This is a genomic window from Solimonas variicoloris DSM 15731 (assembly GCF_000382285.1).
In the GTDB taxonomy this organism is placed as follows: Bacteria; Pseudomonadota; Gammaproteobacteria; order Nevskiales; family Nevskiaceae; genus Solimonas; species Solimonas variicoloris.
Genome location: NZ_KB907927.1, coordinates 113,950 through 344,635, shown reverse-complemented (window position 1 = coordinate 344,635; position 230,686 = coordinate 113,950). Strand labels below are relative to the sequence as shown.

General features: G+C 70.0%; 199 protein-coding genes, 3 tRNA genes, 1 other RNA gene and 2 pseudogenes (2 of these 205 running past the window's edge). 107 read left to right on the top strand and 98 right to left on the bottom strand.

Annotated features, from left to right (window positions below; all coding sequences use genetic code 11):
- From H149_RS22045 to H149_RS22040, 8 genes are all read right to left on the bottom strand, one after another.
- Positions 1–2,327 carry the 5' portion of a pilus assembly protein gene (locus tag H149_RS22045; protein ID WP_154654660.1) on the bottom strand. The gene continues 1,558 nt to the left of window position 1, outside the view, so the window shows 2,327 of its 3,885 coding nt (coding positions 1–2,327); its start codon is at positions 2,325–2,327; its stop codon lies off the left edge, out of view.
- Positions 2,328–2,338: 11 nt separating this feature from the next.
- On the bottom strand, positions 2,339–2,938 hold the full coding sequence (locus tag H149_RS0106220; protein WP_211213545.1) for a pilus assembly PilX family protein: 600 nt from the start codon (positions 2,936–2,938) through the stop codon (positions 2,339–2,341).
- A 2-nt stretch (positions 2,939–2,940) separates the two neighbouring features.
- Positions 2,941–3,996, bottom strand: coding sequence for a PilW family protein (locus tag H149_RS0106215; protein ID WP_083930841.1), 1,056 nt, complete (start codon positions 3,994–3,996; stop codon positions 2,941–2,943).
- On the bottom strand, positions 3,993–4,475 hold the full coding sequence (gene pilV / locus H149_RS0106210; RefSeq protein WP_026352906.1) for a type IV pilus modification protein PilV: 483 nt from the start codon (positions 4,473–4,475) through the stop codon (positions 3,993–3,995). The genes H149_RS0106215 and pilV overlap by 4 nt, the downstream gene beginning before the upstream one ends.
- Positions 4,453–5,082 carry a GspH/FimT family pseudopilin gene (locus H149_RS0106205; protein WP_026352905.1) on the bottom strand — a complete coding sequence of 210 codons (630 nt, stop codon included), beginning with the start codon at positions 5,080–5,082 and terminating at the stop codon, positions 4,453–4,455. Before H149_RS0106205 ends, pilV begins: the two co-directional genes overlap by 23 nt.
- A gap of 768 nt (positions 5,083–5,850) precedes the next feature.
- Positions 5,851–6,897 carry a cyclic nucleotide-binding domain-containing protein gene (locus tag H149_RS19975; protein ID WP_020648874.1) on the bottom strand — a complete coding sequence of 349 codons (1,047 nt, stop codon included), beginning with the start codon at positions 6,895–6,897 and terminating at the stop codon, positions 5,851–5,853.
- A gap of 123 nt (positions 6,898–7,020) precedes the next feature.
- On the bottom strand, positions 7,021–8,907 hold the full coding sequence (locus H149_RS0106190) for an ATP-binding cassette domain-containing protein (protein WP_020648873.1): 1,887 nt from the start codon (positions 8,905–8,907) through the stop codon (positions 7,021–7,023).
- A 37-nt stretch (positions 8,908–8,944) separates the two neighbouring features.
- A complete protein-coding gene (locus tag H149_RS22040; protein WP_020648872.1) occupies positions 8,945–10,186 on the bottom strand; it encodes a GGDEF domain-containing protein in 1,242 nt (413 codons plus the stop codon).
- A gap of 192 nt (positions 10,187–10,378) precedes the next feature.
- Between H149_RS22040 and glgP (H149_RS0106180) the strand changes: the two genes are divergently transcribed.
- Entirely contained in the window at positions 10,379–12,961 is a 2,583-nt protein-coding gene (gene glgP, locus H149_RS0106180; protein WP_020648871.1) for an alpha-glucan family phosphorylase, read from the top strand.
- A 31-nt stretch (positions 12,962–12,992) separates the two neighbouring features.
- On the opposite strand, the gene malQ is transcribed toward glgP (H149_RS0106180), so the two are convergent.
- The 6 genes and pseudogenes from malQ to glgC all read right to left on the bottom strand — a co-directional run bounded on the left by malQ (position 12,993) and on the right by glgC (position 26,183).
- Positions 12,993–15,080, bottom strand: coding sequence for a 4-alpha-glucanotransferase (malQ, locus tag H149_RS0106175; RefSeq protein WP_020648870.1), 2,088 nt, complete (start codon positions 15,078–15,080; stop codon positions 12,993–12,995).
- A pseudogene (gene treZ, locus H149_RS19965) lies at positions 15,077–16,862 on the bottom strand (malto-oligosyltrehalose trehalohydrolase). The gene malQ and the pseudogene treZ overlap by 4 nt, the downstream one beginning before the upstream one ends.
- On the bottom strand, positions 16,859–19,060 hold the full coding sequence (gene glgX / locus H149_RS0106165) for a glycogen debranching protein GlgX (RefSeq protein ID WP_020648868.1): 2,202 nt from the start codon (positions 19,058–19,060) through the stop codon (positions 16,859–16,861). The pseudogene treZ and the gene glgX overlap by 4 nt, the downstream one beginning before the upstream one ends.
- 73 nt (positions 19,061–19,133) lie before the next feature.
- Entirely contained in the window at positions 19,134–21,353 is a 2,220-nt protein-coding gene (glgB, locus tag H149_RS0106160) for a 1,4-alpha-glucan branching protein GlgB (RefSeq protein WP_020648867.1), read from the bottom strand.
- Positions 21,350–24,739 (bottom strand): maltose alpha-D-glucosyltransferase, encoded by a 3,390-nt coding sequence (gene treS, locus H149_RS0106155; protein ID WP_020648866.1) that lies wholly within the window; start codon positions 24,737–24,739, stop codon positions 21,350–21,352. Before treS ends, glgB begins: the two co-directional genes overlap by 4 nt.
- A 187-nt stretch (positions 24,740–24,926) precedes the next feature.
- On the bottom strand, positions 24,927–26,183 hold the full coding sequence (glgC, locus tag H149_RS0106150; protein WP_020648865.1) for a glucose-1-phosphate adenylyltransferase: 1,257 nt from the start codon (positions 26,181–26,183) through the stop codon (positions 24,927–24,929).
- 204 nt (positions 26,184–26,387) lie between these two features.
- Between glgC and glgA the strand changes: the two genes are divergently transcribed.
- Positions 26,388–27,836 carry a glycogen synthase GlgA gene (glgA, locus tag H149_RS0106145; protein WP_020648864.1) on the top strand — a complete coding sequence of 483 codons (1,449 nt, stop codon included), beginning with the start codon at positions 26,388–26,390 and terminating at the stop codon, positions 27,834–27,836.
- A complete protein-coding gene (locus tag H149_RS0106140; RefSeq protein ID WP_020648863.1) occupies positions 27,833–28,819 on the top strand; it encodes a quinone oxidoreductase family protein in 987 nt (328 codons plus the stop codon). The genes glgA and H149_RS0106140 overlap by 4 nt, the downstream gene beginning before the upstream one ends.
- A gap of 93 nt (positions 28,820–28,912) precedes the next feature.
- Here the strand turns inward: H149_RS0106140 and H149_RS0106135 are convergent, their stop codons facing one another.
- The 3 genes from H149_RS0106135 to H149_RS23585 form a co-directional block, all read right to left on the bottom strand.
- Positions 28,913–29,689: an SDR family oxidoreductase gene (locus tag H149_RS0106135; RefSeq protein ID WP_020648862.1), complete on the bottom strand. Its 777-nt coding sequence runs from the start codon at positions 29,687–29,689 to the stop codon at positions 28,913–28,915.
- A 38-nt stretch (positions 29,690–29,727) separates the two neighbouring features.
- Positions 29,728–29,928 (bottom strand): hypothetical protein, encoded by a 201-nt coding sequence (locus H149_RS23105; protein ID WP_154654659.1) that lies wholly within the window; start codon positions 29,926–29,928, stop codon positions 29,728–29,730.
- A gap of 110 nt (positions 29,929–30,038) precedes the next feature.
- The gene (locus tag H149_RS23585; RefSeq protein ID WP_051101804.1) at positions 30,039–30,857 is read right to left on the bottom strand and encodes a hypothetical protein; all 819 of its coding nucleotides are present in this window, start codon (positions 30,855–30,857) and stop codon (positions 30,039–30,041) included.
- A gap of 303 nt (positions 30,858–31,160) precedes the next feature.
- On the opposite strand from H149_RS23585, the gene H149_RS0106115 reads away from it, so the two are divergent.
- The 8 genes from H149_RS0106115 (at position 31,161) to H149_RS19950 (ending at position 38,265) form a co-directional block, all read left to right on the top strand.
- Positions 31,161–32,582 (top strand): 3-oxoacyl-ACP reductase, encoded by a 1,422-nt coding sequence (locus H149_RS0106115; protein ID WP_020648860.1) that lies wholly within the window; start codon positions 31,161–31,163, stop codon positions 32,580–32,582.
- A 169-nt stretch (positions 32,583–32,751) separates the two neighbouring features.
- The gene (gene ribA / locus H149_RS0106110) at positions 32,752–33,354 is read left to right on the top strand and encodes a GTP cyclohydrolase II (RefSeq protein WP_020648859.1); all 603 of its coding nucleotides are present in this window, start codon (positions 32,752–32,754) and stop codon (positions 33,352–33,354) included.
- 107 nt (positions 33,355–33,461) lie between these two features.
- On the top strand, positions 33,462–34,481 hold the full coding sequence (locus H149_RS0106105; RefSeq protein WP_020648858.1) for a quinone-dependent dihydroorotate dehydrogenase: 1,020 nt from the start codon (positions 33,462–33,464) through the stop codon (positions 34,479–34,481).
- Between the two features lie 157 nt (positions 34,482–34,638).
- Positions 34,639–35,874, top strand: a complete 1,236-nt coding sequence (locus H149_RS22030) for an OmpA family protein (RefSeq protein ID WP_083930840.1) — start codon at positions 34,639–34,641, stop codon at positions 35,872–35,874.
- A 94-nt stretch (positions 35,875–35,968) separates the two neighbouring features.
- Positions 35,969–37,075, top strand: a complete 1,107-nt coding sequence (locus H149_RS0106095) for a metallophosphoesterase (RefSeq protein ID WP_020648856.1) — start codon at positions 35,969–35,971, stop codon at positions 37,073–37,075.
- 7 nt (positions 37,076–37,082) lie between these two features.
- Positions 37,083–37,616 carry a hypothetical protein gene (locus H149_RS0106090; RefSeq protein WP_020648855.1) on the top strand — a complete coding sequence of 178 codons (534 nt, stop codon included), beginning with the start codon at positions 37,083–37,085 and terminating at the stop codon, positions 37,614–37,616.
- Entirely contained in the window at positions 37,603–37,818 is a 216-nt protein-coding gene (locus tag H149_RS0106085; protein WP_039748115.1) for a DUF1289 domain-containing protein, read from the top strand. The genes H149_RS0106090 and H149_RS0106085 overlap by 14 nt, the downstream gene beginning before the upstream one ends.
- Positions 37,819–37,821: 3 nt before the next feature.
- Positions 37,822–38,265: an acyl-CoA thioesterase gene (locus H149_RS19950; protein WP_020648853.1), complete on the top strand. Its 444-nt coding sequence runs from the start codon at positions 37,822–37,824 to the stop codon at positions 38,263–38,265.
- A gap of 13 nt (positions 38,266–38,278) precedes the next feature.
- On the opposite strand, the gene H149_RS0106075 is transcribed toward H149_RS19950, so the two are convergent.
- Positions 38,279–38,743 carry a DUF7931 domain-containing protein gene (locus H149_RS0106075; protein ID WP_154654657.1) on the bottom strand — a complete coding sequence of 155 codons (465 nt, stop codon included), beginning with the start codon at positions 38,741–38,743 and terminating at the stop codon, positions 38,279–38,281.
- A gap of 209 nt (positions 38,744–38,952) precedes the next feature.
- Entirely contained in the window at positions 38,953–40,320 is a 1,368-nt protein-coding gene (gene purB, locus H149_RS0106070) for an adenylosuccinate lyase (protein WP_020648851.1), read from the bottom strand.
- Positions 40,321–40,475: 155 nt separating this feature from the next.
- On the opposite strand from purB, the gene H149_RS0106065 reads away from it, so the two are divergent.
- From H149_RS0106065 to H149_RS0106055, 3 genes are all read left to right on the top strand, one after another.
- Positions 40,476–41,864 carry a class II fumarate hydratase gene (locus H149_RS0106065; protein WP_020648850.1) on the top strand — a complete coding sequence of 463 codons (1,389 nt, stop codon included), beginning with the start codon at positions 40,476–40,478 and terminating at the stop codon, positions 41,862–41,864.
- A 13-nt stretch (positions 41,865–41,877) separates the two neighbouring features.
- The gene (locus H149_RS0106060; protein ID WP_020648849.1) at positions 41,878–42,261 is read left to right on the top strand and encodes a VOC family protein; all 384 of its coding nucleotides are present in this window, start codon (positions 41,878–41,880) and stop codon (positions 42,259–42,261) included.
- A 375-nt stretch (positions 42,262–42,636) separates the two neighbouring features.
- Complete coding sequence (locus H149_RS0106055; protein WP_020648848.1) at positions 42,637–43,959, top strand: sigma 54-interacting transcriptional regulator; 1,323 nt, start codon at positions 42,637–42,639, stop codon at positions 43,957–43,959.
- A 56-nt stretch (positions 43,960–44,015) separates the two neighbouring features.
- Here the strand turns inward: H149_RS0106055 and H149_RS23100 are convergent, their stop codons facing one another.
- Together H149_RS23100 and H149_RS23095 are read right to left on the bottom strand one after the other, a co-directional pair.
- Positions 44,016–45,260, bottom strand: a complete 1,245-nt coding sequence (locus H149_RS23100; RefSeq protein WP_020648847.1) for a cytochrome-c peroxidase — start codon at positions 45,258–45,260, stop codon at positions 44,016–44,018.
- A gap of 8 nt (positions 45,261–45,268) precedes the next feature.
- Positions 45,269–46,564 (bottom strand): alkaline phosphatase family protein, encoded by a 1,296-nt coding sequence (locus H149_RS23095; protein WP_020648846.1) that lies wholly within the window; start codon positions 46,562–46,564, stop codon positions 45,269–45,271.
- 211 nt (positions 46,565–46,775) lie between these two features.
- Between H149_RS23095 and H149_RS0106040 the strand changes: the two genes are divergently transcribed.
- The 8 genes from H149_RS0106040 (at position 46,776) to darH (ending at position 54,563) form a co-directional block, all read left to right on the top strand.
- Positions 46,776–48,308, top strand: coding sequence for a fumarate hydratase (locus H149_RS0106040; RefSeq protein WP_020648845.1), 1,533 nt, complete (start codon positions 46,776–46,778; stop codon positions 48,306–48,308).
- A gap of 26 nt (positions 48,309–48,334) precedes the next feature.
- Positions 48,335–48,841, top strand: a complete 507-nt coding sequence (locus tag H149_RS0106035) for a disulfide bond formation protein B (RefSeq protein ID WP_039748224.1) — start codon at positions 48,335–48,337, stop codon at positions 48,839–48,841.
- A 3-nt stretch (positions 48,842–48,844) separates the two neighbouring features.
- Positions 48,845–49,333: a ribonuclease E activity regulator RraA gene (rraA, locus tag H149_RS0106030; RefSeq protein WP_020648843.1), complete on the top strand. Its 489-nt coding sequence runs from the start codon at positions 48,845–48,847 to the stop codon at positions 49,331–49,333.
- 109 nt (positions 49,334–49,442) lie between these two features.
- Positions 49,443–50,807: an MATE family efflux transporter gene (locus H149_RS0106025; protein WP_020648842.1), complete on the top strand. Its 1,365-nt coding sequence runs from the start codon at positions 49,443–49,445 to the stop codon at positions 50,805–50,807.
- Positions 50,808–51,040: 233 nt separating this feature from the next.
- Positions 51,041–51,982: a hypothetical protein gene (locus H149_RS0106020; protein ID WP_020648841.1), complete on the top strand. Its 942-nt coding sequence runs from the start codon at positions 51,041–51,043 to the stop codon at positions 51,980–51,982.
- Entirely contained in the window at positions 51,983–53,161 is a 1,179-nt protein-coding gene (locus H149_RS0106015) for a beta-ketoacyl-ACP synthase III (protein WP_051101803.1), read from the top strand. It abuts the gene before it with no gap.
- Positions 53,158–53,553 (top strand): DarG family dialkylresorcinol biosynthesis protein, encoded by a 396-nt coding sequence (locus tag H149_RS0106010; protein ID WP_020648839.1) that lies wholly within the window; start codon positions 53,158–53,160, stop codon positions 53,551–53,553. Before H149_RS0106015 ends, H149_RS0106010 begins: the two co-directional genes overlap by 4 nt.
- Positions 53,550–54,563 (top strand): BtrH-related acyltransferase DarH, encoded by a 1,014-nt coding sequence (gene darH, locus H149_RS0106005; RefSeq protein ID WP_020648838.1) that lies wholly within the window; start codon positions 53,550–53,552, stop codon positions 54,561–54,563. The genes H149_RS0106010 and darH overlap by 4 nt, the downstream gene beginning before the upstream one ends.
- Positions 54,564–54,570: 7 nt before the next feature.
- Here darH and H149_RS22025 read toward each other — a convergent pair whose 3' ends face one another.
- From H149_RS22025 to H149_RS0105980, 5 genes are read right to left on the bottom strand one after another with little or no spacing between them, the layout of a single operon-like run.
- A complete protein-coding gene (locus tag H149_RS22025) occupies positions 54,571–55,419 on the bottom strand; it encodes a hypothetical protein (protein ID WP_020648837.1) in 849 nt (282 codons plus the stop codon).
- Positions 55,413–56,528, bottom strand: coding sequence for a beta-ketoacyl synthase N-terminal-like domain-containing protein (locus H149_RS19940; RefSeq protein ID WP_020648836.1), 1,116 nt, complete (start codon positions 56,526–56,528; stop codon positions 55,413–55,415). The genes H149_RS22025 and H149_RS19940 overlap by 7 nt, the downstream gene beginning before the upstream one ends.
- Entirely contained in the window at positions 56,525–56,791 is a 267-nt protein-coding gene (locus tag H149_RS0105990) for an acyl carrier protein (protein ID WP_020648835.1), read from the bottom strand. Before H149_RS0105990 ends, H149_RS19940 begins: the two co-directional genes overlap by 4 nt.
- 4 nt (positions 56,792–56,795) lie before the next feature.
- On the bottom strand, positions 56,796–57,995 hold the full coding sequence (locus H149_RS0105985) for an ABC transporter permease (protein ID WP_020648834.1): 1,200 nt from the start codon (positions 57,993–57,995) through the stop codon (positions 56,796–56,798).
- A gap of 2 nt (positions 57,996–57,997) precedes the next feature.
- On the bottom strand, positions 57,998–58,717 hold the full coding sequence (locus tag H149_RS0105980) for an ABC transporter ATP-binding protein (RefSeq protein WP_020648833.1): 720 nt from the start codon (positions 58,715–58,717) through the stop codon (positions 57,998–58,000).
- A gap of 13 nt (positions 58,718–58,730) precedes the next feature.
- Here H149_RS0105980 and H149_RS22610 point away from each other — a divergent pair, with 13 nt between their 5' ends.
- The 9 genes from H149_RS22610 to H149_RS0105935 all read left to right on the top strand — a co-directional run bounded on the left by H149_RS22610 (position 58,731) and on the right by H149_RS0105935 (position 65,691).
- Positions 58,731–59,186: an EF-hand domain-containing protein gene (locus tag H149_RS22610; RefSeq protein WP_169518317.1), complete on the top strand. Its 456-nt coding sequence runs from the start codon at positions 58,731–58,733 to the stop codon at positions 59,184–59,186.
- Between the two features lie 158 nt (positions 59,187–59,344).
- Complete coding sequence (gene aceA / locus H149_RS0105970; RefSeq protein ID WP_020648831.1) at positions 59,345–60,652, top strand: isocitrate lyase; 1,308 nt, start codon at positions 59,345–59,347, stop codon at positions 60,650–60,652.
- 235 nt (positions 60,653–60,887) lie between these two features.
- Positions 60,888–61,919 carry an SRPBCC family protein gene (locus tag H149_RS0105965; RefSeq protein ID WP_020648830.1) on the top strand — a complete coding sequence of 344 codons (1,032 nt, stop codon included), beginning with the start codon at positions 60,888–60,890 and terminating at the stop codon, positions 61,917–61,919.
- Positions 61,920–62,046: 127 nt separating this feature from the next.
- Positions 62,047–62,703, top strand: coding sequence for a UvrY/SirA/GacA family response regulator transcription factor (gene uvrY / locus H149_RS0105960; protein WP_026352900.1), 657 nt, complete (start codon positions 62,047–62,049; stop codon positions 62,701–62,703).
- A gap of 136 nt (positions 62,704–62,839) precedes the next feature.
- Positions 62,840–64,648 carry an excinuclease ABC subunit UvrC gene (gene uvrC, locus H149_RS0105955; RefSeq protein WP_020648828.1) on the top strand — a complete coding sequence of 603 codons (1,809 nt, stop codon included), beginning with the start codon at positions 62,840–62,842 and terminating at the stop codon, positions 64,646–64,648.
- A 48-nt stretch (positions 64,649–64,696) separates the two neighbouring features.
- Positions 64,697–65,275, top strand: a complete 579-nt coding sequence (gene pgsA / locus H149_RS0105950; protein ID WP_020648827.1) for a CDP-diacylglycerol--glycerol-3-phosphate 3-phosphatidyltransferase — start codon at positions 64,697–64,699, stop codon at positions 65,273–65,275.
- An 82-nt stretch (positions 65,276–65,357) separates the two neighbouring features.
- A tRNA-Gly gene (locus H149_RS0105945) sits at positions 65,358–65,433 on the top strand.
- 88 nt (positions 65,434–65,521) lie between these two features.
- A tRNA-Cys gene (locus H149_RS0105940) sits at positions 65,522–65,595 on the top strand.
- Positions 65,596–65,604: 9 nt separating this feature from the next.
- A tRNA-Leu gene (locus H149_RS0105935) sits at positions 65,605–65,691 on the top strand.
- A gap of 166 nt (positions 65,692–65,857) precedes the next feature.
- Here H149_RS0105935 and H149_RS23955 read toward each other — a convergent pair.
- Positions 65,858–66,262, bottom strand: a complete 405-nt coding sequence (locus H149_RS23955; protein WP_020648826.1) for an SWIB/MDM2 domain-containing protein — start codon at positions 66,260–66,262, stop codon at positions 65,858–65,860.
- Between the two features lie 80 nt (positions 66,263–66,342).
- Between H149_RS23955 and H149_RS24325 the strand changes: the two genes are divergently transcribed.
- Both H149_RS24325 and H149_RS0105920 read left to right on the top strand, forming a co-directional pair.
- Positions 66,343–67,008, top strand: a complete 666-nt coding sequence (locus tag H149_RS24325; protein WP_083930837.1) for a PAS domain S-box protein — start codon at positions 66,343–66,345, stop codon at positions 67,006–67,008.
- On the top strand, positions 66,899–68,716 hold the full coding sequence (locus H149_RS0105920; RefSeq protein ID WP_436278841.1) for a putative bifunctional diguanylate cyclase/phosphodiesterase: 1,818 nt from the start codon (positions 66,899–66,901) through the stop codon (positions 68,714–68,716). Before H149_RS24325 ends, H149_RS0105920 begins: the two co-directional genes overlap by 110 nt.
- A gap of 238 nt (positions 68,717–68,954) precedes the next feature.
- On the opposite strand, the gene H149_RS0105915 is transcribed toward H149_RS0105920, so the two are convergent.
- A complete protein-coding gene (locus H149_RS0105915; protein WP_020648823.1) occupies positions 68,955–69,560 on the bottom strand; it encodes an OmpW/AlkL family protein in 606 nt (201 codons plus the stop codon).
- A 160-nt stretch (positions 69,561–69,720) separates the two neighbouring features.
- On the opposite strand from H149_RS0105915, the gene hemN reads away from it, so the two are divergent.
- The 15 genes from hemN to H149_RS0105840 all read left to right on the top strand — a co-directional run bounded on the left by hemN (position 69,721) and on the right by H149_RS0105840 (position 82,412).
- Entirely contained in the window at positions 69,721–71,109 is a 1,389-nt protein-coding gene (hemN, locus tag H149_RS0105910; protein WP_020648822.1) for an oxygen-independent coproporphyrinogen III oxidase, read from the top strand.
- Between the two features lie 97 nt (positions 71,110–71,206).
- On the top strand, positions 71,207–72,640 hold the full coding sequence (ccoN, locus tag H149_RS0105905) for a cytochrome-c oxidase, cbb3-type subunit I (protein WP_020648821.1): 1,434 nt from the start codon (positions 71,207–71,209) through the stop codon (positions 72,638–72,640).
- A complete protein-coding gene (gene ccoO, locus H149_RS0105900; protein ID WP_020648820.1) occupies positions 72,637–73,272 on the top strand; it encodes a cytochrome-c oxidase, cbb3-type subunit II in 636 nt (211 codons plus the stop codon). The genes ccoN and ccoO overlap by 4 nt, the downstream gene beginning before the upstream one ends.
- The gene (locus H149_RS19930) at positions 73,269–73,454 is read left to right on the top strand and encodes a CcoQ/FixQ family Cbb3-type cytochrome c oxidase assembly chaperone (protein ID WP_020648819.1); all 186 of its coding nucleotides are present in this window, start codon (positions 73,269–73,271) and stop codon (positions 73,452–73,454) included. The genes ccoO and H149_RS19930 overlap by 4 nt, the downstream gene beginning before the upstream one ends.
- The gene (gene ccoP, locus H149_RS0105890) at positions 73,451–74,341 is read left to right on the top strand and encodes a cytochrome-c oxidase, cbb3-type subunit III (protein WP_020648818.1); all 891 of its coding nucleotides are present in this window, start codon (positions 73,451–73,453) and stop codon (positions 74,339–74,341) included. Before H149_RS19930 ends, ccoP begins: the two co-directional genes overlap by 4 nt.
- On the top strand, positions 74,338–74,649 hold the full coding sequence (locus H149_RS0105885) for a hypothetical protein (protein WP_020648817.1): 312 nt from the start codon (positions 74,338–74,340) through the stop codon (positions 74,647–74,649). The genes ccoP and H149_RS0105885 overlap by 4 nt, the downstream gene beginning before the upstream one ends.
- Before the next feature lie 28 nt (positions 74,650–74,677).
- Entirely contained in the window at positions 74,678–76,147 is a 1,470-nt protein-coding gene (gene ccoG, locus H149_RS0105880; protein ID WP_154654664.1) for a cytochrome c oxidase accessory protein CcoG, read from the top strand.
- A gap of 19 nt (positions 76,148–76,166) precedes the next feature.
- On the top strand, positions 76,167–76,349 hold the full coding sequence (locus tag H149_RS0105875; protein WP_020648815.1) for a hypothetical protein: 183 nt from the start codon (positions 76,167–76,169) through the stop codon (positions 76,347–76,349).
- A 36-nt stretch (positions 76,350–76,385) separates the two neighbouring features.
- Positions 76,386–78,584, top strand: coding sequence for a heavy metal translocating P-type ATPase (locus H149_RS19925; RefSeq protein ID WP_020648814.1), 2,199 nt, complete (start codon positions 76,386–76,388; stop codon positions 78,582–78,584).
- Entirely contained in the window at positions 78,584–78,727 is a 144-nt protein-coding gene (gene ccoS, locus H149_RS22600) for a cbb3-type cytochrome oxidase assembly protein CcoS (protein WP_020648813.1), read from the top strand. Before H149_RS19925 ends, ccoS begins: the two co-directional genes overlap by 1 nt.
- A gap of 85 nt (positions 78,728–78,812) precedes the next feature.
- On the top strand, positions 78,813–79,127 hold the full coding sequence (locus H149_RS0105860; protein WP_169518316.1) for a TraR/DksA family transcriptional regulator: 315 nt from the start codon (positions 78,813–78,815) through the stop codon (positions 79,125–79,127).
- A gap of 1 nt (position 79,128) precedes the next feature.
- Positions 79,129–79,767: a sulfite exporter TauE/SafE family protein gene (locus H149_RS0105855; protein ID WP_020648811.1), complete on the top strand. Its 639-nt coding sequence runs from the start codon at positions 79,129–79,131 to the stop codon at positions 79,765–79,767.
- Positions 79,764–80,204, top strand: coding sequence for a thioredoxin family protein (locus H149_RS0105850; protein ID WP_020648810.1), 441 nt, complete (start codon positions 79,764–79,766; stop codon positions 80,202–80,204). Before H149_RS0105855 ends, H149_RS0105850 begins: the two co-directional genes overlap by 4 nt.
- A gap of 49 nt (positions 80,205–80,253) precedes the next feature.
- Positions 80,254–81,783, top strand: coding sequence for a PAS domain-containing sensor histidine kinase (locus H149_RS0105845; protein ID WP_020648809.1), 1,530 nt, complete (start codon positions 80,254–80,256; stop codon positions 81,781–81,783).
- Between the two features lie 17 nt (positions 81,784–81,800).
- Complete coding sequence (locus H149_RS0105840) at positions 81,801–82,412, top strand: response regulator transcription factor (RefSeq protein ID WP_020648808.1); 612 nt, start codon at positions 81,801–81,803, stop codon at positions 82,410–82,412.
- A 19-nt stretch (positions 82,413–82,431) separates the two neighbouring features.
- Here the strand turns inward: H149_RS0105840 and H149_RS0105835 are convergent, their stop codons facing one another.
- The 7 genes from H149_RS0105835 to glgP (H149_RS0105805) all read right to left on the bottom strand — a co-directional run bounded on the left by H149_RS0105835 (position 82,432) and on the right by glgP (H149_RS0105805) (position 94,283).
- Positions 82,432–83,199 carry a Crp/Fnr family transcriptional regulator gene (locus H149_RS0105835; RefSeq protein ID WP_020648807.1) on the bottom strand — a complete coding sequence of 256 codons (768 nt, stop codon included), beginning with the start codon at positions 83,197–83,199 and terminating at the stop codon, positions 82,432–82,434.
- A 108-nt stretch (positions 83,200–83,307) separates the two neighbouring features.
- Positions 83,308–84,543, bottom strand: coding sequence for an MgtC/SapB family protein (locus tag H149_RS0105830; protein ID WP_020648806.1), 1,236 nt, complete (start codon positions 84,541–84,543; stop codon positions 83,308–83,310).
- 264 nt (positions 84,544–84,807) lie between these two features.
- Positions 84,808–86,247 carry a WS/DGAT domain-containing protein gene (locus H149_RS0105825; RefSeq protein WP_083930833.1) on the bottom strand — a complete coding sequence of 480 codons (1,440 nt, stop codon included), beginning with the start codon at positions 86,245–86,247 and terminating at the stop codon, positions 84,808–84,810.
- Positions 86,237–88,645, bottom strand: a complete 2,409-nt coding sequence (gene ppsA / locus H149_RS0105820; RefSeq protein WP_026352895.1) for a phosphoenolpyruvate synthase — start codon at positions 88,643–88,645, stop codon at positions 86,237–86,239. Before ppsA ends, H149_RS0105825 begins: the two co-directional genes overlap by 11 nt.
- Positions 88,646–88,788: 143 nt before the next feature.
- Complete coding sequence (locus tag H149_RS0105815; RefSeq protein ID WP_020648803.1) at positions 88,789–90,174, bottom strand: phosphohexomutase domain-containing protein; 1,386 nt, start codon at positions 90,172–90,174, stop codon at positions 88,789–88,791.
- 28 nt (positions 90,175–90,202) lie between these two features.
- Entirely contained in the window at positions 90,203–91,690 is a 1,488-nt protein-coding gene (locus tag H149_RS0105810) for a mannose-1-phosphate guanylyltransferase/mannose-6-phosphate isomerase (protein ID WP_051101810.1), read from the bottom strand.
- A gap of 103 nt (positions 91,691–91,793) precedes the next feature.
- Positions 91,794–94,283: an alpha-glucan family phosphorylase gene (glgP, locus tag H149_RS0105805; RefSeq protein ID WP_211213542.1), complete on the bottom strand. Its 2,490-nt coding sequence runs from the start codon at positions 94,281–94,283 to the stop codon at positions 91,794–91,796.
- Positions 94,284–94,392: 109 nt separating this feature from the next.
- On the opposite strand from glgP (H149_RS0105805), the gene H149_RS0105800 reads away from it, so the two are divergent.
- A complete protein-coding gene (locus H149_RS0105800) occupies positions 94,393–94,854 on the top strand; it encodes an ion channel (RefSeq protein WP_020648800.1) in 462 nt (153 codons plus the stop codon).
- Positions 94,855–94,874: 20 nt separating this feature from the next.
- On the opposite strand, the gene H149_RS0105795 is transcribed toward H149_RS0105800, so the two are convergent.
- The 5 genes from H149_RS0105795 to H149_RS0105775 all read right to left on the bottom strand — a co-directional run bounded on the left by H149_RS0105795 (position 94,875) and on the right by H149_RS0105775 (position 99,406).
- Positions 94,875–95,450 (bottom strand): nitroreductase family protein, encoded by a 576-nt coding sequence (locus tag H149_RS0105795; RefSeq protein ID WP_169518315.1) that lies wholly within the window; start codon positions 95,448–95,450, stop codon positions 94,875–94,877.
- Between the two features lie 38 nt (positions 95,451–95,488).
- Positions 95,489–98,122, bottom strand: coding sequence for a magnesium-translocating P-type ATPase (gene mgtA / locus H149_RS19920; protein ID WP_211213541.1), 2,634 nt, complete (start codon positions 98,120–98,122; stop codon positions 95,489–95,491).
- Positions 98,123–98,136: 14 nt separating this feature from the next.
- A complete protein-coding gene (locus tag H149_RS19915; RefSeq protein WP_020648797.1) occupies positions 98,137–98,430 on the bottom strand; it encodes a TraR/DksA C4-type zinc finger protein in 294 nt (97 codons plus the stop codon).
- 15 nt (positions 98,431–98,445) lie between these two features.
- Positions 98,446–99,090 (bottom strand): BON domain-containing protein, encoded by a 645-nt coding sequence (locus H149_RS0105780; RefSeq protein ID WP_020648796.1) that lies wholly within the window; start codon positions 99,088–99,090, stop codon positions 98,446–98,448.
- Positions 99,091–99,196: 106 nt separating this feature from the next.
- On the bottom strand, positions 99,197–99,406 hold the full coding sequence (locus H149_RS0105775; RefSeq protein WP_020648795.1) for a hypothetical protein: 210 nt from the start codon (positions 99,404–99,406) through the stop codon (positions 99,197–99,199).
- Between the two features lie 310 nt (positions 99,407–99,716).
- Between H149_RS0105775 and H149_RS0105770 the strand changes: the two genes are divergently transcribed.
- From H149_RS0105770 to H149_RS19910, 5 genes are all read left to right on the top strand, one after another.
- Positions 99,717–101,789, top strand: a complete 2,073-nt coding sequence (locus tag H149_RS0105770) for a TonB-dependent receptor (RefSeq protein ID WP_051101802.1) — start codon at positions 99,717–99,719, stop codon at positions 101,787–101,789.
- Between the two features lie 50 nt (positions 101,790–101,839).
- The gene (locus H149_RS0105765; RefSeq protein ID WP_020648793.1) at positions 101,840–102,133 is read left to right on the top strand and encodes a HoxN/HupN/NixA family nickel/cobalt transporter; all 294 of its coding nucleotides are present in this window, start codon (positions 101,840–101,842) and stop codon (positions 102,131–102,133) included.
- 56 nt (positions 102,134–102,189) lie between these two features.
- Entirely contained in the window at positions 102,190–102,396 is a 207-nt protein-coding gene (locus H149_RS24460) for a ribbon-helix-helix protein, CopG family (RefSeq protein ID WP_020648792.1), read from the top strand.
- Positions 102,393–102,974 carry a rhomboid family intramembrane serine protease gene (locus H149_RS0105755; protein WP_020648791.1) on the top strand — a complete coding sequence of 194 codons (582 nt, stop codon included), beginning with the start codon at positions 102,393–102,395 and terminating at the stop codon, positions 102,972–102,974. Before H149_RS24460 ends, H149_RS0105755 begins: the two co-directional genes overlap by 4 nt.
- Positions 102,975–103,083: 109 nt before the next feature.
- Positions 103,084–103,599, top strand: coding sequence for a flavodoxin family protein (locus H149_RS19910; RefSeq protein WP_020648790.1), 516 nt, complete (start codon positions 103,084–103,086; stop codon positions 103,597–103,599).
- On the opposite strand, the gene H149_RS0105745 is transcribed toward H149_RS19910, so the two are convergent.
- From H149_RS0105745 to H149_RS19900, 4 genes are all read right to left on the bottom strand, one after another.
- Entirely contained in the window at positions 103,579–106,119 is a 2,541-nt protein-coding gene (locus H149_RS0105745) for a cation-translocating P-type ATPase (RefSeq protein WP_020648789.1), read from the bottom strand. The genes H149_RS19910 and H149_RS0105745 overlap by 21 nt on opposite strands.
- A gap of 276 nt (positions 106,120–106,395) precedes the next feature.
- Complete coding sequence (locus tag H149_RS0105740; RefSeq protein ID WP_083930831.1) at positions 106,396–106,707, bottom strand: alanine-zipper protein; 312 nt, start codon at positions 106,705–106,707, stop codon at positions 106,396–106,398.
- Between the two features lie 125 nt (positions 106,708–106,832).
- On the bottom strand, positions 106,833–107,741 hold the full coding sequence (locus tag H149_RS19905; RefSeq protein ID WP_083930830.1) for a L,D-transpeptidase family protein: 909 nt from the start codon (positions 107,739–107,741) through the stop codon (positions 106,833–106,835).
- Positions 107,738–108,706 carry a universal stress protein gene (locus H149_RS19900; protein WP_020648786.1) on the bottom strand — a complete coding sequence of 323 codons (969 nt, stop codon included), beginning with the start codon at positions 108,704–108,706 and terminating at the stop codon, positions 107,738–107,740. The genes H149_RS19905 and H149_RS19900 overlap by 4 nt, the downstream gene beginning before the upstream one ends.
- A gap of 309 nt (positions 108,707–109,015) precedes the next feature.
- Between H149_RS19900 and H149_RS19895 the strand changes: the two genes are divergently transcribed.
- On the top strand, positions 109,016–109,360 hold the full coding sequence (locus H149_RS19895) for an HPF/RaiA family ribosome-associated protein (RefSeq protein ID WP_020648785.1): 345 nt from the start codon (positions 109,016–109,018) through the stop codon (positions 109,358–109,360).
- 17 nt (positions 109,361–109,377) lie between these two features.
- Positions 109,378–110,256, top strand: a complete 879-nt coding sequence (locus tag H149_RS22015; protein WP_169518314.1) for a universal stress protein — start codon at positions 109,378–109,380, stop codon at positions 110,254–110,256.
- A 37-nt stretch (positions 110,257–110,293) separates the two neighbouring features.
- Here H149_RS22015 and H149_RS0105715 read toward each other — a convergent pair whose 3' ends face one another.
- From H149_RS0105715 to H149_RS24310, 4 genes and pseudogenes are all read right to left on the bottom strand, one after another.
- Positions 110,294–111,301 carry a zinc-dependent alcohol dehydrogenase family protein gene (locus H149_RS0105715; protein WP_039748106.1) on the bottom strand — a complete coding sequence of 336 codons (1,008 nt, stop codon included), beginning with the start codon at positions 111,299–111,301 and terminating at the stop codon, positions 110,294–110,296.
- Entirely contained in the window at positions 111,298–112,233 is a 936-nt protein-coding gene (locus H149_RS0105710; protein WP_020648782.1) for a ribose-phosphate diphosphokinase, read from the bottom strand. Before H149_RS0105710 ends, H149_RS0105715 begins: the two co-directional genes overlap by 4 nt.
- Positions 112,230–113,771, bottom strand: a complete 1,542-nt coding sequence (locus H149_RS24315) for a thymidine phosphorylase family protein (protein ID WP_026352891.1) — start codon at positions 113,769–113,771, stop codon at positions 112,230–112,232. The genes H149_RS0105710 and H149_RS24315 overlap by 4 nt, the downstream gene beginning before the upstream one ends.
- A pseudogene (locus H149_RS24310) lies at positions 113,769–115,124 on the bottom strand (MBL fold metallo-hydrolase RNA specificity domain-containing protein); the annotation flags it as partial. The gene H149_RS24315 and the pseudogene H149_RS24310, both read right to left, overlap by 3 nt.
- A gap of 157 nt (positions 115,125–115,281) precedes the next feature.
- Here H149_RS24310 and H149_RS0105700 point away from each other — a divergent pair.
- The 6 genes from H149_RS0105700 (at position 115,282) to H149_RS23090 (ending at position 128,916) form a co-directional block, all read left to right on the top strand.
- Positions 115,282–116,283: a universal stress protein gene (locus tag H149_RS0105700; RefSeq protein WP_020648780.1), complete on the top strand. Its 1,002-nt coding sequence runs from the start codon at positions 115,282–115,284 to the stop codon at positions 116,281–116,283.
- Positions 116,280–117,359 (top strand): ATP-dependent 6-phosphofructokinase, encoded by a 1,080-nt coding sequence (locus H149_RS0105695; RefSeq protein WP_020648779.1) that lies wholly within the window; start codon positions 116,280–116,282, stop codon positions 117,357–117,359. The genes H149_RS0105700 and H149_RS0105695 overlap by 4 nt, the downstream gene beginning before the upstream one ends.
- Before the next feature lie 88 nt (positions 117,360–117,447).
- Positions 117,448–118,464 (top strand): alcohol dehydrogenase AdhP, encoded by a 1,017-nt coding sequence (gene adhP / locus H149_RS0105690; RefSeq protein ID WP_026352890.1) that lies wholly within the window; start codon positions 117,448–117,450, stop codon positions 118,462–118,464.
- Between the two features lie 144 nt (positions 118,465–118,608).
- Positions 118,609–119,598: a Crp/Fnr family transcriptional regulator gene (locus tag H149_RS19890; protein WP_020648777.1), complete on the top strand. Its 990-nt coding sequence runs from the start codon at positions 118,609–118,611 to the stop codon at positions 119,596–119,598.
- Complete coding sequence (locus H149_RS0105680; protein WP_020648776.1) at positions 119,588–120,271, top strand: Crp/Fnr family transcriptional regulator; 684 nt, start codon at positions 119,588–119,590, stop codon at positions 120,269–120,271. The genes H149_RS19890 and H149_RS0105680 overlap by 11 nt, the downstream gene beginning before the upstream one ends.
- 170 nt (positions 120,272–120,441) lie before the next feature.
- A complete protein-coding gene (locus tag H149_RS23090) occupies positions 120,442–128,916 on the top strand; it encodes a hybrid non-ribosomal peptide synthetase/type I polyketide synthase (protein ID WP_169518313.1) in 8,475 nt (2,824 codons plus the stop codon).
- Between the two features lie 137 nt (positions 128,917–129,053).
- Here H149_RS23090 and H149_RS19880 read toward each other — a convergent pair whose 3' ends face one another.
- Genes H149_RS19880 through H149_RS0105620 form a run of 10 tightly spaced genes read right to left on the bottom strand, consistent with a single transcriptional unit; the run spans position 129,054 to position 141,323 of the window.
- Complete coding sequence (locus tag H149_RS19880; RefSeq protein ID WP_169518312.1) at positions 129,054–130,895, bottom strand: non-ribosomal peptide synthetase; 1,842 nt, start codon at positions 130,893–130,895, stop codon at positions 129,054–129,056.
- On the bottom strand, positions 130,892–132,196 hold the full coding sequence (locus tag H149_RS23575) for an MATE family efflux transporter (RefSeq protein WP_020648774.1): 1,305 nt from the start codon (positions 132,194–132,196) through the stop codon (positions 130,892–130,894). The genes H149_RS19880 and H149_RS23575 overlap by 4 nt, the downstream gene beginning before the upstream one ends.
- Positions 132,193–133,374, bottom strand: coding sequence for a glycosyltransferase family 2 protein (locus tag H149_RS0105655; RefSeq protein ID WP_020648773.1), 1,182 nt, complete (start codon positions 133,372–133,374; stop codon positions 132,193–132,195). The genes H149_RS23575 and H149_RS0105655 overlap by 4 nt, the downstream gene beginning before the upstream one ends.
- Entirely contained in the window at positions 133,374–134,297 is a 924-nt protein-coding gene (locus tag H149_RS0105650) for a glycosyltransferase (protein ID WP_020648772.1), read from the bottom strand. The genes H149_RS0105655 and H149_RS0105650 overlap by 1 nt, the downstream gene beginning before the upstream one ends.
- The gene (locus H149_RS0105645) at positions 134,294–135,742 is read right to left on the bottom strand and encodes an HAD family hydrolase (protein ID WP_083930825.1); all 1,449 of its coding nucleotides are present in this window, start codon (positions 135,740–135,742) and stop codon (positions 134,294–134,296) included. The genes H149_RS0105650 and H149_RS0105645 overlap by 4 nt, the downstream gene beginning before the upstream one ends.
- Positions 135,739–136,845 carry an acyltransferase family protein gene (locus tag H149_RS19870; protein WP_020648770.1) on the bottom strand — a complete coding sequence of 369 codons (1,107 nt, stop codon included), beginning with the start codon at positions 136,843–136,845 and terminating at the stop codon, positions 135,739–135,741. Before H149_RS19870 ends, H149_RS0105645 begins: the two co-directional genes overlap by 4 nt.
- On the bottom strand, positions 136,842–138,257 hold the full coding sequence (locus H149_RS0105635; protein WP_020648769.1) for an O-antigen ligase family protein: 1,416 nt from the start codon (positions 138,255–138,257) through the stop codon (positions 136,842–136,844). The genes H149_RS19870 and H149_RS0105635 overlap by 4 nt, the downstream gene beginning before the upstream one ends.
- Before the next feature lie 17 nt (positions 138,258–138,274).
- Positions 138,275–139,012 (bottom strand): CpsD/CapB family tyrosine-protein kinase, encoded by a 738-nt coding sequence (locus H149_RS19865; protein ID WP_020648768.1) that lies wholly within the window; start codon positions 139,010–139,012, stop codon positions 138,275–138,277.
- A complete protein-coding gene (locus tag H149_RS0105625; protein ID WP_020648767.1) occupies positions 139,009–140,430 on the bottom strand; it encodes a GumC family protein in 1,422 nt (473 codons plus the stop codon). The genes H149_RS19865 and H149_RS0105625 overlap by 4 nt, the downstream gene beginning before the upstream one ends.
- Positions 140,430–141,323: an SLBB domain-containing protein gene (locus tag H149_RS0105620; protein ID WP_020648766.1), complete on the bottom strand. Its 894-nt coding sequence runs from the start codon at positions 141,321–141,323 to the stop codon at positions 140,430–140,432. The genes H149_RS0105625 and H149_RS0105620 overlap by 1 nt, the downstream gene beginning before the upstream one ends.
- 202 nt (positions 141,324–141,525) lie before the next feature.
- Between H149_RS0105620 and H149_RS19860 the strand changes: the two genes are divergently transcribed.
- The 4 genes from H149_RS19860 (at position 141,526) to H149_RS22010 (ending at position 149,631) form a co-directional block, all read left to right on the top strand.
- A complete protein-coding gene (locus tag H149_RS19860) occupies positions 141,526–145,524 on the top strand; it encodes a non-ribosomal peptide synthetase (RefSeq protein WP_020648765.1) in 3,999 nt (1,332 codons plus the stop codon).
- On the top strand, positions 145,524–146,279 hold the full coding sequence (locus tag H149_RS19855) for a 4'-phosphopantetheinyl transferase family protein (protein WP_020648764.1): 756 nt from the start codon (positions 145,524–145,526) through the stop codon (positions 146,277–146,279). The genes H149_RS19860 and H149_RS19855 overlap by 1 nt, the downstream gene beginning before the upstream one ends.
- Positions 146,280–146,376: 97 nt before the next feature.
- Entirely contained in the window at positions 146,377–146,724 is a 348-nt protein-coding gene (locus H149_RS23085) for a hypothetical protein (protein WP_154654654.1), read from the top strand.
- A 132-nt stretch (positions 146,725–146,856) separates the two neighbouring features.
- Entirely contained in the window at positions 146,857–149,631 is a 2,775-nt protein-coding gene (locus H149_RS22010; protein ID WP_051101800.1) for a Calx-beta domain-containing protein, read from the top strand.
- A 121-nt stretch (positions 149,632–149,752) separates the two neighbouring features.
- Here H149_RS22010 and H149_RS24180 read toward each other — a convergent pair whose 3' ends face one another.
- The gene (locus H149_RS24180) at positions 149,753–151,282 is read right to left on the bottom strand and encodes a WecB/TagA/CpsF family glycosyltransferase (protein ID WP_051101799.1); all 1,530 of its coding nucleotides are present in this window, start codon (positions 151,280–151,282) and stop codon (positions 149,753–149,755) included.
- Positions 151,283–151,474: 192 nt separating this feature from the next.
- Here H149_RS24180 and H149_RS0105595 point away from each other — a divergent pair, with 192 nt between their 5' ends.
- Positions 151,475–153,175 carry an FAD-dependent oxidoreductase gene (locus H149_RS0105595; RefSeq protein WP_020648761.1) on the top strand — a complete coding sequence of 567 codons (1,701 nt, stop codon included), beginning with the start codon at positions 151,475–151,477 and terminating at the stop codon, positions 153,173–153,175.
- Positions 153,172–154,155, top strand: coding sequence for an NAD-dependent epimerase/dehydratase family protein (locus tag H149_RS19840; RefSeq protein WP_020648760.1), 984 nt, complete (start codon positions 153,172–153,174; stop codon positions 154,153–154,155). Before H149_RS0105595 ends, H149_RS19840 begins: the two co-directional genes overlap by 4 nt.
- A gap of 101 nt (positions 154,156–154,256) precedes the next feature.
- Here H149_RS19840 and H149_RS0105585 read toward each other — a convergent pair whose 3' ends face one another.
- The 4 genes from H149_RS0105585 to H149_RS19830 all read right to left on the bottom strand — a co-directional run bounded on the left by H149_RS0105585 (position 154,257) and on the right by H149_RS19830 (position 157,768).
- Positions 154,257–155,441: an outer membrane beta-barrel protein gene (locus H149_RS0105585; protein ID WP_020648759.1), complete on the bottom strand. Its 1,185-nt coding sequence runs from the start codon at positions 155,439–155,441 to the stop codon at positions 154,257–154,259.
- Entirely contained in the window at positions 155,431–156,894 is a 1,464-nt protein-coding gene (locus tag H149_RS19835; RefSeq protein ID WP_020648758.1) for an exopolysaccharide biosynthesis polyprenyl glycosylphosphotransferase, read from the bottom strand. The genes H149_RS0105585 and H149_RS19835 overlap by 11 nt, the downstream gene beginning before the upstream one ends.
- Before the next feature lie 195 nt (positions 156,895–157,089).
- Positions 157,090–157,293 (bottom strand): hypothetical protein, encoded by a 204-nt coding sequence (locus H149_RS0105575; protein ID WP_020648757.1) that lies wholly within the window; start codon positions 157,291–157,293, stop codon positions 157,090–157,092.
- An 82-nt stretch (positions 157,294–157,375) separates the two neighbouring features.
- Positions 157,376–157,768: a DUF6763 family protein gene (locus tag H149_RS19830; protein WP_020648756.1), complete on the bottom strand. Its 393-nt coding sequence runs from the start codon at positions 157,766–157,768 to the stop codon at positions 157,376–157,378.
- Positions 157,769–157,940: 172 nt separating this feature from the next.
- Between H149_RS19830 and H149_RS0105565 the strand changes: the two genes are divergently transcribed.
- The 3 genes from H149_RS0105565 to H149_RS22000 all read left to right on the top strand — a co-directional run bounded on the left by H149_RS0105565 (position 157,941) and on the right by H149_RS22000 (position 159,759).
- A complete protein-coding gene (locus H149_RS0105565; protein ID WP_020648755.1) occupies positions 157,941–158,744 on the top strand; it encodes an SDR family NAD(P)-dependent oxidoreductase in 804 nt (267 codons plus the stop codon).
- Between the two features lie 91 nt (positions 158,745–158,835).
- Positions 158,836–159,150, top strand: coding sequence for a hypothetical protein (locus H149_RS0105560; RefSeq protein ID WP_020648754.1), 315 nt, complete (start codon positions 158,836–158,838; stop codon positions 159,148–159,150).
- A 3-nt stretch (positions 159,151–159,153) separates the two neighbouring features.
- On the top strand, positions 159,154–159,759 hold the full coding sequence (locus H149_RS22000) for a flavodoxin family protein (protein WP_020648753.1): 606 nt from the start codon (positions 159,154–159,156) through the stop codon (positions 159,757–159,759).
- 12 nt (positions 159,760–159,771) lie between these two features.
- Here H149_RS22000 and H149_RS0105550 read toward each other — a convergent pair whose 3' ends face one another.
- The 17 genes from H149_RS0105550 to rrtA all read right to left on the bottom strand — a co-directional run bounded on the left by H149_RS0105550 (position 159,772) and on the right by rrtA (position 175,355).
- Entirely contained in the window at positions 159,772–160,806 is a 1,035-nt protein-coding gene (locus tag H149_RS0105550) for an NAD-dependent epimerase/dehydratase family protein (protein ID WP_020648752.1), read from the bottom strand.
- 121 nt (positions 160,807–160,927) lie between these two features.
- Positions 160,928–161,821, bottom strand: coding sequence for a universal stress protein (locus H149_RS19820; protein ID WP_020648751.1), 894 nt, complete (start codon positions 161,819–161,821; stop codon positions 160,928–160,930).
- Positions 161,822–161,921: 100 nt separating this feature from the next.
- Positions 161,922–162,272: an HPF/RaiA family ribosome-associated protein gene (locus tag H149_RS0105540; protein ID WP_020648750.1), complete on the bottom strand. Its 351-nt coding sequence runs from the start codon at positions 162,270–162,272 to the stop codon at positions 161,922–161,924.
- Between the two features lie 125 nt (positions 162,273–162,397).
- Entirely contained in the window at positions 162,398–164,158 is a 1,761-nt protein-coding gene (gene polX / locus H149_RS0105535; protein WP_020648749.1) for a DNA polymerase/3'-5' exonuclease PolX, read from the bottom strand.
- A complete protein-coding gene (locus H149_RS19815; RefSeq protein ID WP_020648748.1) occupies positions 164,155–164,799 on the bottom strand; it encodes a dienelactone hydrolase family protein in 645 nt (214 codons plus the stop codon). Before H149_RS19815 ends, polX begins: the two co-directional genes overlap by 4 nt.
- Before the next feature lie 19 nt (positions 164,800–164,818).
- On the bottom strand, positions 164,819–165,394 hold the full coding sequence (locus tag H149_RS0105525; protein WP_281167568.1) for a phosphoribosyltransferase: 576 nt from the start codon (positions 165,392–165,394) through the stop codon (positions 164,819–164,821).
- Between the two features lie 468 nt (positions 165,395–165,862).
- Complete coding sequence (locus H149_RS0105520) at positions 165,863–166,225, bottom strand: PilZ domain-containing protein (RefSeq protein WP_083930819.1); 363 nt, start codon at positions 166,223–166,225, stop codon at positions 165,863–165,865.
- A 67-nt stretch (positions 166,226–166,292) separates the two neighbouring features.
- Positions 166,293–167,318, bottom strand: coding sequence for a DNA polymerase III delta subunit-related protein (locus tag H149_RS19810; RefSeq protein ID WP_020648745.1), 1,026 nt, complete (start codon positions 167,316–167,318; stop codon positions 166,293–166,295).
- Positions 167,315–167,962, bottom strand: coding sequence for a dTMP kinase (tmk, locus tag H149_RS0105510; RefSeq protein WP_020648744.1), 648 nt, complete (start codon positions 167,960–167,962; stop codon positions 167,315–167,317). The genes H149_RS19810 and tmk overlap by 4 nt, the downstream gene beginning before the upstream one ends.
- Positions 167,963–167,977: 15 nt before the next feature.
- Entirely contained in the window at positions 167,978–168,994 is a 1,017-nt protein-coding gene (gene mltG, locus H149_RS0105505; protein ID WP_245540471.1) for an endolytic transglycosylase MltG, read from the bottom strand.
- A gap of 10 nt (positions 168,995–169,004) precedes the next feature.
- Positions 169,005–169,820, bottom strand: coding sequence for an aminodeoxychorismate lyase (pabC, locus tag H149_RS0105500; protein WP_020648742.1), 816 nt, complete (start codon positions 169,818–169,820; stop codon positions 169,005–169,007).
- A complete protein-coding gene (locus H149_RS0105495; RefSeq protein ID WP_020648741.1) occupies positions 169,817–171,163 on the bottom strand; it encodes an aminodeoxychorismate synthase component I in 1,347 nt (448 codons plus the stop codon). The genes pabC and H149_RS0105495 overlap by 4 nt, the downstream gene beginning before the upstream one ends.
- Positions 171,164–171,174: 11 nt before the next feature.
- Positions 171,175–172,416, bottom strand: a complete 1,242-nt coding sequence (fabF, locus tag H149_RS0105490) for a beta-ketoacyl-ACP synthase II (RefSeq protein ID WP_039748101.1) — start codon at positions 172,414–172,416, stop codon at positions 171,175–171,177.
- A gap of 36 nt (positions 172,417–172,452) precedes the next feature.
- A complete protein-coding gene (gene acpP / locus H149_RS0105485; RefSeq protein WP_026352883.1) occupies positions 172,453–172,698 on the bottom strand; it encodes an acyl carrier protein in 246 nt (81 codons plus the stop codon).
- A gap of 199 nt (positions 172,699–172,897) precedes the next feature.
- Entirely contained in the window at positions 172,898–173,653 is a 756-nt protein-coding gene (gene fabG, locus H149_RS0105480; RefSeq protein ID WP_051101797.1) for a 3-oxoacyl-ACP reductase FabG, read from the bottom strand.
- 110 nt (positions 173,654–173,763) lie between these two features.
- A complete protein-coding gene (gene fabD, locus H149_RS0105475) occupies positions 173,764–174,693 on the bottom strand; it encodes an ACP S-malonyltransferase (RefSeq protein WP_026352882.1) in 930 nt (309 codons plus the stop codon).
- Positions 174,690–175,355, bottom strand: a complete 666-nt coding sequence (gene rrtA / locus H149_RS0105470) for a rhombosortase (protein WP_245540469.1) — start codon at positions 175,353–175,355, stop codon at positions 174,690–174,692. Before rrtA ends, fabD begins: the two co-directional genes overlap by 4 nt.
- Before the next feature lie 49 nt (positions 175,356–175,404).
- On the opposite strand from rrtA, the gene gspG reads away from it, so the two are divergent.
- Positions 175,405–175,854, top strand: coding sequence for a type II secretion system major pseudopilin GspG (gspG, locus tag H149_RS0105465; RefSeq protein ID WP_020648735.1), 450 nt, complete (start codon positions 175,405–175,407; stop codon positions 175,852–175,854).
- Between the two features lie 13 nt (positions 175,855–175,867).
- On the opposite strand, the gene H149_RS23570 is transcribed toward gspG, so the two are convergent.
- The gene (locus H149_RS23570; protein ID WP_020648734.1) at positions 175,868–176,077 is read right to left on the bottom strand and encodes a hypothetical protein; all 210 of its coding nucleotides are present in this window, start codon (positions 176,075–176,077) and stop codon (positions 175,868–175,870) included.
- Positions 176,078–176,202: 125 nt separating this feature from the next.
- Here H149_RS23570 and H149_RS19805 point away from each other — a divergent pair, with 125 nt between their 5' ends.
- From H149_RS19805 to H149_RS0105395, 13 genes are all read left to right on the top strand, one after another.
- Entirely contained in the window at positions 176,203–176,871 is a 669-nt protein-coding gene (locus tag H149_RS19805) for a prepilin-type N-terminal cleavage/methylation domain-containing protein (RefSeq protein WP_020648733.1), read from the top strand.
- Positions 176,868–177,263 (top strand): type II secretion system minor pseudopilin GspI, encoded by a 396-nt coding sequence (gene gspI, locus H149_RS0105450; RefSeq protein ID WP_020648732.1) that lies wholly within the window; start codon positions 176,868–176,870, stop codon positions 177,261–177,263. The genes H149_RS19805 and gspI overlap by 4 nt, the downstream gene beginning before the upstream one ends.
- Entirely contained in the window at positions 177,260–177,991 is a 732-nt protein-coding gene (gene gspJ / locus H149_RS19800) for a type II secretion system minor pseudopilin GspJ (RefSeq protein WP_020648731.1), read from the top strand. The genes gspI and gspJ overlap by 4 nt, the downstream gene beginning before the upstream one ends.
- Positions 177,988–178,935 (top strand): type II secretion system minor pseudopilin GspK, encoded by a 948-nt coding sequence (gene gspK, locus H149_RS19795; protein ID WP_020648730.1) that lies wholly within the window; start codon positions 177,988–177,990, stop codon positions 178,933–178,935. The genes gspJ and gspK overlap by 4 nt, the downstream gene beginning before the upstream one ends.
- The gene (gspL, locus tag H149_RS0105435) at positions 178,936–180,141 is read left to right on the top strand and encodes a type II secretion system protein GspL (protein ID WP_020648729.1); all 1,206 of its coding nucleotides are present in this window, start codon (positions 178,936–178,938) and stop codon (positions 180,139–180,141) included.
- Positions 180,138–180,647, top strand: a complete 510-nt coding sequence (locus H149_RS0105430; protein WP_020648728.1) for a type II secretion system protein M — start codon at positions 180,138–180,140, stop codon at positions 180,645–180,647. The genes gspL and H149_RS0105430 overlap by 4 nt, the downstream gene beginning before the upstream one ends.
- A gap of 1 nt (position 180,648) precedes the next feature.
- Complete coding sequence (locus H149_RS0105425) at positions 180,649–181,404, top strand: type II secretion system protein N (RefSeq protein WP_020648727.1); 756 nt, start codon at positions 180,649–180,651, stop codon at positions 181,402–181,404.
- Entirely contained in the window at positions 181,401–181,871 is a 471-nt protein-coding gene (locus H149_RS0105420; RefSeq protein ID WP_020648726.1) for an NUDIX hydrolase, read from the top strand. Before H149_RS0105425 ends, H149_RS0105420 begins: the two co-directional genes overlap by 4 nt.
- A 7-nt stretch (positions 181,872–181,878) precedes the next feature.
- A complete protein-coding gene (gene mnmA, locus H149_RS0105415) occupies positions 181,879–182,979 on the top strand; it encodes a tRNA 2-thiouridine(34) synthase MnmA (RefSeq protein ID WP_020648725.1) in 1,101 nt (366 codons plus the stop codon).
- Positions 182,980–183,174: 195 nt separating this feature from the next.
- Positions 183,175–184,644: a D-xylose transporter XylE gene (gene xylE / locus H149_RS0105410; protein ID WP_039748096.1), complete on the top strand. Its 1,470-nt coding sequence runs from the start codon at positions 183,175–183,177 to the stop codon at positions 184,642–184,644.
- A complete protein-coding gene (locus H149_RS0105405; protein WP_020648723.1) occupies positions 184,634–187,195 on the top strand; it encodes a glycoside hydrolase family 3 protein in 2,562 nt (853 codons plus the stop codon). The genes xylE and H149_RS0105405 overlap by 11 nt, the downstream gene beginning before the upstream one ends.
- A gap of 83 nt (positions 187,196–187,278) precedes the next feature.
- Positions 187,279–187,656, top strand: a complete 378-nt coding sequence (locus H149_RS0105400) for a carboxymuconolactone decarboxylase family protein (RefSeq protein WP_020648722.1) — start codon at positions 187,279–187,281, stop codon at positions 187,654–187,656.
- Positions 187,657–187,680: 24 nt separating this feature from the next.
- Complete coding sequence (locus H149_RS0105395) at positions 187,681–187,884, top strand: YgaP family membrane protein (RefSeq protein WP_020648721.1); 204 nt, start codon at positions 187,681–187,683, stop codon at positions 187,882–187,884.
- Between the two features lie 7 nt (positions 187,885–187,891).
- On the opposite strand, the gene H149_RS19790 is transcribed toward H149_RS0105395, so the two are convergent.
- Positions 187,892–189,442, bottom strand: a complete 1,551-nt coding sequence (locus H149_RS19790) for a tryptophan halogenase family protein (protein ID WP_020648720.1) — start codon at positions 189,440–189,442, stop codon at positions 187,892–187,894.
- A 241-nt stretch (positions 189,443–189,683) separates the two neighbouring features.
- Here H149_RS19790 and H149_RS19785 point away from each other — a divergent pair, with 241 nt between their 5' ends.
- On the top strand, positions 189,684–192,116 hold the full coding sequence (locus H149_RS19785) for a TonB-dependent receptor (RefSeq protein WP_020648719.1): 2,433 nt from the start codon (positions 189,684–189,686) through the stop codon (positions 192,114–192,116).
- 74 nt (positions 192,117–192,190) lie between these two features.
- Here the strand turns inward: H149_RS19785 and H149_RS0105380 are convergent, their stop codons facing one another.
- Entirely contained in the window at positions 192,191–193,231 is a 1,041-nt protein-coding gene (locus H149_RS0105380) for a LacI family DNA-binding transcriptional regulator (RefSeq protein WP_020648718.1), read from the bottom strand.
- A gap of 135 nt (positions 193,232–193,366) precedes the next feature.
- On the opposite strand from H149_RS0105380, the gene H149_RS21995 reads away from it, so the two are divergent.
- From H149_RS21995 to H149_RS0105360, 4 genes are all read left to right on the top strand, one after another.
- The gene (locus H149_RS21995) at positions 193,367–194,752 is read left to right on the top strand and encodes an MFS transporter (RefSeq protein ID WP_020648717.1); all 1,386 of its coding nucleotides are present in this window, start codon (positions 193,367–193,369) and stop codon (positions 194,750–194,752) included.
- 181 nt (positions 194,753–194,933) lie between these two features.
- On the top strand, positions 194,934–197,528 hold the full coding sequence (gene acnB / locus H149_RS0105370; RefSeq protein ID WP_020648716.1) for a bifunctional aconitate hydratase 2/2-methylisocitrate dehydratase: 2,595 nt from the start codon (positions 194,934–194,936) through the stop codon (positions 197,526–197,528).
- Positions 197,529–197,776: 248 nt separating this feature from the next.
- On the top strand, positions 197,777–200,443 hold the full coding sequence (acnA, locus tag H149_RS0105365) for an aconitate hydratase AcnA (RefSeq protein ID WP_026352881.1): 2,667 nt from the start codon (positions 197,777–197,779) through the stop codon (positions 200,441–200,443).
- A 145-nt stretch (positions 200,444–200,588) separates the two neighbouring features.
- Entirely contained in the window at positions 200,589–201,365 is a 777-nt protein-coding gene (locus H149_RS0105360; protein WP_020648714.1) for an HPP family protein, read from the top strand.
- Here the strand turns inward: H149_RS0105360 and H149_RS0105355 are convergent.
- From H149_RS0105355 to H149_RS0105345, 3 genes are all read right to left on the bottom strand, one after another.
- The gene (locus tag H149_RS0105355; protein ID WP_020648713.1) at positions 201,338–202,516 is read right to left on the bottom strand and encodes a hypothetical protein; all 1,179 of its coding nucleotides are present in this window, start codon (positions 202,514–202,516) and stop codon (positions 201,338–201,340) included. The genes H149_RS0105360 and H149_RS0105355 overlap by 28 nt on opposite strands.
- Positions 202,513–203,433 carry a CE1 family esterase gene (locus H149_RS0105350; RefSeq protein ID WP_154654651.1) on the bottom strand — a complete coding sequence of 307 codons (921 nt, stop codon included), beginning with the start codon at positions 203,431–203,433 and terminating at the stop codon, positions 202,513–202,515. Before H149_RS0105350 ends, H149_RS0105355 begins: the two co-directional genes overlap by 4 nt.
- A gap of 102 nt (positions 203,434–203,535) precedes the next feature.
- On the bottom strand, positions 203,536–204,294 hold the full coding sequence (locus tag H149_RS0105345; protein WP_245540468.1) for an SDR family oxidoreductase: 759 nt from the start codon (positions 204,292–204,294) through the stop codon (positions 203,536–203,538).
- Positions 204,295–204,460: 166 nt separating this feature from the next.
- Here H149_RS0105345 and H149_RS0105340 point away from each other — a divergent pair, with 166 nt between their 5' ends.
- A complete protein-coding gene (locus tag H149_RS0105340) occupies positions 204,461–205,228 on the top strand; it encodes a ParA family protein (RefSeq protein WP_020648710.1) in 768 nt (255 codons plus the stop codon).
- A gap of 43 nt (positions 205,229–205,271) precedes the next feature.
- Positions 205,272–206,657: a Si-specific NAD(P)(+) transhydrogenase gene (gene sthA, locus H149_RS0105335; protein WP_020648709.1), complete on the top strand. Its 1,386-nt coding sequence runs from the start codon at positions 205,272–205,274 to the stop codon at positions 206,655–206,657.
- Positions 206,658–206,717: 60 nt separating this feature from the next.
- Here the strand turns inward: sthA and dnaJ are convergent, their stop codons facing one another.
- The 5 genes from dnaJ to hrcA form a co-directional block, all read right to left on the bottom strand.
- Entirely contained in the window at positions 206,718–207,839 is a 1,122-nt protein-coding gene (gene dnaJ, locus H149_RS0105330) for a molecular chaperone DnaJ (protein WP_020648708.1), read from the bottom strand.
- The gene (locus tag H149_RS0105325; protein WP_020648707.1) at positions 207,836–208,411 is read right to left on the bottom strand and encodes a TMEM175 family protein; all 576 of its coding nucleotides are present in this window, start codon (positions 208,409–208,411) and stop codon (positions 207,836–207,838) included. The genes dnaJ and H149_RS0105325 overlap by 4 nt, the downstream gene beginning before the upstream one ends.
- Before the next feature lie 72 nt (positions 208,412–208,483).
- Entirely contained in the window at positions 208,484–210,418 is a 1,935-nt protein-coding gene (gene dnaK / locus H149_RS0105320; protein ID WP_020648706.1) for a molecular chaperone DnaK, read from the bottom strand.
- Positions 210,419–210,523: 105 nt separating this feature from the next.
- The gene (gene grpE, locus H149_RS0105315) at positions 210,524–211,048 is read right to left on the bottom strand and encodes a nucleotide exchange factor GrpE (RefSeq protein ID WP_020648705.1); all 525 of its coding nucleotides are present in this window, start codon (positions 211,046–211,048) and stop codon (positions 210,524–210,526) included.
- 140 nt (positions 211,049–211,188) lie between these two features.
- The gene (gene hrcA / locus H149_RS0105310; RefSeq protein ID WP_020648704.1) at positions 211,189–212,226 is read right to left on the bottom strand and encodes a heat-inducible transcriptional repressor HrcA; all 1,038 of its coding nucleotides are present in this window, start codon (positions 212,224–212,226) and stop codon (positions 211,189–211,191) included.
- A gap of 111 nt (positions 212,227–212,337) precedes the next feature.
- On the opposite strand from hrcA, the gene H149_RS0105305 reads away from it, so the two are divergent.
- The gene (locus tag H149_RS0105305; RefSeq protein WP_020648703.1) at positions 212,338–213,246 is read left to right on the top strand and encodes an NAD(+) kinase; all 909 of its coding nucleotides are present in this window, start codon (positions 212,338–212,340) and stop codon (positions 213,244–213,246) included.
- A 10-nt stretch (positions 213,247–213,256) separates the two neighbouring features.
- A complete protein-coding gene (recN, locus tag H149_RS0105300; RefSeq protein WP_020648702.1) occupies positions 213,257–214,942 on the top strand; it encodes a DNA repair protein RecN in 1,686 nt (561 codons plus the stop codon).
- Between the two features lie 63 nt (positions 214,943–215,005).
- Here recN and H149_RS23765 read toward each other — a convergent pair whose 3' ends face one another.
- Positions 215,006–215,377 (bottom strand): dermokine domain-containing protein, encoded by a 372-nt coding sequence (locus H149_RS23765; RefSeq protein ID WP_020648701.1) that lies wholly within the window; start codon positions 215,375–215,377, stop codon positions 215,006–215,008.
- A gap of 26 nt (positions 215,378–215,403) precedes the next feature.
- Positions 215,404–215,823, bottom strand: coding sequence for a ferric iron uptake transcriptional regulator (gene fur / locus H149_RS0105290; RefSeq protein WP_020648700.1), 420 nt, complete (start codon positions 215,821–215,823; stop codon positions 215,404–215,406).
- Positions 215,824–215,897: 74 nt separating this feature from the next.
- Between fur and H149_RS0105285 the strand changes: the two genes are divergently transcribed.
- Positions 215,898–216,338, top strand: a complete 441-nt coding sequence (locus H149_RS0105285; protein WP_039748091.1) for an outer membrane protein assembly factor BamE — start codon at positions 215,898–215,900, stop codon at positions 216,336–216,338.
- A gap of 31 nt (positions 216,339–216,369) precedes the next feature.
- Here the strand turns inward: H149_RS0105285 and H149_RS0105280 are convergent, their stop codons facing one another.
- The 3 genes from H149_RS0105280 to H149_RS0105270 are packed head-to-tail and all read right to left on the bottom strand — an operon-like array spanning position 216,370 to position 218,492.
- Positions 216,370–216,663, bottom strand: a complete 294-nt coding sequence (locus H149_RS0105280; RefSeq protein ID WP_020648698.1) for an RnfH family protein — start codon at positions 216,661–216,663, stop codon at positions 216,370–216,372.
- 3 nt (positions 216,664–216,666) lie between these two features.
- Entirely contained in the window at positions 216,667–217,098 is a 432-nt protein-coding gene (locus tag H149_RS0105275; protein WP_020648697.1) for a type II toxin-antitoxin system RatA family toxin, read from the bottom strand.
- Between the two features lie 8 nt (positions 217,099–217,106).
- Complete coding sequence (locus H149_RS0105270) at positions 217,107–218,492, bottom strand: sodium-dependent transporter (protein WP_020648696.1); 1,386 nt, start codon at positions 218,490–218,492, stop codon at positions 217,107–217,109.
- Between the two features lie 44 nt (positions 218,493–218,536).
- On the opposite strand from H149_RS0105270, the gene smpB reads away from it, so the two are divergent.
- Both smpB and ssrA read left to right on the top strand, forming a co-directional pair.
- The gene (gene smpB / locus H149_RS0105265; protein ID WP_020648695.1) at positions 218,537–219,013 is read left to right on the top strand and encodes an SsrA-binding protein SmpB; all 477 of its coding nucleotides are present in this window, start codon (positions 218,537–218,539) and stop codon (positions 219,011–219,013) included.
- Between the two features lie 128 nt (positions 219,014–219,141).
- Positions 219,142–219,497, top strand: a transfer-messenger RNA (tmRNA) gene (ssrA, locus tag H149_RS22555).
- Positions 219,498–219,763: 266 nt separating this feature from the next.
- On the opposite strand, the gene H149_RS0105260 is transcribed toward ssrA, so the two are convergent.
- The gene (locus H149_RS0105260) at positions 219,764–220,555 is read right to left on the bottom strand and encodes an IclR family transcriptional regulator domain-containing protein (protein WP_020648694.1); all 792 of its coding nucleotides are present in this window, start codon (positions 220,553–220,555) and stop codon (positions 219,764–219,766) included.
- Between the two features lie 295 nt (positions 220,556–220,850).
- On the opposite strand from H149_RS0105260, the gene H149_RS0105255 reads away from it, so the two are divergent.
- The 7 genes from H149_RS0105255 to pcaDC are packed head-to-tail and all read left to right on the top strand — an operon-like array spanning position 220,851 to position 227,278.
- Positions 220,851–221,534, top strand: coding sequence for a 3-oxoacid CoA-transferase subunit A (locus tag H149_RS0105255; RefSeq protein WP_020648693.1), 684 nt, complete (start codon positions 220,851–220,853; stop codon positions 221,532–221,534).
- A gap of 10 nt (positions 221,535–221,544) precedes the next feature.
- The gene (locus tag H149_RS0105250; RefSeq protein WP_039748088.1) at positions 221,545–222,207 is read left to right on the top strand and encodes a 3-oxoacid CoA-transferase subunit B; all 663 of its coding nucleotides are present in this window, start codon (positions 221,545–221,547) and stop codon (positions 222,205–222,207) included.
- Positions 222,208–222,212: 5 nt separating this feature from the next.
- On the top strand, positions 222,213–223,421 hold the full coding sequence (gene pcaF / locus H149_RS0105245; RefSeq protein WP_026352878.1) for a 3-oxoadipyl-CoA thiolase: 1,209 nt from the start codon (positions 222,213–222,215) through the stop codon (positions 223,419–223,421).
- Between the two features lie 16 nt (positions 223,422–223,437).
- A complete protein-coding gene (gene pcaH / locus H149_RS0105240) occupies positions 223,438–224,154 on the top strand; it encodes a protocatechuate 3,4-dioxygenase subunit beta (protein ID WP_020648690.1) in 717 nt (238 codons plus the stop codon).
- A gap of 1 nt (position 224,155) precedes the next feature.
- On the top strand, positions 224,156–224,683 hold the full coding sequence (gene pcaG / locus H149_RS0105235) for a protocatechuate 3,4-dioxygenase subunit alpha (RefSeq protein WP_020648689.1): 528 nt from the start codon (positions 224,156–224,158) through the stop codon (positions 224,681–224,683).
- 25 nt (positions 224,684–224,708) lie between these two features.
- Positions 224,709–226,070 carry a 3-carboxy-cis,cis-muconate cycloisomerase gene (locus tag H149_RS0105230; protein WP_020648688.1) on the top strand — a complete coding sequence of 454 codons (1,362 nt, stop codon included), beginning with the start codon at positions 224,709–224,711 and terminating at the stop codon, positions 226,068–226,070.
- A complete protein-coding gene (gene pcaDC / locus H149_RS23935) occupies positions 226,070–227,278 on the top strand; it encodes a bifunctional 3-oxoadipate enol-lactonase/4-carboxymuconolactone decarboxylase PcaDC (RefSeq protein WP_020648687.1) in 1,209 nt (402 codons plus the stop codon). Before H149_RS0105230 ends, pcaDC begins: the two co-directional genes overlap by 1 nt.
- A 9-nt stretch (positions 227,279–227,287) precedes the next feature.
- On the opposite strand, the gene H149_RS23080 is transcribed toward pcaDC, so the two are convergent.
- On the bottom strand, positions 227,288–227,725 hold the full coding sequence (locus tag H149_RS23080) for a hypothetical protein (protein ID WP_154654650.1): 438 nt from the start codon (positions 227,723–227,725) through the stop codon (positions 227,288–227,290).
- A gap of 132 nt (positions 227,726–227,857) precedes the next feature.
- On the opposite strand from H149_RS23080, the gene H149_RS19770 reads away from it, so the two are divergent.
- The 3 genes from H149_RS19770 to H149_RS0105205 form a co-directional block, all read left to right on the top strand.
- Entirely contained in the window at positions 227,858–229,132 is a 1,275-nt protein-coding gene (locus H149_RS19770) for a TolC family protein (RefSeq protein ID WP_083930816.1), read from the top strand.
- 4 nt (positions 229,133–229,136) lie between these two features.
- A complete protein-coding gene (locus tag H149_RS0105210; protein WP_020648684.1) occupies positions 229,137–230,126 on the top strand; it encodes an efflux RND transporter periplasmic adaptor subunit in 990 nt (329 codons plus the stop codon).
- Positions 230,127–230,267: 141 nt separating this feature from the next.
- Positions 230,268–230,686, top strand: partial view of an efflux RND transporter permease subunit gene (locus H149_RS0105205; RefSeq protein WP_020648683.1) — the 5' end (the start) only. 2,689 nt of this gene lie beyond the right edge of the window; 419 of the gene's 3,108 nt are visible here — the first part of the coding sequence; it begins with the start codon at positions 230,268–230,270; its stop codon lies beyond the right edge, outside the window.

Here is a 230,686-nt window from a genome sequence, read left to right as displayed (position 1 = left end):
CGGCTGGCGTCGCCGCGCAGGTAGCCGACGACGGCGTTCTGCACTGCAGAGGTCGATCCGAGCGCGGTTTTCTGCGCGCTCGAGAGATTCGGCGGTGCAGTCGTGTCCGACGACCCGGCGGTGAAGTCGACGAACTGCGAGCCGCTCGTGGCGCTCGGGTTGTAGGTCTTGATCGTACGGCTGGCTGCGGCTGGCAGCTGGTTGGACGCAACCCAGAACGGGGTCGAGGCGATGGCGCCGGTGCTCGGGTTGACGGTGAAGGCCTTGAGGTCACCTTTCCATTTGCCCGTCGAGTAGACGGCCTGGTAGGTGACGGTGCCGGTCTCCAGCTTGGTGCTGTTCGCCGCGAGACTGGCGCCGGAACCGTTGCGCTCGGAGACGCGCTTGAGCGCATCGCTGAGCGCGTTGGAAAAATCTTCCGGGCTGGTTGCCGAATAGAAGCCGCCGTGGCCGTTGACCGCGGCGTGCGCCATGTCGGCGATGTTGTTGATGTTGTCGCCGCTCGGTTGCGGCCAGCTGAAGCCGCTGATCGGGCTGCCGCCGTTCGCCCAGTTGAAGATCTGGCTGACGGTGGTGCCGGCCGGGGCGATGTTCGTCGGCGTGAAGCCAAGGCCGAGCGTGAACGTCGTCATATGCTGCCAGAATGCTTCGTCTTCGGTGCTCGTCGGCACTTCGTTGCTGGTATCCGGGCGCAGATCCGACAACCAGTAATACATGGCGACGTCGGCGAGCGTGTTCGAGTAGGTGTCGGCGTAGGGCTTCAGCGGCAGGCCGGCACTGTTGGTCGCCGTCGCGTCATAGGTGTAGGACTGGCCGTTCGGACCGGTGTTCGTGACGGTCGCTTGCGTCGTCGTGGTGGTCGTGGTGACGGAGCAGGTCGAGCCGCTCAGCGTTCCGCCGTTCGGGCAGCTCCAGGTGCCGTTGTTGTAATAGCTGTTGGTGCCGTCCTTCTTGCACTGGCCCTTGCGATTGCCGCTGGTGATCGGTGTATAGCCGACCGGGCAGCTGAGCGTGGCGTTGTAGGTGGACGTCGTCGTGGTGGTCGTCGAGCCGCCCGGTGCACCGTCGACGTTGGTGGTGTACGGCGAGGACGGCAGTCCGGTGCTGCTTTCGTTCCAGAAGCCGTCCGTGGTCAGAATCGTGTAGGACTGCCGGCAGGCGAGTTCCACGGTCGAGCCGTCGGCAGTGGACTGCCACGGCTGCGCGGTCTGGTAGTAGCGGCCGACCGCATTCAGAGCCTGCCGCAGCGGTGTGCCGCCGCTGGCAGTGGCAGCGGCCAGCCAGGTCCAGAACTGGCTCTTCTGCGACGAGCTGCTGGAGCCGCTGCCGAATGGCTGGACCTGAGCGATGTAGTTGCTGCCGTCGTTGTAGTTGTCCGTGTAGGTGTAACGCGACGTCGGCAGATTCGTGTAGTTGTTGTTGCCGGAATCGCCGCCATCGATCGAGCCGAAGCCGTAGCGGATCGTCGGATCGAGGTTGGCGAAGGCGTTCATCAGGCCGCTCTTCGCCATCAGAATGCGCGTGTGGTAGTACGAATACCAATTCGCGACGTTCTGGCGCGTGGCGTCGCTGTCGTCGCAGACGGAACTCGAAATCTGCGACGAGGCCGCGGCACAGGAACCGCTGGTGCCGACGTAGTGGCGCGTATAAGTGCTGCCGCTCTTGACGGTGTAGGTGAACAGGTTGGTCGTCGTGGTCGTAGTGCCTGAGCAGATCGAGCCACTGCGGGTTCCTCCGTCCGGGCAACTCCATGTGCCGCTGTATGTTCCGTAATACGAGCCCGTGCATTTGCCGGTGGAGAGGTTCGGTGTTCCACCATACGGACAGCTGAGCGTCGCCGTGTAGCTGAACGGGGTCGAGACAGAAACTGCGGTGGTGTAGGCGATGTCGCTCGAACTGCGTCCGGATCGGCTTGTGTCGCTGGAGCCGTCGTAGGAGCTCAGATTCACCGTTCCCTGTGACTGTTTGAAACCGTTTTTCCAGGCGGCTGTAAAGCTTGCGTTCGGATAGCGCGTCGCGCCGTCGGAGGTATAGGGCGGGGTGTAAGTGACGCTGGGGTTGTAGTACAGCCCGTTGACGCTCGAGCTGACCAGTGCGTCGGCCGTGGTGCTGCTCAGATAGCTGTAGTCCGGCATGACGTCCCAGGCCATCGAGCCCGAATCGTCGAGCATCAGCACGATATTCGGCGGCAGCGACTGCCTGACCGTGAGCGGCGACTGATCAATCGTCACGGCCTCGGCGGTGGGCACGGCGAATGCCACCACCAGGCCAACGAGCCAAGCGGCGCCGCGACTCGCGTGGCGCCGTACGTACGCTCCTGCGTTCATGCTCCGCTCCCTCATTGCTTGTACATCGCTTGCAGGGTGACGACCGCGCGATCACCGATCTGCGACGGATTGCCGCTGCGCGCCGTGATGCGATAGAAGGTCGCCGTCGTCGTCACGCCTTGTGCGCCGTACTGGGCGCCGTTGGCACTCTGGCCGAAGCCGGTGCTCGAGTTGGGGTCAGCGTAGGTGCCCATGTTCTCGATCACGAACTGCGGCTGGCCGGTCGTGTTATCGCCGGCGGTGTAGGAGCTGACGGTCTGGATGCTGCTGGCCGCGAGGTTTGGATCCTCGAACGGATTGGCACGGCAGGCGTCGCCGCCCTGGCCGCAGTTGCGGATGTTGGTCGTGCCGGCGGTCAGCGCCTGAGCCGCCGCGGCGAGGCCGGCTTCGGCGTTCTGGAAGGCAAGCTCCCGATCATAGAAGTTGGCGGTCATTTTCTGCTGCGTCGTCACGCCGCGCACGGCCGCGAGCCCGATCAGCGTCACCAGGATCAACAGGATCAGCGCAACCGCCAGGGCCACGCCTCGCTGGCGCGCCTGGGCCACGGCCGCAGGCGCTGCGGGTCGGTGCCGGACCAGCTGAATTTCTGGCGAGATCGACGTGACGCGCATGCTCAGTTCGTCCGGTTGCGCAGCGTGACCGATGCGGTCATCTGACGGGTGATCGGGGCGCTGTCCGTTCCCGCGTAGCGATCCGAGCTGCGGAAGCTGAGAGTGACCCGTACGGCATCGACGTCCTGCCAATCGGCCGCCGCGAGTGCGCCAGCATCCTGGAACGATGCGGATCCCGGCACGTGATACTGGATCTGCATGTCGGTGACGTTGCGAACCATTTCCTGTGCCGTCGGCGTCGGAACGCCGCCGCTATTGACGAGCGTCATCCGGTAGAGCGACCTACTGCCCTGCGGGTTGTTGCCGATGAACCAGTCGGCTGCCACCAGTTTGGCGAACTGCGAATTCACGGCGAACTGGTAATCGTTGGCGCCTGCGCAGGTCGACGGGAAACCGAGGCCGACGGAGCAGTTGCCCGGCGTTCCCGTATCTTCGGCAATAGTCAGGACCGTGCCGGCGAGGCTCGTGACCTGAGCGATGGCAGCATGATCGGGATCGCAGATCACGACCAGGTCGCCAGCCTCGAAGCCGGCATTGGTCTCGTGGATCGTCAACTGCGAAGTGCTCAGATTGTGCGCGGCGAGGCTTGCGCCGGATTCGCCGACGCCGATCAGCATCAGCGAGTCGGTGCCGGCGATCCGCTGCGCCGAGCCGGTGCCGGTCGTGACGGCGACATCAGCGGCGTTGCCATCGAAGCCGCGGATGGCGTTGACGGCGAAATCGGCGTACCACGCCGGTGTTGCGGACGTTGGCCCGTTGCTGAGGACATTGGCGACGCGGCCCAGGTTTCCGCATCCCGTCAAACCGGCCTGACGGATGTCGCGCGACATCATCTCGAAGGCGATGCGCGAATTCTCCTGAATCTGTCCGAGCGCGAGATTCGAGCGGTATGACTGCTTGTTGGACAGGAACACGGCGGTGGCGCCGCCGATCACGACCAGGCCGAGCACCAGCGCGATCATGAGCTCGATCAGGCTGAAGCCGGATTGCGCGGCCAGCGGCTGCGTTGCATGTGCAGCTGGCTGCCGGACCGGAAGTCGACGCGGGCGGGAGTTCATAGCATCGCCTTGGTGACGACAGTCTGTTCGCTGTTGCCGCCGGCACCGACGCGGCTGTCGTCGAACTGGATCGTCACTGTGCAGGTGCCTCCCGCGTCACAGTCGACGGTGCCGGTCGTGGTTTCGGCAGCGCCGAGCGAAGCGCTCAGCTCGTTGCACCAGTTGCTGATTTGCGTCTCTGCCAGGGTTCCGGACGCAGGGCAATCGTCGGCGGCGACCGTCGTATCGTAGGCGCCGGACAGTGCGTTCGCGCGATCGGCACGCATCGCTTCCAGAATCGAGTAGCTCGCGACGATGGCCATCGATCGTCCCATCGAGCTGTTGTTTTGGGACAGCGCTCGTGTCTGCACCAGGGCGATGCCGAGGAAGCCGATCGACAGGATCAATACGGCGACGAGTACCTCGATCAGGCCGGCGCCGCGTACGCCGGCGCGTCGACCGCGCCGGTGAGCGGCGCTACTGGCAGGATGCGGGTTCATCGGCGGGACATCCTTCGCTGGCGCTGGTGTAGGTGCAGCTGCTGACCAGACTGCCGGTGGTGAGATAGACGCAGCGATGATTGCTGTCGCTCAGCTCGCTGGTGGAGATGTCGGCGACCAGGCCGGTATACGGGCCGCTGCCGCCGACCGCTTGCGCGAGACCCTGGCCAGTGAAGCGCAGCGCTGTGACGCCGGTGCCGCTGGCGCTTACGCTCAGATCGGCGGGAAGACTCGGAGCGGTGTAGATCTTGGTGCGGCTGCCGTCGCTGTTGAGCACGTAGACCGCACCAGCGGAGGTGCCGCAACTCGCGCCGAGGTCGTCGGCGCCATTGGTGTCGGCCACATCGCTGCAGAACTGGGTCGGCGCATTGCGGCGCACGGCCTCTGCCTGGGCCTGCCGGATGCCAACGACGAAATCGTTGGCCGTCGACGCCAGGCGATTCGTCACGAGGATGAACTTGTAGCTCGGGATGGCAATGCCGAGCAGCACGGCGGCGACCGTGATCGTCACGAGCAGCTCAATCAAGGTCAGTCCCGATGAATGGCGCCTGGCGTTCACGCCTTCTCCCCCAGAGTGCATCGTCAGCCGGCCGCCGCCGGTGGCCATGAATGAACACGGATCGGTCGCCGCAGCCTATCCGGCAGGCGCACGAATGGTGATCCCGGGCCGACAAAAGGCTGGCCCGGGGCGGTCGTCCGATTACCCACCCCGTCTCCCAAATTCCTTCGTATAAACAACAGGACCAAGGCGATCCATCCCCTTATTTCGAGGTTAGCACAGCTCGCTTGCGAATCGAGAACGAGGCGCAGTCGGCTGGCGTGGCGGTCTGGTCGGGGATGATGGCTGGAAGTGCCGTTGCGCCTGTGCCGGCGGCGTACGCGGACGCGTTTCACATGGCCGACATGCCCGCCGAGCGGTGGCGGCATGCGGACGGGCGGCATGTCGGCCTGAGCGGCCGTCGCCGCATGGAGTTGTTCGCGCCGCTTTAATGCACTCCGTCAAACGCCCCATATCCCGCCCGGTGTCGCAAGTTCCAGAAGCCGACGTGTTCGAATCGCATACGGCGTTCGAGAACCTGGAGCTTCTGTGTCTTGCCGAGCGCGAGGCCGGGCCCCAGCCGACGCTGGCCGCTGACGGCAGTGGCCGGGGCGGGGCGGCCCGCCGAACTGTGCGGTCCGTTCATGTTCCGTTCGGCCGCGGCGGGTAATCTGGCTGCGAGTCACTCCCAAGGGCTCTCTCAACCGCTACCCGCGTCTCGTGCCAGAGCCGCGGGTTTTTCTTTGCCCGTGGGTCGCCCGGCGCGCCGGACGGGCGGCGAAGGGCGTGGAGCGGCAGGCGCGTCTGCGCCGGCTGCGAGTGGAACGAGCGGCGGGTTCAGCTTTTCGCCGGCAGGCCGCCGTCGAGGACGTAGGCGTCGTAGCCCTTTTGCGTCAGCACGAACACGCCGACCGCGCTGCGTCGCGTGGTGTCGCAGCAGAGGATCCAGCTGAGCCGCGGATCGAGCATCGCCAGCTTCAAGCGCAGCATGTACAGCGGCAGATTCAGCGCGCCGGGCAGATGATGGGTCTGGAATTCGCTCGGCAGGCGTACGTCGAGCCAGCGTGCGCGGCCGCTGTCGATCAGCGCCTGCGCCTCGGCCAGCGACAGGCGCCGTTCGAGCGGCTGGTTCAGCAGTTGCTCGAAGTCCTCCTTGGCGAGCCGCATCAGGCTGACCGGCGTCAGCGCCGTCACCGAGGCATTGCGACGATCGGCGGAGATCAGCGCCTCCTCGCCGAAGCAGGCGCCGGGTTCGAGCTCGGCGAGACGCACCGGCTTCTGGCTGCCCTGCTCGCGGGTGACGATGCAGCGCCCTTCGACGATCACGTAGAAGTAGTCGCCGGGCGCGCCCTGCTGGACGATGACTTCGCCGGGCGCAACCGCGCGCTTCTGCAGGCGCATGAACATCGCCTGCAGCTTGGCTGGCGGCACGAGCTGGAAGGTGCGCATCTGCAGCAGGCGCGTCATCCAGTCGTCGCCGACGCTGGCGGTGTGGTCGGCGACGTCGCCGACGACGAACTGGCCGGTCTGATCCCAGGTCAGCATCACGTCGAGCAGGCTGGCGTCGACCGCCAGCACGCGGATGTCGCTCAGCGCCCGCGCCGACACGGTGCGCGGCGACTGGTGGGCGAGGCGGTGGAAGCTGGCCGGCTCGCCGGCGCGAACGCAGGACAGTGGCTGGCCGGCGGCGTTCTCGATCTGCAGCTCGCCCGACAGCAGGTACAGAGCCTGCGGGGCGGCGTCGCCGGCGCGGAACAGCCGTTCGCCCGCCGCCAGCTCGAGGACGGCGCTCTTGCGCGCCAGTTCGGCCTGGCTTTCCGGACGCAGGGCGTTGAGCGGCACGTAGCGCTCGAACAGTCCGGTGTCGACGACTTGCGGATTCATGCGTCCTTGCGCCTGGTCAGCTCTGAAACGGGGGCGATGCTAGCACGCGATCTGCGCGGCGCTGCGTGACGCCGTGCAAACCGCGCCGCGACCGGCGCGACCCGTTCGGGTGGTGCCGCGGGCCTAGCCGGCGACGCCGAGCGCGTCGAGGCGCTCGGTCGTCGTCAGCCACTCGTCCTCGGCGGCTGCCAGCTGGCGACGCAGCTCGGCCTGGCGCGCCAGCGTCTCGCGCAGCTCGGCACTGCGGGCCGCCTCGTAGATCGCGCCATCGGCGAGCCGGGCTTCGATCGGTGCCAGCGCCGCCTGCAGCTTGGCCATCTGCTTGTCGAGGCGGCTGATCGCGTCGCGCAGCGGCTTGGCCTGCGCGCGCAGCTCGACCGCGTCGCGGCGTGGTGCCGCGGGCGCCGCCGCGACGGCGGCCGGCTTCGGCGCGGTGGCGTTGTCGCGCTGGCGCAGCCAGCGCGCGTAGGCATCGAGATCGCCGTCGAACGGCTGGGCTTCGCCGCCGGCGACCAGCCAGAAGGTCTCGCAGGTGCTGGTCAGCAGGTGGCGGTCGTGCGAGACCACGACCAGCGCACCCGGATAGTCGAGCAGGGCCTGTTCGAGCGCGTGGCGCATGTCGAGATCGAGATGGTTGGTCGGCTCGTCGAGCAGCAGCAGGTTCGGCTTCTGGTAGACGACCAGGGCCAGCGCTAGGCGCGCCTTCTCGCCGCCGGAGAACGGCTCGACTTTTTCCATCGCGCGGTCGCCGCGGAAGTTGAAGCTGCCGAGGAAATTGCGCAGCGCCTGTTCGTTGGCGCGCGGATCGAGGCGTTTCAGGTGCAGCAGCGGCGAGGCCTGCGGATCGAGGCTGTCGGTGGTGTGCTGCGCGAAGTAGCCGACGCGCAGGTTCGGGTCGCGCATCGCGTTGCCGGCCAGCGGCGCCAGCTCGCCGGCCAGGGTGCGCACCAGCGTCGACTTGCCGGCGCCGTTGGGGCCGAGCAGGCCGATGCGGTCGCCGGGCGCGACCAGCAGCTTGAGGCCGGAGAGAATCTTCTTCTCGCCGTAACCGGCGCTGACCTTGTCGAAGCGGATCAGCGGCGAGGGCAGCTTCTCGGGCTCGGGGAAGCTGAACGAGAACTCGGAATCGGCATGCACTGCGGCGACCAGCTCCATGCGCTCCAGTGCCTTGACGCGGCTCTGCGCCTGCGTCGCCTTGCTGGCCTTGGCCTTGAAGCGGCGGATGAAGTCCTGCAGGTGCGCGATCTCGCGCTGCTGCTTTTCGTACTGCCCGGCCTGCAGCGTCAGGCGTTCGGCGCGCTGGCGCTCGAACTGCGAGTAGTTGCCGGTGTAGAGCGTCGCCTTGAGGTTCTCGAGATGCAGCGTCTGCGTCGTCACCGCGTCGAGGAACTCGCGGTCGTGCGAGATCAGCAGCAGCGTGCCCGGATACGAGACCAGCCAGTCCTGCAGCCAGATCACGGCATCGAGGTCGAGGTGGTTGGTCGGCTCGTCGAGCAGCAGCAGGTCCGAACGGCACATCAGCGCGCGCGCCAGATTGAGGCGCATGCGCCAGCCGCCCGAGAAGCTGGCGACCGGCCGCTGCTCCGCTTCGTGCGCGAAGCCGAGGCCATGCATCAGCGTCGCCGCGCGCGCACGCGCCGCGTAGCCGCCGATCGCGTTCAGGCGCTCGTGGATCGCGGCGATGCGCTCGACGTCGTGCGTGTCCTCGGCCTTGGCGAGGCGCGCTTCGAGCTGGCGCAGCTCGACGTCGCCGTCGAGCACGAACTCGATCGCCAGGTCCGGCAGCGATGGCGTTTCCTGGGCGACCGCGGCGATCGCCAGATCCTTGGGCCGCGACAGGCTGCCGCGGTTGGCGTCGAGCTCGCCGGTGATCGCCGCGAACAGCGTCGATTTGCCGGTGCCGTTGCGGCCGACGACGCCGACGCGCCAGCCGGGATAGATCGTCAGCGACGCGTCTTCGAGCAGCGTGCGCGCGCCGCGCCGCAGCGTCAGGGATTGCAGGGAGATCATGGGCGCGCAGTGTAGCCGCGCCCCGGCGCGCAGTCGCCTATCCGACGCGATCCGGGGCGTGCCGGTGCAGGGCCGGGCCGTTGGCGGCGCCCGGCATCGGGGCGAGCGTCTGCAGCCCGCTGCCGAACGGCGCCAGGCGCGCGCGGTCGCGGCCTTCGGACTTGGCGCAGTAAAGCAGGATGTCGGCGGAGTGCAGCACGTCCTCGGCGCGCGTCTGCTCGTCGGGCACCAGCCAGACCAGGCCGGCACTGGCGGTGATGCGCACGCGCAGGCCGCCGGCCGGATCGGCGAACGGCAGCTGGCGGATCTCGTCGAGCAGGCCCTCGATCAGGCCCGGCAGCGCCTCGGCCTTGACGTCGTACCAGACGATCGCCATTTCCTCGCCGCCGTAGCGCGCCCGCAGATCGAGCGGGCGCTTGGCGACCTCGGCGCCCAGCAGCGCGCCGACCTGGCGCAGCACGCGATCGCCGAACAGATGCCCGTAGCGGTCGTTGATCGACTTGAAATGATCGAGATCGAGCAGGGCGACGGCGACCAGCCGCCGCTCGCGCGCGGCCAGCGCCAGCACGCGCTCCAGCGAGCGGAGGAAATCGTGGTGGTTGGCCAGCCCGGTGAGGCCATCGGTGGCGGCGAGCGCCTCCGCGTAGCGCTGGTGGAGCCAGACCAGCCGCGCCAGCAGTTCGTGCGTGTAGGCGCCGGCGATCGCGATCAGCGCCATCGCCACGAGACCGTAAGCCTGCAGGCCCGGAGCAGTGCCCGGCGCCGCGAGGCGGTACTCGACGGCGACCGCCAGCGCCGTGCCGAACAGCGTGGCGCCGAGGACCGCGGTCCAGCGAAAGCCGCCGAAGAGGGCGACCGTGACCATTACCATGCCGAGCATCTGGCTCGGGAAGTCGAAGCCGTGGTGCAGCGCCAGCGCGCGCATCGCCAGCGTGCCGGCGCAGAGGCCGGCCACGGCGCAGGCCGGCACGGTGCGCTGCACGTGCGGATCCGGCGCGAAGCTGGCGAGCGCGCCGGCGGCCGCGAGCGGCAGTACCAGCAGCCACTGCATCGTCTGCAGCGCCGGCAGCACGCTCTCGGGCACGCCGAACAGGCGCACGTTGAACAGCGGCGTGATCGCGTAGCCGAGCGCCAGCACCGCGAACAGCAAGGCGCGCGCCGGCGCGTGGCGCTGCCGCTGCCAGCTGCGGAATTCCTGTTCGAGTTGCGCGGGCCCGAAGCGCAGGCGATGGAGTCGCGGAGGCCGGCTCTCGCTGCGCAGGCTGGCGAGAAGATCCATGATCCACCCGGGATCGCCGTAAGCCGGGCAAGCATGCGGCAGCGTCCGCGGCGGCGGAAGCGATAATATCCACTATCAAGTTTCGCGCGCCGCTGCCGATTCCGCTGGCGCGATCCGTGCTTTGCATAGCGCCGGGCACCACCGGCCGCCGGCGGCGCCCACTGAAGGTCGAACCCGAAAGGACCGCAACAGGTGACGACGACTCTGAGCTTCGAAGCCCGCCCCCGCATTCCGGCGGCCCTGGACCGGCTCGAGGAGCTGGCCGGCAATCTTGCCTACGCCTGGGACCGCGACATCCGCCGCGTGTTCTGGCGCCTCGACCAGCGCCTGTGGCTGAGCTGCGAGAACAACCCCAAGCTGGTGCTGCGCCGCATCCCGCAGGCGACCATCGATCATCTGGCCGAGGATCGTGACTTTCTCGAGGACTACCACCACGCGCTGTCCTCGTTCGATTCGTACATGGCCAGCGGGCGGCGCCCGGAGATCGAGAAGCACCTGCATCCCGACCACGATCTGGTCGCCTATTTCTGTGCCGAGTTCGGCCTGCACGAAAGCCTGCCGATCTACTCCGGCGGCCTCGGCATCCTCGCCGGCGACCACTGCAAGGCGATCAGCGATCTCGGCGTGCCGTTCATCGCCGTCGGCCTGCTGTACCGGCAGGGCTATTTCACGCAGACCATCGACGCGCAGGGCCGCCAGCAGGCCAACGCCCACACCGTCGACTTCGACGAGCTGCCGATCCGGCTCTGCCACCGACCCGACGGCAGCGAGCTGCGCGTCACCGTCGAACTCGGCGAGCGCGACGTGCAGCTGCGCGTCTGGGAGGCGAAGATCGGCCACGTCTCGCTGATCCTGCTCGACACCGACGTGCCGGAGAACGGCGAGGCCGACCGCGCGATCACCGACCAGCTCTATGGCGGCGACAGCGACACGCGCATCCAGCAGGAGACCGTGCTCGGCGTCGGCGGCGTGCGCGCGCTGCGCGCGCTCGGCCGCGCGCCGACCGTCTGGCACATCAACGAAGGCCATGCCGCGTTCCAGATCCTCGAACGCATCCGCGAGGGTGTCGCCGCCGGGCTGCCGTTCGAGGCGGCGCTGGAAGCGGTCGCCGCCGGCACCGTCTTCACCACGCACACGCCGGTGCCGGCCGGCCACGACATCTTCCATCACGCGCAGATGCGCTGGTTCCTCGGCCGTCTGCTCGGCAGCCTCGGCGCCGAGGAGGCGACGCTGCTCGCGCTCGGCGCCGACCAGCACGGCGGCGACCGCTTCAACATGACCTCGCTGGCGCTGCGCGGCAGCCGTTTCCACAACGGCGTGTCGAAGATCCACGGCGGCGTCGCCAGCCGCATGGAGGCGTATCTCTGGCCGCAGCTGCCGCCGGAGGAGAACCCGATCGGGCACGTCACCAACGGCGTGCATCTGCACACCTTCATCGCCCGTGCCTGGACGCGGCTGTTCCACGACAGCTTCCGCGCCTGGCGCAACGGCGTGCTCGATCCGAACTTCTGGCGCTGCATCGACAGCATTCCGTACGACCGCTTCGTCGCCGTGCGCCGCCAGCTCAAGCGCGATCTGCTCGGTGACATCGCCGCGCGCGTGCGCCGCCAGCTGCGCCGCAACGGCGTGCCGGAGACCATCGTCGCGCGCGCCACGCGCTACATCGGCGATCCGAACAGCAAGGCGCTGGTGCTCGGCTTCGCGCGCCGTTTCGCGACCTACAAGCGCGCGACGCTGATCCTGCAGGACGAGGAGCGTCTGGCGCGCCTGCTCAACGATCCGCAGCGGCCGGCGATCCTGATCTTCGCCGGCAAGGCGCACCCGAAGGACCAGCCCGGCCAGGCGCTGATCCAGAAGCTCTACGAAACCAGCATGAAGCCGCAGTTCATCGGCCGCCTGATCATGGTCGAGGGCTACGACATGCTGCTGGCGCGCAATCTGGTGCAAGGCTGCGACGTCTGGCTCAACAATCCCGAATATCCGCTGGAGGCCAGCGGCACCTCGGGCGAGAAAGCCGGCATCAACGGTGTCGTCAACGTCTCGGTGCTCGACGGCTGGTGGGACGAAGGCTACGTCGCCGAAGGGCCGGACGGTCCGAACGGTTTCGCGATCGAGCCGGTCGATCCGCGCTACTGGTACTCGCTGCTCGGCGACGAAGTCGCGCGGCGCCGCCGCGACGAGGAGGAGGCGCGTCAGCTGCTCGACATCCTCGAGGAGCAGGTCGTGCCGCTTTATTACGGCGCGGACAACGACGCCTATGCGCCGGAGTGGGTGCGCATCAGCAAGAACTCGATGAAGACGCTGATCCCGCGCTTCAATTCGGCGCGCATGGTGATGGATTACGTGCGCGGCTTCTACGGTCCGGCGGCGCGGCAGGCCGAGCGCTTCAGCGCCGCCGGTCACGCGCTGGCGCGCGAATACGCGGCCTGGAAGCAGAAGCTGCAGCGGGCCTGGGGCGGCGTGTCGCTGCAGGCGCCGGCGCTGCCGCAGGTGGTCGAGCAGGGCGCGGCGCTGAACGTCGAGGTCGCGGCCCAGCTCAATGGCCTGGCGCCGACCGACGTGATCGTCGAGTGCCTGCTCGGCGTCGAGGTGCACGGCCGCTTCACCGTGCAGAAGAGCGCGCTGCTGCACCCGCTGGCCGGCGGCGACGGCACGGTCCGCTTCACCGGCACGCTCGAGCCGCTCGCCGGCCGGCAGGGCCTGCGCGTGCGCATGCGGCCGACGCATCCGGCGATGTCGCATCCCGGCGAACTCGGCGCCGCGGTCTGGGCCTGACGCACGGCGGCGCGTGCGCGTCGCCGCCGGTCTAGCCGCGCGGCGGCCGCTCGGTGGCGAGCAGGTCGAGGCGCCGGTCGGCGTGCGCCTGCGCGAACAGCGTCGCGGTCTCGGCGGGCAGACGCCGGCGCCAGTTCGGATGCTCGACGGTGGTGCCCGGCAGGTTCGGCTGCTCGACGATGCCGGCGATGTCCTCGACCGGCACGATCGCCAGCTCCGCCGGCGTGCGCGCGACGAAGCGCAGGGCCGCGTCGATCGCGTCGTCCGGCTGGTCCGGCGGTGGTGGCGACGCGGCTGCGGCGACCCCGGCATGGCGGAACGCCGCCCACAGCCTGACGCGCTCGTCCGCACGCTGCGTGTATTCGTGCCCGTGGTCGCTGTCGGGCGCGAACAGGTTCAGCTGCGCGCGCCAGTCGAGATCGCGGCCGTGCCACCAGCCGGCGACGGTCGGCAGATCGTGCGTGGTGGTGGTCGCCATTGCCTCGCGCGGCCAGCGCGACGGCTCGACGTAGAGGCCGTGATCGGTTTCGAACCAGAGCACGCGCATGCCCATCAGGCCGCAGCCGTACAAGGCCTCGCGAATGCCGTCGGGCACGGTGCCGAGATCCTCGCCGACGATCACCGCGCGATGCCGGTGCGATTCGAGCGCGACCAGGCGCAGCAGATCGTCGAACGGGCACTTCAGGTAGGCGCCCTCGGTCGCGTGCGCGCCCTGCGGCACCAGCCACAGGCGCATCAGGCCGAGCACGTGGTCGATGCGCAGGCCGCCGACGTGGCGCAGCGCCGCGCGCAGCAGCTCGATGAAGGCGCTGAAGCCGTGGCGGCGCATGGCGCGCGGCGAGAACGCGGTCAGGCCCCAGCTCTGGCCGAGCGCGTTGAGCAGATCGGGCGGCGCGCCGACCGACAGGCCGCCGAGCATGTCGGCCTGGCGGCTCCAGGCGTGGCTGCCGCCGCTGTCGGTGCCGACCGCCAGATCGCCGATCAGGCCGATCGCCATGCCGGCGTCGCGTGCCGCGCGCTGCGCCTGCGCCAGGCCGCGCGCCGCGAGCCATTGCGCGAACAGGTGGAACTGCAGCGCGTCGGCCTGCGTCGCGACGGCGGCCGCGACGGCGGCGCTGCGCGGATCGCGCAGCTCGGCCGGCCATTCGCGCCACGACCAGCGGCCCTGCGCGAGCTGCTGCGCGTGCAGTACTTCGAAGCGGGCGTGATCGAGCAGCGCTTCGCCGCCGTCGTCGACGAAGCGCCGGAACTCGAGGCCGAGCGGGTCGTCCGTACCCAGGCGCGCCGCCAGCCGCGCGTGGGCGGCGCGCAGCAGCGCCAGGCGCGCGCGCCCGCTCGCCGGCCAGTCGACCAGCGGCAGCGCTTCGAGGCGCGCCGCTTCATCGCCGAGGCCGAGCTCGCCGAGCAGCGCCTGCGTTGGCGCGCTGCCGAGCAGCAGCGCCGGGTCGGCGTGCAGGACGTTGAAGAACAGGCGGCTCGACGGCGCATACGGGCTGTAGTGCTGCACGTCGGCCGAGAACAGCGCATGCACCGGGCTGACCGCGACGGCGTCGGCGCCGCGTGCGGCGGCGCGCTCGACGAAGTCGGCGAGCGCCGTGAAATCGCCGATGCCGAGATCGCCGCGGCGGCGCAGCGCGTAGAGCTGCGTTGCCAGGCCCCAGGCGCGGCGTTCGCCGCAGGCGTCGCCCATGCTCCAGGCGCGCGCCGGCGCCACCGCGAGCGTGCGCTCGCCGTCGTCGAGCACGAGGCGGTGATAGCCCGGCGGCAGCGTCATCGCCGCGCGTACGCCGGCGCCGTCGGCCGCGAAGGCCAGTTCGTGCCTGCCGCCGTCCTCGAGACGCACCGGCAGGCGCCGGCCGGCGAGCGCCGGTGCGGCCAGCGACCAGTGCGCGCCGGCGACCGCGGTCAGCAGCGGCGCGCGCAGCGGATCGGCGTCCTCGGCGTTCAGCCGCGCTTCGCTGTCGGCGATCTGCGCCGGCGTCGCGCACGGAATCTCCAGCGCCCCGAGCAGGGCGCGCAGCGTGTCGTCGCCGACGCCGTGCGGCGTGCCGCGGTAATCGGTCCAGCGCAGCGCGATGCCTGCGCGCTCGGCGAGGTGCTGCAGGGCGGTGTCGCTCATGCGGACTCCGGTCGGGGTTCATCGAGAAAGACGCAGCAGGCGGCGCCCGCGAGCTCGCCGCGCGCCAGCGCCGCGGCGGCACCGGTGCGGCTTTCGATCAGCAGCCGCCCGGCCGGCGCCGCGGCGGGCAGCGCGACGTTGCCGAGCTGCAGCACGATCGTCAGCACGGCGCCGTCGCCGAGCCGCCAGCGCGCCGCGACGGCGCGTTCGTTCAGCGCCTCGGCACCGAGGCTGCGCGTGCCCGGCAGGCGCGGCACGAGCTGCGCGTGGCGCAGCGCCAGCAGCGCGCCGTAATAGGCGCGCCACGCGGCGTGCGCACCGCGCTGCGCCTCGCGAAAGTCCGGACACGAGCGCGCGAACATCGCCGGCGCGTTCGGATCGGGGATGCGCGCGCGCTGGCGCGGATCGGCGAAGGCGCTGAAGCGCCCGAACTCGGCGCGGCGGCCGGCCACCACCCGGGCGGCCAGTTCGGGCGCATGGTCGGTGAAGAACAGGAACGGCGTGTGGCAGCCCCATTCCTCGCCCATGAACAGCAGCGGAATCTGCGGGCACAGCAGCTGCAGCGCGACGGCGGCGCGCAGCGCGTCCGGCGCGGCGAGGTCGATCAGGCGTTCGCCGAACGCGCGGTTGCCGATCTGGTCGTGGTTCTGCAGGAAGCAGACGAAAGCCTGCGGCGGCAGAGGGCCGCTCGGCGCGCCGCGCCGCCGGCCGCTGCGCGGCTCGGCTTCGCCCTGGTCGGCGCAGCCCTCGGCGAGCACGCGCGCGAGGCGGCGCGCCGGCCGTTCGGCGTAAGGCGCGTAATAGCCCTCGTGTTCGCCGGTCAGCAGGACGTGCAGCAGGTTGTGGGCATCGTCGTTCCACTGCGCGTCGTAGCCGGCGTCGAGCAGCGCGGCGTCGTTGTGCTCGTTTTCGAGCACCAGATGGACGTGACGGCCCGGTTCGGTGGCGGCGCGCACGCGCCGGGCGAGCTCCTCGACGAAGTCGCGTTCCTTGATCGCGTGCACGGCGTCCAGACGCAATCCGTCGACGCGGTATTCGAGCAGCCAGTACAGCGCGTTGCCGATGAAGTATTCGCGCACCGCGCGCTGCCGGAAATCGATTGCGGCGCCCCACGGCGTGTGGCGGTCGCGGCGGAAGAAATCCGGCGCGTAGGTGTGCAGGTAGTTGCCGTCCGGGCCGAAATGGTTGTAGACGACGTCGACGAACACCATCAGGCCGAGACCATGCGCGTCGTCGATCAGCGCCTTGAGCGCATCCGGCGCGCCGTACGAGGCCTCCGGCGCGTACGGCAGCACGCCGTCGTAGCCCCAGTTGCGCGTGCCGGGAAACTCGGCGAGCGGCATCAGTTCGATCGCGGTGATGCCGAGCGCGGCGAGCGCCGGCAGCTGCGCGGCGACGCCGCCGTAGCCGCCGCAGCAGCCGGCGTGCAGCTCATAGAGCACGGTCTCGTGCCAGGGCCGGCCGCGCCAGCCGTCGTGGCGCCAGCGATAGGCGCGCGGATCGACGACCAGGCTCGCGCCGTGCACGTCGCCGTCCTGCGCGCGCCGCCGGATCGGGCACCGCGAGGCCGTCGTCGAGGCGGTAGCGGTAGCGGCTGCCGGGCGGCGCCACGGTTTCCAGATCGAAGTCGCCGGCGGCGTCGCGCCGCATCGGCTGCGGCGGACCGTCGTCGAGCAGCAGCGCGACGGCGCGCTGCGCCGGCGCATGCAGGCGGAAACGCGTATGGACGCCATCAGCACGCAGCTCGGCGCCGAACGGCAGGCCGTACGCGTGGCGGCTCATGCGGCCTGCGCCTCGTCGTCGTCCTCGGCGGCGAGCACGCGCGGCTCGTTGGCGGCGATGCCGGCGCCGGGCGCCAGCGCGGCACGCTCGACGCGCGCGGCGAGCAGCATCAGGCTGTGGCCGGCGACGTCGACGCTGCCGTCGGCGATGTGCAGCTCGCGTCGCTCGGGCGCGCCGGTGTCGAGCAGCAGCCGGTAATCGAGGGCCGGCGGCGGCAGGTCGAAGCGGTAGGTGCTGCCGTCGGCGTTGAACAGCGCGACGACGATGTCGAGCGTCTGCTCGTGCGCGGGGCTGGGGCCGGCGCGGCGCAGGCCGAGCAGACGCGCGTTCGGATTGTTCCAGTCGTCTTCGTTGAGCTCGATGCCGTCCTCGTCGAACCAGAACACGTCGCGCAGGCCCGGCGCGTACTCGATGCGCGCGTGCTGGAAGTAGTGGCCCTGCAGCAGCGGATACTCGCGGCGCAGCGCCAGCACGCGGGCGACGAAGTCGCGCAGCGCCGCGCCGCGCGGCGTCTCGGCGCGCGACCAGTCGAGCCAGGCGACCTCGTTGTCCTGACAGTAGGCGTTGTTGTTGCCGTCCTGCGTCTGTCCGAATTCGTCGCCGGCCAGCAGCATCGGCGTGCCGTGCGCGACCAGCAGCGTCGCCAGCAGCGCGCGCTTGGTGCGCTCGCGCTGAGCGATGGTCGCGGCATCGGTCGTCGCGCCCTCGACGCCCCAGTTGGAGCTGTCGTTGTCGTCGCTGCCGTCGCGGTTGTCCTCGGCGTTGGCTTCGTTGTGCTTGGCGTTGTAGCTGACCAGATCCTCGAGCGTGAAGCCGTCGTGCGCGGTGACGAAGTTGACGCTGGCCCATGGCCGGCGGCGGTGATGGTCGAACATCTCCGCCGAGCCCTGCAGGCGCGCGGCGAGCGCCGGCCGCATGCCGGCGTCGCCCTTCCAGTAGCGGCGCACGTCGTCGCGGAACTTGCCGTTCCACTCCGCCATGCCGGCCGGATGGTTGCCGATCTGGTAGCCGCCGGGGCCGATGTCCCAGGGTTCGGAGATCAGCTTGACGCGCGCCAGCACCGGGTCCTGCATCAGCGCGTCGAAGAAGCCGGCGCCCGGCGTGTAGCCGTTGTCCTCGCGGCCCAGCGTGACGCCGAGGTCGAAGCGGAAGCCGTCGACATGGAACTCCTGCACCCAGTAGCGCAGCGAGTCCATGACCAGGCGGATCGTCGCCGGATGGCTGAGGTTGACGGTATTGCCGCAGCCGGTGTCGTTGATGTATTGGCGCGGATCGCTCGGCAGCAGGCGGTAGTAGGCGGCGTTGTCGAGGCCGCGCAGCGACAGCGTCGGGCCGAGCTGGCTGCCTTCGCAGGTGTGGTTGTAGACGACGTCGAGGATCACCTCGATGCCGGCGGCGTGCAGCTGCCGGATCGCCCACTTCACCTGGCCGAGCGTGCCATCCGACAGGTAGGCGCGCTCCGGGGTGAAGAAGGCGAGCGTGTTGTAGCCCCAGTAATTGGTGAGGCCGCGCTCGACGAGATAGCGGTCGCGGACGAAGGCGTGGACCGGCAGCAGCTCGACGGCGGTGATGCCGAGGCGCTTGAGGTAGTCGATCGTGCGCGGATGGCCGAGCGCGCCGAAGGTGCCGCGGTCGTGCTCGAAGTAGCCGTCGCCGCGCATGGTGTAGCCGCGCACGTGCAGCTCGTAGATCGTGCTCTGCGCCCAGGGCACGCGCGGCGGATGGTCATTGCCCCAGTCGAAATGCTCGTCGACGATCACCGCCTTCGGCACGTAGGCGGCGCTGTCGCGGCGGTCGAACGAGAGATCGCCGCGCGGCGAGCCGACCTTGTAGCCATACAGCGCGTCGTGCCATTTGAGCTCGCCGGCGAGCTGGCGCGCGTAGGGGTCGACCAGCAGCTTGTGCGGGTTGAAGCGCTTGCCGGCGCGCGGCTCGTAGGTGCCGTAGGCGCGGTAGCCGTAGCGCTGGCCGGGCCGCGCGTTCGGCAGATAGCCGCGCCAGACGCCGTCGACGCACTCGGGCATCGGCAGGCGCAGCTCGTGACGGCCGGCGGTGTCGAACAGGCACAGTTCGATGAGATCGGCGCTTTCCGAGAACACCGCGAACTGCGTGCCGCGCCCATCCCAGTGCGCGCCGAGCGGGCCGTCGGTCTGTTGCGGCGTCGGCGGCAGCAGTCGGTCGGGGAGGTCGAGGGACATCGGGCGGTTCCTTGTCGCGGTGGCGGCGCCGGCGCGGGCCGACGCCGGCCGGCGCGCATCGGCTAAAGCTCATTCAGGATTCATGCCGCAGCCAGACCACGGCCAGCGGCGGCAGGTCGAGCGCCAGCGAGAACGGCTGGCCGTGGCGCGGATCGCCGCCGGCCTGCAGCTCGCCGGCGTTGCCGATGTCGCTGCCGCCGTAATGGCGCGAGTCGGTGTTGAGGATCTCGCGCCAGCGGCCGGTACGCGGACAGCCGAGGCGATAGCCGCGCCGCGCCACCGGCGTGAAATTGCAGATCGCCATCACCGGCGGCGCGGCGTCGTCGCCGTAGCGGACGTAGGCGTAGACGCTGTTGGCGCGGTCGTCGCCGACCAGCCAGTGAAAGCCGCGGCTTTCGCAGTCGGCGACGTGCAGCGCCGGTTCGGCGACGTAGAGGCGGTTCAGATCGGCGACCAGGCGCTGCATGCCGGCGTGCAGCGGATCGGCGAGCGCGCCCCAGTCGAGCTCGGCGTCGTGGTCCCATTCGCGCGTCTGCGCCAGCTCGCCGCCCATGAACAGCAGCTTTTTGCCCGGATGCGACCACATGAAGCCGAAATAGGCACGCAGATTGGCGAAGCGCTGCCAGCGGTCGCCCGGCATCTTGCCGAGCAGCGAGCCCTTGCCGTGCACGACCTCGTCGTGCGACAGCGGCAGCACGAAGTTCTCGGAGAAGGCGTAGATCAGGCCGAAGGTCAGCTCGTCGTGATGATGATGGCGGTGCACCGGGTCGCGGCGGATGTACTGCAGCGTGTCGTGCATCCAGCCCATGTTCCATTTGTACGAGAAGCCGAGGCCGCCGTCGCGCGTCGGCCGCGACACGCCGGGCCAGGCCGTCGACTCCTCGGCGATCATCAGCGCGCCGGGACAGCGCTCGTGCACGACGTCGTTGAGATGGCGCAGGAAGTCGACGTTCTCGAGGTTCTCGCGGCCGCCGTAGCGGTTCGGGATCCATTCGCCCGGCTGCCGCGAATAGTCGCGGTAGAGCATCGAGGCGACGGCGTCGACGCGCAGGCCGTCGATGTGATAGCGCTCCAGCCAGTGCAGCGCGCTCGACAGCATGAAGCCGTGCACCTCGCGGCGGCCGAGGTTGTAGATCAGCGTGTTCCAGTCCTGGTGGAAACCTTCGCGCGGGTCTTCGTGCTCGTACAGTGCGGTGCCGTCGAAGCGGGCGAGGCCGTGCACGTCGGTCGGAAAATGCGCCGGCACCCAGTCGAGAATCACGCCGAGGCCGGCGCCGTGCGCGCGGTCGACGAAACGCCGCAGCGCGTCCGGATCGCCGAACTCGGCCTGCGGCGCATACAGGCCGAGCGGCTGGTAGCCCCAGGAGCCGCCGAACGGATGCGACATCACCGGCAGCAGCTCGATATGCGTGAAGCCGAGTCCGGCGACGTACGGAATCAGCTGCTCGGCCAGCTCGTCCCAGTCCGGCGGCGGCCGTCCGGCGTCCCAGCGACGGCGCCACGAGCCGGCGTGCACCTCGTAGACCGACAGCGGCGCCTGCGGCGACTGCCGCTGCGCACGCGCCGCCATCCACGCCTGGTCCTGCCAGACGTGGCGATCGGGCGCGGCGACCACCGAGGCGGTGCCCGGTGCCGTCTCGCTCTGCAGCGCGACCGGGTCGGCCTTGAGCGGCAGCAGGCCCTGCGCGCCGAGCACCTCGTACTTGTAGCGCGTGCCCGGCGCGAGGCGCGGCACGAACAGTTCCCAGACGCCGGCCGGCTTGCGCAGGCGCATCAGGTGACGGCGGCCGTCCCAGCTGTTGAAGTCGCCGACCACCGATACGCGCCGCGCGTTCGGCGCCCAGACGGCGAAGCGCACGCCGGCGATGCCGTCGACCGTCGTCGCCTGCGCGCCGAGGCAGCGGCCGAGTTCGCGGTGGCTGCCTTCGCCGATCAGATACAGGTCCAGCTCGCCGAGCAGCAGGCCGAAAGCGTAGGGGTCCTCGCTCTCCTGTTCGAGGCCCGGCCAGTGCAGGCGCAGCCGGTAGGCGGTGCCGCCGGCGATGCGCGCGGCATGCAGGCCGGGAATCTGGATCGGCCGCATCGTCGCCAGCGGCGCGCCGTCGCGGCCGAGCAGATCGATGCGCTCGACGCCGGGCACGTAGGCGCGCACGACGGTAGTGCCGTTGCCGGCATCGGGGTGCGGACCGAGCCAGGCGAACGGATCGCCGCAGTAGCCGCCGCCGAGCGCGGCGAGCGGCGCCTCGGGCAGCAGCAGGCCGCGGTCGTCAGCGGCTTGCGACAGGTCGTTCACGGCGTGGACTCCTTGACGGTGCCGAGCGTGCGGCGATGGAAGTGCTGCAGCGCCGTCGCCCACTCGGCCGGCGTGCCGTGTGCGACGCGCAGCAGCTGCAAGGCTGCGGTTTCGATGCCGAACAGCTCGAGCAGCGCATCGCGGCGCGGCGGCGCGGCGGCGGGTGACGCCGCCGCGTAGGCGGCGAGGAAGCTCGTCGCGGCCTGCGTGCGGAAGTGCTCGGCGACCTCGCGGCGCTGCGCGCCTTCGCCGTCGCCGAGCGCGGCGTCATCGGCACCGAGCGCGGCGTCGGCCGCGCGCTCGAGCGAGCCGAGCAGTGACGCGACGTCGCGCAGCGGACTGGTTCTGGCGCGGCGTTCGGCGGCCGGCTGCGCGGCCGCGCCTTCGAAGTCGATGAAGTACAGCTGATCCTGGACGATGAGGATCTCGCCCAGATGCAGATCGCCGTGCGTGCGTGTCATCGGCGCGCCGACGCCGCGCGCGGCGAGCGCGGCGACGCGGGCCTCGATCGCGGCGCGCTGCGCGAGCAGCGGCCGCGCCAGCGCCGCGGCATCCGGCTCGGCCGCTTCGGCACGCGCCTCGAGCGCCGCGAACGCGGACGCCAGATGCGCGTGTACCTGCGCCGACCAGCGTGCGCAGGCGGCGGCGTCGGCAGTCGCCGGCGCGAACGCCGGATCGTCGCCGGGCTGCGCCAGCAGGGCATGCATCGCCGCCAGACGCTCGCCGAGCTGGGCAAGCCGCTCGACGATCTCGGCGAGGGCATCGCCGCGCCGCTCGAAGCCGCTGCCGCTCGGCTGGCCGCCCTGGGTGGCGTCGTGCATCGCCCGCGCCAGCAGGTTCTGGACCCAGGTCCAGGCGTCGCCCTGGTTGTGCACGAAGGCATGCACGAGCGCCAGCGTCATCGGCGCGCCGTGCGTGGGCTCGTAGACGATCTCGCCGAGCAGCGGCGCGATGTTCGGATAGCCGGCGGCGGCGAGATGGCGGTCCATCTCCGCTTCCGGATGCGGGCCGTCGAGCAGGTGGCGGACGATCTTGACGATGACCTTCTCGCCGACGATCAGCGAACTGTTCGCGCGTTCGGCGGCGATGCGCCGGACCTCGGCGTCGGCCGGCAGCTGCAGCGCCGCGCCGTCGGGCGAGGCGGCGAAGCGCAGCCGGCCGTCGGGCAGCGGCAGCGGCGCATCGCCGAGATGGGCGACCAGGCCGCGCGCGTAGGCGTCGAGCGAGTAGGCGTCGGTCAGATAGGCGACGCGCGGGCCGCGCCGCACGCGCGCCAGCGCCAGCTGGAACGGCAGCGCCGAGATCTGCTCCTCTTCCGGCAGCAGGCCGAGCGGCAGCTGATAGCGCTCGCCGCCGTCGACCTCGACGCAGGCGAACAGCAGCGGTCGCGCGAACGTGCGCAGCAGCGCGACGTGGGCGAAGCGCGCGTGCGGCAGCGGCGCGCCGTCGCGCGCCGGGAACCAGCGCCGCTTGGCGAGATAGCTCGGCAGGATGTCGCGCTCGATCATCGTGCGCAGCGGCGCGTCGAGCAGTTCGGCGAGGTCGCGGCGCAGCACCAGCGTCTGCAGGTCCGGCAGCGGCTCGGGCTGCGGCGCGTACCACACCGGCAGCTGCGTGGCCGGCGCCAGCCAGAACCAGTAGAAGCCGAGCGGCGGCAGCGTCAGCAGATACGGCAGCTGGCCGATCTGCGGAAACGCCGAACCGCCGATCATCTCGACCGGCACGCGGCCGGCGAGCGCCGGCAGCTCGAGCTCGACGGCCTGCGCCGTGCGCGAGACGTTGGCGACGCACAGCACCGTCTGCGTGAGGCCGTCGGGCCCGGTGTACTCGCGCAGGTAGGCGAGGATGCGCCGGTTGCGCGGATAGAGCAGCTTGATGCTGCCGCGGCCGAACACGTGCGTGCGCTTGCGGATCGCCAGCAGGCGCCGCATCCAGTTCAGCAGCGAATGCGGATCACGCTGCTGGGCCTCGACGTTGACGGCGTCGAAGCCATACAGGGTGCCCATGTTCGGCGGCAGCACCAGCTGCTCGGGATCGGCCTCCGAGAAGCCGCCGTTGCGGTCCGGCGACCACTGCATCGGCGTGCGCACGCCGTCGCGGTCGCCGAGATGGATGTTGTCGCCCATGCCGATCTCGTCGCCGTAGTAGATGACCGGCGTGCCGGGCATCGACAGCAGCAGAGAGTTCAGCAGCTCGATGCGGCGGCGGTCGCGCTCGAGCAGCGGCGCGAGACGGCGGCGGATGCCGAGATTGAGCCGTGCGCGCTTGTCCGAGGCATAGACGCTCCACAGATAGTCGCGTTCCTTGTCGGTGACCATCTCCAGCGTCAGCTCGTCGTGGTTGCGCAGGAAGATCGCCCACTGGCAGTTGGCCGGGATCTCCGGCGTCTGGCGCAGGATGTCGGTGATCGGGAAGCGGTCTTCCTGCGCGAGCGCCATGTACATGCGCGGCATCAGCGGAAAGTGGAAGGCCATGTGGCATTCGTCGCCGACGATCTCGGCCTTGCCGTCGCCGGTCGGATCGCCGCCGCCGCCCGCGGACTTGTCCGCGGGCTTGCCGCCGAAGTAGTGCTGGGTGTCCTCCGGCCACTGATTGGCTTCGGCGAGCAGCATGCGGCCCGGGAAGCGGGCATCGAGCTCGGCGCGGATGCGCCGGAGGATCGCATGGGTCTCCGGCAGGTTTTCGTTGCTGGTGCCTTCGCGTTCGATCAGATACGGCACGGCGTCGAGACGCAGGCCGTCGACGCCGAGTTCCAGCCAGCGGCGCATCACGCCGAGCACTGCCTTCAGCACCTGCGGATTGTCGAAGTTGAGGTCGGGCTGATGCGCGTAGAAGCGGTGCCAGTAGTAGGCGCCGGCGACCGGATCCCAGGTCCAGTTCGACTTCTCGGTGTCGAGGAAGATGATGCGCGTGCCGGCGTAGCGCTGCTCGTCGTCGGACCACACGTAGAAATTGCGCCACGCCGAGCCGGGCCGCGCGCGCCGCGCGCGCTGGAACCAGGGATGCTGGTCGGAGGTGTGGTTGATGACCAGCTCGGTGATGACGCGCAGGCCGCGCCGGTGTGCTTCGTGCACGAAGCGGCGCGCGTCGGCGAGCGTGCCGTAGTCCGGGTGCACGCCGAGATAGTCGGCGATGTCGTAGCCGTCGTCGCGGCGCGGCGACGGGTAGAACGGTAGCAGCCAGATCGCGTTGACGCCGAGTCCGGCGATGTAGTCGAGCTTGTCGATCAGGCCGGCGAAGTCGCCGATGCCGTCGCCGTTGGCGTCGTAGAAGCTCTTGACGTGCACCTGGTAGATGACCGCGTCCTTGTACCAGAGCGGGTCATCGCCGAAGCCGGCGCTGGCGTCGACGCCGGCATCGCTCGGATCTGGTGGGCGGGCGGTCATCTCGGATCCTGCACTGCACTACGCCCGAGCGCGGCGGGGCAGCGGCAGGGCGCGGGCGACGGAGGCGCGACGTGGCGGATCGGCAGCATCGAACGGGCGCGGTCGGAACGGATGGCGGGCGCCGGGGCAGTCTCGTCACCCCGGCATGACTGGCGCATGAACGCGACGCTCATGGCGCTGGCCGGCTTCAAGCGAGCAGCATCTCGCGCGTCACCAGTGTGACACCGCCTTCGCTGACGTGGAACAGGCGGGCATCGCGCTCGCGGTCTTCGCCGATCACGGTGCCGTCCGGCAGCTCGCAGCCTTCGTCGATGATCGCCTTGCGCACGCGGCAGTTGCGGCCGACGCGCACGTCGGGCAGCAGCAGCGTTTCTTCGATCCGGCTGCCGCTGTCGACGCGCACGCGCGAGAACAGCACGCTGCGTCGGACCTGGGCGCCGGAGACGATGCAGCCGCCGCTGATCAGCGAGTCGGTCGCGCAGCCGCGCCGCTCGGGATCGTCGAACACGAACTTGGCCGGCGGCACCTGCGGCGTGTGCGTCCAGATCGGCCATTCCTCGTCGTAGAGGTTCAGCTCCGGCGTGACGTCGGTCAGCTCGAGATTCGCCTGCCAGTAGGCGTCGACGGTGCCGACGTCGCGCCAGTAGCCCTGCCGCGCCGGATCGTAGAGATCGGTGAATTCGTAGGCGTAGACGCCGCCTTCGGCGATCGCCGAAGGCACCACGTCCTTGCCGAAGTCGTGGCTCGACTCGGCGATGCCGGCGTCGCGCAGCAGCCAGCGCAGCAGGAAGTGGGCGTCGAACACGTAGATGCCCATGCTGGCGAGCGCGCGGTCCGGCTTGCCGGGAATCGGCTGCGGGTCGCGCGGCTTTTCGTCGAAGCGGCGCACGCGGGTGTTCTCGTCGATCTGCATGACGCCGAAGGCGCTGGCCTCCTGCAGCGGTACCTCCAGGCAGCCGACCGTGATCATCGCGCCGGTGCGTGCGTGGTGCGCGAGCATGCGGCCGTAGTCCATCTTGTAGACGTGATCGCCGGCGAGGATCAGCACGTAGGCCGGCTGGTGTTCCTTGATGAAGTCGAGATTCTGGTAGACGGCGTCGGCGGTGCCGGCGTACCACGAGGCGATCTCGCCGCGCTGCTCGGCCGGCAGCAACTCGACGAACTCGCCGAGCTGGCCGCGCAGGAAGCTCCAGCCCAGCTGCAGCGGCCGCAGCAGTGAATTGCTCTTGTACTGGGTCAGCACGCCGATGCGGCGGATGCCGCTGTTGATGCAGTTCGACAGCGTGAAGTCGATGATGCGGAACTTGCCGCCGAACGGCACCGCCGGCTTGGCGCGCGCCGAGGTCAGCTGCATCAGACGGGTGCCGCGTCCGCCGGCCATCACCAGCGCGAGCGTCTCGCGTGTCAGGCGGCTGACGAAGCGTGTTTCGCGGTTACCGGTCATGCGGACTCCCGTATCTGGATTCGCCGAGCGAAGACGCAAGCACAACGCAGGCCACGACCCGTCGCCGTGCGGCTGCGTACCGAACTATCGCGCGTCCGCGGGTGAAAGGAAATTCGCGGCGCCTCGGGTCGGCGCGCCAGCCGCGCTCTAAACTATGCGGATTGCGCTCGACGATGAAGTCCTAGCACGATCCGAACCAAGCCCATGAACGTCCTGCACGCGGCCTCCGAATGTTTTCCGCTGGTCAAGACCGGCGGGCTCGCCGACGTCATCGGCGCGCTGCCGCCGGCGCAGCGTGCGCTCGGCTGCGACGCCCGCGTCGTGCTGCCCGCCTACCGCGGCCTGCAGGGGCGCCTGGCGCAGCGGCGCGCGCTCGGCACGCTGACGGCGCACAGCCGCACGCTCGAGCTGTGGTGCGGCACGCTCGACGAGCGGCCGGTGTATCTGGTCGCCGACGCCGGGCTCTACGAGCGCGACGGCGATCCGTACCGCGATGCCGCAGGCGTGGAATTTGCCGACAACGCCCTGCGTTTCGCCTGCTTTGCGCAGGCGGTCGCCGCGCTCGGTCGCGGCTTCGACGCGGACTTCGCGCCGGACGTCGTCCACCTGCACGACTGGCAGGCGGCGCTCGCCGCGCCCTGGCTGCGTTCGGCGCAGCCGCGTCCGGCGCTGGTCTACACGATCCACAACCTCGCTTATCAGGGCCAGTTCGAGCGGGCGCAGTACCAGGCGCTGCAACTGCCGGAGGCCTGGTGGACGCCGGACGGCCTGGAGTTCTGGGGGCGCTGGTCGTGCATGAAGGCCGGCATCGTCTACAGCGATGCGCTGACCACGGTCAGCCCGAGCTACGCGCGCGAGATCCAGACGCCCGAGTACGGCCATGGCCTCGACGGCGTGCTGCGCTGGCGCGCCGCGGTGCTGCGCGGCATCACCAACGGCATCGACACCGAGATCTGGGATCCGCGCCGCGATCCCTTGATCGAGCGCCGCTACGGCCTCGACGACGTCGCCGCCGGCAAGGCTGCCAACAAATACCTGCTGCAGGCCGAACTGGGCCTCGCGCCGGGCGACTGGCCGCTGGTCGTGTTCATCGGCCGGCTCGCCGAGCAGAAGGGCGCCGACCTGATCGCCGCCGCGCAGGACGAGCTGCTGCAGCTGCCGGCGCAGTACGCGCTGCTGGCCAGCGGCGACGCCGCGCTGCAGCGCCGGCTGCAGGACTTCGCCGCACGCGCACCGGCCGGCCGCGTCGCCTTGCGCATCGCCCACGACGAGCGCCTGTCGCACCGCCTCAATGCCGCCGCCGACCTGGTGCTGATGCCGTCGCGCTTCGAGCCCTGCGGCCTCAACCAGATGTACGCGCAGCGCTATGGCGCGATCCCGGTCGTGCGCCGCACTGGCGGCCTGATCGATACCGTGGTCGATGCCGACGCCGCGAGCCTCGCCGACGGCCGCGCCAGCGGCGTGCTGTTCAATGATGCCGATGCCGGCGGCCTGCTCTACGGCGTGCGCCGCGCGCTGCAGCTTTACGAGCAGGCCGATACGCGCGCCCGCCTGCGCCACGCCGGCATGACGCGTGACTTCTCGTGGCGCGCTTCGGCGCAAGCCTATCTTTCGCTGTATCGCGGCCTCGCCGCCGGAGACACGACGCCATGAAGCCGACGACCCGCGCCATTCGCATTCATGCCCACGGCGGCCCGGACGCGCTGCAGTGGGACACGCTCGAGCTCGCGCCGCCGGGGCCGGGCGAGGTGCTGATCCGCCACGAGGCGATCGGCCTGAACTACATCGACACCTATCACCGCAGCGGCCTGTACCCGGTGGCGCTGCCGTCCGCGCTCGGCACGGAAGGCGCCGGACGCATCGTCGCGGTCGGCGCCGGCGTGCAGGGCTTCGCGATCGGCGACCGCGTCGCCTACGGTGGCACTGGGCCGCTCGGCGCCTATGCCGAGCAGCGTCTGTTTCCGGCGGCCTGCCTGGTGCGCCTGCCGGACGACATCGACATGCGCACGGCGGCGGCGATGATGCTGCAGGGCATGACGGCCGAGTACCTGCTGCGCCGCCTGTATCCGGTGCAGCGCGGCCAGACTGTGCTGCTGCACGCCGCCGCCGGCGGCGTCGGCCTGATCGCGACGCAGTGGCTCAAGCACCTCGGCGCGACCGTGATCGGGACCGTCGGCAGCGAGGAAAAAGCGCAGCTGGCGCGCGCGCACGGCTGCGATCACGTCATCCACTACCGCGACGAGGACGTCGCCGCCCGCGTGCGCGAGCTGACCGGCGGCCATGGCGTGCCGGTGGTCTATGACGGCGTCGGCCGCGACACCTTCGCCGCCTCGCTCGACAGCCTCGCGCCGCGCGGCATGCTGGTCAGCTTCGGCAATGCCTCGGGCGCGGTCGAGCCGGTCTCGCCGGGCCTGCTGGCGAGCAAGGGCTCGCTGTTCCTGACGCGGCCGCGACTCGTCGACTACATCGCCACGCCGGCCGAGCTGGCCGCCTGCGCGAACGCGCTGTTCGACGTCGTGCGCCGCGGCGCCGTGCGCATCGCGATCGGCCAGACCTACGCGCTGCGCGACGCGGCGCAGGCGCATCGCGATCTCGAGGCGCGGCGCACGCACGGCTCGACGGTGCTGCTGCCGTAGGCGTGGCGGCCGCGCCCGACGCGCTGCGGGCGGCGGCGATGCCCGGCGCCGCCGAGCAGGGGGGCGGCGCGCCGCGCCGATGCCGGTCGGCGCCTACAGGCCGCCGCAGCCGAGCAGGCCGCCGTCGACGGTCAGCGTCGTGCCGGTGACGTAGCTGGCCGCGTCGGAGGCCAGGAACAGCACCGCCGGGGCGATCTCCTGCGGCTGCGCCATGCGGCCGAGCGGGATCATCTGCAGCGCCGGCTTGAGGATCTGCTCGTTCCGGGTCAGCGCCGACGCGAACTTGGTGTCGGTGAGGCCCGGCAGCACGGCGTTGACGCGCACGTTCCAGGCCGCGCATTCCTTGGCGAAGGCCTGCGTCATGTTGATGACGGCGGCCTTGGTGATCGAGTAGATGCCCTGGTAGAGACCCGGCTTGACGCCGTTGATGCTGGCGATGTTGACGATCGCGCCGCCGCCGTGCTGCTTCATCTGCCGGGCGGCGAGCGAGGACAGCTCGAAGTAGCCGCGCAGATTGACCTGCACGGTCTTGTCGACCATCGCCATCGGCGTCTCGGCGATATGGCCGAAGTGCGGATTGGTCGCGGCATTGTTGACGAGGATGTCGAGCCGGCCGAGCGCGGCGACGGTCTCGGCGACGAGCCGCTGCAGATCCTCGCTGACGCCGCCGTGCGCGGCGATCGCGCTGGCCTTGCCGCCGGCGGCGGCGATCTCGTCACGCACCTTTTCGAGATCCTCGATCTTGCGCGACGCGAGCACCACGTGCGCGCCCTGTTCGGCGAGCAGGCGGGCAGTGGCGGCGCCGATGCCGCGCGAAGCGCCGGTGACGATGGCGACGCGACCGGCGAGATCGAACAGGCGGGTGGACATGCAGGCTTCTCCTCTCGGGATGGATTCTGCCCGCGATTCTATGAAACCGCCGCCGGCGCCGCCGTTCCGGGCCCGGCGAGCGTGCCGGCGGCCGCTCCGCGTATCAAAAGCGGGCAGACGATCATGCCGCCGATCGCGACTGGTCCGGCGACGTCGCTCGGCAAGCGCTGGCCGATGGTTTTCGCCAGCCGGCGTTCGCGCAGCGGCTCATCGCCAACGGGGATCGGCGTCTGACGCACGGCAGGCTCGGGCGATGCCGCAGCGACGGCGGCCCGGCCTGGAACGCGGCGGCGGCCGTGCGCCGCCGCGTGGTGCGGCTTTGCCGGGCTCGAGCGCCGCGGTGCGCGGCTTACTGGACCTGGACGCTGCCCTTCAGGCTCTGGCCGAGCGTCCGGTTCTGCGCGTCCGCCAGGCCGGCGTCGACGACGAGCTGGTAGCGACCGTTGCGGGCCACCGGGAACAGCAGCATGGCCTTGTTGTTGGCGCTGACTTCCCAGCTGCCGGCGACGCGCTTGCCGTTCGCATCGAGCACGCGGATGTGCTGGTTAGCGCTGCCGGCGTCGCCGAACGGGCCGTTGCCCATCACCACGACCGCGCGCCGGTAGGCGGCGGAACCGGCGTAGACGATCTGCAGGCCGCTGCCGCTGCCGGACTGCCACCACGGCGAGGCGTTGAGGTCGCGCTTGGCGTCGGCGCCGGCCTTCTTCGCCGGCGCCGGGCGCGCCTTGGCGGCCGGCTTGGCCGCCGCCGGCTTCTCGGCCGGGGCAGGCGCGGCTTCCGTTGCCGCAGCGGGTGCCGGCTCGGGCGCGGCGGCCGGCGCGGCGGCCGCGACTTCGGTCGCGGGCGCCGGCTCGGCTTCAGGCGCCGGCGGTGCGGTCGCGGTCTCGGTCGCTCCGGACGGCGCGGCAGGCGCCGCCGCGTCGTCGGTGTTGACTGCCGGGCCGCTCGGCGCCGTCTCGGCCGCGCCGGCCTGCGCGGCGCCCGGGGTCGCGGTCGCAGCGGCCACGTCGGCCGGCGACTGCAGCGTGCCGGAGAACACCGTGTCGGCCGGCAGCAGGCCCTCCAGCGTCACTTCCGTCTTGTGATGCGGCAGCAGCAGCTCCAGGCCGACATAAGTGCCGACGCCGACGACGACCGCGAGCGCGGCGATCTTCCAGCCTTTCGTCATGAATGACCCCAACCGATGTGTTTCGTTTGAAATATGGTGAGCGGACGATGCCGCGGCGCCATCTGCGTGCGTCCCGCAGGCGGGCTTGCCGTCCGGGCGCGGTCGTCATGCGTCGGTCTGTCCCGGAAGAGTCGGACCGCCGCGGGCGGCTCACTATCGTTGCACTCCCGGCGGGCGTCAATGGCGTTTGCGTCGCACCGCAGTGGTGGCGCTGCGCTGTCGGCTGGACCAGGTGCTTGCCATAATCGCAGCCTTCGCATTTTGTCCATTTCCTCGACCCCTTCTGCGTCCGGACCCGTCACGATGAACGACCGTTACCTCGAATTCACGCATTCCTCCTTCGGCAAGAGCCTGGCGGCGATGATCGGCCTGCCGACGCCGCCGCGCCTGAAGCGTGCCGACGGTCCGTGGGAGTCGCAGCCGCTCGACGGCAAGCCGGTGCTGGTCGGTTCGAGCCGTGGCGCGACCCTGGTCGGCCCGCTGCTGTCCGCCCTGAGCGGCGCCGGCGCGACGCTGCGCATCGTGCCCGAGCATTCCGGTCTGGCGCCGCTGAAGGAAGCCGCCGCGGCGCAGCGCGTCACCGTGCACGGCAATCCGGCCGAAGGCGCCGGCGAGCCGCGCAACCACGCGGTGGTGTTCGACGCCTCCGGCCTGTCGTCGCCGGCGCAGCTGCGCGAGCTCTACGATTTCGTGCAGCCGGTGCTGCGCGGCATCGCCGCCAACGGCCGCATCCTGCTGCTGTCGCGCGCGCCCGAGTCGCTGCAGGACGTCGCCGCCAAGACCGCGTCGACGGCGCTGCGCGGCTTCATCCGCTCGCTCGGCAAGGAAGTCGGCAAGAACGGCACGACCGCCAATCTGATCGAGGTGCCGACCGGCGCCGACGAGGCGATCGATCCGGTGCTGCGCTTCTTCCTGACGCCGCATTCGGCCTACATCTCCGGCCAGGTGCTGCCGCTGGCGGCGCCGCAGACGCGCGGCGTCGCGCTGCCGGGCAGCCTCGAAGGCAAGATCGCGCTGGTCACCGGCGCCGCGCGCGGCATCGGCGCGTCGATCGCCGAGACGCTGGCGCGTGAAGGCGTCAAAGTCATCGGCATGGACCATCCGTCGGCCGAAGGCGGCCTCGGCGAGACCATGGCCAAGATCGGCGGCGTCGGTCTGGCGCTCGACGTCACCGCGCCGGACGCGGCCAGCCGCATCGCGGCCGAGGTCGGCAAGAACTTCGGCGGCCTCGATATCGTCGTCCACAACGCCGGCATCACGCGCGACAAGATGCTGCGCAACATGCCGGCGCACTTCTGGGACATGGTGCTGAACATCAATCTCGGCGCGATCCTGAAGATCAACGAGGGCCTGCTCAAGGAAGGCTTCCGCGATGGCGCACGCGTGGTCTGCATTTCGTCGATCGGCGGCATCGGCGGCAACGCCGGCCAGACCAACTACGGCGCGACCAAGGCCGGCGTGATCGGCTACGTCGACGCCATGGCCTCGACCTTCGCGCGCCGCGGCGGCGCGATCAACGCGGTGGCGCCGGGCTTCATCGAGACGGCGATGACGGCGGCGATGCCGTTCGGCCCGCGCGAAGTCGGCCGTCGCATCAACTCGCTGTCGCAGGGCGGCCTGCCGCAGGATATCGCCGAGGCGGTGACGTTCTTCGCTTCGCCGGCGGCCAGCGCGGTCAACGGTCGCACGCTGCGCGTCTGCGGCCAGAACTTCTTCGGCCAGTAGGCCGCCGCCCTCCCGCGCCGTGCGCCGCCCCGCCGCTGGCCGGGCGGCGCCGGCGGCGGGGCGGGCAGGGCCTCGAGTCGGTTATGCTTGGCGCCCCGTACCGGTGCGTGCCAGGGTGGCGGACCTTCGAAGCCCGTCGCCACCCGCACCGCAGAACCGCGAGAACGCTTTGAAGTCCCCTCAATACGTACTGGAACGGATCGCCGAGTCGAAGCTGCCGACGCCGTTCGCCGAATTCCGGATCACCGTTTTCCGCGCCGCGGACGGCAAGGAGCACGTCGTCATCGCGCTCGGCGAGCTGTCCGGTCCGCCGCCGCTGATTCGCGTCCACTCCGAATGCCTGACCGGCGATGCGCTGTTCTCGCTGCGCTGCGACTGCGGCGCGCAGCTGAAGACGGCGCTGCAGAAGATCGCCGAGGAAGGCCGCGGCGCCGTGCTTTACTTGCGCCAGGAAGGCCGCGGCATCGGCCTCGGCAACAAGATCCGCGCCTATGAGCTGCAGGACCGCGGCGCCGACACGGTCGAGGCCAATCACCAGCTCGGCTTTCCGGCCGACGCCCGCGAGTACGGCCTGGCCGTCGAGCTGCTGCGCCGTCTCGACCTGTGCCACATCCGGCTGATGACCAACAACCCGCGCAAGCTCGACGCGCTGCGCCGCGATGGCGTCGAGATCGTCGAGCGCGTGCCGCTGGAAAGCGGCCGCAATCCGTACAACGAGCGCTACCTCGACGCCAAGGCCGCCAAGCTCGGCCATCTGTTCACGCCGCACTGAACCGGCGCGTGGCCGGCCGTGCCGGCCGCCACGGCCGACTGACTGCCGCTCGCCGCGCCGGCCGCAGCTGCGCCGATGCGGCCCGCCCCCGATCGGAAGACTGACCCATGTACGCCGCCGCCCGCTCGCTGCTGTTCCGACTCGACGCCGAACGCGCGCACGAACTGACGCTCGAGACGCTGCGCCGTGCGCCGGCGCTGGCGACGCTGCCGTTCGCGCGCGCGCCGGTCGACGATCCGGTCGAACTGCTCGGCCTGCGCTTTGCCAACCGCGTCGGACTCGCCGCCGGCCTCGACAAGAACGGCGAGTGCCTGCGCGCCTGGAGCCGGCTCGGCTTCGGCTTCGTCGAGATCGGCACGGTGACGCCGCGACCGCAGCCGGGCAATCCGCGGCCGCGCATGTTCCGCCTGCCGGAGCACGAGGCGATCATCAACCGGCTCGGCTTCAACAACAAAGGTGTCGACTACCTGCTCGAACGCGTCGCCGAGAGCGATTACCGCGGCGTGCTCGGCATCAACATCGGCAAGAACTTCGACACGCCGATCGAGCGCGCCGCCGACGATTATCTGATCGGCCTGCGCAAGGTCTATCGGGCGGCGAGCTACGTCACTGTCAACATCTCCTCGCCGAACACCAAGAACCTGCGCGAGCTGCAGAGCGAGGACAAGCTGCGCGAGCTGCTGACGCAGCTGAAGGCCGAGGCCGAGCGCCTCGCGCAGCAGCACGGCAAGCACACGCCGCTGCTGGTCAAGATCGCCCCGGACGTCGATGACGAGCAGCTCGATGCGATCGCGCGCGTCGCGCGCGAGGCCGGCATCGCCGGCCTGATCGCGACCAACACCACGATCACCCGGCCGGGGCTCGAAGCCGATCCGCGCGCCCGCGAGGCCGGCGGCCTGTCCGGCGCGCCGCTGCGGCCGCTCGCCGATCGCACGCTCGCCGCCCTGCGCGCGCGCGTCGGGACGGACTTCGCGCTGATCGGTGTCGGTGGCATCACCAGCGCCGAGGGTGCGCGCGCCAAGCGGGCCGCGGGCGCCGATCTCGTGCAGATCTATACCGGCTTCATCTATCGCGGTCCCGCGCTGGTGCACGACTGCGCGCAGGCCCTGCAGGCGGCTCGCCGCTAGCGCCGGCGCGCGTCAGACGCTGTCATCGAAAAGCGGTTGCCGCTGTCGTCGCGAATCCTATAGAGTCGCGCGATCAGCAGGCGGGTGACAATCAACAAGCTGAGCAGGACGGAACGCTGCACGCGTTCTCAATCGCGTCCAACTTTGGGAGTCTGACATGCGCTTCAAACGGGGATTTGCGGGCGGGGTGTGCGCGGCGCTGGCCATCGGCTGGGCGGGCGCGGCGGCGGCGGTGACGACGGAGGGCCATGACATTCCGTACGTCGGTGCCGGCTACGTTTACGAGATTCCGGATTCGGCGCGCGATTCCGACAACGGTCAGGGCTTCCAGCTGCAGTTCGGCTGGCCGCTCAGCGAGTACGGTCACCAGAACCTGTCGGCGGAAGTGACGGTGCACAGCCTCAAGCGCGACCGCGATCTCGATGGCAAGAGCGACTACCAGACCGGCCTGCTGCTCGATCTGGTCTACGACTTCGGCCAGCAGGGCTTCGGCAATTTCGGCGGCGGCTACCAGTTCAAGCCCTTCGTGCTCGGCGGCTTCGGCGTGGTGCAGAACGACGTGCTCGGCGATCGCCACGAACACTTCGGCCTCAACGTCGGCGGCGGCGTGCTGCTGCCGCTCGGCTGGAACGGTCTGGCGGCCCGCGTCGAGGCGCGCGCGCTCGGCCAGTTCGACGACCAGAGCACTGACAAGAACTTCCTGCTCGACTACCGCTTCACGGCGGGTCTGCAGCTGCCGCTGTTCTTCCTGTTCAATGAGCCGGCGCACGAAGTGTCTGCCCCTCAGGAATGCGAGCTCGCGGTGGTCGATCCGGTCACCGGGCGCAGCGACTGCGGCGTCGATTCCGATCGCGACGGCGTGCTCGACGGCGCCGACCTGTGCCCGGGCACGGCGGCCGGCACGCCGGTCGACGGCCACGGCTGCCCGGTCACCGGCGACACGCCGGCGACGCCGGGCGACGAGGACGGCGACGGCGTGCCCGACGAGGTCGACCAGTGCCCGAGCACGCGCCGCGGTCTGAGCGTCGACGCCAGCGGCTGCATGGTCGCGCAGTCGCTGACGATGAGCGGCGTGCAGTTCGACAACAACACGGCAATCCTCACCGACGAAGCGCGCAAGCTGCTCGACGAAGTCGCGGCGACGCTCAAGAACCAGGGCGGCGTCAACGTGCAGATCGTCGGCAACACCGACAACGTCGGCGATCGCGCCTACAACCTGATGCTGTCGCAGGAGCGCGCCGAGTCGGTGCGCCAGTACCTGATCGCGCGCGGCATCGACGGCAGCCGCCTGGTCGCCACCGGCCACGGTCCGTTCTATCCGGTCGCGTCGAACGACACGGCCGAGGGCCGCGCCAAGAACCGCCGCGTCGAGTTCAAGCTGATCGTCGAGTAGGCACGCCGGGATCGATCGATGCGCGGCCTTCGCGAGACGGCCGCGCATTTTTTTGCGAATGCATTTTCAGTCTGCTGACGGGCAGGGAAAGCAAATGAACAAGTGGTTATGGACGGCCCTGCTGAGCTGCACGCTCGCGGCCTGCGGCGGATCGAGCGGCGGCGGCGAATCGGGCACGGGCAAGGCGCGCTTCATCGCGCTCGGCGATACCGGCGCGCCGGCCCCGGACGGCGAGGCGGACAACGTCGCCAAGGTCGTCGCCGCGGTTTGCGCGCAGCGCGGCTGTGACTTCGCGACGATGGCCGGCGACAACATCTACGAGACCGGCGCCGATTCGGCCGACGATCCGATCTTCCAGGCGGCGTTCGAGACGCCGTATCAGGATCTCGACTTTCCGTTCTTCGTCGCGCTCGGCAACCACGACAACTCGCTGGCGATCCCCGGCGGCGGGGGCGCCAACGCGCGCGGCGACGCCCAGGTCGATTACGCGATGTCGGCGCACAATGCCGCCGGCAAGTGGGTGATGCCGGCGCGCTACTACAGCGTGACCTGGCCGCGCGACGCCAGCACGCCGCTGGCCGAGTTCTTCGTCATCGACTCCTCGCCGATCACGCACTATCTCGACGATCCGAATGCCGAGTGGCGCGGCGACGCGCTGCAGGCCTACATCGCCGAGCAGCAGACCTTCCTGCAGGACGGCATGGCGGCGAGCCAGGCGCGCTGGAAGTTCGCGCTCGCGCATCACCCGTACATTTCCAACGGCGACCACGGCAACGCCGGCGACTACGAGCGCGGCTCGGGCGCCGACATCTGCGTGCTGCAGGGCGTGCTGGTCAGCGGCAGCTGCCGCGGTGCCGACTACAAGGCCTTCCTCGAACAGACCATCTGCGATCAGGCCGACATCTTCCTCAACGGCCACGATCACAACCTCTACTGGCTCAAGCCGGTCGCCGGCTGCGGCAAGACCCAGCACATCCTGTCCGGCGCCGGTTCGAAGGCGCGCTCGACGCTCGACGCGGCGCGCAACGAGGCCTACTTCCAGACCGGCGACAGCTTCGGCTTCTTCTGGATCGAGCTCGACGGCGACACCGCGCGCGTCGCCGTCTACACGGTCAAGGCGGGCGGCGAGCCGGCGCAGGTCGACGCCGCCGGCCGTCCGGCGCCGGCCTACGAGATGAGCTTCCGGCGCCAGGCCAGCTGAGCCGACGGTGCGCGGTTTTCTTCGCGCGGCGACCGCCGCGGCGCTGCTGACGCTCGCGGCCTGCCAGACGCAGCCGCCGCCGGTGCCGCGGGCGATCGCCGGTTCGCCGCTGTGCGTGCCGCTGCCGGCCGGCTGGCAGGCGACGCCGGGCATCGGTGCCGATCTCTACCTGCGGCCGACCGAGCACGGCCGGCCGGTGCGCGGCGCATTCCTGCTGGTGGCCCACGACGAGCCGCGGCACGCCGATCCGAGCCTGGCGTCCTACGTCGACTTCAAGCTCGAACGCGAGGCGCGCGCGAGCCCCGAGCAGACGCTGCTGCGCCGCGAGCGTCTGCGCATGTCCGGACACGAGGCGGTGCGCGTGCTGCGCCGCATGCGCGGCGTGCAGTCGACGCGCATGGTGTGGACGCAGTACGTGATCGCCGACGGCCGTGGCTGGACGCTGGTTGCCAGCTGCGAGGCGCGCGACTATCCGCGACTCAAAGGCGCGTTCCGACGCTGGCTCGACGGTGCTACCGTGGCGGGCGATGTCCGCAGCTGAGCCACCGTCCGGCGACGTGCCGTCGCCCTGTACCCGCATCTGTCGCATCGGCGCGCAGGGCCACTGCGTCGGCTGTGGCCGCGATCTCGACGAGATCGTGGCCTGGCCGCGCGCCGATGGCGACCTCAAGCTGGCAATCCGCGCGCGTGCCGCGGCCCGGCTGCGTGAACATCCCCCGACACTTTCCGATCCGGAGTCCTAAGCGATGATCGAGCGCCCCCGCGCCGAGGATTTTTCGTATTTCTTCGAACTGGCGACGCGCTGGTCCGACTGCGACATGCTCGGCCACGTCAACAACGCGCGTTTCTTTACCTTCGACGAGTCGGCCCGGCTCGACTACTTCGAGCCGCTGGTCGGCGGCGACCGCTTCGTCAACGGCGGCGGCTTCATTCTTGCGCACATCGAGTGTGACTTCCTCGAGCAGCTGCACCATCCGGCGACGGTCCGCCTCGGCTATCGGGTGCGCCGCATCGGCCGCAGCAGCATGAATACCGAGGGCGCGCTGTTCGACGGCGAGCGCCTGGTGGCGGTGACGCGCAGCGTGCTGGTCTGGTTCGACTACCGCGACAACAAGCCGCAGCCGCTGCCGGAACACGCGCGCGCCTTCATCCGCGAGCGCGAGCGCGTCGCCCCCGAAGAGGCGCGCTGAGTCACGGGGCCGGCTACAGGCGCAGCTCGGCGAGCTCGCGCGCCGGCGGCGACTCTTCCCAGAGCTGGTCGAACTGACGGCGCAGGCGCCGCGCCTCGAGCGGCGCGTGCGCGTACCAGTACGCTTCGAGATCGTCGTGGCGGCGCTTGTGCAGCAGCGCGTACTCGTCGGCGATCGCATACTCCTCGACGAGGCTGCGGCGCTCGTCGGGCAGCTCGCGCAGCTGGATGCGGCTGGGCAGGCGGCGCGCCAGCTCGACGAGGCGGTGACCGCGCTGTGCGGCGGCTTTCGGGCGGTTCAGCAGCACGCGCAGCTCGGCGTGCGGCGAGCGCAGCGCGAAGCTGCGCAGCAGCTCGACGACGCCCGGATCACTCCAGACGCGACGGTCCAGTTCCTGGCTCAGCACCCGCAGCTGCAGGTGCGCACGCGTGATCAGCTTCAGCGTCGCGCTCGCGTACGCCGCCGTGCCGTGCAGCACGGCGGCGTCCGGGGCGGGCGTCGGGGAGGCGGGCGGTGAGCCACCGTCGTTCATGGCGCGCAGCTTAGCTTGCGTGCGCGGTCCGCGGTCTCAGCGGACGCGAATGAGGGCGGTTGTGGCCGCGCAGCCCGACGGCCGGCGGCGCGAGCGCGGATGACCGGGCGCTCCGGACATCGCCGTGCGCGGTGCGGCGATGCCCGGCGCGGCGCTCAAACCGCCTTGGCCTGCTGCAGGGCGTTGCCCGTGTAGCTGGCCGGCGTCATCTGCAGCAGGCGCTGCTTCTCGGCGTCCGGCAGGTCGAGCCCGGAGACGAAATCGCGGATCGCATCGCGGCCGATCTTCTGGCCGCGCGTCAGGCGCTTGAGCTGCTCGTACGGCTCGGGCAGGCCGTAGCGGCGCATCACGGTCTGGATCGCCTCGCCGAGCACTTCCCAGTTGTGGTCGAGATCCTGGCCCATCTTCCAGGCGTCGGCTTCTAGCTTGCCGATGCCCTTCTGCGCCGACTGGTAGGCGATCAGCGCGTGAGCGACACCGACGCCGAGGTTGCGCAGCACCGTCGAGTCGGTGAGGTCGCGCTGCCAGCGCGAGATCGGCAGCTTCTCGGCGAGGTGCTGCATGATGGCGTTGGCGAGGCCGAGATTGCCTTCGGCGTTCTCGAAGTCGATCGGGTTGACCTTGTGCGGCATCGTCGAGCTGCCGACTTCGCCGGCGACCGTACGCTGCTTGAAGTAGCCGACGCTGATGTAGCCCCAGACGTCGCGGCAGAAATCGATCAGGATCGTGTTGAAGCGCGTCAGCGCGTGGAAGTACTCGGCGATGTAGTCGTGCGGCTCGATCTGCGTGGTCGCCGGGCTCTGGCCGATGCCGAGCGCGGCGATGAAGTGGCCGGTCATCGCCGGCCAGTCGACGTCCGGATAGGCGGCGTAATGCGCGTTCCAGTTGCCGACCGCGCCGTTCATCTTGCCGAGGATCTCGACCTGCGCGAACTGCTCGCGCTGGCGGCGCAGGCGCTGCGCGAACACCGCCATTTCCTTGCCGAGCGTGGTCGGCGAAGCCGGCTGGCCGTGCGTGCGCGACAGCATCGGCTGCTCGGCGTAGGCCTGGGCCAGCGCCGCGATCGAGGCGATCAGCTTGTCGAGCGCCGGCAGCAGCACCTTGTCGCGCGCGTCCTTGAGCATCAGCGCGTGCGAGAGGTTGTTGACGTCCTCGGACGTGCAGGCGAAGTGGATGAACTCCTTGATGCCGGCCAGCTCGGGATGCGAGCTGATCTTTTCCTTCAGGTAGTACTCGACGGCCTTGACGTCGTGGTTGGTCGTGTCCTCGATCGCCTTGACACGCTGCGCTTCATCGAGAGTGAAGTGGGCGGCGATCTTCTCCAGCTTCTCGTGCGCCGACGGCGACAGCGCCGGCACTTCGGGAATGCCGGCGTCGGCGGCAAGCGCTTCGAGCCAGCGGATTTCGGCGATGATGCGGTAGCGCATCAGGCCGTACTCGCTGAAGATCTCGCGCAGCTTGACGGTCTTTTCGGCGTAGCGGCCGTCGATCGGCGAAATGGCGGACAGGGACGTCAGGTTCATGAATGCAAAGGCTCGGCAGGCGGGTCGCGCGGCGGCCGGTCGGCAGGCGCAGCAGCCCCGGTGTAGGCTGGGCGCGCATTTTATCCGAGGCCGGCGCCGCGCAGGGCTTTCCGCGCGGCACGGCGGCGATCTCATTCGCATGGAGCCCTGAACGCATGGCCAAAGCCGCTTTCCGCATCGAGCACGACAGCCTCGGCGCGCTCAAGGTCCCCGCCGAGGCGCTGTGGGGCGCGCAGACGCAGCGCGCGGTCGAGAACTTCCCGGTGTCGGGTCTGGCGATGCCGCGCGCCTTCATCCGCGCGCTGGGCCTGATCAAGGCGACCGCGGCGCAGGTCAACGCCGGGCTCGGGCGCCTCGACGCGGCGCGCGCCGAGGCGATTGCCGTCGCCGCGCTCGAGGTCGCCGCCGGCCGCCACGACGCGCAGTTCCCGATCGACGTGTTCCAGACCGGCTCGGGGACTTCGACCAACATGAATGCCAACGAGGTGATCGCCCACCTCGCGGCCCGGCGCCTGCGCCAGAAGGTGCATCCGAACGATCACGTCAACTACGGGCAGAGCTCCAACGACGTGATCCCGACCGCGATCCACGTCGCCGGCGCGCTGCTCGTGCACGATCGGCTCAAGCCGGCGCTGAAGCAGCTGGCGGGCACGATCGAGCGCCGCGCGCGCCAGCTCAAGGGTGTCACCAAGACCGGCCGCACGCATCTGATGGACGCGATGCCGGTGCGCTTCGACCAGGAGCTGTCCGGCTGGGCGACGCAGATCCGCCATGGCCTCGAACGGCTCGACGCGGTGCAGCCGCGCCTGCTGCAGCTGGCGCTCGGCGGCACTGCGGTCGGCACCGGCATCAATGCCGATCCGCGCTTCGGCAAGCGCTTCGCGCGCGCGCTCGCCGCGCGCACCAGCCTGCGCTTCGTCGCCGCGGACAATTATTTCGAGGCGCTGTCGGCGCAGGACGCGGCGGTCGAGCTGTCCGGCCAGCTGAAGACCATTGCCTGCTCGCTGATGAAGATCGCCAACGATCTGCGCTGGATGAATTCCGGCCCACTCGCCGGGCTCGGCGAGATCGAGCTGCCGACGCTGCAGCCGGGCTCGTCGATCATGCCGGGCAAGGTCAATCCGGTGATTCCGGAGGCGACCTGCATGGTCTGCGCGCAGGTCATCGGCAACGACGCGACGATCACCGTCGCCGCGCAGGCCGGCAATTTCCAGCTCAACGTGATGCTGCCGGTGATCGCGCTGAACCTGCTGCAGAGCATCGAGCTCGAAGCCAGCGTCGCGACGCTGCTCGCCGAACGTGCGATCGCCGGCTTTCGCGTGCGCCGCGCGCACATCGGCGAGGCGCTGGCGAAGAATCCGATCCTGATCACCGCGCTCAACGCGCGCATCGGCTACGAGAAGGGCGCGGCGATCGCCAAGCAGGCGTACCAGGAGGGCCGGCCGATCCTCGACGTCGCGGCGCAGGCGACCGGCCTGCCGCGGGCCGAGCTGGCGCGGCTGCTGGACCCCGAAAAACTGACGCACGGCGGCGTGGAGGCCTGAAGCGGAGACGCACATGCATATCGAACGAATCGACCATCTGGTCCTCAACGTCCACGACCTGGACGCGACGATCCGCTTCTACCGCGAGGTGCTCGGCATGCGGCCGCTGCACGCCGGCGACGGCCGCCACGCGCTGGCTTTCGGCACGCAGCAGCTCAAGCTCTATCCGGTTGGCGCGCCGGCCACGCCGCACGCCGCGCATCCGACGCGCGGTTCGGCCAATCTGTGCTTCGTCAGCACCACGCCGATCAAGGAGATCGTCAGCCAGCTCGAACGCTTCGGCATCGCGATCGAGGCCGGCCCGGTCGCGCGCGCCGGCGCGCTCGGCGCGGTCGAATCGGTCTACTTCCGCGATCCGGACGGCAACCTGATCGAAGTCTCCAACTATCCGGATTGACCTCGGCGGCGCGCTGCCGGCCGCCGCAGGCGTGACGCGCGGGTCTTCGGCGCGGCGGCCGCTGGCCGCCGCGTCAGCGTCTCCAAAGGGCGTGCCGTCGCCAGCCGGCGCCCGGCAGCGCTACGCGCCGCGAAGGTGCGCACTCCCGAACGCGATCGGAACGCGGCTGGGGCACTGCCGTCGTGAGCGCGGACGGCGAGGGCCGATCGGCGGGAGACGAACGGCGCCTGGCGGGCGACGAGCGCGGCGCAGGCAATTTCGATTCCAGGCCGGCGCGCCGTCGGTCGGCGGGGCGCGGCGCTTCATCGGTGCCGGCCGGCGCCACCGTCATGCGGCCCGTACGCTGCGTCCCACGATCGAGTCCAGGGGACGGATATGTTCGGTATCAGCACACGCAAATCGGGGCCGGCGACGCCGACGCTCGAACGGCAGCCGCAGCCGTATCTGCGCATCTACGCGTCGGACTTCCACGCCCGCGACGCCGAACTGTCGCGCAACCTCTCGCTGCTGATCCCGGAAGGCCGGCGCCACGAGCTGTGCAGCGCCGCCGAGCTCGGCGCGCAGATGGTGCCGCCGGAAGCCGATTTCGTGCTGAGCCTGTTGCTCGCGCCGAGCCTGCTCGACGGCCTCGCCGACGCCGTGCTCGCCGCGCGCGCCGCCGGCCGCAGCACGACGCTGATCGTCGCCGTCACCAACGCGCAGCTGACCGCGCTCGGCGAATGGCTGACCCGGCGCGGCAACGAGAACCGCCTGGCCGGTGTGCGCCTGATGCTGGCGCCGAACGCCGAGAGCGCGGTCCGCCAGCTGCCGCAGCGCCTGATTCCGGTGATCGAGGACAACCTGATCCGCATGCCGATCTCGACCGAAGTCGAGAACTCGCCGATGCGCAATTTCTACGTGTTCAGCCCGGAACTGCAGGCGCTGGTCGCCCGCATCCGCGCCTACGCCGCGAACGGCATCCACCGCACCTATCTGCTCGGCGGCCCGGGCAGCGGCAAGACCTCGCTGGCGTTCTACTACTACCTGGTGCGCAATCGCGGCCGCTTCGTGTCCGTGAACCTCGCCGCCGAGAACACCGGCGACAAGGCGGCGGTGAAGTCGCTGCTCTGTGGCCACGTGTCCGGCGCCTTCGCCGGCAGCGGCGCGCGCACCGGCGCGTTCATGCATGCGCGCGACGGCGTCTGCTTCATCGACGAGAGCCACGGCATCACCGGTCCGGTGATGGAAGTACTGATGGAGGCTTTCGACAACGGCCAGTACCTGCCGTTCGGCGCCAGCGCCAAGCAGCCGCTCGAGTGCGCGATCGTGTTCGCGACCAATCGCAGCTGGGAGACGCTGCAGAACTCGGTGAACATCGACGAGTTCACGCGCATCGGCGCCGCCACGCTGTCGGTGCCGGAGCTGCACAAGCGCGAGGAGGACATGATCGCCGTGGTCGCGACCACGCTGGCCAAGCTCTCGGACCGCTGCACGAGCTGGACGCAGCCCAAGGGCGTCAGCGAGGAAGCGTGGCTGCGCATCAAACAGTGCCGCTGGCACGGCAACATCCGCGCGCTGGTGCGCGTGCTGGAGTCGGCCTTCGTCGACTACGGCATCCGCGGCGGCGACACCCTGATCCAGACCGAAGAGATCGATGCCGGCCTCAAGCTCTGGGAGCCGGCCAACCACCACAGCCACCAGCTCTACGCAGTGGCGTAAGCCGCAGCACGGCGGAGCGTGACGAAGGCCGGCCGGAACAGGCCGGCCTTTTTCGTTCACGGCGCTTGCGGGGCGGGCGGCACCGGTTGCGCGTCGGCATCGCTCAGGGTGGCGAGGAACGCCAGCACGGCGCCGATCTCGGCTGCGTTCCATACCGGCTCGTCGCCCTTGCGCTGGGTCAGCGGCGGATTGATGTGGTCGACGTTGTCCTGCAATGCCGGCGGCAGGTCGTCGTAGCGCTGCGGGCCGTCCGGATGCGGATACCACTGCGCCGGCCGCGCGTCGCGCTGCACGTAGAAGCGCAGCGCCGCCTCGAGCGTGTGAAAGCGGCCGTTGTGGAAGAAGGCACCGCGCGTGGCGACATTGCGCAGCGACGGCGTCTTGAACAGTCCGCACCAGGACTTCTCGTGGCGCTGGTCGGTACGCACGGGGCCGCAGAGGCCCAGGTCGTAGTAGGCCGGATCGGCGTTGGCCGGAATTTCCGGATTGCGCGGCACGCCGAGCGCTTCGAAGCTGAAATCGGTCAGCAGCGGATGCGCGCCGTTCGCGCCCATCTGCACGGGATGGCAGGCCGCGCAGTTGCCGCGCTCGCGATCGCGGAACAGCTCGAAGCCGCGCTGCTCCTGCGCGGTGAAGCGCGCCTCGCCGTCGAGCACGGCGTCGAACTTGCTGCTGTACGGCTGAAAGCTCGGATCGTCGAGCTGGAAGCGCTGCAGCGCCTGGCCGAGCGCGGCGAGGGCATCGGCCGGCCGCGTGAAGATGTCGGCGCCGAACACGCTGCGAAACTGATCGGCATAGGCGCTGCGCGACAGGCTCCGCACCACGGCTTCGGCGCTGGCATTGGCCATTTCGTTCGCCGCCAGCAGCGGAAACGCCGCCTGCTCCGCCATCGTGTCGAAGCGTCCGTCCCAGGTGAAGCCGCCGACCGGCACGTTGTCGGTGTCGGTGAGACGTTCGCGCGGATTGCCGACGTAAGTCTTGAACCAGATCGGCGTGCGCCGCAGGTAGCGCAGCGACGGCACCGCGCGGGTGCCATAGCCTTGCAGGTCGGCGCCGCCGCGCTGCACCGCCAGCGCGTTCGGCGGACCGTAGGCGTGCGCGGGATCATGGCAGCTCGCGCAGGACTGGCGCCCGGACGCCGACAGCGACGGATCGAAGAACGCCAGGCGCCCGAGTTCGGCCATCGCCGCAGGGGTTCGGGCGGCGGCGGCCGATGCCGAGGCGGCCGGCTCGCGCCCGCAGGCGACGAGCCCGAGGCCGAGCGCCGCCGCCGCGGCGCCGGCCAGAAGGCGTGCGTGCACCGCGGGCTTTACGGCAGCGCGGTGAATACGTCCTTGCCGAACGGCTGCAGGCCGTCCTCGTCGGCGTAGCCCAGGTACTCGCCGGTCTCGAAGATGTCTTCGAGGCTCCGGAGCAGCGAATAGTGGTTGTACGGCGTGTCGCTGACCGTGCCCGGCTTGATCGCCTTCGACAGCAGGATCGCCCCGGTGCGGTCGCCGCCGACGCCGACGTAGTGCAGCTGGTATTCCATCGTCGCGCTGACCGGCAGGTACTGGTCGTCCGGCCGCGTCACGTTCGGGCCGACCTTCTGGCCACAGCAGGCAGCGCCGGGCAGATTGAGGATGACCGTCGTCTTGCCATTGTGCGTGCCGGTGCCGGCCGGCTGGATGTCGGCGGACTCGTCGAAGTTGATGATGATCAGGCCGTCCTTCTGGTAGGCGGGCGAGGCCTGGATGATCGGGATCCACTTCTGCAGGAAGGCGTCGATCGAGGCGAGGCCGCCCTTGTCGCCGTTGACGCAGGGCTTGGCGCCGGTGCCGTCGCCGTCGTGGCCGTCGTCGCAGAGATTCGGCGTGATGAAGACGAAGTTCGGCGTCGTGTCGATCGACTTCAGGTCGTTCTCGAGATGGCTGTCGAGGTTGACGACGTGCGCGTCGCAGTACGCCTGATCGTCGATGATCGAGTGGAAGTAGACGAAGGGATTGTGGCGCGTCGCGTACTGGTCGCCTTCCGGCACGTCCGCGGTCGGCGCCTGCGCCGCCTGCGTATTGTCGATCGCGCCGATCTGCGGGTGGCCGCAGGTCGCCGCTTCGCGGGTCGGGTCGTTGCCCATGTCGCCCATGTAGCCCTTCCAGCGGTAGCCCTGGTCGTCGAGCTGCTGGGGGAATGTCCTGACGCTGGCCGGGTAGACGCAGCCGGCGCCGTCCTTGACCTTCAGGACCTTGGGATTGTCGGTGTCCCAGCCGTCGGCGATGGCGTCGTTGAAGCCCTGGAAGCAGTCGCTCTCGGTGTCCTTCGTCGACGGCTGGCCACTCATCATCGCGACGTAGTTGTCGAGGCTGACGTGGCCGGTGCCGTAGTACTCGCTCAGCAGCGCGCCCTGGGTCGCCAGCTCGCGCATGTACGGATTCTGCGTGCTGCTGCCGAAGGTGTCGGCGAAGTTCTTGTTCTCCATGACGATGACGAAGACGTGGCGGATGTCCTGCTGCGTCTTGATCGCGCTGCCGTGGTCGTCGTCGCTGCAGGCGACGAGCACGCCAAGACCGGCGCACAGGCTCAGCGCCGCGCCGGCGGCGACGACGGTGCCTTTGATTTTTCTGAACATAATGGTTTTCCGGCAGGGGAAGGGGATGGGGCCGGCGGGTATGGCGGCGCGGCCGAAAACTACGGCCCCACGATGACGTTTGGATGACCGGAGCGTCAGCAAGACGCTGGCGCGCGGTCATCGACCGCCGTTTTCCGCTAGCATTCGCGCCCGGAAATTCCCGTTATTCGCACCCAGCGCTTCAGCCCCCGCAAAAGTCCCGAGCCCGTCAATGTCCACGATTCGCCAGGAAGACTTCATCCAGTCGATTGCCGACGCCTTCCAGTACATCAGCTACTACCATCCGCTCGACTACGTGAAAGCGCTCGGCGAGGCCTACGAGCGTGAAGAGAATCCGGCGGCGAAGGACGCGATCGCGCAGATCCTGACCAACTCGCGGATGAGCGCCGAAGGCCATCGCCCGATCTGTCAGGACACCGGCATCGCCACCGTGTTCCTCAAGGTCGGCATGAACGCGCGCTGGGACGCGACGCTGTCGGTGACCGAGATGGTCAACGAAGGCGTGCGCCGCGCCTACAACGATCCGATCAACAAGCTGCGCGCCTCGGTGCTGGCCGATCCGGCCGGCAAGCGCAGCAACACCCGCGACAACACGCCGGCAGTGATCCACTACGAGATCGTGCCGGGCGATCACGTCGAGGTGATCTGCGCCGCCAAGGGCGGCGGTTCGGAAGCCAAGTCGAAGATGGCGATGCTTAACCCGAGCGACTCGATCGTCGACTGGGTGCTGAAGACGGTGCCGACGATGGGCGCCGGCTGGTGCCCGCCGGGCATCCTCGGCATCGGCATCGGCGGCACGCCGGAGAAGGCGATGCTGCTCGCCAAGGAGTCGCTGATGGCGCCGGTCGACATCCACGAGCTCAAGAGCCGTGGACCGAAGAACCGGGCCGAGGAACTGCGCCTCGAACTGTACGAGAAGGTCAACAATCTCGGCATCGGCGCCCAGGGCCTCGGCGGCCTGACCACGGTCGTCGACGTCAAGGTGCTCGACTACCCGACGCACGCGGCGAACCTGCCGGTGGCGATGATCCCGAACTGCGCGGCGACGCGTCACGTGCACTTCCATCTCGACGGCTCGGGTCCGGCTCATCTGCCGACGCCGAAGCTCGAGGACTGGCCGAAGGTGACCTGGCAGGCGAACACGCAGACGGCGACGCGCGTCAATCTCGACACGCTGACCCGTGAAGAAGTCGCCAGCTGGAAGCCGGGCCAGACGTTGCTGCTGAACGGCCGGATGCTGACCGGCCGCGATGCCGCGCACAAGCGCATCCAGGACATGCTGGCCCGCGGCGAGAAGCTGCCGGTCGATTTCACCAACCGCGTGATCTACTACGTCGGCCCGGTCGATCCGGTGCGCGATGAAGTCGTCGGCCCGGCCGGCCCGACCACGGCGACGCGCATGGACAAGTTCACCGAAATGATGCTCGGCCAGACCGGCCTGATCGCGATGATCGGCAAGTCCGAGCGCGGTCCGGTCGCGATCGAGTCGATCAAGAAGCACCGGAGCGCGTACCTGATGGCGGTCGGCGGCGCGGCCTATCTGGTCGCCAAGGCGATCAAGGCGGCCAAGGTCGTCGGCTTCGAGGATCTCGGCATGGAAGCGATCTACGAATTCGAGGTCCAGGACATGCCGGTGACGGTCGCGGTCGACGCGCAGGGCACCTCGGTGCACGAGACCGGTCCCAAGCTCTGGCAGCAGAAGATCGCCGGCAAGATCGGCACGATCCCGGTCGCGCTCGCCTGAGCGCGGCGCCGCCACGGAGCCTGATGATGCGCCTGAACTTCCGCCTGCTGTGCCTGCTCGGCTTCGCGGCCTGCTACGGCGCGCTCGCGTTCGCGATTGTCTATCTGCAGAACACGCTCGGCTACGAGCCGTGTCCGTTCTGCATCTTCCAGCGCGTGGCGATGGCGGCGGTCGGCGCGATCTTCCTGATCGCGGCGATCCATGGTCCCCGCGACTGGGGGCGCCGGGTCTACGCCGGGCTCGCGGCGCTGGCGTCGCTCGTCGGCATCGGCATCGCCTGGCGCCACGTCTGGCTGCAGAGCCTGCCGCCGGATCAGGTGCCGGCCTGCGGGCCTACGCTCGACTATCTGATGGAGATGATGCCGGTCAACGAAGTGGTGATGACCGTGCTGCGCGGCGACGGCAACTGCGCCAAGATCGACGCGCAGTGGCTCGGCATCGCGCTGCCCGGCTGGGTTCTCATCAGCTTCATCGGCCTGACGCTGTATTCCCTGTTGCTGCCCGTTCTGGCAAGGACGCTTGAAAGGAGATAATGCATGAGCTTTGCGACGACCGATCTTTCCGATGCCCACCCCGAGGCGCAGGTCGCCGATCCGGTGTTCGGCGATTTCGGCGGCGTGTCGGCCTTCCACGGCCCCGTCGTCACGCTGAAGGTGTTCGAGGACAACACGATGGTGCGCGCACTGCTCGAGGAGCGCGGCAACGGCCAGGTGCTGGTGGTCGACGGCGGCGGCTCGGCGCGCTGCGCGCTGGTCGGCGGCAACCTCGGCCAGCTCGGTGTCGACAACGGCTGGGCCGGTATCGTCGTCAACGGCTTCGTCCGTGACTCCGAGGAACTGGCCGAGCAGGAAATCGGCATCAAGGCGCTCGGCACTCACCCGCGCAAGTCGGAGAAGGGCCTGCACACCGGACACCGCAATCGTGTCGTCACCTTTGCCGGCGTGACCTTCAAGTCGGGCCAGTGGCTGTACGCCGATGCCGACGGCATCGTCGTTTCGGATACGCCGATTCACGAGAAGTCCTGAACGCGGCGGCGCGCGCCCCGGCATGAGGCGGCCGGGGCGCTGAGCCGCGGCGGCTTGCCGGCCGCCGCGGCGCCGGGCACGCTACGCGGCCTTTTTTCCGGATCCTTCCATGGCCGCGCGTGACCTGACCGGCGGCGCCGTCCGTGGCCACCTGCTGCGGATGAGCGGCTTCATGCTGCTGACGATGCTGGTGCAGACGGCGTATGGCCTGATCGACATCTTCTGGGTCGGCCGTCTCGGCCGTGATGCCGTCGCCGCGGTCGCCCTCGGCAGCAACCTGATGATGGCGCTGATGGCGGTCGCGCAGACGCTGTCGGTCGGCGCCACCGCGCTGGTCGCGCAGGCGGCCGGGCGCAAGGACTTCGACGAGGCGCGCCGGCTGTTCACGCAGTCGCAGCTGCTGTCGGCGCTGCTGGCGCTGCTGTTCTTGGTGGTCGCGCTGGCACTCTACGGCCCGTACAGCGACCGCCTCGCCGGCAGCGCCGAGGTGGCGCGCCTGACGCGCGAGTTCCTCGTACCGTTCATTCCGGCGATGGCGCTGCAGATCCCGATGTTCGTGCTGTCTGCCGCGCTGCGCGGCGTCGGCGACGTGCGCTCGGCGTCGTTCGCCCAGCTCGGCACGGTGCTGCTCAACATCGTCCTGGCGCCGGTGCTGATCTTCGGCTGGGGGACCGGCCGTCCGCTCGGCGTCGCCGGGGCGGCGCTGACGACGCTGATCGCGGTGCTGATCGGCATGGCCGGCCTGCTGATCCACGTGCTGCGCCAGGATCGCTTCCTCGATCGCCACGCGGCGGCCTGGCGGCCGCAGCCGGCGGTCTGGCGGCGCATGGTCCGCATCGGCCTGCCGTCCGGGCTCGAACTCGGCGTGCTGGCGGTCTACTTCGGTTTCATCATGGCGATGCTGCGCTCCTTCGGCGCGGCGCCGCAGGCGGCGTTCGGCATCGGCATGCGCGTGCTGCAGTTCGGCGTGATGCCGGCGATGGCGATCAGTTTCGCGACCGCGGCGATCGTCGGCCAGAACTTCGGCGCCGGACAGCCGGGCCGCGTGCGGCAGGCCTTCGTCGAGGCCCTCAAGCTGAACCTGGCCGCCGTCGGCCTGTTCTGCCTCGTCTTCCAGCTGGCGCCGGACGCGCTGATGCGGCCGTTCTCGGCCGATCCGGCGGTCATCCGCTATGGCGCCGAGTTCCTGCGCTGGATCTCGTGGAACCTGCTGGCGATGGGCGTCGTGGCGGCCTGCGGCGGCGTGTTCGCCGGCTTCGGCAACACGCTGCCCTCGCTGTTCGGTACGGTCGTACGTTTCGGCTTCATCGTCACCGTCGGTCTGCTGCTGTCGGCGCATGCGGATTTCGCGCCGGTCTGGCTATGGGCGCTGTCGATCGGCGGGACGCTGCTGCAGCTCGCGCTCAATCTGCTGCTGTTGCGCTGCGAACTGCATCGCCATCTGCTGCCGCTGGAGCGGACGTCGCTGGCCTGAGGGCGGCGTTTCTGTCGGATGCCTGACACCGCGGTGTTCGACGTTGCGGGGCGCAGAAGCGCGTGGCTATAGTTCGCGGTTTCCGCGCCCCGTGTGCCGGGCGTCGCAGTCCGGCGCCGGCCTGCGGAGCGCGATGTCGAGGTTCTGATTACACTCGCATCCGATTGCTGGTGACTAGGGCGCGTAAACCGCGCCCTTGTCGTTTGGGTGCGGGGATGCGGGCGGGAAGGGGAATGAAACGCGTTCTGTTGGTCTACTACTCGCAGACCGGCCAATTGCGCCGGCTTGCCGAATCGGTGTGCGCGCCGCTGAGCGCGGCCGGCATCGCCGTCGACCACTGCCCGCTGCAGCCACGCGAGCCGTATCCGTTCCCGTGGCCGTTCTTCCGTTTCTTCGATCAGTTTCCCGAGGCGGTACATCTGGATCCGCCGCCGCTGCAGCCGCTGCCGATCGCCGCCGACGCGCGCTACGACCTCGTGATCCTCGCGTACACCGTCTGGTTCCTGTCGCCGGCGCCGCCGGTGACCGCGTTCCTGCGTTCCGAGCCGGGGCGGCGCTTGCTGCGCGATACGCCGGTGGTGACGCTGATCGGCTGCCGCAACATGTGGCTGCTCGCCCAGGAGTGCGTCAAGGACCTGCTCGCCGCGGCCGGCGCGCGGCTGTCCGACAACATCGTGCTGACCGACGCCGGCCCCAGCTTCGCGACCTTCATCACCACACCGCGCTGGATGCTCAGCGGCCGGCGTGAAGCGTTCTGGGGCCTGCCGGCGGCCGGCCTGAGCGATGCGCAGATCGCCGGCGCCGCGCGCTTCGGCACCGCGCTCGCCGCGGCGCTGCACGACGGCCGTCTCGACGGCCGCACGCCGGTGCTGCGCGGGCTCGGCGCCGTCAAGGCCGACGTGCGTCTGCTGCCGAGCGAGCGGATCGGCCGCCGCAGCTTCCAGATCTGGGGACGCCTGATCCGCGCGCTCGGCCCGCAGGGCTCGTGGCGGCGGCGTCCGGTGCTGCTGGTCTACGCCGCTTTCCTGATCGCCATGATCGTCACCATCGTGCCGGTGACGATGCTGCTGCGTGCCGCGCTGCGGCCGCTGACGGCCGAGCGCCAACGTGCGCAGAAGGCCTATTTCGAACAACCGTCCGGGTCGGGGACGGAATTGCTGAGGGTGTCGAGGTAAATGAGTGCTCGTTCTTCGGAAAAATCTGCTCCGGCCGGAGTCTTCATCACGCGTATCGGCACAGCCCTGCCGAACGCTCCGGTCGACAATGACCGCATGGAGGCGGTGCTCGGTCAGGTTGGCGGCAGGCCGTCGCGCGCGCGCGCGCTGGTGCTGCGCAGCAATGGCATCCAGGCGCGGCACTACGTGTTCGATCCGGAATCCGGCCGCCAGACGCACAGCAATGCGCAGCTGACCGCCGAGGCGGTCCGCGATCTGGCGGGCGACGGCTTCGCGATCGACGACATCGAACTGCTGGCCTGCGGCACGAGCACGCCCGATCAGATCGCGCCGAATCATGGCGTGATGGTGCACGGCGAACTCGGCAGCCATCCCTGCGAGGTCGTTGCGACTGCCGGCATCTGCGTGTCCGGCGTGATGTCGCTGAAGTACGCCTACATGTCGGTGCTGGCCGGACTGACGCGGAATGCCGTCGCCACCGGCTCGGAGACGGCTTCGACCTTCATGCGCGCCTGGAACTTCGAGGCGGAGAACGAGGCGCGCGTCGCCGCGCTCGAGAAGAAGCCGGTCATCGCCTTCGAGAAGGACTTTCTGCGCTGGATGCTGTCGGACGGCGCCGGCGCGATGCTGCTGGAAGACCACGCGCGCGCCGACGGGCTGTCGCTGCGCATCGACTGGATCGACCAGTGGTCGTACGCGCACGAACTGCCGACCTGCATGTACGCCGGCGCCGAGAAGACCGCCGAAGGACGCCTGATGGGCTGGCGCGAGCTCGGCTCGATGCAGGCCGTCGCCGACCGTTCGCTGCTGTCGCTGAAGCAGGACGTGCGCCTGCTCGAGGACGGCATCCGCATCAGCTCGCGGCGCGCCTTCGAGGCGATGATCGAGCGCCGCGGCCTGCGCGTCGACGAGGTCGACTGGTATGTGCCGCATTACTCGTCGGCGCACTTCGCCGACGTGATGTGGGAAGTCATGCCGGACGACTGGAAGATTCCGCGTTCGCGCTGGTTCACCAACCTGCGCTACCGCGGCAACGTCGGCTCGGCGTCGATGTACCTGCTGCTGGACGACCTGATGCGGTCGCAGGCGCTGCGCCCGGGCCAGCGCATTCTCTGCTACGTCCCGGAGAGCGGTCGCTTCTCGATTGCCTTCGTCGCCCTGACGGTGGTCGGTCCGTGAAGCACGACGAGGTGCCGCAGGACGGCCTGTCGTACTACGGCGAGCAGCGCAAGGCGGTTTATGCGGTAGGCCGCGATGGCCACTACGAGACTGTCGGCTCGAGCGGCTGGCAGGTCGAGGCGACCGTCACCGGCGATGCGATCGCCGAGTTCGAGCGGCTCGCGCAGGCGGCGCTGCAGCGTGCCCGGCGCGGCGAGTGCTCGCCGCTCGAATATCACATGTACGCCCGCCGCATGGATCTGCCGACACTGGCGCAGAGCACCGGCTTCTGGCGTTGCAGTGTGCGCCGCGCGCTGCAGCCGCAGGCCTTCGCACGCCTGCGCGCACACCGTCTGCAGGCCTACGCCGACGCGCTTGGCCTGGGCGTCGACGAACTCAAGAAACTGCCGTGAAAGTCGAAAACTTCGAGCATCGCCACGCCGGCCACTGCGAGACCGGCGTGACCAGCAGCCTGCTGCGCCACTACGGCATCGAGCTCAGCGAGCCGATGGCGCTCGGCCTGTCGGCTTCGCTGACCTTCTTCCACTTTCCGCTCGTCAAGGTCGGCGGCTTTCCGATCACCGCGTACCGCATGCCGCCGGGCAGCGTCTACGGCGGTTTGCGCAAGGCGCTCGGCCTGACGATGCGCAAGCAGCGTTTCGGCGATCCCGACGCGGCGATGGCGGCGCTCGACGCCGAGCTCGCCGGCGGCCGTCCGGTCGGCCTGCAGGCCTCGGTCTACTGGCTGCCGTACTTCCCGCCGGAAATGCGCTTCCACTTCAACGCGCACAACCTGATCGTCTACGGCAAGGACGGCGACGACTACCTGATCAGCGATCCGGTGTTCGACCGGCCGCAGCGCTGCGCCGCCGCCGACCTGCGCAAGGCGCGCTACGCGCGCGGCACTTTCGCGCCGAAGGGCCTGCTGTACTACCCGCAGGCGCTGCCGAAGCAGTTCGACCTGCACGCGGCGACGCGGCGCGCGATCGGCAAGACCTGGAAGATGATGCTGCACACGCCGCTCCCATACGTCGGGGTGCGCGCGATCGAAGGCCTCGCGCGGCGCATCGAGACGCTCGAGCGCAAGAACCCGGATCTGCGCTGGCAGCGCCTGTTCGTCGGCAACGTGATCCGCATGCAGGAGGAGATCGGCACCGGCGGCGGCGGCTTCCGCTTCATGTACGCGGCCTTCCTTCAGGAAGCCGGCGAGCGGCTCGACGATCCGGCGCTGCGCGCTGCCGCGCAGCGCATGACGGATTGCGGCGACACCTGGCGCCGCTTCGCATTGGCCGGCGCGCATTTCGCGCGCAAGAAGCCGGACGTGACGCCGGCGCGGCTCGCCGCGCTGCTGCGCGAGTGTGCCGCCGAGGAGCGCGCCAACTACGAAGCGCTCAAGGCCTGGTCGAAGGCGCGCGCCGCCTAGCGGGCGCTCAGCTCGCGCCCGGCTGCGCGCGCAGCAGAGACCACAGGCCGTCCTCGCCGCGGCTCAGGTGGCACCACGGCCCCGCCGCGCCGCTGTCCAGATAGCGGTACAGCGCTTCGGCGCAGGCGCCCTGGCCGCGCAGGTCGTGGCCGGGCAGCCGCTCGAGCGTCGCCGGCAGCGGCGGCGCGTCGCGCTCCAGCCGCGGATGCAGGGCGATGCGCGTGCCGCCGGGCAGTGCGCGCAGCTCGGTCTCGATCGCGCCGTACTCGGCCTGCGGCAGCAGCGCCGCGACGCGGGCGAGCGGCGTCGCGCAATCGGCGTCGATGTGGAACCAGTGGCTGCTCTCGTACAGCGTCGCGTCGGCCGCGAGGCCGAGGCGTTCGCGTTGCTCGTCGAGTGGCCAGACGCCCTCGTCGACACAGCCGAGCAGCGCGCGGCGGTGACTGCGATGGCTGATGCCGAGCAGTTCGAAACCGGCTTCGAGGCCGCCGTGGCGGCGCGCGACGGCGAGCTGCGGGCCACCGATGCCGAGTTGCTGGGCGATGTAGAAGCCGGCCATGTTGCCGGAGATGTTCATGAACTCGAACGGCGTCGGCGGACGCTGCTCGGCGATCGTCGAGCGCAGCGCCTTGACGCAGTCGTTGAGCATCGGCGTCTCGGCCGCCGCGTACAGGGCCGCGTCGGCACCGATGTCGCCACCGTTGGCGCGGCAGCGCAGCGCACCGAGCAGGGCCAGCTCGATGAAGCGGTTGACGCGGCGCACGCTGACGCCGAGCGCCAGCAGCTGCGCGCGCAAGTCCTCCGGCGCGGCGCCGAGTGCGCCGACATGGCGTCCGAAACCGGCGATATTCAGCATGGCGGCAGTTCCCGCAGCAGCAGCGAGCAGTTGTTGCCGCCGAAGCCGAAATAGTTGAGTAGGACGATGCCGCCGCGCCAGGGCGCCGGCGCGCGCAGCGGCGCGATGCCGAGCTCGTCGTCCTCTTCCTCGAAGCCGGCCGTCGCCGGCACGAAACCGCGTTCGAGACAGGCGACGAAGGCGGCGGTCTCGAGCGCGCCGCAGGCGCCGAGCGTGTGGCCGAACACCGGCTTGAGCGAGGTGAATGGCGGCACCGTGTCGCCGAACACCTGGCGCAGGCCGAGCGCTTCGGCAAGGTCGTTGGCGCGCGTGCCGGTGCCGTGCGCCTTGATCGCGGCGACCTCGCGCGGCGCGACGCCGGCGTCGGCCAGCGCCGCGACGATGGTGTCGGCGATGCGCTGCGGCGACGGATTGGTCGGGTGCGAGACGTCGCAGAGGCTGGCGCCGCCGAGCAGCTGCCAGCGCGCCGCGCCGCGCGTCGCCGACAGGTGCAGCGCCGCCGCGCATTCGCCGAGCACGATGCCGTCGCGGCGCGCGTCGAACGGCCGGCTGCGCGTGCGCGTCGCCAGCATCATGCTGAAGAAGCCCTGTTGCGAAACCTGATTCTCTTCCTCGACGCCGACCGCGAGCGCTTCGTCGAGTACCCCGTCGCGCAGCGCGAAGCTGGCGTAGAGCAGGGCGTTGGCGGCGCTCGAGCAGGCGGTGCTCAGGGTGTAGTACGGCCCGCGCAGGCCGAGCGTGTCGTGCAGGCGGCGCGCGCTGCGGCTCTGGTCGGGCGAGTGGATCGGAAAATCGTCGCGGCCGGCGGCGCGCGCCTCGACGTAGGCGCGTTCGTGCGCGGCGATGCCGGCCGAGGAACTGCCGAAGTAGAGACCGAGGCGCGGCGTGCCCCGATCGGCGTCGCCGAGCGCCCGCGCGGCGAGAGCGGGCGTCGCCGCTTCGACGCCGGCGGCGCGGAAGTACGGCAGCACGATCTCGTTGCCGAGACTGCGGAAGCGCACGTCGGCCGGCGCCGGCGTGGCGGCGCGGCAGGTCGCGGCGATCGCCCCGGCGTCGACGCCGGCGGCGCAGTGCGCCTGCGCGCCGCGCAGATAGACGGCGCGCGTCATTGCGGCTGCAGGTGGTCGGCGAGCGTGTTGACGTCGGCGAGCAGGCGGCGCATCTGCTTGGGGTCCTCGACGCGCAGGCCGAACTCGATTTGCAGCGCCATCGAGATCTGCAGGCCGTCGACCGAATCGAGTTCCAGCGCCGACTTCGGCCCGAACAGCGGCTGGTCGTCGGGCACCGTCGCCGGATCGACAGCCTTGTCCGTTTCGCGAACGATCAGTTGCTTGAGGCGCAGCTTCAGCGCCGCGTCTTGCGAGCCTTTCATGGGATCAACCGGGGTGGGATTGCACAGTGTGGTGGTAGAGCAGCGCGGCGAGCGCGAGCGTCACCGCGGCGAAGGCCAGCAGTGCGCCGCCAGCCGGCAGGATGTCAGGTACGCCGCCGCCGGCGACGAGCAGGCGCGAGAAGCCGTCGAGGCTCCAGGCCATCGGCGACAGCTGGGTCAGGCTCTGCATCGCCGGCGGCATCACCAGCTTGGGCACCATCACGCCGCCGAGCGCGGCGAGCAGCAGGCTGATCGCGCCGCCGGCGATGGTCGCCTGCAGGGTCGTGCGCACGGCGACCGCGACGCACAGCGCCAGGCCGATCGCGGCGAGGCTGGTGGCGCTGCCGAGCAGCCACAGACCGAGCGCGCTGTGGCCGGGGTCGAGACGATCGCCGCCGAGCGCCGGCACCAGCCAGATGCCGACGGCCAGCATCACCAGCATCTGCAGCAGATTGACGAAGTAATACGGCAGTGCCTTGGACAGCAGCAGGGTGCCGGCCGGCACGCCGAGCACGCGCAGGCGCAGCAGGCTGCCCTGGCTGCGCTCGACGACGAAGCTGGTGGCGAGCGGAATGACCGCGAAGAACATCGCGAAGATCAGCCAGCCCGGCACGTTCTGCTGCACGGCGGTCGGCGCCGCGACCGTGCGGCCGGCGCCGTCGCGGAAGGCCTCGGTGATCGGCAGCCGCCGCGGATCGCCGAGATAGCGCAGCTCGGCGCGGCGCGCATCGGAGTAGCCGAGCACCTCGCGGAACAGGTAGTCGCTCTGCACCTGCAGCAGCGCCCCGCGCACGTTCAGGGCGGCGAGTCCGCGCGTCTGCGGCAGCGTGCTGGCGGCGTAGTCGATCTGCAGCAAGGCCGGCTCGGTCTGGCCGGCGAGCAGTTCGGCGGCGAGGTCGGCGCGCGTCGCCAGCAGCTCGGAGAAGCCGGGCAGCACGGTGATGCGCACCGGGGCCTGGGCGTCGAACTCGACGCCGGGCAGCGCCTTCAGCTCGGCGGCGAACTGGCGGGCCAGCGCGCCGTGATCCTGGTCGACGAGTTGCAGACGCAGATGCGCGCTGGCGACCGGATCGAAGGCATCGCGCAGCGCCAGCGACAGCAGCAGGATGAACAGGACCGGCACCGCGAACAGCACGGCGAGGCCGTGCCAGTCGCGCGCCAGCAGGCGCAGTTCCTTCAGCGACAGGGCGAGCAGGGCGTTCATCGTCAGTCGCGCAGCGTCCGTTCGGTGAGTTGCAGGAAGGCATCCTCGATGCGCGCATGCGCGCCGCGCAGCGTGCCGATGTCGCCGTGCATGACGACGCGACCGCGATCGAGCAGCAGCGCGGCGTCGCAGATGCGCTCGATCTCTTCCAGGTAATGCGAACTGTAGAGGACCGTCACGCCGCTGGCGCGCAGCGCGGCGACGCGTTCGAGCAGAAAGTTGCGCGACTGCGGGTCGACGCCGGCGGTCGGTTCGTCGAGCAGCAACAGCCGTGGCCGGCCGAGCAGGGCGATCGCGAAATTCAGGCGTCGCTTCAGGCCGCCCGACAGCGTCTCGGCGCGCCGTTGCAGGTGCGCGCCGAGATCGGCGGTGGCGATCGCCGCCGCGCGGCTGGCGGCGTCGGCGCCGGGCGTCAGCTTGGCGAACAGGCGCAGGTTCTCGTCGACGCTCAGTGCCGGATAGAACGCCAGCTCCTGCGGCGCGAAGCCGAGCAGGGGGCGCAGCGCGTCGATCTGTGCCGGCAGCTCGGCGCCGGCCACCGTCAGCCGTCCGGCATCGGCGCGCAGGATGCCGGTCAGCAGCGACATCAGTGTGGTCTTGCCGGCGCCGTTCGGGCCGAGCAGGCCGAACACGCTGCCGGCGGCGACGTCGAAGTCGATGCCGGCCAGCGCCGGCTGTTCAGCGCCGCGGTACAGCTTGGTCAGGCCACGGGCGTGGATCACGTTCGAAGGTTCAGTGCTGGGGTCCGGGCGACAGACCGCCGGCGGCGCTGGCGGCGCGGCGGGCGGCATCGGACAATTCAGGTTCGTTCTCGTTCGCCGGTCTATCACGATGCGCCGACGTCTGTGCTTCATTTTGCCAGTTCTCGCCGCCGCGCTGGCGTGCGACCCGTCGCAGGCGGGCGATCCACCCGGCGCCGACGCCGCGCGCCGCCAGGCGCTGGAAGCGCGGCGCGAACAGCTGGCCCGCAAGCGCGAGGCGCAGTTCCGTGCCGCCGACCGCGACGGCGATCGGGGTCTGTCGCGCGAGGAGCTGGCCGGCTCCGACCTGCCGCGCGTGCTGCTGCGGCGCTTCGACGAGATCGACCGCGACGGCGACGGCCGCCTGAGCCCGGAAGAACTGCAGGCGCTCGAGCGCGAGCGTCTCGACGCGGCGACGGTGGGAAATGCAGTGGCCGGACAGACACCGTGATGCTGATCCGGCGGATATGCAATGGCAAAACCTGATCGCTATAATCGCGGCCCCCAATAGGTCCGCCGCGCTCACCGACGCCGTGACTGAAACCTCCGTCGGGAGTCCGTACAGGGCTTACGGAACCCGTTTCTTTCACCCCGTGAGGAATGTTGCAAATGACGCGCGAAGAGCAGATCAAAGCCCTTGAGCAGGACTGGGCGACCAACCCCCGCTGGAAGACCGTGAAGCGTGCCTACTCGGCCGCCGATGTCGTCCGCCTGCGCGGCTCGCTGCAGATCGAGTACACGCTGGCCAAGCGCGGTGCCGAGAAGCTCTGGAAGGCGATCAACGGCGAAGCCAAGAAGGGCTACGTCAACGCCTTCGGCGCGATCACCGCCGGTCAGGCGATGCAGCAGGCCAAGGCCGGCCTCGAGGCCGTGTATCTGTCGGGCTGGCAGGTCGCCGCCGACGGCAACACGTCGGAAACGATGTACCCGGACCAGTCGCTGTACGCGTATGACTCCGTGCCGACGATGGTCCGTCGCATCAACAACACCTTCAAGCGCGCCGACGAGATCCAGTGGGGCAAGGGCGTCGGCCCTGGCGACAAGGACTTCGTCGACTACTTCCTGCCGATCGTGGCGGACGCCGAAGCCGGTTTCGGCGGCGTGCTGAACGCCTTCGAGCTGATGAAGAACATGATCGCCGCCGGCGCCTCGGGCGTGCACTTCGAGGACCAGCTCGCGGCCGTCAAGAAGTGCGGCCACATGGGCGGCAAGGTGCTGGTGCCGACCCAGGAAGCGATCGAGAAGCTGGTCGCCGCGCGCTTCGCGGCCGACGTCATGGGCGTGCCGACGATCGTGCTGGCCCGCACCGACGCCGAAGCGGCGAACCTGCTGACCTCGGATCACGATCCGAACGACAAGCCGTTCCTCACCGGCGAGCGCACGCAGGAAGGCTTCTACCGCGTCAAGAACGGCCTTGAGCAGGCCATCTCGCGCGGCGTCGCCTACGCGCCGTACGCCGACCTGGTGTGGTGCGAAACCGGCACGCCGGACCTCGGCTTCGCGCGCGAATTCGCGCAGGCCGTGCTCGCCAAGAACCCGGGCAAGCTGCTGTCGTACAACTGCTCGCCGTCGTTCAACTGGAAGAAGAACCTCGACGAGAAGACCATCGCCAAGTTCCAGGACGAGCTGTCGGCGCTGGGCTACAAGTTCCAGTTCATCACGCTGGCCGGTATCCACATCAACTGGTACAACACCTTCCAGTTCGCGTACAACTACGCGCGTGGCGAAGGCATGCGGCACTACACCGAGATGGTGCAGGAGCCGGAGTTCAAGGCGCGCGAGCAGGGCTACACCTTCGTGTCGCACCAGCAGGAAGTCGGCGCCGGCTACTTCGACGACGTCACCACCGTCATCCAGGGCGGCTCGTCGAGCGTCAAGGCGCTGACCGGCTCGACGGAAGAAGAGCAGTTTCACTGACGAAGCGGGCGGCGTCGGGGAATTCCGCGGTTAACGTGTGAGACTCCGACGCAGTCAGTGTTGGTGCTGAAACCCGGAAAGGGCCGCCTCGCGCGGCCCTTTTCCGTTTCCGGCGCAACGCGCCGGCATGAGCGTACGAAGCGGAGATTTCTCACGCAGACGATCGACGGCGCTGTGCGGTCCCGGTGTTAGCATCTGCGCGCCGTCGCCGCCGGCGACGCGGCCAGGGGGATGCATGCGGCTGCTCAAGTTTCTGGTGCTGGCGACGCTCGTTGCCGTGATCGCCGTCGTCGCGATCGGTCTGGCGCTGCCCGATACCGTGCATCTCGAACGTTCGATCAGCGTGCGCGCGCGCCCCGCTACGGCCTACGTGGCGCTGAACAGTTTCAAGCGCTTCCGGCAATGGTCGCCGTGGGCCGGGCTCGATCCGAAGACGCTCTATGCGGACGAAGGACCGCTCTGGGGTGTCGGCGCCAAACTCAGCTGGAGCAGCGAGCACCCGAGCGTCGGTCACGGCAGCCAGGAGATCGTCGCGGCGGTGCCGTACCGGGAGATCCGCAGCCGGCTGGTGTTCGGCGGCTTCGGCAGCGACAGCGAGTCGACGCTGGCGATCGCCGCGGATGGCGAAGGCGCCCGTATCACCTGGAGCTACGACAGCCGCTTCAACGGCGACCTGCTTGGCCGCTTTCTCGCGCTCAAGCTCGACGACTGGGTGGGCGCCGATTACGAGCAGGGCCTGCAGCGGATTCGGGCGATGCTCGAAGCGCTGCCCGATGTCGGCGCCGATCCGCTGGCGACGATCGCGCTGATCGAGGTGCCGGCGCAGACGCTGGCGCTGGTCTCGGGCGAAGTGCGGCGTTCGAGCGACGAGGCGGGGCGCGCGGCGCTGGCCGACGCCTATGCGCGCCTGCGCGCCGCGCTGGCGGCGAAGCAGATCGAGGTCGTCGGTCCGCCGCTGGCGATCACCCGTCACTTCGATGAAGCGACGCGCGACTGGCGCTTCGATGCGGCGCTGCCGGTCGCCGCGGCAGCGGCGGCGGCGAGCGATGAAATGGTCCGATTCGTGCAGGGCTACGCCGGCCCGGCGCTGCGGCAGCGCGTGGTCGGCCCGTACGACCGGATCGGCCCGTCTTACGCGGCGCTCCAGGCCTTCAGGCAGGCCGCCGGGCTTGCCGACCACGGCGATGCCTGGGAGCGCTATCTGAGCGATCCGGCATCGACGGCGGCCGCGGCGCGCGAGGTGGAGATCATCTGGCCGGTGCAGTAGGCCGCCCTTGCCGGTGCGGTGCGGGTCCGCGCGGCGGGCCTTCCATTTTTGCGGCGCCGGTTGTGCGGCAATCGGGTTGAGAGTTGTCCGATTCGTTCTATCATGGGTGTCATTCTGGGAGGGAATGATGATTCGAATCATGCTGGTCGACGATCACCGTCTGGTGCGAGCGGGCCTGCGCCGAGTGCTGCAGGAAACCGCCGACATGGAGGTGATCGCCGAGGCAAGCAGCGGCGAGGAGGCCCTCGAGCTGGTGCGCAATCAGGCGCCGGACGTGGTGCTCATGGATATCAACATGCCGGGCATCGGCGGTCTCGAAGCGACCCGGCGCATGATCCAGCGCAATGCCGCGATCAAGGTGATCGTGGTGTCGATGCACCTCGAGGAGCCGTATCCGAGCCGCATGCTGGCGGCCGGCGCCGCCGGCTACATCAGCAAGGACTCGGCAGCCGAGGAAGTGGTCGCGGCGATCCGCCGCGTGCACGGCGGCGGGCACTACGTGGCGGCCGACGTCGCCGGCAATCTCGCCGCGAGCCTGGTCAAGGGGCCGGGTGGCGCCTCGCCGTTCGACCAGCTCTCGCAGCGCGAGACCCAGGTCATGCTGATGGTGACCAAGGGTTATTCGACGCAGGAGATCTCGGATCGCCTGCACCTGTCGCCGAAGACCGTCAGCACCTACCGCTACCGGCTGTTCGAGAAGCTCAACGTCTCCAACGATGTCGAGCTGACGCGCATGGCGATGCGCTATGGCCTGCTGGAGGACAAGGCCGAGCCGTCGGCCTGAGGCCGCTGGCCGGGCCGACGCGGATCGCGCCGATCGCGCGGCGCGGGTCTTCCATGCGCCGCGCCGTGGAATCTGTGTAATCTGTGCAGGTCCTGAATCGACTCGCAACGGCGCCGCGCGGCGCCGTTTTCGTTAGATGTCCGAAACCTTCGACCATCGCAGTTTCCTCCAGCAGCTGACGACGCAGCCCGGCGTGTACCGCATGTTCGGTGCCGGCGACGAGCTGCTGTACGTCGGCAAGGCGCGCAATCTCAAGAAGCGTGTCAGTACCTATTTCCTGCGCGCCAGCGGCAATCCGCGCATCGAGTCGATGGTGTCGCAGATCCGCCGCGTCGAGGTCACGGTCACGCGCACCGAGGACGAGGCGCTGCTGCTCGAAGCCAATCTCATCAAGGAATTCGGGCCGCGGTACAACGTCATGTACCGCGACGACAAGAGCTATCCGTATGTGCGCTTCTCGGCGCATCGCTATCCGCGGATCAGCTATTACCGTGGCGCCAAGCAGGCGGGCGAGCGCTACTTCGGCCCGTTCCCGTCGGCCAGCGCCGTGCGCGAGACGCTCAACACGCTGCAGAAGCTGTTCCAGCTGCGGCCTTGCCGCGACAGCTTCTTCGCGCACCGCGACCGGCCGTGCCTGCAGCATCAGATCAAGCGCTGCTCGGCGCCCTGCGTCGGCCTGATCGGCGAGGCCGATTACGGGGCCGAGCTGCGCAAGGCCGAGCGCCTGCTCGAAGGCAAGGCCGACGAACTGGCCGACGAGCTCGCGGTCGGCATGCAGAACGCGGCCGACCGCCTCGATTTCGAGCTGGCGGCGCGTCTGCGCGATCAGATCGCCGCCCTCAAGCGCGTGCGCGAGAGCCGCGTCATCAGCGGCGGCGCCGATGATCTCGATCTGGTCGTCGTCGCCGAGCACGCGTCGTCGAGCTGCGTCGTGGTGATGAGCGTGCGCGATGGCGTCAACCTCGGCCATCGCAGCCATTTTCCGCGCCACGCCGCGCACACGCCGCCGGCGGAACTGCTCGAGAGCTTCATCAGCCAGCATTACCTCGAACAGCCGGCGCCACCGGAGATCCTCGTCAGCCACGCGCTCGACGAGCAGGAGCTGCTCGAAGAGGCGCTCGGCCGGCGGGCCGGGCGCAAGGTGTCGATCGGTCAGCCGCAGCGCGGCACCAAGCGCCGTCTGCTCGAGATGGCGCTGAACACCGCCGCGCAGGCCCTGTCGACGCGTCTCGTCGAGGCGGCGAGCATGGATCAGCGCCTGATCGAGCTGCAGCGCGCGCTCGACCTCGACGCCGCGCCGCGCCGCCTGGAGTGCTTCGACATCTCGCACACCATGGGCGAGAAGGCGGTGGCGTCCTGCGTGGTGTTCAACGAGGAAGGGCCGCTGAAGAGCGCCTACCGCAAGTTCAATATCGACGGCGTCACGCCCGGCGACGACTACGCGGCGATCAAGCAGGCCGTGCAGCGCCGCTTCGCCCGGCTCAAGAGCGGCGAGGGACAGGCGCCGGACGTGCTGTTCATCGACGGTGGCCAGGGCCAGCTCAATGCCGCGCTCGAGGCGCTCGACGAACTGGAGATCGGCGACCAGCGCGTGGTCGCGATCGCCAAGGGGCCGACGCGGCGGCCGGGCCTGGAGGAACTGCTCCTGCCGGAGCGCGAGCACGGCCTGACCCTGCCGCCGGACTCGCCGGCGCTGCACCTGATCCAGCGCATCCGTGACGAGGCGCATCGCTTCGCCATCACCGGCCATCGCGGCCGTCGCGACAAGGCGCGCGTCAGTTCGGGGCTGGAAGCGATCGAAGGTCTCGGCCCAGCGCGGCGCCGCGCGCTGCTCAAGGCCTTCGGCGGGCTCGCCCAGCTCAAGCGCGCCTCGGTCGACGATCTGGCGCGCGTCGACGGCGTGTCGCGTACGCTGGCCGAGCGGGTTTACGCCCACTTCCACTGATCGTTACTATCGCGGCTGACCTGCCTGCCGCGGCGAAGGAAGCAAACGGTGCGTCTCAATCTGCCCCTGGTCCTGACGCTGCTGCGCGTCGCCGTGATTCCGGTCGTGCTGGGCCTGTTCTATGTGCAATGGGCGCATGCCCGGCAGGTCGCCACCGTCCTCTACGCCGCCGCTGCGATCACCGACTGGCTCGACGGCTACCTGGCGCGGCGCTGGAAGCAGACCACCAAGTTCGGCGCCTTCCTCGACCCGGTCGCCGACAAGCTGCTGGTCGCCGTCTGCCTCGTGATGCTGCTGCGCGACGCCTACGTGCAGAACAGCCCCGCCGATCTGCTCGGCGTGCTGGTCGCGATCATCATCGGCCGCGAGATCACGATCTCGGCGCTGCGCGAATGGATGGCGGAGCTCGGCGCGCGCACCAGCGTCGCCGTCAGCTGGGTCGGCAAATGGAAGACCGCGGTGCAGATGACCGCGATCGGGATGATGATCTGGCAGACCCGCACCTTCGGCATCGCCTGGTACGAGCTCGGCTACTGGCTGTTGTTCGTCGCCGCCGCGCTGACGATCTGGAGCATGGTGATCTATCTGCGTGCCGCGTGGCCGATGATGCGGGAGAGCGGCGAATAGCCCTTCGCATCAATTGATGAAAAAATGACCTAATAAAATGCTTGACTTAGGTCGCCCGGTCTCTAAAATACGCGTCCTCGATGCGGGAATAGCTCAGTTGGTAGAGCGCAACCTTGCCAAGGTTGAGGTCGCGAGTTCGAGCCTCGTTTCCCGCTCCAAATCGAACAACCCCGGCGGTGCAGACCACGGGGTTTTTTGTTAGTCGAGTCGCTGGGCCGTTACAATCTCGGTCCTTCACGACCATGGGGCTAGGTGGCAGAGTGGTCATGCAGCGGACTGCAAATCCGCGTACGCCGGTTCAATTCCGACCCTAGCCTCCACTTTCTTCTGCCCGAGTGGCGAAATCGGTAGACGCAGGGGACTTAAAATCCCCCGGCCTCGCGGTCATGCCGGTTCGAGTCCGGCCTCGGGCACCAGCTCGGCGCCGCCGACGGACAATCCTGCCGACGACGCGGCATGCGGATGCCCTCTGCATGGCAGGTTCCCGCAAAACCGGGGCAGGAGAGGTTCCCGCCCGCGGATGACGGCGAGGAACGCGACACAAGCCCGATGCCTGCGTCGCGGCTTCCTGCCTGAGTGGCCTCAGCTGATGTGCTTGCTGACCAGGGCGGTCATCTCGAACATGCTGACGCTGGACTTGCCGCCGAAGATCTTCTTCAGCTTCTCGTCGGCGTTGATCTGCCGCTTGTTGACCTTGTCCTGCAGGCCGTTCTTCTTGATGTAAGCCCAGAGGTTCTTGGTGATCTGGCCGCGCGGCTGCGGCTTGGCGCCGACGATCTCGGCGAGCACCGGGCTCGGCGTCATCGGCTTCATGAGGGCGGCGCTCGGCTTGCGCTTGGCCTTCTTCACCACCTTCTTGGCCGGGGCCTTCTTCGCCGCCGCCTTCTTCACCACCTTCTTGGCCGGGGCCTTCTTCGCCGCCGCCTTCTTTACGGCCTTCTTGGCCGGGGCCTTCTTCGCCGCCGCCTTCTTCTTCGCAGTCGCCATCCAACACTCTCCTCGATGAAAACCCGACACGGGCGTGGCTATCGTAGGAGAAGTGCATCTGCAACGCTATTGGAATCGGCATGTCACCAAGGCTTCGCCGACGGGCGGCGGCAGGGGGCGGAGTTGACAGCCGGCCAGGGGCGGTGCAGGTGGCCAGAAGCGGGCAGCGGCGGGCGGGCAACAGGCAAGCCTGCCGGCTTGATGCAGATCATGGGCGAGGCGGGCCGATTCACCTCTACTGCGACGATACGAAATGCTGCCGAGCGGGCATCCCGGAACGGCAGCCGCGGACGGGCATCAGCATGTCGAACGATGAACAGGCCAGCGTCGCCGAGCGCTCCCGCGACATTGCCGCGGCGCATAGCGCCGGCTGGCTGGGCGCGGTGCTCGATGTCATGCCGAGCGCGGTGATGCTGGTCAACGCCGATGGCCGCATCGAGCTCGCCAACCACCGGGCCGCACGCTTGTTCGGCTACGAGACTGCCGAGCTTCGCGACCTGCCGATCGATGCGCTGGTGCCGGACGACAAGCGCGCCGCGCACGCCGCGGAGCGCACGCGCTTCATGCAGAAGCCCGGGCACCCGCGAGATGGGGGCCGGGCGCGAACTGTTCGGCGTGCGCAAGGACGGCAGCCGTCTGCCGATCGAAGTCGGACTCGACGTGCTGCGTTCCGGCAGCGACGTCATGGTGCTGGCCTCGATCTTCGATGCCAGCGAGCGCCATGCCGCGCGCCAGCGCGCCGATGAGGCGTCGGCGCTGGCGCAGTCGATCATCGACTCGGCGGCGTTCCCGATCATCGCCACCGACATCGACGGGCGCGTGCTCGAATTCAGTCCGTCGGCCGAGCGCGTGCTGCGCCTGCGCAAGGCCGACCTGCTCGGGCAGCGTCTGCCGATCGTCGTGCGCGAGCAGGCGGGCTCGGCGGTCCCGCTGATCGAGCTTGACGACAGTGCCGAGCCGGGACCGGCGCGCGGCCGGCGCGGCGCGATGCCGTTCGGCAACGGCGAGATGCGCGAATACGTGTGGCGCTGCGCCGACGGCACGCGCGTGCCGATCCACCTCGCGGTGTCCGGGCTGCGCAATCGCAGCGGTACGCTGTTCGGCTACATCGCCATCCTCTACGACCTCAGCGAGCGCAAGCGCTACGAAGAGCACATGCGCATCATCGCCGAGCAGGATGCGCTGACCGGATTGCCGAACCGCCTGGTGCTGCACGAGCGCCTCGCCGCCGCGATCGGCGCCGTCGAGCGTGAGGGCGGGCAGGTTGGCGTGCTGCTGATCGATCTCGACAACTTCAAGCGCGTCAACGATTCGCTCGGACACTACATGGGCGACAAGCTGCTCGGCCTGGTGGCGGCGAGATTGCGCAGCTGCATTCGCGTCAACGACATGGTCGCCCGCATGGGCGGCGACGAATTCGTCGTCGTGCTCGCCGGCATCCGCCGTCCGATCATCGCGCAGCTCGTCGCACGCAAGATCGTGCGCGAACTGTGCAGGCCGCTGGAGCTCGACGGCCATACGGTCGAGATTTCGCCGAGCATCGGCATCTGCCTGTACCCGACCGATGCGGTGACGGTCGACGACTTGATCAAGAATGCCGACACCGCGATGTACGCCGCCAAGGAAGCGGGCCGCGGTCGCTTCATGCCGTTCAGCCACGAGATGGCCGACGCCGCCAGCGAACGCTGGCGCATCGAGCATGCGATGCGGCTGGCGATGGGACGCAACGAGTTCTGCGTGGCCTATCAGCCGCAGGTTGATCTGCGTTCGGCGCGGGTCACCGGCGTCGAAGCGCTGCTGCGCTGGCCGGGCGTGGACGGGGCGACGACGTCGCCGGCGCATTTCATCCCGGTGGCCGAGCAGACCGGCCTGATCGCGCCGATCGGCGAATGGGTGCTGCGCACCGCCTGCCGCGAGATCAGCCAGCTCGATGCCGATGGCGTACCGGGGCTGCGCCTGAGCATCAATCTCTCGCCGCGCCAGCTGCGCGAGTCGAACATGATCGAAATCGTCAGCGACACGCTGGCCGACAACAACTTCGATCCGGAACGCCTGGAGCTCGAGATCACCGAGAGTGCGTTCGTCGACGACGACGTCGCGCACGCGATCATGCAGCTGCACGAGCTCGGCGTGCGTGTGGCGATCGACGACTTCGGCACCGGCTATTCGAGTCTTTCGCAGGTCACGCGTTTTCCGCTCGACCGCCTGAAGATCGACCGCGTATTCGTGCAGGACGTAGCGGCCGGCATGCGCCATGCGGCGGTCACCGCGGCGATCATCGCCATGGGACGGCACATGGGCATCGACGTCGTCGCCGAGGGCATCGAGACCGAGGCGCAGGCCCGTGCGCTGCGCGAGCAGGGCTGCCAGGAAGGACAGGGCTTCCTGTATTCGCAGGCGGTGCCGATCGGCGAGCTGGCCGAGGCGATCCACCGCATCGAGAGCCGCGGCTAGATCGGTGTCGCGCGGCGCACCTGACGCTGCGCTGGCGCGCAGCGGAACGTGCCTGCATCACGCAAAAAAAGATGGCCGGCGTCCGCCATCGGTACGCCAGCCAGAGGAGGGCTCGGTTGACAACGCCGCGATGCCGGGTCGATATCGACTGGGCGTCGCGCGTTCTCGTTAAAAAAATGTTCCTCGAAAGGTGCGGGCGGCGCATTGACCGAAGTCATGGCCGCCCGCGACGTCCCCCTTAGAAGCGATAGCCGACGCTGACGCCGTAGCCGAACGGATCGATCTCGACGGTACCGATCGACGTGCCGTCGACCTTGGCCTTGGTGTCGATATCGAAGTAGCGGGCATCGACGACGACGCTCCACTGCGGCGTGAAATCGACCTGCAGACCGACGACCGCGGCGATACCGAACGAGTCGTCGAGCTTGAGCTTGGTGCCGGCCAGCGGCCCCTTGGTGCTCTCATCGAAGAACGTCGTGTAGTTCAGACCGGCACCGACGAACGGGTGCCAGGTCTTGTCGAGCTGCGGATACCAGACGAGCGACAGCGTCGGCGGCAGGTGCCGCGTGCTGCCGACCTCGGTGCCGTCCTTGAGCTCGATGTCGTGCTTGTACGGCGCCGCCAGCAGCAGCTCGGCGGCGAACTGCGGGGCGATGAAGTACGACACGCTGCCGGTCAGGCCGAGCGCGCCCTTGACGTCGGCGGTGTCGTTGTTGTCGCTCTTCGGATCGATGTAGTGCGTGCCGACGCGTGCGACCCAGTCACCGCTCTCGTACGCCGGCGCCAGCGCCGAATACGAAAGCACAGCGAGGCCTGCAGCGATCGGGAGGAGGGTCTTTTTCATCGTGATGCTCCGGTGGGTGAATGCGGAGCGCAGTGTCGGCGGGCAGCGCCAAGCCAACATTGACGAGGATCATCGGCGCTGCGGACAAACCCTGATCCGGATCAAGGCGGGCGCGCGGCGCGCTTCCCAAAATCGCGCCGCCCCTCTGCCGGTGGACGCCATGGCCTCCCGCGACAATTCCGATTTCGACGCCGACCTGATCCGCCGCTACGGCGGTTCGGTGCCGCGCTATACCTCCTATCCGACCGCGCTGCAGTTCGACGAGCGTTTCGGCCTCGACGATCTGCGCGCGGCGATCGCGCGCGTGCCGCCGGGCTCGCCGCCGTCGATCTATCTGCACGTGCCGTTCTGCACCAGTCCCTGCTTCTATTGCGCGTGCACGCGCGTGATCAATCGTCAGCGCGCGATGGTCGAGCGCTACACTGACCGTCTCGTCGACGAGATCCGTCTGTGGGGCGAGTTGTGGGACGGCCAGGGGCGCGGCGTCCGCCAGCTGCATTTCGGCGGCGGCACGCCGACCGAGCTCGACGAACGCCAGTTCGAGCAGCTGATGTCGACGCTCGAACGGCAGTTCGGCTTCGTCACGGACGCCGAGCGCGAGTACTCGCTGGAAATCGACCCGCGCACCGTCGATGCCGGCCGCCTGCGCGCGCTCGCCGAGCTCGGCTTCAATCGTGTCAGCTTCGGCGTGCAGGATCTCGATCCGGCGGTGCAGCAGGCGATCAATCGCGAGCAGCCGCTGGCGCTGACCGAGGCCGCCGTCGAGGCGGCGCGTGCCGCCGGCATCCGCTCGGTCGCCATCGACCTCATCTACGGCCTGCCGCGGCAGACGCCGGCATCATTCGAGAGAACGCTCGCCCAGGTCGCCGCACTGCAGCCCGACCGCATCGCCGTCTACGCGTACGCGCACATGCCGCAGATGTTTCCGGCGCAGCGGCAGATCCGGCGCGACGAACTGCCGGACGCCGGTACCCGTCTCGACCTGCTGCGCGCCGCGGTGGAGATATTCACGGCCGCCGGCTATCGCCGCATCGGCATGGATCACTTCGCGCGCCCGGGCGACGATCTGGCACGGGCGCTGGAGCAGGGTGGCCTGCATCGCAACTTCCAGGGCTATTCGACGCATGCCGGTGCCGAGCTGATCGGCATCGGCATGAGCGCGATCAGCCGCATCGCCGACTGCTATGCGCAGAACGCCAAGCGGCTCGATGACTATCTGCAATGCGTCGACGCCGGGCTGCTGCCGGTGGCGCGCGGCCTGCGCCTCGACGCCGAGGACCTGCTGCGTCGCGATGTGATCGACCGGATCATGTGCGCCGGCGAAGTCGATGGCGCTGTGCTCGGCGCCCGCCACGGAGTCGCCTTCTGGGCACATTTCCACGACGCGCGCGATGCGCTGCGCGAGCTCGCCGACGACGGCCTGGTGCGCGTCGACGGCGAGCGCCTGCTGGTCACGCCGCGCGGCCGCCCGCTGGTCCGCAACATCGCCCGCGTGTTCGACCGCTACGCTCCGGCCACGCCGCCGGCGCGGCATTCGGCCGCAATCTGATTCCGGTGGCGGAGCGACTTGACGCCGGTCAATGCCGAAGTCCGGAACCGCTCCGACACTCCCAGCCGCCAAAACCCGCGACTCCGAGAACCTTCCGATGAGCACAAGCGATGTCGCCGTACCGCACTACCACGACAAGGTCGTGCGGCAATTCAGCATCATGACCGTGGTCTGGGGCCTGGTCGGCATGACGGTCGGCGTGTTCATCGCCGCCGAACTGCTGTGGCCGGCGCTGAACATGGACGTCCCCTGGCTGACCTACAGCCACTTGCGCCCCCTGCACACCAACGCGGTGATCTTCGCGTTCGGCGGCTCGGGCCTGTTCGCGACCTCGTACTGGGTCGTGCAGCGGACCTGCCGGGCGCCGCTGTTCCTGCCCAAGCTGGCCGCCTTCACGTTCTGGGGCTGGCAGGTGGTGATCCTGGCCGCGGCCATCACGCTGCCGCTCGGCATCACCCAGAGCAAGGAGTACGCGGAACTCGAATGGCCGATCGATCTTCTGATCGCGGTCGTCTGGGTCGCGTACGCGGTGGTCTTCTTCGGCACGATCGCCAAGCGCACCGTCAGCCACATCTACGTCGCCAACTGGTTCTACGGTTCGTTCATCATCGCCGTTGCGCTGCTGCACATCGTCAACAGCGCGGCGATTCCGATCTCGCTGACCAAGTCGTATTCGGTCTACAGCGGCGCGGTCGACGCGATGGTGCAGTGGTGGTACGGGCACAATGCGGTCGGCTTCTTCCTGACCGCCGGCTTCCTCGGCATGATGTACTACTTCGTGCCGAAGCAGGCCGGCCGGCCGATCTACAGCTACCGGCTCTCGGTCGTGCACTTCTGGGCGCTGATCAGCGTCTACATGTGGGCCGGCCCGCATCATCTGCACTACACGGCGCTGCCGGACTGGGTGCAGTCGATCGGCATGGTGTTCTCGCTGATCCTGCTGGCGCCGTCCTGGGGTGGCATGATCAACGGCGTCATGACGCTGTCGGGCGCCTGGCACAAGCTGCGCGACGATCCCATCCTCAAGTTCCTGATCGTCTCGCTGTCGTTCTACGGCATGTCGACCTTCGAAGGCCCGATGATGTCGATCAAGACGGTCAACGCCCTCTCGCACTACACCGACTGGACGATCGGCCACGTGCACTCCGGCGCGCTCGGCTGGGTGGCGATGATCACCTTCGGCTCGATCTACGCGCTGATTCCCAAGCTCTGGAACAAGCCGGCGATGTACAGCGTGCCGGCCATCAACCTGCACTTCTGGCTGGCGACGATCGGCACCGTGCTCTACATCGTCGCGATGTGGATCGCCGGCGTCATGCAGGGCCTGATGTGGCGCGCCACCGAGGCCGACGGCTCGCTGACCTACAGCTTCATCGAAAGCCTCAAGGCCACCTATCCGTTCTACGCGATGCGTCTGGCCGGCGGCGTCATCTATCTGACCGGCATGCTGGTGATGGTCTGGAACGTCTGGAAGACCATCGGTCCCGCTTCTGAACCCCAGGCCGTCGCGGCGGCGGAGGTCCGCGCATGAACCACGAAAAGATTGAGAAGAGTGTTGGCTGGCTCGCGGTGCTCACGGCCGTGGCGATCAGCTTCGGCGGCTTCGTCGAGATCGTGCCGCTGATGGCGCAGCAGGCAAAGATGCAGCCGGCGCCCGGCATGAAGCTGCGCACGCCGCTCGAGGTCGCCGGCCGCGACGTCTACGTCCGCGAGGGCTGCTACAACTGCCATTCGCAGATGGTGCGCTCGCTGGCCGAGGAAGTGCTGCGCTACGGCCCGGCCGGGCAGGCTTCGGAGTCGGTCTGGGATCATCCGTTCCAGTGGGGCAGCAAGCGCACCGGGCCGGACCTTTCGCGTGTCGGCGGCCGCTACTCGGACGACTGGCATCGCATCCACCTGCTGAATCCGCGCGACGTCGTGCCCGAGTCCAACATGCCGGGCTATCCGTGGCTCGCCGAGCAGGCGCTCGACCGCGAGGACGTGCAGGCCGAGATGCGCGCGCTGTCGCGTGTCGGTGTGCCGTTCAGCGAGGCGGACATTGCCTCGGCGGCCGAAGCGGTCGCCGGCAAGACCAAGCTCGACGCCCTCATCGCCTACCTGCAGTCGCTGCGCGTGCCGGTCGCCCCGGACGCCGCACCTGCGTCCACCGGAGACGCCTCATGATCAGTGGTCTGGTCACTACCACGCTGCTGCTGGCCTTCCTCGGCATCGCCGCCTGGGCCTACTCGGCGCACAACCGCACCCGTTTCGAGGAGGCGGCGCAGCTGCCGCTGAAGGATGACGTGCCGCTCGGCGCCGAATCGAGCCATTGCTGCCACGGCCGGCAGAACGGAGCCCGGTCATGAGCGGATTCTGGCACTGGGTGGTCATCGGCATCACGCTGGTCATGATGGTCGGCTCGCTGTGGCTGCTGCTCGCCAACGCGCGCGGCAAGCAAGGCTCGGCCGATACCGGCCACGTCTGGGACGACGATCTGCGCGAGTACAACAATCCCTTGCCGCGCTGGTGGCTGAATCTGTTCCTGATCACGGTCTTCTTCGGCGCCGCGTATCTGATCTTCTATCCGGGTCTCGGCAACTTCGCCGGCCGTCTCGGCTGGACTTCGCAGAAGCAGATGCAGGGCGACCTCGACGCCTATCACGCGCAGCGCGACCGGCAGTTCGCCGCGTTCCGCGATCTCGACGTGGCGGCACTGGCCGGCGATCCGAAGGCGGTGACGCTCGGCCGCGGCGTGTTCCTCAACAACTGCGCCGGCTGTCACGGCGCCGATGCGCACGGCGCGCTCGGCTTCCCGAACCTCTCCGACAAGGACTGGCTGTACGGCGGTACGCCCGAGACGATCGTCGCGTCGATCACCAACGGTCGCGGCGGCACGATGCCGCCGTTCAACGGCGCGATCGACGCGGAAACGGTCGATGCGCTGGTGCGCTACGTCAGCCACTGGAACGACCCTAAGCTCGATCCGGCGCTGCGCGAGCGCGCCCAGAAGCAGTTCGCGATCACCTGCGCGGCCTGCCACGGTGCCGATGGTCACGGCAATCCGCTGCTCGGTGCGCCGAACCTGACCGACGACGTCTGGCTGTATGGCGGCACGCGCGAGCGCATCCGCGAGACGATCCTGTTCGGCCGCCACGGCCAGATGCCGGCGCACGAGAAGATTCTCACCCCGGACGAGATCCGCATGGTCGCCGCCTACGTCTACAGCCTTTCCCAGACGGACGCCAAGCCGTGAGCGACGAACGCGAACTCCATGCCGAAGACGAGGCGCCGGCGATCGTCGCCGGCGCCCGTCGCCGGGCGCTCGGCGGGCGCCGCGAGTTCCAGCAGATCAGCGCGGTGCTGTGGGCGTCGTTCCTCGGCGCCGGCGTTTCGCTGGTGACGCTGCTGCTGCTGCCGGCCGAGGGCTGGCTGCCGCTGAAGACGCCGGCGCGCGTGGCGATCGGGTTCGCGGTGCTGTGGCTGCTGGCTGTGGTTCCGGCGCTGATCGCCGCGGTGCTGGCGACGCCGGTCAACCGGGAGGACTCGAGTGGCGCACGGTGAACACCAGGTGAAGGAACAACCGGTCCTGATGTACCAGTCGTCGGGCAAGGTCTATCCGCGCGACGTGCGCGGCCTGTACGCGCGCCTGCGCGTGGCCGCGGTGCTGGTGCTGCTCGGCCTGTTCTATGGGCTGCCGTGGATCCGCATCGGCGAGACGCCGCTGGTGCTGTTCGATCTGCCGGCGCGGCGCTTCCACGTCTTCGGCCTGACGATCGTGCCGCAGGACTTCTACCTGCTGTCGGCGCTGCTGCTGGCGGCGGCGCTGACGCTGTTCTTCTTCACGACGCTGGCCGGCCGCCTGTGGTGCGGCTATGCCTGCCCGCAAACGGTCTGGACCGAGGCGTTCCTGTGGATCGAGCGCGCGATCGAGGGCGACCGCCACGCGCGCATGAAGCTCGACCGCGGGCCGTGGCACGCCCAGAAGATTCTGCGCAAGGGCACCAAGCACCTGCTGTGGGCACTGTTCGGCCTCTACACCGGCCTGAGCTTCGTCGCGTACTTCGTGCCGGCACGCGAGCTGTTCGCCGACGCCGCGCACTTCACGCTCGGCGGCTGGTCGCTGTTCTGGGTGCTGTTCTACGGTTTCGCGACCTGGGGCAATGCCGGCTTCCTGCGCGAGCAGGTCTGCAAGTACATGTGCCCGTATGCCCGCTTCCAGAGCGCGATGTTCGATCGCGACACGCTGATCATCGCCTACGACGAGAAGCGCGGCGAGCCCCGCAAGGGCATCTTCAAGAAGCTGATGCAGCAGCGCGCGCCGACCGCGGCGGCGATACTGGCCGGCGAGCGCGCCGAGAACGAAGCGGAGCTGGCGCCGCTCAAGCAGGGCGACTGCATCGACTGCTCGATGTGCGTGCAGGCCTGCCCGGTCGGCATCGACATCCGCAACGGCCTGCAGTACGAGTGCATCGCCTGCGCCGCCTGCATCGATGCCTGCAACGAAGTCATGGACCAGGTCGGCAAGCCGCGCAGTCTGATCCGCTACAGCAGCGCGCGTCACGATGCCGGTGGCGGCTTCCACATCTTCCGCGGCCGCATGATCGGCTACGGCCTGGTCTGGATGGCGGTGCTGGCAGCGACGGCCTGGCTGATCATCGTGCGCAGTCCGTTCGACCTCGACGTCGTGCGCGACCGCAAGCAGCTGTACCGCGAACTCGCCGACGGCCGCATCGAGAACGTCTACTCGGTGAAGATCTCGAACAAGGACACGCGCACGCGCCAGTACAGCGTGCTGGCACGTTTCGACGACGGCAGCGCGGTCGAGCTGGAACCCGAAAACCTGACGGCAGCCCCGGGCGAGCACATTTCGACGACCGTCACCGCCCGTGCGCACGGCGCGCACCCGACGGTCGCCAAGCTGCACTTCGTCGTCACTGCCGACGACGCCAAGCAATCTCGGCGTGAGCGCGTCGCCACCTTCCTGTCCGACGGCCGTGATCACGGCGATGAAGACGAGGACGCCGAGGAACACGAGGGCGGGGCATCCCGCCGCCATTGACATGAACGAGGGTATCGCCATGGACACGAGCACCACAGTCACCACGACGCGCCGCGGTTCGCACTACGGCCTCGAATTCGCGCTGCTGTTCCTGCTGCCGGCGGCGGTGCTGATCGCCGGCGCGGTGACGATGACGCTGGCCTTCGAGGGCGGCTTCACGCCGTTGCCCGAAACGCACGGGCCGATCGTCAATCCGCGCTGAACGGCCACGACTGACGTCATCATCGGAATCCTTCGCATGAGCGCGAGCGCCCTGCAGTGGCAGGTCTACGATCGTCCGGAGCTGCGCGACAGCATCAGCGCGCCGGCCGGCGCCGGGCAGCGCGAGGTCCTGCTCGGCCTCGACGGCATGCACTGCGCGGCCTGCGTCGCGCGCGTCGAGCGCCTGCTCGCGCCGCATGCCGACCAGGTGCAGGTCAATCTCGCCGGCCGCACGGTGCAGTTCCGCTTCGCGCCGGAAGTCGAGCCGTTGTCGTCGCTCCTCGCGCTGCTCGATGCCGAAGGCTACACGCCGCGCGTGCTGGCCCAGGACGCGCAGCTCAACGGCGACCGCCGCGGCGCGCGCGAGCAGTTGGCGCGCATCGGTGTCGCCGTGCTGTGCGCGATGCAGGTGATGATGCTGGCCTGGCCGACCTACGGCAGCGACGCCGCGAACATCGATCCCGCGGTGCTGCAGCTGCTGCGCTGGACGCAGTGGCTGTTTGCGACGCCGTGCGTGATCTACGGCGGCTGGCCGTTTCTCGCCGGCGCGGCGCGGGCGCTGCGCGCGCGCCGCGTCGACATGGACGTGCCGATCGCGGTCTCGATCCTGATCGCCTATCTGGTCTCGGCCTGGCGCGTGCTGGCGGGCGAGGGCGAGCTGTACTTCGACTCGGCGACGATGTTCGTGATGCTGTTGTCCGGCGCGCGCTTCCTCGAGGGCCGCTCGCGCGCCACCGCGGCCGGCCACCTGCGCCGCCTGGTCGGCATGCGCAAGCTGACGGCGACACGCGTCGGCGAGGGCGGCGACCAGACGGTACCGCTGGCGCAGGTCGCGCTCGGCGACGTGCTCAAGGTCGCGCCGGGCGAGGCGGTGCCGGTCGACGGCGCGCTGCTCGATCTGGCCGCCGAACTCGACGAGGCCCTGCTCAGCGGCGAAGCCAAGCCGGTGCTGCACCGCCGCCACGAACGCTTGCTGGCCGGCAGCGTCAACGTCGGCGCCGCGCCGCTGCGTCTGCGCGCCGAAGCGCTCGGCAGCCAGACCTGGCTGGCGCAGATCACCGCCGTGCTGCAGCGCGCCGAGCGCGAGCGTCCGCCGTTCCAGCAGGCGCTCGATCGCGTTGCCGGCGTGTTCTCGCTGCTGATCCTGCTGCTCGCCGCGGCCACCGCCGCGGTCTGGTGGTCGCATGACCACGAGCATGCACTGTCGGCGGCGCTCGCGGTGCTGGTCGCCAGCTGTCCGTGCGCGCTGTCGCTGGCCGGTCCGCTGGCCTTTGCCGCCGGCAGCGGCCGCCTGGCGCGGCGTGGCGTGCTGGTCGCGCGGCCGCGCAGCCTCGGCCGTCTCGCCGACGTCGACACCGTGGTGTTCGACAAGACCGGCACGCTGACGCGCGCGCAGCCGGTGGTCGAGCACGTCGAAGTGCTCGGCAGCGAAACCGCGGAGCGCTGTCTGGCGATCGCCGCAGCGCTGGAGCGCGAGCTGACGCATCCGCTCGCGCAGGCATTCCGCCGCTACGAACAGAACCTGCCGGCGCGCGAGGTACGCAGCGCGCCGGGCCGCGGTGTCGCCGGCCTCGTCGAAGGGCGACGCTACTGGATCGGCGCCGCCGACGGCCTGTCGGCCGGGGCCGGCGAGGCGGCGGCGACCTTGCTGGCGCTGCGCGACGAGCGGCACACGCTGGCGCGCTTCGCGCTGCAGGCGCAGCCGCGTCCGGAGGCTGCCGCTGCGGTCGCCGCGCTGCGCCGGCAGGGCATCGACGTGCGCCTGCTGACCGGCGACGCCGACGCTCCGGCGCAGGCCCTGGCGCGCCTGGTCGGCATCACCGAGGTCCACGCCCGCATGCGCCCCGAGGACAAGCTCGAGCATGTGCGTCAGCTGCAGGCGCAGGGACGGGTGGTGATGGCGGTCGGCGACGGCATCAACGACGCACCGCTGCTGGCCGGTGCCGACGTCGCCTGCGCGATGCCGCAGGGCGCCGCGCTCGCCCAGGCGCGCGCCGACCTGCTGCTGGTCGACGAGTCGCTGCGGGCGCTGGCCGAGGCGCCGACGCTGGCGCGCGGCATCCGTCGCCGCGTGCTGCAGAACATCGGCTGGGCGCTGCTCTACAACGTCGCAGTGCTGCCGCTGGCGATGGCGGGGGCGCTGGCGCCGTGGATGGCGGCGCTCGGCATGTCGGCGTCGTCGCTGATCGTGGTGCTGAACGCGCTGCGCCTGCCGCGGCGCGAGGAGAAGGGCTGATGCAAATCCTGTTCCTGCTGATCCCGCTCGGCGTCGTGCTGATGGCGGCAGCCGGTGCGTTGCTGGTCTGGGCGATCCGCAGCGGCCAGTACGAGGACCTCGACAGCGTCGCCGGCAGGATGCCGGACGACGATCCGCGCTGACGCAGATCAAGGTCGGCGCCGCCGTTCGGTCCGATACTCAACGCAAATGGAGTTTGCGATGACGAACAGGACTATGCCTTCCGAAGTGCGCGCCGGACTGCAACGCCGCCGCGAGCAGTATGCCGAGCAGCTGAAGCGTCTCGAGTATGACCAGCAGCGCTCCGCCGCGCCGTTGTCCGCGGATTTCGCGGAGCAGGCGGCCGAGACCGAGAACGACGAGGTCGTCGACGCGCTGGCGCACCGCACGCGGACCGCAATCCGCCAGATCGATCACGCCCTGCGCCGCGACGATGCCGGCCAGTGGGACGAATGCGAACGCTGCGGCCAGCCGATCGGCGAGGCGCGACACGGGAAATTGCCGGAGGCGACACGCTGTAGCGCCTGCGCGGACGAGCGCTGAGATGTTCGAGCTGGCCGTCCCGGCCATGTTCGTCGCCGGTCTCGCGACGTCGCCGCATTGCAGCCTGATGTGCGGTGCCGTGCAGCAGCTGCATCTGCCGCGCGGCGGGCAGCGTCCGCTGCTGCTGGAACTGCTGCCGCTGCATGCCGGCCGCATCACCGGCTATGCGCTGCTCGGTGCCGCCGCCGGCGCCGGCGGTGCGCTGCTGACCCGCGTCCTGCCGTCAACCGGCTTCGGCCTCGCGCTGCAGCTCGTCGCCGCGGTCGCCCTGGTCGTCCTCGGCTGGCGCCAGCTGCGGCGGCGCGTGCCGGCCTGCTGCGTGCCGCGCACTGACGCCGGTCCCTGGCGCCGCTTCGGCCGCGGACTGCTGTGGGCGTTGATGCCCTGCGCGACCCTGTACTTCGCACTGTCGGCCGTTGCCTTCAGCGGCTCGCCGTGGCTCGGCGCGTTGCTGCTCGCCGCCTTCGCGGCCGGCAGCAGCCCCTTGCTGGCGGCCAGCGGCTGGGCGTTCGCCGGCATGGGCCGCTTGCAGCAGGCGCCACGGCTCGCCGGCGGCCTGATGATCCTGGTCGGCGTCGCCGGATTCGCCGCCTCGGCGGCGATGCCGGCCTTTCATGGCGGACTGTGGTGCCTGCCATGAGCGCCCGCGGCCACGCACTCGTCGTCTGCCCGTGCTGCGGTCGTGCCGAATTCGGCTACGACGGCGGCCGTTGCGCCGGCTGCGGCGAATGGCTGCCGCCGGCCGTGCAGGCGCTCACCGCCGAGGACTTCGATTCGAGCCTCGTCGAGGCGGGCCGGCCGACGGTCGTCCACTTCTGGGCGCCATGGTGCGGGCCGTGCTCGGTGCTGGGGCCGGTCTTCGCCGACGCCGCGTCCTACCGCCGCGACGTCGGCTTCGCCGCCTGCAATGTCGACGAGGCGGAGGCGATCGCCGTGCGCGAGGACATCGCCAACCTGCCGACCCTCGTCTACTACACCGATGGCCGCGAAATCGGGCGCATCAGCGGCACGATGCGGCTCGAAGCGCTGCTCGACTGGCTCGACCGCCAGGCGGCGATCGCCGGCCGAGCGGCCTGATCCACCGATTTTCCGTTTTTGGCTGCCGGGACTCCGGCGGATGAGTAAGATGGCTGCCTACCGCCTGTTCACCGTGCCCCCCACCATGGCCAACCAGCCGCCGATCGCCGACGATCCGCTGCGCGCCCTGCTCGATGCCGCCGTCGACGCGATCATGCTGATCGACGCCCGCGGCCACGTCATCGCCTTCAACCGCTCGGCGGAGATGCTGTTCGGCTACGCCGCGGCCGAAGTGCACGGCCGCAACGTCAGCATGCTGATGCCGCAGCCGTACCGCGGCGAGCACGATGCCTATATCGAGCGTTACGCGCGCACCGGCGAGCGCCGCATCATCGGCATCGGCCGCGAGGTCGTCGCGCTGCGCAAGGACGGCACGACGTTTCCGATCGATCTGTCGGTCGGCGAGTTCGTCACCGGCGGCGTGCGCGGCTACGTCGGCATCCTGCGCGACATCTCCGAGCGCAAGCACCAGGAGGCGATGCTGCGCCAGACCGGCGAGGAGCTGCGCCTGATCTTCGATTACGCGCCGACGGCGATGATGACCACCGATCTCGGCGGCCACATCCTGCGCGCGAACCGGGCCTGCGCGGAGCTGTTCGGGGCCTCGGTCGAGGAACTGATCGGCATGCGTCACTCCGATTTCGTGCATCCGGAGGATCGGCCGCGTCTGCTCGAGGCCTTCGAACGCCTGCAGCACGGCGAGGGCGAATTCCGCCAGGAGTTCCGCTACCGCCGCCACGACGGTTCGGAACTGCAGGCGCTGCACTACAGCGCGGCGGTGGCCGGCGAGGACGGCACGCCGGAACTGATCATCAGCGAGATCGTCGACCGCAGCGCCGTGCTCGCCGCCAATCGCGAGGCCGAGGCGCTGCGCGTGCGCCTGATGCATGCGAGCCGCGTCGGCCAGCTCGGCGAGATGGTCAGCGGCATCGCCCACGAGGTGAACCAGCCGCTGACCGCGATCGCCAACTACGCGAGCGCCTGCCGCCGCCTGCTGCAGTCCGGGCAGGCGACGCCGGAGGATCTGTTCGAGCCGCTCGAGAAGATCGCCGCCCAGGCCGAGCGTGCCGGACAGGTGATCCGCGGCCTGCGTGCGCTGACGCGGCGCCAGGAGGAGCAGCGCGAGCGGCTCGACGTCAACCAGCTGGTGCACGGCGTGCTGCCGCTGGTCGAGTTCGACACCCGCCAGGCCGGCGTGCGCCTGCGCGCGCATCTGGACCCGGACGTTCCGGACGTGCACGGCGACGCCGTGCAGATCCAGCAGGTGCTGCTCAATCTGGTCCGCAACGCGCTCGAGGCGATGAGCGGCGCGCGCACCAGCGATCGCATCGATATCGTCACCGCGTCGCTGGCCGGCATGTTCGTCGAGATCCGCGTCGTCGACGGCGGCCCGGGCATCAGCGCCGAAGCGGCCGCCCACCTGTTCGAGCCGTTCTATACGACCAAGCCGCAGGGCATGGGCCTCGGCCTGTCGATCTGCCAGTCGATCGCCCGCGCTCACGGCGGCGAGCTAAGCTATTACGTCAACGAGAACGCGGGAGCGACCTTCGTGCTGCGCCTGCCGATTGCGGCCGACTGAGATTCCGGGGAGCGGACATGAGCGAGGTGCTGGTCTACATCGTCGACGATGAGGAGGCGGTCTGCGACAGCGTAGTCCTGCTCCTCAAGAGCGTGCGCCTGCCGAGCCGTGCCTTCAACGATCCGTCGAAGTTCCTGGCGGAGTGGCAATCCTCGTGGCGCGGCTGCCTGCTGCTCGACGTGCGCATGCCGCGCATGAGCGGCCTCGACGTGCAGCGCCTGCTCAAGGAACGCGGCAGCCGCCTGCCGGTGATCTTCATGACCGGCCATGGCGACGTGCCGATGGCGGTCGAGGCGATGCGCGCCGGTGCCTTCGATTTCCTGCAGAAGCCTTTCCACGACGAGGATCTGCTGACCCGCGTGCGCCGCGCGCTCGACAATGACGAGAAGCAGGCGGTCTCCAACCAGCAGCGCTCCGAGATCGAGGCCCGCTACGCGACGCTGACGCCGCGCGAGCGCGAGATCGCCCAGCGTCTCGTCGACGGCCATGCCAACAAGGTCATCGCCCTCGAACTGGGCCTGTCCGAGCGCACCGTCGAGCTGCACCGCGCCCACATCATGCAGAAGATGGACGTGCGGGCGCTCGGGCCGCTGGTGCAGATGCTGCTGAACCTGCGCAGTTCGGCCTGAGCGCCCGCGCCCGGCCGCCTCAGGCGGCGCGGGCCAGTGTCGGCCGCGCGCGGGCAACCGGCGCGGCCGCGGAGGATTGTTCGCCGGCCTGCTGCTGCAGCGCGGCGTCATCGAGCACCTGCACGCCGTTGCCGTCGCAGGCGATCACGCCGTCGAGCTGCAGGCGCGTGAACATGCGCGACACGGTTTCGGTCGCCAGCCCGAGGAAGCGGCCGAGGTCGACGCGGGTCATCGGCAGCGTGAAGCGGTCGATCTGCGCGCCGAACAGGCGGCGGCGGCGCTGCAGCTGCGCGAGCAGGAAGCTGGCGATGCGCGACTGCGCCGAGCGGCGCTCGTTCTGCAGACGCTCGTGCAGACGTTCGAATTCCTGGCCGAGGTCGTTGAACAGGCGCTCCGCGACGGCCGAGGACAGATGCACTTCGCTCTGCAGCACGTCGAGCGGCATGCGGCAGACGCGGGTCGGGCACAGCGCGACGGCTTCGGTGCCGCGCTGCATCTGGCCGAAATCATCGAGGCCGAGGGTGTCGCCCGGCAGGCGGAAAGCGACGATTTCCTCCTCGCCCTGCACCGAGTTGCGGCGCGACTTCAAGGCCCCGGACTGCACCACATAGATGGCGTTGGCCGGATCGCCGACGCGGTGCAGGCTCTGCCCGCGCTGCAGCGTGACGACCGTCACGCAGGTCGACGATGCCGCTTCCTGGACCACGGCGCCGAGGCAGGCGCCCTGGCGCATGCAGCTGCGGCACGGTTCGGAGACTTCGGTGTTGCACTGGCTCTGCGTCGACATGGTGTGTACCCCCGCTTGAACGTGGAGGTACTGTAAGGAAGCGCACCAAGGCCGCCCATTCGGATTTCCGCGTAGTCGGCCTGCGGAAACTACGTAGTCGATTGCGGATCAGACCAGAAACAGGGCCAGGCCGCCGGCCAGATTGCTCAACATCAGGGGCGCGGCGACCTGTCGCCACGCCGGCCGGCCGCCGAGCACGCCGGCCATCGTCGCCTTGACGACGTTGTTGACCAGCATCGCCAGCACCATGCCGGTCGTGGCGATGCGGCCGTCGCTGCCGGCCGCGACCAGCCGCGCCAGCGTCAGCGTGACCGCGTCGACATCGGCGAGGCCGCCGACCGCGGCGGCGTAGAGCGGGCCGGGCGCGCCGAAATGCCGGCGCGCCAGTTCGACGGCGATCATCACGATCACCAGCAGCACCGCGAAGCGCCCCGCGCTCCACAGGCTCATCGGATTGCGCAGCGGCAGCCGGGATTCGGCGACCGCGCCGGCCGGCGGCAGGCGCAGCAGGATGAACGGCAGCAGGGTCGCCGTCATCAGCAGCGCCGGCACGATCAGCTGCGGCGCCAGCACCGGGGCGATCAGCGAACCGAGCACCAGCACGCGCATCGGCATCACGCCGCAGGCGGCGAGCATCGCGCCGCTGGCCGCGCGCTGCGAGGCGGCGGCTTCGCGCAGCAGCGGTGCCCAGCTGACGATGACCGCGGTCGACGACACCAGGCCGCCGGCGGCGCCGCTCATCAGCGCGCCGAGCCGCCAGCCGAACAGGCGCACCGCGGCGTAGCCGGCGAACGACAGCAGGGCCAGCAGCAGCACCAGACCGGCGAACTCGTACGGACTGATCAGCTGCCAGGGATCGAGCGCGCGCTTGGGCAGCAGCGGCATGACGACGACGGCGAGCAGCAGCAGCTGCAGCGCGGCGAGCAGCTCGGCGCCCTGCAGACGCTGCAGCAGCTGGTGGATCGGCTGCTTGAGGCCGAGCAGTGCGGTCGTCAGCACCGCCGCGCCGCCGGCGATCGCCGGTTCGCCGTGCACAGCGAGGGCGCCGAGCCCATAGGTCAGCAGTGCGGCGATCAGCGTGGTGATGCCGTGGTCGCGGCGCTCGGGGTAGGCGTGCTGGGCGAAGGCCAGTACGCCGGCCAGTCCGAGCAGGCCGGCGCCGAGCACGAGCGGCGCGCCGTCGCCGAACGCGGCGCAGACGCCGCCGAACAGGCCGATCAGGGAGAAGGTGCGGATGCCGGCGATGCGCTGGCCGTCGCCGGCGTCGCGCTCATGCCAGCCGCGCTCGATTCCGATCAGAAGGCCGATCAGCAGCGACACGCCGATCGAAGTGGCATTGCTCACCGGCGGGCAGGCCCCGCACTAGGGCCTGTTACCGCTAATCGCGTCGCCGTGGCCGAGCGAATTGCCCGCGATGCGGCCCAAACGGTTGATGTGGGGCCGGTCCCTTCGGGATGCCGCCTGGCGAACCGCCATGCGGCGTTGCGAGCCGCTTCTTGGGAATCACCCAAGTGCGCGTCTCGCGCCTTGCCTGGCGGCTCGCCAGGCGCCACCACGGCGACGCGATTAGCGTTAACAGGCCCTGTACTGGCATCCATGCGCTCTCCATCAGGCCTTGGCGCGGCGGGCGCGGGGCCGGGTCGTGGTCCGGGTCGTGTGTCTTGCCGGCGCCGCTTCGTGGAGCAGCGCCTCGAGTTCGCCGACGAAGGCATCGAGCAAGACGCGCGGCGATCGTAGCACGGCGACATCCGACGAAATGCCGAGCGTGCTGCGCCCGGCGTAGCTCAGCAGGCTGACGCCGATGCCGATGCCGCCGCTCTGCGGCGGCCAGAAGACGATGTTGGCGATGCGCGCGCCGGCGAAGTGCAGGCTCTGTTCCGGCCCCGGCAGGTTGGAGACCACGGCGCAGGCCTTGCGCGCGATCAGCCCGACCAGATTGCGCTCGACGCGGCCCGGCAGCTCGCCGGCGACCGCCAGGCCGATGAAGACGGCGTGTGCCTCGCGCGAATTCTTGAGGCGGCGCGTGCGTTCGACGACGACGGCGAGGCGCTTGTGCGGATCACGGATGCCGACCGGCAGATCGAGCAGGCCTAGGCCGAAACGGTTGCTGAGCATCGCGTCCGAGCACTTGCGCAGATTGACCGGGATGGCGATGCGCAGTTCCTGCTCGGGCGCGATGTCCTCGCGGCACTCACTGTGCAGATAGTGCGCGAAGGCGCCGGCCAGCGCCGTCAGCATCAGGTCGTTGTGCGTGCAGCCGAGCGCATGCGCGGCGCGCTTGATCGCCGCCGTGGTCGGCAGCTCGTGGCTCCAGGCCACGGCGCGGTGACCGGACAGCGCGGCGCTGAACTGCTGCGGACGTTCGCCGCCGCGCGCCAGCAGCGCCACCAGCGTGGCGGCGTCGCGGCCGAGCGCAACGGTCTGCGACAGCACGCCGAGCGGATCCTCGCCGCTGCGCGCGAGAAAGCCGCGCAGACGCAGCAGCGAGGCGTCGACGTCCTGCAGGCGCTCGATCAGCGGCGCCAGCGGCCCGCGTCGCGGCAGCGCCGGCAGCGGCGGCGGCGGCGCCTCGACGTCGTCATGCAGGCCGAGCAGCAACTGGATGAAGCCGACCCCGTCACCCATCGCGTGATGGGCGCGGAACAGCACGGTGACGCGGCGTTCGCCGACCGGAAACAGGGTGACGTGCCACAGCGGGCGCTCGCGATCGAGGCCGCGGCGCATTTCGTCGGCGACCGCCGCCGGCAGCTCGCGCTCGGTGACGTGGCGGATGCCGATGTGCTGGGCCGGCTCGAAATCGCGCGCGCGCCGCCACGCCGAAGGGCGCCGCGAGTCGTCGATCTGCTGGGCGAAGCGCGGGTGGCGCATCAGCCGGGAGAGAATCTCGCGCTGCAGGACTTCGAGATCGCCGACGCCCTCGAGATCGAGGATCGCCGAGATGACCATCGGACTCTTGTCCATGTCCATCTCGAGCCAGGCGCGGTCGACGGAAGGCATCGCCTCGGCCGGCCAGGCCTCGGCGCCGGGCATCACTTCTTCAGCTGGCATGGCGAAGTTCCTTGCCGGAGGGCTGCACCTCGGTCGAGGCGATATTGCTCTTGACCGTGAGGAAGCTCGACGGGTTCACCGAGATCGAATCGATGCCGGCCTGGACCAGGAACTGCGCGAAGGCCGGGTGCGCGCTCGGCGCCTCGCCGCAGATGCCGACGCTCGCGCCGGCGCGGTGCGCGCGCTCGATCACGGTCTCGATCAGCGAGCGCACCGCCGGATCGCTTTCGTCGAACAGGCTCGCCAGTTCGGCCGAATCGCGGTCGATGCCGAGCGTCAGCTGCGTGAGGTCGTTGCTGCCGATCGAGAAGCCGTCGAAGCGCCGCGCGAACTTCTCGGCGAGGATCACGTTCGACGGAATCTCGCACATCACATAGATCTTCAGGCCGAGCTCGCCGCGGCGCAGGCCATTCTCGGCGAGCACTTCGAGCACGCGATCGGCCTCGCCCAGCGTGCGGCAGAACGGCACCATGACGATGACGTTGTCGAAGCCCATGGCCTCGCGCAGGCGCTTGATCGCGCGGCATTCCAGCGCGAAGCCCTCGCGATAGCGCGGCGAGTAGTAGCGCGAGGCGCCGCGAAAGCCGAGCATCGGATTTTCTTCGTGGGGCTCGAAGTCGGCGCCGCCGATGAGATCGGCATACTCGTTGGTCTTGAAATCGGACAGGCGGATCACGCAAGGCTTCGGGTGCACCACCGCGGCGAGGCGCCCGAGCCCGGTCGCGAGGCGCTCGACGAAGTACTCCGCGCGGTCGGCGTAGCCGGCGGTCAGCTGCGCGATCTGCGCCAGCGCTGCCGGGTCGCGGACGCGTTCCGGATGCAGCAGTGCCATCGGGTGGATCTTGATCGCGTTGCTGATGACGAATTCCATGCGCGCCAGACCGACGCCGTCGGCCGGCAGCCGCCACCAGCGGAAGGCCGCGTCCGGATTGGCGAGATTGAGCATCAGGCGCGTATGCGTCGCCGGCAGGTGGCGCAGCGAGTGCTCCTCGACGACGACCTCCGCCTGGCCGTCGTAGACATGGCCGACTTCGCCCTCGGAGCAGGCCACGGTGACCATCTGGCCGTCGCGCAGCACGCGCGTCGCCTCGCCGGTGCCGATCAGCGCCGGCACGCCGAGTTCGCGGCTGACGATCGCCGCATGCGAGGTGCGGCCGCCGTGATCGGTGACGATCGCCGTCGCCTTGCGCATGATCGGCACCCAGTCCGGATCGGTGTTCTCGGCGACCAGCACCGCACCATCCGGAAATTTCTCGACCTCGCGCGGGTTGCTGACGCGCACCACCGGGCCGCAGACCGCCGCCTCGCCGATCGCCAGGCCTTCGAGCAGGCGTTGGCCGGTCGTGCGCAGGCGGTAGGACTTCATCGTCAGGGCGTCGCGCTGCGTGTGCACGGTTTCCGGACGCGCCTGAACGATGAACAGCTCGCCGCTCTCGCCATCGCGCGCCCACTCGATGTCCATCGGCACGCCGTAGTGTTTCTCGATCGCGCAGCCCCAGCGGGCGAGCTGCAGGATCGTGGCGTCGTCGAGCACGCGGGCCTCGCGCTCGGCGGCGGTCGTCGGCACGCTGTGCGTGCCGCCGTCGGCGTCGTCACTGAAGATCATCTTCACCGCCTTCTCGCCGCGCTTGCGCTCGATGATCGGCACGAAGCGCGGCTCGTCGAGCAGCGGCTTGAAGACGACGTACTCGTCCGGGTCGACGAGGCCCTGCACGACGGTCTCGCCGAGCCCCCAGGCGGCGTTGATCAGGACCACCTTGCCGAAGCCGCTCTCGGTGTCGAGCGTGAACATCACGCCGGAGCTGCCGAGGTCGGAACGCACCATCTGCTGGACGCCGATCGACAGCGCGATGCGGGCGGCGTCGAAGCCGCGTTCGTGGCGATAGGCGATCGCGCGGTCGGTGAACAGCGAGGCATAGCAGCGCCGGCAGGCGTCGAGCAGCGCGCCGGTGCCCGAAACGTTCAGAAAGGTCTCCTGCTGGCCGGCGAAGCTGGCGTTCGGCAAGTCCTCGGCGGTGGCGCTGGAGCGCACTGCGACCGCCGCGTTCTCCTTGCCGCTGCGCGCGCAGAGCACCATGTAGGCTTCGCGGATCGCCAGCTCGATCTCGGCCGGCCAGCGTGCTTCCAGGAAGGCGTTGCGGATGCGCGTGCCGGCGTCGGCCAGCGTGGCACGGCCGTCGCGCCAGTCGCCGAGCGCGGCGTCGATCGTGCGATCGAGCTCGTTGTCGGCGACGAAGCGGCGGTAGGCGTCGGCGGTCGTCGCGAAGCCGGCCGGCACGCGGATGCCGGCACCGCCGAGGGTGCGGATCAGCTCGCCGAGCGAGGCATTCTTGCCGCCGACCGAGGCGACGCCGCCGGCATTCTCGAACGACACGGCGTAGGGAGAGGAATTCTGCATGACGACCTCGCGACGGCGCTGCGGCGGCCGGGGGGCGCCGGACAGCTCTGGGGGAAGAACATAGCGGCGCTGCCGCCACGGTTCCGATCAGCTTCCGCCCGCGGGATCAGGGCAGCATTGACGATCGTCAATCGTCCGCGGCTTCAGCCCGGCGTGCCGCCGATCAGCGCCAGCAGTTCGTGCGTGCGTTCACGCATCAGCGGCGCGTCGCCGCGCGATTCGACGTTGAGGCGCAGCACCGGCTCGGTGTTCGAGCCGCGCAGGTTGAAGCGCCAGTCGGCGAACGCCACCGACAGGCCGTCGATGTGTTCGACGCGCAGCGCGCCGGGCGCGTAGCGCGCCTCGACCGCGGCCAGCACCGCGCCGATGTCGGCGACCGTGCGGTTGATCTCGCCGCTGGCCGGAAATCGCTGCATGCGCTCGCCGACCAGCGCCGACAGCGGCATGCCGCTGTCGCTGATCAGCTGCGCGACCAGCAGCCACGGGATCGTGCCGTTGTCGCAGTAGGCGAAGTCGCGGAAGTAGTGGTGCGCGCTCATCTCGCCGCCGTAGACGGCGTTCTCGGCGCGCATGCGTTCCTTGATGAAGGCATGGCCGGTCTTGCTCTGCACCGGCACGCCGCCGGCGCGGCGGACGATGTCGATCGTGTTCCAGGTCAGACGCGGGTCGTGGATGATCTTCGCGCCGGGATGCCGGCGCAGCATCGCCTCGGCGAGCAGGCCGACGATGTAGTAACCCTCGATGAACGTGCCGTGCTCGTCGAACAGGAAGCAGCGGTCGAAGTCGCCGTCCCAGGCGACGCCGAAGTCGGCGCCGGTCGCGCGCACGAAATCGGCGGTGGCGCCGCGATTCTGCGGCAGCAGCGGATTCGGAATGCCGTTCGGGAAGTGGCCGTCCGGACGCGCGTGGAGACGTTCGATGCGAAACGGCAGGTGCGGCGCCAGCGCATCGACGACGAGGCCGGCGCCGCCGTTGCCGGGATTGACGGCGATCGTCAGCGGCTTGAGCGCGGCGCGCTGGGCCGCGTCGCCGAGATAACCGAGCAGATGCGCGACGTAGCGCTCGCGGAAGGAGATCAGCCGGGTGCGTGCCGGACCGTCCTTCGGCTCGGCGGTCGAGGCGAGCACGTCGGCTTCCAGATCGCGCAGGCCGGAATCGCCGGAGATCGGCCGCGCGCCGCCGCGCACCAGCTTGAGCCCGTTGTACTCGATCGGGTTGTGCGAGGCGGTGACCATGATGCCGCCGTCGATGCCGGGCTGGAACGCGGCGAAGTAGATCTCCTCGGTGCCGCACAGGCCGATGTCGAAGACCTCGGCGCCGCCGTCGTCGAGGCCCTTGGCGAGCGCCGCGACGAGCATCGGACTGCTCTGGCGGACGTCGCAGCCGACCGCGACGCGGCGCGCGCCGAAGCGCCGCGCGTAGGCGAGCCCGAGCCGGTAGACGAGCGTCTCGTTGAGCTCGTCCGGCACGCGGCCGCGGATGTCGTAGGCCTTGAAGCATGCCAGCGAGGCCTCGGCCACGGCCGGCATGGCGGCGCGCGAAGCGACGGCCACGGCTTCAGGCTCCGCCGGTCGGTGCCGCGACCGGCTCGACGCGGCCGTAGCTGTCGCTGAGGCGCACGATGTCGTCCTCGCCGAGATAGCAGCCGGTCTGTACCTCGATCAGCTCGAGCGGCACCTTGCCGGGATTCTCGAGGCGGTGCGTGTTGCCGAGCGGGATGTAGGTCGACTGGTCCTCGGCGACGATGAAGCTCTTGTCGCCGCAGCTGACGCGCGCCGTGCCTTTCACCACGACCCAGTGCTCGGCGCGGTGAAAGTGCATCTGCAGCGACAGCTGCGCGCCCGGATTGACCGAGATACGCTTGACCTGGAAGCGCTCGCCGCCGGCGATCGTCTCGTAGTAGCCCCACGGGCGGTAGACGCGCTGGTGCACCTCGGCCTCGGCGCGGCGGCGCTGCCTGAGCGTCTGCACGACTTTGCGGACGTCCTGGACGCGGTCCTTGGCCATCACCAGCACCGCGTCGCCGGTCTCGACGACGACGTGATCGTCGACGCCGACCAGGGCGACCAGACGGCCGCTCGCATGCACAAGGTTGCGGTGCGCGTCCTCGAGCAAGACGTCGCCGCGCGCGTGGTTGTCGTCGCCGTCGGTCGCCGGCACGCGTTCGAGGAAGCTCCACGAGCCGACGTCGTCCCAGCCGGCGTCGAGCGGCACCAGCGCCAGGCGATCGGTCTTCTCCATCACCGCATAGTCGACCGATTCGTTGCGGCAGGCGTGCCAGGCCTCGGCGTCCAGGCTGATCGCGCCGCCGTCACGGCGCGCGCGCTCGAGCGCTTCGCGCGTGCGCAGATGGGTGTCCGGATCGAAGCGGCGCAGCTCGCTGAGGAAGCGCCCGGCACGGAACAGGAACAGGCCGCCGTTCCAGTAATGGTCGCCCTGTTCGATGAACTGCCGGGCGCGTTCGAGCGTCGGCTTCTCGACGAAGCCGTCGACCGCCTGCGCGCCGGCCGGTCCGCCGCCGCCGCGCACCTTGACGTAGCCGTAGCCGGTTTCCGGCCGTGTCGGCTTGATGCCGAAGGTGACGATGTAGCCCTGCTCGGCGGCGGCGGCCGCCGCCGCGGTCGCCGCCACGAAGGCGTCGGTGTCGGCGATCGCGTGGTCGGCGGCCATCACGAAGACCAGCGCCTCCGGCCCGAAGGCTTCGGCGACGAAATGCGCGGCGGCGGCGATCGCCGGCGCGGTGTTGCGCGCTTCGGGTTCGAGCAGTAGCACGGCATCGTCGACCTGCGCCTCGTGCAGCTGCCCGGCGAGCATGAAGCGCTGCGCGGCGGCGCCGACCACCACCGGTCCGAGCGCGTGGTCGATGCGCGTGGTGCGCCGCACGGTGTCCTGGAACAGGCTCTGTGCGCCGAGCAGCGGCAGGAACTGTTTCGGATGCTGCTCGCGCGACAGCGGCCACAGGCGCGTGCCGCTGCCGCCGCAGAGGATGACCGGCACGATCGCCTTGGTCCGCGCCGTGCGGCTCAGTCGTGGCGGATTTTTCATGAACGTCTGCCTGCAGGCGGCCGCGGATCCGGCCGTTGTCAGCATCGGCGACGCGACCGGCCTCGACTGTTCGATACCACACCGATGGCAGCCGACGCCGCCGTCAGCGCTGCCAGGCGATCAGTCGTACCTCGGACGGCAGCAGATCCTGGCCATGCTGGGCGACGGCGCGCGGCGTGTAGTGCGCCGCCGGGCGAGGGCCGGGCAGTGCGGCCTCGTAGAAATAGCCGTTGTGCGCGCCGACCACCGCTTCGCCGCGGCTCATCACGATGTGCTCGGCGGCGTGTCCGCGGTCGGCGTCGGCATAGAGCTCGACGCGCACGTCGCCGGCCGCCACGTCGCCGAGATAGACGGCGACGCGCAGCCGCCGCGCCGGACCCTCGCCGAGCAGCTGCGGTTCGCCGAAGTGGATCTGCGGCCAGGCGTGCGCGAGGCCTTCGTGCCAGCTGCGCAGCGCCTGTGCGGGGCGGGCGCCGTCGGCGCTGCGGCGGCGCGCCAGCTCGGTGCCCGGCCGGTAATAGTCCTCGACGTATTCGAGCAGCATGCGGTTGCTGCTGTAGCGCGGCGTCAGCAGCGCCATGCTGTGACGCATGCGCCGCACCCAGTCGCGCGGCAGGCCGCTGGCGTCGCGGGTGTAGAAGGCCGGCACCACGTCTTCCTCGAGCACGGCGTAGAGGGCGGCGGCATCGCCATCGTCGTCGCGCGTCTCGACGCGGTCGCCGATCACCCAGCCGGCGTCCTCGGCATAGGCTTCGTCCCACCAGCCGTCGAGCGTCGACAGGTTGAGTCCGCCGTTGGCCAGCACCTTCATGCCGCTGGTGCCGCAAGCCTCGCGGCCGCGCACCGGCGTGTTGAGCCACAGATCGACGCCCTGCACCAGTTGCTGGGCGAGGCCGAGATCGTAGTTCTCGAGAAAGACGACACGTCCGCGCATCGCCGGCTCGTTGGCGAAGTCGACCCAGCGCCGGATCATGTCCTTGGCTTCGAGGTCGTTGGGATGCGCGAGACCGGCGATCAGCAGCTGCACCGGCCGCTGCGGATCGCACAACAGGCGGCGCAGGCGGTCGCGATCGCCGAGCAGCAGATCCGGCCGCTTGTAGCCGGTGAAGCGGCGCGCGAAGCCGATCGTCAGCACGTTGGCGTCGAGCACGTCGGCGGCCGCGGCGATCTGTTCCGGCGCCGCGCCGCGCTGCGTCAGATGCGCGGCGAGTCGCGTGCGCACGCGTTCGACCAGCTCGTTGCGCCGCTGCGCGGCCATCGACCACAGGCTGGCGTCGTCGACCGCGGCGATCGCGACGGACAGCGTCTCGATGCCGGCGGACCAGCGCTGCTTGCCGCAGGTCCGCGTCCACATCTCGTCGGCCCAGCGCGAATCCCAGGTCGGCACGTGCACGCCGTTGGTGACGTGGCCGATCGGCACTTCGTCGACCGGCCAGCGCGGATACAGCTCGGCGAACAGGCGGCGACTGACACTGCCGTGCAGCCGGCTGACGGCGTTGACGTTGCCGCAGCCGCGCAGCGCCAGACAGGCCGGCTCGAACGGCGACTGCGGATCGCCCGGGCGGCGCTGGCCGAGCGCCAGCAGGGTCTCGACCGACTCGCCGAACTGCTGCTCGACCAGCGACGCGTACTGCTGCAACAGCGACGGCTCGAAGGCGTCGAACGCGGCGCCGACTGCGGTGTGCGTGGTGAACAGGTTGGCCGGCCGCGTCGCCCACAGCGCGTCGAGGAAGCTGGTGCCGTTGCGGCGCATGAAGCGGCGCGCGCGCTCCAGCACCGCGAACGCGGCATGGCCCTCGTTGATGTGGCAGAAGTCGATCGGCAGGCCGAGCGTCTCGACCAGCGACCAGCCGCAGATGCCGAGCATCAGCTGCTGCAGCAGGCGCGTCTCGGTGCCGTCGCCGTACAGCCGCGAAGTGATGCCGCGGTCGGTATCGCCGTTGGCCGGATCGTTGCTGTCGAGCAGGTACAGGCGCGTGCGGCCGACGCGCGCCTCCCAGACGCGCACGCGCAGCATGCGGCCGGGCAGCGGCAGAGGCAGGCTCAGCGGCGAGCCGTCGGCGCCGCGCACGCGCTGCAGCGGCAGATTGGCGGGATCGTTGTACGGATAGGACTCGCGCTGGCGGTGCTCGCGGTCGATCGACTGGCGCAGATAACCCTGCGCGTAGAGCAGCCCGATGCCGACCGCCGGCACGCCGAGGTCGCTGGCCGCCTTCAGGTAATCGCCGGCGAGGATGCCGAGGCCGCCGGCATAGATCGGCAGCGCCTCGCTGAGACCGAATTCCATGCTGAAGAAGGCGATGCCCTTCAGGCGTTCGGCGTCGGCACGGCGCGCGAAGGCGCCCGGCGATTCGAGATACTGGCGACGCTCGGCGACGACATCGGCGAGCATCGCCAGGAAGCCCGCGTCCGCGGCCAGCGCCGTGGCCCGTTCGACGCTCAGGTTCGCCAGCACGGTCCACGGATTCTGCGTGCGGCGCCACAGCTCGGGATCGACCGCCGACCACATGGCGTCGCCGGCGTGGTTCCAGGTCCAGTGCAGGTCGCGGGCGAGCGCGTCGAGCGCCGACAGCGGGGCAGGCAGATCGATCATGCGTGCCAGCATAACGGCCTGGCGCGGCGCGCGGCCTTGATGACCGTCAAGCGCGCGGGATAGCCTGCGCCGCTACCTGGACCCTCTTGCCGAACGGCTTCGGAACCGCATGACTCCCGACCTTCTCAGCGCCGCCGTCTCGCCCGAACACTGGCTCGCGGTACTGGTCACGGTCGCGCTGGTGCTGGCCGCGGTCGGCATGCATTACGAGGGCCTGGCGCGCCTCAATGCCTGGACGCCACGCTGGCGGCTGGCCGGACGCTCGCGCGTGCTGCTGCTGATCTTCTGCATCATCGGCCTGCACATCGCCGAGATCTGGCTGTTCGGCCTCGCCATTCACGGGCTTACCTACTTCCCGGCGCTCGGCACGATCGGCGGCACCGAGCCGGTGCGTCTGCTCGATGCCGTGTACCTGTCGACGACCACCTACACGACGGTCGGCTACGGTGATCTCGCGCCGCGCGGGCCGCTGCGCCTGGTGCTCGGCAGCGAGGCATTGACCGGTTTCGTGCTGCTGACCTGGTCGGCGTCGTTCACCTATCTGGAAATGCAGCGCTACTGGCGGGTCTGACGTCGCCGCCGGTCTGCCGCTCAGGCGCCGGCGGCGGCCCGCGACGGCATCCAGTGGATGTCCGGCGCGCGGCGCGGCATCGTCGCGCGCTGCTCGCCGTACGGATAGCCGACGATGATCGGCAGCATCGGCCGGTACTCGGCCGGGATGCCGAGCAGCTGCTTGCTCTCCGGCTGTTCGAGCCAGTCGCGCGCCAGGCCGACGCAGCAGGTGCCGAGCTTTTGCACGCAGGCGGCGAGCATCAGGTTCTGCGCCGCCATGCCGCATTCCTCGGCGATCCATTCGCCGTCCTCGGTCGCGCAGATCACGATCAGCGCCGGTGCGCCGTAGAACACGTCGAAGTTCTCGTCGAGCAGTTCGGGCATCAGGCGCAGCAGCTGCGAATCCGCATCGGCAGTCTCGACCAGATAGCGGCGTACCTGCGCGGCGATGTGGCGCAGCAGTGCGGCGTCGCTCGTCACGGCGAACGACCAGGGCTGCACATTGAAGGCACTCGGCGCCTGCACGGCATCACCGATCAGGTTTTCGATCAGCTCCCGCGTCACTTCCTGGCCGGTGTAGCGGCGGACTGCGCGCCGGTGGTAAATCGCCTTCATCACGTCCATGCGGGTTCTGCCGTTCTCGTGGGGGGCGGCTAGCTTTTCACGGGCGTGGGCGTCGGCCATTGATCCAGGTCATGCGAGGGCGGCGGCGTGGCGGGCGGCTCGTAGAGCACGCGCTTCAGGCGCTCGGAGACCAGCGCGAACGACAGCGAGATCACCACCATCGTCGCCAGCAGCGCCGGCGGCAGCGGCTCGAAGCCGAAGCCGCGCGCGATCAGCGGCACGTAAGGCAGGCCGATGCCGAGCGCCGCGATCGCGACCGAACCCCACAGCAGCGCCGGCGCCGGCCGGCTGCGGTAGAACGGCGCGCGCGTGCGCAGCACGAAGATGATTAGCAGCTCGGTCAGCAGCGACTCGATGAACCAGGCGGTGCGGAACTGCTCCGGATCGCCATGCGCGATGCCGAGCAGCACCGCGAAGGTCAGCAGATCGAACAGCGTGCTGAGCACGCCGAGGCGCACCATCACGCGCTTGACCTGGCGCAGATCCCAGCGATGCGGCGTGCGCTGCCAGCTGTCGTCGACGCGGTCGCCGGCTAGGCCCATCGTCGGGATGTCGGACAAGAAATTGTTGAGCAGGATCTGCTTGGCGAGCAGCGGCAGGAACGGCAGGAAGGTCGTCGCCACCGCCATGCTGAGCATGTTGCCGAAGTTGGCGCTGGTCGTGACGAAGATGTACTTGAGGGTATTGGCGAAGGTGCGCCGGCCTTCCTCGATGCCCTCGCAGACGACGTCGAGACCGTGTTCGAGCATCACGAAGTCGGCCGCCTCGCGGGCGACGTCGGCGGCGGTGTCGACCGAGATGCCGACGTCGGCGGCGTACAGCGCCGGCGCATCGTTGATGCCGTCGCCGAGGAAGCCGACGACGTGGCCGCTGCGCTGCAGCGCGCGGATGATGCGCTCCTTCTGGCCGGGATCGACCTCGGCGAACACGCTGGTGCGCGGCGCCAGCTGCCACAGCGCCTCGTCGCGCGTCTGGCCCAGCTCGGCGCCGCCGATGACGCGCTCCGGATCGAGGCCGACCGCCTGCGCGACGTGGCGCGCCACGGCGAGGCTGTCGCCGGTGATCAGCTTGGCCGACACGCCGAGTCCGGCGAGGCGGCGCAGCGTCGCGTCGATGCCGGGCTCCGGCGGATCGAACAGCAGCAGGAAGCCGCGCAGGACCAGCGCGGACTCGTCCTCGCGCCCGTAACGCGGCTGCTCGGCGAGCGTGCGCTGCGCGACCGCAAGCACGCGAAAGCCCTGCGCGCCCCAGGCTTCGAAACGCTGCTGCAGCGCTTCGCGCCGCGCCGCGTCGAGCGCGACGGTAGCCGCGCCGAGCGCGAGCTGCGTGCAGGCCGCGAGCACGCCGGGCACGGCGCCCTTGGTGATCAGCAGCGGCGCCTCGCCGGGGCGTTCGCGGATCACCACGCTGAGGCGCTTGCGCACGAAGTCGTACGGAATCTCGTCGAGCTTGAGCACATCCCCGGGCGGCGGTGCGCCGGCCAGCAGCGCTTCGTCGATCGGGTTGCGCAGGCCGGCCTGCAGCGCCGCGTTGAGGCGCGCCAGCTGCAGCACGCGCTCGTCGTCGTGGCCCTCGGCGTCGACCGCGGCGTCGATCATCACCACGCCGCGCGTCAGCGTGCCGGTCTTGTCGACGCAGAGCACGTCCATGGCGCCGAGGTTCTCGATCGCGTTCGGATGGCGGACGATGACGCCGCGCGTCGCCATGCGCCGCGCGCCATGGGCGAGGGTGATGGCGACGATCGCCGGCAGCAGTTCCGGCGACAGGCCGACGGCGAGCGCGATCGCGAACAGCAGCGAGTCGAAGCTCGGCCGGTGGTGCAGGGCGTTGATCGCCAGCACCGCCAGCATCAGCAGGATCATGACGCGGATCAGCAGCTGGCCGAAATGGCGCAGGCCGCGCTCGAAATCGGTCTCCGGCGCGCGCAGCTGCAGGGTATGGGCGATGCGGCCGAACTCGGTCTCGGCGCCGGTGGCGACGATCAGCGCGCGGCCGACGCCGCTGCGCACCGAGGTGCCGGCGAACACGCAGTTGCGGCGCGCCGGCAGCGCGCTGGCCGCCGGCACCGGCGCCAGCGATTTCTCGGCCGCGAAAGTCTCGCCGGTCAGCGCCGCCTCGCCGACGAACAGGTCCTGGCATTCGAGCAGCACGCCGTCGCCCGGCACCAGGCTTCCGGCCGACAGCAGGACGACGTCGCCGGGCACCACGGCGTCGGCCGGAATTTCGATGACGGCACCATCGCGCAGCACCGCGGCGCGCACGGCGACGCGGCGCTGCAGGCGGGCGACGGCGTGCGAGGCCTTGTGCTCGTCGATCGCGCCGAGCAGGCTGCTGAGCAGCGCGATCGCCATCACGATCGCGGCGTTGATCCAGTCGGCGCCGAGCAGCGCGGCGGCGGCGCCGAGCACCAGGATCAGCTGCAGCGGGCTGCGGAACTGCGCGGCGAAGGTCGCCGGGAAACTGCGGACCTGGGCGACATGCAGCGGCGGCCGCTCGCGCAGGCGGCGTTGCGCCTCGTCGGCGGACAGTCCGTGCGGGCCGCTGCCGACGCGGGCCTGCAAGGTGGCGGAATCGAAGCTCCAGTACGGGCCGAGGCGCGCCTCGGCCGGCGGTGGCCGCTCAGTGGACGGAGCGAGGGCGCGCCAGCGCAGCCATGAGCTCACGGGCGGGCGACCGCTCAGGCCGTGGCTGTCGCGCAGTCATCGCACCGCGTCAGCTGAGGCGTCTGCGCCAGACGCGTCGCCGGCAGCGGCTGGCCGCAGTCCTCGCAGCAGTCGCCGCAGCCGCGGTTGAGCAGCTGCAGGGCGTGCTCGACCTGGCGCAGCTTGGCGTCGGTCGCGGCGGCGATGCGTGCGAACTGCGGATCGGCCGGCGTCGCGCCGTTCTGGTGCATGCGCTGCAGGCGCCGGCGCAGCAACGCCGCCAGGTATTCGAGTTGCAGGTGGCGTTCGTTGCGCTCGGCGGGGTTCATGGCAGCTTCCTCGCTTCAGATCCGGGGTTCGACGATGAGGCGGTTTTCCACGCGCAGCACGCCGGGCGCCGCGCGCACCGCCGCTTCGGCATCGAGCCGCTCCTGCTGCGTGCGCACGCGGCCTTCGAGCACGACCGTGCCGTCGCCGTCGGCGTAGACGCGCATCTGGCGGTGCTCGATGGGGGCGCCGACCGTGGCTTCGGCGAGCATGTCGCGCCAGTCGCGCAGGCGGATGCGGTTGACGACGTCGCGCACGCCGTGCAGCTGGCGGATGTCGTGCTCGGCCTGACGGCGCTCGTACTCGCTGTCGACGGCGCCGTCGAGTTCGACCACGCCGCGGCTGACGGTGACCTGCACGAAGCCCTGCGGCAGGCCGAGATCCCAGGACAGGATGCGCACCGCGCGGTCGGCGATCTCGTCGTCGGCGGTCTTGGCGACGTCGGCGGCGCGCACCTCGAGATGTTCGGCGACGGCGCGGATGCCGGGCACCTCGCGCGCCAGACGTTCGGCCAGACTGCGCTGCGCGGCGCTGCCGACGTGTCCGCTGAGGGTCACGACGCCGTGGCGCACGGCGACGCCGATATGGGCGACGTCGAGCGTGACTTCGTGGGCGAGAGCCGCCGTGATCCGGCGCTGCAGATCGTGATCGGGCGGATGCATGGCGGTCTCCGGGAGTCCGGGTCAGCGTGCAGCATGCGGCGTGCCTGCACGCCGTGCCTTGATTCAGGTCATGGTGCGTACCGCGGTGTGGCTTGCCAGGACCGGGCTACGGTTCGTCGGCGTCGCCGTCCTCGACCAGCTCCCAGCGCGGGTGGCTGCCGTGGCCGATCCACTCGCATTGCAGCACCGCGTCGTTGTTGCAGTGGGCGCAGTGCACGCCGGCTCCGTCGCGCCAGTCGGCTTCCTCGATGTGCAGCTCCGCGCCGCAATACGGACAGGGCAGGATCAACGGCGTGCGGGCTTGCGGCGTATCCATGACGCGTCTCTTCCTCTGACGGCCCGGGTCCGGGCGATAGGCGGGCAGCATGGCGCGCCGCGCCGAACGCGGCCTTGACCGGCGTCAGCGTCGGCACGGCATAACCCCAAGGCATGGATGCCGCGCCGCCATGCATTGGCCGGCGCCGCGCCGCGCCCCCTATGCTCGGCTACGACGAGGGTCGCGCCGGGCCGCGGTGCGCATCGCCGATCCGGCGTGCCTTGCCCAGTGCGCATACGACCCGTCATCAGACCGATTACGAATTCGTAATATCGAATAACAGTCCTGCCGCCCGTTTCAGGAGCCGACGATGAACCGCAAGCGCCCGTTTCCTTCACGCCCGACCGCTGTGGCACTGGCGCTGGCGGCGGCGGGGGCGGTCAGCGTTGTTCCGGCCCGGGCCGACACGGCTGCCGCCGACGTGCCGCCGGCCGAGATCACGGTCTGGGGCCGCGCCTTCGATCTCGTCGGCACGGCGCAGTCCGGCTCGCAGGGCGTGGTCGGCTACGCCGACTTCCAGGACCGACCGATCTCGCGCGCCGGCGAACTGCTCGAAGTGATTCCCGGCATGATCGCGACCCAGCACTCCGGCGAGGGCAAGGCCAACCAGTACTTCCTGCGCGGCTTCAATCTCGACCACGGCACCGACTTCGCGAGCTTCATCGACGGCGTGCCGGCCAATCTGCGCACGCACGGCCACGGCCAGGGCTATACCGATCTCAATTTCCTGATTCCCGAACTGGTCGAGAAGGTCGAGTACCGCAAGGGTCCGTACTTCGCCGACGCCGGCGACTTCAGCGCCGCCGGCACCGCGCGCTTCAGGACCTATGACGCGCTGCCGCGCAGCTTCGCCGAGGCCACGGTCGGCGAGTACGGCCACTACCGCGGTCTGGCCGCCGGCAGTCTCGCGCTCGGCGGCGGCACGCTGCTGGCCGGTGCCGAGGCGGCGCGCGTCGACGGTCCCTGGGTGCTCGACGAGCACCTGCGCAAGTACAACGGTCTGCTCAAATACAGCCGCCAGGACGGTGAGCGCTACTGGAACCTCGCGCTCAGCGCCTACGACAACCAGTGGGATTCGACCGACCAGGTCCCGCTGCGCGCGCTGCGCTCGGGACTGATCCCGCGCTACGGCTATATCGATCCGTCTCTCGGCGGCGAGACCTCGCGCCTGGCGCTGTCGAGCCAGATGCAGTTCGGCGACACGGCGCTCAACCTCTACGCGCTGCATTACGAGCTGAGCCTGATCTCGAACTTCACCTATGCGCTCGAAGACCCGGTCAACGGCGACGAGTTCGAGCAGCGCGACCAGCGTTCGGTCTACGGCGGCGCGCTGGCGCAGGGCTGGGATCTGGACCTCGCCGGCCGGCCGGCGCGGCTGCGCGCCGGCGGCGAGCTGCGCTACGACGACATCGGCAAGGTCGGTCTCTACCAGACCGTTGCCGGACGGCGCATCGACACGGTCCGCGAGGACGCGGTCAACGAACTCAGCGTCGGCGCCTACGCCGAGCTCGAGACGCATCTGACGCCGGACCTGCGCGCCGTCGTCGGCCTGCGCGGCGATCTCTACGACTACGACGTCGACGCGCGCACGCAGCCGCTCAACAGTGGCAGCGGCACCGACGGCAGGATCTCGCCGAAGCTGGCGCTGGCCTGGCGCACCGGCGCGCACACCGAGCTGTACGCCAATTACGGCGAGGGCTTTCATTCCAACGACGTGCGCGGCGCGTCGATCCGCGTCGATCCGCGCGATCCGGCGTCCGCCGCCGAGCGCGTCGACGTGCTGGTGCGCGCGCGCGGCGCCGAGCTTGGCCTGCGCTACGGCACCGGCTCGCTGAACCTGAGTCTGGTCGGCTTCTGGCTCGACCTGGGTTCGGAGCTGGTCTATTCGGGCGACGGCGGCACCACCGAGCCGAATGCGGCCTCGCGCCGCTACGGCACTGAGTTCGCCGGCTTCTGGCAGCCGCTGGCCTGGCTGACACTGGATCTGTCGGCGGCTTATACCGACGCGCGTTTCCGCGGCGTGGCCAAGGGCGAGGACGAGGTGCCGAACGCGGTCAAGACCGTGCTCGGCGCCGGTGCGGTCATCGACTTCGGCCACAGCTTGAAGGGCACCGCACGGCTGCGCTATCTCGGTCGGGCGCCGCTGATCGAGGACGGTTCGGTCGAGTCCGATCCGACCACCATCGTCAATCTCGGCGCGTACTACGAGCGCAGCGTCTGGCGCGTCGCGCTCGATCTCTACAACGCGCTCGACGCCAAGGACGCCGACATCACCTACTACTACGCCTCGCGCCTGCCGGGCGAGAGCGAGGGCGTCGACGATATCCACCTGCATCCGGTCGAGCCGCGCCAGCTGCGCGCCTCGCTGCGGATGTACTTCTAGGCGCGACGCCGATGCACGCAGGCGGGTCCGGACCGACGCGGCGACGCCGGATGCGCGGCGAGCGCCGCGAACTCGCCGCGTACTACGGCGTGATCGCGCTGCTGCACGGGCTCGGCTGGGGCCTGTATCTGGCCTATGCGGCGCGCTATCCGCTGGTCGGCCTCGGCTTCGCGGCCTATGCGATCGGCCTGCGCCACGGTTTCGGCGCCGATCACATCGCCGCCGTCGACGATACCGTGCGCCTACGCGATCGCCGGCCTGTTTCTGCTCGGCTGGGTCTGTCGTCGGCACTATGGAAGCAGACCGGCGCGATGCAGGCTGCCGCCTGCGAGCCGCTGCGCTGAAGCGCACGCGATGCGGTCCGGCGTGGCTACAATGCGCCACGACGATCGCCGCCGCCATGGTGCGCCGCGACGACCGGCACCGCCCGAGCCCCGTCATGGAACGCTTCACGATCTCCCTCGAAACCAAGCTCGCCGATGCCTTCGACGAACTGATGGCGCGGCGCGGCTACCGCAACCGTTCGGAAGCGGTCCGCGGCCTGCTGCGCAGCGGCGCCAGCACGCCCGGCCCGCGCGGCCGCCGCCGAGAAACGATGACCGCATGAACAAGGCTCCCGTCACCTACGCGCTGCTGGTCGCCAACATCCTCATCTTCGGTCTGGAGATGGTCGCCGGCGATCCGCTGCTGCGCAGCTTCGCGCTGTGGCCGCCCGGGCAGGGCTTCGCGCCATGGCAGCTGCTCAGCTGCGCGTTCCTGCACGGCAGCGTCGCGCATCTGGCCACCAACATGTTCGGCCTGTGGATGTTCGGCCGCGACGTCGAGGACCGGACCGGCAGCGGCCGTTTCCTCGTGCTGTTCCTGACCAGCGTGCTGACGGCGAGCCTCACGCAGCTGGCGTTCGGCATGGTCAGCGCCGATCCGCAGCCGACGGTCGGCGCGTCCGGCGGCCTGTTCGGCGTGCTGACCGCGTTCGCGATCTTCTTTCCGCGTCGCGTGATCCTGCTGATCTTCCCGCCGCTGCCGCTGCCGGCGCCGCTGTTCGTGTTGCTGTACGCGCTGTTCGAGCTTTACGCCGGGGTCACCGGCACGATGAACGGCGTCGCGCACTTCGCGCATCTCGGCGGCCTGCTCGGCGGGCTCGTGCTCGGCCTGCGCTGGCGGCGGCGCTCGGTCTGGCGCTGAGGGCGGGTGGCGGCGATTGACGGCCGTCAAGGCCGGCCGGCCGTCGCCGCGGCAGGCTGGCCATGCCGTTCGCCGCAGCCGCGGTGGCGCCTGCCATCCCGGAGCCGTCATGAAGGACAATCTCGTGGTGTTCTACTCGCGCAGCGGCCACACGCGCCGCCTCGCGCAGCTGCTGGCGGTGCGGCTCGACGCCGATCTCGACGAAATTCACGAGCTGAACCCGCGCCGCGGCCTGTTGGGCTTGGCGCGCTGCCTCTACGACGTGCTGTTTGGTCGCGAACCGCCGATCACCGCCGCGACCGAGCCGCCGCAGACCTATGCGCGGGTCATCGTTGGCGGTCCGGTCTGGGCCGACCACGTGGCCGGCCCGGTGCGCAGCTATCTGACGCGGCACGCCGACGAGCTGCGGCGCGTCGCCTTCTTCTGCAGCTGCGCGCATGGCGGCGGGCAGGCGCTGGCCGACATGGCGAGCCTCTGCGAACGTGAGCCGGACGCCGTGCTGGCAGTGACCGAGGCGGAATTCGAGCGCGGCGCCGCGGCCGCGATCGATGCGTTCGTCAGCGCGCTTCAGCAGGCCGCCGCGGCGCAGACTCTCACCGCGCCGTCACGCGAGCGCGCGGCGTAGCGGCGCGACCGCACGCTTGGCGAGGTCGAGCAGCGCGAGCATCGCCAGGCTCGCCGCCGGCGCCAGCAGCAGCAGCGGCAGGGCCGGCAGCTCGAAGCCGAACAGCCGGCGCAGCGGCGGCACGAACAGCGTCAGCAGCAGGATCGCCGATGCCGCACCCAGCACGCGCCACAGCGCGCGGTTGTGGCGGCCGAGCGTGCCGATCGCGGAGGCGGAGAAGCTGCGGTTGGCGAAGATCAGGGCGATGTTGGTCATGATCAGGCCGGTGAAGGCGAGGGCGTGGCGCGCGCCGTCCGACAGGCCGATGTGCAGGCCGTAGAGATACAGCGCGGCGACGGCGCCGAACGCGAACAGGCCCTGCAGCAGCGCCCAGGCGAGCACGTGGCGCGAGATCAGCGGCTCGCGCGGATCGCGGGGCGGCCGCCGCATCAGGTTGGGTTCTTCGGGCTCGGCCTCGAACACGATCGAGCAGACCGGGTCGATCAGCAGTTCGAGAAAGACGATGTGGATCGGCGTCAGGATCAGCGGCCAGCCGAACAACAGCGGCAGCAGCGACAGGCCGGCGATCGGCACATGCACGGCGAGGATGTAGGCCATCGCCTTGCGCAGGTTGTCGTAGATGCGCCGGCCCTGGCGGACCGCCGACACCAGCGTGCCGAAATCGTCGTCGAGCAGGACCAGCGCCGCAGCCTCGCGCGCGACGTCGCTGCCGCGTCCGCCCATCGCCACGCCGATGTGCGCGGCGCGCAGCGACGGGGCGTCGTTGACGCCGTCGCCGGTCATCGCCACCACTTCACCGTCGGCCTTCAGCGCTTCGACGATGCGCAGCTTCTGCGCCGGCGAGATGCGCGCGCAGATGTCGGTCTGCTCGAGGCGCCGGGCGAGGGCATCGGCGTCGAGCGTGTCGATCTCGGTACCGCTCAGCACGCCGCCGCGCGTGTCGAGGCCGGCCTGCGCGGCGATCGCGCGCGCGGTCAGCGGATGGTCGCCGGTGATCATCAGCACGCGCACGCCGGCGGCGCGGCATTCGGTGATCGCCTCGGCAACGCCGGCGCGCAGCGGATCGGAGAAGCCGAGCAGGCCGCGGTACTGCAGCGGCGCCTCGCGCAGCGTGGCCGGCGGCGGCTGTGCTTGCGGCCATTCGCATTCGGCGGCGGCGAGCACGCGGATGCCGCGCGCGGCCATCGCCTCGATGCCGGTGCGCATCGCCGCGCGCCCGGCCTCGTCGAGCCCGCACAGCGCGGCGATCGTTTCCGGCGCGCCCTTGGCGGCGAGCCGCAGCGTGCCGTCGTCGGCGCGCCACAGCAGTGCGTAAGCCGGCAGTTCCGGGCTCAGCCCGTATTCCTGGACGATGCGCTCCTCGGCCGGCGGCGGCGCGATGTCAGGCTGGGCGGCGAGCGTCTCGCGCAGCGCGCGATCCATCGGATCGACCGCTTCCGGCTTGCTGGCGAGCACGGCGACCGACAGCAGGCGCGCCAGCGCCGGCGGCAGCGCGCTGCCGTCGAGCGTCGTGCTCGCGTCCGCGGTCGCCAGCTCGGTGACGCTCATGCGGTTGCGCGTCAGCGTGCCGGTCTTGTCGGTGCACAGCACGGTCGCGGCGCCGAGCGCCTCGACCGCGGCCTGACGCCGCGTCAGCACGTTCTGCCGCGCCAGGCGCCAGGCGCCGAGCGTCAGGAACACGGTCAGGACCAGCGGGAATTCCTCCGGCAGCATCGCCATCGCCAGCGCGATGCCGGCAAGCAGGCCTTCGAGCCAGCCGTCGCGCCAGAGGCCGTGGATCAGCACGACGAGGGCGCTGACCACCAGGCCCGCGGTCGCGAGGAAACGCACGAGGCCGCGCGTCTGCCGCTGCAGCGGCGAGACTTCGCTGCCAACCGACTGCAGCATGTGGCCGATCTTGCCGATCTCGGTGGCGACGCCGGTCGCGAACACTTCGCCGACGCCGTCGCCGCGCACGACCAGCGTGCCGGAATAGGCGCAGCCCGGCGCCGTGATCGAGTTTTCGTTCGGGATGGCGTCTTCGCCGGCGCGCTTGCCGGCCGGCAGCGATTCGCCGGTCAGCAGCGATTCGTCGGTCTGCAGCTCGCGGGCGTACAGCAGACGCAGGTCGGCCGGCACGCGGTCGCCTTCGCTGAGCACGACGACGTCGCCGTTCACCACCTCGCGGCCGGGAATGCGGCGCAGCTCGCCGTCGCGGATCACCTGCGCGCGCGGGCTGCCGAGCTCGCGCAGCGCCTCGAGGGCGTGCTCGCTGCGAATGCTCTGCCAGATGCTGATGCCGACCGAGACGCCGGCGAAAGCCAGCAGCAGCAGCGCTTCGCCGAGGTCGCCGAGCAGCAGGTAGATCGCGCCGGCGGCGAGCAGCAGACGGAACATCGGCTCGCGCAGGACCTCGAGGGCGATCTGCAGCGGCCCCTGGCGTCGTGCCCGCGGCAGCTCGTTGGGGCCATCGGCCTGCAGACGCCGCGCGGCTTCCGCCGCCGTCAAGCCGCGATGGCGAAGGCCGTTGCCTTCCGTCATGGTGTGTCCAGTGGCCGCCGGGGCCGGGTGCGAACCGATTGTCGCGGCGGATTGTCGCGGGCCGGCCCGGTGATGGCCAGCACCGGATCGCCGGGCGGCCGCTGGCGTGCGACCGCGCGCTGCGCCGGCGGCGTGCTGGACCGGCATCGCGCGCTGCGCCGGCGCCCGGACGCTGCGGCGACGATGAAAATCAGAACGCCGCTTCGCGTCGGGCCGCCGCGCACCGACACGACGGTGTCGGTACGGGCGGCGCCGATGCGAACGCGGCGGCGCGGCTTACTTGCGCAGCGACTTCTGGAACATGCGGCCGGCCTTTTCGGCGGCGGCCTGCGCGGCGGCGTCGGCCTCGGTCGCGGCCTTCTTCGCGGCCTCGGCGTCGGCCTTGGCGGCGGCGGCGTCGGACTGCGCGCTCTGCGCCATGGTCAGCGCGCGGCCGGCGGTGGCCTGCGCCTCGGCGGCCATGCGCTGCGCGTTGTCGGCCTTCTGCGCGGTCTGGTCGAGCAGATCGCGATCGGCCTTGCTGAGCGTGGTGCAGGCGGCCATCGAGGCGCTGAGCAGGACCATGGAGATGAGGGGCAGGTGTTTCATGTCGAAGACTCCGTCGGTGAAAGGGATACCTCAACGACGCCGGACAGCGTCGACCGCGGCATCATCGGCGTGCAGCGCAGCGACCGCATTGACGATGATCAAGCGCGTCCGCGGCGCGCTGCGGCTCAGGGCGTCTGCGCGACCGCCGGCTCGGCGCTGCGCCGCGTGATCGCCAGCGGCATGCCGTTCTGCTCGGTGCGCGCCTTCTCGACGCGCTGCCAGTCGACGCGCACGACGTCCTTGCCGGCGGCCTCGAGCACCGGCGCGACGAGATCGAGATCGGCATCGGCGGTCGGCATGTCGCCTTCCTCGACGACGTCGGCGGCGTGCTGCGGCGGATGCACCTCGACGTACAGCTCGCCATCGTGCCAGCCGAGCTTGTACGGCTGGTCGATGACCGTCACCGGCGTGCCGCGCGCGATCAGCGGATACAGGCGCGCGACGTCTTCCGGATACATGCGGATGCAGCCGTGGCTGCCGCGCCGGCCGATGCTGAACGGCTTGTTGGTGCCGTGGATGGCATAGCCGCTCCAGCCGAGGTAGAGCGCGTAGTCGCCCATCGGATTGTCGGGGCCGGCCGGCACCAGCGTCGGCAGTTCCGGATTCTCGGCGCGCTCGGACGCGGTCGGCACCCACTGCGGATGCTCGCGCTTGCGCGCCACCGTGGTGCGCCCGGTCGGGGTCTCGTAGCCCTCGCGGCCGATGCCGATCGGAAAGCTGACCGGCAGGCCGTCGCGCGGGAAGTAGTACAGACGCAGCTCGGCGAGGTTGATGACGATGCCGCGCCGCGTGCCCGGCGGCAGGACGTGATCGGCCGGCACCAGCACGGCGCGGCCCTCGCCGGGCAGCCACGGATCGACGTCCGGATTGGCGAGCCGCATCTCGACGTAGCCGACGTCGTAGCGGCGCGCGATGTCGAGCAGCGTGTCCTCGTCGCCGACGAAGGCATAGTGGCGCACGCCGATCAGATCATCGGCTTGCGCCGCCGGTGTGCCGGCGAGCAGCGCCGCCAGCAGCAGCCACACCCGTCTCATGCCGCGCTGCGCGCCGGCGAATTGAGGCGCGCGGTGATCTGTGCGCTCAGCGCTTCGGCGAGGCCGTCGGGCTTGATGACCAGCACGCTGCACGGCAGGTGATCGAGCAGCGCCGCGGCGGTGCTGCCGATGACGATGCGCTCGAGGCGCGTGCGGTGCGTGGTGCCCATCACCAGCAGGTCGGCACCGATCTTCTCGGCGAAGCCGACCAGCGCCGGCGCCGCCGGTCCGGCGAGGAAGTGGCGCTGCGCGTCGGGCACGCCCTCGGCGTCGGCGAAGGTCTCGAACGCCTCCTCGTGGATCTGGCGCAGACTGTCGTAGAGCTCGCCGGTCAGTGCCGGCACCGCCATCGGCGCGACCGCCTCGATCGGCGCGATCGCCTGGAACGCGTAGGCGAGGTGCAGCTCCGCCTGCGCCGCTTCGGCGACCATTTCGGCCTGGCGCACGACCTTCTCGTTGAGCGCATCGCCGCTGCCGCTCATGACATCGGCGGCGACCACGATGCGGCGCGGCGTCAGATGATCGCCGTGCACCAGCATCAGCGGTGCCGGGCATTCGCGCAGCAGCTGCCAGTCGAGCGAGGTCATCAGCAGCCGGCGCAGGCCCTTGTGCGAATCGGCGTCCTTGATGACGAGGTCGGCCTTGGTTTCGAGGACATGGGCGAGGATCTCGTCGGCGGCGTGGCGGCTCCAGACCGCTTCGGTCGTGACCTTGATGCCGGTGCGTTCCAGCTCTTCGGCCTGCTGCGTGAGCCAGTCGCGGCGCTGGCGCAGGAAGGTGTCGCGCAGGCCGCGCAGGTCCTCGGCGCGCAGGCGCGCGACGAGATCGAGCGTGGCGCTGTGATCGAACACGGCGATGTGCAGGGCGGCGCCGGTCTCGCGCGCCAGCCACGCGGCCTGCCGCATCGCGGCCGAGCGCTGGAGGTCGGGGCGGGCGATCAGCAGGATGCGTTCGTAGGCTTTCATGCGGGACTCCGGGCAGCGGATTCAGTGGAATCAGCATGACGACCGGCGCTGCCGGTCGCCTTGACGGGGATCAAGCGCTGCGTGCGCCGGCAGCACGCTTGACCCACATCAATGCGTGGCCCGGGGCCGGGCCCGAGTCTGCACTGACGGCGCCGCGGTACGGCGCCGCGCCGGAGCCCCGGACGAGACGTCCGGATGCAGCCCGTATCTGCGAATCCGCCGCGCGTCGCCAGCCGGATGTGCCGGCGACGGCCGGTGCGCTTCGAGCCACGCGCCGGCACGATCCACCCACCGTATCCGAGAGCTGCCATGAGCATTCCGCTGACCATCGAATTCCGCCACCTCGACGCCACGCCGGCACTGGAGGATCTGATCCGCAAGCAGTTCGCGCGCATCGAGAAGCGCCACGCCGACGCGCTGCGCGGCAACGTCGTCGTCGATATCCCGCAGCATCGCCAGCGCACCGGCAAGCCGGTGACGGTCGGTATTCACGTCACCCATCCGGGCGGTGTCGTCGACACTCATCACGAGGGCACGCAGGAAGACGCCTACGTGACGATCCGCGAGGCTTTCGACATTGCCCTGCGCCAGCTCGACAGCGATGCGCAGATCCGCCGCGGCGACGTCAAGCGCCACACCGCGGACGCGCGCTGAGCATGGACGCGCCGGCGATGAGCGCCCTGCCGTACCGGCACATCATGTACCTCGGCGGGCCGGACCTGATGCAGGCGCCGGCGCTGCACCAGGCGACGCAGCTGGCCGCCGCGAGCGGCTGTCCGCTGCGTCTGCTGGCGCTCGACCGCTCGTGGCTGATTGATGTCACCCGGCGCCTGTTCCGGCGCGCCGGCGAGGCGGCGCGCGCCGGCTGGCAGCGGCAGGCGCTGGCGGCGCTGGAGACCGAGGCGGAGCGCGCGCGCCGGCACGGCGGCGAGGTCTCCGCCGAAGTCGTCTGGGCACCGCCGCGGCTCGGCCGCTGGGTCGAGGCCGCGCAGGCGCGCCACGCCGATCTGCTCGTCAAGCAGAGCGGCGGCATCGCCGCCAGCGTCCTGTTCGGCGAGCACGGCGACGCGGCGCTGGCGACGCACAGCGGGGTGCCGCTCTACGTCGCCGACGACGCTGCCGAGCGTCCGCCGCGCCGCCTGATCGTCGTGTTCGGCTACAACCCGGATCCCGATGCGGTACGGACCGCGCGCGATGCGGCGAGCCTGATCGGCGCCGCGCGTCCGTTCGCGGCCGCCAGCGGCGCGGAACTGCATGTCGCGCTGCTCGGCCACGCGCCGGCCGAAGCCGGCGCCGCGCGCGGCGCGCTGTCACCGCCGGAGCGCGAGACGCTGGCCGCCTACGCTCGCGAGGGCGGCATTCCGGTCCGCCATTGCCATCACCGCGACGGCGATCCGGAAACGGCGCTCGCCGCGCTGTGCCAGTCGCTGCCGGGCAGCGCGCTCGCCATCGGCGTGCCGGACCGCTCGCCGCAGCGCGCCGCGCTGCTCGCCGCCGCCGCACGCCACGCGCACGGCCTGCTGCTGGTGCCGCTGGGCGACGCCCACTGAGGCCATGCCGGCGGCGCGCGCCGCTGCGTTATGGCGCTCAACGCATCGTCAGCACCGCGCTGCCTTCGAGACGGCCGGCGCGCAGGTCGGCGAGTGCTTCGTTGGCGGCGGCCAGCGGATAGATGCGGGTATGCGTGCGCACCGGCACCTTCGGCGCCAGCGCGAGGAATTCGTGGCCGTCGGCGCGAGTCAGATTGGCGATGCTGCGGATCGCGCGCTCGCCCCACAGGCGCTCGTAGTCGAAAGCCGGAATCTCGCTCATGTGGATGCCGGCGCAGACCACGACGCCGCCCTTGGCGACGGCGAGCAGGGCCTGCGGCACGAGGCGGCCGTCGGCGGCGAAGATGATCGCCGCGTCGAGCGGCTGCGGCGGCAGCTCGTCGGCGGCGCCGGCCCAGGTGCAGCCGAGCGAGCGCGCGAAGTGCTGCGTGTGCTCGTCGCGCGGCCGCGTGAAGGCATAGACCTGACGGTTCTCGCGCACCGCGACCTGGGCGATCATGTGCGCCGCCGAGCCGAAGCCGTAGAGCCCGAGCCGGTAGGCGTCGCCGCAGGCGCGCAGCGCGCGGTAGCCGATCAGGCCGCCGCACAGCAGCGGCGCCACCGACAGGTCTTCGTAGCCTTCGGGCAGCGGATAGACGAAGTCGGCGCGCGCCAGGCAATGCGTCGCGTAGCCGCCGTCGACGTGGTAGCCGGTGAAGCGCGCCTCGTCGCAGAGGTTCTCGTTGCCGCGCCGGCAGTAGGCGCAGTGGCCGCAGGTCGACGCCAGCCAGGCGACGCCGACGCGCGTGCCGACCGCCGGCTCGGCGACGCCGTCGCCGCGCGCCAGCACGCGGCCGACGATCTGGTGGCCGGGAATCACCGGGTAGCGGATGTCCGCCAGCTCGCCGTCGACGAGATGCAGATCGGTGCGGCAGACGCCGCAGGCCGCGACCTCGATCAGCACCTCGCCGGGGCCGGGCTCGGGGCACGGCAGTTCACGCGCGACCAGCGCTCCGCCGCCGCGCTCCAGGACCATGGCCGTGCGCGTCGCCGGAACAGCGTTCATGCGGTGGCTCCGAGCGCGCCTTCCGGTTCTTCGAGCGCGCGCAGTTGTGCGTCGACTGCACTCGCCAGGCGCGCGTGCAGGTCGATGCCGTTCGAGGGATGGACGATGGTGTTGCAGCTGACGATGGCGCCGGCGCCGGCCGCCTGCAGGCGCGCGTAGGCGTCGCCGGCGAACAGCGGATGCACGGCGACGCACAGCGGCGCGGCGAAGCCCTGCTCGCGCAGCCGCTCGACGGTGCCGATCATCGTCGCCGCGGTCGAGACGATGTCGTCGACCACGACCGCGCGCCGGCCGCGATGGCGCTCCAGCCCGGCCGGATGCACGAGTACGTCGGCGTCGCCGTGGCGCTCCTTGGTGAAGGCGATCGACGGGCAGCCGAGGCGCGCGGCGACGTCGGCGACCCACTGCGCGCTTTCGCCGTCCGGGCCGACCAGCAGCGGCGGCTCGGGGCAATGCGCGGCGATCCAGGCGGCGACCTCCGGTGCCGCCGGCACGACCTGCGCCGGCACGTCGAAGATCTCGTTGAGGCGGTGAATCCGATGCAGGTGCGGATCGACCGTCAGCAGCGCGTCGAACAGGCCGGACAGCCAGTGCGCGTAGTGCCGCGCCAGCGTGCCGACGCCGGGCGCGAAGGCGCGATCCTGGCGCATGTAGGCCAGATACGGGGCGACCAGGACCAGGCGCCGCGCGCCGTGTTCGCGCAGCGTCGCCGCGGCGAAATGCAGCGCCGCCATCTTCGCGTCCGGATCGTTGAGGCTGCAGACCACGATCACGTCGCGGTGCGCCGGGCTGTCCAGCGCGCGCATGCCGGTCTCGCCGTCCGGGAAGCGGTGCACGGCAAGCTCGGCGAGATCGCCGCCGCAATGCGTGGCGACGGCGTAGGCGAGCGCGGCATTGCCGGGCAGCGCGCAGACCAGCGGCGCGGATCTCATGCGGCGGGCTCCTCGAGGCGGATCACGTCGGGATGCAGATTGGCATAGCTGCCGGCGTAGACCAATTCGCCCGGCGACTCGGCGTGCAGCGTGAACAGCGGCTCGCCGCGCGCGACGCGGTCGCCGAGGTGATGGTGCAGCTGCAGGCCGGCAGCCGGCGCGCGCGGTGCGCCGGCGAGCTTGGCGATGCGCGACAGGCGCCGGTTGTCGATCGCGCTGATGATGCCGGCGCGCGGCGCGACGAAGACCTGGCGGTAGGCCGCGACCGGCGGTTCGCGCAAACCGCCCTGGGCCGCGCAGATCGCCATGAACTTGCGCTGCGCCGCGCCGCTGGCGAGCGTTTCGCGGGCCAGCGCGAGGCCTTGCCCGGCGGCGGCGCGGCCGCCCATCTCCAGCAGTTCGCCGGCCAGACGCAGCGAGCGTTCGCGCAGGTCGGCCGGCGCCTGCGGCGCATTGTCGAGCACGGCCAGCACGTCGAAGGCTTCGAGCGCCGGGCCGACGCCGTGGCCGACCGGCTGCAGGCCGTCGCTCTGCAGCACGCGCACCGACAGGTCGAGGGTACGGCCGACATCTTCCAGCAGGGCGGCGATGATGTGGGCGTTGTCGGCGCTGCGCACCTTCGCGGTCGGCCCGACCGGCATCTCGACCAGCAGCTGCGTCGAACCGGCGGCGAGCTTCTTCGACAGGATCGAGGCGACCAGCTGGCCGGGGCTGTCGAAGTCGAGAGGGCGCTCGACGCGGATCAGGATGTCGTCGGCCGGGCTCAGCGACATCGCGCCGCCCCAGACCACGCAACCGCCTTCGCGTTCGACGACGCGGCGCATCGCGGCGACGTCGAGCTCGACCGGCGCGAGCATTTCCATGGTATCGGCAGTGCCGGCCGGCGAGGTGATCGCGCGCGAGGAGGTTTTCGGAATCGTCAGGCCGCAGGCGGCGACGATGGCGACGACGATCGGCGTCGTGCGGTTGCCGGGCAGGCCGCCGACGCAGTGCTTGTCGAGCACCGGCGATTGCGTCCATTCGAGGCGCTGGCCGGCATCGAGCATCGCCCGCGTCAGCGCCACCGTTTCGTCGCGCGCCAGGCTGCCGCCGCCGCAGGCGGTGACGAAGGCGGCGAGTTCGAGTCCCGAGTAGCGGCCGGCGGCGATGTCGCGGATCACCGCCTCGATCGCCGTGTCGGTGAACGGCTGGCCGTAGACCTTGCCGCGCACGAACGCGAACGATTCGATCGGCTCCGGATGCGAAATCTCGACCTCGTCGCCTTCGCGCGCGCCGAGCGCCATCCACGCGGCTTCGGACAATCCGGCCTGGGCGTCGGCGAGCAGCGGATCGTCGACGGTGTAGAGCGTCGCCACCAGACTGCGCGCCGCCAGCGTCAGCTTGACGCGCGACTGTGCCTCGAAGCCTTCGGAGCGGCACACCGCGCTGTCGGCGCGCATGAACACGACCGGCTCCTGGTAGGTGTCGATGCCGATGCGATGCAGGCGCACGCGATGCGGGCCGTCGTCGAGCTTCGGCGTCGCCGCGGCGCGGCGCAGCTCGACGCTCTGCAGGTGCTCGGGGACCGCGACCTTCCAGCCATAGCGCGATTCGATGCGCTGGCGCATCGCATCGGCGGCCTGCGGCTCGCCGTGGGTGATGAAGGTTTCCTGCGGCGGCCGCTCGAAGTGCGACAGCCAGTCGAGGATCTCGCCGGCGTCGGCGTGCGCGGACAGATTGGTCAGCGATTCGACCTCGGCGCGCACCGCGACGTACTCGCCGTGGATGCGGATCGACTTCGCGCCTTCGAGCAGCGACGCGCCGCGCGTGCCGGCCGCCTGGAAACCGGCGAGCAGGATGGTGTTGACCGGATCGCCGGCGAAAGCCTTGAGGTGATGGACGACGCGACCGCCGGTCGCCATGCCGCTGCCGGCGATGATGACCATCGGCCCGTGGCGCTCGTTGAGGCGCTTGGAGTCCTCGACGGTGTTGATGATCTTGGCGGCGCCGCCGAGCATCGCGCAGGACTGCACGTCGAGACGGTGCTCGTCGCGATGGTGCAGGTACAGCTGGGTGACGTCGGCCGCCATCGGGCTGTTGAGGTAGACCGGCAGCTCGGCCGGGATCGCGCCGCGCTGCTTGAGCACGCCGATCGCGTAGAGCAGCTCCTGGGCGCGGCCGACTGCGAACGAGGGGATCACCACCACGCCGTTGCGCGCGGCGGTGCGGCGGATGATCGCGGCGAGCTTCTCGAAGTTGTCGTCCGGATCGTGCTGGCGGTTGCCGTAGGTCGATTCGACGACCAGCCAGTCGGCGTCGGCGACCGCGACCGGCGGCCGCATGATGACGTCGTGCGGACGGCCGAGGTCGCCACTGAACAGGATCGAGCCGTCCGGCGAGCTGACGCGGATCATCGACGCGCCGAGGATGTGGCCGGCGAGCAGGAAGCGGGCCTTGAAGCCCGCGGCCGGCGCGAACTCGTGATCGAACGGCACCGTCTCGAAACGCTCGAGCGCCGCCAGCGCATCGGCCTCGGTGTACAGCGGCAGCGCCGGCTTGTGCCGCGAGAAGCGGTGGCGGTTGGCGTATTCCGCTTCCTCTTCCTGCAGGCGGCCGCTGTCCGGCAGCATGATGCGGCACAGCTCGTAGGTGGCCGGCGTGCAGAAGATGCGGCCGCGGTAACCCTCGCGCACCAGCAGCGGCAGCCAGCCGGAATGGTCGATGTGCGCGTGCGTCAGCAGCACGGCGTCGAGATCGGACGGCGGCGTCGGCAGCGACGACCAGTTGCGCAGGCGCAGCGCCTTGTAGCCCTGGAACAGGCCGCAGTCGATCAGCATGTGCGACTGCTCGCGCGACAGAAGGTACTTGGAGCCGGTGACCGTGCCGGCGGCGCCGAGGAATTGCAGGTGCATGAAAGCCCGTCTTGTGATTGTTTACGGTTAGCATGCCCGAGACCGGAGCTGGTCGTATTGATGCAGGTCAGCGGCGACCCGCCGCTTGATGCGCATCAACGACGACGTTGCGGTCACGTGGCCTACTGCCGCCTCGCCATTGGAAGGAGAAAAACTCATGTCGCAGATCAAGCGAATCCTGGTCATCGCCGACGCCGGCATGCGTGAGACGGTCGGCCTGCATCGCGCCGCGCAGCTCGCCAAGCGCGCCGATGCGCGGCTGTTCCTGCTGATGTGCGCGTTCGACGCGATGATCGACATGAGCCACGAACTGGCCGGCCGCGAGGTGCAGCGCCTGGCCAAGACGCAGTACCTGGAACAGCGTCAGCGCTGGCTCGACGAGCGCGCCGCCGCGCTGGCCGGCCAGGGCCTGCGCGTCGACTGCGAGGTGCTGTGGACCGCCGAGCCGCACGAGGCGCTGCTGGCCCGCGCGCTGGAGCTCGAGCCGGATCTGGTCATCGCCGATCTGATGCCGGCGCGCAAGGGCGCCGCGCGCATGCCGATGACGACGCTGGACTGGCGCCTGGCGCGCACCTGTCCGGCACCGCTGATGTTCGTGCGCCAGGACAGCGCGCCGCTGCCGCGGCACGTGGCGATCGCGATCGACGCCAGCCTCGACCGCCAGGGCGCGCCGCATCCGCTCAACGAGCGCATCGCCGAGACCGCCATGAAGCTGGCGATGTTCGCCGACGCCGACCTGCATCTCGTGCACACCTTCCCGTACCGGCGGCCCTCGTTCGTGGTCGGCGTATCGGCCGATCTGCGCAAGCTCTATCAGGACGTGCGCAGCAGCTCGCACGACAACTTCACGCGCTTCGCCGACGCGCATTCGATCCCCGCCGACCGCCGCCACTGGATCGACGGCGGCGGCGAAGCGGCGACCGCGCTGGTCCAGTTCGCGCAGGTCGAGCACATCGATCTGATGGTGCTCGGCTCCTCGTACCACTCGATGCTGAGCCGCCTGCTGCTCGGCAGTGCCTCGGAGGGCGTGCTGTCGCGCGCCAGCTTCGACGTGCTGCTGGTCAAGCCGGACAGCTTCGCCGACGAGCTCAAGCGCCACTACAACCTGCCCGAGCTGCAGGGTCGCTACGCCGCCGCGCCGGCGGCAACCGAGGCATGAACGGGCCGCGCCGCATCGGCGTGCTGACCAGCGGCGGCGACTGCGCCGGCCTCAATGCGGTGATCCGCGCCGTGACCGACGCGGCGACGCTGCGCGGCTGGCAGGTGCTCGGCGTGCTCGACGGCAGCGTCGGCCTGCTCGAGCAGCCGCGCCGCTACGTCGAGCTGTGTCCGGCCGTACTCGACGGGCCGGCGTTTCGCAGCGGCGGCACGCTGCTCGGCACCGTCAGCAGCGGCGATCCGTTCCGCTTCCCGATGCCGGACGGCAGCCTCGCCGATCGCAGCGCCGAGTTCGCCGCCGGCGTGCGCGAGCTCGGCATCGACGCGCTGGTCGTGATCGGCGGCGACGGCTCGATGCGCATCATGTCGCGGCTCTGCGCGCAGGCCGGCCTGCCGATGCTCGGCATTCCCAAGACCATCGACAACGACGTGCCGGGGACCGACACCGCGGTCGGCTTCGCGACTGCGGTCGGCGTCGTCAGCGATGCGCTCGACCGCCTGCTGCCGACCGCGGCCAGTCATCACCGCGTCATCGTCGTCGAGACCATGGGCCGCGACGCCGGCCACATCGCGCTGCACGGCGGCATCGCCGGCGGCGCCGACCTGATCGTGCTGCCGGAACTCGGCTTCGAGCTGGCAGCGATCGTCGCCCACCTGCACGCGGTCTTCGCGCGCGGCCGCCGCCACGCGCTGCTGGTCGTCGCCGAAGGCGCCGCGCGTGCCGCCGCCGCCGCGCAGCGCCCGCCGTACGAGAGCATCGGCGGCTGGCTGGCGCGGCAGATCGAGGCGCAGTCCGGCGTGCAGGCGCGCTGCACCGTGCTCGGCCACCTGCAGCGCGGCGGCCAGCCGAGCGTCGAGGACCGGCTGCTCGCTTCGGCGTTCGGCGTGCACGCCGTCGAACTGCTCGCGCAGCGCCGGCATGATCGCGTCGTCGTGCAGAGCGGCGGCGTCATCGGCGACGTGCCGCTGGCGATCGCGACCTGCGGTCCGCGGGTGGTGAGCGCCGACGATCCGCTGCTCGACGTCGCCGCCGGCCTCGGCATCTCGTTCGGGACGACGCGCGTGCCTGGCCGCTGAGCTGCGTTGATGGCCGTCAATGCCGGACGGCGGACGGGGCGGGAAGCTGCGGCGCATACCACCGGAGCCGCGTACCGTGACCCGAACCATGAGAGCTGCCGTCGTCCGCCGCTTCGGCCAGCCCTTGCGCATCGAGGACGTGCCGGTGCCGCAGCCGGGGCCCGGCGAGCTGCTGATCAAGGTCCTGACCAGCGGCGTCTGCCACACCGATCTGCATGCCGCCGACGGCGACTGGCCGGTCAAGCCGGCGCTGCCGTTCATTCCCGGCCATGAGGGCGTCGGCCTGGTCGCCGAGCTGGGGCCCGACGTCGATCGTTTCCGCGTCGGCGATCCGGTCGGCCTGGCCTGGCTGCACGACGCCTGCGGCCACTGCGAGTACTGCCGCACCGGCTGGGAGACGCTGTGCGGCGAGCAGCACGACAGCGGCTACAGCGTCAACGGCGCCTACGCCGAGTACGTGATCGGCCGCGCCGACTACGTCGCGCGCCTGCCGTCCTCGTTCGATCCGCTGACCATGGCGCCGGTGCTGTGCGCCGGCGTCACCACCTACAAGGGCATTCTCGAGACCGAGGCGCGGCCGGGGCAGTGGCTGGCGATCTCCGGCATCGGCGGGCTCGGCCACGTCGCGCTGCAGTACGCCAAGGCGATGGGCCTGCGCGTCGTCGCGCTCGACGTCGGTGACGACAAGCTGGTGCTGGCGCGCACGCTCGGCGCCGACGCGGTGCTCCGCGCCGACGCCGCCGACGCCGCCGAGCGCGTGCAGCAGATCACCGGCGGAGGCGCGCACGGCGTGCTGGTCACCGCGGTGTCACCGGACGCGTTCACGCAGGCGCTGCAGCTGACGCGGCGGCGCGGCACGGTGAGCCTCGTGGGCCTGCCACCGGGTGAGTTCGCGACGCCGATCTTCGACGTCGTCCTCAAGCGCCTGACGATCCGCGGCTCGATCGTCGGCACGCGCCAGGACCTCGACGAGGCGATCGCCTTCGCCGTCGCCGGCAAGGTGCGGCCGCAGGTCCGTTCGGCGCGCCTGTCGGAGATCAACGATGTGTTCCGCGAGCTCAAGGCCGGCCGCGTCAACGGCCGCGTCGTGCTCGATCTGCGCTGAACGGTAGCGCGAAACCGTCGGACGGCACGCGGTACCGGAAAGACCCCCCGAACGGAGGGGAAATGGATGCCGGCATTTTTGATGCACGTCAACATTGCACTGGCAAGGCCATGACTACTATTTGTCATGTAAGCAGGAGATGACATGGCTATCGCGATCGGCCCGAGCGGCAACCGCCTTCTGGCGCAGGTACTGGATATCGTCGGCGTGCCGGTACTGGCGCCGCAGCTGACTCGCGTCAAGCTGAAAACGGGGCAGGTGCTGCACGAGGCCGGCGTGACGATCTCCTACGTCTATTTCCCGGTCGACGCGCTGATCTCGCTGATGCAGGTGATGGCGTCCGGCGAAACCACCGAGACCGCGATCGTCGGCAACGACAGCATGATCGGCTCCGAGCTGATGATGGGCGTCGACCGCACGACCAGCCGCGCCGTCGTGCAGTGCGACGGCACCGCCTACCGTCTGCCGATCGAAGTCTTCGGCCAGGAGCTCGACCGCTCGCCCGACGTGCAGCGCATCGTCCTGGCGAGCGCGCGGGCGCTGATGGTGCAGACCGCGCAGACCGTCGCCTGCAACCGCCACCATGCGCTGAGCCAGCAGCTGTGCCGCTGGCTGCTGCTGAGCGTCGATCGCCTGCCGACCGGCGAGCTGCACGTCACCCACGAAGGTCTCGCGCACACGCTCGGCGTGCGCCGCGAAAGCGTCACGCTGGCCGCCAGCCGGCTGCGCGACGAGGGCGTGATCCAGTACAGCCGCGGCCTGGTCCGCATCCTCGACCGCCACCGCCTGGAACGCGACGCCTGCGAGTGCTACCGCATCGTCAGCGCCGAATGCGAGCGCCTCTACAACGCCGCGGCCAAGGCGATCGGGCGGCCTTCGGTGTTGCACCGTACGGAAGGCGGCACGCGTTTGTCGGAAATTTCGGCGCACCGTCGACCGGATGCCCGAAACGATGCGCTACGCGCCCCAAAAGACCGTCGTCGCGGCGAACGCCGAACCCCGGTCGACCGCCGCGTCCGCAACGTACCCATTGCCTTCGCCGAGCGGCGCGCCAGCTTCGACCGCCGCGCCGGCTATCCGCAGCTGGTCGCCCGACCTCCGGAGGAACCTGCTGCTCGCGAGCTTGCCGGATGACGAGGCGCGGCGCCTTGCGCCGCTGATCGAGACGGTCGCGCTGCGTGCCGGCACGCTGATCTGCGAATACGAGAGCGCGGTCGATCACGTCTACTTCCCGACCGGCGTCGCCGTCGGCCTGCTCGCGCCCGGCGAGCATGATGCCGTGCAGGTCGCGCTGGTCGGCAGCGAAGGCGCTTTCGGCAGTCCGCTGATCGAGGATCTGCCGCTGTCGCCGCTGCGCGCCGTGGTGCGCACGTCCGGCGCCAGCTTTCGCGTGCCGGTGCGCGAGCTGCGTCGCCAGCTGGCGCACAGTCGCCATCTGCGCGTCGCGCTCGGCCGCTACCTCTACGTGCTGATCGCACAGATCGCCCAGGTCAACGCCTGCACCTGCCGGCACGGCGTCGAGGAGCGGCTCGCGCGCTGGCTGCTGACCACGCAGGACCGCGTGCAGTCCGACGAATTCCGCCTCAAGCACCAGACGCTCGCCGACATGCTCGGCGTGCAGCGCACCGGCATCTCGCTGGCGGCGGCGCGGCTGCGCCGGCGCGGCCTGATCCGCTACAGCCGCGGCGTCATCAACATCGTCGACCGCCGCGGGCTCGAGGCCGCGTCCTGCGACTGCTATGCCTGGTCGTGCGCGGCCTACGCCCACGCCTTCTCGCCGTCGCCGCTGGCGCCGGTCGTGTTCTAGGGCCTGCTCAGGTTCTGGACGCACGCCGCGCGGCGCCGCGCTGGCCGCCATCGGTGTGGATTCGAACAGACGCATGCCCTGCGGCCTGCCGATGATGGCCTGGAATCCGAGATGAAGCGCCCGGCGGGCGCAGGTGAGAAATGCTCATGACCGGCATGGACGATAGCGGGATGCGGGACGAGGGACGGGACGAAGGCGAGGGCGCCGCGCCCGACGGCATCGCCATCGTCGGCATGGCCGGGCGCTTCCCGGGCGCCGACGGCGTCGACGCTTTCTGGCGCAATCTCGTCGCTGGCGTCGAGTCGATCGCGCAGTTCCGGCTCGACGAGCTCGAAGATCGCTTCGGCGACGCCGTGCATCGCGCGCCGAACTTCGTCGCCGCGCACTCGGTGCTGGACGACGTCGACCAGTTCGACGCCGACTTCTTCGGCATGTATGCGCGCGAGGCGGAGCTGACCGATCCGCAGCACCGCGTGTTCCTCGAATGTGCCTGGCAAGCGCTCGAGGACGGCGGCTGCGACCCGACGCGCCACGACGGACCGATCGGCGTGTTCGCCGGCTGCAGCATGAATACCTATTTCCTCCACCATGTCTGCCGCGATCGCCAGGCGCTGGAGGAATTCACCAGCAACTTCCAGCTCGGCTGCTATCCGACGCTGGTCGGCGCCGGCCGCGAGTTCCTGGCCACGCGCGTGTCCTACAAGCTCGACCTGCGCGGCCCGAGCTTCACCGTGCAGAGCGCCTGCTCGACCTCGCTGGTGGCGATCGCCCAGGCCTGCCAGAGCCTGCAGCTCTACCAGTGCGACGCGGCGCTCGCCGGCGGCGTGTCGATCACCTTCCCGCAGCGCCGCGGCTATCTGCATCAGGAAGGCGGCATGGCCTCGGCCGACGGCCACTGCCGCGCGTTCGACGCCGAGGCCAGCGGCACCGTGTTCGGCAGCGGCGCCGGCGTCGTGCTGCTCAAGCGGCTCGCCGACGCGCTCGCCGACGGCGATCGCATCTACGGCGTGATCCGCGGCTGCGGCATCAACAACGACGGCGCCGGCAAGATCGGCTTCACGGCGCCGAGCGTCGACGGTCAGGCCGGCGCGATCGCGATGGCGCTCGCCGCCGCCGACGTGCCGGCGCGTTCGATCGGCTACGTCGAGTGCCACGGCACGGCGACGCCGCTCGGCGATCCGATCGAGATCGCCGCGCTGAGCAAGGTCTATGGCGCCGAAACCGACGCGCGCCAGTTCTGCGCGGTCGGCTCGGCGAAGAGCAACATCGGCCATCTCGACGCCGCCGCCGGCGTCACCGGCCTGATCAAGACGGCGCTGGCGCTGCATCACGGCCAGCTGCCGCCGACGCTGCACTACCGGCAGCCGAACCCGCAGATCGATTTCGCGCAGTCGCCGTTCTTCGTCAACGCCGAGCTGCGCGACTGGCGGCGCGGCGACGCGCCGCGCCGCGCCGCGGTCAGCTCGCTCGGCGTCGGCGGCACCAACGTGCACGTCGTGCTCGAGGAGGCGCCGCACGATGGCGACTGGCGCGCGCCGCAGGCGTCGGCACTGCCGCAGCTGCTGACACTGTCGGCGCGCAGCGATGCCGCGCTCGCCGCCGCGCGCGCACGGCTCGCCGCGCATCTGCAGCAGCACGGCGACGCGCTCGACGACGTCGCCTGGTCGCTGCAGACCGGCCGCCGCCGTTTCGAGAAGCGTGCCTTCGTGGTCGCCGACGAGCGCGGCGAAGCGATCGCGCGGCTGGCCGAGGCGGCACCGGCGGCCGGCGCCGACGCACAGCAGACGCCGACCGTGGTCTTCATGTTCCCGGGCCAGGGCGCGCAGTACCCGCAGATGGCGCGCGAGCTGTACGAGAAGCTGCCGGCGTTCGCGGCCGAGATCGACCGCTGTGCGACGCTGCTCGAACCGCTGCTCGGCTACGACCTGCGCGAGCTGCTGTACCCGATGCAGAACACGGCCGAGGCGGCGGCGCGCCTGCGCGCGACGGTCGCCGCGCAGCCGGCGCTGTTCGCCGTCGAGTATGCGCTGGCGCGGCTGTGGATCAGCTGGGGCATCCGCCCCGACGCGATGATCGGCCACAGCCTCGGCGAATTCGTCGCCGCGACGCTCGCCGGCGTGCTGACGCTCGAGGACGCGCTGACCATCGTCGCCACGCGCGCGCGGCTGATGCAGGCGCTGCCGGGCGGGGCGATGCTGGCGGTGCGCCTGCCGGAGGCCGAGCTGCGCGCGCTGCTGCCGGCGGCGCTGAGCATCGCTGCCGTCAACGGCCCGAACCTGTGCGTGGTGTCGGGTGCCGGCGACGCGGTCGCCGCGTTCGAGATCGCGCTCGAGGCGCGCGGCGTCGTCAGCCGCCGCCTGCACACCTCGCACGCCTTCCATTCGCCGGCGATCGACCCGATCGTCGCGCCGCTGCGCGAGACGATCGCGGCGCGCCCGCTCGGCACGCCGGCGACGCGCTACATCTCCTGCGTCAGCGGCGACTGGGCGCAGCCGGACGAGGCAGGCTCGGCCGACTACTGGGCGCGCCATGCGCGCGAGCCGGTGCGCTTCGCCGACGGCATCGCCACGCTGCTCGACCTGCCGGGGCCGGTCCTGCTGCTCGAAGTCGGCCCCGGCCAGACGCTGTCGACGCTGGCCTTGCAGGCGGCGCGCGGCAAGCTGCGCGCGCTGCACTCGCTGCCGGAAGCCGACGGCGCCGGCGGCGATCTGCGCCAGCTGGTCGCCACGCTCGGCGAGCTGTGGGCGGCCGGCTGCGATCCCGACTGGGCCGCCGTGCACGGCCAGCGCCGCCGTCGCGTCGCGCTGCCCGGCTATCCGTTCCAGCGCCGCCGCTACTGGATCGACGCGCCGCCCGCCGCCGCGGCCGCTGCCGCTGCATCCGTGTCCGCATCCGTTGCCGATCTCCCGTCCGTCACGCCAACCGCAACCGCCGCGCTCGCGGCGCCAGAGTCCTCCGCCATGACCCATGAACCGCTGATCCGTCAGCTGACCGACCTGCTCGAAGAACTCTCCGGGCAGAGCCTCGACGGCTACGATGCCGCCACGTCCTTCCTCGAGATGGGCTTCGACTCGCTGTTCCTGACGCAGGTCGCGCAGCGCGTGCAAAGCCAGTTCGGCGTGCGCGTGACCTTCCGCCAGCTGCTCAACGAGCATCCGTCGCGCGCCGCGCTGGCCGCGCTGCTCGCCGCGCAGCTGCCGGGCACCGCGGCGCCGCCGGCGCCCGCGCCGGCAGCGGCTGCTGCCGGCGGTGCGGTGCCGGACAGCGCGCGTCTGTCGAGCGGCGAGATCGAGTCGGTGTTCCGCGACCAGCTCAAGGCGATGTCGGCGCTGATCGACCGCCAGCTCGAAGCGCTGCGCGAGCAGCGGCCGGCCGGCGCGCCGTCGCCGGCGCCGGCCGCAGCGAGCGCCGCCGCCGCGGCGCCGGCCGCGCCCGTCGCCGACGACGCCGGCGCGCCGCTCACCGAGACCGGCGCTTCGCGCTTCCAGGTCTACACGCCGGCGAAGCGTCAGGCCGGTGGCACGATCAGCGACGCGCAGCGTCGCCATCTCGACGAACTGGTCGCGCGCTGCACCGCGCGCGCCGCCGGTTCCAAGGCCAGCACCCAGCAGTTCCGCCCGGTGCTGGCCGATCCGCGCGCCGCGTCCGGCTTCCGCTCCGAGTGGAAGGAGCTGGTCTATCCGCTGGTCTGCACGCGCGCCGCCGGCTCGAAGGTCTGGGATGCCGACGGCAATGTCTACATCGACCTCGTCAACGGTTACGGCCAGACCTTCTTCGGCCACGCGCCGGACTTCGTCGTCGACGCGGTCAAGGCGCAGCTCGACAAGGGTTTCGCGATCGGCCCGCAAGCCGAACTCGCCGGGCCGGTCGCGGCACTGTTCGCCGAGCTCACCGGCAACGAGCGCGTGACGTTCTGCAACACCGGCTCGGAGGCGGTGATGGCGGCGATGCGCCTGGCCCGCGCCGTCACCGGCCGCGAGCGCGTCGTGATCTTCGGCGGCGACTACCACGGCCAGTTCGACGAAGTGCTGGTCAAGGGCGTGCGCCGCGCCGGCGGCGAGCCGCGGCCGATGCCGGTCGCCAGCGGCATTCCCGCCGCGGCGGTGTCGAACATGGTCGTGCTCGAATACGGCAGCGATGAATCGCTGCAGTGGATTCGCAACCACGCCAGCGAACTGGCGGCGGTGATCGTCGAGCCGGTGCAGAGCCGCCATCCGGCGCTGCAGCCCTACGAGTTCCTGCGCGAGCTGCGCCGCATCACCGAGGCCTCGGGTACCGCGTTCGTGATGGACGAGGTCGTCACCGGCTTTCGCGCGCATCCGGCCGGCGTGCAGGGCCTGATCGGCATTCACGCCGACCTCGCCACCTACGGCAAGGTCGTCGGCGGCGGCCTGCCGATCGGCATCCTCGCCGGCAAGGCGCGCTTCATGGACGCCCTCGACGGCGGCGCCTGGCGCTACGGCGACGACTCGTTCCCGGAGACCGGCGTGACCTTCTTCGCTGGCACCTTCGTGCGTCATCCGCTGGCGCTCGCCGCCGCTGCCGCGGTGCTCGAACGCATTCGCGCCGAAGGCCCGCAGCTGCAGGAGATGCTCGGCGCGCGTACCGCCGGCCTGGTCGCCGAGCTGCGCCGCCTGTTCGCGCGCTACGGCGTCGAGGCGACGATCGAGCAGTTCAGCAGCTTCTTCTACTTCAGCGTCCACGGCCAGCATCCGCTGGCGCCGCTGCTGTACCACCATCTGCGCCTGCGCGGCGTGCTGCTGCAGGACGGCTTCCCGTGCTTCCTGACCACGGCGCACAGCGACGACGACCTGCGCCAGATCGTCGAGGCGTTCCGCGACAGCCTCGCGGCGATGGCCGAGGTCGGCATCTTCACGCCGCCGCAGCCCGACGACGGCGGCACGCTGCCGCTGACCGAGAGCCAGCTCGAAATCTGGCTCGCCGCGCAGCTCGGCGACGAGGCGTCGTGCGCGTTCAACGAGTCGGTCACCGTGCGCCTCGACGGCGCGCTCGACGGCGCCGCGCTGCAGCGCGCGCTCGACGCGCTGATGGCGCGGCACGACGCGCTGCGCCTGCGCTTCGCGCCGACCGGCGAGTCGCAGTGCGTGGCGCCGCCGGCGCCGATGAGCTGTCCGCTCGTCGATCTGTCGGGCGGCCACCCGGAGCGCGCCGAAGCGCGGCTCGACGCGCTGATCGCCAGCGACGCGGCGACGCCGTTCGATCTCGTCGACGGGCCGGTGATCCGCGCCCAGCTGGTACGCCTGGGGCCGCAGTCGCACGCGCTGCTGCTGAGCGCGCACCACATCATCTGCGACGGCTGGTCGATCAACGTGCTGGTCGACGAGCTGCGCACGCTGTATGCCGCCGCGCGCGAGGGTCGCGACGCCGGCCTGGCGCCGGCGCCGCAGTTCGCCGACTACGCGCGCCGTGAGCGCCGCCGCGAGGCGTCGGCGCTGGCCGCGACCGAGGCCTACTGGCAGGCCCAGTTCACGCCGCCGCCGGCGGTGCTGGAGCTGCCGACCGACCGGCCGCGTCCGGCGCTGCGCCGCTACGAGGGCGCGACCCAGACGCGGCATCTGGACGCCGCGTTCGCGGCGGCCGTGAAGAAGGCCGGCGCCCGGCACGGCAGCACGCTGTTCGCGACGCTGCTCGCCGCGTTCGGCGCGCTGGTCGGCCGGCTCGGCGGCAGCCGCGACGTGGTCGTCGGCGTGCCGACGGCGGGGCAGTCGATGGTCGGCGAGGATGCGCTGGTCGGGCACTGCGTGAACTTCCTGCCGCTGCGCGTGCGCTGGGACGAGCGGACCACGGTCGCCGAACTGCTCGGCGGCGTGTCGCGCTCCGTGCTCGACGCCTACGAGCACCAGGACTACACGCTCGGCACGCTGGTGCGCGGTCTCGCGCTGCCGCGCCAGGCCAACCGCCTGCCGCTGACCGAGGTGCAGTTCAACCTCGAACGGCTGGCCGGCACGCTGCAGGCCGACGGCCTGACGCTGAACACCGCGCCGAACCCGAAGGCCTACGTCAACTTCGATCTGTTCCTCAACGTCATCGAATCGCCGCAGGGCCTGCGCCTGGACTGCGACTACAACCGCGGGCTCTACGACGCGGCGACCATCGGGCGCTGGCTCGACAGCTACGCGGCGCTGCTGGAAGGCTTCGTCGCCGGCGGCGAGCGCGCGGTCGCCACGCTCGACTGGCTGCCGTCGCAGGCGCGCCGCGAGTTGCTCGACGCGCAGCAGGCGACGGCCGCCCCGTACGCGCAGGCGCTGTGCGTGCATCAGCTCATCGAAGCGCAGGCGCGGCGACGTCCGCAGGCGCCGGCGGTGCGCGGCGGCGAGATCGAGTACAGCTACGCGCAGCTCGACGCGCTCGCCAACCGCATCGCCCAGCATCTGCGTGCCACGCTCGGTGGCGAACGCGGCCTGATCGGCGTCGCCGTGCGGCGCTCGGCGCTGCTGCCGGCGCTGCTGCTCGGCGTCTGGAAGGCCGGCTGCGCCTACGTGCCGCTCGATCTCGGCTATCCGCCGGCGCGCCTGCGCCAGATCCTCGACGAGGCCGGCGTGCTGGTGCTGCTGACCGATACGCGCGACGCGCTCGACGGCCTCGCCGACGACGTGCCGACGATTGATCTCGTGCAGGCCGCCGAGGCGATCGCCGCTGCGCCGGCGCAGGCGCCGGCGCTGACGGCCGACGCCGGTGATCTCGCCTACGTGATCTACACCTCGGGTTCGACCGGCACGCCGAAGGGCGTCGAGATCACGCATCGCTCGGTCGTCAACTTCCTGACATCGATGGCGCGGATGCCCGGCCTGCACGAGGACGATCGCCTGTTCGCGACCACCACGATCGCGTTCGACATCGCCGCACTGGAGCTGTTCCTGCCGCTCAGTGTCGGCGCCTGCACGATCGTCGCCGACGCCGACGATCTCGCCGACGGCTTCCAGATGCTGGCGCGGCTGCGCGCAGCGCGGGCCAACGTCATGCAGGCGACGCCGTCGGGCTGGCGCCTGCTGCTGGAAGCCGGCTTCGAATCGGCGCCCGGCTTTCGCATGCTCTGCGGCGGCGAGCCGCTGACGCGCGAGCTCGCCGACCGCCTGCTTGCCGGCGGCGGCCGGCTGTGGAACCTGTACGGGCCGACCGAGACGACGATCTGGTCCTCGTGCACCGAAGTTCTCGCCGACGGCGCGCCGATCAGTGTCGGCAAGCCGATCGCCAACACGCAGTTCTACATCCTCGACGCGCACGGCCAGGCGCTGCCGGCCGGCGTGCCGGGCGAGCTGTGCATCGGCGGCGACGGCGTCGCGCGCGGCTATCACCGCCGTCCCGAACTGACGGCCGAGCGCTTCATCGCCAATCCGTTCGGTGAAGGGCGCCTGTATCGCACCGGCGATCTCGCGCAGCGTCTGGCCGACGGTGACACGCTGGTGTTCGGCCGTCTCGACCAGCAGGTCAAGCTGCGCGGCTTCCGCATCGAGCTTGGCGAGATCGAGACCGCGCTGGCGCGCCAGCCGGGCGTCGCCGCGGCGGCGGTTGCGCTGCGCGACGATGACGGCGCACCGGCGCTGGTCGCGTTCTACGTGGCCGCGGCCGGCGCCGATCCGGATCCGGCGTCGCTGCGCGAGACGCTGGCGGCGCAGCTGCCCGGCTACATGGTGCCGACGCGCTGGCAGCGCGTCGACGCGTTGCCGCTGACGCCGAACGGCAAGCTCGACCGCCAGCGCCTCGTGGCGGCACCGCTCGGCGCCGCCGCCGCAGCGCCGGCGGCCGCGCCGCAGGCGCCGGGCACGGCGACGGAGACGCGCCTGCTCGCGATCTGGCGCGAAGTGCTCGGCCGCGACGCGATCGGCATCGACACCGATCTGCTGTCGCTCGGTGCCGACTCGATCCAGCTGTTCCAGATCGTTGCGCGCGCGGCGCCAGGGTCTTGCGCTCGGCGCCCGCGACCTGCTGCGCCAGCGCACGGTGCTCCGGCTCGCCGCGCAGCTCGATGCGCAGGCCGAAGCCGCGGAGGCGGCCGATGCCTGAGCGCCGCGCGCCGGCGGCACAGGGGCGGCCGGCGCTGCGGCGGCGGAGCCGGCGATGATCGTCGACCGCCAGGCGCGCCGCCTCGCCCTGATCCGCCTGTTCCGCGACATCGGCGGCGCGCAGCCCGAGCCGCTCGGCGAAGAAGCCTTCGAGCGCGAATGGCGGCAGACCGGGCTGCGCGCCAGCGACCTGCCGCTGGTGCTGCAGGAAATGGTCGACGATGGCCTGCTCGCGCGCGAACGCCGCAGCGGCATCGTCGAATACCGCATGAATTTCGACGGCGCGACGCTGTGCGTGCGCACCTGGCAGCCGAGCCTGCTGGGCGACGTCCTGCGCGGCTGGCGCGGCTGGCGGGCGCGGCCGGCGCACGAACGTCGCGCCCGCGTCGCCAAGCCCGGCGCTGCGGGCGTGCGCGGCGATCGTCGCGCGGGCTGAGCCACGCGCCGTCCGGACCGCGTGGCGGGTCCGGCGATCCACCGTCGAGGCGTTGCCGCCGCAAGCCGACGCGCCGGCGACGCCGTGGCGGATCGGCGCGATCGTTCGTCCGCTGCCCGGCGCGAGGTTGCCGCCCGGCTGGCGCGTGCCGCCGCAGCGGCGCAGCAAAGTCCTCGATGTTCTGAACAGCGATATGCGGGCCGCTCGCAGTGCGCACGCGAAACCGCCGGAGGTCGCTGCGCGTTGCGTGCCGACGACGACGAGCGGGCGCGCGCCGCGCGTGCCGGCCCCCGGTCCAGGGGCCAGGTCTTCGCGGTCGCGATCAGGCCTTGGCCGGACCGCGGGCGCGCGTCTTCGCCGACGCCAGCGCCGCGCGCCGCTGCCGCTCGCGCAGCGCCGGGTCGGCGCGGCCGGGTCTCGTTTCGGCGCCGCGGATCCATTGCGCCTGCTGGCGCACGCGGGTGTGGCGGAACAGGTCGACGAGCGCGGCGTCGGGTTTGAGGCCGGCGCGGAGCGCGGCGTGCAGCTCGAGCAGCTGCAGCGAGCTGCCGCCGAGATCGAAGAAGTTGTCGTCGAGCCCGATCTGCGGACGCTGCAGCACCCGGCGCCAGAGCGCCAGCAGCGCGGCCTCGACCTCGTCGCCGGGCGGCGCCGCGGCGGCGGGCGCCGGTGACGGCGGCGCCAGCGCGAGCAGCGCGCGGCGATCGATCTTGCCGGTCGGCGTCAGCGGCAGCGCGTCGAGGCGCGTCAGCAGCGCCGGCTGCATGTAGTCCGGCAGCTGCGTGCGCAGCACGGCGCGCAGCGCCTGCGGTTCGGCGGCGGCGCCGCTGACGTAGGCTTCGAGGCGTTTCTGCGCGGGCCCGAGTTCGCGGGCGACGACGGCCGCATCCGAGACCAGGCCGGTGTGGCGCAGCGCAGCCTCGATGTCGTCGAGCTCGACGCGCTTGCCGTTGATCTTGACCTGGCGGTCGGCGCGGCCGAGGAATTCGTAGACACCGTCCTCGCGCAGGCGCACGCGGTCGCCGCTGCGGTACAGCGTGCCGGGCCCGAACGGGTTGGCGACGAAGCGTTCGGCGTTGAGGTCGGGGCGGTTCAGATAGCCGAGCGCGACGCCGGCGCCGCCGGCGTAGAGCTCGCCGGGCTCGCCCGCCGGCACCGGCCGGCCGTCCTCGTCGAGCACGTGCACCGTGGTATTCGCGATCGGCCGGCCGATCGGCAGCGGGCCGTCGGCGAGATCGCGCGGCACGCGGTAGCAGCAGGTGAAGGTGGTGTTCTCGGTCGGGCCGTAGCCGTTGATCAGCGTGCAGGCCGGCGCCGCGTCGAGCGCGCGGCGCACGTGCGCGGGCGACAGCACGTCGCCGCCGGCGAGCAGCTGGCGCAGCGGCCGCAGCGCGTGCGGATGGTGCTCGACCATCAGGTGGAAGACGCCGGCGGTGAGCCACAGCGTGCTGACGCGGTGATGCAGGATCGTCATCGCCAGCTCGTCGAGCGAGGCGGCGGCGGGATCGGCGATCGCCAGCGACGCGCCGTTGAGCAGCGCCCCCCAGATCTCGAAGGTCGAGGCGTCGAAGGCGAGCGGCGACCATTGCAGGAAGACCTGATCGCGCGAGAAGTCGGCGTAGTCGGTCTCGCGCACCAGGCGCACGATGCCGCGGTGCGGCACGACGACGCCCTTGGGCGTGCCGGTCGAGCCGGAGGTGTACATCACGTAGGCCGGATCGTCGACGCCGATGGCGACGTCGGCCGGCGCCGCCGCCGAGGCCTCGATCGACGCCAGCCGCAAGGGCTCGCCGGCCCAGAACGCGAGCCGCTCCGAGGCGGCGTCGACCAGCATCAGCGCCGGCCGTGCGTCGGCGTGGATGCGTTGCAGCAGCGCCGGCGGATAGCCGACGTCGAACGGCAGGTAGGCGGCGCCGCAGCGCAGCACGCCGAGCAGCGCGGCGATGGCGTCGGCCGAGCGCTGCACGCAGAGGCCGACGATCGCGCCGCGGCCGATGCCGCGCGCCTGCAGCGCGGCGGCGATCGCCGCCGCGCGCGCATCGAGTTCGGCGTAGCTGATCGGCCGTTCGGCGTGCAGCGCGATCGCCGCCGGGTTCTCGCGCACGCGGTCGCGGAACACCGCGACCACGTCGCGACACAGGGCTTCGGGGAGCGGGGCTTTCATGTCGTCATCTCCAGGGGCGCGGCGGCCGCTGCCGGCGCGTCCGCGCTGCGCGTTTCGCGCCAGCTCAGCAGCAGCACGCCGGCGAGGCTCGTGCATTCGCCGATCAGCACGCCGGCGACCGCGCCGGGCGCGCCGTAGTGGGGCACGGCGGCGACGATCGCGCCGACCGCGGCGAGCGCCGACACGCCGGTCAGCAGCGTCAGGGCGCGCAGGCGCTGGCGGGCGACCAGCAGGTACAGCAGCGGATCGCGCGTCGCGGCGACCACGACGGCCGCCGTCCACAGCGCCAGCAGCACGTCGCGCTGCGCGAAGGACTTGCGCAGCACGACCGCGTACAGCCAGTCGCGGCATTGCCAGAGCAGCGCGCAATAGGCGAGCGCGAGCAGGCCGATCACCGCGGCGATCAGACCGAGCCGCTGCAGCACGGCGCGCGGCGACTCGCGCTGCAGCCAGGCCGTGGTCACCGGCAGCAGCGCCGAGCCGATGCCGGTGCTGAGCAGGTTGACCGGCATCAGCACCAGGCGCGTGCCGGCGATCGCGGCGACGGCGCCGACGTCGAGCAGGCCGGCGACCAGATAGTTGTAGCCCTGGCCGAAGGTCCAGTGGATCGCCGCGCCGGCCGCCGACCACAGGCCGAGCGGCGCCAGTTCGCGCAGCACGCCGGGCGCGGCCTGCGGCGTCGCGCCTTCGAGGCGCTGCAGCGCGCCGGCATTGAGCTGGCTCGACAGCAGCGCCGCCAGCGCCACGGCGAGGGCAGCGGCAGTCGCTGCCTCCGGCCGGCGGCAGGCGAGCGCGACGCCGGCGACCAGCAGCAGCGCGTACAGCGCGTCGCCGGCCAGCAGCGGCCACGGATGGCGATGCGCCTGCAGCAGGAAGCGGTAGTGGCCGCGGCGCAGCGACAGGGCGCCGGCGAGCAGGCCGGCGAGCGTCACCGGCAGCAGCGTCGCGACCGTCGTCGAGGCGCCGGCGGCCAGCGCCAGCAGCGCGGCGAACGGCAGCGCGAGCGCGACGATCAGCCGCCGCTGCTCGCGCCAGGCGCCGGCCGCCAGCGCGTTGCGCGCGGCGCGCGACAGCGCGGCGAGGCGCTGCACCAGCGGCGGACCGATGAACGCGCCCTGCAGCGCGGTGAGCAGCAGGATCGCGGTGCTGACCAGCACGTAACGGCCGTACTGCTGCTCGTGCGCGTAGCGCAGCAGCAGGATGCCGACCACGAGATTCGCCGCCGACAGCAGCGCCTGGCCGACGACCGCGCTGCCGAGCAGATGCAGCAGGCGCTGCAGCGCGTGCGCGCGCGTCGTCATGGATGTCTCGACGTCGGCACCCACTCGCGCAAACCGCGCGTCGCCAGCACGCGCAGCTTCCAGAGCAGGAACAGCGGCACGCGCGCCAGATCCAGTGCGCCGCGCCAGCCGATGTCGCTGAGCGCCCAGCCGCGCAGCACGTAGACGACCAGCACGGCGACGCAGGCCAGCGCCGCGGCGAGTCCCGGCCACAGCGCCGGCACCGCCAGCGGCGCGCCGCCGGCGACGGCGAGGAACAGCAGCACGTGCAGGCACAGATACGACAGCGGCGGCACCAGCAGATCGCAGAGCAGATCGAAGGCGACGCGCTCGCGCCGGCGCAGCCAGGCGCCGAGCAGGCGCGGCGTGAAGGCGCGCACCAGCGCGAAGCGGCCCTGTTCCCAGCGCTGCCGCTGGCGCAGCGCGACCTGCGCGCTGGACGTCATCTCGGCGTCGGCGCGGGCCTCGTGCGCGTAGTGCACGCGGCGGCCGGCCAGGCCGAGCACCAGCCCGTATTCGAGATCCTCGGTCAGCGAGAACGCCGCGAACGGCACCGCGCGCAGCAGCGCGTGCGTCACGCACCAGCCGTTGCCGCGCAGGCCGCAGGACAGCGCCAGCCGTTCGCGTGCCCGCGAGCGCAGCACGTGGAACGAGCCGTGCGCGATCTCGATCAGGCGCGTGCGCCACGAAGCCAGCGGATTGAGTACGCCGTAGTGCGCCTGCAGCGCCTCGGCGCCGCCGTTCTCGATGCGTGCGGCGAAGGCTTCGAGCAGGTTCGGCGACACCTCCGAATCGGCATCGACGACGACCACGGCGTCGGCCCAGCCCTGCGCGGCGCTCGCGGCGAAGGCGTGGGCGAGCGCATAGCCCTTGCCGCGGCGCGAGAGGTCGTGGCGCTCGAACACGGTCGCACCGGCGGCGCGTGCCAGCGCCGCGGTCGCGTCGCTGCAGTTGTCGGCGACGACCACGCGGCGAAAGCCCTCGGCCGGCCAGTCGAGGCGCGCCAGGCTCTGCAGCGTGCGCGCGATCACCGCCGCCTCGTTGTGCGCCGGCACGATGACGTCGAAGCGCAGGCGCCGCGACGAGCGCGGCGGCGTCGGCAGCGGCGCCGACAGCAGCGTCAGCCCGAGCAGGTAGGCGCAGGCGACGGCGGCGGGGACGCCGAGCGCGAGCGACAGCAGCATCAGCAGCACGTCCATCAGGCGTACTCGCGGTAGTGCCAGCCCCAGAACAGCGAGAGCTTGCCGAGGTTGGCGGAAGCGGCGACCAGCCAGCGCGCGGCGCGATGGCGGCCGAGCGGTGCCATCGCCAGCACCAGCAGCGCGGCGAGCAGCAGCTGCGCGCCGGCGCGCGCGGCGAGCTGCACGCGGCGCCGCAGGGTCGGCGGTCCGTAGCGGCCGGCCAGCGTGTGGCGGGCATAGTCCTGGCCGCCGCGCAGGGCGCGGCGCAGCAGCCAGCGCAGCGACAGGCGGCTGTCGTCGACCGGTTCCTGGACGCCGGCCTCGTCGCACCAGACCAGGCGCACGTCGAGCAGCGCCAGGCGCGCCAGCAGGTCGCCGTCCTCACCGCCGGTCAGGCCGTAGGCCGGATCGAAAGGGCCCGGCACGCTGCGCAGCGCCGCGGCCGAGAGCAGCGCGTTGCCGAGGCGCAGGCGGTTCGGCGGGACCACGCTGCCGCTGCGCAGGCGCGTCCAGTCGTAGAAGCGGCCGCGGCGGATCCAGTCCGGCGCATGCGCCGGCAGCACCGGCAGCACCGGACCGAGCACGCCGTCGGCGCAGTAGCGGTCGGCGGCTTCGGCCAGGCGCGCCAGCCAGTCGTGCGGCGCGCGCTCGTCGTCGTCGACCAGCGCCAGCCAGTCGCCGTCGGCGAGCGCGATGCTCAGATTGCGCGTCAGCGCGATGTTCTTCTCGGGCTGCGTCGCGTACAGCACGGCGATGTCGGGCGCGGCGCGGCGTGCCGCCTCGACGATGCCGCGCGCGCTCTGCGCGGCGTCGTTGTCGACGACCACGATCTGCGTCGGCGGCAGCGTCTGCGCGGCGAGATCCTGCAGCAGCAGGGCGAGCTTCTGCGGCCGCCGGTAGGTGGCGATGCAGATACTGATGCGGGGCAGGCCGGCGCTCATCGGCGCTCCTCGATGCGGTGCGCCGCGCGCAGCACGGCGGCCAGCTCGCTGCGCGCGCGAAACAGGTTCCAGGCCAGCAGTGCGGCGCCGGTCGCCGAGACGAACGGCTGCCAGCCTTCGGTGATCGCCAGCATCGCCGCCAGCAGCGCGAAGAACACCAGGCGCAGCAGGTGGAACGGCACCTCGGGCCAGTTCGAGCGGCCGTTGCGGTAGACGACGTAGGGCATCCAGCGCGCCAGCACGTGCGCGGCGAGCGCGACCATGCCGACGATCGTCACCGGCACCAGCGCGACGAAGGCGATGCTGCGCGCCAGCTGCAGGCCCGGGTACAGCCAGACGCGCGAGTTCTTGTCGACGCGGTTGTAGAACGCGAACCACAGATAAGTGGCGAGCAGCGTTGCTGCCCAGGCGAGGCCGTCGCGGGGCAGCGGCGCCGCCGGCCAGCGCAGCAGGAAGATGCCGGCGGCGCCGGCGCCCGCCGCCCACAGCCACGGCAGCAGGCGCGGCGTCGCCACCGGCGCGCGATGGAAGGCCTCGGACAGCTTCGGCTCGCGCTCGTAGCGCGCGGCGACGCGGTCGTTGTCGACGTAGCCCATCTCGTAGACCGCCCAGAACGAGACCAGCAGCGCGCCGAGGCCGAGCACGTGCAGCAGCGGCGCCGCCGCCAGCGCCAGCGAGGCCAGCAGCCAGAACGCGAAATCCTCCTGCAGGATGCCGCGCAGGATGTAGCGCTCGCCGGGCCGCTTGACCTGGGTGAGGTACTGGCCCGGCAGGTAGACGCGGCCGAGCGCGGCGCGGAACTCGGCGCCCGGCCAGACGGTGCGCAGCGGCCGCGCGCAGGCGTCGAGCAGCGGCGTGTCGTCGTGCGAGTCGGTCAGCACCAGACTGCGGCGCACGGCTTCGTCGCCGAGCGCAGCGGCGACGCGCGGCAGCTTGCCGTCGCGGCGGTCCTCGAAGCGGTGCAGCGAGCTGGCGAGCACGCGTCCGGCGTCGAAGCCGAGCGCCTCGGCCAGCGGCCGTACGATCGGCTCGAAGCCGGCGGTGACGATCCAGGCTTCGCGGCAGTGCAGGTGCACCGTCTCGAGCAGCGCGGTGTTGCCGTGCGCCAGCGCCAGCGCCGGCACGCGGCGCCGCCACAGCGAGCCGGTCCACGGCATCAGTGTCAGCAGCAGGCGCACGCGCCAGACGTCGCGCGTCGTCTCGCCGCCGCTCCAGCGCCACGGCCGCAGCAGATCGAGCAGGCGCAGCAGCAGCAGCGCCAGCAGCCCCGGCCGGGCACTGTCGAGGAAGTCCTCGGTCGAGTTGCGCAGATACAGGGTCTCGTCGAGATCGAGCAGCACCGGCCCCTCGTGCAGGCGCAGCGCGGCGAGCGCTTCGGCCGACGAGGTGTCGTAGCCATGCGCCGCGGCTTCGTGGTTCACGATCACGGGACGCGGAACACTCATTTGCCCGACTCCAGGAGGGCCGGCACCGCGGACGGGCGCGCGGGCGCGCGGCGCTCCAGCTGGCGGCGCAGACGCGCGCACGGACGTTCGACCCAGCGCCGCATCGGCTCGGCGACGGCGAGCGACAGCGCCAGCGTCAGCGGCAGCACGCCGTACCACGGCAGCGTCGGCCAGTACTTGAGCAGCGCCAGATCGATGATCTGGTGCGACAGATAGAGCGTGTAGGAGACGGTGCCGAGATAGACCGGCAGCGGCGCGTTGAGCCAGCGCAGGCGACGGCCGTAGGCGACCGCAAGCCACAGCAGGCCGGCGACGGCGAGGCTCTGCACGCTGTAGCGCAACGTCACCCGGAACAGCGGGTCGCGCCACAGCAGGCTGGCAACGAGCAGCGCGACGCAGGCCAGCGCCAGCGCCAGATCGCGGCGCGTCCGCAGCGGCGGCGGATCGAGGTGCGGGTTGTTGAGGAAGGCGAGCGCGCAGCCGCCGAGGATCGCGTCGATGCGCGTGTCGGTCGCCATCGTCAGATAGGCTTCGGAGGCACCGGCGCGGACCAGGATCAGCCGCCAGACCAGCACCAGCACGCAGGCCGACAGCAGCGCAAGGCCGGCGCCGCGCGGCGTGCGGCGGTGCATCAGCAGCAGCGCCAGCGGCGGGTAGAACAGGTAGTAGTGCTCTTCGACGGCGAGCGACCAGACCACGCCGATGCCGGCCGGCACGCCGTCGAAGTCGGTCGCGATCATGTGGTAGTTGCCGTAATAGAACAGCACCGCCAGCAGGCCGTCGCGCGAGAAGCCGCCGGCGATCAGGCCGGTCGCGGCGGCGAGGCCGGCGAGGCCGACCACGATCAGCAGCGGCGGCCCGAGACGCAGGAAGCGGCGCAGGTAGAAGGCGCGGAAGTCGAGCGTGCCGGTGCGGCGCTGTTCGAGGCGCATCAGCGTGGTGATGAGATAGCCGCTGAGCACGAAGAAGATCGTCACGCCGAGGCCGCCGGGCACGAGGTGTTCGAGGCCGGCGTGCGCGGCCATCACCATCATCACGGCGATCGCGCGGATGCCGTCGAGCGAGGCGATCTGCTCGCTGCGCGTATTCGGCGAGGCGCTCATGGCCGCGCTCCGGAACTGCGCGCGGCGGTTGCCAGCTCGGGCTCGCCGAAGACTTGGCGCAGACGCTGTTCGAGCGCGCTGCGCGCCAGCGCGGCGGTCGCCAGCATCATGATCGCGAAGCCGACGCTGAGCGTGCTGAACCAGTGCGATTCCGAGAAGTTGCTGACCGCGTGCTGCAGGAACAGCGCCAGGAACAGCGCCGCCTGCTCGCGCTCGACGCGCAGCAGACGCAGCGCCTGCACGACATAGCTCGCCAGGTAGCCGAGCAGGCACAGCAGACCGACGCTGCCGAGGTCGTTGACGACGTCGAGATAGCCGTTGTGGCCCGAGCCCGGATAGAAGTAGAGGCGCGGCACGAAGGCGTACGACGGCGACATCGGCGTCGGGCCGATCCAGTAGGCGCCGTAGCCGCTGCCGAGCAGCGGGTGGCGACGCACCTGCTCGCTGACGATCTGCCAGATATCGCTGCGCCCGGTGAAGCTGAGGTCCTTGCCGGTCAGCGCCGCGACCGGGCTCAGCAGCCATTCGAGGCCCGGCACCAGGCGCAGCACGGCAAGCGCGTAGACGACCAGCAGCAGCGAGAACGCGGCGACGAGCCATGGCATGTACGGGCGCAGCGCCAGCGGCGAGCGCATCAGCATCAGCAGCAGCGGCACCGTGAACAGCACGGTCAGCAGCGAAGTCGAGCTTTTCGACATCAGCAGGCAGAACGCGCACGCGGCGAGGCCGATCAGCATCGGCAGGCGCCGCGTCGCGCGCGTCAGTGCGGCGTGCGCCCACAGCAGCACGCCGGTGCCGGCGAGCATGCCGAGCGTGTTCTTGTGGCTGGTCAGGCCGCGCCAGGAGCCGGCGATGCCGGCTTCGATCTCGTGGTGGACGCCGAGGTCCGGGCGCAGCAGCGCGAAGGCGATCGAACCGAACATGACCAGCGTGATCAGCGGCCGCAGCAGATCCTGGAAGCGGCGTCCGTCCCAGGCCACCAGCGTGTAGGCGACAGCGACCGCGAGGAAGGTCGCGACGCGCACCAGGCGCCGCACGGTGAAAGCCGGCGCGATCGACCACAGCACGCTGGCCGCGGCCAGCACTGCGAACAGCAGCAGGAAGCGGTTGAACTGCGTCAGCAGCAGCCAGGCGAGGCCGGCGCGCCACAGGATCACGGCCGCCGACACGCCGAGCAGGCCCATCCACAGCAGGCGGCTGCCGGCGCTGCCCGAACTCGGCGCGGTGCCGAGCAGCGAGGCGTAGTCGAAACCGTCCGGCACGATCAGCAGGATCAGGAAGGTCCAGACCAGCACCGACATCAGCAGCCGGTGGCGGTCGTCGCGGACCCAGCGCGCGGCGCTCAGGCGCGACGCCGCGGGCGCCGTGACGGCGGGCGCGCCGGCGAGCGGCAGGACGGAGTCGGTGGACATGGCGCGGCGTTACCGGTTCAGAAGTGGTTGATCACCGCGCCGAGCACGCGCGCCTGCGTCGCCGCCAGGCGCTTGAGCAGCTCGCGCGCGTCGTGATACGGCGTGTGCTGCGCGCGCGACAGGGTCAATACCTGGCCGACGATGGTGCTGACGGCGAGCGCGTCGCTGAAATCGCGCACCGGCGGCGTGTCGAACAGCACGAAGCCGTAGTTCGCGCGCCAGCCGTCGACGAGCGCGCCGAAGCGGTCGTCGGCGAGCAGTTCGAGCGGGTTCTGCGGCGTGCGGCCGGCGCTGAGCAGCGACAGCGTCGGCAGGCCTTCCACCGCGTGCAGCAGCGGCGGCGCGCCGTCCTGCAGCGCGTCGGACAGGCCGGTGCGGTTGTCGACGCCGAACAGCTCGTGCTGGCGCGGCCGGCGCAGGTCGGCATCGACCAGGAGCGTCGGCCGCCCGGTGCGCGCGAACGCGATCGCCAGTTCGGCGACCAGTTGCGAGCGGCCTTCGCCATGGCAGGGGCTGAGCAGTGCGACGCACAGCGCGCCGGGGCCCTGCCGCCGCAGCAGCAGCTCGGTGCGCAGCGCGCGCACGCGCTCGCTGTGCGCATCGAACGGCTGGTGGGCGATCACCAGGCTGATATCGGCGCGGCCGGGGGGGCCGCGGCGGGTGGTTTCGTCGAGCGCGCCGCCGCTGGCGTCGGTGGCGAACGGATGGGCGGCGCGCGCGTGCAGCACGACCGGGTCGCGTTGGGTGACGGTCATGAGCGGACTCCGAGGGCGGGGATCGGGGCGAACTCCATCAGCACCGGGATGCCGTGGTCGCGTTCGAGGTCGTCGCGGCAGCGCACGCGGCGGCGCAGCAGCTCGAAGACCAGCGGCAGGCCGAGTCCGAGCGCGCCGCCGAGGGCGATGCCGAGCGCCGCGAACTTCAGCGAGCTCGGGCTCGCCGGCCGCAGCGGCTTGATCGCCGCGCTTTCGAGGCTGACGTTGTTGTACTGGCTCTGCGAGGCAAAGGCGACCTGGTCGTAGCCGTCGAGCGCGCGCTTGTAGACCGCCTGCGCCGAGTTCAGCTCCAGCTCCAGGCGCGAGGCCTGGTCCTGCAGGTCGCGCACCTTCATCGTCTTCTCGCGCTGCGCGTCGACCGCGGCCTGCACCTTCTGTTCGAGCGCGCGGGCCGCATCGATATCGGCGCTGGCGCCGCGCGAGTACGAACCGATCTCGGCCGCCAGTGCCTGCCGCGCCTGCGCGATCTGCGCGTTGAGGGCCTGCATGTCCGGATGGCGCGGCCCCAGCGTCGACTGCAGCTCGGCCTTGCGTGTCAGCAGTACGCCAAGCTGCGTCTTCAGCGACTGCACGAGCGTCGAGCCGAGCACCGCCTGGCCGACCTGCACGTTGCCGGCGGCGCGCGCCTCGGCGGCGCGGCGCGCGTTCTGCGCTTCGAGCAGGCGCTGTTCGAGCGTCGTCAGCGCTTCCATCTCGGTGCGCACGTCGATCAGCGCGTTCTGTTCGCGAAACGCGGTCAGCGCCTGCTGCGCGGCGTCGGCCTTGTCGCGCAGCTCGGTGAGCTGCGCGGCATAGCGCGTCGCGTGCGCCGAAGCCGGTTCGGTCAGACGCGTGTTCTGATGCGCGACGTAGATCTGCGCAATGGTGTTGGCGACCTCGGCGGCTTCGTCGGGCGAGGTGCCGGCGTAGTGGATGTGGATCAGCTGGCTGCCGGCGGGGCCCTGTTCGACGCTGAGGCGCTTGCGCACGCGCTCCATCACCCACGACGGCAGGTCGGCGGCGTCGCCCTTGAAGCCGGCGCTGTAGGTGCGCTTCTGCGTCAGGTGCAGCTGTTCGATCATCGGCAGCAGCACCGACGGTCCCTGCAGGATTTCGACCTGGGTCGCGATGTAGCCGCCGAGCAGGCCGAGCGGAAATTCCTTGCCGCCGAGCGGGTCGTTGACCTCATAGCGGACCAGCAGCGTCGCGGTCGACTCGTAGGTGCGCGGCAGCAGCATCGAGGCGCCGATCACCAGCGCGGCGACGGCGAGAAAGATCGCGGCGATACGGCGCCGGTGCGCGCGCAGCATGGCCAGCAGCTGGGCCAGCGACAGCCCGGGATGCACGTAGTTCAGCGGCACCAGCGGCGGCAGCGCGACGGTGTTGGCGACGTTGAGCGCGGGAAGTTGGTTGCTCATCAGAAGAGGCGCTCCTTGACGCGGATGACATCACCGGGCAGCACGCGGTCGGCGGGCGCCGCGTCGATCGTGGCGAGACGGCCGTCGGCGCCGCGCCGCGAGATCTCGATGCGGCTGCCGCTGCCGCGCACGGTCAGGCCGCCGCCGCGCGAGATCGCCTGCAGCACCGTCATGCCGGGCTCGAGGCGATACATGTTGGCGGCGTTGACTTCGCCGTAGATGTAGAAGCGTTCGGCTGGCGGCACGTAGATCGCATCGCCGCCGCGCAGCGCGATCTCCATCGGCGTGCTCGCCGCGGCGTTGCCTACGCGCAGCGGCACGGGGACGCGGCTGACGGTGCCGTCGGCGGCGGTGCGCATCACGTAGACGAGGTCGGCGGCTTCCTCGGTCGTGCCGCCGGCCTGGGCCAGCGCGTCGAACACCGTGGTGCGCGATTCGAGCGGCAGGCGGCCCGGCGAGCGCACCTCGCCGAGTACCGAGATGCGCTGGCTCTGATAGCGGTCGAGCACCAGCGTGACCTGCGGATCGACCAGCAGCTCGCGGCTGCGGAACGCGCCGGCGATGTTGCGCGCCGCCTCGGCCGGCGACAGGCCGGCGGCCTTGACGCGGCCGACCATCGGCACTTCCAGCTCGCCGCTGTCGGACACGTAGAGCGTGGTCGACAGCTCGGGACGGCCGGCAACCTGCAGGCGTACGGCGTCGCCCGGCCCGAGCTGCAGCAGGGCCGGCTCCGGACCGGTGGCGGCGAGCAGCCTGGCGGCCGACGGTGGCGGCGCGGCGGCGAGCGGGCGCTCGGCCGGCGTCGTGCAGCCGGCCAGCAGCAGGCCGACGACGGCGAGGCCCGCGGCGGCGCGACGGCGTGCGGCGCTGGCGGGACGATGGACAGTGCTCATGGACAGCTCCGGCGTGATCGGTGACGACGATGGCGTGATTCTTCGAGCCTGCCGCCTCTGCCGTCTGTTCGATGTCGAACAGACGGACCGTCCTCGCGCTCCTAACTTGCGCACCGAAGACGAAGGGATCTTCATCGGAGCGGCGTGTGCCGGACATCTCATGAATGCAGGAGCCACATCGCGGGACGCCGGCCAGACGGCCGTGTCCTCCCGCAGCGTCGCGCCGATGCAGCGCTGCTCGCTCGGGCAGCGCCGCTTCTGGGCGCTCGATCGCCTCTACGGCGGCGCCAACTCGGCATGCAACGTTGCCGTGCGCTGGCGTCTCGAAGGTCAGGTCGCCACCGCCGAGCTCGAACAGGCGTTCCGGCTCATCATCGGTCGCCACGAAGTGCTGCGCGCACGCTTCGTCGAGATCGACGGCGAGCCGCTGCAGCGCGTCGAGCCGCTGGCGACGCTGCGCATCGCCGACATCGACCTGCGCACGCTCGCCGGTCCGGCCGCCGAGGCCGAGCTGCAGCGCCTGTCGCTGCGCGAGGCGCGCACACCGTTCGACCTGAGCGGGCCGCCGCCGTTCCTGCGCGTGGTGCGCGTGCATCTGGCCGAGAACGTCTCGGTGCTGCTGGTGACGCTGCACCACATCGTCTGCGACGGCTGGTCGATCGGCCTGCTCGCGCACGAGATGGGCGAGTTCTGCGCGGCTCTGCAGGAGAATCGCGTCGCCGAACTGCCGGCACTGCGCGCCGGCTACGGCGACTACGCCGAGCGCCAGTCGCAATGGCTCGGCAGCGCCGAAGCGACCGAGCACGCCGCCTACTGGGAGCACCAGCTGCGCGGCATGACGCAGTTCGAGCTGCCGACCGACCGGCCGCGGCCGCCGGTGATGAGCGCCAACGCGCAGATCATCTCGCGCCTGCTGCCGCGGCCGCTGACCGACGCGCTGGCGGCCTATTCGCGCGAACAGGGCTGCACGCTGTTCATGACCATGCTGACGGCGCTGCTGGTGCTGTTCCAGCGCCACACCGGCGAAAGCGACATCGCCCTCGGCACGCAGGTCGCGACCCGCGACGAACCCGAACTCGAAGCGCTGATCGGCCTGTTCGTCAACACGCTGGTCCTGCGCAACGATCTGTCCGGCGATCCGTCGTTCGAGACCCTGCTGGGCCGCGTCGCCGACACCGTCGTCGACGCGCTCGAGCATCAGGCGATGCCGATCGAGCGCATCATCGAGGTGCTGCGGCCGCCGCGCGACCGCAGCCGCAATCCGCTGTTCTCGATCAACTTCGTGATGCAGCGTTCGTTCATCGCCAATCGCAGCTACGGACGTTTCCGTTTGATCGACATGCCGTCGGTGTCGGCCGGGGCGCTGCACGACCTCAACGTGTTCATGGTCGAGCGCCCGGACGGCTGGCGCCTGTCCTGCGACTTCAATACCGACCTGTTCGAGCCGGACACCGTCGGCGGCCTGCTCGCGCAGCTCGAACATCTGCTCGGCGCGATCGTCGAGCGGCCGCAGCAGGTGATCTCGCGCCTGCCGCTGATCGACGCCGCCGAGCGTCGCCGCCTGACGCTGGACTGGAACCGCACCGAGGCCGAGTTTCCGCTCGAGCGCAATGTCGTCGACCTCTTCGAGGCGCGTGTCGCCGCGGCGCCGGACGCGATCGCCGTGGTCTGCGACGGGCAGTCGCTGCGCTACGCCGAGCTCGACGCCGCCGCCAACCGCCTCGCGCACGAGCTGCGCGCGCGCGGCTACGGCGACGGCCGCCGGGTCGGCGTGTTCCTGAAGCGTTCGCCGGAGCTGATCGTCACGCTGCTGGCGATCCTCAAGGCCGGCAGCGCCTACGTGCCGCTCGACACCGGCAATCCGCCGGAACGCCTGGCCTACATCGTCGGCGACGCCGGGCTCGCCGCCGTGGTCGCGCGCGCCAGCCTGCGCGCGCCGCTGGCGGAGCTCGACGTGCCGCTGCTGCTGATCGACGAGGACGCTGGCGCGATCGCCTCGCGTCCGGCGCTGCCGCCGCCGCGCGCGACGCGGCCGATGGATCTCGCGTACATCATCTACACCTCGGGCTCGACCGGTCAGCCGAAGGGCGTGATGGTGCCGCACCGCGCGCTGGCGAACCTGCTGTGGGCGGTGCGCGCGCAGCCGGGCATTACCGCGCAGGACGTGTTCATGTCGGTCAGTTCGGTGGCGTTCGACATTTCCGGCCTGGAAGTCTTCGCGACGCTGTCCTGCGGCGCGCGCCTGGTGCTGGCGACCGAACGCGAGGTCGTCGACGGAGCGGCGCTGCTGGCGCTGCTGCGCGAGCACGGCGCGACCGTGATGTTCGCGACGCCGGTCACCTGGCAATTCCTGCTCGCCGCCGGCTGGGACGGCCGGCCGCGTCTGAAGGCCATGTGCGGCGGCGAGAAGACGCCGCGCGAACTGGCCGAGCGCATCCTCGCGACCGGCAGCGAGCTGTGGCACGTCTACGGCCCGACCGAGACGACGATCTACGCCTCGGTGCTGCGCATCGAGCCGGACATGCTGCGTCGCTACGCCAGCGTGCCACTCGGCGGTCCGCTGCCGAACCTGCGCTTCTACGTGCTCGACGCGCATGGCGAGCCGGTGCCGGTGGGCGCGCCGGGCGAGCTTTGCATCGGCGGCGAGCAGCTCGCGCTCGGCTACGTCGGCCGGCCGGAGTTCACGCAGTCGCGCTTCGTGCCGGATCCGTTCGCGGCGACGCCCGGTGCGCGCATGTACCGCAGCGGCGACATCGTGCGCTGGCGCGGACCCGGGCGCATGGAGTTCGTCGGCCGCGCCGACTCGCAGATCAAGCTGCGCGGCTTCCGCATCGAGCTCGGCGAGATCGAATCGGTGCTGCTGCGCCATCCGGCGGTCGGCGAAGCCTACGCGATGGTCGGGCACAGCGAGCACGGCGACGCCGCGCTCTGTGCCTACGTCAGCCTGCGCGATCCCGGCCGCGATGCCGTCGACCTGATCGATGATCTGCACGCCGAAGCGGCGCAGTCGCTGCCGGCCTACATGCGGCCGGCGGCGATCACCATCGTCGACGCGCTGCCGCGCAACCAGAACGGCAAGGTCGAGGTGCGCGCACTGCCGCCGCCGGCGCTGCGCGAGGGCGAACGCGACGACGGCGGACCGCCGCAGACAGCGGTCGAACAGAAGCTGGCGCTGATCTGGGAAGGCCTGCTCGGCTGCCGCGGCATCGGCCGCGGCGCGAACTTCTTCGAGCTCGGCGGCCACTCGCTGCTCGCGGCGCGCATGCTGGCGCAGATCGAGACCGAGTTCGGCGCGCGCATCACGCTGTCGACGCTGTTCAATGCGCCGACGCTTGCGCAGCTCGCGCCGCTGGTCGACCTCAGCGGCCAGCGCAGTTACGACTTCCGGCCGGTGCTGCGCCTGCGCAGCGACGGCGGCCGCACGCCGCTGATGGCGGTCAACAACACCGGCATCTATTTCCTGCTGTCGCGGCGGCTCGGCGACGAGCAGCCGTTCACCAGCCTGCAGCTGTTCGATCCGGGCAGCGATCCGGCCTTGATGCCGCGCGACTTCGTCGAGATCGCCGCCGGCTACGTCGAGCTGATCCGCCGCGAGCAGCCGCACGGCCCGTACCGCCTGCTCGGCTGGTGCATCGCCGGGGCGCTGGCGTTCGAGATCGCCTGCCAGCTGCAGGCCGCCGGCGAGCGCGTCGAGCAGCTGATCGTCATCGATGGCTACGTGCCCGGCTACGTGCGGCGCATGTCGTGGCTGCGCCGCACGCTCGCCGAGACTTCGCACCGCCTGCAGCTGATCGGACTGGACATCGCCGACCTCTGGCATGGCCGTCAGTCGTGGCGCAGCTTCATCGCCAACCGCGGCTTCGCCAAGCGCCTGCAGGCGCTGTGGTCCGACGCCGCCAGCAAGGACCTGCTCGGGCGCCGCCGGCTGTCACCGGAGGACTACGACCGCTGGCTGCTCGAGCATCTGCGCGTCGCCGCCACCGGCTACGAGCCGGGCCGTTTCGACGGCCGCATCCAGCTGTTCCGCTCGCGGCGCCAGCCCGGCGGCCGCTTCCTCGACGACGACATGGGCTGGGGCGCGTTCGCCAGCGACGGCGTCGAGGTCACGGTGATCGACGGCGATCACTTCACGATGTTCCAGGACCCGGGCGCGCGGCAGATGGCCGCGCGCATCGACGCCGCGGTCGCGTCGCCGACGTGATGCGCGACGCGGCCGGCGAGGGCAGTGCCAGCACCGGTGCGACGCCGGAGGATGGCGTCGACGCCGGCGCGGTCCGCGATTCGGCACTGCTCGCCGGGCTCTTCGACAGCGTGGTCGCCGCCGCCGAATGCCGGGCGCCGGGCGATCCGGCCTGGCTGCTGCCGGCGGAGCGCAGCGCGCTCGGCACCGTCAGCAGCAAGCGCCTGCACGAATTCGCCGCCGGACGCGCCTGCGCGCGCCACGCGCTGCAGCGTCTCGGCGTGGCGCCGCGCGCATTGCCGCCGCTCGCCGATCGCCGCCCGCGCTGGCCGAGCGGCTACGCCGGCAGCATCAGCCATGCCGGCGGCCTGTGCGCGGCGGTGGCCGCGCCGGAGCGGATCGTGCGTGCGCTCGGCATCGATATCGAAGTCGTCGCCGACGTTTCGCCCGTCGTCTGGCCGGAGCTGCTGACGCCGGCGGAGCTGCAGCAGCTGGCGCGGCAACCGCTCGCGCAACGGCAGCGGCTCGCGGCGCTGGTCTTCAGCGCCAAGGAAGCGTTCTACAAGTGCCAGTACGCGCTGACCCGGCAGTGGCTCGAGTTTCACGACGTCGTCGTCGCGATCGAGACGCCGGCGGCGGCCGCCGGGCGCTTCCGCGTCGTGCCGCGGGACGGCTTCGCCGCGGCCGCGTCCGGCCGCGTCTGGCACGGCCGCTATCGCTATGCCGAGCGCTGGGTCGCGACCGGCGTCGCGGCACCCGCCGCCGCCCTGCCATGAATCCGTGCGCCGCCGCTGTTCGCCAGCGCACGGATGGCGGTCAAGCGACGTTCATCGCCGCGCCATAAGGTAGCTCCCGCCGGCCTCGGAGCGCGCCGTGACCACCCGGTCTTCGCCGCTCCCGAGTGACCGTGCATGCAGGGCGCCGTTCGCGGCGCCCTTTCAATCGCAAAACCAGAAACGGCCGTCCGGTCGGCGCGCGCTCGCGTGCGTCGCCGTGTCGCCACGGGAGCTGTCGCATGAAATCGCCATCACCGTCCGTCGCGACGGCGCCCGCGATGCCGTCGATCGGCGCTTCGCGCGCCGCCGCAATGGCCGCCGGGGCGCAGCGCGCGGTACCGCTGCCGGGAGATTTTTGCGCTGTGTCGGCGAGCGGACACAGATGGCCGGCGTGCCGCGTCAGGACGAGCGGCAGACGCGCAATCCATCCACGCCGCTGGGGTAGAAATTATCTACCTCTCGGTGCGAAAGCCGCGCATGCGGCGTCTGGATTGGCGACCGTGCACACGCAGTTTCGACTGGCCACCGCGCGCTGTCCGGCGGCCGTCTCCGATTTTGAATACACATGAGGACCCACATGAAAACGAGCCTGAAACTCCGGGCATTGGGCGCGCTCTTTGCGGCGCTGGTCGGCGCCGTCGCGGCGCCGGCCGCCAGCGCCGCGGGCTATTACGCGCAGCAGGGCAAGATCTACGACGCCAGCGGCCAGCAGGTACCGATCCGCGGCATCAGCCACTACGGCTTCAACGCCAACATCCTGCAGCCGCAGTATCTGTGGTCGATGGGCTGGAAGGAGCAGATCGCGCAGATCAAGGCGCTCGGCTTCAACGCCGTGCGTCTGCCGTACGTGCCGGACACGCTGTACGTGACGACGCCGGTCGACCAGCTCAGCTACGTCGATCCGGGCAAGAACGCGGACCTGATCGGCAAGACGCCGCTGCAGGCGATGGACATGTGGATGGCCGAGGCCGATCGCCAGGGCCTCTACGTCATGCTCGACTTCCACAGCGTCTCGAATGATCGCCAGTATCCGACCTGGTTCGTCGACAACAGCGCCGACTTCGGCCTGATCTACAACAGCTCGGCCTACACCGTCGACAACTGGATCCGCGATCTGAAGTTCGTCGCCGCGCGCTACGCCAACCTGCCGCACTTCTTCGCCATCGACATCTACAACGAGCCGAACGGCATCGTGCGCTGGAGCACCGGCGACGCCAACATGACGCAGTCGAAGAACTACTGGAAGGATGCCGCCGAGAAGGCTGCCGCCGGCGTGCTTGCGGCCAATCCGAACCTGATGATCTTCGTGCAGGGCATCAACGGCAACTGGGATGGCGTCGAGAAGAGCAACATCCCGATGAACTACGGCGAGGACTTCCAGCCGCAGCGCTACCAGCCGCTCAACATCCCGGCCGACAAGCTGGTGCTGAGCCCACACACCTACGGCCCGGACGTCTACGTGAAGTCGACGTTCAACGCCGCCAACTTCCCGGCCAATCTGGCGGCCGACTGGGAGACGCTGTTCGGCCAGTTCTATCCGACGCACCCGGTCGTGCCGGGCGAGTGGGGCGGCCGTTACGGCATCGGCGGTGATCCGCGCGACGTCGCCTGGCAGAACGCCTTCGTCGACTACATGCTCGGCAAGGGCATGCGCGACAGCTTCTACTGGTGCTACACGCCGAACAGCGGCGACACCGGCGGCATCCTCGACGACAACCTGCAGGTGCGCACCGACAAGATGGCGCTGCTGCAGAAGCTGTGGGGCACCAGCGGCACCAGCGCGGCATCGATCGCGCTGTCGTCGAGCGCCTACACGGTCAGCCAGAGCGCCGGTTCGGTGAGCCTGTCGGTCAATCGCAGCGGCGGCACGGGCGCGGTCTCGGTCAGCTATGCGACCGCCGGCGGCAGCGCCGTTTCCGGCACCGACTTCACGGCCAAGAGCGGTACGCTGAGCTGGGCCGCGGGCGACACCGCGGCGAAGACCATCACGATTCCGGTCAGCAACGCGACGCCGTTCAGCGGCAGCAAGACCTTCACCGTCTCGCTGTCGGGCGCCAGCAGCGGCGCCGCGCTCGCCACGCCGAACATCGCCACGGTGACGATCAACGGTTCGGCGGTCACGGCCTCGGCCGGCACGCTCGCGCTAGGCGCGTCGAGCTACAGCGTCACGCAGAACGCCGGCACGCTGACCGTCACGGTCGCGCGCAGCGGCGGTTCGAGCGGCGCGGTCAGCGTCCAGTACGCCACCGCCAACGGCACGGCGGTCGCCGGCACCGACTACACGGCTGCCAGCGGTACGCTGAGCTGGGCTTCGGGCGACACCGCGAGCAAGAGCTTCAGCGTCGCGATCAGCAACGCCACGCCGTTCACCGGCAGCAAGAGCTTCAGCATCACGCTGTCCGGCACATCCGGCGGCGCCACGCTCGGCGCGGCCAGCGCCAGCGTCACGATCAACGGCTCCGGCAGCAGCAGCAGCGGCAGCACGACCAGCTACACGCAGCCGTACATCGCCGGCTTCACGCCGAGCTCGGGTCCGGCCGGCACGACGGTGACGATCAGCGGCAAGGGCTTCACCGGCCTGAGCAGCGTGACCATCGCCGGCACCGCCGCGACCTTCAAGGTCGGCAGCGACACCTCACTGACGCTGACCGTGCCGAGCAATGCCAGCAGCGGCCAGATCGCACTGATCAACCCGAAGTACGCGGCCTGGTCGGGCAGCCCGTTCAGCGTGACCTCGTCGTCGTCGACGACGACCGCGCCGGGCACGCTTGCACTCGGCGCGTCGAGCTACAGCGTCGCGCAGAGCACGGGCATTGCCACGCTCAGCGTCGGTCGTGCCAGCGGCTCCAGCGGCGCCGTCAGCGTGCAGTACGCGACCGTCAACGGCAGCGCCGTCGCCGGCACCGACTACACGGCGACCAGCGGCACGCTGCAGTGGACCTCGGGCGACACCGCGGCCAAGACCATCAGCATTCCGCTCAGCACGCAGAAGGCCTTCACCGGCAGCAAGTCGTTCTCGCTGAAACTGAGCACGACCTCCGGCGGCGCCGCGCTCGGCTCGCCGTCGTCGGCCACGGTGACGATCAACGGCGGCTCGACCGCTTATGCGCAGCCGTACATCCAGACCTTCTCGCCGCAGAGCGGCGCGGTCGGGACGGTGGTGACGATCACGGGCTCGGGCTTCACTGGCCTGTCACGGGTCACGCTCGGTTCGTCGTCGGCGACTTTCCAGGTTGTCAGCGATACGCAGCTGAAGGTCACGATTCCGTCCGGTGCCAGCACCGCGCAGATCGCGCTGTTCAATTCGAAGTACGCGGCATGGACGCCGTCGGCTTTCACCGTCACCAAGTGACGCGCTGAGCTGGAGGTGACGTCCGCGCCCGCGGGCGGCACCTGGGGGGCAGGAAGGGCCGGACCGTCGTCCGGCCCTTTCTTTTTTTGCGCCGGCCCGGGCGTGACGGGATCGCATCGGCTCAGGCGTGCACACGCAGCTGCACCTCGGTCTGCGTCAGCAGGCCGAACACGCGCGGCCCGCGGACCAGATAGCGGCGCGCCATGCGCCGCGGCGCCTGCATCAGGCGGTAAAGCCATTCGACGCCGGCGCGCTGCATCCAGGCCGGCGCACGTCGCTCGCCGCCGGTGAGGAAGTCGATCGACGCGCCGACGCACAGCGCCATGCCGCGCGCCCTGCCACGCCGCTGCAGCTCGCGCGCGATGATTTCCTGCTGCGGCGAACCGACCGCGAGCAGGCAGAAGCGGAACGGGCTGTGCGCCTCGATGAACGACAGGCAGCGCTCGACCGCGTCCGGATCGCGGATGAAACCCATCGGCGGATTGTGATGCGCGAACCGGCGCAGGCCGTAGCGTTCGCGCAGCGCCGCCGCCTGGGCGCCGCTGCCGCCGATCAGCACCAGATTGTCGTCGGCCGCGATCACCTCGCCGAACAGGCGGCCGGTCAGATCACTGCCGGCGCAGACCGGCAGGCGCACGCCGCGCGTCAGATGCAGCAGGTGCGCGAGAAAGCGGCTATCGAGCAGCACGTAGCCGGCGTCCTCGTACAGCGCGCGGAAATGCGCATCGTCGTGCAGGCGGATCAGATGGTCGACGTTGGGCGTCACCACGTACGTATAGGCGTCCGCGCCGAAGCCGCGGGCGACGTCGATGAAGCGCGACAGATCGTAGTCGTCGAGATCGCAGGCGGTGCGCTCGGCGTCGGCCAGCATGCGTACCTTCAGCGACTCGGCGAGCAGCGCTTCGCGCCGCGCCGGTACCGGCGTCGGACTCAGCGCGACGGCGTCCGAGATGCCGCTCAGCAAGGGCAGCAGCTGGCGGATGCGCTGCTGCGCCGATTCGGGTACCGAGACCAGCGTCCAGTCGACCGGCCGCTGCCGCGCCAGCCGCGCGAGTTCGACGAGGCCGCCGCGCGCCGGCGTCTGCACCGGCGCCGTGCGCGTGGTGCGATCGTCGAACACGCCGAGCAGCTCGATGCGGTCGCCGGCCTGGCGGCGCAGCTGCTGCACCAGACGATCGGTCTCGGGGCCGGCGCCGTAGATCGCCAGCGTCTGCCGGCCGCGCAGGCGCCGCATCAGCGCGCGCAGCGCTACCAGGCCGGCAATCGCGAGCGCCAGCCACGCGAGCAGCCAGACGGTCGGCACCAGGGTGCCGGCGAGCGCGGCGGCGAGCGCCGCGATCGCGACGAACAGCAGCAGGCGCACGGCGAAGCCGCGCAGCGGCGGCGGCGGGCGCTCGAGCGGCTGGTAGAGCAGCACCGGGCCGAGCGCGACCAGCGGCAGGGCCCAGCGCTCCCAGGCCGGCCAGCCGGCGGTCACCGGCAGGCTGGCGCCGAGCGCGGCGACGAGCGCCGTCGCCAAAGGCGCGGCGGCGAGCAGGACCAGCAGATCCCACAGCGGCAGCAGCTGGCGCGCGCGGCGCCGCCACAGCGACGCCGTACTCCGCACCGGCAGCGCCGGCATCGACACCTCACGCAGATCGAATCCGCCCATCGAATCTCCCATGGCGCTCGCCATGCTCGTATTGAGTGCAAGGCTAGGCTCGAAAGCGCGGCGCGACTGTTCGCTAGCGAACCTACGCGCCGTAGCGCGCACGTGTTCGACATCGCACAGACGGGCCGCCGCGCGGCACCCTAAAAAGATCGTGCGACAGTCCCGTCGCGTTGCCTGTGCGCCATGCGTCCCATGATCATCGATGCCCTGGAACTGCCGGCCGGTGCCGACCTGCAAGCCGACGTCTGCATCGTCGGCAGCGGCGCCGCCGGCATCGCGCTGGCGCTGCCGTTTGCGGACGGGCGGCACGAGGTGCTTGTCATCGAGGCCGGCGGCATCCGCCACGAGCCCGACAGCCAGGCCCTGTACACCGGCGAGGTCGCCGACGCGCGCCTGCATCCGCCGCTCGATCGCTATCGCGAGCGCCGCTTCGGCGGCTCGACGACGACCTGGGGAGGACGCTGCGTACCGTTCGATCCGATCGACTTCGAAGCGCGCGACTATGTGCCGCACAGCGGCTGGCCGATCGGCTACGAGACGCTGCGGCCGTACTACGCGCGCGCCACGCAGCTGTGCGAGGCGGGCGAGTGCGCGTTCGATGCGGCGTCCGCGTTTCCGCGCGGCCTGCCGCCGCTGCTCGCCGGCTTCGACAGCGCATCGTTCTCGACCGATACCCTGGAGCGTTTCAGCTGTCCGACCGACTTCGGCCGTCGCTATCGTGCCCGGCTCGAGGCCGCCGCCAACCTGCGCGTGCTGCTGCACGCCAACGTCACCGGGCTGGAGCTCGACCGCGACGGCGGCGCCGTCAGCGCGGTGCGCGCGGCGAGCCTCGGCGGCAAGACGCTGCGCGTCCGCGCGCGCTGCGTGATCCTGGCCGCCGGCGGGCTCGAGAACGCCCGCCTGCTGCTGGCCAGCGACGAGGTGCAGCGTGCCGGCATCGGCAACGCGCACGATCTGGTCGGCCGCTACTACATGTGCCATCTCGCCGGCACGACCGGCACGCTGGCGCTGGCGCCGGGCGTCGCCGTGCGCTACGGCTACGAGGTCAGCGACGACGGGATCTACTGCCGGCGCCGCTTCGCACTGCGCGCCGACGCGCAGCGCCGCCTCGGCGTCGGCAACTTCATCGCGCGTCTGCACCATCCGCGCATCACCGATCCGGCGCACGGCTCCGGCGCGCTGTCGCTGCTCTACCTCGCCAAACCGTTCATTCCCTACGAATACGCCAAGCGCCTGCACGGCGACGACGCGCACGGCGTCGGCCGCTGGTTCGCGCACCTCGGCAATCTCGTGCGCGATCCGCTGCAGGCCTTCGCGTTCGCCTGGCAGATGCTGACGCAGCGCAAGCTCGCCGAGCGCAAGTTCCCGTCGATCATCATCGAGCCGCGGCGGCCGCGCTTCAGTCTCGACTTCCACGCCGAGCAGCTGCCGAATCCCGACAGCCGCGTGACGCTCGGCAGCGAGCGCGATGCGCTCGGCATGCGCCGCCTGCGCCTCGACTGGCGCTATCGCCGCGACGACGTCGACACCGTCGCGCGGGCGCTGGCGACTTTTGCCGCCGACGTGCGCGCCAGCGGCATCGGCCACTACGACTACGATGCGGACGCGATCGAGGCCGAGATGCTGCGCTACGGTGCCTACGGCGGCCACCACATCGGCACCGCGCGCATGGCGCGCTCGCCGCGCGACGGGGTGGTCGATGCCGATCTGCGGGTCCACGGCGTCGACAATCTGTTCGTCGCCGGCGCGGCGGTGTTCCCGACCTCCAGTCAGGCCAATCCGACCCTGACGATCGTCGCGCTGAGCCTGCGCCTGGCCGAGCACCTGCAGGCCCGGCTCGCCGCCGGCGTACCGCTAGCAGCAGCGGCACCGCTGCGGGAGCTGGCGGCATGAGCGCGCGGATCCTGGTGCTCGGCGGCAGCGGCTACATCGGCCAGCAGGTCGCGCGCGCGCTCGCCGCCGGCGGCGGTGCTCAGGTGATCGTCGCGTCGCGCCGGCCGCGCGCGGTGCCCGGCCAGCGCGCACTGGCGCTCGACGCGCGCAATGCCGATGCGCTGGCCGGCGTGATCGGCGGCGTCGATGCGGTGGTCAATTGCGTGACCGGCGCGCCGGCCGATATCCGCGCCAACGCCGACGCGCTGGCGGCGACGCTGCGGCGCCAGGCGCGCGCGCCGCGCCTCGTGCATCTGAGTTCGATGGCCGTCTACGGCGCGAGCACCGGCCGGGTCGATGAAGGCAGCCCGCTGGCGCCGCAGAGCGGCTACGGCTGCGCCAAGCGCGACGCCGAGGAGGCGCTGCGGCGTTGCGCGAACACGGTGCTGCTGCGGCCGGGCTGCGTGTACGGACCGGGCAGCCTGCAGTGGAGCGTGCGCATCGCGCAGCTGCTGCGCGAGCGCCGCCTCGGCGATCTCGGCGCCGCCGGCGATGGCTGCTGCAACCTCGTGCACGTCGACGACGTCGTCGCGGCGGTGCGCCAGGCGCTGTACCGCGACGGCGTCGCCGGCCGGACGTTCAATCTCTCGCTCGCGGACGCCGAGCTGCCGACCTGGAACGAATACTTCGTCGAGTTCGCACGCCGCCTCGGCGCGGTGCCGGTCGCGCGCATCGCGGCGCGGCGCCTGCCGTTCGAAACGCAGCTGCTGGCGCCGCTGCTCAAGCTCGCCGAGCTGGGGCTGCGCCAGCTCGGCGTCGACGCCAGCGGCTTGCCGCCGGCGATCACGCCATCGATGCGGACGCTCTGGCAGCAGCGCATCCGTCTCGACAGCCGCCGCGCCGCCGCCGAGCTCGTCCTGCGCTGGAAACCACTCGATGAAGGGCTCGCCGAAACCGCTGCGTCGCTGCGCGTCGCGCCGCTGACCCGGCAGCCGGCGTAAGGGGCGGGGCCGGCCGTTCCGGATGCCACGCCGCAACGAAGAAGCGGCGGCGGATCGGACGGTCCGTCGCCGCGTGCGGCGCCGATGTTCCGGACCTGGTGCTAGCGTGCGATCTCGTCGCTGCCGAACTGCACGCGCAGGCCGAGGCCGGCGACCACGCCGTGATAGCGCTCGGCGGCGATGTTGGAACTGCGGTTGCGGTAGTCGACGAACGGCTGCACGTCGAGCCAGCGCCGCGGCGCCAGGTTGACGTGGACGAAGGCCTGAGTGATGCGGTCCTCGCGGCGCGTCTCGATCTGGAAATCGCTGCGATGCCACTGCACGCCGGTCGAAACCGTGACGAGCGAGCGCTGCCAGTTGAGGGCCAGGCGCGCGCCGGTGTCGATCACCGATTGCGCGCCGACCAGATAGCTCTCGACGTTGCGGAAGGCGTTGAAATCGACCGAGGTGACGCCGCTCAGATTGCGCTGCACGCCGATCGAGCCGGTCACCGTCGAGACGTCGGCGCGCGCGCTGTTGCGCTCGTTGCGGCGCGTGTAGCCGAGGCGGCCGTTCATGCGCGTCAGACCGCTGATCTCGTAGCGCGCGTCGAGCTGCGCGGTGTACTGGTCGAAGCGCGTCTGGTCCGGCGTGCCGTCGAAGCGGCCTTTCAGGTATTCGGTGGCCAGACCGAAGCTGGCCGGGCCGCCGTCGACGTAGCGCAGGCCGGCCGTGGCGCTGTTCTCGGCGAGCGTGAAGTCGGGCAGGTCGGGCAGCGGCGAGAGCAGGCGGCGCACGCGCGCGCCGACCTCGACGCGCCAGTCGTCGCCCGGCGCGAAGCCGAGCTCGCCGCCGCCGAGGCGCTCGCGCTCCAGGGTCAGCGCCGTCGTGTCGCGATCGGCGAACGAGGCCATGCGTCGTTCCTGGCTGGCGTAGAGGCGGCTGCTCACCTCGTCGCCGTAGCGGCCCTTGTAGGCCAGCGCGAGCAGATGCTCGTTGTGATCGAGCTTCGAGAAGTGGTCGTAGATCAGGCGCCGCCCTTCGGCGGTCAGCGCGAGCGACTGGCGGCTGAAGCCGTAGTCCGCCTGCAGGCCGGCGAGGCCGCGCATGATGCGGTCCGAGAGCTGATCGTCGCCGTTGCGCGCCAGCGCCTCGTCGCGTCCCGAGAAACTGTAGACGTTGGAGTCGTAGTAGGCGCGCGCCTCGGCATACGGCCGCAGTTCCAGCTCTGCGGCCGCGGCGAGCGGCAGCAGGCTGCCCAGCGCGATCAGGGCGCCGCCGGCGCGCGGTAAATCTCTAGTACGCATTTTCGCCACGGATCACCGTCCATGCCGTCATGACCAGGATCTTCAGGTCCAGCCAGATGGACCAATGCTCCACGTATTCGAGGTCAGATTCAATGCGCAGGCGCAATTGCTCGGCGGTATGGGTCGCGCCGCGGTAGCCGCGCACCTGGGCCAGGCCGGTCAGGCCGGGCTTGACGCGATGGCGATGCGCGTAGGTCTCGATGATCTCCTCGCACAGGCGCTCCTCGGTTTTCATGTTGACCGCGTGCGGGCGCGGACCGACCAGCGACATCTCGCCGCGCAGGACGTTGAACAGCTGCGGCAGCTCGTCGAGGCTGCTGCGGCGCAGGAAGCGGCCGACGCGGGTGATGCGCGGGTCGTCGCGTTCGGTCTGGCGCAGGCCCAGGCTCGCCGATCTCGGGCTCCAGCGCATCGAGCGGAACTTGAAGACATCGAACTCGCCGTTGTTCCAGGCGTGGCGGCGCTGCCGGAACAGCACCGGCCCGGGGCTGTCGAGACGGATCGCCAGCGCGATCAGCGCCATCAGCGGCAACAGCGCCAGGGTGATCAGGCCGCCGAGCAGGTAGTCCTCCAACATCTTGGCGACCGCGCCGCCGCGGCGGATCGGCCGCTCGGCGAGCAGCGTCACCGGGATGTGATCGCCGAGATACTCGACCGGCATGCGCGGCAGTTCCAGCTCGATGCCGCAGGGGCACATCGCAATCGACACGGCCAGCGACTTGAGCCGCTTGAGCAGATCGATGATGCGTTCCTCGGCGTGATCCGGCAGCGCGATCAGCACCAGATCGATCGGCTGCCGGCGGCCGAGTTCGATCAGGCTGTCGACCGTGCCGCGGCGCGCCACCGCGCCCTGGCCGGTGCGCGTCGCGCGATCGTCGAACACGCCGATCAGCTCGACGTCGCGGCCGTCGCGGCGCTGCAGATGGCGCACCAGCCGATCGGTTGCCGGGCCGGCGCCGACTACGGCGACGACTTCGCGCGCCGGCGCCCGCAGTACCAGGCTGCGCAGCGCCAGCAGCAGCGCGAAGCCGGACAGCAGCCAGAAGCCGAGCCACTGCGCGGCGGCGCCGCCGGCATCGCCATTGACGATCAGCGCGAGTGCGGCGATGGCGCAGAACAAGGCATACGGACCGGCCAGCTCGCGCAAGGCGCGCGCCGTGCCGCGCATGCTGCCGGCCCTGCGGACATGTAGCACGAACGGCGCGAACAGCGACATCGAGCTGGCGAGCAGGCCGTAGCGTCCGGAGATGCTGGCGTCGAAGCCGCCGGGGTCGAGTTCGCGCACGAGCAGCGCGGCGATCCAAGCGCTGGCGGCGAGCGCCGCGATTTCCAGCAGCGGCAGCAGCGTGGCGAGCACGCTGCGCCAGGCACGACCCGCGGCCGACACTGAGTGCAGGTCGACTCGGCAGTCGAGCGGGGGCGAAACGTTGAACGAAGGCTTCGAACCGGTCATGGCGATCGTCGATGAGGACGACGGGCATCCGAATGGATGAGCGGACGCGCGTGGCGTCGAGGGCGATGTTCCCGGGCCGGCGGCCGCATGTCCGTACGACATCGAACATATGCCGACTGCCATCGGCGCTGCCGGGAGCGACCGTGTTCTGCCGCACGGACGGCGGTGCGCGGGCGCCGCCATCCGGTACCACGCTCAGGCCGGCAACACCGCGGCATCGTCGGTGGATGCGCTGGCGCGCCGCGCGCGCTTCCACTCGATCAGCGGTTCGCGGTGCTGCAGCGTGCGCATGCCGGCATTGCCGCCGAGCTGGATCGTGATCGTCGCCGCCGGATTCCCGGCGCCGGCGCGGGTCGCGCTGCGGGGCGTCGTGCGGGCGCTGAGGTGCAAGGTGTTCATCGGGGGAAGGGCTCGGCGTGAATCGGGCGGAGTGCCCATGCCGCACGGTAGAAGCGATGCGCGGCGCCGGCCTTGATCGCCGTCAAGCGCGTGGATGTCGGGCGACGCTGCCACGCCGCACCGCGGCCGGCCGCTGCGGCCCCTCGTCCGGCCATTCGGGAGGCGGCAGCGACGGCGTGCGCGCGCGCTCCGCCGATTCGAGCGCGTCGAGCCAGTGCGCATGGTCCCAGTCCGGGGCATCGTCCAGCGCGTCGCCGCGTTCGAGCTCGAACGCGCCGCGGTAGTCGCGCGGCCCCGCGCACAGTTCGGCGTCCAGCGTCAGCCAGTGCGACAGCGGCCATTCGTCGAGCGTGCCGTCGAAGCAGAGGATCTCGACGGTGCGCGCCTGCTGATCGAGGGCGACGACCTGGAAGCTCTGCGCCAGCATCGGCGAGCGGTACCAGCTGCCCACGCGCGGCGCTGCGGCATTCGGCATTTGTCCTGGCTCCTCTCGTGGGCGGGCGGCGATCGACGGTCCGTCCGCTTCGTGAGCTGCGGACGCAGGCCTCTAGCGTGACCCGGCACGGCGCGGCGGCATTGACGCAGGTCAAGGTCGCCGCGCGGCCGGCGGCTACGGTGGAAACGATGCCCATGCCGAGGAGAGCGCCATGAATCGTCTGAACGGAAAAGTCGCCGTCGTCACTGGCGCCGCGCTCGGGCTCGGCCACGCGATCGCCGAGCGCATGGCCGGCGAGGGCGCGGCGGTCGCCGAGCGCATGGCCGGCGAGGGCGCGGCGGTCGCCGTGCTCGATATCCGCGACGAGGCCGGCGCCGCGTTCGCGGCGGCGCTGTCGGCGCGCGGCCTGCGGGCGCGCTACTGGCACTGCGACGTCAGCCTCGAAGCCGAAGTCTCGGCCGTGCTCGCCGACGTCGCCGCCACGTACGGGCGGCTGGACGTGCTGGTCAACAATGCCGGCATCGCCGGCGTCGACAAGCCGACCGACCAGATCAGCGAAGCCGAGTGGGACCACGTGCAGGCGATCAACGTCAAGGGCGTGTTCTTCTGCACCAAGCATGCGATCCCGCATCTGCGCCGCAGCGGCGCCGGCAGCATCATCAATCTGTCGTCGATCTACGGCCTCGTCGGCGCGCCCGACGTGCCGCCGTACCACGCCTCGAAGGGCGCCGTGCGCCTGATGAGCAAGACCGACGCGATGCTGTACGCAGCCGAGCGCATCCGCGTCAACAGCATCCATCCGGGCTTCATCTGGACGCCGATGGTCGAGGCGCATCTCGGCAGCGCCGGCGGCGATCTGGCGGCGGCGCGCCAGGCCGCCGACGCGCTGCATCCGCTCGGCCATATCGGCGAGCCGGACGACGTCGCCTGGGGCGCGGTCTACCTGGCGTCCGACGAGGCCAAGTTCGTCACCGGCGCCGAACTCGTCATCGACGGCGGCTACACCGCGCGCTGACGGCGCCGGCTTGATCTGCGTCAATGTCCGCGCTGCGGCACGGGACCATCGTCGAACAGGCCGCGATGGCCGTGACGAGAGGGAAGCCGCCATGCAGAACGCCCGAAGGACGACAAAGAAGACCGACGCCCAGGAGCTCCGCGCCGCCTGGCAGCGCACGCGCACCAGCTGGCGGCACGCGGAGAAATCGCTGCGGGAGCTGGTCGAGGCCAATCGCACGCTCGCCGGCTGCCTCGGCAAGACCGGCGCCGCCAAGGCCAAGTCCACGTTCGAGCAGTTCGACAGCCTGATTCGCCAGATCGACGGCGGCCGCCGCCAGGCGCACCGTCAGATCGATCGGCTGGTCGTCGCGGCCGGCCTGAAGAAGCCGGCGCCGCGCAAGCGCGCGGCGACGCCGGAAGCCTGAACGATGAAAGATGCCCTGGTGGTGTATTACTCGCGCAGCGGCTGCACGCGCGGTCTCGCGCAGCGTCTCGCCGAACGGCTCGATGCCGATCTCGAAGAGATCCACGAAGCGCACGGCCGTTCCGGCGCGTTCGGTTTCCTGCGCAGCCTCTACGATGTGATGCGCGCGCGCGAACCGCGGATCGCGGCGCCGCGCCACGATCCGCGCGAGTACAAGATGGTGCTGGTCGGCTCGCCGGTCTGGGCCAGCCATGTGTCGAGCCCGGTTCGCAGCTACCTCACGCAATACGCCGGTTCGCTGCGTCGTCTCGGCTTCTTCTGCACGCTGCGCGGCTCGGGCGCGACCGAGACGCTCGCCGAGATGGCGGCGCTGCGCGAGCCGCAGGCCGAGACCATCGAGCACGGCCGCTTTCCGAGCCTCGCCCTGACCGAGGCGCAGCTGCGGCAGGACAAGGCGCCTGCGGCGCTGGACGCCTATGTCGAGACGGTGCGCCAGCGCATGCGTGCCGCCGGCACGCCGAAGCGGCGCGGCAGGCCGGCGCCGCGCGGGCGGAGCGCGAGCCGGCCGGCGCGGACGCGGGCCGATCGCGACGATGTGGCGGCCGAGTAGGGGGGCGCCGCTTCAGCGCAGGCGCAACCAGGCCTGGTAGTGGTCCTTCAGCGTTTCGCCGAGCGGCCGGTAGCGCAAGCCGAGCTCTTCGACGCTGCGACGGTTGTCGACCGTAAAACGGATACCCAGGTGCTTGCGGATGTAGTCCTGCGACAGGCCGAACAGCGGGCCGATCAGCCGCACGATCGCGTCCGGCACGCCGCGGCGCGGCAGCAGGTAGGGGCGGCGATGCCAGGGCTGCAGCAGGCGTGACATCTCGAGAAACGACGTCATCTCGCGTTCGGCGATGATGTAGCGGCCGTGCGCCTGCGGGTCGCGGGCGGCGAGCAGGTGCGCCAGCGCGACGTCGCGAACGTCGGCGTAGGTGAAGCTGAAATCGGGCGCGCCGTAGAAGAAGTAACCTTTCAGCAGCTCGTCGAGCAGGAACAGGCTGCCGGACGCCGATGTGCCGGTCAGCGCCGGACCGAGGATCAGGCCCGGGTTGATCGCCACCATCGACCAGCGATGCTGTTCGCCGCAGAGGCGCCAGGCTTCCTGCTCGGCCATCACCTTCGAGTAGTGGTACGGATTGTTCTCGACCGTGCTCGTGGTGTTGAAGTAGCGCTCGCTGAGCACGCCGCCTTCCATCTGCAGCACGTCGGCGTAGTCGCCGAAGATCGCGCCGACCGTCGAGGTCAGCACGACGCGACGCACGGACGGGGTGCGGTCGACGGCGGCCAGCACATTGCGCGTGCCGCGCAGCGCGGGCTCGACCACGTCTTTGCGTCCGTCACGGATCTGCTCCGGCATCAGGAACGGCGAGGCGACGTGAAAGACCCAGTCGCACGCCGCCATCGCCGCGTCGAACGATCCTTCGGCGAGCAGGTCGGCTTCGAACAGGCTCAGGCGCCCGGCGTGGCGGCGCTGCAGCGCGAGCAGGTGGTCGATCTTGGCGGCGTTGGAGAGGCTGCGGACCGTGGTCCTGACCGTGTAGCCCTGTTCCAGCAGCAGCGCCACGAGATGGCCACCGACAAAGCCGCTGCCGCCCGTCACCAGTGCACTTTCCATCGCCGCTCTCCGATCCGGAAATGCGGTCGAGTATGGAAGCGCCGGTCGTCCCGCACTTGGCTTTTGGCGCCAGAGCGCCGGCCGGAGATGCCGGACGGACGGGTGCAGCGTGGACGCAGCCTCAGGCTGTCCTGTGGCTCGCCGCCTCGCCGCCGTCGCGCACGATCAGCACGTCGTTGTAGACCTCCGCGGTGATCGCCATCGCGTTGCTGCCGACCAGACGATCGAACACGCCGCTGTCGCCGCGCGCGCCGACGACGACCAGATCATGCGGGCGCTCGCGCAGGTAACCGTTGAGCACGTCGGCCGGATGGCCGTATTCGACCATCGTCTTCACGCCGCTGCGGATTTCGCTGGGCAGCTGCACGTCGGCGACGAAGCGGTCGAGCGCCTGCACGGCCATGGCGTGCGCCGCCGCGCTGGCTTCGCGCTGCCCGAACCGTTCGAACGGCACGCGATAGGTATGCAGCACCGCGAAGTCGGTATACGGGAACAGCCCGGCGGCGCATTCCATCGCATGGCGCGCGCATGCCGAGAAGTCGGTGGCGACGACCGATCCGGTGTAGATGCCGTGCGCGCGCTGCTTGACGGTCAGCACCGGCCGGTCGGCGTACTGCATCAGCTTCTCGACCGTGCCGCCGAGCCGATGACGTCCGAGCAGCGAGTCGCGGCTGATGCCGACGACGATCAGCTGGCAGTCGTACTCGGCGGCGCGACGCAGTGCGACCTTGTAGGGCTCGCCGACGTCGACGAGGATCTGCAGGTCGACATGGCGCTCGCCGAGATCGAGGCGCACCTGGCGCTCGACGAGTTCCGCCAGCGTCGCGCCGCGCTGCCACGACGGCGCCACGTAGGAATCCGCGTGCGGCGCGACATAGAGCACGATGAGCGTCGCATCCCACTGCTGGGCCAGCTGCACGGCGCGGTCGAAGGCGCGGTCGCTGCGGCAGCCGAGATCGGTCGCCAGAAGGATGCGCCGCGCCGTCTCCGGTGAAGACTTCTTCAGGTTCGCCATGGCGGTTCTCCTCGCTGCGTGTGGAAGAGCCAGTTTCCGCGCCGCCGGTCCATCGTTCATTGACCGGCATCAAGCGACGCTCCGCCATGCGGCGGTCGGCTCAGGCGGCGGCGGGGCGCGGCGCCTGCCGTCGCCGCCGTTGCTGATGGCGTTCGAGCAGACGGGTGATCGCGTCGAAGGCACCGCGCACGGCGACGTACGGATCGTCGTGCGCCTGCCGGCCGGCGCGACTGCGCGTCGATGCGAGCGCGGCGCCGGGCACGCGCAGGTCCACGCTCGCACGATAGAGCCCGCCGCGCGCAGCGCCGTCGGGCTGGCCGTCGACGACGACGCGACACGCGACGATCGCGCCGTAGAAGCGCTCGAGCCGTGCGGAGAACTGGCGGATTCGCGCTTCGAGCGCGGGCGCCGGATCGATATTGCGGAACGTCATCTGCAAGGGCTGCTGCATCGCGGGCTCCGTGTCGCGGCCGACTGGCGACGCGCGCGTCGAAAGGAATGGCGATCCGGCGCCGCAGATCCGGACCGCAGGCCCATTGATTGTCGGACGGCGCGATGCGCGGGCACTGACCTGGGTCATGGACCGCGGCGGCGGTGTTCGCTAGATGCCTGCGACGACCGCGCGCCCAGCCATTGGCGCAGCTCGTCGAGCGTGCGCGTGTTGACGACATCCTCGCGCCGCAGCCAGCCGCGCCGTGCCTGGCCGACGCCGTAGTGCAACCAGTCGAAGTCGCGCGGGCCGTGCGCGTCGCTGGCGATGCTGATCGGCACGCCTTGCGCCTGCGCTTCGCGGCAATGCGTGTCGAGCAGATCCATGCGCTGCGGCTGTGCGTTGAGCTCGAGCCCGCAGCCGCGCTGCGCGGCGCTGCGAATCACGGCGCTGATGTCGACGTCGAGCGGCTCCCGTGTGCCGATCAGCCGGCAGGAGGGATGCGCGAGCACGTGGAAATGGCGATGGTCCAAGGCGCGCTGCAGGCGCAGCAACTGCCGACGGCGCGGCAGATCGAAATGCGCGTGTACCGCGCCGACGACGATGTCGAGCCGGCCGAGCACGCGGTCCGGCAGGTCGAGTCGACCGTCGGCAAGGATATCGACCTCGATGCCCTTGAGCAGCACCACGCCGTCCAGCCTGGCGTTGAGCGCGTCGATCGCGTCGAGTTGCCGCAGCAGGCGCGCTTCGTCGAGGCCGTGCGCCACGCGCGTCGAGCGCGAGTGGTCGGTGATGGCGATGTACTGCAGGCCGGCGCGGCGCGCGGCCTGCGCCATCGCCTCGAGATCGGCGGTGCCGTCGCTGCCGATGGTGTGGACGTGAAGATCGCCGCGCAGGTCCGCGCGCTCGATCAGCCGCGGCAGCTGGTCGGCCGCCGCGGCGGCGATCTCGCCGCGATCCTCGCGCAGCTCCGGCGGGATCGGCGGCAGGCCGATCGCGGCATACACCTCGGCCTCGGTCGCTCCGGCAATGCGCCGTGCGCCGCGGAACACGCCGTACTCGCTGATCTTGAGGCGGCGCTTCTGCGCGCGGCGCCGGATCGCGATGTTGTGCGCCTTGGAGCCGGTGAAGTAGACGAGGGCGGCCCCCTCGGCTTCCGGCGCGATTGCCCGCAGGTCCGCCTGCAGGCCGGAGCGCAGCATCACGGTGGCGCGCGTCGGTCCCCGCGTCAGCACCTCGCCAACGGCCGGCAGACCGAGAAAGCGGCGCATCACGGTCGCCGGCGTGCGCGTCACGGCGAGGAGGTCGAGGTCACCGACCGTGTCGCGCATGCGCCGCACGCTGCCGCAGACGGTGATCGAGCGCAGGCCGCGGCATCCGCGCAGCGCGGCGGCGAGCGCTTCACCCTGCGCCGCGACGTCGGCGAGCGGGTAGCGTCTGCCGGGCGCGAGCTGGCGCTGCAGTGCCTCCATCAGGCGGGCCTCGGTCCTGGCGCCAAAGCCGTGCAGGCGCTGCACGCGGCCGGCACGCGCGGCTTCGAGCAGCTGCTCGGGCGTTTCGATGCCGAGGTCGTGATAAAGAAGCTTGACGCGCTTCGGGCCGATGCCGGCGACCTGCAGCAGCGAGACGATCGCCGCCGGCACTTCGCGGTGCAGGCGCTCGCGCAGCGCGCAGCTGCCGGTGGCGGCGATCTCGGCGATCTTGCCCGCCAGATCCTCGCCGATGCCCGGCATCTTCGGCAGCGTCGCGCCGCGCGCGAGCAGCGGCGCCAGCTCGGTTCCGTATGCCGACACCGTGCGCGCCGCGTTGCGATAGGCGCGGACCCGATAGGGATTGGCGCCCTCGATCTCGAGGATGTCGGCGATCTCCTCGAACACCGCCGCGATGGCGGCGTTGCTGACGCTCATGGGTGCGAGCGCGGCGGCTGCCGGCCGACGCCATGGCGCTCGAACCAGTCGCCGGCCAGTTCGGCGACGCGCTCCAGCGCACCGGGCTCCTCGAACAGATGCGTCGCCCCGGGCACGATGGCGAGCTCCTTCGGGGCGCGCAGCGCCGCGTACGCCTTGCGGTTGAGCTGGATGACGATGTCGTCGGCGCCGCCGACGATCAGCAGCGTCGGCGACGTCACGCGCGGCAACAGCGGCAGCACGAGGTCGGGGCGCCCGCCGCGCGAGACGACCGCGGCGATGCCGTCGTCGAGTTCGGCCGCCGCGGCGAGCGCGGCGGCCGCGCCAGTGCTCGCGCCGAACAGATTCAGCGGCAGCGCGGCGAGCCGCGCTTCGCCGCGGATCCACGTACAGGTGCCGAGCAAGCGCCGGGTCAGCAGCTCGATGTCGAAGCGGGCCGCCTCGTCGAGGTCCTCGCGCTCGCTGAGCAGATCGAACAGCAGCGTGGCGAAGCCGCGCTTGGCGAGTGCCGCCGCGACGAAGCGGTTGCGGCTGCTGTGCCGGCTGCTGCCGCTGCCGTGGACGAACACGACGAGGCCGCGCGGCAGCGCCGGCAGCGCGAGGTCGCCCGGCAGGCCGATGTCGGGCAGGGCGATCTGCACTTCGCCGGGCGAGCGCGCTTCATGACGGCACGTCCGGCGGTGCCGGCAGCGAGCGCATCTGGGCGAGCACGTCGTCGTCGCCGAGCTGGTGGAAGTCCTCGAAGTACGCGCCGACGGCACCCTGGAACTGCGCCGGCACGTGCACGGCGACGAAGTCATCGACCTGCGCGCGAAAACGCTGCGCGGTGTCCGGCGGCGCGACGCCGACCGCGACGATCAGCCGGGCCGGATGGTCACCGCGCAGTTCGCGAATCGCCGCCTCCAGAGTGAGGCCGGTGGCGACGCCGTCGTCGACGATGATCGCGCACTGGCCGTGCGCCGAGCGGCGCGCACGGCCGCCGCAATAGAGCTCGCGCCGGCGTCGCGCCTCGGCGCGTTCGGCGCTGATCCTCGCGGCGAGCCAGTCGGCATCGAGCTGTTGTCGTTCCTCGGCGTTGAAGACCGGCTCGCCGGTCTCGGTGACGGCACCGATCGCATACTCCGGCTGCTGCGGATGGCCGATCTTGCGCGCCATGATCAGATCCAGCGGCAGTCCCAGGCGGCGCGCGATCTCGACCGCGACCGGCACGCCGCCACGCGGCAGCGCATAGACGATCGCCGGCCCGCGAACGCACTAAGGTCTGCGCAGACCGATCGTCGGAGAAGCCGATGAAGCGCCGATTCGCCGATGCGCAATGCCGGCGGCTCTTGCCGCGGTACAGCTGCAGGCGGGCCATCGCCGGCCGCGCCCTGCCGATAGCCGCGCGAAGCCCATGACGCGCGCCGCAGACAATATGCGCTTTCGCAACCGCGAGCAGGCCGGACAACAGCTGGCGGACCTGCTGCGGACCTGCGCTCGGTACCGCGCCGGACTGACGCGGATCAATTCCGGGCCGCCGCCAGCGTGCGCGAGCGCACCGAGCGGAGCGGGATCAGGATTGAACGGCTCGATGCGGCGAAGACGAGGTTAGCTCGGATGCATCCGGACACTGCGCCTTCTCCAAAAACTTAACATAATATACATTATGATCCATTTACTTGACGCAGCTGGCGCGCTTTCACTCCTTAACGAACGAAGCGGCGATTACATCGTATGCGTCGGCCGGTCGGCGCCGAGCGCGCCGGCGAGCAAGCCCTCGATCTTCTTCTGCGTGGCGCCGCCGTCCTGCGCGCTGAATTGCACGCCGATGCCTTGTACGCGCTTGTTCTGCGCGCCGCGCGGCGTGACCCAGACCACCTTGCCGGCTACCGGCAGACGCTCGGGGTTGTCCATCAGCGTCAGCAACATGAAGACCTCATCGCCAAGCCGGTAATCCTTGTTGGTCGGGATGAACAGGCCGCCGTTTTTCACGAACGGCATGTAGGCGACGTACAAGGCCGATTTGTCCTTGATGTGCAGCGTCAGGATGCCGGGCGGTGCTCCGCCCGCGCGTGGCGGTGTGCTCAAAGTCTGTCCCCGAGGATCTGGCTGGAACTGTATCGGCTCGGCATGGGTGAAAGATAGCGGGCGCCGATCAGGCGGCGCGTGCGAGCGCTGTGCGGCCGAGCCGCATCCAGCGCACGAACAGCGATTCCATCAGCAGCTGCGGCTGGGCGTTGCCAGCAGCGCGCCGCTGCGCGTCGTAGACGTCCTGCACCATCAGCGCGAGCGCCTCGCGCTGTTCGGCGCGCGCCGCCCGCGACAGCAGTTCTCGTAGTTCGCCGGCGAGCCAGGACTGCACCCAGCTCAGATGTTCGGCAACACTGTCCTTGTCGACCGCGGCAGCGGCGCTGAGCGGATCGCGGCGGCCGGCGGCGACAGCGCTCCAGAGCTCGGCCCACTGGCGGCGTATGGCGACCCCGTCGTCCGCGCTCAGGGCCAGCGCGCGCAGCGGCGCGCCGAGCGCGAACGCCAGTGCCTCCTCGTCGCGGACGCCCTGCTCGGCCATCCAGGCCCGTGCGACGCCGGTTTCGGGCGGCGCGAAACGGATTCGTTGGCAGCGGCTGCGCAGCGTCGCCGGCAGCGCCTGCGGACGCTCGCTGATGAGCAGCAGGTGCGTGCCGGCCGGCGGTTCCTCGATGGTCTTCAGCAGCGCGTTGGCGCTGCTGGCGTTGAGCAGGTCGGCCGGTTCGATCATGGCGCACTTGGCGCTGCCGTAGTGGCTGGCGAGGCTGAGCTTGGCGATCAGGCTGCGCGCGCCCTCGATCGAGATATCGCGCCGCTTGCGCTCGGCGTCCGGCTGCCAGTGCACCAGTCCCTGCTCGGCGAAACTGTCCGGCGTCATCGCCAGGCCCAGGTGACCGTCGACGCCGAGCAGCGCGGCGTTGGGGTGGCTGCCGGCGGCAAGCTGCAGGCAGCTGCGGCAATGTCCGCAGGCGTAGCCGCTGCGTTGTTCGCAGAGAGTGAATGCGATCAGCGCGCGCGCGAACCAGCGCTTGCCGATACCGGCTCCGCCGGACAGCAGCATGGCGTGCGGCAGCCGCTGTTGCAGCACCAGCGACGTCAGCTCCAGCCAGCGCTCCTGCTGCCACGGCAGCGGTCGCCACAGCGCTGCGCTCATGCCGCGGTTTCCGGCACCGGCGCGAGGCGCGCGACCAGCACTTGCGCGACGCTGGCGCTGACCGCATCGGCGTCGCACGCAGCGTCGATCATCGCGAAACGCGCCGGCTCGGCGCGCGCGCGTGCCACAAAGGATTCGCGCACGCGCTGCATGAATTCGAGCGTCTCCTGCTCGAAGCGGTTTTCCTCGCCGCGCTCGCGCGTACGCTGCAGGCCGAGCGCAGGTTCGATATCGAACAGCAGCGTCAGGTCTGGTTTGTGGCTGCCGACCGCCAGCCGCTCGAGCACCTGCAGCGCGGTCTCATCGACGCCCTTGCCCGCGCCCTGATAGGCGTAGCTGGAATCGACGAAACGATCGCAGACGACATCGCGACCGGCCGCGAGCGCCGGCTCGATCGTCGTGTGCCAGTGCGCGGCGCGCGCCGCGAACATCAGCATGACTTCGGTCGGCGGCGTGACGCCTTCGGCCCAGTCGCCGAGCACCAGGCTACGGATCGCCTCGGCCAGCGGCGAACCACCGGGCTCGCGGGTCAGCACCACCTCGCGGCCGCGCTCGACGAGCCAGTCGCGGATGAAGCGCGCCTGCGTCGACTTGCCGGCGCCCTCGCCGCCTTCGAGCGTGATGAACCGTCCGCGTGTCGTCATGCCAGAAATACCGGTCTACTTCTTCAATTGGTAGCGGCGGACCGCAGCCTGATGCTCGGCGAGCGTGGCCGAGAACACATGGGTGCCGTCGCCCCGGGACACGAAGAATAACGCCTGGCCGTCGTCCGGATGCAGGGCCGCATGCAGCGCGGCGCGGCCCGGCAGGCTGATCGGCGTCGGCGGCAGGCCGTTACGCGTATAGGTGTTGTAAGGCGTATCGGTACGCAAATCGACGATGCGGATATTGCCGTCGAAGCGTTCGCCGAGACCGTAGATCACGGTCGGATCGGTCTGCAGGCGCATGCCAAGCCGCAGGCGGCGCACGAACACGCCGGCGATCTGTGCGCGCTCGGCGGCGACGCCGGTTTCCTTCTCGACGATCGAAGCCATGGTCAGCGCTTCGTCGGGCGTCGCGTACGGCAGGTCCGGCGCACGCTGTGCCCATTCCTCGGCCAGCGCCTTCTGCATCGCCGCATAGGCCTGGCGCAGCAGCGTCAGATCGCTGGTCTCCTTCGGAAAGCGGTAGGTATCCGGGAAGAAACGCCCTTCCGGATGCTGGCCGGGCTGGCCGAGCGCCGCCATGATCGCGTCCGGCTTCGTGTCGGCCAGCGTCTGACGGATCATCGGGTTCGCGCGCACCGCCTGCAGCGCCTGCGCGAACGTCCAGCCTTCGACGATGCGCAGCTCGTGCACGATCGTGCGTCCCGACAGGAACAGATCGAGCGCATCGAGCAGGTTCTGGTGCGCATCGAGCGCGTACTCGCCGCTGCGGACGCGGCCGCCGACTGCGTGCCAGCGCACGTACAGTCGCAGATAGAGCGCCGCGCGTGCACTCGGCAGCCAGCGCTGCGCATTCATGCGCGCGAGCACGCCGGCCAGCGTGTCACCTGGGGCAATCTCGATCGTCTGCGCGGTGTCGACGCGCAGCGGCGCGTGCAGCTGTTGCCAGCCGTCGAACAGAAGGCCGCCGATCGTCGCGGTGACGATCGCGATGAGCAGCAACAGCGGACGGACCAATCGGCGGCGAATCACGCAGGCGTCTTCAGTTCAGTGGCGGATGACGGAGTGCTTGCATCAGGCGCCGTGTCAGCGCGCCGGGCGCGGGATAGTCGCGCGTGCCGATTCGGCGCAGCGGCCATACTCCGATCAGTGCGTTGCTGACGAAGGCCTCCTGCGCGTCGAGCAAGGCTTGGCGCGGCGCGTCGATCTCGCACACATCGATGCCCGATTCACGCGCGAGCCTCATGATGCGCGCGCGCATCGTGCCGGCGATGCCGCAGCGATCGAGGCGCGGCGTGCGCAGCGCGCCGTCCGTCACCCAGAACAGGTTGCTGCGCGTACCGCCGATGACGCGGCCGTCATGATCGCACATCAGCCGCTCGTCGACGCCGGCGCCGAGTTCGCGCGAGGCCAGCACCTGTTCGAGCCGGTTGAGATGCTTGACGCCGGCGAGCCGCGGCTGCGTGGCTAGCGTCAACGTCGACCAGTCGGCGACGACGCCGCACCGCCACGGATCACCTTCGTAGCACGGCGCGGGACTGCGCAGCACGATGCGTGTCGCTGCACGTGTCGCCGGCCGGTAGCCGCGACCTTCGCTGCGGCGTACCAGCAGCCATTTCAGTACCGCGCGTGCCTGGCCCTTGGCCAGCACGCGGGTGTCGGCCCGCAGCAGTTCTGGTGGCGGCATCTCGAGGTCGAGGCGTTCCGCATCATGGGCCAGCGCGGCCAGGTGGTCGTCGACGTTCAGCGCCACGCCGTCGATGACCAGCAGCGTGCGGAACACGCCGTCGCCGTAAGCCAGCGCGCGGTTGTCCAGCGCCACGGCGTCGCCGGGCCGGCCGTCGATCAAGGCTTTCACGCGTCCGCACCCAGCGCCAGCAGCAGGCCGCGCGCCTTGGCCCGGGTTTCGGCGAGCTCGGCCTGCGGTTGCGAATCGGCGACGATGCCGGCGCCGGCGCGGAACGCCACCTGGCCGCGTTGCCAGACCATGGTACGGATCAGGATGTTGCTGTCGAAGCGTCCGTCGCGCGATAGATAGCCGAAGGCGCCGGTATAGGGCCCGCGCCCTTCCCCTTCGAGTTCGGCGATCACCTGCATGACGCGCACTTTCGGACAGCCGGTGATCGTGCCGCCCGGGAAGACGGCGCGCAACGCCTCGCCAGGCCCGACGCCGTCGCGCAGGCGACCGCGCACGTTGGAGACGATGTGATGCACGTGCGCGTAGCTTTCAAGCGTCATCAGCTCGTCGACTTCGACCGTGCCCGGCACGCAGACACGGCCGAGATCGTTGCGCTCGAGGTCGAGCAGCATGACGTGCTCGGCACGCTCCTTGAGGTTTTCGCGCAAGACGGTCTTCAGCGCGGCGTCCTCGGCGGCGTCGGCGCTGCGGCGGCGTGTGCCGGCGATCGGGCGGGTCTGCGCGCGTCGCGCGTCGATGCTCAGCAGGCGCTCCGGGGACGAGCTGAGCACGGCCAGATCGCCCCAGCGCATCAGGCCGGCGAACGGCGCCGGATTGCGCTCGCGCAGGCTCGCGTAGAGGTCGGCGGCATTGAGCCGCGCGTCGACGCGGACGTCCCAGCGACGCGACAGGTTGACCTGGAAAACATCACCGGCGCGCAGGTAATCGAGCACGCGGGTGACGCCGTCGAGATAGCGGGTTGCGTCCTCCTCGTCGGCCACGACGGCTGTCACTGGCGCACTCGGCCCTGACGGTGTCGCGCCTTCGGCGAGCGCGATCAGTTCGGCGAGTTGCGCCGCGTCGTCCTCGACGATGGCGTAGCAGCGATCCTGTTCGCGATCGTGGACGATCGCCGCCGGACAGCGCACCGCGAGCGCGTCCGGCAGAGCGAACGGCGACGGCGGCAGCGTCAGCGTCGGCTCGACGTGGCGCGCGGCTTCGTAGCCGAGATAGAGAAACCAGCCGCCGCAGAATGGCAGCTCGCCGCCGTCGCCGCGCGGTTCGCGCGCGCACCAGCGATCGAGCGCGGCGAAGAAATCGCCGCCCTGCGCAAGTTCCGGCCGGCTCGCCGAAAGGCCCGACGCATCGAGCCGGAGTTCCTCCTGCGGAAACGCGAACAGCAGATCCCAGCGGCCGGATTGCGGGTGGCCGGCGACGCTCTGCAGCAGGAAAGGAAAACGCCGTGGATGCTGGCGATGCAGCGCCAGCAGATCCACGGCGGAATGCAGCTCCGCGCGCCGCATGGCGGCGGGCGTCAGACGAAGCGCTTGAAGGCGACGCAGCCGTTGGTGCCGCCGAAGCCGAAGGAGTTGGAGATCGCGATCTCCAGTTTCTTCTGCTTCGCGGTATGCGGCGTGTAGTCGAGATCGCAGCCTTCGCCCGGATGGTCGAGATTGATCGTCGGCGGTACGACCTGATCGCGCAGTGCCAGCACCGAGAAGATCGCCTCGATGCCGCCAGCCGCGCCGAGCAGATGCCCGGTCATCGACTTGGTCGAGCTGATCGACACCTTGTAGGCGTGATCGCCGAACGCCGCCTTGACGGCCTGCGTCTCGGCGACATCGCCCGCCGGCGTCGAGGTGCCGTGCGCGTTGATGTAGTCGACCTGTTCCGGATTGATGCCGGCATCGCGCAGCGTGTTCTGCATGCAGCGGCGCGCGCCGTTGCCGTCTTCCGGCGGCAGCGTGATGTGATAGGCGTCGGCCGACATGCCGAAACCGATCAGCTCGGCGTAGATCTTGGCGCCGCGCTTCCGGGCGTGCTCCAGATCCTCGATCACGAGAACGCCGGCGCCGTCGCCGAGCACGAAGCCGTCACGGTCCTTGTCCCAGGGCCGGCTGGCCTGTTCCGGTGCGTCGTTGCGTGTCGACAGCGCGCGCGCCTGGCAGAAGCCCGCCATGCCCGCCGGTGCCGAACCCGCTTCGCCGGCCCCGACCACGAAAACATCGGCGTCGCCGGCCTGGATCAGACGCGCACCGATGCCGATCGCGTGCGTCGCGGTCGTGCAGGCGGTGACCGTCGCGATGTTCGGACCGGTGATGCCGAGGTCGATCGAGATATAGCCCGAGATCATGTTGATGATCGAGCTCGGCACGAAGAACGGCGACACGCGTTTCGGCCCGGACTTGTGCAACGCCCGGCATTCTTCCTCGATCGTGCCGATGCCGCCGATGCCGGAACCGACGCAGACGCCGATGCGTTCGCGGTTCTCCTCGGTGATTTCGATACCGGCGTCGCGGACCGCCTGCTTGGCAGCGGCGACACCGTAATGAATGAAGGGATCGGTGCGCTTGACGTCCTTCACGCTCAGCCACTGGCTGGCGTCGAAGTCACGGATCATGCCGCCGAATTTGGTGGTATAGGCCGACACGTCGTAATACGTGATCGGCCCGATACCGGATCTCCCCGCGAGGATGTTGTCCCATGCCGTGGTGACGTCGTTGCCTACTGGCGAAACGATGCCCAGGCCGGTGACGACGACACGCCTACGGCTCATCGGTCAATACCTGATTGTGGGAGATGCAAAGATGGATCAGCCTTGCTGCGGCGCGTGCGCCTTGATGTAAGTCAGGACATCCTTGAACGTGACGATCTTTTCCGCTTCCTCGTCCGGGATATCGATCTCGAACTCTTCCTCGAGCGCCATCACGAGTTCGACCGTATCCAGAGAGTCGGCACCGAGGTCTTCGACGAACGAGGCCTCCGGCGTGATCTGATCTTCGCTGACCGAGAGCTGCTCAGCGATGATCTTCTTGACCTTCTCTTCCAACGTACTCATGCATTACTCCTGGAGACAACTGTTGTCGATGTTTGAAGCCGGCGTATTGTAGACAAACGCCGCGAGGGTCACAGCAACAGCGAAATCAAGCAAATTCAGTGCCTTGTTCCGCTGCACAGCACATCTGGAAACATACGGAGGCGTATGCGCAAGTGGCGTAAGCCCCGGCCGGAATCAATCCCGGAATTAATCTCCAGAATCAATCCATGTACAGACCGCCGTTGACGTGCAGCGTCGTGCCGGTCACGTACCCGGCCTCGCGCGAGGCCAGATAGGCGACGGCGGCGGCGATGTCCTCGGGCGCACCGAGGCGCTGCACCGGCACGCGCTCCATCAGGCCCTTGCGCACATCCTCGCTCAAGGACTTGGTCATGTCGGTATCGATGAAGCCCGGCGCGACGACGTTGACGGTGATGCCGCGCGAACCGATCTCCTGCGCCAGCGACTTCGAGAAGCCGATCAGGCCGGCCTTCGCCGCACAGTAATTCGCCTGGCCCGGGTTGCCCATGCTGCCGACCACCGAGCCGATGCTGACGATGCGGCCGTAGCGCGCCTTCATCATGCCGCGCAGCACCGCACGCGACAGGCGGAACACGGAGGTGAGGTCGGTATCGAGCACCTGCGCCCAGTCCTCGTCCTTCATGCGCAGCATCAGCGTATCGCGCGTGACGCCGGCATTGTTGACGAGGATGCTGAGGGTGCCGATCGCATCGAGCAGCGACTCGATCGCCGCCGGATCGCGCACGTCGAGCACGCGGCCCTCGCCGCCATAGGGCGCCAGGGCCTCGGAGATCTTCGCCGCGCCGGCTTCGCTGGTCGCGGTGCCATAGACCTTGGCACCGTCGCGGGCGAGCCGCGCGGCAATGGCGGCACCGATGCCACGGCTGGCACCGGTAACCAAGGCTACCTCGCGCTGCGCACTATCAGCGCCGGTAGCTCGAACGGAATCAGTCATCGGATGTGTGAACTTGCGTTGGCGGCGGGGGAACGAACACTTCGTTGCACCGCAGCACTTTATATCGATCGGCTGGCGGCGCGCATTTAGCCGGCCGCCTGCCTTCCCCGTCAAGCCTTGACAGCTGCCGCCGCTTTCTCGACGCCCTCGGCTTCTTCGAGCGCGAACGACGTCGCATCCTTGGCAATGCGCTTGTTGAGCCCGACCAGGACCTTGCCCGGCCCGCACTCGAGGAACGTAGCGACGCCTTCGCCCTTGAGCTGCGCGATCGTCGCCGCCCAGCGCACCGGACGATACAGCTGCTCGCGCAGCGCCTGGCGGATGCCGTCGGCGTCGGTGCGTACCTGCCCGTCGAGATTGTGGCGGACCGGGATTGCAGGCGCGTTAACGGCCGTCTGCGCGAGGCGTTCACCGAGCCGGTCGGCGGCTTCGCGCAGCAGCGAGCAATGCGAAGGCACCGACATCGCCAGGCGCACGACCATGCGCGCGCCGTGCGCCTTGCCTTCGCGTTCCAGCCACTCGAGTGCCGGCACGCTGCCGGCGACGACGACCTGGCCCGGCGCGTTGTAGTTGGCCGGTTCGAGCACGCCGTCGCCGGCGTACTCGCGGCAGAAGGCCTCGACCGCGGCATCGTCGAGTCCGACGACCGCCGCCATGCCGCCGACGCCGGCCGGCACCGCCGCCTGCATCAGCTGGCCGCGCAGTTCGACGAGACGCAGCGCATCGGCGAAGTCCAGGCTGCCGGCGGCGACCAGGGCGGTGTACTCGCCGAGACTGTGACCGGCCAGCGCGACCGGCGCCGGCAGCTGCCGCGCCTGCCACAGCCGCCAGACGGCGATGCCGGCGGCGAGCAGTGCCGGCTGCGTGCGCGCAGTCTGGTTCAGCTCGGCTTCCGGGCCTTCGGCGACGAGCCGGGCGAGATCCCAGCCGAGCGCCTGCGAGGCTTCGTCGAAGGTCGCGCGAATGACGGGGTCGGTATGGCCGGACAGCATGCCGACGGCTTGCGAGCCCTGTCCGGGAAACAGCATGGCGTAACTCATGAAAGGTCCTGCAGTGGTGGTTCGGGTGGATCGGAACGGGCTTCCCGCCCGCTGAAGCTGCCAAACACAAGGCCGTAAACCAGAGCGCTGAGCGAGCCGTACAGATGCGACTCGGTGACGACATGGCCGCCGATCGCGGCCTCGTCCGAAACGGGGGCGCCGGTGACGATCTCGTAGCCGAGCTTGCCGATCAGGTAGGCCAGGCAAGCGCCGGCGATGGCCCGGTTCAGCGGATCGGACGATCCCGCCTCCTTGGCGCGTCCCAGCAGCTGCGGCACCAGACCGAGCACGAACAGACCGTGGATCACGCCGGACATGCCGACGTAGGTCTGCAGCTTCGGCACGAAGGCGTACAGGCACAGGCTCATGCCAAGCGCGATCAGCGCCAGGCGGCGCAGCCAGATCCACGGCGACAGCGGCTGCGGACACAGCAGCACCAGCACGCCGATGCCGATCGCATTGAGCATCAGGTGATACCAGCCGAGGTGAACGATGCTGCCGGTCAACAGCCGCCACCACTGCCCGCCGGATATCAGCGTGCGCTCGTACTGGAGCGCAGCACGGCCGGCGTCGCCGAACAGCTCGGCAACGACCATGACCAGCACCAGCAGCAGGGGGCACGCCCAGACGTCACGGGCGCGAAGAATCGAGTTTGTTATCATCGGCCGAAAGGCGCACCGCCTCTCTTTTTGCAGTCGACATTATCTCCCAATGAAATCATTTCGCGCGCGCCGCACGGCACAGAGCGGCTTCACCCTGATCGAAATCATGGTCGTGGTCATCATCCTCGGCATTCTCGCCGCGATGGTCGTCCCCAAAATCATGGACAAGCCGGATCAGGCCCGGGTCGTCAAGGCCAAGCAGGACATCCGCGCCCTCGAATCGGCGCTCAATCTCTACAAGCTCGACAACTTCAACTATCCGTCGACGCAGCAGGGCCTCGACGCGCTCGTCACCAAGCCGGGCGGCGACCCGGAGCCCAAGAACTACAAGGCCGGCGGCTACATCCAGACCTTGCCGAAGGATCCCTGGGGCAATCCGTATCAGTACCTGTCGCCGGGCACCAAGGGCGAGATCGACATCTTCTCGCTGGGCCGCGACGGCAAGCCCGGCGGCGAAGGCACCGATGCCGATATCGGCAACTGGGATCTCGGCGGCTGAGCCACGCGTTTTTTCACAGCATCGAAAAAGCCCGCTTCGCGCGGGCTTTTTCGTGGCCGGCGGCCGCCCGATTGTCAGTCGGCGCCCTTGGGCGCGTCGGCCCGATGCGGCGCGAGCGAATCGGGCAGCGCCGCCCCGCCGCCGACATCTGCCGCCGCGAACGGCGGCTCGCCGGCAGGCCCGCGGCTTCGCGCGCCACCGGCCGCAGCAGCGGCGCACTCATGCGGCGGGGCAACCGGTTACACTCCCGAACGCAGGCCCGGCCGCGCCGCGACGGTGGACCGCAAGCCTGCAATACCGCCGCCGCATACTGAACTCCCGCTCTCCCAACAGGCTCCAAGGCCGGGCATGATCCCGACTTCCAGGTTCCGCATTTCGCCGCCGCGCGCCGCGCGCGGCTTCACGCTGATCGAAATCCTGGTCGTCGTCGTCATCGTCGGCATCCTGGTCACGTTCGCGACGCTGTCGATGAGCAATCGGGCGCTGGCCGACAAGCTCGAAACCGAGGCGCAGCGCCTGCAGCAACTGTTCGCGATGGCCGCCGAGGACGCCGAGATGCAGGGCGTCGAGATCGGCTTCGTCTACACTGACCAGGGCTATGCCTTCGTGACCTCGGCGATGACCGGCCGCTGGGTGCCGATCACCGACGGTCCGCTGCGGCCGCGCAAGGTGCAGGCTCCACTCGCCCTCGACCTGCGCGTCGAGGGGCGGGTCGTGCCGCCGACCCCGCTCGCCGATCTGCTCGCCGCCGGCAAGGCCGCCCAGGCGGCCGCCGAGCGCGAGGCCGCCAAGACCCAGGACGGCCCCGGCAAGGACGACGCCGAGGACGCCGAGACGCAGAAGAAGAAAGACGAAGAGGACACCAAGGCGCTGAAGCCGGCGGCGATGTTCCTGTCGAGCGGCGAAGCCACGGCTCTGACGCTCGATGTCGCCGCGCCGGGCGTGCCGGTCACGTACCGCGTCGAGATCGACAACCTCGGCCGCGGCAGCCTGAAGACGCTGGAGAACGGCCGATGAGGGCGCGCGCACGCGGTTTCACGCTGATCGAGATGCTCGCCGCCGTCGCCGTGGTGGCGATCGCGCTGGGCGCGATCATCGCCGGCATGGCGCGCTACACCAGCAACGCCGCCTATCTGCGCGAGAAGACCGTCGCGCTGTGGGTCGCGCACAACCGTCTCAGCGAGCTGGCGCTGCAACGCGCCTGGCCGGACACCGGCAAATCCGACGGCAAGGCCGAAATGGCCGGCGCCGAATGGAAATGGGAAATGGAGGTGCAGGCCACGGCCGATCCGCATCTGCGTCGCGTCGACATTCGGGTGATGGCCGACAAGGGCAAGCCCGGCAGTCTCGACAAGCCGGCGCCGCTCGCGCGCCTGGCCGCCTTCATCGGCGATGCGGGGCGCAAATGAGCCGCCCTGCCCGCCGCGCGCGCGGCTTCACGCTGCTGGAGATCATCATTGTCGTGGCGATCTTCGCGATCTTCGCGATGCTCGCCTACGGCGGCCTCGATGCCGTATTGAAAACACGCGCCTCGGTCGAAACCGCGCAGCAGCGCCTGGCCGAGCTGCAGAAGGCCTACATGCGTCTGCGCAACGATTTCCAGCAGCTCAGCAACCGGCCGATCCGCGACAACTACGGCGATCTGCAGGCTGCGCTGCTCGGCGCCGACAACGCCGCCGTCGAATTCACGCGCGGCGGCTGGCGCAATCCGCTGCTGCTGCCGCGCCCGACGCTCGAACGCGTCGCCTACCGGCTCGCGGACGGCGCACTGATCCGCTCCAGCTGGCGGCTGCTCGACCGCGCCCAGGACACTAAGCCGGTCGACGTCGTGCTGCTGCGCGATGTCACCGATCTGCGCTGGCGCTTCCTCGACGAGCAACGCGAGTGGCGCACGCGCTGGCCGACGCTGGAGACGGCGACGACCGCCGCGCAGGCCGCCGGCGTGGCGCCGCCGCTCGGCGTCGAAGTGACGCTGAACACCAAGGATCTCGGCGAGCTGCGCTTCCTGTTCAAGCTCGGGCTCGATCCGCAGGCGGCGCGCAGCACCGGCAGCGTCGTGCCCACCCCGGATAGCAACCCGACGACACCCGACAGCGATGGCGACGGCGGCAGTGCGAGCGGCGGGAGCGATTCGTGAGGAAGCGTCGGCAACGCGGCATCGCCCTGATCACCGCCGTGCTGGTCGTCGCGCTCGCGGCGATCGCCGCCGCGGCGGTGCTGACTTCGGCGAACCTGGCGATCCACCGCACGCAGAACCTGCAGGAGTCCGAACTCGGCTGGTGGTATCTCGACGGTGTCGAATCCTGGGTGCGCACCATCCTGCTGCGCGACGCCGAACTGAACCGCTACGACTCGCTCAAGGACATCTGGGCGACGCCGGCGGCGCTGCCGGTCGACGAAGGCGGCCTGCGCGGCAACATCATCGATCTGCAGGGCCGCTACAACCTCAACAACCTCGGCGTGCAGGGCACCAGCGACGTCTACAACAAGCAGGTCGCGATCTTCGTGCGCCTTTACCAGCAGGCGACCGGCGGCGACGAGTACCAGGGCAAGGCGCTCGCCAATGCGATCCGCGACTACATCGATACCGACAGCGAACCGACCGGCACCGACGGCGGCGAGGATGCCGACTATCTCGGTCTCGATCCGCCGCGGCGCGTGCCGAACCGGCCGATGCAGAGCGTCAGCGAGCTGCTCGCGGTCAAGGGCATGACGCCGCAGGTCTACGCCAAGCTTGCCGACCTGATCGCCGCGCTGCCGCGCAACGGCACGCCGATCAACATCAACACGGCGCCGCCGCTGCTGCTGCTGGCGCTGTTCCCGGACGCCGGCACGCCGCTCGAGCGCTTCATCGCCGAGCGCGGCGCGCGTCCGGCAGAGCGGATCGAGGACCTCGACAATCAGTACAACTTCTCGACCGCCAAGGTCGACAAGAGCCTGATCGGTACCAGCAGCGAGTTCTTCGAACTGCGCGCCGAGGCTTACATAGGCAGTGGCCGCCTCGCCCTGTATAGTTTCCTGTATCGGCCGAAGAGCGGCGGCGTGCCGCTCGTCTACGGACGCAGCACCTTCACCGAATAAATGCGAGAAACCCTCTACATCCGCCTGCGTTCGGCCGACCCCGCCGAGCCGGTCGAGTACTGCATCGCCCGCGCCGACGCGATCGCCTCGTTCGTGGTCCAGCGCGCGCCGCTGGACACGCTGGCAGCGCTGGCCGCGCAGCACCGCGTGGTCGTGCTGGTGCCGTCGGCAGACGTGCGGCTGGCCACCGTGCAGGTGCCGGCACGGCAGCCGGCCAAGGTGCTGCAGGCGGCGCCCTACGTTCTCGAAGAGCAGTTCGCCGAGGACGTCGACACCCTGCACTTCGCGCTCGGCAGCCGCATGGCGGACGGCCGCTGGCCGCTGGCGATCGTCTCGCGCGAGCGCATGGCGGCCTGGCTCGCGCTACTGCAGGCGCAGGGCCTGCACGCCGACCTGATGCTGCCCGACGTGCTGGCGCTGGCGGTCCCGGACGACACCCACATTCATGCGCTGGTCGACGGCGATCAGGCGATCGTACGCACCGCGCGCGACGCCGGCTTCGTCTGCCTCGCCGAGGATCTCGGTTTCTGCCTGGAACTCGCCGATCCGGACAAGCAGAAGACCCTGCGCCTGACCGTGCCGCGCGACGAAGCCTTCGACGTCAGCGCGCTCGGCTGGCCGGTCGAACCGCGCCACGGTTTCGCGACCGCGCTCGAAGCGCTGCTGCAGCAGCTGCGCACCGCCGACGCGATTGACCTCCTGCAGGGCGACTACTCGCCCAAGCGCAATCGCCTGCGCTGGCTGGCGCCGTGGAAGGCGGCGGCGACGCTGGCCGGCGTCGCGATCGTGCTGACGATGCTCGTGCATGGCATCGAGGCCTATCGCCTCAAGCGCGAACTCGCCATGCAGGAAGCCGCCAACGTGGCGCGCTACCAGCAGATCTTCCCGAACGAGACCCGCATCGTCGATCTCGACGCGCAGCTCACGCAGCAGCTCGCCGCGCTGCAGGGCGGCAGCGGCGGCGGTTTCATTCCGCTGCTCGACGTCCTGTCGCAAGCGCTCGCCGCGCAGCCGGGCCTGCGCCTGCAGACGCTGCAGTTCCGCGACGGCGCGCTCTACGCGCAGCTCGGCGCGGCCAACCTCGAACTGCTCGAACGCCTGAAGAGCTGGTTCTCCGGCGGCAGCCGCGGCGCCCAGCTCGGCGTCGAATCGGCCAACGCCGGCGCCGAAGGCGTGCAGATCCGCATCCGCCTCTCCGCTTCATGAACGCCCTGATCGAACAATGGCAGGCGCGGGCCCGCGCCGCGCTCGAACAACTGCAGCCGCGCGAGCGCCTGATCGTGCTCGCCGGCGCCAGCGTGCTGGTCGTGATGGTGCTCTACCTCGGCATCTGGGAAACGCTCGTCAATGCGCAGCGCCAGCGCGCCGCCGCGCTCGACAGCGCCCGTGCCCTGGCAGTGCGCATCGAGAGCGCCGCGGCGCTCGCGCAGAGCGGCCGCCGCGCCGGCGCGGTCGACCGCAGCGCCGCGCTGCTGTCGGTCGTCGACCAGACCAGCCGCGGCGGCACGCTCGGCAAGGCGCCGACCCGCGTGCAGCCGGACGGCGCCGGCGACAAGGCCGTCAAGGTCTGGTTCGAAGACGTGCCTTTCGACAACACCCTGCGCTGGCTCGGCGAGCTGCAGTCGCGCTACGGCATCGGCGTCGACAGCGCCGAGATCGAACCCGGCTCGGCGCCGGGCCTCGTCAACGCCCGTTTCACGCTGGCCCGCTGACATGAAGCGACGCACCCTGTACGCGCTGGTCGGCGCGCTCACCTTTCTCGTCAGCCTCGTCCTGCTGGCGCCGGCGGCGACGCTGTACGGCTGGCTCAAGCCCCGGCTCGGCGGCGAGATCGCGCTCGCCGGCGTCGGCGGCACGCTGCACGACGGCAGCGCCGCGGTCGTGCTGGTCGGCGGCCGGCCGCTCGCCGAGCAGCTGCACTGGCGCCTGCGCCTGAGCGATCTGCTGCTCGGCCGCCTCGGCGCCGAACTCGACAGCCGCGGCGGCGTGCTGATCAGCGGCCACGTCAGCAAGGGCTACAACAGCGTGCGCGCCGCCGACCTGCGCATCGGCAGCGCCCTCAAGCCGCTGCTCGCCGCCTTCGGCCAGCCGTTCGCGCCGATCGACGGCCAGGCCAGCCTCGATCTGCCGACGCTCAAGCTGCTCGACAACTGGCCGGTCGACGCCGAAGGCACGCTGCGCGTGCAGGGCCTGGCCTGGACGCTGGCCAAGGAACCGATCGTGCTCGGCGATTACGAGGCGACGATCAGCCGCGACGGCAGCGATATGGTCGCCCTCGTGCACACGCTCGGCGGCTCGCTCGAAGTCGCCGGTGACGCGCGCGCCAAGGCCGACCGCTCGTATGAGCTGCATCTGCAGCTGCGGCCGAAGGCCGACGCGCCGCCGCTCGTCCAGAACCTGCTGCGTTCGCTCGGCAATCCGGACCCGCAGGGCTATTACCACCTGCGTCGCCAGGGCAAGCTGTCGTGAGCGCCGGCTGGACGCCGCACGTCGTCGTCGCCTGCGTCGTCGAGCGCGACGGCCGTTTCCTGACGGTCGAGGAACGCATCAACGGCGCGAGCCTGCTCAACCAGCCGGCCGGCCACTGGGAGCACGGCGAAACGCTGGTCGAAGGCGCGATCCGCGAGACGCTCGAGGAAACCGGCTGGGACGTGCTGCCGACGCACTTCCTCGGGCTCTACCACTACGATCCGCAAGGGCTCGAATACGGCTTCCTGCGCGTGGCCTTCGTCGCCGACGCGCTGTGCGAGCGGCCCGGCCATGTGCTCGACCGCGGCATCGAGCGCGCGCTCTGGATGAGCCGCGACGAGCTCGTCGCGTCGCGCGAGCGGCATCGCAGTCCGATGGTCCTGCGCTGCGTCGACGACTATCTCGCCGGCCGCCGCCTGCCGCTCGACCTGATCGCACATCTGAACGAGGCGCGCACCGCGCGCTGAGGGCGACGTGAGCGCGCCGCATGTCGTCGTCGGTCTGTCCGGCGGCGTCGATTCCTCCGTCAGCGCCTATCTGCTGAAAGAACAGGGCTACCGCGTATCGGGCCTGTTCATGGTCAACTGGACCGAGGACGAACAGGGCTACTGCAGCGCCGCCGATGATTTCCAGGACGCGCGCGCCGTCTGCGAGGAACTCGGCATCCCGCTGCACCGTGCCGACTTCTCGCGCGAGTATCGCGAGCGCGTGTTCGCCAGGTTTCTCGCCGACTACGCCGCCGGCAAGACACCGAATCCCGACGTGCTCTGCAATCGCGAAGTGAAGTTCGCGCCGTTTCGCGAGCACGCGCTGCGCCTCGGCGCCGATTTCGTCGCGACCGGCCATTACGCGCGCATCGAACACGGCCGCGACGGCCCGCGCCTGCTGCGCGCGGTCGACGACAACAAGGACCAGACCTATTTCCTCGCCGCCGTCGAGCGCGCGCAGTTCGAGCGCGTGCTGTTCCCGATCGGCGCGCTGACCAAGCCGGAAGTGCGCGCGATCGCCACGCGCGCCGGCCTGCCGGTGCACCGCAAGAAGGATTCGACCGGCATCTGCTTCATCGGCGAGCGCGAGTTCCGCGAGTTCCTGTCGGCGTATCTGAAACCCGACCCCGGCGAGATCGTCGACGACCAGGGCCGCGTGATCGGCCGCCACCAGGGCCTGATGTACTACACGCTCGGACAGCGTCGCGGGCTCGGTGTCGGCGGCACGCGCGGCGCGCGCGAGGCGGCGTGGTACGTGGTGGCCAAGGACGCCGCGCGCAACCGGCTGATCGCCGCGCAGGACCCTGCACATCCGCTGCTGATGACGCGCGAACTGCTCGCCGCGCCGTTCCACTGGATTCGCCAGCCGCTGCCGCTGCCGCCCCGGCTGCAGGCGCGCATCCGCCATCGTCAGAAACTGCAGGACTGCAGCGCCGAGTCGCTGCCCGACAACCGCGTGCGCGTGCGCTTCGCCGACGCGCAGCGCGCCGCCGTGCCCGGCCAGTACGTGGTGCTCTACGACGGCGACGAATGCCTCGGCGGCGGCGAGATCGAGTCCGCACAGCCGCTCACGGCGGCGGACCACTAGACCCGAGCGGGCTGATCCGCGCGCCGCGCTCGCGGCGTCCCGGGCGCCGCAAAGGCGCTGCGCCAGCTTCCGAGAGATCACTGCAAGCCGCTGTTTACTTGGACTTGACAGCGTTGTCTTTTGCATCGATCTTAGCTCCGCTTCGCCCCGAAGCGCATACAGCGACCGGCCAAGACCGGTCCGGAGGAGAACCCGATGCCGCCGCGCGTACCCCCTTTGACTCTCAGCCTGACGCTGATCGCGACGCTCGGCGGCCTGCTGTTCGGCTACGACACGGCGGTGATCTCGGGCGCGATCGCCTCGATCGACGCCAACTTCATCGATCCGCGCGGCCTGTCGGAAACGGCGCGTTCGTCCTTGTCGGGCCTGACGGTGGCGAGCGCGCTGTTCGGCTGCGTCTTCGGCGGCGCGATCGCCGGCGCGCTCGCCGACCGCTTCGGTCGGCGCACGACGCTGATCGTCGCGGCGCTGCTGTTCCTGCTCTGTTCGATCGGCTCGGCGCTGCCGGAGCTGGGCCTCGGCCCGATCGGCGGGCTCGGCCCCGACGCGCTGCTGCCGTTCAACATCTACCGCATCATCGGCGGCCTCGGCCTCGGCCTCGGCGTCGGCATCGCCTCGCTGGTCTCGCCGCTCTACATCGCCGAGATCGCGCCGGCCGCCGCGCGCGGCAAGCTGGTGTCGCTGAACCAGATCGCGATCGTGATCGGCATCGTCGGCGTCTACTTCGTGAACTGGGCGATCGCGCGCACCGGCGACGAAGCCTGGCTGCATGCCTGGGGCTGGCGCTGGATGTTCGCTTCCGAGGCGATCCCCAGCCTGCTGTTCGTGCTGCTGCTGCTCAAGGCTCCGGATACGCCGCGCTGGCTGGTCATGCGCCGCCGCGACGCCGACGCGCTGGCGATCCTCGGCCGGCTCGGCGAAGCCCGCCCGCAGCAGACGCTGCGCGAGATCGAGGCCAGCCTGGTGGTATCGCGCGAGCCGCTGTTCGCATTCGGCCGCAAGGTCGTGATCGTCGGCGTGCTGCTGTCGGTGTTCCAGCAGCTGGTCGGCATCAATGCGGTGCTGTATTACGCGCCGCTGATGTTCCAGAACATGGGCGCGAGCACCGACAGCGCCTTGTGGCAGACCGTGATCGTCGGCATCGCCAACGTCGCCTTCACGCTGGTGGCGACCTTCAAGGTCGACCACTGGGGCCGCAAGCCGCTGATGCTGTGGGGTGCGCTGGTGATGGCCGCGGCGATGCTGACGCTCGGCACTCTGTTCGCGAACCAGCATCTGGGACTGGCGGCGCTGGTGGCGATGATCGTCTACATCGCCGGCTTCGCGTTCTCGTGGGGGCCGATCGTCTGGATCCTGCTCGCCGAAATCTTCCCGAACGCGATCAAGGGCAAGGCCATGGCGATCGCCGTCGCCGCGCAATGGATCGCCAATCTGCTGGTGTCGTGGAGCTTCAAGGTGCTCGACGGCAATTCGGTGCTCAACGCCGCCTTCCACCACGGCTTCGCGTACTGGCTGTACGGCACGATGAGCCTCGCCGCGGCGCTGTTCGTCTGGAAGCTCGTGCCCGAAACCAAGGGCCGCACGCTCGAACAGATGCAGGAAATCTGGAGCCGGCCCGCACCGGCGGCAGCGCTGGGCGTGATCGAGGCCGGCCATGCGCGCTGAGCTGCAGCGCGGCGCCCGCGCGGTCCTGTTCGCATCAACGGCGCTCGCGGCCGCGTGCGGCCATCCGCCGTTGCCGCCGGTCGCCGCCGCGGCAGTCGCCGCGCCCGATGACGCCCGTGTCCATCCGGCGCTGTGGCCGGATCATCCCGCCGCGGCGCTCGACCGCGATCCGGCGCTCGAGGCGCGCATCACGGCGCTGATGGCCGGCATGTCGCTCGATGAAAAGATCGGCCAGATGATCCAGGGCGACATTTCGACGATCACGCCCGAGGACCTGCGCGCCTATCCGCTCGGCTCGGTGCTGGCCGGCGGCAATTCGGGCCCCGGCGGCAACGACCGCGCGCCGCCGGCGCAGTGGCTCGCGCTCGCCGACGCGTTCTGGCGCGTGTCCACCGAAGCGCGGCCCGGCCACACGCCGGTGCCGGTGATGTTCGGCATCGACGCCATCCACGGCAACAACAACCTGATCGGCGCCACGCTGTTTCCGCACAACATCGGCCTCGGCGCGACCCGCGATCCGGAGCTGGTGCGGCGCATCGGCGCGGCGACGGCGCGCGAAGTGGCGGCGGTCGGCCTGGACTGGAGCTTCGCGCCGACGCTGGCCGTGGTCCGCGACGATCGCTGGGGCCGCGCCTACGAAAGCTATTCCGAAGATCCGGACCTGGTGCGCGACTACGCGGCGGCGATCGTCGAAGGCCTGCAGGGCCGCTACGGCAGCGCCGGATTCATGGACGCGACGCGCACCATCGCCTCGGCCAAGCACTACCTCGGCGACGGCGGCACCGATGGCGGCATCGACCAGGGCGACAACCGCGCCGACGAGGCGGAGCTGATCCGCATCGACAACGCCGGCTATCCGCCGGCGCTCGCCGCCGGCAGCCTGACGGTGATGGCCTCGTTCAGCAGCTGGCGCGGCGAAAAGCTCGCCGGCAGCCGCGATCTGCTGACGACGATCCTCAAGCAGCGCATGGGCTTCGCCGGCATCGTCGTCAGCGACTGGAACGCGCATAGCCAGATCCCCGGTTGCACGAAGGAGAGCTGCGCGGCGGCGTTCAACGCCGGCATCGACATGGCGATGGCGGCCGACGGCTGGCGCGGCCTGTACACGAACACGCTGGAGCAGGCGCGACACGGCGAGATTCCGGCGGCGCGCATCGACGACGCCGTGCGCCGCATCCTGCGCGTCAAGCTGCTCGCCGGATTGTTCGACAAGGGCGCACCGTCGCGGCGGCCGCTCGCCGGGCACGACGACGAACTCGGCAGTCCGGCGCACCGCGCGCTGGCCCGCGAAGCGGCGCGCGAATCGCTGGTGCTGCTGAAGAACAACGAGCGGCTGTTGCCGCTGCGGCCGCAGCAGCGCGTGCTGGTCGCCGGCGACGCCGCCGACGACGTGGCGCGCCAGGCCGGCGGCTGGACGCTCTCCTGGCAGGGCACCGGCAACACGCGCGCCGACTTCCCGCAGGCGACGACGATCCTCGACGGCATCCGCGCTGCGGTGCATGAAGCCGGCGGCGAGGTCGAATACAGCGCCGACGGCCGCTACGCGACCAAGCCCGACGTCGCCATCGTCGTCTACGGCGAGCTGCCGTACGCCGAGTTCCAGGGCGATCTCGACACGCTCGAATACCAGGCTGGAGACAAGCGCGACCTCGCGCTGCTGCGGCGCCTGCGCGACGCCGGCATCCCGGTCGTCTCGGTCTTCCTGTCCGGCCGCCCGCTGTGGGTCAATCCGGAGATCAACGCCTCGCAGGCCTTCGTCGCCGCCTGGCTGCCCGGCTCGGAAGGCGCGGCGATCGCCGATCTGCTGTTCCGCGACCGCCAGGGACGCATCGCCCATGACTTCCGCGGCCGGCTGCCGTCGTCGTGGCCGCGCAGCGCCGCGCAGACGGTGCTGAACCGCGGCGATCCCGGCTACGACCCGCTGTTCTCGTTCGGCTACGGCCTGCGCGATGCCGACACGGCGAGCGTGCCGATGCTGAGCGAAGCTTCTGGCGTACCCGCCTCGGCGCTCGTCAACCGCAGCAACTACTACGCGCGCGGCCGCAGCACGCCGCCCTGGCAGCTGCGCGCGCGCGACGCCGGCGGCGCGGTCGATCTGCAGGCCTCGCAGCAGACGACGCCGCAGGGCCGGCTGCAGGTGCGCTCGACCGACGCCGGTGCGCAGGAGGACGCCAAGTCGCTGCGCTGGCGCGGCGACGGCGAGGCCGCGGTCTACGTCGAAGGCCCGCCGACCGACCTGCGCCGCCAGGCCAACGGCGACATGGTGCTGCGGCTCGAATACCGCGTCGACGCCGCGCCGGATGCGCCGGTGCGCCTGCACCTCGGCTGCGGCGAAAGCTGCGGCGCGACACTCGACGCCACCGCCCTGTTCGCGCAGGCCCCGCCGGGCGTGTGGCGCACCGCGCGCATCAAGCTCGCCTGCTTCGCCGCGGCCGGCGCCGACCTCGCCAAAGTCGAACGTCCGTTCGAGCTGTCGACGGCAGGCCGCTTCGCACTGAGCTTCACCGAACTACAGCTCGACTCGAATCCCGGCGACGGCTTCTGCCCATAAGACGCGAGGCTTGATGCCGATCAATGCTCCGCGCTCGCGCGGCGATGACCCTATCGCACACTGAATCGATCAAGGAGTGCGGCATGGCCGACGGCGCCCGGAAGTACACGGACCTCACGCGTGAGGTTTCGCGCAATCTGGCCAAGCTGCGCGCCGACATTCCCGAACCGCTGGCCGGCTTCAGCGCGCTGGCGCGCACCGCGACCCAGCCGGGCGCGCTCGACACCAAGACCAAGGAGCTGATCGCCTTGGCGCTGGGCGTCGCCGCGCACTGCGACGCCTGCATCGGCTTTCACATGCAGGCCCTGCTGAAGGCCGGCGCGACCCGCCTCGAGATCGAGGAGGCGCTCGGCATGGCCGTCTACATGGGCGGCGGGCCGTCGCTGATGTATGCCGCCAACGCGGTCGCCGCCTACGAGGAAATGGCCCCGGCGCTGCAGCCGGGCACGGCCACCGCCTGAACCACGCTCCGGAGCATCGTTCCCATGATGAGCAATAACGTCGGTTCCACCGATCGCCTCGTCCGCATCGCGCTCGGCGTCGTGCTGCTCGCCTTCTTCGTGTTCGGCGACGGCAAAGCGCACTGGTATGGCCTGCTCGGCCTGATTCCGCTGATCACCGGCACGATCGGCATCTGCCCGCTGTATCGCATCCTCGGCATCAACACCTGCTCGCGAAAATCCGGCTGACGCGGACTCAGGTGCCGCGCGCCAGCTGCGGCGCCACGCCGGTGCATAGCCGCTCGACCAGCGCGCGATGATCCGGCAGATCGCTCAGCGCATGGCGGGCGACCTCGCGGATCATGCGGAATTCGCGCTGCGCTTCGTCGTAGCGCGGATAACTTGAGCGGCGTGCGGCCAGATCGGTGCGGAACTCCATGCCGTAGAGCACGTACTGCCAGCTGGCCGGCAGGTACATCTCCAGATCGGTGACGAAATCGAGGCGATGCGGCGGCCGCGTGCGCCACATCGCCAGTTTCTCGCGCAAGGCGTCCGGCACGCTGCGCGGGTCGGCGTTGTCGATCCAGAACGGCGTATCGCGGCGCTGCGTCAGGCAGTAGTGCAGCTTGATGAAGTCGAAGATGCGGCGGTAGCGCCCGACCATCAGGCGGTTGAAGAGCCGCGCCGTCGCCGCCAGCTCGCCGCCATGCGGGAACAGGTGGCCGATCAGGTAGGCCGCCGTCTCGATCAGGCCGATGCCCGATGATTCCAGCGGCTCGACGAAACCGCCGGCCAGGCCGACCGCGACGCAATTGCGGAACCACGGCGTCTCGCGATAGCCGACGCGCAGCCGGATCGGCTGGACCGGCAGGCCATCGCCGGCGGCGCCGACGTAGCGGCGCAGCACCGCCTCGGCACACGCGTCATCGCAATAGCGGCTCGAATAGACGTAGCCGACCCCGCGGCGCTGCTGCAGACCGATGTCCCAGATCCAGCCGCATTCCTGTGCGCTGGCAATCGTGTACGAAGCGATCGGCGCGTCGGGCCGCGCATACGGCACCTGCATCGCCAGCGCGCGGTCGTTGAACAGCACGCCGTTCATGCCCTGGAAGCGCGTGCCGAGCGCTTCGCCGATCAGCGCCGCGCGAAAGCCGGTGCAGTCGACATAGAGATCGGCGCGCAGCGCGCCGCGCTCGCGCGTATGCACGGCCGCGATATGACCGTCCTCGCCGAGCTCGACACGCTCGACGGTCGCCAGCACGTGCTCGACGCCGGCGCGCCGGGCGTGCGCGGCGAGCACCTGGGCGAAGCAGGCGGCGTCGAAGTGGTAGGCATAGTTCATCGCGCCTTCGTAGTCGCCGTCGGCGATACGCTTCGGACCGCGGCGCGCGTCGGTCAGCGTCTTCTGCAGCGTCACGGCCTCGGCGAACGGCACATCGCCGGCCGCGCCGAGCAACCAGTACGGCAGCAGCTCCAGCGAACCGCGCTGGCTCGGCAGACTGAACGGATGAAAGTAGCTGGGCATGCCTGGGGTGCCCGGCGCACGTACCCAGTCGGCGGAGTGGATGCCCTGCTTGAACGCGCCGTGACTGCCGCGCAGGAAGTCGGCCTCGGACAGGCCGATGCTCGCCAGCGTGCCGCGAATCGACGGGAAGGTCCCCTCGCCGACGCCGACGGTCGCGATCTCAGGCGACTCGACCAGGGTGATCGCCACGCCGCCGCGACCGGTCGCCAGCAGCTTCGACAGCAGCGCCGCCGTCAGCCAGCCGGCAGTACCGCCGCCGACGATCAGCAGGTTCTTGAGCATCCGTTTCTCCTCCTGCGCGGTTCGAACCGCTTCTATCCGCCGATGATAGCGCTGTCATTGTGTCTGATGACAGCCGCTGCGCGGCTTCCGGTTCTGCCTGGCAGCGGCACGCAGGCGCCTTCCTTGACCTATTAACAGCGTTGTCTTTTGGCGGCAGCATCGCCGCCAATACAAGAACGGCGGCGCCCATGTGCGCGGACCGTTCAAGACATAAGGCGCCACGCCACGAGAGGAGATACCGATGGGCCGTAGGGATTTCACGTTCCGCAAGAAGACCGGACTGTTCACGACACAGGCCGCCGCGCTGGCCTTTCTCGCCGGAACGCAGGCCGCGCGCGCGCAGGAAGCGGCGGCGCCGGCGGCCGGGGCCGCGCCCGCCGACGACGCGATCGCCGAGGTCATCGTCACCGCCACCAAGCGCACGACCTCGCTGCAGGACACGCCGGTCGCCGTCACCGCGCTCGATGCGCAGGCCCTCGCCGACGCCCACGTACAGACCGTGCAGGACGTGGTCCATCTCGTGCCGAGCTTCCAGGCGACGACGCAGGGCGACCACGGCGTCATCACGATGACGATGCGCGGCATCGGCAACGACAGCGCCAAGACCGAGTACGCCGATCCGGAGGTCGCGATCTTCGTCGACGGCATCTACTCGCCACGCGCCGAGGGCGCGACCTCGCTGCTGTTCGACATGAGCGCAATCGAGGTCCTGCGCGGACCGCAGGGCACGCTGTGGGGCCGCAACTCGACGGTCGGCGCGGTCAATATGCAGACCGCCAAGCCGGTGCTCGGCCAGACCTCGGCCGCGCTCGAAGGCGGCATCGGCGACTATGCCCGCTTCGGCGCGCGCGGCGCGCTGAATCTGCCGCTGGCCGACACGCTGGCGGTGCGCCTGGCCTTCGTGCACGAGCAGCACGACGGCTACGTCGACTACCAGTCGCCGAAGCTGCCGAGCCTCGCCGAGCAGCAGGCCGCCTACGCCGCCAGCGGCGGCACCAAGCCGTTCGAAGCGATCGATCCGAACCTGTTCGTGCAGGGCGGCGACAAGTACAACGCGCAGGATCAGAGCGCGCTGCGCGTCAGCGCGCTCTGGCAGCCGCTCGACAGGCTGAGCTGGACGCTGTCGTACGAATACTTCGTCGACCGCGGCACCCCCAACATGAACCTGATGCAGACGCCACGCGCCGGCCAGGACCGCTGGTCGGCGCTGATCGACACCGCGCCCTACGTCGACCGCGACGTGACGACGCTGCGCAGCCGCGTCGACTACACGATCAGCGACGATCTCGAGTTCGCCTACATCGCCGGCTTCTCGCGCTACTCCGGCCAGTCGACGTTCGATCAGGACGGCGGCGCGCTGGCGCCGACCAGTTTCGCCAGCGGTGCCACCTTCCAGGAGGACCGCACCAACTGGTCGACGTACAAGAACCAGAGCCACGAGCTGCAGCTGCAGTCGCGCGGCCAGCACACCGTCGACTGGATCCTCGGCCTCTACTACGCCGCCGAGGACAACGGCATCCGCTTCGACATCCCGATCTTCAACGGCACCCAGCAGGGCACGGTGTCGTGGCAGGGCTCGTTCATCCAGCCGAAGGAGACGGTCGATTCGAAGGCCGTGTTCGGCCAGGCGACCTGGAACCTGACGGACGCGTTGCACCTGACCGGCGGCCTGCGCTACACCGCCGACGACCGCAAGAACGAAGGCGGCACCAACAACGGCTGGGATCCGGCCAACAATCCGCCGGCGCTCGGCGAGGTGCCGATCGACCCGAGCACCGACCCGCGCGCGCCGGGTTCGGGCTTCACCGCCTACCAGCACAACGACGGCCACTACAGCGGCAACAAGCTGACCTGGCTGGCGCGCGTGTCCTACGACTTCAGCAAGGACTTCCTCGGCTACGCCAGCGTCTCGACCGGCTACAAGTCGGGCGGCCTGCAGGACGGCGGCCGCGAGTACGGGCCGGAAGAGCTGACGAACTACGAGCTCGGTATCAAGAACACCTTCTTCGGCGGCAAGCTGACGTGGAATAACGCCGTCTACTACGAGGACTTCACCGACTTCCAGTTCAGCGCCCCGGTCACCAACCCCGACGGCACCCATTCGCTGGCGACCTCGAACGCCGAAGGCGCCAAGGTCTGGGGCATCGAATCCGAGCTCGCCGCCCGGATCACGCGCGACGATCGCGTGCAGCTGTCGATGGCCTACACGCACACCCAGCTCGGCGAGCTGATCGCCGGCAGCAACGACTACGCGCTGCCCGCCCCCTGCGTCGACCGCCACGGCAACCCGGTCGCCGGCGTCAGCAGCTGCCTCGACGTCACCGACAACGAGCTGCCGCACGCGCCGAGCTTTGCCGCGCAGCTGCTGTACGAGCACAAGTTCCATCTCGGCAACGGCGCGGTGCTGGCGCCGCGCGTCGCAGTCCACTACGAGACGGCGAGCTGGCTCAGCGTTTTCAACCTCGGCGAGGGCGACCGCCAGGATGCCTACACGCGCACCGATCTGGCGCTGCGCTACACGGCGGCGGCGCAGCAGCCCTGGTATGTCGACGTCTACGTGCGCAACCTCGAGGACGACGACGTCAAGACCAGCGCCCAGAACGCCTTCGGCGTCTGGCAGGCGCAGTACCTGCCGCCGCGGACCTTCGGCGCCAACTTCGGCATCGAGTTCTAGCCCGCGGCATCGGGTCCCGGCACGGGATCACCATGGCGGCAACGGCACCCCGGCTGCGTCCGGGGCGCCGTCGTTCAGGCCGGCGGCGCGGTCGAACGGCGCAGACAGATCTCGTAGGCAAGCCGGTGTCGCGGCGGTGTCTCGCCGGCTTCGCCGCCGCGCTTCGGCGCGGCCCGCGTCAGCAGCAGCTCGGCGGCGGTCTCGGCCATCCGCACGATCGGCTGACGGACCGTCGTCAGCGGCGGCCAGACCACGCCGGCGATCGGTGCATCATCGAAGCCGACCACCGACAGCTCGCCCGGCACGCGCAGGCCGGCCTCGTGCGCAACGGCGATCACCGCCGCCGCCATGTCGTCGTTGCCGGCGAACACCGCGCTCGGCCGCTGGTCGCCGCGCAGCAGGCCACGCGCCGCCGCGAGCCCCGAGGCATAAGAGAAATCGCCCTGGCCGATGAACGCGGGCTGCAGTTCGAGGCCGTGCTCGCGCAGGGCCCGGCAGAAGCCGTCGTAGCGCAGGCGCGCCGCGGCATGGCCGGGGTCGCCCTTGATGAAACCGATGCGGCGGTGGCCGAGGCCGATCAGATGCGTGGTCAGCTCGCAGGCGGCCGCCTCGTCGTCGATCTCGACGAACGGCGAGACGTCGTCGTGGCGGTCCGGCGCGATGCGCACGTACGGCACGCCGACCTCGCGCAGCACGCGCAGCACATCGGCATGGTCGGTGATCGGCGGCGTCAGCACGACACCATCGAGGCGCAGCTGGGTGACCAGCGCCGCGGTGCGTTCGGCGACGTCGGGCGCCGCGGCGTCGATCTGTTCGACCAGCAGGTGATAGCCGGCGGCGCGGCAGCGGTCGAGGATGCCGACTTCGACGCGGTGCGCGTAGTCGCCGCCGGCATCGCCGAACAGGTAGCCGACCAGATACGAGCGCTGCCCGGCGAGGCTGCGCGCCGAAAAGTTCGGCCGATAGCCGAGCTGCGTCGTCGCACGCAGCACGCGCTCGCGCACTTCGTCGCGAACGTTCGGCTCCTTGTTGATGACGCGTGAAACGGTCTTGATCGAAACCCCGGCGAGGCGGGCTACATCGTTGATCGTCGGTTTGCGGTCGCCTGGCTTCATCGCCTTCCCTTCGCGCTGTCGCGCCACGTCTGTCCGTTATGGTAGCGCTGCAGAAGTTTCGTGGCCCGGCGGTGCGTGCGAGACTGCGCCATCGTCGCCGACCGTTGCCCGCCGATGACCGTTCCAGGGGGAAGCATGCCGCAGCCGCCGTCCGCCAGCGTTCGTGCGCGTCGCGGCCTGCCGCTGCGCGAGCGGCTCGGCTTCGCAGTCGGCGATTTCGGCCTCAACCTGTACTGGCAGGGCCTGGGCCTGTTCCTGATCTTCTTCTACACCGACGTGCTCGGCATTCCGGTGGCATGGGCCGGCCTGTCGTTCTTCGTCGCATCGCTGTGGGACTGCGTCAGCGACCCCTTGATGGGCGTCGTCGCCGACCGCGTGCGCGGCCGCCTTGGCAACTACCGCAGCTTCCTGCTGTACGGTTCGGTGCCGCTGGCGCTGGCGTTCGCACTGGCCTTTTCCGGCCCGGCACTGCCGCTGCCCTGGCTCCTCGCCTACACGCTCGTCACGCACATCATCGTGCGCACCCTCTATACGGCGGTCGCCATTCCGTACAGCTCGCTGTCGGTCGCGATCACCGAGGACAGCGACGAGCGCACCGCGCTGACCGGCCTGCGCATGCAGCTGGCTTTCCTCGGCGGCGCCGCGGTCGCCTATCTGCTGCCGAGTCTGGCCGCGGCGTTCGGCGCCGGTCACGCCGCGTACACCGCGGCGGCGGCGCTGATCGGCGCCCTGGCGACGGCGAGCTTCGTCGCCTGTTTCGCGGCCGTCCATGAGCGCCCGCGTGCCGCGGTCAGCGCGGCGCACGCCCGCACCTTCGTGCCGGACGCCCTCGCCTTCCTGCGCGTGGTCCGCGCCAGCCCGCCGCTGCTGCGCCTGCTGGCCGGCAAGTTCGTGATCTCGCTGACCCTGACGCTGCATACGCGCACGCTGGTGTACTTCTTCAAGTACGTGCTCGGCGCCGAGGCGCTGATTCCTTACGCGGTGCCGCTGCTGACGGCGGTCAGCGTCGTCAGCGCACCGCTTTGGGTCTGGATCATCCGCCGCACCAGCAAGCGCGCCGGCTGGCTGCTCGGTAGCGTGGCGACCGCGGCGGCGGCGCTGCCGCTGGCCTTGCCGGTCGATTTGCCGCTGCCGCTGTCGATCGCGCTGCTGACCGCGGTGGCGCTCAGCATGACCTCGCATGCCATCTGCTTCTGGGCCATGCTGCCGGACACCGTCGAGTACAACGAGTGGCATTTCGGCCGCCGCGACGAGGCCAAGGTTTTCGGCATCGCCTCGTTCACGCAGAAAATCGCGATCGGCCTGTCGGCGCTGCTGCTGGGCCTGCTGTTCGATGCCAGCGGCTTTGTCGCCAACCAGACACAGCAGGCTGGCGCGCTGCAGGCGATCCGCAGCAGCGTCGCGCTGATTCCGGCGGCCGGCGCGCTGCTGTCGATGGTCGCGCTGTGGGGCTACCGGCTCGACCGCCACGCCCACCGCGACATCGTCCGCGCGCTGTTCGAACGCCGCGCGGCGGGCTGAAACGGCCGCGCCGGCAGCGCATCGGCCGCAGCCGTGCGCTTCAAGCCGCGCTCCGCGAAAGCGTCCGATGCTACAATGGCGGTCGCGGCGCGCAGCGCCCCGTGAGCCCCAGCGTTGCGGATTCCAGGGTGATGGCGCGGCCGCAGATCCCCGTTCTTTCGAAACCGGACCGCCAAACACCATGCTGCAAGCCTATCGCCAACACCTTGCCGAGCGCGCCGCTCTCGGCATTCCGCCGCTGCCGCTGACCGCACAGCAGACCGCCGAAGTGATCGAACTGATCAAGAACCCGCCGGCGGGCGAAGAGGCTTTCCTCGTGGACCTGCTCACGCACCGCGTGCCGCCGGGCGTCGATGACGCCGCCAAGGTCAAGGCATCGTTCCTCGCCGCCGTCGCCCACGGCGACATCAAGGTCGGCCTGATTTCGCGCGCCAAGGCCACCGAACTGCTCGGCACGATGGTCGGCGGCTACAACGTCAAGCCGCTGATCGAGCTGCTGGCCGACGCCGAAGTCGGCGCCGTTGCCGCCGACGCGCTGAAGAAGACGCTGCTGATGTTCGACTTCTTCCACGATGTCGCCGAGCTGGCCAAGGCCGGCAATGCCAACGCCAAGGCCGTGATCCAGTCCTGGGCCGACGCCGAGTGGTTCACCAGCCGCCCGGAAGTCGCCAAGAAGATCACCGTCACCGTGTTCAAGGTGCCGGGCGAGACCAACACCGACGACCTGTCGCCGGCGCCGGATGCGTGGAGCCGCCCGGACATCCCGCTGCACTACCTCGCGATGCTGAAGATGGTCCGCCCGGACGCCGCCTTCAAGCCGGAAGAGGAAGGCAAGCGCGGCCCGATCCAGTTCATCGAGGACCTCAAGAAGAAGGGCAACGTCGTTGCCTACGTCGGCGACGTGGTCGGCACCGGCTCGTCGCGCAAGTCGGCGACCAACAGCGTGATCTGGGCGACCGGCGAAGACATCCCGTTCGTGCCGAACAAGCGCTACGGCGGCGTGACGCTCGGCGGCAAGATCGCGCCGATCTTCTTCAACACCCAGGAAGACTCGGGCTCGCTGCCGATCGAAGTCGACGTTTCCAAGTTTGAAATGGGCGATGTCCTCGACATCTTCCCGTACGAAGGCAAGATCGAAAAGGACGGCGCCGTCGCCGCCAACTTCGAACTCAAGAGCCAGGTGCTGCTCGACGAAGTGCGCGCCGGCGGCCGCATCAACCTCATCATCGGCCGCTCGCTGACCGCCAAGGCGCGCGAATTCCTCGGCCTGCCCGCCTCGACCCTGTTCCGCCTGCCTTCTTCGCCGAAGGACACCGGCAAGGGCTACACGCTGGCGCAGAAGATGGTCGGCCGCGCCTGCGGCCTGCCGGAAGGCCAGGGCATCCGTCCGGGCACCTACTGCGAACCGAAGATGACGACGGTCGGCTCGCAGGACACCACCGGTCCGATGACGCGCGACGAACTCAAGGACCTCGCCTGCCTCGGCTTCTCGGCCGATCTGGTGATGCAGTCCTTCTGCCACACCGCCGCGTATCCGAAGCCGGTCGACGTCAAGACCCATCGCGAACTGCCGGCCTTCATCAGCAACCGCGGCGGCGTGGCGCTGCGCCCGGGCGACGGCGTCATCCACTCCTGGCTGAACCGCCTGCTGCTGCCGGATACCGTCGGCACCGGCGGCGATTCGCACACGCGCTTCCCGATCGGCATTTCGTTCCCGGCCGGCTCGGGCCTCGTCGCCTTCGCCGCCGCGACCGGCGTGATGCCGCTCGACATGCCGGAATCGGTGCTGGTCCGCTTCAAGGGTGAGATGCAGCCGGGCGTGACGCTGCGCGACCTCGTGCACGCGATCCCGCTGTACGCGATCAAGGCGGGTCTGCTGACCGTCGCCAAGGCCGGCAAGAAGAACATCTTCTCGGGCCGCGTGCTCGAGATCGAAGGCCTGCCGAACCTCAAGGTCGAACAGGCCTTTGAGCTGTCCGACGCCTCGGCCGAACGCTCGGCCGCCGGTTGCACGATCAAGCTCAACAAGGAACCGATCATCGAGTACATGAACTCGAACATCGTCCTGATGAAGAACATGATCGCCGACGGCTACAAGGATGCGCGCACGCTGGAACGCCGCATCAAGGCGATGGAAGCCTGGCTCGCCAATCCGCAGCTGCTCGAAGCCGACAAGGATGCCGAGTACGCCGCGGTCATCGAGATCGACCTCAACGAGATCAAGGAACCGATCGTCTGCTGCCCGAACGATCCGGATGACGCCAAGTTCCTCTCCGAAGTGGCCGGCACCAAGATCGACGAGGCCTTCATCGGCTCGTGCATGACGAACATCGGCCACTTCCGCGCCGCCGGCCGTCTACTCGAGGGCAAGAAGGACATCCCGGTGCGCCTGTGGGTGGCCCCGCCGACCAAGATGGATGCCGCCAAGCTCACGCAGGAAGGCGTCTACAACACCTTCGGCACGGCCGGTGCGCGCACCGAAATGCCGGGCTGCTCGCTGTGCATGGGCAACCAGGCGCAGATGAAGGAAGGCGCCACGGCGATCTCGACCTCGACGCGCAACTTCCCCAACCGCCTCGGCAAGAACACCAACGTGTTCCTCGGCTCGGCGGAACTCGCGGCGATCGCCTCGAAGATGGGCAAGCTGCCGACGCGCGAGGAGTACCTCGCCGAGATGGGCATCGTCGACAAGAACGCCGACAAGATCTACCAGTACCTGAACTTCGACAAGATCGAAGAGTACGCGGAGACGGCGAAGTCGGTGGAAGTGGCCTAAAGCCCCGCCCGTCGCGCATCGGCGCCGTCTCCGTGCGGCGTCGATGTGGGGCGCCGGTGCGAAATGCAGTACCCAAGCGGTTGAATGAGCCCGCCGGTGCAGACCGGCGGGCTCATTTTTTTACCGCCGCCGCACGGGCTGCGCAATAATGGCGACGATCAGTGCATCCGAAGCTCGCCACGCGAGACCTTCATGTCCAGCCACCGCTGCCTTTGCGGCATCCCGGCAGCCATACCGAGAAACGCGCCATGACGGACAGTTTCAAGAGTAAAGCCAGCTTGACGGTCGGGTCCAAGACCTACACGTATTTCAATCTCAAGGCGCTGGAGCCGAAATACAAGCTTTCGCGCATCCCCTACTCGCACAAGATCCTGCTCGAAAACCTCCTGCGCTGGGAGGACGGCGTCAACACCACGAAGGACGACATCGAAGCCCTCGCCGGCGCCGATCTCAAGCAACTGCCGAACAAGGACATCAACTTCACGCCGGCGCGCGTGGTGCTGCAGGACTTCACCGGCGTGCCCTGCGTCGTCGATCTCGCGGCGATGCGCGACGCGATGAAGAATCTCGGCGGCGACATGGCCAAGGTCAATCCGCTGTGCCCGGTCGAACTGGTCATCGACCACTCGGTGATGATCGACTACTACGGCAGCCGTGACGCGCTCGAGCTCAACGCCAAGGTCGAATTCCAGCGCAACCAGGAGCGCTACACCTTCCTGCGCTGGGGCCAGGAAGCGCTGAAGAACTTCAAGGCGGTGCCGCCCGATACCGGTATCGTCCACCAGGTCAACATCGAATATCTCGCCCGCGTCGTCTTCGAGAACAGCGACGGCGTGCTTTACCCCGACTCGTGCTTCGGCACCGACTCGCACACGACGATGGTCAACGGCATCGGCGTGCTCGGCTGGGGCGTCGGTGGCATCGAGGCGGAAGCGGCGATGCTCGGCCAGCCTTCGTCGATGCTGATTCCGGAAGTGATCGGCGTGCGCGTCACCGGCAAGCTCGCCGAAGGCGCAACCGCGACCGACCTGGTGCTCACCGTCACCGAGATGCTGCGCAAGCGCGGCGTGGTCGAGAAGTTCGTCGAGTTCTTCGGTCCGGCGATCGCCAATCTGTCGGCGTCGGACCGCAACACGATCGGCAACATGGCGCCGGAATACGGCGCGACCTGCGGCATTTTCCCGATCGACGAGGAAACGCTGAACTATCTGCGCCTGACCGGCCGCAGCGAGGAGCACATCGCCGTCGTCAAGGCCTACGCGCAGGCGCAGGGCATGTGGTGGACGCCGGATGCGCCGGAGGCCGAGTACAGCGACGTGCTGCATCTCGACCTCGGCAGCATCAAGCCGTCGATGGCCGGTCCGAAACGTCCGCAGGACCGCGTGCTGCTGTCCGACGTCAAGGCCAACTTCCGCAAGGCCTTCGAGGGCGAGCAGAAGCTGCGTCCGTCGAAGGGGCCGGCGACCGTCACGCACAAGGGCGAAACCTTCCAGCTCAAGGACGGTGCGGTCGTGATCGCCGCGATCACCTCATGCACCAACACCTCGAACCCGTCGGTACTGATCGGCGCCGGCCTGCTCGCGCGCAAGGCGCGCGCCGCCGGCCTGCGCACGCAGCCCTGGGTGAAAACTTCGCTGGCGCCAGGCTCGCTCGCCGTCACCGAATATCTGAAGAAGGCCGGCCTGCTCGAAGACCTCGAAGCGCTCGGCTTCTACGTCTCGGCCTACGGCTGCACGACCTGCATCGGCAACTCCGGCCCGCTCGACGAACCGATCGGCAAGGCCATCCAGGACAACACGCTGAGCGTCTCGGCGGTGCTGTCGGGCAACCGCAACTTCGAGGGCCGCGTCCATCAGGACGTGCGCATGAACTACCTCGCCTCGCCACCACTGGTCGTCGCGCACGCGCTCGCCGGCACCACCGACATCGACCTGACGAGCGAGCCGATCGGCAAGGGCAAGAACGGCCAGGACGTTTACCTCAAGGACATCTGGCCGTCGAACGCCGAGATTCAGGAGACGGTCGCCAAGGCCGTCACCAGCGAGCTGTTCAAGAAGAGCTATGCGAACGTGCTGAAGGGCGACGAGCGCTGGCAGTCGATCCAGGTGCACAAGTCGGAGACCTATCACTGGGATCCGAAGTCGACGTACATCCAGAACCCGCCGTACTTCGTCGGCATGACCAAAACCGTGCCGGGCATTCCCGTCATTCGCGGCGCGCGCGTGCTCGCCGTGCTCGGCGACTCGATCACGACCGACCACATCTCGCCGGCCGGCGACATCAAGAAGGACGGCCCGGCCGGCAAGTACCTGGAAGCGCACGGCGTCAGGAAGGCCGACTTCAACAGCTTCGGCTCGCGTCGCGGCAATCACGAGATCATGATGCGCGGCACTTTCGCCAACACGCGCATCAAGAACGCGATGACGCCCGGCGTCGAGGGCGGCGTGTCCCGCTACATCGGCAAGGACGGCAAGGCCGGCGAGGTCGAGGCGATCTACGATGTGGCGATGAAATACCAGGCCGACGGCACCCCGCTCGTGGTGCTCGCCGGCAAGGAATACGGCACCGGTTCGTCGCGAGACTGGGCGGCCAAGGGCACGATACTGCTTGGCGTCAAGGCGGTCATTTCCGAGAGCTTCGAGCGCATCCACCGCTCGAACCTCGTCGGCATGGGCGTGCTGCCGCTGAACTTCGTCGACGGTCAGAGCGCGCAAAGCCTCGGCCTCGATGGCACGGAAGTGTTCGACTTTGACGGCCTCGTCAACGGCGCCCGCGAAGTCAGCGTCAGCGCCCGCAAGGCCGACGGTTCGACCGTAAAGTTCAAGGCCAGGGTGCGCATCAACACGCCGAAGGAGTGGGAGTACTACGAGAACGGCGGCGTGCTGCAGTACATGCTTCGCCAGATGGCAGCCTGAGGCGGCGACGGGCTGCGCCGGATGGCGGCGTAGCGCGATCACCGCGGCAAAGGCGCCGCGGTGTCCATGCAGTAAGCGAGAGGGCGCAGCGGCGCCCTCTCTTTTTGACGATGTTTCTTGATCTCACGACTTCAACGGCGAACGCGTGAACAGTCCCCGTTTTTCACTGCCCTGGCTGCTGCACTGGCTCGGCGTCGAGCAAAGCCCGGTCAGCCATGCCGAACGCCTGCTGTCGGCGCTCGGCGGTTTCGTCGCGATTGCCGCGGTACTGGGGCTCGGCCGCGATCTCGACGCCGGCGCGCAGATGCTGATCGTCGCCTCCATGGGCGCCTCAGCCGTGCTGCTGTTCGGCGTGCCGCACGGCGCGCTGTCGCAACCGTGGCCGGTCTTCGGCGGACACCTGGTGTCCGCGCTCGCCGGCGTGAGCTGCCAGCGCTGGCTGCATGATCCGCTACTGGCCTCGGCGGCAGCAGTGGGTCTCGCGCTCGGGGCGATGCACTATCTGCGCTGCCTGCACCCGCCCGGCGGCGCGACCGCGCTGACGGCAGTGATCGGCGGCCCCTCCGTGCACGCGCTCGGCTACGACTACCTGCTGCACCCGGTGCTGCTCAACGTCGTCGTCATGCTGGCCGTCGCCGTCCTGTTCAACGCCCTGTTCCGCTGGCGCCGCTATCCGGTCGCCTGGGTGCGGGCGCGCCCGGCGCCGGCACGCAATTACTTGTCGCTGCAGCCCGTCGATCTCGCGCACGCGCTGAAAGAGATCGATTCGTTCATCGATGTCGATCCGGACGATCTCGAGCGCATCGTCGCGCTCGCCGAGGTGCACGCCTCGGCGCGGCGCGCGCAAACGCGCTGGCCGCGCACCGCCGCCGCGCCGCCAGCGACGAACGAATCTCAGCAGCGCGAGAACAGGCGCGCGTAGATGTCGCGGCCGGCGGCAACGCTGAAGTTCTGCCACGCGAACAGCAGCTGCCCGCCGCCGTCGCTGGCGACGCTCGCCAGCAACGGCGTGTGCAGCGTCGGCGACGCGTCGACGCGAAAGGCGCCGCCAAGCGCGGTGCCGGTGACATTCCAGCATTGCCCGTAGATCGCATCGCCGTGTGCGGCGACCACCAGCTGCGTATCGTTCGTGAAGGCGATTTCGGGAAAGCGCAGCATGCGGCGGTCGACGCGTGCCGGCGCCATCGTCGCGTGACCGGCGGCGTTGTAGGCACGCAGGTAGACGCCGGTGTCGGCGAAGGCCTCGTCGCCGGTCTCCCAGGCGATCGCAAACGCACCGCCGGCACTGGCGGCGATCCGCGGCCGGTCGACCTGGTCGCCGGCGGTACTGACGCGAAAGCCCGGACCGCGCGCCCTGCCGGCGGCATCGTAGCGCCGCGCCCAGATGCTGTTGGCGCCGACGAACCAGGCGACGACGAAGTTGCCAGCCGCGTCGCTGGCGACGCTCGGCACGCGAACCTGGAACAGCGTGCTGTCGTAGACCGCGATCGGGGCGCCGTCGGCCCATCCGTCGCGCGTATAGCGCTGGGCGTTGACGTAGCGCGCCTGCAAGCTGGCGCCGACGATCGCGTCGCGATCGACCCAGACGACGACGAACGCGCCGTTCGGCGCCATCGCCACGTCGAACTGCGCCGAGGTCGCGCGGCCGGTCCTGTCGACGCGGAACTCCGGCCCGAGCGGCACGCCGTCCGCGCCGTAGCGGCGCGCGTACAGCGACAGGCCGACGCTGTGCTGCGCGTTGCTGAGCCAGGCGGCGACGAAACCCCCGTCGGCGTCGACAGCGACGCGCGGCGCATATTGGCGATTGCGCGTGGTGCTGTTGACGCGGAACTCGGCGCCGAGCGGCGTGCCATCGGCCGCGTAGCGGCGTGCGTAGACGTCGCCCGCCGCCCCGCCCGCTTCGCTGCTGTCCCAGGCGATGACGAAGCGGCCGTTGCCGGCGCGCGCCAGCGCCGGCCGCTGCTGGTCGAGCGCCGTCGTGCCGTTGACGCGAAATTCGGCACCGAGCGGCGCCGCCGCCTGCGCCACGGCCGTGCCCAGCCACGCGGCGATGAGGAACAAGGTCCGCTTCATCGCACGCCCTCCGCGGTCGAGAACGGCACCAGGAACGACATGAAGGTCGTCGTCGCGTCGAAGTCCTGCGTGGTCGCGCCAAGCGACGGCGTGAAGTCGACCGCGCCCGGCCAGGTATGGCCGCCGCCCTCGACGGTGTAGAGACGCACCGCCTCGCCGTGCGTGCAGCCGCGGTAGCGATCGACGACCACCGTGGTGCCGTCGTCGACGAGGTCCGGCAGCGCCTCGCGCAGCGGCACCGGCGCACAGCCGTTGGCGCGCGCCCAGAAGGCGGCGCTGTCGGGCGAGGACATCAGCGTCAGGTCGCCGTCGTAGGGGCCGACCGGATCCTCGCGGCCGTTGATGAAGGCCAGCGCCGGCGCCGGCGCGGTCGCGCATTTGTCGGCCAGCGTGCGGATCATCTGTCCGCCGACCAGCGCCGCGGCGGCGATCCGCCCGGGGCGCTCGCAGACGTAGCGCAGCGTCATCATCGCGCCGCCGGAATAGCCGCCCATGTAGAGGCGGTGCGCGTCGAGTCCGTAGTCGGCGACCGCCGCGTCGATGACGCGGTCGAGGAACAGCAGATCGTTCGGCGTCGTCAGCGGCCCGAGCAGCATCTTGTAGTTCCACAGGCCGGTGAAGGCCTCCGGCACGATGACCCAGGCGCCGTAATCGCGCGCCAGGCGGCCGGCGCGCGTGAGATCGGCCATGTCGTCGGCGCTGCCGTTGCGGTACGGCAGCAGGAACAAGGCCGGCGGCGCCGACGCCGGCGCCAGTCGCGGCCGCAGATAGACGATGCTGCGGCTGACGCCCTGATCGATGATCGTGCGGCGGAACACGAGCACGTTCTCGTCCGGCGTCACCGCCGCCCCGGCGAGGCCGGCGCCCAGCGCCAGCAGCACGCCGGCGCATCCGCATAGAGCTGCGATCGAGCGCATGTTCTCCTCCAGGCGCCTTGTGCAAGGAGGATAAGCAGCGCTGCGCCGCTACCCGTCAGGCATTCGCCCGGCCCGCTGTAGGCCGGTCGACCGCCGCGGGGCTCAGGATTGCCGCTTCACCGCGAACGACGAAAACGCTTGGCACTCCGGCATCAGCGAGATCGTGTTGATGTTGACGTGCGCCGGCCGCGTCGCGATCCAGTAGACGGTATCGGCGATGTCCTCGGCCGTCAGCGGCTCGATGCCGGCATAGACCGCCTTGGCCTTTTCGGCATCGCCGTGATAGCGCACCAGCGAGAACTCCGTCTCCGCCATGCCCGGCTCGATGTTGCTGACGCGAACGCCGCGGCCGACGAGGTCGGCGCGCAGGTTCAGCGAAAACTGGCGGACGAAGGCCTTGGTGCCGCCGTAGACGTTGCCGCCCGGATACGGCCATTCGCCGGCGACCGAGCCGAGGTTGATGACGTGGCCGCGGCCGCGCTCGACCATGCCCGGCGTCAGCGCCCGGGTGACATAGAGCAGGCCCTTGATGTTGGTGTCGACCATCTGCTCCCAGTCGGCCATATCGGCCTGGTCGGCCGGCTTCAGGCCGAGCGCGAGACCGGCGTTGTTGACCAGCACATCGACGGCAGCGAACGGCGCCGGCAGGCCGGCGACCGCCGCCTCGACCGCGGCGCGGTCGCGCACATCCAGCGTCAGCGGCAGCAGGCGCTCGCCGCACGCGGCGGCCAGTTCGGCGAGGCGCTCGGAGCGGCGGCCGGCGGCGATCACGCGATGACCCTCGGTGATAAAGCGGCGCGCGATGGCCGCACCGAAACCGGACGAGGCGCCGGTCACGAAGACGTTCAATTCGGATTTCATGATGATGGACGTGGCGGGAGAGATGGCCGGGCGGAGGCGCTGCGGCGGCGGCTGGCGATTCGGCCAGTCCATGGCGCCCGGGCTTGGGCTAGCATTCTGCCACTGTCGCGCCCGGCATGATCGGTGCGAGATCCGGCACGAAATGTCCGCGGGGAACGGAGTCGTCATGAAACGCGTGGTTTTCAACCAGAAAGGCGGGGTCGGCAAGACCACGATCGTCTGCAATCTCGCCGCGATCGCTGCGGCCCACGGTCTGCGCACGCTGGTCATCGATCTCGACACCCAGGGCAACGCCACGCAGTACCTGCTCGGCACGCGCGCCGCGACGGTCGACCGCACGATCGCCGATTTCTTCGAATCGACGCTGTCGTTCTCGCTGGCGCCGGCGCCGTTCGTGACCTACGTCACCAGCACGCCGTTCGAGAACCTCGACGTCGTCGCCGCCGATCCGCGCCTCGACGAGCTCGCCGTCAAGCTAGAAGCCAAGCAGAAGATCTACAAGCTGCGCGACGCGCTGCGCAAGCTCAAGGGTTACGACGCCGTCTTCATCGACACGCCGCCGGCGCTGAACTTCTACGCGCGCTCGGCGCTGATCGCCGCCGACAGCGTGCTGATCCCGTTCGACTGCGACGAATTCGCGCGCCAGGCGCTCTACACCCTGCTCGACAACATCGAGGAGATCCGCGCCGACCACAACGAGGAACTGCGCGTCGAGGGCATCGTCGCCAACCAGTTCTCGGCGCGCTCGAAGCTGCCGACACGGCTGATCGACGAGTTGCGCGCCGAAGGCAAGCCGGTGCTCGAACAAACCCTGTCGTCCTCGGTACGCGTCAAGGAATCGCACGAACAGCACAAGCCGATGATCTACCTCGACCGCGGCCACCGCGTTACGCAGGAGTACGTCGCGCTTTACAATTCGCTGCATCGCGGCTGACGTTCGGGGTGGACCGGCATCCGCGACCAGAACAGGACGCGAGATGCACGCTTACGATGTGGTGGTAATCGGTTCCGGCCCGGCCGGCGAAGGCGCGGCGATGATGGCCGCGAAGAACCATCGGCGGGTCGCCCTGGTCGAGCGCTATCGCGAAGTCGGCGGCGGCTGCACGCACTGGGGCACGATCCCGAGCAAGGCCCTGCGCCAGGCCGTCACCCGATTGACCGCGATCCGCCGCGACCCGCTGCTGCGCGAGATCACCGCCGACCTGCGCGTCAGCTATCCGCAGCTGCTGCGCGCCAAGGACCAGGTCGTCGACGCCCAGGTCGCCAGCCGGCAGCGCTTCTACGAGCGCAACAAGGTGCCGGTGTTCCGCGGCGACGCGCGTTTCGTCGACGCCAATACCCTGTCGGTCGACCGCGAGGGCGCCGCCGTGACGCTGCGCGCCGAGCACTTCGTGATCGCCACCGGCTCGCGGCCCTACCATCCGCCGGAGCTGGACTTCACGCATCCGCGCATCCGCGACAGCGACAGCATCCTCAGCTATCCGGACCACCCGTTCTCGATCACGATCTATGGCGCCGGCGTGATCGGCTGCGAGTACGCCTCGATCTTCGTCAACCTCGGCTCCAAGGTCACGCTGGTCAACACCCAGGACCGCCTGCTGTCCTTCCTCGACGACGAGATCGCCGAGGCGCTCTCGTACCACTTGCGCGAGCAGGGCTGCATGATCCGCCACAACGAGCAGTACGACCACGTCGAGGCGCGCGAGCACGACGTGCTGCTGCACCTGAAATCCGGCCGCAAGATCAAGTCCGACGTGCTGCTCTGGGCCAACGGCCGCACCGGCAATACCGACGGCCTCGGCATCGAGGCGCTCGGCATCCAGATCAACTCGCGCGGCCAGATCGCCGTCGACAGCCATTACCAGACGGCGGTACCGAACATCTATGCGGTCGGCGACGTGATCGGCCCGCCGGCGCTGGCCAGCGCCGGCTACGTGCAGGGCCAGTTCGCGGTCCAGCATCTGATCGGCGGACTCGACGGTCCGCAGCGGCTGGACCTGATCCCGAGCGGCATCTACACGCTGCCGGAGATCTCGTCGGTCGGCCAGACCGAGCGCCAGCTGCGCGAGGCGAAGATTCCGTACGAAGTCGGCTACGCACAGTTCAAGAGCCTGGCCCGCGCGCAGATGACGCACGAGACCAGCGGCATGCTCAAGCTGCTGTTCCATACCGAGACGCTGCAGGTGCTCGGCGTGCACTGCTTCGGCGACCGCGCCTCGGAGATCGTCCACATCGGCCAGACCGTGATGGCGAGCCGCGACCTCAACAACCTGCGCTATTTCATCGACACCACGTTCAACTACCCGACGATGGCCGAGGCCTACCGCGTCGCCGCGCACAACGGCCTGAACCGGCTCGCCTGATCCCGGGCGGGGCCCGATCACGCGCCGACGCCCGCGCGGCGCGGGCGCCGGCGATGGCGCTCAGGTCGTCAGATCGTCGAAGAAGCGCTTGGCCTTGCCGAGCCAGCTCGACGTTTCCGGGTGGTGCTTGCCGCCTTCCTTGTCGAGCGTCTCGCCGAACTGGCGGAGCAGTTCCTTCTGCTGCTTGTTGAGGCGCACCGGCGTCTCGACGAAGACCGTGCAGTACAGATCGCCCGGCCCGGCCGTGCGCACCGAGCGCACGCCGCGGCCGCGCAGACGGAACTGCTTGCCGCTCTGCGAACCTTCCGGCACGTCGATCTCGACCTTGCCTTCCAGCGTCGGCACCTCGAGCGTGCCGCCGAGTGCGGCGGTGACGACCGAGATCGGCATCGAGCAATGCAGGTCGTTGCCGTCGCGCTCGAAAATCTCGTGCGGCTTGACGTTGATTTGCACGTAGAGATCGCCGCTCGGCGCGCCGGCCTCGCCCGGTTCGCCTTCGCCGGACAGGCGAATACGGTCGCCGGTATCGACGCCCGGCGGAATCTTGACCTCCAGCGTCTTCTCGCGGCGCAGCTTGCCGGCGCCGCGGCAGCTCTTGCACGGATCGCTGACGCTGGTGCCGCGGCCGCGGCAGTTCGGGCAGGTCTGCTGCAGCACGAAGAAGCCCTGCTGCACGCGCACCTGGCCGGAGCCGCGACAGGTCGGACAGGTCGGCGGCTTCTTGCCGTCGGCGGTGCCGTGGCCGTGACAGGACTCGCATTCGTCCCAGCTCGGGATGCGGATGTTCTCGGTCGAGCCGAACACCGCCTGCTCGAGCGTCAGCTCCATCATGTAGCGCAGGTCGGCACCGCGGCGCGGACCGCCGCGTCCGCCGCCGCCGCCGCCGAAGATGTCGGCGAACACATCGCCGAAGATGTCGGCGAAGCCGCCGGCGCCGGCGCCACCACCGGCGCCGCGGCTCAAGCCTTCGTGGCCGTACTGATCGTAGATCGCGCGCTTCTTCTCGTCGGAAAGGACTTCGTAAGCCTCGCTGATTTCCTTGAACTGCTCCTCGGCCGCCTTGTCGCCCGGATTGCGGTCCGGGTGGTATTTCATCGCCAGCTTGCGATAGGCCTTCTTGAGCCCGTCCTCGCTCACGGTCTTTTCGACCATGAGTACTTCGTAATAGTCGCGCTTGCTCATGCTTCCAGTCTCGACTCGATCCGGCGATCCGGCACGAGCCACATCAATGCCACAGCCACGTAGATCAGATCGGCGATCACGCGCTGATAGAACGACAGCACGATCGCGGCCAGATACAGCAGCAGCGCGATCTTGCCCTTGAAGTCACGCCCGATCGCCGCCTTGAGCACCGAGTGCTGGCCGTCGTGCCGGACGATGGCGTACTGCAGCACCGACCAGGCCAGCGCCGCCATCAGCAGCACGGCGCCGTAGAGCGCGGTCGGCAGGCTTTCGAAATGGTTCTCGCCCATCCAGGCGGTCACGAACGGGAACAGCGACAGCCAGAACAGCAGATGCAGGTTCGCCCACATCACACCGCCATTGATCGAACGGCAGGCATGCAGCAGGTGATGATGATTGTTCCAGTAGATGCCGACGTAGACAAAGCTGAGCACGTAGCTGACGAACGTCGGCCATAGCTCGCGCAGCGCGTCCAGCGTCGGTGCGTGCGGCACCTTGAGCTCCAGCACCATGATCGTGATGATGATCGCGATCACGCCGTCGCTGAATGCTTCGAGCCTTCCCTTGCCCATCGCGGTCCCCAGCAGGCCCTTCAAAGAAGAGCGCCCGGCTCGACGCCGGGCGCTCGTGGTACTGCGTGCCGCTTACTTCTTGTCCTTGACCTCGGTGAACTCGGCATCGACGACATCGCCGTCGGCCTGCGCACCGCCCGCCGCGCCCGGCGCCGCACCGGCACCTTCGCCGCCGGCCGCCGCGCCCTGCTCGGCATAGACGCGTTCCATCAGCTTGGCCGATGCCTGCGCCAGCGCCTCGGTCTTGGCCGTGATGGCATCCTTGTCGGCGCCCTTGACCGCTTCGCGGGCCGCCGACAGCGCATCCTCGATCGCCTTCTTCTCGTCGGCGCCGACCTTGTCGCCAAGATCCTTCAGCGACTTCTCGACGCCGTGGATCATCTGGTCGGCCTGGTTGCGCGCCGAGATCAGCTCGTTGAACTTCTTGTCTTCCTCGGCGTGCGCCTCGGCGTCCTTCACCATCTTCTTGATCTCGTCTTCCGTCAGACCCGAGTTGGCGGTGATGCGGATGCTCTGCTCCTTGCCGGTCGCCTTGTCCTTGGCGGTGACATGCAGGATGCCGTTGGCGTCGATGTCGAAGATGACCTCGATCTGCGGCATGCCGCGCGGCGCCGGCGCGATGCCCTGCAGATCGAAGCGACCGAGCGACTTGTTCGCCGAAGCGATCTCGCGCTCGCCCTGGAAGACCTGGATCGTCACGGCCGTCTGGTTGTCGTCGGCGGTGGTGAAGGTCTCCGACTTCTTGGTCGGGATCGTGGTGTTCTTCTCGATCAGCTTGGTCATCTTGCCGCCGAGGGTTTCGATGCCCAGCGACAGCGGCGTGACGTCGAGCAGCAGCACGTCCTTGCGCTCGCCGGTCAGCACCGCGCCCTGCACCGCGGCGCCGACGGCGACCGCCTCGTCCGGGTTGACGTCCTTGCGCGGCTCCTTGCCGAAGAAGCTCTTGACCGCATCCTGCACCTTCGGCATGCGCGTCTGGCCGCCGACGAGGATGACCTCGTCGATGTCCGACGGCTTCAGGCCGGCGTCCTTCAGCGCGGTCTTGCACGGCTCCATCGACTTGGTGATGAGGTCGTCGACCAGCGCCTCCAGCTTGGCGCGCGTCAGCTTCATGTTCAGGTGCTTGGGACCGGTCTGATCCGCCGTGATGTACGGCAGATTGATGTCGGTCTGCGTCGAGCTCGACAGCTCGATCTTGGCCTTTTCGGCCGCCTCCTTGAGGCGCTGCAGGGCGAGCGGATCCTTGTGCAGGTCGATGCCCTGCTCCTTCTGGAACTCGGCCGCGATGTATTCGATCACGCGCAGATCGAAGTCCTCACCGCCGAGGAACGTGTCGCCGTTGGTGGCGAGCACCTCGAACTGCTTCTCGCCGTCGACGTCGGCGATCTCGATGATCGAGATGTCGAAGGTGCCGCCGCCGAGGTCGTAGACCGCGATCTTCTGATCCTTCTTGCCGCCCTTGTCGAGGCCGAAGGCCAGCGCCGCCGCGGTCGGCTCGTTGATGATGCGCTTGACCTCGAGACCGGCGATGCGGCCGGCGTCCTTGGTCGCCTGGCGCTGCGAGTCGTTGAAGTAGGCCGGCACGGTGATGACCGCCTCGGTGACCTTCTCGCCGAGATAGTCCTCGGCGGTCTTCTTCATCTTCAGCAGCACCTCGGCCGACACCTGCTGCGGCGCGAGCTTCTTGCCCTTGGCCTCGACCCAGGCATCGCCGTTGTCGGCCTTGACGATCTTGAACGGCGAATGCTTGACCGCCTTCTGCACCTCGGCGTCCTCGAAGCGACGGCCGATCAGGCGCTTGACGGCGTACAGCGTGTTGTACGGGTTGGTCACCGCCTGGCGCTTGGCCGAGCGGCCGACCAGCGTCTGGCCGTCGTCGGTGTAGGCGACGATCGACGGCGTGGTGCGTTCGCCCTCGCTGTTCTCGATGACCTTGACGTTGCCGCCCTCGAGGATCGCGACGCAGCTGTTGGTCGTACCGAGGTCGATGCCGATGATTTTTGCCATGGGTGACTCCGAAATTGGTTTTGTTCCTGCCGCCTAACTGAAGGCTCGATGCAGGGTTTCAAGGGGTTTTGGTGCGTTTTCTGCGCTTTTTTGCGCTTTCGCTGTTCAGTCGGGCGCGCGCGCCACGACCACCATCGCCGGACGCAGCAGGCGTTCGTGCAGGCTGTACCCCTTCTGCATCACGTCCAGGACATGATTGGGCGGCACCGCGGCACTCGGCGCCATCGACATCGCCTGATGGAAGTCCGGATTGAACGGCTGGCCGCGCGGGTCGATCTGCTTGACGCCGTGCTTCTCGAGCACGCTCATCAGCTGGCGGTAGGTGAGCTGCAGGCCCTCGCCCATCGCCCGCGCCGGCCCGTCAGCGAGTTCGGCGGCCTTCAGGCCCAGCTCGAGACTGTCGGCGACGGCCAGCAGCTCGCCGAGCAGCTTCTCGGCCGCGTACTTGAGGTTGTTGGAGGCTTCGCGCTCGAGGCGGCGGCGGGTGTTTTCGAGGTCCGCAGCGGCGCGCAGCTGCGCGTCCTTGGCGGCGGCGGCGCGGGCTTCGGCGTCGTCGAGCTGGGCGCGCAGCGTCTCCAGCTCGTTCTGGCCGCCGGCGCCGGGGGCCGCCTGCTCGGGAGTATCCGTCATATCGCTATTCGATCTGTCTGTCGTCGGGAAAGTTGAGGCGGGTACCCAGAGCACCCGGCCGCGGAGAGAGCGGCGCATGATAGCCAGCCGGACGGCCAGCATCTAGCAAAGCCGCGCGCTCCCCGCCGCTATCTGCGGTTTCAGCCCTCGCCTTTCAAGCCGGCAGACAGCAGCCGCGCCGTCTCGCGCACGATCGGAATGATGCGGTGATAGGCCATGCGCGTCGGCCCGATCACGCCGAGCGTGCCGGCGATCTTGCCGTCCACGTAGTACGGCGCCGTGACCACGCTGCACTCGTCGAGCACGCGGTAACCGGATTCGTCGCCGATGAACAGCTGCACGCGATCGGCATTGAGGCACTGGTCGAACAGGTCGAGCAGATCGCGCTTGGCGTCGAGGGCCTCGAACAGCCCGCGCAGGCGCTGTACGTCGGCGAGCTCCTGGAAGCCCATCAGGTTCGGCCGGCCGGCGACGATGTAATCGCCGGCGCCCTGCGGCCGCAGCGCCTGCTCGGCCATGGTCGCCGCCTCGCGCAGCAGCAGGTTGACGTGCGCCTGGGCGTCGGCGGCCTCCTCGACCAGCGCCTGACGCAGACTGACGAGGTCGCGGCCGGCGAAATGCTCGTTGAGCAGGTTGGCGTAGCGCTCCAGCTCATCGGCGCCGTACGGACGCTCCGTGTAGATGATGCGGTTCTGCACTTCGTGCTGGTTGACGACCAGGATGGTCAGCACGCGATTGCCGGACAGCGGCAGGAACTCGATGCGCCGCAGCACCGCCAGATTGCGCCGCGGCATGGTGACGACACCGGCCATCCGCGACATTTCGGAGAGCAGGTTCGAGGCCGCCTGCACGAGGTCGGCCGGCGAGCGGTCGCGCGGCAGCAGCTCGCTGGCGATCAGTTCCTTCTCGTTGGCACTGAGCGACTCGGGCGACAGCAGCGCATCGACGAAATAGCGATAGCCGCGCGTGGTCGGGATGCGCCCCGCCGAGGTGTGCGGCGAGGCGACGAAGCCCAGCTCGTCGAGGTCGGCCATCACATTGCGGATCGTCGCCGGCGACAGCGCCAGGCCCGCCATCCGCGACAGCGTGCGCGAGCCGACCGGCTGCCCGTCGCGGATGTAGCGCTCCACGAGCAGCTTCAGGAGCTCGGCGGCGCGATCGTCTAGGGCTTTGGACATGGCGTAAAAATGGGGTTTTTCCGGCGCATTTTCAATAGCCTGAAGGACGATTTCCGATGGCGGCAGGGGTCATTCATGCTAACGTCCGCGGCAAATTTCCGGTTCTTCTCCATGCATCCCTTCGAGATCGTCGGCGTCATCGGCAAGCGGCGCGACCCGCAGGTCATTCCGACGCTGCGCCAGCTGATCGAGGTCCTGCGCGCGCATGGCCGCCGCATCCGCCTCGACGAGCTGACGCTGCCGGGCCTCGAACTGCCTGCGGACGTCGAGCGCCTGCCGCGCCACGAGCTGGTGCGCTGCGACCTGGTCATCGTCGTCGGCGGCGACGGCACGCTGCTGTCGGCGGCGCGCGACCTTGCCCCGGCCGGCGTGCCGCTGCTCGGCGTCAACCAGGGACGCGTCGGTTTCATGGTCGACGTGCAGCCCGGCGAGATGCACGAGGCGCTCGCCGCGATCTTCGCCGGCGATTACCTGCGCGAGCAGCGCCTGCTGCTGCAGACGCGGCTGATCCGCGACCAGAGGCGCGGCGCGGCGCGGCTCGCCGTCAACGACGTCGTCATCCGCAATCAGGCGGCGATCCGCATGCTGGAGTTCGAGACCTGGCTCGACGGCGAGTTCATCTCCCAGCACCGTGCCGACGGTTTCATCGTCGCCAGCCCGACCGGCTCGACCGCGTACGCACTGTCCGGCGGCGGACCGGTCGTGCACCCTGGCCTCGACGCGCTGACGCTGGTGCCGATCTGTCCGCACACGCTGTCCGACCGCCCGATCGTCGTCAGCAGCCGGCAGACGGTCCGCATCGCGTTGCGCGGCGATCCGGACACCGTGGCGATGTACACCTGCGACGGCCAGACCGCCGAGACGCTGCGCGCCGGCGAATCGTTCGAGGTGCGCGAAGCCGATTTCCGCCTCACGCTCGTGCACCCGAAGAACTATTCGTACTTCAACATCCTGCGCAACAAGCTGCATTGGGGGCGCGGCCCCGCCGTCGGCGGCGAACTGCGAAATAACATTAAATAAGCACGTCAAGATGCTGAAAAATTTAGCAATCCGTAATCTCGCAATCATCGATGCGGTAGATCTCGACTTCGGCAGCGGCTTCACCGTGCTGACCGGCGAGACCGGCGCCGGCAAGTCGATCCTGATCGACGCCATCGGCCTGGCGATCGGCCTGCGCGCGGACGCCGCGCTGGTCCGCACCGGCCAGGAAAAGGCCGAAATCAGCGCCAGCTTCGAGCTGGAGGCGGACAGCCCGGCGCGGCGCTGGCTCGCCGAGCACGAACTCGCCGACGCCGACGACCCGGCGCTGCTGGTGATCCGCCGCATCGTCTATGCCGAAGGCCGCACGCGCGCCTTCGTCAACGGCAACCCGGTCAACACCGGCCCGCTGCGCGAGCTCGGCGAGATGCTGATCGAAGTCTTCGGCCAGTCCGAGAGCCAGACGCTGCTGCGCGCCGAGGTGCAGCGCCAGGCGCTCGACGACTACGGCAGCAGCGCGGCGACGCTGCAGGCGGTCGCCGCCGCCGCCGCCGCCCATGCCGAAGCCGAGCGCGCGCTCGAACGCCTGCGCGGCGCCGGCAGCCGCGATCCGGCGCAGCTGGACTTCCTGAAATTCCAGATCGCCGAACTCGACGCGCTGGCGCTCGGCGACGACGAGCTCGAAATGCTCGAGGCCGAGCACCGCCAGCTTGCCCACGCCGGCCGCCTGCTCGGCGATGGCGCGCAGGTGCAGGAGCTGCTGTACGGCGGCGAGAACAGCATCTACGACCAGCTCGGCAGCGCGCAGGTCCTGCTGAGCGGACTCGAACCGCTGCACGAAGGCTTTCGCGCCGCGCGTGAAGCGACCGAGTCGGCGCTGGCGCTGGTCCGCGACGCGGCCGACAGCGCGCGCCGCGTGCTCGACAAGCTCGACCTCGATCCCGAGCGCCTCGCCGAAGTCGAGAGCCGTCTCGGCGCGATCCACGATCTGGCGCGCAAGCATCGCCTCAAGCCGGCCGAACTGCCGGCGCATCTGCAGGCGCTGCGCGCCCAGCACGACGAAGCCGCCAACGCTGCCGGCCGCGTCGAGGCGCTGGAGCGCGAGCGCGACGCCGCGCGGCGCCGCTACGACGAGGCCGCCGCCAAGCTCGGCGCCGAGCGGCGCCGCGCCGCCAAGCGCTTCGGCGACGCGGTAACCGCGATCGTGCGCACGCTGGGCATGCCGAACGCGCAGTTCCTGGTCGGCGTCGAGACCGACGCGCAGGCCGCACCGCGCGCCAGCGGTGCCGACAGCGTGCGTTTCGATTTTTCGGCCAACCCGGGCCAGCCGCCGCGCCCGCTCGCCAAGGTCGCCTCCGGCGGCGAACTGTCACGCGTGTCGCTGGCGATCCAGGTCGCCGCGCTCGCCCGGCACGGCGCGGCGACGATGATCTTCGACGAGGTCGACGCCGGCATCAGCGGCGGCGTCGCCGAGATCGTCGGCCAGCAGTTGCGGGCGCTCGGCGCGCAGCGTCAGGTCATGAGCGTCACGCACCTGGCCCAGGTTGCGGCCCAGGGCCACGCGCATTTCGCGATCCGCAAGGAAGTGCAGAAGCAGCAGACCTACACGCGGGTCACGCCGTTGCCGGCCGACGCCCGCGTCCAGGAACTGGCGCGCATGCAGGGCGGCGTCGAGATCTCACAGGCCGCGCTCGATCATGCGCGCGACCTGCTGCAGCGCGCGGCGCGCGCAAGCTGAGTCCCACAGCGGACGCGCCGCCGGGCAACGCGCCGCCGAAGGCGCTCGGCCCGGTGCGGCCCCTCAGCGCGAGTCGGCCGGGCGCGCGTTCTTGATCGCCGCACCGGCGTCCTCGACGCCGTCGCGCACCGCGTGGCCGGCGTCGCGCGCCGCCTCGCGGCTGGCGTGGCCGGCGCTTTTCGCCGCGTCGCGCGAGGCATGACCCACGGTACTGGTGGTATCGCGCGTGGCATGGCCGACCGCCTTGCCGGCGTCACGGGCGGCGTGGCCGACGCCCTTGGCGGCGTCGCGGGTGGCGTGACCGACGTCGCGCGCCGCCTCCTTCAGCTCCGCGCCGATCGATCCGGACGAGGCTTCGTCCTCCTGCCGGGCATGGGCCGGCAATGCGGCGGTGACGGTGAGCGCGACGGCGCTCAGGAACGAAAACAGACGCATGATGGCTCTCCGGACCGGGCGCCCGGTCACTGTTCCTTGCGCTCCTGGCGCTTCGGCCGCACGTAGAGCACGAGGCTGTGCTCTTCGACGACGAAGCCGTGCTTGTCGGCGATCAGCTGCTGGAGCTTCTCGATGTCTTCGCTGAAGAACTCGATCACCTCGCCGGTGTCGATGCGCACCATGTGGTCGTGATGCGGGCCGCGCTCGAGCTCGAACACCGCATGGCCGCCCTCGAAATTATGGCGGCGCACGAGGCCGGCCGCCTCGAACTGGGTCAGGACGCGGTACACGGTGGCCAGCCCGACGTCCTCATTGAGGTCGATCAGGCGTCGGTAGATGTCTTCGGCGGACAGGTGGCGAGCGTCGCTGTTCTCGAGCATCTCGAGAATCTTCAGGCGAGGCAGCGTCACCTTGAGGCCGGCGTTGCGGAGGTCGGAGGATTCCATACGGACTCTGGCGCTGGTCGGCGGGGTTTCCGCTATTATCCCTGCTCTTCTTCCCGCAGCAACCCGGCGACCCGATGCGTTTTCTTTTTCTTGCCGTGGCAGCCCTCGCGCTGTCGGCCTGTTCGATCATCTACAAGCTGCCGACCCGTCAGGGCAATGTCATCGAGCAGAAGCAGCTGGACCAGCTGAAGATCGGCATGACGCACGATCAGGTGCATTACCTGATGGGCACGCCGGTTGCTGCCAGCGCCTTCCGCCCGAACCGCTGGGACTACGTCGGCTATTACAAATCCCCGCGCGGCGAGATCACCGAGCGCGTCGTCAGCCTCTACTTCGACGGCGACGTGCTGGCCCGCATGGAAGGCATCGAAGCGAGCGGCGCGTCGAAAGCGATCGACAACCCGGACGTGCAAACCATTCTCAAGGAAGAGAAGAAGGATGCTCGCGATGCTTCGCGCGCGGCCAGCGAACGGCCGAGCGGCGTCGTCATCACGCCGCCGGGTTCGCAGCCCTAACTCGCAGCCCTAAACGGCCGCGCCGCGCGCCTCAGCGCCGGCTGCCGCGCTGCGCGCGCGTCCGCCGGACGCGCTCGCGGCGCGCCTCCTTCGGATCGGCCTGCAGCGGCCGATAGATTTCGAGCCGATCGCCGGGCTGCAGGATCTGTGTCGCCTCGACACGACGGCCAAACACGCCGAACGCCGCCGTCGCCGGATCGATCCCGGCGAAACGCTGCACGAGTCCGGATTGCGCCAGCGCCCCGGCGGCCGTCGTGCCGGGCGCCAGGTCCAGCGCCAGCAGCAGCTGCCGGTCGGGCAAGGCGTAGGCGATCTCGACCCGCAAGGGTCAGACCTTGCCGTACAGCGCTTCGGCGCGCAGGCGGAACGCCTCCATCACCGAGCCGACCGCGCGGTCGATCCACGGGCCGAGCGTCGCATCCAGCAGGCGGTTGCCGAATTCGAGCTGCAGTTGCAGCGAAACCTTGCACGCCGCCTCGTTCAGAGGCTGGAAACTCCACTGGCCCTGCAGCATGCGAAACGGCCCGTCGAGCAGGCGCATGCGGATCAGCCGCCCGCCGTCGAGCAGGTTCTCGGTCGCGAAGCTGTCGCTGAGCCCCTTGACGCGAAACCCGAGCCGCGCCCGCACCTGCTGACCTTCGGCATGCTCGACCCTGGCCGACACGCAGCCGGGCAGAAACTGCGGATAGGCCTCGACGTCACCAACCAACACGTACATGTCCTGCGCTGCGTACTTGAGCAGGCTCGAGCGTTCCAGCACGCGCAACTTCAGACTCTCCAGAGCGAGACCAGCCAGTCGAGCAGGCCGGTCGAGTAGATCAGGACCGCAATCAGGCCGATGCGCGCCGGATAACGCAGCAGCGCGAACCAGACCGGGAACAGCCATGGCCGCGACTCGCCCCACAGGCCGCGGACCAGGTCGCGCGGCATCATGCTGACCACGAACACGCAAATCAACAGCCCGTCGACCGGAGCGAACCAGCTGGCCGTCAGCCACTGCACCCACTCGAAGAAGTTGCGGCCGAACAGGCGCAGGTCCTGCAGCACGCTGAACGACAGCAGCGTGCCGAGTCCGATCGTCCAGACCAGCAGCGCCGCACAGGTCGCGGCGAACACGCGCGTCCAGCGCTGACGATCCATGAAGTAGCGGCTCAGCGGCTCGAGCATCGCCGTCGCCGAGGTCATCGTCACGATGAAGCTCATCAGGAACAGACCGGCGGCGAACAGCGAGCCGCCGAGATCGGCGCTGATCGCGCGCGGCAGCGTCTGGAACATGAGCGTGATCCCGGACGTCGGCTGCAACCCGGCACCGAGCACCACTGCCATCACCGCGAAGCCGACGAGCAGGCTGAACAGCGTGTCGATGCCGATCACCGCCAGCGCCGTGCGCCGCAGCGGCGCGTCAACCGGCAGATAGCTGCCGACGCCCATCATCACGCCCATGCCGAGGCCCAGCGTGAAGAACGCGTGATGCAGCGCCTCCATCACGCCGCGCCAGCCGAGCCGCTCGGGATGCGGCGCAAAGATCGTCTCGACCGCAGCTCCGGCGTCGCCGCGCTCGATCGCGTACCAGCAGGTCGCGACGACGATCAGCAGCGCGAACGGCACCAGTCCGCGCGAGGCGCGCTCGACGCCCTCGCGAAAGCCGTGCGAGACGACGATGCACGCGGCGAGGATGAACAAGGTGTGCCACGACAGGCTGCGCTCGGGATCCTGCGCGAGATTGAGGAAGACCTGGCTGGCCCCGTCGGCTGTCAGCTCGCCGAAGGCACCGCTCGCGGCGCGGAACGCATAGGCGAGGCTCCAGCCGGCGATGACGCTGTAATACGACAGGATCAGTCCCGCCGTCAGCAGCGCCAGACCGCCGGCGACGATCCAGAGGCGGCTCGCCTTGGCCGTCTCGGCGAGGCGCGCAAAGCCGGCGACGAGGTCGTCACGCATCCAGCGTCCGAGCATCCACTCGGCGATCAGCAGCGGCATGCCGACCAGCAGCAGGCCGGCGAGATAGACCAGCAGGAACAGCACGCCGCCGTACTCGGCCATCAAGGCCGGCAGGCGCACCGCGTTGCCGACACCGAGCATCGCGCCGACCGCGACCCAGAGGAAGGCGCGGTGCGAACTCCAGTATCCGTAGCTGCTCTCTCGAATGTGCATCAGCGTAGTCTAGCCGCCAGACGGGGCGTCTATATAATTGACAAATGAGCAAAAACGAAGACGCGGGGACGGAGCGCACGATCGCCGTCAACCGCCGGGCGCGGCACGAGTACTTCATCGAGGAGCGCTACGAGGCGGGCCTCGTCCTCAAGGGCTGGGAGGTCAAGAGCCTGCGCGCCGGCCGCGCGCAGATCGCCGAAGCCTATGTGACGCTGAAAAACGGGGAAGCCTGGCTGATCGGCGCCCATTTCACCCCGCTCAAGCAGACTTCGACGCACGAAATCGCCGACGCGACCCGCACCCGCAAGCTCCTGCTGCATGCCCGCGAGCTGGCGACGCTGATCGGCAAGGTCGAGCGCGCCGGCTTCACGCTGATTCCGCTGGATCTGCATTGGGAAAAAGGCCGCGCCAAACTCGAAGTCGGCCTCGCCAAGGGCAAGAAGCAGCACGACAAGCGCGCCGACATCAAGGAGCGGGACTGGCAGCGCCAGAAAGATCGCATCATGCGCCATTCGGCCTGAGCGGCCCGGCGGCACGACTTGCGCCGCTGCGGCCGGACTTCGGTCGATCGATCCGGCCAGAACCCGTCGCGCGAGCCTTGAAATCCACGCAGGGCGGACCCAATCACTGTTACACTGTGATCGCACACGGGGCTGACCGGTTTCGACGCTGGTAACGGAATCCGAAGTGCATGCCGAGGTGTCATGTCCTCGTAAAACTTGTGACAACCAAGCTAGTTGCGAACGACTCCAACTACGCCCTCGCCGCCTAAATCCCGGTGAGCGGTTGCCCTTCTGGTTCCGATACCGGTTGGTGCGGCCGTCGACTCTTATCGGATCGCAGTGACGTCCGCCCTTGGCCGAACTGCTAAAACCCTAAGGGGATAAGCGCAGGCGTTCCGTGTCCGTCCGGCAGCCTGCGACGAAAACCAAAGACCGGGCTAAGCATGTAGATCTGAGGGCTACGATCTGGCGGACGCGGGTTCAATTCCCGCCAGCTCCACCAATTCATAGTTTCATGAAGTGCCATAACCCCTGAGAAATCAGGGGTTTTTTATTGCCCGCAATGTCTGCTCGCGCAATGCGGCGACGCCAAGGGTGAGACACCCCTATACAGGGCCTGGGCAGCTCAGCCCCCGGCAGCGGGCCAATTTCGCGCTTATTCAGAGTCTCCTTGGGCGTGAGGGCTTTCGGCCGCAATGCCATTAAGCGAAATTGCGGGTGACGATCGGGGCCCCTCCAGGCTGACCGTGCAGACGTCGACGCGGCACTTCAGGCAGCGTGCGACAGTTCCGCCGCCGCCGCACGCAGTTCCGGCAGGAACACCTGGGTCAGTTCGCGCAGCGGCGTACGCGCGGCCTGCGTGCCGCAGTTGATGGCGGCAACAACCTCACCTTTGCGATCGTGAACCGGCACGGCAATCGAACGCAAGCCGATCTCCAGCTCCTGATCTGTCACCGCATAATCGTTGCGACGCACGCTGTGCAGGATCTGGCGCAGCTTGTCGGTTGAGGTGATGGTGCGAGCGGTGCGCGGATGAAGCACGGTGCGCTCGAGATAGTGTTCGAGGTCTGCCGGCGACAGATGCGCGAGCAGCACGCGGCCCATCGAAGTGCAATACGCCGGCAGGCGCGTACCGACATAGAGCGCGATCGACATGATGCGCGTGGTCTCGGCGCGCGCCTGGTAGTAGACCTCGCCACCGTCGAGCACAGCCAGAGAGCAAGACTCGTGCAGACGGTCGCGGCAGCGATCGAGGATGGGTTGTGCGGCAGCGGACAGGGGGCGCGACGACAGATGCGCGAAACCCAGCGTCAGCACCTTGGGACGCAGCGAATAGTGCGCATGCTCTTCGGCGACATAACCGAGCTTCTGCAAGGTGTACAGGCAACGGCGCGCGGCGGCACGCGGAATGCCGGTCGCCTGACTGACCTGCGACACGGTCAGTGAGCGCGTACGCAGATCGAAAGCCTGCAGTACGGCAAGGCCACGCGCGAGCGAGGTCATGAAGTTTGGATCGCCGTTGAAGGTATCGATCTCGGCGGCTGGCGTCACCGGCCGCATCGATACAGCGGCGATTTCTCCGCCGCCCGGTTTCGCCGCCCTGCGCACCTTCGCAACCTTTCTTTCCGCCATCTGCGCTCCCTCCCGGCGACCGTCCTGACGTCTGCCGCTATGTCCGATTATCGCACCATATTTCGATAACCGGTCTTGAGCATAGCGTATTCGGGGGCGTACCTTGCCCACCACCATCAGAACGGCATTCATCCGTCGCAAGGAGCAAGTAGATGGCCATCCGTACCCAGATCCTGCACGCAGGTCTGCCGCGGCGCGCGGCGCACACGCCGGGGCTGGGCTCGTGATCGACAAGAGCATCGCCGCCGTCGAAGCCGCCGTCGCCGACGTCTTCGACGGTGCGCGCATCATGATCGGCGGCTTCGGCACCGCCGGCATGCCGGATCGGCTGATCGATGCGCTGATCGCGCATGGCGCGAAAGACCTGACGATCATCAACAACAACGCCGGCAACGGCGAGACCGGTCTGGCGGCGCTGCTCAAAGCGCGGCGCGTACGCAAGATCGTCTGTTCGTTTCCGCGCCAGACCGACTCGCATCATTTCGATGCCCTGTATCGCGCCGGCGAGATCGAACTCGAACTGGTTCCGCAGGGCAATCTCGCCGCGCGCATCCAGGCCGCCGGCGCCGGCCTCGGCGCGATCTTCACCCCGACCGGCTACGGTACCCTGCTTGCCGACGGCAAGGAAACGCGCGAGATCGCCGGCCGGCATTACGTGCTCGAATACCCCTTGCACGCCGATTTCGCGCTGATCAAGGCGCACCGCGGCGACCGCTGGGGCAACCTCGTCTATCGCAAGACCGCGCGCAATTTCGGGCCGATCATGGCGATGGCGGCCAAGTGCACGATCGCCCAGGTCGGCGAGGTCGTGCCGCTCGGCGCACTCGATCCGGAAGCGGTCGTCACGCCCGGCATCTTCGTGCAGCGCGTCGTCGCCACCGGCGATGCGCGGCGCGCCGCCGCCTAAGGAGCGAAGCATGAACAGGCTCGATCGCGAACAGATGGCGGCACGCGTCGCCCGCGACATTCCGGAAGGCGCCTATGTGAATCTTGGCATCGGCTTGCCGACGACCGTCGCCAACTTCCTGCCGGCCGACAAGGAAATTTTTCTGCAGAGCGAGAACGGCCTGCTCGGCATGGGTCCCGCGCCTGCGAAGGGCGACGAAGATCCGGAGCTGATCAATGCCGGCAAACAGCCGGTCACCTTGCTCGCCGGCGGCTGCTATTTCCATCACGGCGACTCGTTCGCAATGATGCGCGGCGGCCACCTCGACATTTGCGTGCTCGGCGCGTTCCAGGTCTCGGAGCGCGGCGATCTCGCCAACTGGCACACCGGCGCCGCGGATGCGATTCCGGCCGTCGGCGGCGCGATGGACCTGGCGATCGGCGCCAAGCAGGTCTTCGTGATGATGGAGCTGCTGAACAAATCCGGCGACAGCAAGCTGGTCGCCGAATGCACGTATCCGCTGACCGGCCTGCGCTGCGTGTCGCGCGTCTACACCGATCTCGCGGTCTTCGATCTCGGGCCGGACGGCGCCAGCGTCATCGAGATGGTCGACGGCCTGTCGCTCGAAGCGTTGCGCAAGCTGACCGGCCTCGTCCTGCGCGACGGCCGCGCGAGCGTCTGCATCCCGGAGTGATGGCGATGAGCGATGCCTATATCTGCGATGCGGTGCGTACCCCGATCGGCCGCTACGGCGGCGTGCTCGCCGGTTTACGTGCCGACGATCTCGGCGCGCTGCCGCTGCAGGCCCTGCTCGCGCGCAATCCCGGACTGGACCCGGCCGCGATCGAGGACGTGTTCTACGGCTGCGCCAATCAGTCCGGCGAGGACAACCGCAACGTCGCACGCATGAGCGCCCTGCTCGCCGGCCTGCCGGTGACGGTGCCCGGCGTGACCCTGAACCGCCTCTGCGCGTCCGGCCTCGAAGCGGTCGCCGCCGCGGCGCGGGCGATCCGGGCCGGCGACATGCAGCTGGCGATTGCCGGCGGCGTCGAATCGATGACCCGTGCCCCCTACGTCATCGGCAAGGCCGACGGTCCGTTCGGCCGCGGCCAGACGATGGAAGACACGACGATGGGCTGGCGCTTCATCAATCCGAAAATGAAGGCGCGCTACGGCGTCGAAACGATGCCGCAGACCGGCGAGAACGTCGCCAGCGACTTCGGCATTTCACGCGCCGACCAGGACGCTTTCGCACTGCGCAGCCAGCAGCGTGCCGCTGCCGCGCAGGCGAACGGCTACTTCGCCGAGGAGATCGTCGGCGTCGACGTTCCGGGCCGCAGGAAAGGCGAAAGCGTGCGTGTCGAGCGCGACGAGCATCCGCGCGCCGACACCACGCTCGATACGCTCGCCCGGCTGAAACCCATGTTCGGTCCCGAGGCGACCGTGACCGCCGGCAACGCCTCCGGCATCAACGACGGCGCAGCGGCGCTGATCGTTGCCAGCGAGGCTGCCGCCCGGCGTTACGGCCTGAAGCCGCGTGCCCGCATCCTCGGCGCCGCCAGCGCCGGGGTCGAGCCGCGCGTGATGGGCATCGGCCCGGTGCCGGCGACCCGCAAGCTGCTGGCGTCGCTGCAGCTGTCGATCGACGCCTTCGACGCGATCGAGCTCAACGAAGCCTTCGCCAGCCAGTCGCTCGCCGTGTTGCGCGAACTCGGCCTCGCCGACGACGCCGCGCACGTCAACGCCAACGGCGGCGCGATCGCGCTCGGCCATCCGCTCGGCATGAGCGGCGCGCGCCTCGCGCTGACGCTGGTTCATCATTTGGAGAAGACCGGCGGCCGCCGCGGTCTGGCGACGCTGTGCATCGGCGTCGGTCAGGGCCTGGCGCTGGCCGTCGAACGCGTCTGAATCATCGGAGAACCCCATGTCGCAAGAGCAGGACGAAGTGCGCGGCTACCGCAAGCCGTTCTGGAACACGCAGCCGGATTACATCTTCGAGCCGTATGCGTCGACCGTGCAGCGCGGGCCGACGCAGGCCCCGATCCGGATGCCGAGCACGCTGTCCGAGGTGAGCGGCCCGCGCTTCTCGCGCGACATCCTCGGCAGCGCCGAGGATGATCTGACGGCCGGCAACGGCGGCTCGCCGCAGGGCGAACGCATCATCGTCAGCGGCCGCGTCCTCGACGAGAACGGCCGCCCGGTGCGCAACACGCTGGTCGAGGTCTGGCAGGCCAACGCCGCCGGCCGCTACCAGCACGCGCGCGACGTGCACGACGCGCCGCTCGACCCGCACTTTTCCGGCGAAGGCCGCGTCTTCACCGACGAACATGGCCGCTACCGGTTCAAGACCATCAAGCCGGGAGCGTATCCCTGGCGCAACCACTACAACGCCTGGCGTCCCGCGCACATCCACTTCTCGCTGTTCGGCGAAGCGTTCGCGCAGCGCCTGGTGACGCAAATGTATTTTCCCGGCGATCCGCTGCTGGAGATCGATCCGATCTACCGCGCGACCGCCGATGAGCACGCGCGCCGCCGCCTCGTCTCGACGCTCGACTGGGAGAACTGCGCATCGGAATACGCGCTCGCCTACCGTTTCGACATCGTCCTGCGCGGCCGCCTCGAAACGCCGTGGGAGCAATGAAATGAGCTTTCAGCAATCCGCATCGCAGACCGTCGGTCCGTACTTCATCATCGGCCTGCGCAACGGCCTGAAGACCGATCTCGCCGGCGACGCGGCCGATGCCGTGGTGATCCGCGGCCAGGTGTTCGACGGTCTCGGCGCGCCGGTGCCCGACGGCGTTCTCGAATTCTGGCAGGCCGATGCGCAGGGCCGCTATGCCGAAAACGGCGACTGGGGTTTCGCGCGCGTGCCGCTCGACGCCGACGGCCGCTTCGAGCTTCGTACCGTCAGGCCGGGCGTCGTGGCCGGACCGCACGGTGCGCCGCAGGCCCCGCATTTGCTGGTCAACGTCTTCATGCGCGGACTGCTGAAGCAGGCTTGCACCAGAATCTATTTCGACGACGAGCCGCGCAACGCGCAGGACCCGATCCTGGCGCTGGTCCCGAGCGAACGCAGATCGACGCTGCTGGCGGTGCGCAGCGGCGACGGTGCGTATCGCTGGGACGTGCACATGCAGGGCGCCCGCGAAACGGCTTTCCTGAGCTACTGAGCGGAGCCTTGGCCATAATCGGCGCATGAGCACGATCGATTCCTCGCCGCTGCTGGAGCGCCTGTTCTCGGACGAGGCGCAGCTGCACGCTTTCTCGGACCAGCAGCGCGTCGCCGCCATGCTGCGCTTCGAGGCCGCGCTGGCACGGGCGCTGGCGCGCTGCGGGCTGATCCCGGACACGGCCGTGCCGCTGATCGAGGCGCAGTGCAGCGCCGAGCGCTACGACTTCGCCGCGCTCGGCGCCGCCGCGCGGCAGGCCGGCAACCTCGCGATCCCGCTGGTCAAGGCCCTGACCGAGCGCGTCCGCCAGCAGGACGCCGAGGCCTCGCGCTGGGTGCACTGGGGTGCCACCAGCCAGGACGTGATCGATACCGGGCTGATCCTGCAATTGCGAGACGCCTGGACGCCGATCGAATCGGCCTTGACGCAGGCGATCGACGCCACGGCGGTGCTGACCGAACGGCACCGCGACACGGTCATGGCCGGACGTACCTGGCTGCAGCAGGCGGTGCCGATCAGCTTCGGGCTGAAGACGGCCGGCTGGCTGGATGCGCTGCTGCGCCATCGCCAGCGCTTGCGGCAGCTGCCGGCGCGCCTGTTCGTGCTGCAGTTCGGCGGCGCCGCCGGCACGCTGGCGTCGCTCGGCCCTGCGGCCGACACCGTGAGCACAGCGCTGGCCGCGGAACTGCAACTGGCACGGCCGGACCTGCCCTGGCACGCGCACCGCGACCGCCTGGTCGAAGCCGGCGCGCTGCTCGGCCTGCTGACCGGCACGCTCGGCAAGATCGCGCGCGACCTGTCGCTGATGATGCAGACGGAAATCGGCGAGGTCTGCGAACCCGCGGCGCCCGGCCGCGGCGGCTCTTCGGCGATGCCGCACAAACGCAATCCGGTCGGCTGCTCGATCGCCCTCGCCGCCGCGACGCGCGTGCCGCAGCTGCTCGCCACGCTTTACGCCGCGATGCCGCAGGAGCATGAACGCGGGCTCGGCAACTGGCCGGCGGAATGGGCCACGCTGCCGGAGATCGTCCGGCTTTGCGGCGGAGCGCTGGCGGCCATGGACGAGGTGCTGCGCGGCCTCGAGGTCGACACGGCGCGCATGCGCGAGAACCTCGACGCCAGCCTGGGCCTGCCGTACGCGGAACGCGTGTCGATGCAACTGGCCGCCACGCTCGGCAAGGAACGCGCGCATCATCTGGTGGAACAGGCAGCCAGACGGGCCGCCGCGGCGCGACGCCCGCTGCGCGACGAGCTCTGCGCCGACGCCGTGGTCAGCGGCGTGCTCACCGCCGAGACCCTGGACGCACTGTTCGAACCGCGCGCGGCGCTGGGCGAAAGCGCGAACTTCATCGCGCACGTGCTGGCGCGATACCACGAGAGGAACTGATGCCCCATCTGCTCGCCAACGGCATCCGCCTGCACTATCGCCTCGACGGACCTGAAGACGCCCCCGTCCTGGTGCTCTCCAACTCGCTCGGCACCACGCTGTCGATGTGGGACGCGCAGATGCCGGCACTGGCCCGGCACTTTCGCGTCCTGCGCTACGACCTGCGCGGGCACGGCGCCTCCGATGCACCGGCCGGCGATTACAGCATCGAGCAACTGGGCCGCGATGTGCTCGGCCTGCTCGACGCGCTCGGTCTGCAGCGCGTGCATTTCTGCGGCCTGTCGATCGGCGGCCTCACCGGCCAGTGGCTGGGCCTGCACGCGCCGCAGCGCCTGCTGCGCCTGATCGTCTGCAACACCGCCGCCAAGATCGGCACCGCCGACGGATGGAATGCGCGCATCGCGCAAGTGCGGAGCAGCGGCATGGCCGACGTCGCCACCGGCGCCGTCGCGCGCTGGTTCACGCCGGCGTTCGTCGCACGAGAGCCCGAGGCGGTCGCGGCCGTGCACGCGCAGCTGCTGCAGACGCCGCCCGAAGGCTATGTCGGCGGTTGCGCCGCCGTGCGCGACGCCGACTTTCGCGGCGCGCTGGCGACGCTGAGGGTTCCGCTGCTGGTGATCGCCGGCCGCCAGGACCCGGTCACCAGCGTCGCCGACGGACGGGCGATCGCCGCCACCGCGGCCGACGGCCGGCTGGTCGAACTGTCCGCCGCCCATCTGTCCAACATCGAGGCCCGAGCCTCCTTCGATGCCGCCGTGCTGGGCTTTCTCGGCGTCGACTGCGTGCAGCATCTGCACGAGGACGAGCGCTACGCCATCGGCCTGCAGCGTCGCCGCGAAGTGCTCGGCGACGCGCATGTCGATCGCGCCTTGCGCAGAACCGACGCGCTGAACGCCGAGTTCCAGGACTACATCACGCGCAATGCCTGGGGCGCGGTGTGGACGCGCGGCGGCTTGCCGGGCCATACGCGCTCGCTGCTGACGATCGCCATGCTGCTCGCGCTCGGCCACGACGGCGAGCTGAAGCTCCACCTCGGCGCGGCCCGCAACAACGGCGTGACCCGCGACGAGATCAAGGAACTGCTGCTGCAGGCGGCGATCTATTGCGGCGTGCCCGCCGCCAACCACGCGTTTGCCCTCGCCGCCGAAGTCTTCGCCGCACAGGATGCCGAGGCCGGCGTTTCAGGCCGGGATTTTCCTCCGGACTGAGGACAGTACTCACGCAGAGAGCATACGTCGCTTGCCGTGCAACAACATGCCGAACGTGCGCGAGCGGCTTTGCGCGCCGCGCTCGCTCCGGTAAGCTAGCCCTCGATGAGAGCTTTTCTTGCCAACCGTCCCTTGTTCGCAGCCTTGCTGTGCTGCCTGCTGCTGCTCCGGCTCGGTGAGGCGCATCTGCATCTCTGCTTCGACGGCCAGGAAGCCTCGGCGTCCGTACATTTCGTCGATGTCGGCATCGAACATCCGCTGACCGAGATCGGCGCGGAGCACCGGGACCGCAACATCGAGATCGGCCCCGGCGAAGGAGCAAAACCGGCCGGTTTCGACTTCGATGTCCCGCCGCTGCTGCTGCTCGCGATTCTGCTGTTTCCGCAGTTCGTATCCGCCGGCCGGCCGTGGCGCCGCGCCCCGGTCGAGGCCGCTGCCCGCAGGCATCGGCTACGGCATCCTCCAACCCGCGGTCCACCTCTGACGGCACGCGCCTGACGTCCGTCCGCGCCCGACCTCCGGTCGAGCGCGCTGCCTCGCTCGCCCTCCCCGAAGGGCGGGCCAATTCAGGAGTACCCCATGTACGCATGGACAACCGGCGCCAGCCCATGGCGCTGGATCGCTGCATTGTGTGTGCTGTTCGCCGGCGTGGCGCCGGCCAGTGCGCAACCGCTCACGCTGCGCGAGGCGATCGCCGCGGCCCAGCGCCACAATCCGGATCTGCAACGCTACGGATTCCAGCTGCTCGCCGCCGACGCCGTACGAAATCAGGCCGCGCTGCGTCCGGCACCGAGCCTGGCGTTCAGTCTCGAAAACTTCGCCGGCACCGGCGCCACTTCCGGCTTCGATGCTGCCGAGGCGACGCTGACGCTGTCGCAGGTGGTCGAACTCGGCGGCAAGCGCGAGGCGCGGGTGGCCGCCGCCGAAGCGGGCATCGATACGCTGGCGACTGTCCGCCAGGCAGCCGAACTCGATGTGCTGGCCGAAGTCACGCGCCGCTTCATCGCCGTTGCCGAGCGGCAGGCACTGCTCGCGCTGTCGGCACGCGCCGCCCGGCTGGCGGAGAACACCGCCCGCAGTACCGAGCGGCGCGTACGTGCCGCCAAGGCACCGCATGTCGAAATAGACCGCGCCAGCATTGCACTCGCGCAGGCGCATCTCGATCAAGGTACGGCCGAGAGCCGTCTCGACGCCGCGCGCCGCTCGCTGTCGGCGATGTGGGGCCGCGACGACGGCACGATCGACGGACAAGCAATCAATGAAGTCGCCGGCGATCTGTTCCGCCTCCCCCGCCAGACCGACTACGTCGTCCTCGTCGAGCGCCTTGCGCAAACTCCGGATTTCCTGCGCTATGCCAGCGAAGAGCGTCTGCGCGATGCCGAACTCCGGCTGGCAACGATGCAGCGCCGCGCTGACTGGACGCTGGGAGCCGGCGTGCGGCGATCACAGGATAGCGGCGACACCGCGCTCGTCGCTTCCATCTCGCTGCCGCTGTTTGCGGGCCGCCGCGCCGCGCCGCAGATCGCTGAAGCCGCCGCCCGGCGCGATCTCGTCGGGGCCGAGCGCCAGGCGGCACTGGTGCGCGCCAAAGCCCAGCTTTACGCGCTCTATCGCGAGTTCGGCGACACCGTGCTGACCATCGAGACGCTCGAACGCACGGCGCTGCCGAAGATCGACGAAATGCTCCGCGAGACCGAGCACGCTTTCGAACGTGGTCGCTACAGCTATCTCGAACTGATCGACGCACAGCGTGAATACCTCGCGATCCAGCGCGCGCGGATCGAAGCCGGCGCGCGAGCGCAGAACCTCGCCGCGGAAATCGAGCGCCTGATCAATGCCCCGCTCGGGTCCTAGCCCGATGCCCAACGAACTGCCGCATACCATTGCCATGAATAATGTACTGCTGCCGGTACTCGCCACCTTGCTGGTCGCACTCGCCGCCTGCGGCGGTGCCGATAACGCGCCCCCGCCGGCCGCTTCCGCCGAACAGCACGCCGCCGAGACCCACACTGAACCCGGTCATGACCCGGAATCACGCGTCGAGCTGAACGCACCGCAACTCGCCGCTGCCGGCATCGCGATTGCGGCCGCCGGTTCCGCTCCGATTCACGAAACGCTATCGCTGTACGGTGCCATCGAGCCCAATGCGGAACGCGTACTGGAAGTCACGGCGCGCTTCCCGGGGGTGATCCGCCGGGTGACCAAGAAGATCGGAGACCCCGTCACGCCCGGGGAAACACTGGCCCTCGTCGAAAGTGACGAAAGCCTGCAGACCTACGCGGTGAGCGCACCGCTCGGCGGGATCGTCACCGCCCGCAACGCCAATCCGGGCGAGCAGAGCGGCAGCCGCGCGCTTTTCACAGTGGCCGACCTGTCGACGGTCTGGGTCGAGCTGTCGCTGTTCCCGCGCGATCTGGCCCGCGTCCGGACCGGCCAACGCGTGCGCGTGAAAAGCTCCGACGGCGCACTGTCCGGAGAAGGCGTGCTGGTCTACGTGGCGCCGATCGGCCGCAGCACGCAGCAGTCGCTGAGCGCCCGGGTGCTGCTCGACAACCCGCAACGGAACTGGGCCCCGGGGCTGTACGTCAGCGCGGAAGTCGTTCTCGGCGCCAATGTCGCTCCGCTCGCCGTACGCAACAGCGCGCTGCAGATGCAGGATGGGAAAGTCATCGTCTTCGTTCAGCACGCCGACGGCGATTTCGAAGCGCGGCCGCTGCGCCTCGGACGCAGCGACGACGAATACAGCGAAGTGCTTGACGGTCTGGCTGCCGGCGAACGCTATGCCAGCGATAACAGCTTCGTGCTGCTGTCGCAGCAAGGCGCTGCGGGCGCCGAGCACGGCCACTGATGCCATTGCCGTCGCGTGCGCTCTTCCGGCCCGCCGGACGAGCGCGCATTCCGACGTCCCACTCACCGGCCGCCGCCTTGTGCGACGCGGCCGCTGTGCGCCCGCAGCGAAACCCGACGGGCGCACCCGAGGAGTACCGCCATGATTGACGCCATTCTCAAATTTTCGATCGCCCGCCGCGGGCTGGTCCTGGGCCTGGTCGCAGCGCTCGCCGCACTGGGTTTGTGGAGCTACCAGCGCCTGCCGATCGACGCCGTTCCCGATATCACCAACGTTCAGGTACAGATCAACACGCAGGCGCCGGGCTACACGCCGCTCGAGGTGGAGCAGCGCATCACTGTGCCGATCGAGACCGCCATCACCGGCCTGCCCGGCCTCGAATATCGGCGTTCGCTGTCGCGGTACGGACTGTCGCAGGTCACCGTCGTGTTCGAGGACGGCACCGATCTGTACTTCGCCCGCAATCTGGTCAACGAACGCTTGCAGCAGGCACGCGGCCGCCTGCCGGACGGCATCGACCCCGTGCTGGGCCCGATCGCAACCGGCCTGGGCGAGATTTT

Coding starts and splice junctions, on each gene's coding strand:
- H149_RS0106055 (WP_020648848.1), top strand. CDS start 42,637: ATGTTCGGTATCAGCACACGCAAATCGGGGCCGGCGACGCCGACGCTC.
- pcaH (WP_020648690.1), top strand. CDS start 223,438: ATGTCGCAAGAGCAGGACGAAGTGCGCGGCTACCGCAAGCCGTTCTGG.
- H149_RS23575 (WP_020648774.1), bottom strand. CDS start 132,196: ATGACGACGCGCGCGCACGCGCTGCAGCGCCTGCTGCATCTGCTCGGC.
- fabD (WP_026352882.1), bottom strand. CDS start 174,693: ATGAGTTACGCCATGCTGTTTCCCGGACAGGGCTCGCAAGCCGTCGGC.
- H149_RS0105400 (WP_020648722.1), top strand. CDS start 187,279: ATGGCCGACGGCGCCCGGAAGTACACGGACCTCACGCGTGAGGTTTCG.
- H149_RS19855 (WP_020648764.1), top strand. CDS start 145,524: ATGCGCGACGCGGCCGGCGAGGGCAGTGCCAGCACCGGTGCGACGCCG.
- H149_RS0106135 (WP_020648862.1), bottom strand. CDS start 29,689: ATGTCCACCCGCCTGTTCGATCTCGCCGGTCGCGTCGCCATCGTCACC.
- H149_RS0105780 (WP_020648796.1), bottom strand. CDS start 99,090: ATGCATCCGCCCGATCACGATCTGCAGCGCCGGATCACGGCGGCTCTC.
- H149_RS0105795 (WP_169518315.1), bottom strand. CDS start 95,450: ATGAAGGCGATTTACCACCGGCGCGCAGTCCGCCGCTACACCGGCCAG.
- gspL (WP_020648729.1), top strand. CDS start 178,936: ATGCGAGAAACCCTCTACATCCGCCTGCGTTCGGCCGACCCCGCCGAG.
- H149_RS0105340 (WP_020648710.1), top strand. CDS start 204,461: ATGAAACGCGTGGTTTTCAACCAGAAAGGCGGGGTCGGCAAGACCACG.
- rrtA (WP_245540469.1), bottom strand. CDS start 175,355: ATGATAACAAACTCGATTCTTCGCGCCCGTGACGTCTGGGCGTGCCCC.
- gspI (WP_020648732.1), top strand. CDS start 176,868: ATGAGGGCGCGCGCACGCGGTTTCACGCTGATCGAGATGCTCGCCGCC.
- H149_RS0105540 (WP_020648750.1), bottom strand. CDS start 162,272: ATGCAGCAGCCCTTGCAGATGACGTTCCGCAATATCGATCCGGCGCCC.
- H149_RS19835 (WP_020648758.1), bottom strand. CDS start 156,894: ATGACCGGTTCGAAGCCTTCGTTCAACGTTTCGCCCCCGCTCGACTGC.
- glgP (WP_211213542.1), bottom strand. CDS start 94,283: ATGATCGATCTGCCTGCCCCGCTGTCGGCGCTCGACGCGCTCGCCCGC.
- H149_RS22015 (WP_169518314.1), top strand. CDS start 109,378: ATGAGCGCCCTGCCGTACCGGCACATCATGTACCTCGGCGGGCCGGAC.
- H149_RS0105815 (WP_020648803.1), bottom strand. CDS start 90,174: ATGCCGGCCGTGGCCGAGGCCTCGCTGGCATGCTTCAAGGCCTACGAC.
- H149_RS19975 (WP_020648874.1), bottom strand. CDS start 6,897: ATGAATCCGCAAGTCGTCGACACCGGACTGTTCGAGCGCTACGTGCCG.
- H149_RS19880 (WP_169518312.1), bottom strand. CDS start 130,895: ATGAAAGCCCCGCTCCCCGAAGCCCTGTGTCGCGACGTGGTCGCGGTG.
- H149_RS0105710 (WP_020648782.1), bottom strand. CDS start 112,233: ATGAGATCCGCGCCGCTGGTCTGCGCGCTGCCCGGCAATGCCGCGCTC.
- H149_RS22030 (WP_083930840.1), top strand. CDS start 34,639: ATGCGCTTCAAACGGGGATTTGCGGGCGGGGTGTGCGCGGCGCTGGCC.
- H149_RS0105305 (WP_020648703.1), top strand. CDS start 212,338: ATGCATCCCTTCGAGATCGTCGGCGTCATCGGCAAGCGGCGCGACCCG.
- H149_RS19770 (WP_083930816.1), top strand. CDS start 227,858: ATGTACGCATGGACAACCGGCGCCAGCCCATGGCGCTGGATCGCTGCA.
- H149_RS21995 (WP_020648717.1), top strand. CDS start 193,367: ATGCCGCAGCCGCCGTCCGCCAGCGTTCGTGCGCGTCGCGGCCTGCCG.
- fabG (WP_051101797.1), bottom strand. CDS start 173,653: ATGACTGATTCCGTTCGAGCTACCGGCGCTGATAGTGCGCAGCGCGAG.
- H149_RS0105840 (WP_020648808.1), top strand. CDS start 81,801: ATGAGCGAGGTGCTGGTCTACATCGTCGACGATGAGGAGGCGGTCTGC.
- H149_RS0105835 (WP_020648807.1), bottom strand. CDS start 83,199: ATGTCGACGCAGAGCCAGTGCAACACCGAAGTCTCCGAACCGTGCCGC.
- H149_RS22010 (WP_051101800.1), top strand. CDS start 146,857: ATGAAAACGAGCCTGAAACTCCGGGCATTGGGCGCGCTCTTTGCGGCG.
- H149_RS0106040 (WP_020648845.1), top strand. CDS start 46,776: ATGTCCACGATTCGCCAGGAAGACTTCATCCAGTCGATTGCCGACGCC.
- grpE (WP_020648705.1), bottom strand. CDS start 211,048: ATGACGGATACTCCCGAGCAGGCGGCCCCCGGCGCCGGCGGCCAGAAC.
- H149_RS0106215 (WP_083930841.1), bottom strand. CDS start 3,996: ATGAACTCCCGCCCGCGTCGACTTCCGGTCCGGCAGCCAGCTGCACAT.
- H149_RS19870 (WP_020648770.1), bottom strand. CDS start 136,845: ATGAGCGCCTCGCCGAATACGCGCAGCGAGCAGATCGCCTCGCTCGAC.
- ccoO (WP_020648820.1), top strand. CDS start 72,637: ATGAACCACGAAAAGATTGAGAAGAGTGTTGGCTGGCTCGCGGTGCTC.
- pilV (WP_026352906.1), bottom strand. CDS start 4,475: ATGAACCCGCATCCTGCCAGTAGCGCCGCTCACCGGCGCGGTCGACGC.
- smpB (WP_020648695.1), top strand. CDS start 218,537: ATGAGCAAAAACGAAGACGCGGGGACGGAGCGCACGATCGCCGTCAAC.
- H149_RS19915 (WP_020648797.1), bottom strand. CDS start 98,430: ATGAACCCCGCCGAGCGCAACGAACGCCACCTGCAACTCGAATACCTG.
- treS (WP_020648866.1), bottom strand. CDS start 24,739: ATGACCGCCCGCCCACCAGATCCGAGCGATGCCGGCGTCGACGCCAGC.
- malQ (WP_020648870.1), bottom strand. CDS start 15,080: ATGAGCGACACCGCCCTGCAGCACCTCGCCGAGCGCGCAGGCATCGCG.
- H149_RS0105915 (WP_020648823.1), bottom strand. CDS start 69,560: ATGAAAAAGACCCTCCTCCCGATCGCTGCAGGCCTCGCTGTGCTTTCG.
- H149_RS0105695 (WP_020648779.1), top strand. CDS start 116,280: ATGAACGGGCCGCGCCGCATCGGCGTGCTGACCAGCGGCGGCGACTGC.
- H149_RS0106060 (WP_020648849.1), top strand. CDS start 41,878: ATGCATATCGAACGAATCGACCATCTGGTCCTCAACGTCCACGACCTG.
- glgC (WP_020648865.1), bottom strand. CDS start 26,183: ATGACCGGTAACCGCGAAACACGCTTCGTCAGCCGCCTGACACGCGAG.
- H149_RS19900 (WP_020648786.1), bottom strand. CDS start 108,706: ATGAAAGCCTACGAACGCATCCTGCTGATCGCCCGCCCCGACCTCCAG.
- H149_RS0105800 (WP_020648800.1), top strand. CDS start 94,393: ATGACTCCCGACCTTCTCAGCGCCGCCGTCTCGCCCGAACACTGGCTC.
- H149_RS0105550 (WP_020648752.1), bottom strand. CDS start 160,806: ATGGAAAGTGCACTGGTGACGGGCGGCAGCGGCTTTGTCGGTGGCCAT.
- H149_RS0106095 (WP_020648856.1), top strand. CDS start 35,969: ATGAACAAGTGGTTATGGACGGCCCTGCTGAGCTGCACGCTCGCGGCC.
- H149_RS0105620 (WP_020648766.1), bottom strand. CDS start 141,323: ATGAGCACTGTCCATCGTCCCGCCAGCGCCGCACGCCGTCGCGCCGCC.
- H149_RS19830 (WP_020648756.1), bottom strand. CDS start 157,768: ATGCCGAATGCCGCAGCGCCGCGCGTGGGCAGCTGGTACCGCTCGCCG.
- aceA (WP_020648831.1), top strand. CDS start 59,345: ATGACGCGCGAAGAGCAGATCAAAGCCCTTGAGCAGGACTGGGCGACC.
- glgX (WP_020648868.1), bottom strand. CDS start 19,060: ATGTCCCTCGACCTCCCCGACCGACTGCTGCCGCCGACGCCGCAACAG.
- sthA (WP_020648709.1), top strand. CDS start 205,272: ATGCACGCTTACGATGTGGTGGTAATCGGTTCCGGCCCGGCCGGCGAA.
- H149_RS19820 (WP_020648751.1), bottom strand. CDS start 161,821: ATGGCGAACCTGAAGAAGTCTTCACCGGAGACGGCGCGGCGCATCCTT.
- H149_RS0105635 (WP_020648769.1), bottom strand. CDS start 138,257: ATGTCCACCGACTCCGTCCTGCCGCTCGCCGGCGCGCCCGCCGTCACG.
- H149_RS0105565 (WP_020648755.1), top strand. CDS start 157,941: ATGAATCGTCTGAACGGAAAAGTCGCCGTCGTCACTGGCGCCGCGCTC.
- H149_RS19930 (WP_020648819.1), top strand. CDS start 73,269: ATGATCAGTGGTCTGGTCACTACCACGCTGCTGCTGGCCTTCCTCGGC.
- H149_RS0105395 (WP_020648721.1), top strand. CDS start 187,681: ATGATGAGCAATAACGTCGGTTCCACCGATCGCCTCGTCCGCATCGCG.
- H149_RS19840 (WP_020648760.1), top strand. CDS start 153,172: ATGAGCGCGCGGATCCTGGTGCTCGGCGGCAGCGGCTACATCGGCCAG.
- pcaDC (WP_020648687.1), top strand. CDS start 226,070: ATGCCCCATCTGCTCGCCAACGGCATCCGCCTGCACTATCGCCTCGAC.
- ccoG (WP_154654664.1), top strand. CDS start 74,678: ATGTACCAGTCGTCGGGCAAGGTCTATCCGCGCGACGTGCGCGGCCTG.
- H149_RS0105655 (WP_020648773.1), bottom strand. CDS start 133,374: ATGGACGTGCTGCTGATGCTGCTGTCGCTCGCGCTCGGCGTCCCCGCC.
- H149_RS24325 (WP_083930837.1), top strand. CDS start 66,343: ATGTCACCAAGGCTTCGCCGACGGGCGGCGGCAGGGGGCGGAGTTGAC.
- H149_RS0105855 (WP_020648811.1), top strand. CDS start 79,129: ATGTTCGAGCTGGCCGTCCCGGCCATGTTCGTCGCCGGTCTCGCGACG.
- acpP (WP_026352883.1), bottom strand. CDS start 172,698: ATGAGTACGTTGGAAGAGAAGGTCAAGAAGATCATCGCTGAGCAGCTC.
- H149_RS0105585 (WP_020648759.1), bottom strand. CDS start 155,441: ATGCGTACTAGAGATTTACCGCGCGCCGGCGGCGCCCTGATCGCGCTG.
- H149_RS0105625 (WP_020648767.1), bottom strand. CDS start 140,430: ATGAGCAACCAACTTCCCGCGCTCAACGTCGCCAACACCGTCGCGCTG.
- H149_RS0106190 (WP_020648873.1), bottom strand. CDS start 8,907: ATGATCTCCCTGCAATCCCTGACGCTGCGGCGCGGCGCGCGCACGCTG.
- H149_RS0105770 (WP_051101802.1), top strand. CDS start 99,717: ATGAACCGCAAGCGCCCGTTTCCTTCACGCCCGACCGCTGTGGCACTG.
- uvrY (WP_026352900.1), top strand. CDS start 62,047: ATGATTCGAATCATGCTGGTCGACGATCACCGTCTGGTGCGAGCGGGC.
- H149_RS22025 (WP_020648837.1), bottom strand. CDS start 55,419: ATGCTGAATATCGCCGGTTTCGGACGCCATGTCGGCGCACTCGGCGCC.
- H149_RS23570 (WP_020648734.1), bottom strand. CDS start 176,077: ATGAGTGCGCCGCTGCTGCGGCCGGTGGCGCGCGAAGCCGCGGGCCTG.
- H149_RS19910 (WP_020648790.1), top strand. CDS start 103,084: ATGAAGGACAATCTCGTGGTGTTCTACTCGCGCAGCGGCCACACGCGC.
- hrcA (WP_020648704.1), bottom strand. CDS start 212,226: ATGTCCAAAGCCCTAGACGATCGCGCCGCCGAGCTCCTGAAGCTGCTC.
- H149_RS19810 (WP_020648745.1), bottom strand. CDS start 167,318: ATGAGCGCAGCGCTGTGGCGACCGCTGCCGTGGCAGCAGGAGCGCTGG.
- H149_RS24180 (WP_051101799.1), bottom strand. CDS start 151,282: ATGGGCGGATTCGATCTGCGTGAGGTGTCGATGCCGGCGCTGCCGGTG.
- H149_RS0105405 (WP_020648723.1), top strand. CDS start 184,634: ATGCGCGCTGAGCTGCAGCGCGGCGCCCGCGCGGTCCTGTTCGCATCA.
- H149_RS0105715 (WP_039748106.1), bottom strand. CDS start 111,301: ATGAACGCTGTTCCGGCGACGCGCACGGCCATGGTCCTGGAGCGCGGC.
- H149_RS24460 (WP_020648792.1), top strand. CDS start 102,190: ATGGTGCGCCGCGACGACCGGCACCGCCCGAGCCCCGTCATGGAACGC.
- H149_RS0106035 (WP_039748224.1), top strand. CDS start 48,335: ATGCGCCTGAACTTCCGCCTGCTGTGCCTGCTCGGCTTCGCGGCCTGC.
- H149_RS0105845 (WP_020648809.1), top strand. CDS start 80,254: ATGGCTGCCTACCGCCTGTTCACCGTGCCCCCCACCATGGCCAACCAG.
- pcaG (WP_020648689.1), top strand. CDS start 224,156: ATGAGCTTTCAGCAATCCGCATCGCAGACCGTCGGTCCGTACTTCATC.
- rraA (WP_020648843.1), top strand. CDS start 48,845: ATGAGCTTTGCGACGACCGATCTTTCCGATGCCCACCCCGAGGCGCAG.
- uvrC (WP_020648828.1), top strand. CDS start 62,840: ATGTCCGAAACCTTCGACCATCGCAGTTTCCTCCAGCAGCTGACGACG.
- H149_RS0105260 (WP_020648694.1), bottom strand. CDS start 220,555: ATGCGGCCGGTGACGCCAGCCGCCGAGATCGATACCTTCAACGGCGAT.
- ccoP (WP_020648818.1), top strand. CDS start 73,451: ATGAGCGGATTCTGGCACTGGGTGGTCATCGGCATCACGCTGGTCATG.
- H149_RS0105985 (WP_020648834.1), bottom strand. CDS start 57,995: ATGAACGCCCTGCTCGCCCTGTCGCTGAAGGAACTGCGCCTGCTGGCG.
- fur (WP_020648700.1), bottom strand. CDS start 215,823: ATGGAATCCTCCGACCTCCGCAACGCCGGCCTCAAGGTGACGCTGCCT.
- H149_RS0106015 (WP_051101803.1), top strand. CDS start 51,983: ATGAGTGCTCGTTCTTCGGAAAAATCTGCTCCGGCCGGAGTCTTCATC.
- H149_RS23090 (WP_169518313.1), top strand. CDS start 120,442: ATGCGGGACGAGGGACGGGACGAAGGCGAGGGCGCCGCGCCCGACGGC.
- dnaK (WP_020648706.1), bottom strand. CDS start 210,418: ATGGCAAAAATCATCGGCATCGACCTCGGTACGACCAACAGCTGCGTC.
- H149_RS0105575 (WP_020648757.1), bottom strand. CDS start 157,293: ATGAACACCTTGCACCTCAGCGCCCGCACGACGCCCCGCAGCGCGACC.
- H149_RS0106025 (WP_020648842.1), top strand. CDS start 49,443: ATGGCCGCGCGTGACCTGACCGGCGGCGCCGTCCGTGGCCACCTGCTG.
- H149_RS0105650 (WP_020648772.1), bottom strand. CDS start 134,297: ATGAGCGCCGGCCTGCCCCGCATCAGTATCTGCATCGCCACCTACCGG.
- H149_RS0105270 (WP_020648696.1), bottom strand. CDS start 218,492: ATGCACATTCGAGAGAGCAGCTACGGATACTGGAGTTCGCACCGCGCC.
- H149_RS0105745 (WP_020648789.1), bottom strand. CDS start 106,119: ATGACGGAAGGCAACGGCCTTCGCCATCGCGGCTTGACGGCGGCGGAA.
- H149_RS23955 (WP_020648826.1), bottom strand. CDS start 66,262: ATGGCGACTGCGAAGAAGAAGGCGGCGGCGAAGAAGGCCCCGGCCAAG.
- fabF (WP_039748101.1), bottom strand. CDS start 172,416: ATGAGCCGTAGGCGTGTCGTCGTCACCGGCCTGGGCATCGTTTCGCCA.
- H149_RS0106065 (WP_020648850.1), top strand. CDS start 40,476: ATGGCCAAAGCCGCTTTCCGCATCGAGCACGACAGCCTCGGCGCGCTC.
- H149_RS22040 (WP_020648872.1), bottom strand. CDS start 10,186: ATGGATCTTCTCGCCAGCCTGCGCAGCGAGAGCCGGCCTCCGCGACTC.
- H149_RS0105775 (WP_020648795.1), bottom strand. CDS start 99,406: ATGGATACGCCGCAAGCCCGCACGCCGTTGATCCTGCCCTGTCCGTAT.
- H149_RS0106205 (WP_026352905.1), bottom strand. CDS start 5,082: ATGGCCACCGGCGGCGGCCGGCTGACGATGCACTCTGGGGGAGAAGGC.
- purB (WP_020648851.1), bottom strand. CDS start 40,320: ATGAACCTGACGTCCCTGTCCGCCATTTCGCCGATCGACGGCCGCTAC.
- H149_RS19890 (WP_020648777.1), top strand. CDS start 118,609: ATGGCTATCGCGATCGGCCCGAGCGGCAACCGCCTTCTGGCGCAGGTA.
- ccoS (WP_020648813.1), top strand. CDS start 78,584: ATGCAAATCCTGTTCCTGCTGATCCCGCTCGGCGTCGTGCTGATGGCG.
- H149_RS0105825 (WP_083930833.1), bottom strand. CDS start 86,247: ATGCCAGCTGAAGAAGTGATGCCCGGCGCCGAGGCCTGGCCGGCCGAG.
- H149_RS0105595 (WP_020648761.1), top strand. CDS start 151,475: ATGATCATCGATGCCCTGGAACTGCCGGCCGGTGCCGACCTGCAAGCC.
- H149_RS19950 (WP_020648853.1), top strand. CDS start 37,822: ATGATCGAGCGCCCCCGCGCCGAGGATTTTTCGTATTTCTTCGAACTG.
- H149_RS0105425 (WP_020648727.1), top strand. CDS start 180,649: ATGAAGCGACGCACCCTGTACGCGCTGGTCGGCGCGCTCACCTTTCTC.
- H149_RS0105875 (WP_020648815.1), top strand. CDS start 76,167: ATGGACACGAGCACCACAGTCACCACGACGCGCCGCGGTTCGCACTAC.
- H149_RS0105230 (WP_020648688.1), top strand. CDS start 224,709: ATGAGCACGATCGATTCCTCGCCGCTGCTGGAGCGCCTGTTCTCGGAC.
- H149_RS0105990 (WP_020648835.1), bottom strand. CDS start 56,791: ATGAAAGGCTCGCAAGACGCGGCGCTGAAGCTGCGCCTCAAGCAACTG.
- H149_RS0105560 (WP_020648754.1), top strand. CDS start 158,836: ATGCAGAACGCCCGAAGGACGACAAAGAAGACCGACGCCCAGGAGCTC.
- ppsA (WP_026352895.1), bottom strand. CDS start 88,645: ATGCAGAATTCCTCTCCCTACGCCGTGTCGTTCGAGAATGCCGGCGGC.
- H149_RS0105755 (WP_020648791.1), top strand. CDS start 102,393: ATGAACAAGGCTCCCGTCACCTACGCGCTGCTGGTCGCCAACATCCTC.
- H149_RS0105355 (WP_020648713.1), bottom strand. CDS start 202,516: ATGAAGCGGACCTTGTTCCTCATCGCCGCGTGGCTGGGCACGGCCGTG.
- H149_RS0106220 (WP_211213545.1), bottom strand. CDS start 2,938: ATGCGCGTCACGTCGATCTCGCCAGAAATTCAGCTGGTCCGGCACCGA.
- H149_RS19805 (WP_020648733.1), top strand. CDS start 176,203: ATGATCCCGACTTCCAGGTTCCGCATTTCGCCGCCGCGCGCCGCGCGC.
- acnA (WP_026352881.1), top strand. CDS start 197,777: ATGACGGACAGTTTCAAGAGTAAAGCCAGCTTGACGGTCGGGTCCAAG.
- H149_RS0105250 (WP_039748088.1), top strand. CDS start 221,545: ATGAACAGGCTCGATCGCGAACAGATGGCGGCACGCGTCGCCCGCGAC.
- H149_RS0106140 (WP_020648863.1), top strand. CDS start 27,833: ATGAAGCCGACGACCCGCGCCATTCGCATTCATGCCCACGGCGGCCCG.
- gspG (WP_020648735.1), top strand. CDS start 175,405: ATGAAATCATTTCGCGCGCGCCGCACGGCACAGAGCGGCTTCACCCTG.
- H149_RS0106020 (WP_020648841.1), top strand. CDS start 51,041: ATGAAACGCGTTCTGTTGGTCTACTACTCGCAGACCGGCCAATTGCGC.
- H149_RS23765 (WP_020648701.1), bottom strand. CDS start 215,377: ATGCGTCTGTTTTCGTTCCTGAGCGCCGTCGCGCTCACCGTCACCGCC.
- H149_RS19940 (WP_020648836.1), bottom strand. CDS start 56,528: ATGACGCGCGCCGTCTATCTGCGCGGCGCGCAGGCGCACTGCGCCGCC.
- xylE (WP_039748096.1), top strand. CDS start 183,175: ATGCCGCCGCGCGTACCCCCTTTGACTCTCAGCCTGACGCTGATCGCG.
- H149_RS0105965 (WP_020648830.1), top strand. CDS start 60,888: ATGCGGCTGCTCAAGTTTCTGGTGCTGGCGACGCTCGTTGCCGTGATC.
- H149_RS19925 (WP_020648814.1), top strand. CDS start 76,386: ATGAGCGCGAGCGCCCTGCAGTGGCAGGTCTACGATCGTCCGGAGCTG.
- H149_RS19865 (WP_020648768.1), bottom strand. CDS start 139,012: ATGACCGTCACCCAACGCGACCCGGTCGTGCTGCACGCGCGCGCCGCC.
- H149_RS0106105 (WP_020648858.1), top strand. CDS start 33,462: ATGTACGCCGCCGCCCGCTCGCTGCTGTTCCGACTCGACGCCGAACGC.
- H149_RS0105350 (WP_154654651.1), bottom strand. CDS start 203,433: ATGCGCTCGATCGCAGCTCTATGCGGATGCGCCGGCGTGCTGCTGGCG.
- adhP (WP_026352890.1), top strand. CDS start 117,448: ATGAGAGCTGCCGTCGTCCGCCGCTTCGGCCAGCCCTTGCGCATCGAG.
- H149_RS19790 (WP_020648720.1), bottom strand. CDS start 189,442: ATGCTCAAGAACCTGCTGATCGTCGGCGGCGGTACTGCCGGCTGGCTG.
- H149_RS0105325 (WP_020648707.1), bottom strand. CDS start 208,411: ATGGGCAAGGGAAGGCTCGAAGCATTCAGCGACGGCGTGATCGCGATC.
- tmk (WP_020648744.1), bottom strand. CDS start 167,962: ATGACGACACGCGGACGGTTCATCACGCTCGAAGGCGGCGAGGGCGCC.
- H149_RS0105765 (WP_020648793.1), top strand. CDS start 101,840: ATGCGCGGCGAGCGCCGCGAACTCGCCGCGTACTACGGCGTGATCGCG.
- H149_RS0105495 (WP_020648741.1), bottom strand. CDS start 171,163: ATGCGGCGCGCGGAGCTGCATTCCGCCGTGGATCTGCTGGCGCTGCAT.
- dnaJ (WP_020648708.1), bottom strand. CDS start 207,839: ATGAGCAAGCGCGACTATTACGAAGTACTCATGGTCGAAAAGACCGTG.
- acnB (WP_020648716.1), top strand. CDS start 194,934: ATGCTGCAAGCCTATCGCCAACACCTTGCCGAGCGCGCCGCTCTCGGC.
- H149_RS0105645 (WP_083930825.1), bottom strand. CDS start 135,742: ATGAGTGTTCCGCGTCCCGTGATCGTGAACCACGAAGCCGCGGCGCAT.
- H149_RS0105740 (WP_083930831.1), bottom strand. CDS start 106,707: ATGAAACACCTGCCCCTCATCTCCATGGTCCTGCTCAGCGCCTCGATG.
- H149_RS0106085 (WP_039748115.1), top strand. CDS start 37,603: ATGTCCGCAGCTGAGCCACCGTCCGGCGACGTGCCGTCGCCCTGTACC.
- H149_RS23080 (WP_154654650.1), bottom strand. CDS start 227,725: ATGCCTGCGGGCAGCGGCCTCGACCGGGGCGCGGCGCCACGGCCGGCC.
- H149_RS0105210 (WP_020648684.1), top strand. CDS start 229,137: ATGCCCAACGAACTGCCGCATACCATTGCCATGAATAATGTACTGCTG.
- H149_RS19785 (WP_020648719.1), top strand. CDS start 189,684: ATGGGCCGTAGGGATTTCACGTTCCGCAAGAAGACCGGACTGTTCACG.
- H149_RS0105700 (WP_020648780.1), top strand. CDS start 115,282: ATGTCGCAGATCAAGCGAATCCTGGTCATCGCCGACGCCGGCATGCGT.
- hemN (WP_020648822.1), top strand. CDS start 69,721: ATGGCCTCCCGCGACAATTCCGATTTCGACGCCGACCTGATCCGCCGC.
- H149_RS19905 (WP_083930830.1), bottom strand. CDS start 107,741: ATGAGACGGGTGTGGCTGCTGCTGGCGGCGCTGCTCGCCGGCACACCG.
- H149_RS0105345 (WP_245540468.1), bottom strand. CDS start 204,294: ATGAAATCCGAATTGAACGTCTTCGTGACCGGCGCCTCGTCCGGTTTC.
- H149_RS23585 (WP_051101804.1), bottom strand. CDS start 30,857: ATGACGAAAGGCTGGAAGATCGCCGCGCTCGCGGTCGTCGTCGGCGTC.
- H149_RS19895 (WP_020648785.1), top strand. CDS start 109,016: ATGAGCATTCCGCTGACCATCGAATTCCGCCACCTCGACGCCACGCCG.
- H149_RS0105850 (WP_020648810.1), top strand. CDS start 79,764: ATGAGCGCCCGCGGCCACGCACTCGTCGTCTGCCCGTGCTGCGGTCGT.
- H149_RS0106115 (WP_020648860.1), top strand. CDS start 31,161: ATGAACGACCGTTACCTCGAATTCACGCATTCCTCCTTCGGCAAGAGC.
- H149_RS0105380 (WP_020648718.1), bottom strand. CDS start 193,231: ATGAAGCCAGGCGACCGCAAACCGACGATCAACGATGTAGCCCGCCTC.
- H149_RS0105810 (WP_051101810.1), bottom strand. CDS start 91,690: ATGAAAAATCCGCCACGACTGAGCCGCACGGCGCGGACCAAGGCGATC.
- H149_RS22000 (WP_020648753.1), top strand. CDS start 159,154: ATGAAAGATGCCCTGGTGGTGTATTACTCGCGCAGCGGCTGCACGCGC.
- H149_RS23095 (WP_020648846.1), bottom strand. CDS start 46,564: ATGTTCAGAAAAATCAAAGGCACCGTCGTCGCCGCCGGCGCGGCGCTG.
- H149_RS0105430 (WP_020648728.1), top strand. CDS start 180,138: ATGAACGCCCTGATCGAACAATGGCAGGCGCGGGCCCGCGCCGCGCTC.
- polX (WP_020648749.1), bottom strand. CDS start 164,158: ATGAGCGTCAGCAACGCCGCCATCGCGGCGGTGTTCGAGGAGATCGCC.
- glgA (WP_020648864.1), top strand. CDS start 26,388: ATGAACGTCCTGCACGCGGCCTCCGAATGTTTTCCGCTGGTCAAGACC.
- pcaF (WP_026352878.1), top strand. CDS start 222,213: ATGAGCGATGCCTATATCTGCGATGCGGTGCGTACCCCGATCGGCCGC.
- recN (WP_020648702.1), top strand. CDS start 213,257: ATGCTGAAAAATTTAGCAATCCGTAATCTCGCAATCATCGATGCGGTA.
- H149_RS0105285 (WP_039748091.1), top strand. CDS start 215,898: ATGCGTTTTCTTTTTCTTGCCGTGGCAGCCCTCGCGCTGTCGGCCTGT.
- ccoN (WP_020648821.1), top strand. CDS start 71,207: ATGAGCACAAGCGATGTCGCCGTACCGCACTACCACGACAAGGTCGTG.
- gspJ (WP_020648731.1), top strand. CDS start 177,260: ATGAGCCGCCCTGCCCGCCGCGCGCGCGGCTTCACGCTGCTGGAGATC.